The following is a 230,054-nucleotide window of genomic DNA, read 5'->3' as shown; positions in this document are numbered from 1 at the left end:
CCCAAAATATCAGGGTGCCGATACACACATCCATATAGTTTTTCATAACGACATTGAGTGAGTTTTTACTCCGCGACATGCCGGATTCCAGTAAAGCGAAGCCCGCTTGCATGAGGAATACCAAGGCACTTGCCGTCACCAGCCACACCATATTGGTGGCGCCTGTTAAATCCGCAATATCGTCAGCAAAGGCTAATGAGGAAAAGAGTAATGTTGAGAGCGTTAGGGTGATTTGCGCTTTTTTCATTAGAGCCCTTAGTCATCTGGTGGTGGCGCACTGAATCGGCGCGCCCCTGAAATCTTGTGTGCAACTGCTGTGCCAAAAGTAGAATGAAAGGGCGTTAGGGCTTAGGCGGCGTAGCGTGGTTTTAGCGGCTTGTGGCACAGCCGAAAGATAATGAGCACTTGTTTGGTTCGTTGCACGAATTCATGTGCTTTTGTGGTGCGCATCTAGAGGCGTGATTTGGTCTATATCGATAGCTTAAGCGTATCTATACCCAATAAATTATTAATTATATTAATTTATCGATAATCATTACTATTTGACTTGTGGCTAGCGGGGCGATGTTGCGTAGGCCAGATTCTGTACCTTAACAATGACCGAGGAGGCCATTATGAAAAAGACCATCAGTTTCGCCATGATGCATTTCAGCGTGGCTTTTTCGGTCGCCTACATTCTGACTGGCAGTGCCGTGGTCGGTGGCATGTTGGCGCTAATAGAGCCGGCGGTGAACACCGTGGTGTTTTACTTTCACGAGAAGGCATGGAAGCGCATTGATGCAGGAGCACCGTTATTAACAGGTCTTGTACATTGACGCGTTAATAGGCGTGCACCATATGATGGTGCACATCCTAGATATATGGGTCATAATCCCTTAGTGACATTGTTATTTGTTATGAGCTGGCTCAGATAAACCGGAAGACCAATAATACCGCAAGCAAGGTCACCACCCACGCAACCATGCTACTAATTGAGATGGTGCGAGAGAAAATACCACCGCTGCTGTGAAGATTGGCTAAACGATCTTCAAATGCGTGACCGAGTTTGAGAATGCTGTTGCGCGCAGTCTGATCAATGTAGAGGCAGCCTCTTCCGCAAGCATTTAACAGCCGAGGGAGCGGTCGTCGGTACAGCCAATCGACATCGAGATTGGTCGAGGGCAGTTCCGGTGGGTACATACCTTTCAAGTTTAGCCATACAAAAGCCAATGCTGAGAAAAATAGCAGCTGTGTTTGGGTGAGAATATGGCTCACGTCATAGGCACTGTAGTCAGTGGCGAAGGGCAGATGTTGGTAGAGCAGCTGTGGGAATATACCAATTGTTAGACACAGAGCGGCGGCTATAGACATTGCCAGTAGCATATTCCACGGCGCTTCTTTGCAGCGAATACCCGAGTCGTGGGCGAAAAAAGCGAAATAAGGAATTTTGATGCCCGCGTGATGGAATACCCCTGCCGAGGCAAATAACAGTAGCAGCCAGACCACGTCAAAGTTGTCCTTGAGTGCCGCCGACATAATCATCGACTTGCTGACAAAGCCACTGAATAAGGGGAAGGCTGATATCGATGCCGCGCCGATAATACAAAGTACGGCGGTCTTGGGCATGGATTTATATAGCCCACCAAGTTCGGAGCCGTTAATTCGGCCGGTACGGTAGAGCACCGCGCCCATCGACATAAACAATAAGCCTTTAAAAATAACATCATTAAAGGCGTGAGCGACGGCACCATTGATACCCAGCTCAGTGCCAATACCAATCCCCACCATCATAAAACCGATCTGGTTGATCAAGCTGTAGGCGAGAACCCGGCGCAGGTCATTTTCAATTACCGCAAAGAAGATGGGGAAGCACGCCATCGTCGCGCCGATATACACCAACATCTCAGTGCCAGGGAAGCCCCGGGCCATGGCGTATACGGCAACTTTGGTGGTGAAAGCACTCAAGAAGACTGTGCCAGTAGGTGTTGCTTCGGGATAGGCGTCGGTCAGCCAGTTATGGAAAAATGGGAATGCGCACTTAATGCCAAATGCGATAAAAATAAACCAGCTTGCGACCGAGTCTAGCCCGATTTTGCTAAACATCAGGTTGCCCTGATGTTGGTAATACAAAATGACGCCCACTAACAGCAGCATTCCTGATATCACTTGCGCGATCAGATAACGCATCCCCGCGCTGTAGGCTTTGTCGCTGCGCCCAGCCCAAATTAAAAAGACTGAGGTGACTGCCAGCATTTCCCAAAATACAAACAAGGTCAGTAAATCACCGGCAAAGACGGCGCCCAAGGCACTACCAGCATAAAGCATGGCTGCGACTTGCTGCATCTTATCCTTGACGTGGAGGGAGTAGATTACGCTGATGAACGCGGCAATATGAAATAAATAGCCGAACAATAGGCTCAGTCGGTCTATGTGGATTGGCTTTAATTCCATTCCCATTAACTGGGTTTCGAGGCCGTAAAATGCCGGTAGCTGCCACAGGTTTAGCGCGCTTAATATAATGACCACGATCATTGCTGGGCCGCGCCAAGTGGCGCCGCCGAGTAGGGCAATGACTGCTCCTAGATAAAAGAGCAGGAACGGCGGCAGTTCAATCCCCACCATGGGTATTCTCCGTCTTAGATTCGCGAGTTTGTTGGTAGTAGTCTTCCTCGCGCATTAAACCTTTGCGCATCCACTTAGCAACCAGTACTAAAATCACACAGCCGATAAATCCGTAAATAGGATAAAAGCCATACAGGCCCTCCCAAGGGTGTTCGGTGTGTCGATGGATCACAAAATCCAAGCCAACTAGCAGCGCGCAAATGACGTAAAGACTGTTGAGAATAAGGCGCAGTGTTGCGGGGCGATCAAAAAAATCTTGGGACTGGCTCATGGCGTTCCCTCGCTAAAAATCTGTGATACCAGCTCAAATAGCGGGTTGGGAAAGAAAAATAACAAAACGCACGCCAATGCCGTAGAGCATAGCGCGATGAGCGCGGCAGGTGGCGCTTCATGAATAGCGACGGGGCCTGAAACTGCCTGCTTCCCTGGAAAGAAAGCGCGCAAAGGAATTGGCAGTAAATAGGCGATATTTAGTAGCGAGCTGAGTATCAGCACCCCCATTAGAATTAAATGATCGGTCTCTAAGGTAGCTGTCAGTAACCACCATTTGCTCCACGTTCCCGCTGTGGGTGGCAGACCGATAATACTGAGAGAGGCGATGAAAAAAGCGGTCATGGTGATTGGCATACTTCGGCCTAGCCCCACCATCGAGCTGATTTCGCTTTTGTGACTAGCCACCAGTATGGCGCCAGCGCAGAAGAACAGGGTGATTTTTCCTAGGGCATGGGTAGCAATATGCATTGCGCTGCCCATTACGCCGCTCTCAACCGCCAGTAAGACCCCAACGGTGATATAACCTAGTTGGCTAATGGTTGAATAGGCGAGTCGGGCTTTCAGGTTGTCTTGACGCATCGCTATTAGCGAAGCCAGCACGACACCGGCACCAGCTAGGTAGAGAAGATAATCGCTTACCGGTATTTGTTGGAGTGTATCTAGGCCGAAGATAAAGACCAAAATTTTGATTAGGCTGAATACGCCAGCCTTGACCACCGCAACGGCGTGGAGCAGGGCGCTAACCGGAGTAGGAGCCACCATTGCCGCCGGAAGCCAGCGGTGAAAAGGCATGACCGCTGCCTTGGCGACACCAAAAACAAATAGGACTAGTAATAGTGACAGCAACGCGATTGGAGTTTGCTCGGGGAAAATGCCGCCTTGTTGAAAGTCTAGAGTGCCTGCCACCAGCCACGTGATGATAATAGCAGGGAGAAAAAAGGCGATAGAGGTACCCATTAATATGCCCAGGTAAACCCTGCCGCCTTTTTTGGCTTTTTCGGTACCTGCATGTGTTACCAGAGGGTAGGTGCACAGCGAAAGTACTTCATAAAAAATGAACAGCGTGAATAAGTTTTCTGCGTAGGCAATGGCCATTACCGCTGCGATGGCAATAGCAAAACACGCGTAGAAACGTGTTTGGTGGTCTTCGTTGTGGCCGCGCATATAGCCAATCGCGTACAAGGTGGTTATTGGCCATAGCAGACTGGCGACTAGCCCAAACAGGAGCCCCAGGGCATCGACTCTGAAACTTAAATTTAGACCAGGCAGTATTTCTAGCCACTGGCGTGAGAGCACTTCACCGTGATTAAAACTGGAGTACAGTTTCAAATTGATCGCTAAGAGAGTCACGCCGGCGATAAGGGATATGGCTTCGCGCAGATTTGGTTTCTTGCTGAACGCCAGTATTCCTACTACCGCAATAATGGGCGTGAGAATGGCGACGTCAATTAGCATGGCTGTTGTATCCATTATGGACGCCCCTCTACCAGTGCGGCGGCTGCTTCATAGCTGATCGATACCGGTAAGCGGGTGTCGATACCAAAATAGACATTGCCTAGAATTAGCAGCCATAGCGCAATAAGCATAGTGAGTGGGGCTTCTTTTACTGGAGAGTTATCTGCTGCTGACTTGAAGTAGAGCGCCTCTACCACTCGCCATATATAGATGATGGCGAGCAGTGAACCCAATAGAATTAAAAACACTAATGGCCAGCGGCCCGCCAGTGCAGCGGCAGATACCAAATACCATTTGCTGATAAAACCAGCGGTAAGGGGAACACCAATTAAGCTGAGACCGCCGGCAACAAAACCAAAGCTCGTCCAAGGCATTTTTCTCCCCAGTCCCTGCATCGAGGTAAGGGTCGTGGCGCCAATGCGAACCGCAATCCCAGCCAGGGCCATAAATAATGTGGCTTTCATCAACGCGTGGTTGAAAACATGAATCAAGGTCGCCTGCAGCCCCAGCACACCGCCGATCCCCAAACCGATGACCATATAGCCAATTTGGGCGATACTGGAATAGGCGATCGCGCGCTTTATCTCCTCTTGATATATCGCAGCAATCGACGCGCTGAATACCGCCACGATGCCTAGAGCGACGAAGATATCTGCTAGCGGAATAATGAACTGGCTAAACTCGCTCGGGAATATGGTGTAGGTGAAGCGTATTAAAAGATAAAGGGCTACCTTGGTGGCGCTGGCGGCGAGAAAGGTAGTGACAATTGATGGCGCTTGACTATACGCGTTAGGCAGCCACAGATGCAGTGGGAATAGAGCGAGCTTTAAGCTAATACCCACCAAAATAAATGCGTAAGCGGCAAATACGGTAGGCGACTCACTCGCCGATGGCAGGCGTTCCGCAAGATCGGCCATATTGAGCGTGCCGGTCATGATATACATGAAACCGATACCGATGAGGATAAAGGTCGCGCCAATGGTGCCCATGATCAGGTAGCGAAACGCGGCCCACAGGCTTTGTCTATTGGGTCCTAAGGATATTAGGGTGTAGGTAGACAGCGATGAAATTTCTAAAAAGACAAAGACGTTGAATGCATCACCGGTCGCTAAAATACCCAGCAAGCCCGCGAGGCACAGCAGCCACGCCACATAAAATAAGCCCTGTTTGTCTAGGGCAATTTCGCTACTAATGCTGCTCTGTGCTGCTAGTAGAGAAATTGTACTGCTGCCAGAAACTATCACTAGCAACCACGCATTGAGAAGATCAATTCGGTACTCAATACCCCAGGGTGCTTGCCAACCACCCAAGGCATAACTAATTACACCGTGGTGGTATACCGTATACAGCAGCGTGGCGGCGATACAAAAGCTAAGGGTGCTGACTAGCAGGGCGAATAGCCAGGCCAGTTTACCTCGACCTAAAATAAGGCAGGCAGGCGCCCCAAGCAGTGGCAGAATAACTTGCAGAATAGGTAAATGGCTTAACACGTATGGTCTCGCTGCTGAATTTCGGACTCTTCAATAGTGCCGTAGGCCTTCTTGATTCTTATGACTAGCGCTAGTCCCAGTGCGGTGGTGGCAATACCGACAACAATCGCGGTGAGAATCAGCACGTGGGGCAGGGGGTTGGAGTAGACCGTAATCCCTTCTTGCAGGATAGGGGCCGTGCCACCTGTAATTTTTCCCGAGCTGATATAGAGAATAAAAACTGAAGTCTGAAAAATGTTGAGTCCGATCAATTTCTTGACCAGATTGCCCTGGGCTATCACGATGAAAAAGCCGGCCATCATTAAGACCACTACAATCCAATAATTGTAATGGGTAAATAATTGTGTCATTGACCTGCCTCCCCTGTGTCGTTCACTTGGCCAGCGAAGCAGTAAAAGATCATTACCATGATAGCCGCAACGGTGATTCCCACGCCTAGCTCAATGACAATGATGCCGATGTGTTGACCTGTAATCGGGTTCTCGGCTAATGCAGAGTAGTCGAGGAAGTCGCCACCGTTGAGCATAGATACCAAGCCTACCGATCCGTACAGCAACACACCGAAGGCTGCCAACACACGGAGCACGGCAAAACTGACCACCTGCTGTGCGATATCAACACCGAAAAACATGGTGTACAAAATAATCGCGGCGGCAAAAATAACCCCAGCTTGGAATCCGCCACCTGGTCCGTAGTCCCCGTGGAACTGCACATATAGTGCAAATAAGAGGATAGGGGGGATTAAAATTTTACTGACGATACGCAGAACTTTGTGTTTATGCGCGCTGGTAACTACGGGTTTTTGGACCGTGCTGGATTTCAACATGAGCAGTGACAGCACACCGATGCCTGCGGTGAAAACTACCGCCACTTCGCCGAAAGTATCGAAACCTCGATAGCTAGCTAGCACCGAGGTAACAATGTTTGGAATACCGATTTCGCTTCCAGATTTCTCGATATAGTGCGGCCCTACATGGGTTTGAGCCGGTGCAGTGGCAGAGCCAAACTCGGGCATACTAAGTGTGCCGATGATAAGAAGCGCACCGGTAATTGTAACCAGCACCAAGGCGGGAATACTTTTGCCGGACTCATGCTTTTCATTGCGCCCTACCAGGGCCACCGTAAGCAGCATGAGCAGCGGTGAAATTCCGGAACCCACCGCTGCCTCAGTAAATGCGACATCAACAGCGTCCATCAAAACGAAAAAGCTCGCGGATAAAAAGCCATAAATGCCGCTGAGCATAATTACCGCAAGTAGATCGCGACTCAGAATAATTCCTAATGTCGTAACTAACAGCAGACTAAGCAGGCTGATATTGATAAAGAATTCTATGGCGTCATCCTCCGCGCAGTATTTTTTCTGCGCTCGCGCTTAGCTGTCATGGGGTTGCTCCCCATGTGATTTGTGTTGCTGGTCGCGCCAAACGGCTTTTGCCAATGCATGGCTGGCCGTTGGGCTGGTGAATAATATGAACAACAAAATCATGATCAATTTTAGAAGAACCAGACTCCAGCCGGCTAGCAGCATTAGTCCCATTAGCAATGAGGTGGTGGCAAGTGTTTCTGTCACGCCCGCAGCGTGCATGCGACTATAAGTGTCGGGAAATCGCAATACCCCAAGTGCGCCGGTGAATATCAAGCCACTGCCAATGAGCAATAGAATGCCGCTAATGACTTCCAGTAAATCAGTCATTGGCTGAGCTCCCCTTCTCTGTTTTCTGGGTGTGCTCAAAATATCTAAGAAGTGCGATCACGCCGATAAAATTCATTAGTGCGTAGATCAGTGCTATATCTAAAAACTCCGGTCTACCAAATAAGAAACCGAGTACGGCAATAAGCAGTACGGTCTTGGTTCCAAATAAATTGGCAGCTAACACGCGGTCAAATATGGTGGGGCCAGCAAAGCCCCTGACCAAAGCCATGGCCATGACAATCAGTAATGTAACGGTAGTAACAGCGAGCATCATTGTTCCAATTTATCCACGCGACGGCTCATTTCACCTGTGTCGAGATCATCGAGATTGGTTTGAGTGAGGCCATGTACAAGTACCTCGTTGTCTGAAAGGGTTACCGAGATAGTGCCGGGGGTGAGGTTAATAGAATTGGCATAGATAACCCGACCGATATCGGTTTTCTGGTTGATCTTAAAGCGCCGCATTCCAGGGCTAATAGCGCTGTTACCTGACCAAACTCGTTTGACAACATCAATGTTGCTAGCGACGATCTGCACCGCTAACCAGGCATAATATCGGGGAAGATGACGTGTTAGATGGATGGGTTGAGATTCGTGATCAACTACGTCCATCCGGTGACAAATCCATACAACCAGTGCAACTGAAACTGCGCCAAACGAAAGGAGCAGGCCAGTATAGTGCCCTGAATTGGCTAGCCAAATTGTGGCTAAAAGGGCGGAAATACTAAAAGTGTGCTTCATATGTTTCTCAGCTAGCTTCCGAGTCGTCAATTGTGAGTATACCGCTAAAATTGCCCGCACAGATTGTATCAGGGAAAAATGCTGTTAGCAGGGGTAGTGAATTCTCAATACTCGCTTCATCTTATTTTCTCGGCTAGCTCTTCTACACCTTGTAGATAAGCATTGCACATTATGCTGTCTTTACTTTCGGCAGCGCTAATATATTTGATACAACTACATTGTGGTTCTTTGCTATTTAGCGTTTCGGCTGCAAGAGCGGAGGACGCGCTAACTTATCTGCAGAAGACAACAAGAGCAAGCGTATAGTATCGACTACAAACCCGCGCTGGGCGTCTTCATTCACCTCTTTTCACTACCATCGCTTTCGCATCTAAAGTGAGAAAGTTGTTATTGGAAGTGCAGTGAAATAGGGCTGTTACGTCTCTGCTTTAACATGCATTTCACTCATCCCCGCTAATCTAACACATTACAGCTGGGACATAAAAGCTGCCGCTGTTAACGACAGACTGACGAGGAATACATCGCTGTGGTGGTGGGAAGTCGCCCCTGTTTAAGGGGCACTTCGAGCGGCTTGGAGTGCAGCTTTACTCGGCGCCATACACAAGAAAATGATGGCGATAGCGACAAGACTTATATTAACCGCTAAAGGAATAAGCTGGAGAGCATGACTATTGAATTGCACCCCGTAGGCAATAACGAGCCCAATCAAGGCGGCGGCATTGAGCTTTAATAACAATGCCTTTACCAGCAGCTCATCGTTAATGAATTGCGCAAGGGATGAGCAGGCAAGCAGGCAAAACCAAAACAAGGCAATCGAATGAAAGTGGAATACCAGTTGGCTAATGGCAGTAGCACTTAACGCCAGGGGCGCACCCCATACGAAACCCAGCCATAAATTATTCAGCGCGTCTCGACTTTTGCGTCTAGCGAACCAGATGTTAATCCCACTAACCGATACTACCGTCAGGGCAAGGCCAAATATGCCGTAAAGGACTTTGATGAAAAACCCGCCGTAGTGACCAAAATGCAGACGATAGACCGAGAAAATAGCTTGTCGCCCAGCTTCGCCGTCGGAGAATCCGATTTTATTGAGATAGTTACCCATGCCATCGAATTGATATTGCTCCGCATAAATGAGGCGGTCGTGATGTTGAGCGCCGACGATAATATATTGCTCGGCGCTACCGACGTCTTCCACCGTGATGTAAAACGGGGTGGCCTCTGGTGCAATAGTGGGCATTTGGGCAAGAGCCTTAGCGACTTCGGCGGTGTGCGGAGCTTGATCTAATGTCGGTTCTGCACCAAATACGGTGGGGATGATGTCATCCGTTTTCCCGTCAAAAAAGGCGGGTGCGACAACAAGGCTTAACAGCAGTGCAAGACCGAAATAGGCGCCGGTGATGGCAATCATTAAATAAAATGGGCTACCCCATACGCTCAGGCGATTGTGGATATCGGCTTGCTCAAGGTGCTTTGAGCCTTTTAAACGCAGCGTGAACGCGTCGCGAAAGAGTCGAGGGTGAGCTAAAAATCCTGAAATGATAAGGCCGCAGAGCATTGCGCCGAGAATACTAACAACAATGACACCGAAATTTTCTGGCAAATGTAGAAATATGTGTAGCTCTGTTAAAAGGTGAGTCCATTCATGGCTCACCCTTTCACCTAGAGAGCCATCACTGTTCAAAAACCAGCCACCGTCATCATTGGAAATCGATGCCCTTGGCATGGTGGCTGATGGTAGCGAGACATACATGTGATGAGTTTCGCCGCTTTGCGCTAACACAGTACGGTAGGCGTTTTGTAACTCCTCGCTGGGCAGCGTTTTAAACTCTTCTATAGTCGGTTGTTCCCAGCGCTCAAACTCCTGATAAAACACCGCTAACGTGCCGGATAGGCAGACTAAATACATCATGATACCGACGAGCAAGCCAAGCCAAGAATGGCTGGAAAGCGAATTTTTGACGAGTGCGGGGGAGAGGAGTTGTTTCATGAGCATGCTCAGTTTTTAAAATTTATTTTTGCAGCGACATCGCAATCACGTCGCGCACTAGTGTGAAATGCTGTGTTTTTAATTTACGTGCAAAAGTTTTATTGGCTGTAAACAATGGCCGCGCTAATTAGGCCAGCGGCGCTAATCCACAGCGTTGGGCGATAGCGGTTTGGATCTGCACAGGCCCACCAAGAAGCAAGCCCCCATACCAGCGGAGCAATAAGCACAATCAGTACTACCGCATTGACGGTGGACCACGGCAGTAGTAACGCCAAGGCAACGCTCACATAGGCAGATGCGGTGCCTGCGAGGGGAACAACAATAAAAAATAGCGCGATATGCCGTAAAATTGTTCGGGTTGCGGGCACCACGAAGTTGACGGTTTCATTGCTGCGGATATGTTTGCGCTTAATTTCTAAATTATAAAGTACAGCAAACCACGCCATTAGCGGCACGATCATAAAAACATAGGCAACACCGAACTCGGCGCCACTACTGAGAATAAAAAATAGCCCAGATAGTATCGCAACTAGCCAGCCCGCAGGCATGAGCCAGCGCTGAAGAGGGAAGCGTTTTTGCCAGGAAAGGTAAAGACAGATGATGCTGGCAGCGGCAGCAACAACACCAATGAGTCCATAAGTCATGTAAGCGAATCCAAAAATAATGTGTCAGAGGCGGCGTTTAAAAAGCCACCGATGCTGAGAAAACCAGGTTGCGCGGTGAGCCTAGGACCAAATAATTAGAGCCGGGGAAGCCCCCAACGGAAGCCCAGTAATTGCGATTAGTCAGGTTTTCTACTCGCCCGCGCAATGTCACCTCTTTGCCTGCCATGGTGGTATTGAATCGCGCACCGGCATCCAGACGAGTCCAGCTGCTAATTTCTTTGGAATTCGCCGCATCAGTATATTGCTTCGATGTGTATACCGCGCGGGCGTCTAAAGTAAGGCCAGTTGCGTTGGGAACATCCCATTCGACGTTGATATTGCTTTGCAGTTTAGGTACGCCAACGAATTCTTTGCCATTTGTTGCGCCGGTTGCGGTATTAACCTGTTCGCTGTCGATTAGCGTTAAACCGCCGAGTAAACGGAGGTTCTCGGCGGCTTGACCGAAGACGGTGAGTTCAAGTCCTTGATTGCGCTGTTCGCCATTGTCAGAGAAGGTGTTGTTCTGGGTGATACCACTGGGTTTTTCAACGGTAAAAATACTCACGCTGCCGCCGATGTTGCCGCCATCGTACTTCAGCCCTGTTTCGATCTGGCTTGACCGGTAGGGGTCTAGAGCTTCACCGGGGTTATTGAGGGCAGTGGCCGGGGCAATTTCACCAGGTAGTAGCGCTTCGCTGTAATTGCCGTATAGGGACAGAGATTCTGACGCTTTGTAGACAATACCAAGCACGGGTGTGATGGCGTTTTCACTGTACTTACCGTCCGAGTTTAAGGCGCCGGTATTGTAATTGTAGTTGCTGTTTTCAATTTTTTGATAGCGCGCACCAACCGTGATTAATAAGCGGTCAGCCATAAACGACATCATATCGGCGATAGCGATACTGGACGTGTCGGTTTCTTGTGTGACTTTGGGGCTATTTAGCTCTCCGCCTACAAAGGCGTCGGCAACGGGTGGCGAGACCGTAGTGGGGGTATAAATACTGCCCGCAAAGCCGCCAAAATTAGAAAATGCATAGGCGTTTTTTGATTCCAGGGTATATGCCGAAGCCGACAAAATGAGACGGTGGCCGATATCGCCAGTATTAAATTCCGTGCGCATGCCTATTTCGGTGGAGTAAATACTATCTTCGCGAGTATTGTCGAAGCGGTAGGCGCTTGTGAGGCCACTATCGTCAACTGCGTCGGGGTTGCTGAGGATATTGTCTTCCTCACCTTGTCGAGTCCCCAGGGCGGCCCACAATTCGGTACTGGCGCTGAGTGAGTACTCCGCACGTGCAACAGCAAACAATTGCTTCTCGTCGGTATAGGTCCAAGGCTGGGCAAAATTAGTATCTGACTCAGGGGCTTTTGGAATATCGCCTAGTGGTGTAACGCTCGGCCGCGGTGAATCAATACGATGATCTTGGAAGCCCATATCTGCAGACACACGCAGATTTTCACCTTCGTGGTCAAAGCCCACAGCCAAAACACTTAAATCCCGATCTTGGTCTCTGATGCCAGATTCGCCGTCGCGTTTTACGATATTTAATCGCAGGCCGTTTTCTTGGTTCTCTCCAAAACGGCGAGCAATGTCAGCGGCAAGATACGCTTCGCCGCCTACTGTGAAGCCAGTGGTAAGCAGATTAAGGTCTTCTTCTTGAGCGCGCTTGGGGACTAAATTCACCAAACCGCCGACACCACTGCCACCGGGGCTGGCGCCATTCAGAAACGTATTCGCGCCGCGAAAAACCTCAACGCGCTCTAATAATTCCGCTGCCACAAACTGACGGGGTAAAATTCCGTACAAACCGTTGTAAGTCATGTCGTCGGAATAAATCGGAAAGCCGCGGATAATATACACTTCTTGAAAATTGCCAAAGCCCTTGGCAACCCGCACAACGGGGTCGTTTTGCAAAACGTCGGCAACGCTGCTTGCCTGTTGATCTCTGATTAAGGCATTGGTGAAATTGCTGCTGGTGAAGGGCGCGTCCATCATATCAAGGTTGCCCAAAATACCGGCGCGACCGCCACGTGCCACCTGTCCACCGGGGTAGGCTTCCAATAGCAAAACCTGAGATCCGTCAGCACTGACCAAAACTTCCTCTACGGCTTTTTCATCGCCTTTTTGCTCACTTTGAGCGTAGCTAAGCAGCGGTGAAATTCCGGCTGAAAGCAGCAATACCGAAAGTGCATGTTTTGTTATTCGGTGGCCAGATAAATGTGCGGGCATGGGTATACCTTGTGGAGTGAGCTTTGCGAAAACTGCGGAGTAGGTCATACATTATGAAAACGTGAATACTAATGAGAGTGATTCGTAAAAGCAAGTATGGGTGTTATAGCAGAGCTCGGGGCGATAGTTCAGTCGAGATCGAAGGACAGTAACTGGGAGTCTAGCGGAAGCACTATCATTCGCCGGCCCTGTGCTGAGTGCCCTCGCCGGGGGTGATGAATAGGACTTTTGCCAATGTGTTGGTGCGGGCGGTATGCCATGTGTTTCGCGGAATCACGACATAGTCGCCGGCTGAGCTCAACTTCTGGCACTGCTCGCCGAAAGGCGTTTCAAGCACTACGGTGATTTCGCCTTCTAGCAGCATTACCATTTCTTCGCCGTGGGGGTGAATCTCCCACCTTTGCCAGTCGCTGTCAAAATGGTGCAGAGCAACTAGGTTGTGCTGTTTGAAGTCGTTAAAACGAAGGTCTAAATCTTGGTATAGCGATGGACTCACGCTCACGGGAGTGGCGGACTGATCTGGGCCGAGCACTAAACATTCTGTTGCTATTTGATGTTTTGTCATCATGAAGCCTACTCGGAGAGAAGTGGAATTTAAGACATAAAGGATTTAAACAGTGCCAGAACTAAGGAAAGGCCGACGAGAGGTAAAATCCAGCGTCTAATATTGGCCTGCTGTTCAGGCGAGGGATGGGGGGCGAATTTCTCTATTAGGGGTACTAACACGATCAGTGCGATAAAGAGAATCGCTAGTATAGTCAGTAAGTTTGTCATCAGGCTGTGCTCCTAGAGTAAGGTTTTAGCCGCCGAGATCTGTGTGAGTGTGCACATAGAAAAGAGGGGCTGATGAGCATCAACCCCATATTAACAATTAATAGCTTAGAAGGCGCTGTACAACTTGCTACTACTCCGCCGGATCATATGAGGTGCACCGGCCTTCTAGAGCGAATGGCGCTGGTCATCCCCGCCCTCAAAACTCCGTCATCCCCGACCCTCAAAACTCCGTCATCCCCGACCCCGATCGGGGATCCTGATGAGCGGGCTTTGAGCCGTCCTGTACTCGTAAAAAAACGATTAGATTTGACGGACATAGGTAGTCAGACGTCTGACGCTAAAGGCATTTGCTTCGCTCACCGGGCACCGGGATACTCGGTCGTGGCCGAGTATGACGATGTAGGGGAGTGACCATAATGCAATTTTGGCGTTAAGTCAGTGAGAGCTACCTTTTGAGGATCACGGAAGAGCCATGTCCAAATAAGCCCTGGTTGGCGGTAATACCAACTTTGGGGTTGGCTATCTGCCGCTCGCCCGCTTGACCGCGCAGCTGCCACGTTAACTCGCACACCTGTGCTATTGCCTGCGCCGGTACAGCTTCACCAAAGCAGGCTAAGCCGCCAGATGTATTTACCGGTAGGCGTCCACCCAGTTTAGTGGCGCCTTCGCGAACTAACTGAGCCGCTTCGCCGCGCGGGCACAGCATCAGATCTTCGTACCAATCTAGCTCCAGAGCCGACGACAAGTCGTACACCTCAGCTAGGCTGACATCTTCCGGCCCAATGCCCGCTTGTTCGTAGGCCTTTTTCGGCAGTGCCGCTCGGAAGCTGTGAGCTTCAACACCAGCAGCGGCGGCTGAATCAGTGGCAATGTCGGGCATTTCAACCACGGCACTGGCAAAACTTGGTGTGACGGTAGACACCGCGGCAACTTTAACTGCGTTGGCTTTACCGATGCGCTTTGCGTATTCCATGCTGGATACAATCATTGCCGCGCCGCCATCAGAGGTTGCGCAAATTTGTAGCAAGCGCAGCGGGTCGGCGACCATGGCGGAGTTTTTAATCTCCTCCATGGTGAACTTCTTTTTATACCGCGCATTGGGGTTGGTGAAACCGTTTTCGCTATTTTTAATTTTTACCAGTCCAAAGTCTTCCTCGGTGTCGCCGTATAAGTCCATGCGACGACGGGCGTACAGAGCAAAATAACTTGGGTTGGTAATACCTAAATAGAAACGCAGCCAATCTGGATCCTCCGGGCGATAGCCCTTGGCCGGTGCCAAAAAGCCCTTTGGCGTGGTGTCGGCACCAACCACTAAAGCAACCTCACATTCGCCAGCGAGAATCTTTGCTCGCGCAGCCGCCAATGCTTGTGAACCGGAGGCGCAGGCGGCATACGAGGTATTCACCTGAGCGCCTTGCCAGCCTAAAGCTTGGGCGATGGTGGCGCCCGCCACGTAACCGGGGTAGCCGCAGCGCATGGTCGCAGCGCCCGATACAAACTGAACGTCTTGCCAGGGGATGCCGGCGTCTTTTAGTGCTTCACGCGCTGCGTAAACGCCGTATTCGCTAAAGTTGCGCCCCCATTTACCCCAGGGGTGCATGCCGACGCCCAATACTGCAATATCTTGACTCATTACTACTTCTCCTTGGGCGGTGTTTAGCGCTGTGGCTGCCATTTCCAGGTTACTTTGATGGCGTCGTCATCTTCGTGCAGGGTTTCGAGCACCAGTTCTGCGGTCTGTCCGACTTTCATTTGATCAACATCTACGCCTTTGACTACTTGCCCGAGAATGATCATTTTCTCTTTCTCTAATTCCACCGCCGCGATGGCATACGGAACAAAGGGCTCTTCGGCAACAAACGGCTCCGGTGGCTTGTAGCAGGCATTGGTGTAAGACCAAATTTTGCCAGTACGGCTAAGCTCCACTTCATTGAATGTGGTGCTGTCGCACGCGGGGTTCTTACAAAAGCTCAGCGTTTTAGGAAAGTAGTAAGTCCCGCATTTATCGCAGCAAGCGCCAATAAGATGAGGGGTATCCGTGTCGAGTGTGAACCAGCCCTCTATGGCGGCCTGCACGGGTTTGTTGGTCATTTTAAGTCTCCACCGAATGGACGGGTGATGCCGCAAGTAGGGGTTAGTTAGGCCTGCGAATCTGTCTCATATTAACAGGCAAATCATCGCAAGATCAGTGACTTGGCGCTATCGTCTGAATGGCTGATTACGGCCTGCTAAACACCTGACTGCAATTGTCACTGGGGTGAGTGAATTTGCAATTGTGGTAACTGGGCCAAGGCCTATGATTGGTCTGTAAAGATAAACGGTCAATAGTAGGGGACGGAAATGAAAGTTGAGTTTACCGCAGCGCAAGACGCTTTGCGCAAAGAGTTGCGGGCCTATTTTGAAAATTTGATGACCCCAGACTTAAAAGCTGAGTGCGATGAAGCAATGGGCGAGGGTGGCGGACCGCTGTGGCGAGAAGCACTCCAAAAGATGGGTAAAGACGGTTGGATAGGGGTGGGCTGGCCTAAAGAGCTAGGTGGCCGAGGAATGAGCCCTATCGAGCAGTTCATTTTTGTTGAAGAAGTGATGCGGGCGGGCTACCCGTTCCCCTTTCTCACCACGGAATCTGTTGGGCCGCAGCTTGCTGAACATGGTAATGAGCGTCAGAAGCGCGAGATTGTGCCCAAAATCTTAGCGGGTGAGTGTCTTATTGCGATTGGTTATTCAGAGCCGGGTGCTGGCACCGATCTCGCGAGCCTGAAAACGACCGCGGTGAAAGATGGCGACGGTTGGCTTATCAACGGCCAGAAAATGTGGACAAGCCTTGCGCATTTCTGTGACTACGTGTGGTTGGCATGTCGCACTGACCCAGATGCAGCTAAACCCCATAAAGGCATTTCCATGTTTATGGTGCCGACCAGCGATCCGGGTTGGAGCTGCAGCCCCGTTCACACCCTAGGCGAAGTGCGAACCAACGCGACCTTCTATGACAATATTCGAGTTGCTGACGACGCCATGGTTGGCGAGTTGCACGGTGGCTGGAAGCTCGTGACCAGCCAGTTAAACCGTGAGCGTTTGAGTTTGGTCAACTTTGGTCCAACCGCAGAAATGTTCAACAATATCGTGCGTTGGGCTCAGCAATTGGATTTGCCCACTGGCGGTAAGCTTATAGACGAACCCTGGGTGCAAATCAATCTTGCCAAGGTGCGGGCGGGTGTAGAGGCCTTAAAACTGGTTTGTTACAAGCAAGCTTGGGCGATGACCGAAGGCAATCTTGAAATGGCAGATGCCTCGGCGGCCAAAGTATATGGCTCGGAATTTTTCATCGAAGTGTATCGTCTCTTGGGCGAGGTGATTGGTGAAGCCTCTCTAATTAGTCGCAGAACCGACGGCGCGAATCCTATTGCGTCCCGCATAGAGCGTTTGTATCGCACCGCCTCGATCATCACCTTTGGTGGTGGTACCAATGAAATACAGCGCGACATTATTTCTGCCGCAGGCCTGTGGATGCCGCGTGCATCGCGTTAATTCTGCGAATTACGATATTGAGGATTAGATCATGGATTTCGGATTTTCTGAGCAGCAGCGCGACGTACAGAATTTGGCGCGCCAGATATTGAGTGAGAATGTAAGTGCTGAGAAATTAAGTCAGTACGACGATTATAAAGCAGAGCGCTTTGATCGTGAGTTGTGGCAGAAGCTTGCTGAAGCCGGCTTGCTCGGCGTGGCCGTCAGTGAAGAATACGGCGGCATGGGCTTTGGCTTTTTCGAGCTGGGATTATTAGTAGAAGAGGCGGGCCGTACCATTGCGCCACTGCCGTTAGTTTCGCACCTGATTTCAGCTGCATTACCCATTCAGCAGTTTGGCAGCACGGCGCAAAAGCAGCAGTGGTTGCCAGGGGTGGCTAGTGGTGAGCTGATGCTTACGGCGGCATTGTGCGAAGCTCATAACGACGACCCTGCACAGCCCTATTTGACGACGGCCAGTGCTGACGGTGATGGTTTGCTCCTTAATGGCGAGAAGACCAATGTGCCGTTTGCGCATATCGCCAATAGAATACTGTTGGCTGCCAGAACCAATGACGGTATCGCTGTTGTATTACTAGACCCCAAAGCAGCGGGTGTAAGTCTTACCGCGCAGCAAGTGACAAGCTATGAGCCGCAATACGTGCTGCACTTAGATAATGTCCGTATTGGCGCGGGCGATATATTAGCAGCGGGTAGCGACGGTAGCGCGGCAATGCAGTGGATCGCAGAGCGCAGCACCGTGGCATTATGTGCACATCAGCTGGGTGCGAGCGACAAAGCCATGCGCATGTCTGCGTCTTACACCGCCGAGCGTAAACAATTTGGTGTATTAATTTCTACCTTTCAGGCGGTGGGTCACCGGGCCGCAAACTGTTTCATAGATGTTGAGTGTCTGCGCTTAAACACATATCAGGCGATTAGTCGCTTAGACGGCGGCTTGGACGCGACAAACGAAGTACAAATCGCCAAAATCTGGGCTGGCGATGTCGGTCACCGCGTCAGCTATGCTGCCCAGCATTTACATGGCGGCACTGGCATTGATAGGGATTACCCGCTTTGGCGTTACTGCACGTGGTTGCGCCACAATGAAATGGCGCTGGGAAGTTCTGCAAAAACCTTAGCAAAGCTAGGTAAGCGTATAGCGGCAGGAGAGGCATTCTGTAGTTAGTAGATTAGCCTCTCGCTATTCAGCCGCCTACGGGCGGCTTTTTTGTAGCTGCAATTTAGTGACAGCAGGTCAAAGCTATCTATACTGAGTGCAATAGACTGGGTTTTATTTAACGGTCATGGACAATGGGTGTTAGCATCAGGCTCATAGCGTCACTCGAACTCTCTTGAAATCAATAGGATATTATAATGAATCAGCTCCGAATTATCGCCGCATGCCTTTTATTCGGTGCTACTTGCTGTACGGCGAATGCCGCTGAAACAGGAGATATTAAAGGGGAAGTTGGTTTTGTAGACGAGAAAACGGGGGTGACGGTTGAGGCTGTGGAGCAAGGTGAAAAGTCGGGGGAATACCGTGTGTTGATCTCGGTGCCGCGCAAAGGTGACTCGCCGGCAATGGAGATCGAGGAAATTCTGGTTACCGCGCCGGAGCTAAAACCAGATGACGACGCCGCAGTTCCGCCACGCTATGAGTTTGTAAAAGATTACAGTGAAGATCGTTATGGTTTTTATGTCTACATTGGTAAAAGTCGCGATTGGCCCTTTCGTATTTACTTCAAAGACCACGACAGCGACGTGCTCCACAATCGCTAAATTGCCCGCAAAACTCCCTAAAAGCGGTACCAGCAATGTAATATATTCTTAGTGGCCTTTCAGGCAGCTATGGCTGTTATTACAGCTCTCATCATTAGGGGATGTTTGGTATGGAGTGGACGCGCAGCCGCATTGCCGTAAGCGAAGGCATTGAAATGGCCTACGAAGAAATCGGCGCGCCAGATGCCCCCGTCATTTTGCTCATTATGGGTTATGCGAGTCAGTTAATTGTGTGGCCGGAATCCTTCTGCCACCGCTTGGCGGATGGTGGCTATCGCGTTATTCGTTTTGATAATCGCGACGTTGGATTATCGACCAAATTGAATGACGCAGCGGTTCCGAATGTTATTGCCCTGCGGCTGCGCCAGCAGATTAAACTGCCTCTCAAGGTCGCCTACACCTTAGATGATATGACAGCCGATACGGTTGCCTTGCTAGATGCCTTAAGTATTTCCAGCGCTCATATTGTTGGCGCGTCGATGGGCGGTATGATCGCCCAATTGCTCGCTGTAAATTATCCGGAGCGCGTCAACTCCTTGGTGTCATTAATGTCGAGTTCCAGCTACGGGGGAATGAAACCTAAAATACTCTGGCATATATTGAATAAAGCCGCCCCAGATCGCGATGCGCAAATAGCCCACTCTTTAAAAACATGGCAATTAATTTCTAGTCCCAAATTCGGTGATCCAGTGCAGCAATTGCGCGTAAGAATTGAAGCGGCTTACGAGCGCGCTCATTATCCTGCGGGAAAAGCCCGGCATATGGCGGCTATTATGGCGAGCGGTAGTCGTAGAAAAAAACTCCGCAACATCAAAGTGCCAACACTAGTGATACATGGAGACAAAGATCCAATGCTGCCGCTGAGAGGGGCGAAAGATACCGCCCGTCGAATTCCTAATGCGCGCCTGGAATTGGTTGCGGGAATGGGGCACGACTTGCCCGAGGCGCTTTTAGAAAAGCTGGTGGGCTTAATATTGGGGCATGTGCAGCGTGCATCTACTGCACAGTAAATCTAATTTTGGCTGTTGAATTGCGAATGCGGCCAGTTAAATATATTGAATTAAATTCGCCATGAGCTCGCGCTGGCTATTGAAATTGGTTTTTCGATAGACCGCCATCAACTGTGATTTTACTGTGTTAAACGAAACGTGCGCGTGAGCTGCAATGCCGTGCAAATCCATGCCGCTGTAAAGAAGTTTTACCGTCCTTAATTCTTTAGGTGTTAAATCCAAATCCTGACTTACTCGTGACCAATCAGGTTGTTTGCTGGTTGTTATTTCTATAACACAGCACATATCAGTGTAATTATTAAAATCACTTTCGGCGTGCACCGGGTATGCTGTAAGGCGCAGGGCGTCTTCGTCATCTCTTAATTGAATTGATAAGGGGTCAGGTGCTTTGGCTTGTATCCATGCCATTGTCGCGCCGACAAACTCCTTTACTTGATTAAAGTGCGATGCATTCTTGCAGTTTAGTTTACCGTTTCTTTCCAATAAAATACTTTGATTTTGTAACAGGTGACTAGCTGCATTATTGGTGATTTTTAGATTTAATTTATCGTCCAACAATATAAGTGCGTTTGGGTTTTTCTCTAGAATTGCCTGATATAGCGAAATCTGCTGTTGCTGGCGTAAAAGTAGATTGTGTAAATGAAAGGCGCGATTTATGTGTGGTGTCATCATTTCCATAAGGCGAACATCCTCGACGGAGTAGTCCTCTTTAAACTTATGCCTGTTCATCACGGTGAATGAGTTTAAGTCGTTGTCTCTTACAGGAATGGTGGCCAGTACATGTTCACAGCCTGCTTGCTCAAACAGTGGATATAAACTGTAGCTGGGCAATTTTTCTGTAGAGACTATATCAGAACCTCGAAAACAGGCTGATTCGGTTTGATCGAGCGAGTGAACATAGAAGGGGTCTTCGGCGATTCTGGGCATGTATTGATTTAAAAAAAGATCGTGGTCGAAGCCGTCTTCGGTCGAAATAAATTCTGAGAAAAAAGGGCTTGAGCTGTGCTGGTCTGTCATGACCAGCCAGCCGATATTTGATTGGGTTGCTGTCATTAGTTCATTTAAGAATGAGTGCCAATCGCTATTGAGTGCCGCTTGGTAAACCAGGTTTGTTAATTTGTTCAGGGTTTCCACTACGTCTCACTTCTACCGCAATATCAGCCGGCGCCCGGAGCCGGCTATTGAAATGTATATTCCATCCAGATAGATGAAAGGCCTGAGTGTTATAACTCAATACTTAAGCCGAAGTAAATTAAAAATCTATTTATAACAAATGCTTAATTGTCTTTATAGTTTGTGTGCTCTGCTGGCAGATGTGGCTTTCTGTGCAAAAAACATACAGTTAATCGCGGTGTTTTCTTCTGATATTACAACGCATAGCCATTTTCATCTTTTTGGATGAAACACATATTCTAACGACTCTTATAATTGCTGCCCACATGTCTGGGGTCTTCGTATTCTGACAGTACGATAAAATATCGAGATGTAGATCATGAATATTAAGTTGTTAAGCGCAATGAATCTGATGCTGCTAATTACCGCGTGTGGCGGTGGTTCCTCGGGAGGCGGCGCTTCACCTCCATCAGTTCCCGATCCAGAACCAAACCCGATTCCGGATATTGAAACGCCATTAAGCGGCTTTTTTATTGATAGTTCAGTGTCAGGGCTTACCTATAAAACCGCATCCACATCAGGCACTACAGATGCCGATGGTAAGTTCACCTATTTGCAAGGCCAGGAAATAAGCTTTTATATTGGCGAATCGTTCATCGGCAAGTCGGAAGGTGGCGAATTAATCACGCCACTTGAATTATTCGGCACGACAGACCTGTCCGATACCGCCGTTATCAACCTCGCACGTCTTTTGCAAACGCTGGACAATGACGCGGATCCAGTCAACGGTATTGAAGTTTCAAGCGAAACTGCTGATGTCTTGACTAGTGTCGCTGCCGACGGTCTCGATTTCAGCGATGCGAATTTCGCTGCTCATGAAGATGTGCTCGCGCTACTGGCTTCCTTGAGCATTGATGAGCTTGTGCCAGCTGCAGATGCGTTCGAGCATTTAAGCCAGTCAATTAATAGTGAGTATGCAAAAGCGCAGCGAGGCCTGCCAATACCGGCCTTTAATGCGCATATCGGCGGCAGGACCTATTATTCAAATGTGTACGATGCGGAAGACGATAATGCCGAGGCAGTGACCATTGATACCTTGGCAGATGGTCAATCACTGCCACGGTATGACTTGCCCTATGGCGCGCAGCCTTTCTTTGATTTTACGGCGTCAGATACTAGCCAGAGCGGTATCGGCATAGCCCAATCCTATATCTGGGTAGATGATGTTCTCAGCGATAATCCGCAACTGAAAATAAACTTGTTTGGTTTAGATCGAGCGAAGCTGCTAGACGAGAGCCTGGGGCTTGCCTACCGCATTACCGGCACCTCGTCAGACGGCAGTGAATACACGGTCACCACATTAGTCGATCCCGATGAGTGGCGAGGCACGATACTTGTGAATAACGCCGTAGTGTGGGACGAAGTAGGTGTGCTGGGGGCGTTTTATAGTGACGCGAATAGAACCAGTCTTTGGCTGCCACTACAGGCTTTAGATCTGAATTATTCAAATCTCACCGCGTGGAAAAAAGTAGAAGTTAAGTTCTTTATATTCAATTTAGCGAATGTTTCTGTTACTAACCCGAGTATCGTGCATAGTTTTCCTGCTATTTCGTCGAGCTTTGAAGAAGCTAAAGTCTTGCCCGCACAAAAAGTGCATCTTACCTTTACCGCATATAATCAGCGCAGCGAATACCCTCCCATTGAATCTAGCGCGGGCTGCAATTACCAATCAGAAGTAAGTTTTGTTGGCGACATCACCTGGGAAGAGCGGCGTGGTGAAACGGGGTTGTGGCGCGGACATGAGGCGACATTGATCGGTGTGCAAAATGATAAGCGAACGCCTGATATTACTAACTTTGATGGCACTCAAGTACCCTGTGATGACGATTATGAGTACGCCGCTGCTAGCGGATTTACATTGCTACAGGATCAGCAACAAATAACGCTTCGGGATATGATGCGTTTATTTACACCGAAGTATAACGAAACCTTGTACGACAATGCCGGGTTTTTAGTGCCGCAAGACGTTGTCGAAGATCCTAATGCCAGGATCGATACGTATACAGTCGACCCCATTACTCAGCAAATTACCATTTCAGGTCAATCGCCGTGCTCAGAAATTTTGATCTGTGTCGGTGGGGATTTTGATGAAGATGTGTTTGATTGGACTCTAAGTTTGACGCCGGTCGAGAACGCAGCGGCGCCTTGAGTGTAATACGTCTTTTAAAAGAGTTTAGTGAGGCTCCCGAGCCTGACTGAACGTCACGCCAGGGAAGGTGTGACATTTTAATTCGCGCTACAGACATAAGATCTAGTAGCCACTAATCTGCTGTCCGACGATGGTGGGCGCATGTTGTCGCGGCCAGGATAGAAGAGCAATTACCTGTCTAGATGTTAATAGATAAATATTAGCGTTCCGATTCTGACTTGCGTAAAATCGGAGGGATTATTTTACGCTAAATCCCCTTACTTAATTGGCATCCATCTTCATGGCCAGTGATCAAGCACTTATCGTTTCCGACGTCAATGAGGCGCCGGAAATTCTTCGCAGCCGGTTTCAGGAGTGGGGTTATCTCTATTTCAAACAATATGCGGCCGCCTCAAAATGTGAAGCCTTGCTAGGCGATATCCTCTCTCGCTTATCGCCTCACGTCGCGCTGGATGAATCCCGGCAATTGCCCGTGCTTACCGGTGACGCCTTTGTAGAAACCGATGGGATTTGGGACGAGGTATATCCTAAAATCCAAGCCTTGGAATCTTTTCATGGTTTCTTCCACGATCCTCATCTTCTGCAGCTGATGCGCACCGTCAGTAACAGTGAGGTATTTGTATACCCCATGAAAATGGCGCGAATATCAACGCCCAAAAAGGTCGGTTACGAAACGCCGCCCCATCAGGATGCCCGCTCTCATGTTGCGCCGAGCACCATGGCGGGTATCTGGGTTGCTCTGCATGATATTTCAACTGAAATGGGCCGCCTCAAAATACTGCCTGCTTCGCATAAACGCGGTATGCGGGAAGTCGTAAAATCTCCTGGTGTCGGCAATGTTCAGTGCGAGATTTACCCGGACGAAAATACGTGGCATGTGTCTGATGTGAGTCAAGGCGACGTCATTATATTCAACGCGTTTACCGTGCACGCCGCGCAGCCCAACATTAGCGACGCGGTTGTGCGAATGAGTGTCGACACTCGCTTTTGTGACTACGGCGCACCGGTATTCTCCAGTAATTTGGAGCCGCATCACGGCTGGCGCATCGATGGCTTAAGTTGGCCGCAAATTTATGCAAACTGGCAGAATGCCAACCTGCAATACTACTGGGCTGACTACCCGAATTTCACATAGGGTAGGGATAATGGCTGATAATAATCAGATTCAGGCGAACGGCGCCGCGCAGCTCGTTGAACTTAATATATCGGGTTTGGGTAAGCGGCTGACAATGAATGTTCACGGCGCAAACGACACCATCATTTCTGAAAAGCTGCGTAATGAGCAGTGCTGGGAACCCTACGAAACCCATCTCGTCGTCACCCACTTTCGCCCCAGTGGGGTCTTTCTCGATATCGGTGCCAATATCGGTTATTACACTTTATTGGCCAGCTCGATTGCAGGGCAAGAAGGCCAAGTTATAGCTTACGAGCCGGACGTCGAGAACTTTGCCTTGTTACAGGAAAACGTCAGCCTGAATCAGTTGGACAACGTGGTGCTTCATCCTTTAGCACTAAGTGACCGCAACGAAGACGGCAAGTTGTTTCTGTCGTCTGATAACTTTGGTGACCATCGTATTTATTCGGACGGCGGTGAACGCCATAGCCGTTCTATTCGGTTGGTGCACGGCGATCAACACCTTGAACCCCAAACCCAACATATAGATTTTTTAAAAATAGATACTCAGGGCGCCGAGTATTTTGTGGTAAATGGACTGCGGAATCTCATTGCTGCCAATAGCGAGCACCTCTGTATTATTTTGGAATTTTGCCCTTACGGGATTCGCCATTCGGGAGCTGATGGCCATCAGCTTATCGAATTGCTAGAGAGTTTTGGAATGCAGTACCACATTATCGATCACATCGAACATCGATTGATTCCCGCGCAAGCCAAGCACTTGAGTGACTGGGTTGAGGAGCTGGCGCAAGAGCCAAGCAACGAGGGTTTTATTAACTTACTCGTGACTCCGCGTGGTTATGCTGCCGTTTAGGCGACCTGTACCGAAGTTCTAATTTAATTCCCGCTGGTATTTATTTTAACGCTAAGAATTTGCTCCCCATCACCGTCATTTTGCGAGAGTGCTTGGCCGCATGCCTGACAACTACTACAGCCACTGCTGCCGCAGCTACCCGCTTTGAGTTGGTTTAGGCGCAGCCGTTTGCCGGCGAAATGAAATACGGCGGCGCGTTGCGGCTGCAGTAACAGATTGGCGAGTTTGTCGAGATACAAGCCTGTTAGCTGCGGGAAGAGATGGCGCAGGCTGATAGCCAAGCTGACTAGCAGAATGGAAGAGAGTATGAAATATTGAATCGTGTCTTGGAACATCTTCGCCTCGTCAGTTAAGTAGCGCGGTGCTGAGTTGGAAAACCAAAAATGACGCTATGTACGCCAGTGCAAAGAGATAAAAAACGGCAAAGCCCATCACCCGCCAAGAGTTGGTTTCACGGCGAATAACCGCCAGCGTCGAAATGCATTGCGGTGCAAAAACAAACCAGGCCAATAGCGATAAGGCGGTGGGTAATGACCATTGTTGGGCGATTAATTCGCCAAGTTTCTGGCTGATCATATCGTCACTGCCGGACATGGCGTAAACGGTGCCGAGAGCTGACACCGCCACTTCACGCGCCGCCAAGCCCGGAATTAACGCGATACATATTTGCCAGTTAAAGCCGATGGGTTCAAATACCACAGAGATCATTTGCCCCAGGCGACCGGCAATACTGTAGTCGATCGCCGTGCCGACATAGTCGCTTGGCGCACTGGGAAAGGTGCAGAACGCCCATAGCAAAACGGTGAGCGCAAAAATAATACCGCCCACGCGGCGCAGAAAAATCTTGGCCCTTTGCATTAAACCCATGGCGACGTCGCGTGGGTTGGGTATGCGATAGGCGGGCAGCTCCATTAGAAGAGCGTGCTCGCTTTTATCGCGACGCAGCCATTTCATAATATAGGCCACCAACAAGGCGCTTAAAATGCCGGCAAAGTAGAGCGCAAATAGCACCAAGCCCTGAAGATTGAACAGCCCAGCAACCTGTTGTCTTGGAATAAACGCCGCGATCAGCAGGGTGTAGACGGGTAGCCGCGCGGAACAGGTCATCAGCGGTGCCACCAGTATTGTTGTCATTCGGTCGCGCGGGTCTTGAATGCTGCGAGTTGCCATTATTCCGGGGATGGCGCAGGCAAAGCTAGACAACAAGGGGATAAACGCGCGGCCGGTCAGGCCCGCATTGAACATAATTTTGTCTAGCAAATAGGCGGCGCGGGGGAGGTAGCCAGACTCCTCCAGCAAGAGAATAAAAAGGAAAAGGATTAATATCTGCGGCAGAAAAACTAAGACATTGCCCAGGCCCGCAATAATTCCCTCGTTAATCAAGCTGTAGAGCGCAGAGCCCGGTGTGATAGGTGCAGTGACAAATGTGCCGATCTGCTCGATGCCGCTGGTAATGCCGTCCATCAAGGGCGCGGCCCAAGAGAACACCGCTTGGAACATAAAAAATAAGATTGCTGCGAGAATGAATAGACCGCTGACGGGATTGAGCAGTAGGGCGTCGAGGTGATCATCGATGCTGGAATTTCGCTCTTCTCCGCAACGTGATACATAGTTCTCTAACATGCCTTTAACGCGCTCATGGCGCGCGTCCAGATCTCGGTCTTCTATCTGTGTTGGTATTCGCCAATGCTGCTTTGAGAGCTGATCTAGCAGTGGTTTGGCGCCGTTTCTTTGGACAGCAACGGTTTCTACAACGGGTATTCCCAGCTCATCGGCAAGTCCGTCGGTGTCGATGTTGATGCCTTGCCGGCGGGCACTGTCCATCATGTTCAGCGCGATGATCATTGGTTGACCCAGTGCGGTCAGTTCAAGTGCAAAGCGCAGGTGCAGGCCAAGATTAGTGGCATCCATCACACAGACAATGAGTTCTGGTTGCGCTTCGCCGTGATACTTGCCGCCCAGCACATCTCGGGTAACCGCTTCGTCTGGGCTCGTTGCGGTTAAGCTGTAGGCACCGGGTAAATCCAAAATTTGAAGGCTGAACTCGTCGTTGACACGACAAAGCCCCTCTTTGCGTTCAACGGTGACACCGGCGTAATTGGCGACTTTTTGTTTACTGCCGGTTAGCAAATTAAAAAGCGCTGTCTTGCCGCAATTGGGGTTGCCCACCAAGGCAATGCGGTGGTTTGCAGGTACTGCTAGACTCATAAACTTGTCACGACTTGAATGCGTTGCGCTTCCTTTTTGCGCAGTGCGAAGCGTGTGTTACCAACGCGCACAACTAGCGGATTCCCACCTAAAAACCCCTTTGCGAGAATCTTTACAGAGGCGCCGACCACAAAGCCCAGCTCGCGGAGGCGGTGGGCAATGGCATCGTGTGCGCAGTCATCGATGACGCTTAATACGGTTGCTTGGCCACCTTTAGGCAGCTGAGATAGGTTCATAACAGGATTTTTCATGCAGCAAATGGTAATGAGTCTCATTGTACTCTTAGCTGTGATGAATCTCCATGACCAAATTGGGGAAGAGGAATCTTACACTGATGTTAGCGGCTTTGGTTTAGCGCTAGAGCAATCCTTTCTCAACCTGGCGTTTAATCCATTTTGCCGAGTTGGCGCTGGTGTTGGTGCGAGTTTGTGCGGCTACTAAATCTGCGGCTGTAATGAGCTTGCCTAAATCGATACCGGTGTCGAAGCCCATTTGATTGAGCATTAACACCACGTCTTCGGTGGCAACATTGCCGGAGGCGCCCGGTGCGAAAGGACAGCCGCCTAGGCCGCCAATCGATGAGTCGAACTTGCGAATGCCGCATTCCACCGCCGCGTACAAATTGGCAACACCCATGGCGCGGGTGTCGTGAAAATGGCAGGACAGACGGTGCGCGCCGAACTCACTCACCAGTTTCGTCATAAGAGACCTCACCTGCCCCGGTGAGGCTGCGCCAATGGTGTCGGCGAGCACGACTTCCTGTGCGCCAGCCGCGAACAGTTCGGCGCATAAGTCGATGACGGTATTTTCTGGTATCAGGCCTTCAAACGGGCACTCCCACGCCGTGGCAATGCAGGCGAGGGTAATTAACTCATCGGTATGACTTCTGCCCAGCACATCTTTTGCAAAGCTCATGACCTGGCTATTGCTCATGCGGATATTCTTTTCGTTCATAGTATTGCTGGCGGCAATCACAAGGCTAACCGTATCGATACCAGAGGCTTTGGCTAACTCATACCCTTTTAGGTTTGGAATCAATGCCGAGAAGTGAAAATCCCCTTTAGGCAAAGCGGCAATGACGTCCGCGGTACCGCTCATGGCGGGCACGGCAGCAGGGGACACGAAAGAACCCACTTCAATATGTTTTACACCCGCGGCGATGAGGGCATGAATCAGTGCAACACGCTGCTGAGGCTCAAGAATGACGGCTTGGTTTTGCAAACCATCGCGGGGGCCAACGTCATTGATGATGATTTTTTCTGCCATCGGGGAGTCCGTATGCTTCTATTTGTGAGGCGAGTTATCAGGCAATGATACCAGCGGCCTTCAGGTTTGCGGTATCCGCAGTGCTGTAATTCGCTAATTCTGCCATGATTTCGTCGGTATTCTGCCCGAGCAGTGGCGCCGCCGAGAAGGACTCTTCACCGCTTCGCGAAAGTTTGATGGGGTTGCCGGGGCCTTTTGTACTTTTGCCCGCAGGGTGTTTTAACTCAACCAGCATATTGCGGTGCTGTATCTGCGGGTCGCTTAAGGCCTGGGCAAAGTTATTGACCGGCGCTACCGGAATGCGCGCCGCGTTTAATTTTGTTAACCAGTTGGCGCTGGTGTCTAGCCGGAAAATATCGGCTAACGTTTTATCGATAAATTCCTTGTCGGCTAGTCGACCGGGTTGGTCGTCGTATTCTGGTTTATCTAATTCCGCGCAGTTCACCAAGATTTTTAGATTTTGCCAAAAATTGTCGGTAAGCACGCAAATCACAATATGCCCATCAGCCGTTGGATAGCAATTGTAGGGAACATGTACAAAGTGGCTGTTGCCAATGGGGTGGGGGGTCTCGCCGGATAAACAGTGCATGGTGGCCATATAATTTAAGAGCGAGACTTGCACGTCTAACATTGAGATATCAACGTGCTGGCCCAGGCCAGAGCTATACCGTTCGATAATGGCGCTCATCACCCCCATAATGCCGAACATGCCGCCGCCTAAATCGCCGATGGGAATACCCGCGCGCATAGGCTGGTTAGCATCGGTGCCGGTAATCGACATGCCGCCGCCGTAGGCCTGAGCGACTTGGTCAAAAGCGGGGCGGTTTGCACCCGGCCCGCTTTCCCCAAAGCCGGTGATAGAGCAGGTGATGATGCGGGGATTCACTACAGATAAATGCGCGTAATCAATTTTGAGTTTAGCGGGTACGCCTGCGGCGTAATTATTAATAACAACATCTGCCGTTTTAACCAAATCATAAAAAATGCGCAGACCGTCTTCGCATTTTAAGTCGATGGCGATGCTGCGTTTATTGCGGTTTAAGGTAATGAAATACGCGCCCATGCCGTCGATCGAATTTTTGGGATCGCTGGCAAGCAATTTACGTGTGCCTTCTCCGCCAATCGGTTCGACTTTAATTAAATCTGCACCTAAGTCTGCCAGCGTCATTGTGCAAAAGGGGCCAGACAGCATGTGGGTCAAATCTAAAACACGAATATTGTTGAGGGGTTTATTCATAGCCGACTCTAATTTTATTTTTGATTCGCGGCGGTTTAGCCAGCGCTAATAACTGAGCCGCCGTCTATTACCAGAAGCCCCCCGGTCATATAAGACGAGGCTCTAGAGCATAAATAAATCACGGTGCCGGCGGCATCTTCCAGCTTGCCCATGCGGTTCATGGGGATGTTGTTGTTTAAGGCCTCTTCGTCTTCCATCAAATACGCAGTCATATTGCTGGGGAATAAACCCGGCGCGATGGCATTCACATTGATATGTTCTTTAACCAAACTGGCCGCTAGTTGTTGCGTGAGCTGAACCACGGCTGCTTTGCTGGCCGAGTATGAGAAAGTAGGCTGCTGTGAATAGCGCAAGGCATAAACAGATGCCAAATTTACAATGCGGGCGGGGTCGTCTTTGCTTGCGCTGGCGCGCAGTAAAGGAAGTAATTTTTGAGTCAGGAAAAACACCGATTTAACGTTGAGGTCCATCACTTTGTCCCAGCCACTCTCTGGGAATTCGTCGATGGGTGCGCCCCATGTTGCGCCAGCGTTATTGATGAGAATGTCGAGCTTGGTCTCCCTTGCACTGATCTCTTTCGCCAGCTTGCTGATGCCGTCGAGTTGCGATAAATCAGAGGGGATCGCGATACACTCGCCCAGCTCGGCAAGTCGTGCGCGAGTGGTTTCCAGTTCTTCAGCTTTGCGCGAGGTGATATAGACCTTGGCGCCAGCGCGAAGGAAGCCCTCGGCGATCATCGCGCCAATGCCGCGGGAACCGCCGGTCACCAATGCCGTTTTGCCAGCAATAGAAAATAAGTCCTGCATGGGAGCTCCTCGGTAGCAATGTAATTAGCGTTGGCGATATTGTTCTTCGCCAAAGGAATAAGACCACGTCTTTTCATCTAATTCCATTTTGAAATTCGGCGGCAGCTTATAAACCCAGCCGTGGATTAAATCTTTACCACGCTCTACCGCAGGGCGCTGCTCTATGCGTGTAAACCAGTCGTGCAGTTGGGGAAAGTCTTTGTCTAAGTGAATATCGATCAAGGGCAGGGCGCGCAGCCACGGCCAGCAGGCAATATCGGCAATCGAATAATCGCCAGCTAGATAGTCCTGGTTTTGAAGCTGACCTTCCAGTACACGGCATTGACGCATGCTTTCATTCACGTAGCGTTCGCGGGCGTAATCCTGCTGCACACGGGCGTAGCGAATAAAATGGTGGGCTTGACCCTGCATTGGGCCAACGCCCGCTACCTGGAACATCAGCCACTGTAATTGCTGAAAGCGTGTGACCGGGTCCTTTGCCATCAACTTGCCGGTCTTTTCCGCCAGATAGATCAGTATGGCGCCAGTTTCAAAGATCACCATGGGCTCGTCACTGCCAGATATGGGGTCGTGGTCTACTAGCACCGGTAGTTTGTTGTTGGGATTCAGCGCGAGCAACTCAGGCTTAAATTGATCGCCTACACTGATGTCGTAGGGAATCACATTGTATTCAAGACCTAACTCTTCGAGCGCGATAGAAATTTTATGGCCATTGGGCGTAGGAACGGTATGCAGGTCGATCACGGTGCGACTCTCCTTATTTAATTGTCAATTATGTTGACATTGTGGGCCGGTGATTGTCCAGCGGAATTTGTTTGTTTAACACCGCGCTCGAACTGAGTGGTGAGCACTTGACGGCGGCTTGCTGACACGTTAATAATGTAAACATAATTGACAATGTTGGCGCTTCACAGCGCTGGCGATACATAATAATAAATAAAGGCTAATAACGATGTTGACGGTTAATACGGTGCGTTGGTGTGCCCTCGGTTTAGCGAGTTGTGTGGCGCAAACAAGCTTGGCCGCAGATGCGGTGTCCGGCCACAATGCCGAGTCCTCCGGGCGCCGTATGCTGGAAGAGGTGGTGGTCAGCGCCCAAAAAGTGGAGCAGTCTTCACAAGATGTACCCATTTCGCTAACGGCGGTCAGCGGTGATTTTATGCGCGAAGTTGGCGCAACCGGCCTGCAAGACATCGCCCCGTATATTCCCAATGTGCGGTTCTCATCAGACACCGACCCCGCCCTGGCGCAAATTAATATCCGCGGCTTTGGCTCCAACCCGCTGAACTCTGCGTTTGATAGTTCGGTTGGTTTTGTGCAAGACGAGGTGTTTTTTAACCGACCCTCATATTACAACGAAGGTATGTTCGATATCGCGAGGGTAGAGGTCTTGCGCGGCCCGCAGGGCACGCTGTTTGGAAAAAACACCATCGCGGGTGTATTTAACGTCACTACAAAAGGTCCGACGGAAGAATTTTCAGCCGATTTTCGTGTTAATAAGACCGATCCCGATGAAGTCAGTTATGAAGGCGGTATTGGCGGAATGGTCACTGACTGGTTCGGTGTTCGTGTTGCCGCTCAAGATATAAGTCGCGACGGCCAGCTACACAACCAGTTTTTGAATCGCCAAGATGACGAGCACGAACAAAACGCCCAGCGACTCAAATTACTATTTCTACCTTCGGAAAATGTCTCCGTGGAGCTAATGGCTGTTACCTCGGAAACCTCAGCCAACTATTGGGGCCTCCAGTTAATGAATCTGGACGAGGGCACAACTGATTTTCTGAAAAATTATGATCCCAATATTGAGGACGATCCCTACAACTTTACTAGCTCCTACGACCAAGATGGATTTTTAGATAAAACCTCAGACACACTTAGTCTTAAAACCGATTGGGATATTGGTCCGGTTGGCGCCCTAAATAATCTCAATATGGTTTTGGTATTGGCGGATACTGAATTAACCATAGACAGTTTGGTTGATTTAGATACCTCGCCCGCGAATCTCGCTATTTTAGAAGTGGTGTCCGACTACGAGCAGCAATCTGCCGAACTGCGTTTTAGTGGTACGGCAGACAATTTGTTTGGTATTGGTTCCGGTGTTGAATTTGTTGTTGGCGCCTACTTCTTTGACTCCCGCTTTAGCCAGCAAACGCAAATTACCGCTGGCAGTGACTTTGGTGCCTATTTGTTAACCGACGACGCGCTGCAGTTGGTGTCAGGTCAAACGAGTGTATCAAGCGGTGGTTTGTTGGGCGGCTTAAACCTTGCTGGTATTGGCTTGATTAGCGACATTACCGGCGCCGCCATTGGTGACGATTATCTGCAACTAGATTATCTATTGAACGTTGATGCGCAGGCTATTTTTGCGCAAATGACCTGGGCCTTAACCGATCAGTTTATTATTACTCCTGGTATTCGTTTTAGTCGCGAGCAAAAAGTGGCGGACGCCAGTGGCGCGGGTTTTTGCCAAACCGCTGCCTTGGGGACGCCCTGTTTGATGGAGCTGGCCTTGAGCGCAGAGGATTACGACGAGCGTGGACTCAGTCGTAAGGAAACCGATGTGTCGCCCAAGCTGTCGTTTCAATATTATTTGAATAGTGACAGCAATGTCTTTTTGACCTATTCCAGAGGCTATAAAAGCGGTGGCTTCAATGCCTCCTCGTTTGGCGGTGAAGATTTGGGCTTCGATCCCGAAGAAGCGGCGACAATAGAAGCCGGTTTTAAGGGCGAGTTCTTCGACAATACCCTGCGTTTAAATGCGGGGGTTTACCAAACTCAGTTTGATAATTTGCAGGTGCTGGCATTTAACGGCGCCTTCTTTGACGTGACTAATGCGGCGTCAGCCATTTCTCGCGGTTTAGAAATGGACTTCGTGTGGCTAACCCCCTTTGAGCCACTGACCATTGCGGGTTCTTTGGGCTTACTTGATGCCAAGTATGACAGCTACCCAAATGCGCCGGCACCAGTAACCAGTGGCTTAAATTCTAATCAGGATTTGAGCGGTAAGCGTATTGCTTTCGCGCCGGAACAAAGCGCCAGTTTTACACCCACGTTGACATTGCCAGTCTTTGGCTTAGCGATGCGAGCTAGTGTGGATTATTTATATCAGGGTAATCAATTCACTGACGGTGATTTAGATCCCAATAGCTATCTGGAAGGCTTCTCGCAAATATCAGCACGCATTAGCATTGGTGCGTGGGATCAGCGCTGGGCGCTAACATTGGGCGGTAGTAATTTGACCGATGAGAAAGTCTTGAATCAGGTCTTAGATACCGTGTTTTTCCCTGGCTCATATAACGCGCGGCAAAAGTCTGGCCGTAAAGTCTTCGCGTCTTTGTCCTTTGCTTGGTAGTTAGCTTCGTTCATTGAGCTTGGTCGGAACATATTGCTCAGGCTGGCGGTCAAGTATTTTAGTCTTACCGCTTGCGCTAGTGTAGTAGTACGCGAATTACGATTTGCGAACTGATAAAGCAAAAAAGAAAGAAGATAATGGCGGCAAAAACCCCGGACAAAATTAATGGCTTGGGGTTTGATTCAGCAAGGTCTAGTAGTTTTTTCCGGCCAGAATGATTTTGCAGTGCAAAAATGAGTGAGAAAGCTTGTGAGATAGCGTCAAAAAAGCCGAAGGGCTTCTTAGCGTGTTTCGACGTGGTACTTTTTTCTGCCTGTTCCATGATGTCTACTCCGCTGATTGTTCAGCGTTTGGTGATGATCTAGCCAATTTGTCTTGTTCGACAATAAAGTCACTCTAGCTGATTTGGGTTTGCAAAAGCAGGTGCAGTTAGCCATAAAAAGACCATATCAGATTTGCTCATATACCAAACTGCCGAGTTTCTTTACGGCCTTGTCCATGTCGGGCGTCCACGGGCTGCAAGCGAAGTTTAGTCGTATGTAGTTTCGATACTGTTTGCTGGCCGAGAAAATGGGGCCGGGGGCAATACTGATATTTCTGCGTAACGCTGAATTAAGAAGATCTAACGAGTTTACAGATTTTGGCAATTCCAGCCACAGGAAATAGCCGCCTGAAATTGGCGTGATTAAGGTGCTGGCGGGGAAGTATGTAACTACCGCTGCACGCATGAGATCGTATTGCTGTTGCAGAGTGATCCGCAGTTTTCGCAAGTGTCTTTCGTAGCCACCGAATTGCAGATAGTCTGCGATTGCGACTTGCGCAGGCATCGATGTCGATAGCGTCGTCATTAATTTAAGTCGTTCTACCTGTTGGTGGAATCGCCCTGCGGCAGCCCAGCCTACTCGGTAGCCCGGGGCGAGACTTTTTGAAAATGACTTGCAGTGCATTACCCAGCCTTCGCGATCGAAGGCTTTGGCTGGTTTTGGCTGCTGATCGTTGTAGTAGAGCTCCCCGTAAACATCATCTTCTATCAGTGGTATTTGGTGTTCAGTTAACATTTCAACGAGCGTCTGTGTTTTGTTGTCAGATGTGCTGATACCACTCGGGTTTTGGAAGTTCGTCATAAACCAGCATGCTTTTATCGGGTGCTCTTTGAGGGCGGCGGACAAAAATGCTAGATCAATTCCGTCCTCGGTGCAGGGTATTTCTACCGCATTTAGTTGTAGTCTCTCTACCGCTTGAAGACAGGCATAAAACGCTGGAGATTCAACGGCGATGAGATCTCCCGGTTTTGTTACTGCTTGCAGACAATGATTTAAAGCCTCAAGAGCGCCGTCGGTAATGATCACTTCCTCAAGGGGGATTTGGATCTGATTTGCGGCGTAACGTTGAATAATTTGGCGTCGCAGTGCGAGATTCCCCTGCGGCAGATGTGCAACGACATCGTTCATGTCGATATCTTTGGTGGCCTTTGCTAGGGACTTAGATAATCGTCTCAAAGGAAAAAATTCTGGGCTCGGAAACGCTGAGCCAAGTGGAAAAATCTTGGGGTCGCGAAGTGATTTTAGTACAGAGAATACCAAATCGCTGATCTCAATTGTGCTTGTCTTCGGCACAAGCGTCGTCTGATTTTTGACTGGTAGGGTGTGGTCTGGCTGTGTGCAGACAAAGAAGCCGGATCTAGGTTTCGAATAGATTAGACCGCGATTTTCAAGTAAGAAATACGCTTGATATACCGTAGACACGCTGGCTTTATAGGTTTTACTAATGTGGCGAACAGACGGGATGCGCTCATCAGATTTTAGTACGCCACTTTCAATCATATTGGCGATTTCCATGGCCAGCTTTTCGTACAGCTTCATTGGGTATCAAAGACTCCGCTTATTATTGTGTTGCGTTTCTTTATCGCGTGGTCAATAGCTCATAGGCGATAGTTAATATCAGTGAGTGTTAGAAAGTAAAAATGCCGGCTGTTCGATCACATCTGCCAACTGTTGCAAGCCGTCCTCCCAGTTGTCTCGGCTGATAGGGCCGCCATAGCAGATACGCAGAGCGTCGGGGGGATTGTTGTCGGTACTAAATGCGGCGCTGGCAACTGCGCTAACACCGAGTGAGCGCAGGTGAACCGCGAGTTCCGACGGATTCCAATTGGATGCCTTGGGTAATTTAAGCCACAGGTGGAAAGCTCCCGCGGCCCCCGAAATATGATTCCTTCCTAAATAGTGTTCGGCTAGTTTTAGGCGAGCGCTGCCTTCGGTGCGCACCGCTTTTAGCATGGCGTCTGCGGTGCCATCCGCAATCCACGTGCTGACCAACGCATCGGTTAGTGGCGAGGACATGACTGAAAGCGCGCGCATCGCACCGGAAATACGCTGTGTTTGCCGTTTGCCGGGGGCGTGTAAAAACGCTGAGCGCAATCCGGGGCCAAAACATTTTGCGGTGCCGGTGATGTAGTAGCTTAGCTCTGGGGCTAGGTCTGCAAAGGGTGTTACCGGATCGTCGCACAGCATGGTGTAAGCGTCGTCTTCAATAATGGGAATGCTGTAGCGCAGTGCGATGTCAGCTAAGCCTTGGCGTCGACTTAGCGGAATGGTGGTGGTGGTCGGATTGTGAATGGTCGGATTTAAATACAAGACGGCCACACGGCCTTCTTTACACACCTCCTCAAAGGCTTTAGGCAGCGGGCCGTGCATGTCTCTTTCAAGGGAGTGGAGGGTGAGCCCGAGCTGTGCGGCAATTGCTTTCATACCGGGATAGATAAGGCTTTCTACACACACCAATTGGCCGGGTGATACTAGCTGCGTCATTAGACCGACAAGCGCGCTATGAATACCGGGACAGATGAGTATGTTTTCCAGACGCGCATTCCCTAGGCGGCGATCTAGCCACATTAATGCGGTTTCTCGTTCGCGCTGCCCGCCGCCAAAAGATTGATAGCGAAACAGCGAGTAAAGGTCATGCTGTGCCAGCACTGCAATGGCACTGTCACGAACCTTCTCAATAAGTGTGGGAATGGCTGGTTCGATCAGCAAGTTCATTGTCATCTCGTAGCCGCCTTTGGCGGGGCCGAGGGATACGGCCTTGCCCTTAACAAAGCTACCAGAGCCGGGGTGCGACTCGATAAGTCCGCGACGTTTAGCCTCGTTATAGGCGCGGGCGGCGGTGGTGTAGTTTATGTCTACGGCTGCGGCTAGGTCTCTTAAGGTGGGGAGTCGATCTCTTGCCTGTAGGCGTCCGGATTCCACATCTTCTGCGATGAGATCGGCAATGAGTAAGTAGGCGGGGCGTCCCTTTTCTTTCGTTAGGGTTTTGGCCCAGCGTTGAAGTTCTGTCAAATTCATGTAAATCCTGCCTAGCCCATCAAAGCTGATATTGAAATTGATCGTATCAGGTTTTTAAATTGATTGCATTTCGCGTAATCGGCAAATTTGCGGTGCGCTCTAAGCGCGCATTTACCAAAAAATGGCACATAGATAGTGCAATTACTGCTGCGCGCGACAATTTGTAATTTCTTTATGGGGGCTTTAAAAAAATAATTTATCGTGATTTTGATTTAGTGTTTTGGGTTTGATTGCATATTGATCGCATTAAATGGGAAATTGATTGGCACCTTGATTGCTATGTCTTGATTGCATCATTAGGCGGTCCGCCGGTGATCATTTTTTTTAAGAATCAATTTATGGAGAGACCCAGTCATGCCAAAAGTAACTCAAGCAATGCACAAGGCCGGTGATTATTTTGTGGACTACGAGGAAAAAGTATTTGAAGACGTAAAAGCAGAGGCTGGTCAAAAAGCCTTGGTCACCTTTCACACTGTCGCGTTCGAGGGCTCCATCGGTTTCGTCAATATGCTGCAGGCCACACGCTTGCTTCGCAAAGGGTTTGAAACATCAATTTTGCTCTATGGCCCTGGCGTTACTCTTGGTCTTCAGCGGGGTTTCCCCACTATTGGCGATGAGGCGTTTCCGGGGCATCTGAACTTTAATAATCAGCTCAGTAAATTCATGGCCGAAGGCGGCAAGGTATTCGCTTGCCGATTTGCCTTGCAAGCACTTTATGGGCATGGCGAGCCTTCGCTGATTGAGGGCATTCGCCCGATTAATCCTCTTGATGTTCTCGACCTGAAGCTTCTTCACATCCGTGACAACGCGGTGATTATTGATACTTGGACTGTGTAAGGAATGTATATCATGGCGCAGAACAAAACGATTCGCGCCGCTGCTGTTCAGCTCTCTCCAGATTTGGAGAGCGCTGAAGGTACGCTGGCTAAAGTTCTCGACACCATCGACAAAGCGGCCGCCAAGGGCGTTGAACTCATCGTGTTTCCAGAGACCTTCGTTCCGTACTATCCCTATTTTTCCTTTGTTTACCCACCGGTCGCGTCAGGGCCTGAGCATCTTCGTCTTTATGACGAGGCCGTTGTTGTGCCTGGCCCAATGACCAATGCTATTGCAGAACGCGCCCGTGCGAGAGAGATGGTGGTGGTGCTCGGTGTTAATGAGCGAGACAACGGCAGTCTGTACAACACGCAGCTGATTTTCGATGCAGATGGTGAGCTTTTATTAAAACGTCGTAAGTTAACCCCTACGTTTCACGAGCGTATGATTTGGGGGCAGGGCGATGCTTCTGGTTTAAAAGTAGCGGAAACCCGTGTCGGCCGAGTTGGCGCCTTGGCGTGTTGGGAGCATTACAATCCCTTGGCGCGTTACGCGCTAATGACACAGCACGAGGAAATTCATTGCAGTCAATTTCCTGGCTCCTTGGTTGGCCCCATATTCGCCGACCAGATTGAGGCCACTATTCGCCACCACGCTTTAGAGGCGGGCTGCTTTGTGGTGAATTCTACCGGCTGGCTAACTGACACCCAGATTCAATCTATTACTTCCGATCCTAAACTCCAGCGCGGGCTTCGCGGTGGATGTAACACCGCTATTGTTTCGCCTGAGGGCGTGCATTTGGCGACGCCGTTGTTGGAAGGAGAAGGCCTTGTTATTGCCGATTTGGATATGAGGTTAATCACCAAGCGCAAACGGATGATGGATTCTGTGGGCCACTATGCCCGTCCAGAGCTGCTCAGTTTGGCAATTAATGATCATGCGAGCAGCTATAGCCGGCCGATGTTTGCCGAGCAGTCCGCTTCCCAGTCAGGCGCTAATTCAGGCGCCACTACCGTAAGTGCCATAGGAGAAGTCAGCGATGAAGGCGAAATCAACGCAGCAAATCGTCAGCGCGTCACAGCGGCTCATAACTGAACTACAAACCCAAGGTTTGCGACTTGCCGGTGGGCAGGGCGGCGCGCTTCGCCGCAAAGGCGGCGCAGGACCGAGCGATCATCAGGCGGTAACGATTGCCGATACCACGGTGATGGTGCCTATTTATAGTGATGCCGCTTGGGACTCGTCTTTTTCCGTGGGTGATAACGACGGCAGAAGTACCTTGAATCACGACGGTATTCCCTTGGCGGACATTACCTTCGTCAATAATCCGCGCTTTTACGATCTTCACACCGCGGACGGTATACCGTATTCCCAAATTGCTACTTTACACAGTCGTGACGTGCTTGCGACGACGGTATTGCAAACGTGTATCCGTTACGAAAGCCGTCGTAAGGCCTGCAAGTTTTGCTCAATTGGTCAGTCGCTGAGAGCTGGTCGAACGATCGCCCACAAAACGCCAGAGCAGTTGGCAGAAGTTGCTAAGGCGGCGGTCGAGCTTGATGGTATTCAGCACATGGTTATGACCACCGGTACTCCGGCGACAGCGGATCGGGGTGCAGCGGTTCTCTGTGACAGTGCGCGCGCCGTCAAAGCGGCAGTGGCGCTGCCAATCCAAGGTCAGTGTGAACCCCCTCGGGATCCAATCTGGTATCAGCGAATGAAAGACGCGGGCATTGATGCGCTGGGCATGCACTTAGAAGTGGTGACGCCAGCGCTGAGAGATGAGCTGATGCCCGGCAAGGCTGAGCTGACGCTAGAGGTTTATATGCAAGCCTTTGCCGACGCGGTAGAGGTATTCGGACGAGGACAGGTAAGCACCTATATTTTGGCAGGTCTTGGCGACAGCGAGCAGGCAATTTTAGATTGCTGTGAGCAGTTAATTGACTTGGGGGTGTACCCGTTTGTGGTGCCTTTTGTTCCTATTCGCGGCACACCGCTGGAGGATCATCCCACGCCATCGGCGGAATTTATGGAGTCGGTATTGCAAGGCGTGGCCTCGCAATTATCCCGCGCCGGTTTGCGCTCCGCAGATATTAAAGCGGGCTGTGGGCGTTGTGGTGCGTGTTCTACCTTGTCTAAGTATGAGCATTGAGGGATTCATCATGGAAAGCCTTCATAGTAAGTTGGCCCAGCCGCATTCAGTTGATAGCCCGCGCGGACTGCATGCATTGCCGTATAGCGGTTATACGATTAAATGGGCGAGTCTCGCGTGGGAGATTTCCGAGGCACAGGCACTTCGGCGTCGCGTGTTTTGCGAAGAACAGCAGCTGTTTGAGTCCGACGATCTCGATGTGCTCGACCACGTAAATACCAAACAGAGGGCGATTAATTTAGTCGCACTGGGCAGTCTTTGCGGTTGGCACGAAGAAGTCGTGGCCACGGTGCGAATTCACCAAGAGGCACCGGGAGTTTGGTATGGTTCGCGCTTAGCGGTAGATAAGAAATTTAGACGCCAAGGGCAGCTCGGCGCAAGCTTGATTAAGCTTGCGGTATCCAGTGCCCATGCGCTCGGCTGCAACTTATTTTTAGCCAATGTGCAGTTACAAAATGAAAGCCTGTTCACGCGTCTTCATTGGCAGCGAATTGGCACGAATGTGTTGCGCGGCCAAGAGCACGCATTGATGCGTGCCGATTTAGATTTTTATCCACCGTGTCGTACCCCTTACAGCGGCTTTATGGTGCGCGGACGCGGTGCTCGAACGTCAACTGCAGAACTTGCTCCCAGTTTGTTATCAATTTCTGCGCCAAAAAATCCACGTTTCTGCGCTGAAGGGGCGTCATTATGAGCCTTCGTCAATTATTAGATCAGGTTTATCGGCACGCCGGAATTGCTCATAAACGTGATATCAGTGTTTTGACGCCTTATATGCCAGCGCTACCTACTGGGCTGCATCCCAATGGTGATGACACCGCGGCATTGCCTCACCCCTACGGCCATACCCTTTTTGCCATAGAGGGGTTTATTGAAGAGTTTGTCGAACACGATCCTTGGTTTGCTGGCTGGTGTGGGGTAATGGTTAACGTTAGTGATATTGCAGCGATGGGCGGTCGACCCAACGCTATCGTGAATGCCATTTGGGACAAGGGCGGAAGCAAGGCTGAATTACTCATGCAAGGCATGCGTGATGCTGCCAACGCATTTGGTGTGTCGATTGTTGGTGGGCACACCAATCTGCGCGCTAATCAAACTCAATTGGCAGTGGCAATTCTTGGTCATGCGAACAATGTGTTAAGTAGCTTTGCTGCACGTCCGGGGCAGGCATTGGTCGCGGCAATTGATCTGCGCGGTAAATACCGTCCGCCGTTTCTAAATTGGGACGCCGCAACATCTGCGCCGCCTGAGCGACTGCGCGGCGATATCAGCCTGTTGTCGGAGATTGCGGACAAACAACTGGCTAGCGCCGCCAAGGATATAAGTCAGGCAGGTTTACTTGGCACCACGGTCATGCTGCTCGAATGTTCGGGTGTTGGCGCTGAAATTAATCTCAATACTATCCCTCGTCCAGACGGTGTGGCTTGGTCAGATTGGTTGTGTAGTTTCCCCAGCTTTGGTTATTTGCTTGCCACTGATCACGCTAACGTGCCCGAGCTATTGGCTACGTTTAGCGGCCGAGGTATTTGCGCCGCGGAAATTGGCCGGATTGTTCGCGAGCCCATGCTAAATCTAAGAGACGGCGATGAATACGAAACCTTTTGGAATTTGAATTCGTCATTGTTGATGGGTTTGGGTCGAGGCGCTTATCGCGTTGACGAAACTAAAAAATCCCTTACTAAGCAGGAGGACTATCCATGCCCGCTTTGAATTTTAAGGTTCGCTGGCCGGACGGCAGTATTGATGTTTGTTACTCACCTTCCACCGTCTTGCACGAGTACCTAAAAGAAACACAGTGTTACAGCGTGAGTGACTTCTTAACACGAGCGCGGAGCGCGCTGAATGAAGCCAGTGCGCGAGTTGAGCGCAAATACGGCTACCAATGTAGCAGCGCCATGGATCAACTCAGCCGCATAAACATGAAGGCCGCGACGTTTAATCAAGACGACGATGGCCGCGTCGAAATTATTAGCATTACGCCGTAATACCTTAAGCAAATTATTTACATAGCGATTCTTACATTTTAGAGGCACAGACATGGGTACTTCAGCGACGTCTATTAAACACATCCCCGTCATTATCGTTGGTGGTGGGCAGGCGGGTTTGTCCGTCAGTCATTACTTGCAGGAACATAAAATTGAGCACATTGTGTTTGAGCGTAAGTCCCTAATGCATAGCTGGAAGAGCCAGCGCTGGGACTCGTTTACACTAGTAACGCCAAACTGGCAGTGCGATTTGCCGGGTCACCCTTATGATGGTGATGATCCGCTAGGTTTTATGAAACGGGACGAGATTGTTGACTACTTGCAGCGCTTTGCCGACAAAGTAAAACCGCCGGTCCGTGAAGGTGTGACCGTTGATCGAATATCCGTGAATGCCGACGGTGTTTACGATGTAGCGACAAGTGTCGGCAACTACCAGTGTGATCATGTAGTGATAGCTTCTGGTGGCTATCAAGCTCCGATTATCCCGCGCATGGCAGAAAAACTTCCCGAGACACTGTTTCAAATGCACTCCGTACAATATAAAAATCCTGAGCAGCTACCCGATGGCGTAGTACTTGTGGTTGGATCAGGGCAGTCGGGTGCGCAAATCGCGGAAGATCTTCATTTAGCCGGACGTAAAGTAATTCTCGCCACCGGTAATGCGCCACGAGTGGCCCGTCAGTATCGAGGTAAAGATGTGGTGGAATGGCTACATGAAATGGGGTACTACGATGTATCTGTTGAGCAGCACCCGCTAAGAGAGGGGGTGCGCGACAACACGAACCACTACGTTACAGGGCGAGATGGTGGGCGCGAAATCGATCTGCGTCGCTTCGCTAAGGAGGGTATGGAACTCTATGGTTTGATGACGGGTTTTGACGGAGAAAACCTTATATTTAAAAAAAATCTCGCTGCAAATCTTGATAATGCCGACAACACCTATCGCAATATCAACAGTCGTATTGATACTTGGATAGAAGAGCAGGGCATTGAGACACCCACGGTAGAACCCTATCAGCCAGTATGGCAGCCGGCATTCGAGCGCGACAAGTTAGATCTAGCAGAAGCCGGTATCGGCAGTGTGATTTGGTGTATTGGTTACCGGCCAGATTTTGGGTGGTTAGATGCGCCGGTCTTTAACGGCATGGGGCATCCTGTCCATAAGCGTGGAGTGAGTTCGCAAGCTGGATTGTACTTTATTGGTTTGCCTTGGCTTCATACTTGGGGGTCGGGACGGTTCTCTGGCGTAGCGAGAGATGCTGAATTCCTAGTGCGATGCATTAAGGAGAAAGTAAGGGTTAACAGCGACTGTGAGGAATCAGTTGAGATAGTGAGCTGACGCTGAGACATTTCGGTGTGTAGAAATAGTTAAAAACGGAGCTGGGGAGTACTCTTTCAGACATTGAAAATGTCCGTTGCTAACGAGTACTCCTCTTCGGTTGTGAATCGCTAGTTAAGCGCTTTTAATAAGCCGAATAATGTAAATTAAAATAATAGCGCCGGCGGTGGAGGTGGCGATGGAGCCGATCAAGCCGCCAGCTGCAATGCCGAAAAAGCTAAATACATAGCCGCCGACAACCGCGCCGACCACACCGACAATAATATTGCCGATCAGGCCAAAGCCACCGCCTTTCATGATTTTGCCGGCTAACCAACCGGCTAGGGCGCCAATCGCTAAGAAAATAATCAATCCCTGTGCATCCATTGTGTCACCTCTATTTTTAGAATCGCTAAACGTTACACAGTGTTAGGTGTGTAAATGGTGTTTTTGTTCAACAGCCACAATAGCACCTTATACTACTAAGTCATGCTGTGTTTTTTGATATGGCTGATTAGCTCTTTTTTATTCTTGTCGGTTCAGTCATTCAAGCCCTTATTCTGCTGCGCAGTGGCTGCATTTTGCCCACTCTTCTTGAACGACTTTTTCCAGTAAATTTCGCAGCCAAATTAAGCCTAAATCTCGATCTAGACGGGTGTGCCATACCAGGTACACGGGGCTAGCTTCAATATCCAGAGGTGGTTCGGTAATCCAAAGGTCTGAATTGAATGGCGGGCCACCGGCCACCATCTGTGGCACCACCGCGATTAAATCGCTGTTGAGTAACAGTTTGGGTACCGCGGAAAAATGGTTGACGGTCATCGCCACTCGCCGACGTTTTTCCAAGCGCTGCAGGGCTTGGTCGACATTGCCGCGCGGGTCGCCAGATTGCGATACCAGTAGATGTTTGGCCGCTAAGAAATCGTCAATGGTGATGGCTTTGCCTGCCAGTGGATGGTCTTTACGCATCACTAGCTTGTAGGTGTTTTGGTATAGCGGAATTGAGCGCAGGCTGCGGTCGTGCTGACTGAGTGGCCCAAGGCCAATATCTATGCGTGCCTCGCGCAGTTGTTCAATGACGCCCATGCGAGTGTAGGGCACCGCATAAAGATCAACATCCGGCGCAAGCGCGGCAACCTGACAGCTAAACGGTAACCAGTATAAATCGACGGATAAATCCGCGATGGCAATGCGAAACTGGCGGTGCGACTGAGCGGGATCAAAACCCCGTGATTCAAGCGCCGACGACAGTTGTTGAATCGGGTCGCGCACCTGCGCCCACAAACTTTGCGCAAAGGCGGTGGGTTCAATCTGACGGCCCTTTTTAACAAACACGGGGTCCTTCCAAATATCCCGCATACGGGCAATGGCATTCGACACCGCTGGCTGCGACATCGCTAAACGCTGACCGGCGCGGGTTACCGAGCCTTCGGTCATGATGGCGTCGAAGACTTGCAGCAGGGTGAGTTCTTGGCTCTTCATCGTTTCTGCGCTCGGTATGAAAATGTGTATGTTAATTCATCATAATTTATGATGATTGCTATATCTACGAACAATTTTTAATCATGTCAGCTGGCGCTCATAGTGACTCCCGTAAACGAATGACTTAAAACGAACAGGAGAAGTGATATGTCGTTAATTCAGAAACTTCAGGAACAGAACTTTAACGAGGCGATCAGCAGTGGCCCTGTGTTGGTAGACTTTTGGGCGGAGTGGTGCGGCCCATGTAAGATGATGAACCCGGTGCTTGAGAATTTGGCGGGGGAATTGGATGGCGCGGTTGCTATCGCCAAGCTCAACGTCGATGACAGCCCAGAGATTGCCCAGCGCTACAATGTGCGCGGTATTCCGACCTTGCTGTTGTTTAACAACGGTGAGCTCGTAGCTCAACGGACTGGTGCCGCATCGCAGCAGCAGGTGAAAGCGTTTATAGAGCAATCCCTGTAAACGTGTTTTTGCAGAAGACCGCAGCTCAGTGGCAAACGAGCTGCGGTTTTTTATTCTCCAATTAAAATTAATTTGCCTGTCTCTGGGTCGCGATAGACCTGTCCTAGTGCTTCGTAGCCGTCGCCGTTTTGAAGTTTGTCTTGCACGGTTTTTGGCACTGTCGGCAGCTCTTTGCCGAGGCTAATATCTTTATTAATTTTTTCCGTACTGAAATGCTGCTGTAAGTCTGGGCTAAACGATACCAGCGCGGCAATCAAACCACAGGCAAACACCAAAATAATATCGACCAAATTGGCCATGGGGCCGAGGGGGTCTTCGTCGGATTCTAAAAACTCACTGTCTCGCCACTTATCCATGTCGAACCGCCTCCGTGCTATTCAGTTGATGAATCGCTTGGTCGTACCAACGGCGGCGTAGCCGACCCAATACAAAGCCAATCATACCTGCCAGCAAGCCGATAACCGTGGTGTCAAAGGCCACGGTCATCGCGGTGGTTAATATTCGCAATTCGCCTTCGCCCAAGGCGGCTAAGCCAGGGCCGAGGGGGATCAGCGTTCCCATCAGGCCCAACATGGGCGCTAAGCGGGTGAGAAAGTCGGCCCGTTCAATGCGGCGTTTACCTGCTTGCATCAAGGCCTCGCGATTGCCGGTGTCGCGCAGGCGAGTAATACCGCCAAAGCGCTCACTGATGCTAATACCTATTTCATAAATGGCGAGGCCAACAAAAAATAGCAGGGCCCAAATCACCGGCGTTAAAAGTAGCGAGGTGATCTGGTGCATGATGCCCAGAGAAATACCTGAAAACATGAATTACTCTCCGTTCTCGTTACTTATTACCAGTGTGGCGACCACGCCATAAACCACCGAGCAAAATCAGTACGCCAAGTCCGATTAGCCAGGGCAGATAGTTTGATACGTCTGTCTGTCTGGAATTTTCACTGCTGTCAGCATCACTACTTTCGGCTGAACTGTTTTGCGATGCAGCTTGCTCGGCTGCGTCAGCGGCTAGCGAAATTTCTTGTATATGAGTTGGCGACACATCGCTACTGTTCGTGGCATTGATGTCTGCGTCGGCCATGCGGCTTTTCGCTAACACGGACTCTAGTTGCGCGGCTTTCTCGGCAGAGAGTTGGGATTTCACCAAGTCATACATTGGGTGGCGAGCGTGGGTGTGACCGCTGCCTGGGTTGCCGTGCTCGATAATATTATTGGCAAATTGCTCCGCCAATTGCTTGGTGGTGTCGGCGTCGGCGTTCCAAAATCCTTTGTCGATGGCAACCAACATCACCGCTAAAATATTGCTTTGCACATAGCGGTTATTGTCGTTGGCTAAAAACTCATTCAGCCCAAGGTCTTGGGCGTCGTCTATGTAAACCGCTTTTACTTCTTCCCACACGCGGTCATTGATAATCTCTGGGCTTGTCACCTGCCAACCCCACAAATATTCAATAAACTCGCTGCCCATGGTGCGTGCGCCGGAATAGCCTTCGTTCATCAGCGGTTTAATCCATTGCGGATTAAAGAAGCGGCCGCGCAGCTCTGAGAGCAGGGCGTCGTGGAGCGCGTCTATTTGCAGATTGCGATTATCGGCGTGATTGATGACGGCGCTGGCGGGAATCTTACTGCTCACGGTTTCTACCGCCAAATTAAAGCCGCCCAAATAGTCGAAGGCATCGTTATTGTCGATCAAGCCGTAGAGGTTGCTGGCCCGACCCAAGAAGGTTTGCGATACGCCTTTGAGCTGGCGTTCAAACACGTCTTGGGCGGATTCGCCCTGCATGCCCGCACCGTAGGCGTGACCCATACGTTTAATAAATACCTCAGCCAATTCGCTGCGATCTTGCCACGCGCCACTGCGCTCTACTAAGCGGTTAATACCCGCACCGTAGGCGCCGGGAGCAATACCAAATACCCGCAAGCTGGCTTGGCGACCAAGTTCTTTGGCCTCTATGGTGGGGTTGGCCGCCAATAATTCGCGGGCTTCGTTTACCCAATTGTTGGCAAATTGGTTTTGCTCTAGCGGCTCTTTACCGCCCTGTTCATCGGTGCCGAGTGGGGCGAGGGCCTCACGTAGGGCAAGGCTTAGCGCGGGGTAGTCGTGGTTGATAAGGTCGCGGCTGGCATCCAGTGCCATTAAGCCCGCTTTATCGAGCAGTAATAAATGTTCACCGTAGAGGTCTCTGAATAGACCAGAGGTCGTGAATAACACATCTAGGCGTGCGGGCTGATCTGGGCCAAGCGGTATGCGCTCTAATCCTTTAATTATGCCGCGACTATTCCATATCGGTTTTACACCCAGCAGTTTCATACCAAAGGCAATCATAGCGCCTTCGTCGCGCACCGCGTCAGAGGCCCATAAAATAATGCCCTGTTTATTATTGCTGGTGTCGACATTGGCGATGGCAACCCCAGATTCGCCGCTCAGTATTTTGGCGGCCAGCGCATTGCCCACATCAAAGCCGACGCGGGTCGGCAACAAGCTGCCATCTAGCGCATAAAAATTACGACCGGTGGGGAGAGACTCCGGTGTGCGAATGGGGTCATTGCCCTTGCCTGGTGCCACAAAGCGGCCATTCAGGCCGTTGAGCAGAGCGCTCATTTCGGCAGCAGGAGAGACGATTAATTTTTTGCGCCAGTCGGCTTCACGTTGGTTACTCTCTTGGGTGTTGCCGTTGTTGTCGCCCTGTAGCATCGACGCAATCATGGTGTCGACCGCTTCACGTTGCCAGTCGCGACCAAACACGTGCAGCCCCAGCGGCATAAAGCTCTCTTGCAGTTTGGTTAGGTAGTGGCCAACTTCATGTAGCAGAAACGCGTCGTCGGTCTCTTCAAAACCAATACCGCGTACTTGCAGTTCTTCGTCCATGCTGGCGATGAGTTCGTCGCGCAAATTGGTTTCGTCTATTTTTTCACGTAGGGCTTTTACGGCGCGGGCGCGGGTCTCGGCGTCGCTCGCCGCTTCGGCGCTTTCAATTAGCTGACGTATTTCCAGTAGCGCGTCGTACAACTCGGTGGCGGCCAATGGCGGGGTAAGGTGATCGACCATGACCGCAAGGCCGCGCCTTTTGGCTTGTATGCCTTCGCCCACGCCATCGACGATATACGGGTAAACGCTGGGTAAATCGCCAACCGCAATGCTGGGGTAGTCGTTTTCGCTTAGACCCACACTGCGTTTTGGCAGAAATTCATAGGTGGAATGACGACCCACGTGCACCAGTGCATCGGCTTTGAATATATCTTTTAAATAATGATAAAAGCCCAGATATTGATGCGGCGGCGGAAAGGATAAATTGGCGTGCAGCAATTCTTCATTAATTTCCCAGCCCCGCGGCGGTTGCGGGCCTAAAAACACATTGCCGAATTGCACGCCGGGAATCAGCATTTTATCCTGCCATACCATCACTCGGCCCGGCGCGTCGCCCCAACCGCGAATACCTTCAATGCCCATATTGATTGACGCCTTCACCAGGGCTTGGCTGGCTCGCCAGTCTGGGCTGCCACCTTCTGTGCTGGCACGGCTAATGACGGCTTTATATTCGGCTTCGGTTTGCGCCAGCAGGTCTAAGGCTCTTGCACGGCCTGCGTCGCGGACCCCGTCGAGGGCGTGCTGTAAATCGCTGATGGTGTTGCTCATGCGGGCGCTGATTAAGGCCAAGCGCGACTGGCGCTCGGTCACCGACCCTAAGGCGGATGCGGCGTCAACTTGTTCTTGCAACCACACTTGCAGTTCGCCCAGCGGGCCGTTCACCATTTCAGCTTGAACAACCTTTGGCAGAGTAGCGAACCAGATCTGATAATCCTTGGCGCTAATGGTATTGATTTGCTCAGCCATGGCCGACAGCGCAGCGCGGTCATCGGGCAGGTTCACGCCCTTTGCTTGCAATAGGTCTAATAAGCCCTCGGCGTCTTTGGGTAGTGGGCCGGTTTTATAGCCTGCCGCTTTTAGAGCGCGCAGCATCTCTAATAAGCTGTCTGGCACATTGAGATTGTCGGCACCAATATTGTGGCGACCCGGTGGGTGGTTGTAATACACCACGCCAATGCGTTTGTCGGCATTGGCTTTTTCTTGCAAACTCATCCAGCGCGCCAAGCGCTGGGTTTGGCGTTTTACTTCATTAGCTAGGGGTTTACTGCGATACACACTGCCACCCGTTAGCGGGTCGATTCCTGTGGGTTCCGCCAGTGCTAACACTTGGGGTTGCGACACGCCCTGCAGTTCGGGCATGGCCACGCGGTAGTGCACAGAATCCCGGGGAATACCCTCTGGCGATAAGTCCCACTCGGCCTCTGACCATTCGCTGAGGCGAATGGCTTTTAATACCGGCAGGTTTAATTCGCTGAGTAATTGGGTGACGGTCTCGCGCCCCTCACCGCCACCAATCACAAAATCTTGTATGGTGACAATCGCCGCCGGCGTGCCCGCTAAGGGGCCGCGCATAATGCGGTGAATCGTTTTAACGGCATTCACACTTGGCTCACCCCAGCCGGCTAAAATCGACACGCACTGCCAGTGCTTGGTCTGGCAGAGTTGCTCGTGTAAATCCCAGTCGCCAGAAATGTCGCCACCGTCGTGGTCGAGAATCCATAGGGTACGGCGCATCGGTTTTAAGGTCTTGCTGAGTTCGTCAGCGCTCAGCCAATTAGCGGCATCGTTTTTATAAGTCGCAAATCGAAGGGGCGCAACCTCAGTAGCGGGCTCGGCTTGCCTGCCTGCACTGAGTATAAAATTAAATAATTTAGCGGTGTTGTCTACCGAGCGGTTAACCCAATAAGAGCGGGCCTGCAGCCAGTCCGCATAGCGCGGTGCTGCTTTTTGTTTGGCGGCGAGAGCATCGCCGGTGGTGACACTATCGCGGTCGCCGACGATCTCTTCCGGCATCTCTTTGGCAAAAATATCCCCGTGGCGATCCCGTTGCAGCGCCATCAATTTGCGGTCGCTATGTAATACCGTGCGCAGCTGAGTAGTGGGGAAGCGTTGGTTTAGTAGTCGATCTACCGATTCGCCAAATACCGCAATCATCAACAAGGTTTGGCTGCTGGCGATGAGGTTCTGTAGTTCCTCGTCTTCCATCGCAATCACTTGGCTAACTGTGCGGATGCGGATCTGAATATTGTTATTGTGTTGAATGACTTGATGGGCACCGGCGATAAGCGTTGGCGCAGATCGATCAGACACTATGGCCGTTAAGGTGGTGGCTGTTGCTGCATGGCTATTGCCCGCGCAGATAAAACTGAGTAGTGCTATCAGCAAAAAAATGAAAGAAGATGAAATGGTTTTTCTATTCCCGTGGCTGCGGAAATGAGTGGCCGATAAAATACTAGACATTAAAATGCTTCCCGCCGTAGCTCGCCCGCATACGACTAATAAGGTGATTAACTGATAAGCGCGGGAATAGCAGGCGTCAGCCACGGCTGAAGCAAGCGTCGACACCCCGTCGCGCATTATCCTGTTATTTCAGGCCGGTCTCCGGACTCACAAAGTGCTGACACATCAGCGCGATCATTTCGCCTTCCCACGTAAAACGCAGTGGCTGCCAGCTTGTGTGAAAGCCAGCGGAAAGATCTTCTCTGCTTACCGTTGCGGGGGCAGTACAGGCATTGCAATGCTGTTTAGCAGCGCGCACCTGTTTCCCGTTTCACCTCTGTGTGCAGAAACACACGCGGGCACCTGAAACATCGGCGCAAAGCATACCTTGTGGCGGCGGGGAGTCAAGTTACGCATTAACCTTGTGTTGGGCGTTGCCGTCGTCAACAGCAATTTTTTGCAGCATAAAACGACAATTAATCACGCCTTGTATTTGACGGGTATTATAAAAAACGGTAGATTCCGCCGCGTTGCTAAAGTCTGATAGTAGATTATGAACAACGGGTTCCCGCAACCTTTCTGGTTCGGGATTAATCGGGAAGTTGGTGCGTATTCTGTTTTGCAGATGCCAAGCCAACACTGCCCCCGCAACGGTAAATGAGCGAGTCACGTATTTTGTGGCTCTAATACAAAACCATTTAGCCACTGTGCTGATTTCAGCATGGGAAGGCGGTTTTGTTAATGCCTCATGAGTCCGGAGACCGGCCCGCTGTTAAGCAAAAAAACCACGGAGGGTGGTTGTGCTGGTGCTGGTCGTGCGGATGCCCGACTCTGTCCTGCCTATTTATCCTTTGTGGAATGTTATTGATGCGCTAAACGCCAAAAATATTTTTGGCGGATTCACCGCGCCTCTTATTTCCATATGCCCGGGGTTGGGCTTTTGAGGATTGCCAATGAAATATCTCCTTATTATTCCTGCAATATGTTCTGTGTTACCCGCTTTTGCCGCGGATGAACTATCGTCCAATGAAAAATATCAGCTTACCGAACACATACTCGTTACTGGTAATCGATATCAAACATCGCTTGCACTAGACAAGGCCGCTGAAACCGGCTCGCGACTTAACATACCTCTGCGTGAACTACCTGCTAGTGTGTCGGTGATAAGTCAAGAGATGATCCAAAAGCTCGGTGCTCGCACCACGATGGAGGCGGTAGAATCAGCTGTCGGCATGATGGGTGGCACGGGTGTTGGATCAATTCCCGGCTATTCCACGCGCGGATTTACCAGCAACGACATCACTATTTTGCGCGACGGCGTACGTCAAAATACAAACTCTCAATCAGCTCGCCCACTCGATAGTTTTATGTTTGATCGAGTTGAGGTGCTTAAAGGTCCGGCCTCGCTGTTGCATGGCGAAGGGGCCGTCGGTGGCGCAATTAACTACGTGAGCAAAATGCCGACCGAGACCTTTAGTGGTGAAGCACTCATTAGCGCTGGTTCTTGGGATAGCTACCGCACAGCGATTGGCGTTGGCGGTCCTTCAGCGGTTGAGAATCTTTACTATCGCGCTGATGTCTCTCGCAATAGCAGTGGTGGTTATGTGCACGGCAGTGATTCTAGCTACGACGCCTATGGCGCAAGTCTTTTGTGGGCGCCCATGGAAGCAGTTCGATTCACGCTAAGCGGCAGCTATTTTGAAGACGATGTGGAAAGCTACTACGGCACACCGGTAATTTATGACGCGGTAGTGAATGAGAATGGAGTCACAGAGGTGCGGCCTGCAAATACCGGCACCGACCGTTTAGTTAATGCGCGAGTACCAAAGGGAATTCAACGTAATAACTACAATAATCTCGATAATTTCGCCCGTGCCGAAAACGGCTATGGCCGCTTGATCAGCGAAATCACGCTGAGCGATAACTGGGAACTTCGCAATGAAATGTATCTGGCCACCCAAAAATTGGATTGGCGAAATACTGAAAAAACGGTTTGGAATCCCGTCACAGAAATGATCGACAGAAGCAGCTTTTTTCTTATTTATCGTGACGACACGCAAGTCGGTAATCGACTCGACTTCCGCTGGAACGGAGAGTGGTTGGGGCGCGAAAACCAATTCGTTATTGGTACTTTGTATGACCACAATAACCAAAATCGAAATAGCGGACAGAGCTATACCAACTCACCCGATCCAGCCAGTGTGCCGCTCTACAATTTTGATCGCGGTTATGGCCCCGATGTCTCACCGCAAAGAACGACCAAAATTATTACTCAAACTAGCGCATTTTATATTGAAGATATCCTGGACCTTAGCGAAAAAATTAAGTTGATCGGTGGTTTGCGTTACGACGCCATTGAGCTTGAGCGAAAGTCTTATGTCGGCATCGACAAATACAAGAAAACCTATTATCCGCTAACTGGACGTATTGGCTCGGTATATAGCCTAAGTCCTGATGTGAATCTTTACGCTAGCTATAGTCGTGCAGCGCAACCGGTATCACAATTAGTTAGTTTGAGCGCCAGTAACGATGAATTCAGTTTACAAAAAGGCGAGCAATTTGAAGTCGGCGCCAAGGCAAGTCTACAAGGCGGTAATTTGGATGTGACGCTGGCATTCTTCGACATCGAAAAAAATGACATTCTCACCTCTGACATCGTTGATGGTGTGCGGCTTAATTCGCAAATCGGATCGCAGGTTTCGCAGGGCGTTGAATTAGCGAGTTCCTGGAAACTGCCTTCAGCATGGCGTATAGACGCTAATTTAGCATGGAACTGGAAAGCTGAGTACGACGAGTTTAACGAAAATAGAGGTGATACGGTGGTGTCGCGAAGCGGCAATACACCGCCAAATGTCGCGGAGTGGGTTGCGGGCTTATATGTTAACAAACAACAAGGAAACTGGCAGTTTAATAGTGGTGTGCGCTATGTCGGTGAGCGCGAAGCCAACAACAATAATGGTATTCAGTTAGATGCCTATATAACGATTGACGCTGGCCTTAGTTACTACTGGAACCAATATACCGTAACGCTTCGTGGCCGTAATATAAGTGATGAAGTCTACGCGCCGTGGGCATCAGCTGGCGGGCTAACGCAACGCTTCGCTGATCCTCGCAGTGTGGAACTCAGCGTGCATTATCGGTTTGCAGACCGATGAGTGTTAAGCGCACACGCCGGATGGGACCGTTGCAGTGGAAGTGGTGGAAGCGCCAAATATTTCTGCTGCACCGCTGGCTGGGTATTGTTTTATGTTTATTTTTTGCAGCCTGGTTTGTCAGCGGTATATTCATGATGTACGTAGAATATCCGCAGCTAGACAAGCAAGAGCGCTTGTCTGGCGCTCAAGCTCTCAATTTTTCTACCGCCGGTATTAATGCTGCTGAGGCCGTAGCAAAGCTTAGCGCTGCAGATTATGAGTGTAACGCGACTCTGCGGGAAATCCTGTGTTCACCTAGCGCCAGCCCAGCGGTGCCGATTATTGCTGAGCGTGTACGATTAGCGATGTTACTGGGGCGCCCAGTGTACTATGTAAAAGCGCTTGGCACTGCACGGTCACGCGGTGTCTTTGCCGACAATGGCGAGATTCTCGAAATTGCCAATAGCACGTTAGGCGAACGAGTATCACAAAATTTCTATTCGCGATTGCATGGCAATAGCATTTCTCCTCAAGTACATTTTTTGGGGATGGTGCAAACTGATCAATGGACCTTGTCATCGAGTTTGAATGCCCATCGACCATTGCTGCATTTTGCCCTTGAGGACGATAAACGTACGGAATTGTATGTTTCTTCTACCACCGCTGAAGTTGTTAGAGACAGCAGTAAAAACGAACGTGTATTGAATTATTTTGCCGCAGTAACGCATTGGTTATATCCCACCGTATTACGCAAATTTCCAAACGCGTGGGCCTGGGTAGTGGATATAGTAGCTTCTCTAGGTGTGCTGTTATCGATTACTGGCTTGTGGATAGGATGGTTGCGTTGGAAGCGCAAACCTAAACCCGGTAAACCTGCGATTCCATATAAAGGGATAATGCGCTGGCACTATATTACTGGCGTCTTGTTTGGCGTAGTCACACTGACGTGGGTGTTCAGCGGTTTACTGTCGATAAATCCAGGAAAATATAACCCTTCGCGGTCACCAAACTCCGAGCAGCGACAATTGTTCACGGGCACTGAACAACCGGTATTAGTTGATGCCTTTCCTTTACTCTCGCCACGTTTCCCAAAAACAGCGATTTCGGCGGAGCTTGTTCATTTCAATGGTCGCGCCTTATACCGCATTGTGAACAGAAATGGCCGACAGCAACAACTAGACGCGTTGACCGGGGAAGAGTTTATAGCGGATGTCGATGTGCTAAAGAGACTTGCACGCAAACTCCTGCCTGAAGAAGACATTATCAATATTGATCTTATGAAGAACTACGATAATTACTACTTCAGTCGTCACCCAGAGCGCGGCGGAAAACCACTGCCAATATTGCGCGTGATCTTTGGCGACGACGACAACACGTGGTTTCACATTGATAGTACAAGCGGCGAGTTGCTCGAGAAAAGTACGTCGGTAAACCGTGTATACCGTTGGTTGTATAACGGCTTGCACTCCTGGGATATTCTTTGGTTGTGGGAGCGTCGACCACTTTGGGATATTGCAGTAATCTGCTTCTCCTTGGGCGGTTTCAGCCTGTCCTTACTGGGAGTTGTGGTGGGCTGGCGTCGGCTTAGGCAAAGCGTTTGAGCCTAGGTGGGGGGGTATTGACCCCGCCTAGACAGGTAATTTTTTAATCTGGCGGAACTGTAACGACCCTTCTAGATTTGGACAGAATTAAAATCATCGAAGTATGGCTCAATGAATATGTTAAGTAACGAAGATGGAAATGCCACAGATGTTTATGCCGCTTCACTCACATCTTGGTGGGACTTCCAGTCGTTGGGCTTCGTGCGGGTTATATAGGTTTCTGTATTTGCTGTAATTAATTGCCTGTTGGCGACTATTGCTACATTTAAATATGGCCCGCTTGTTTTAAAGCACGGAGATTGATTTTTGTACTTCTAGCAAAAAGCTTGGCCAAGTATATTTCTGGTCAATTCCCTCACTTCAATTCAAACCCATCTGCATCCAAATGCGCCGGAAACGTTTCCCTAAAGGCCTGCAAATCAGCCAGTGATATTTCTGCGCTGAGTATGGCGGGCGTGTTGGCGGCGGCGTGTGCCACTGGCTGGCCTAAATAATCTAAGATGACGCTGTCGCCGCTGTAGTGTATACCATTGCCGTCTTCGCCTACGCGGTTTACCCCAATAACGTAGCTTTGGTTTTCAATCGCTCTTGCGGTGAGGAGTGACGACCAGGCGTGGCGGCGGGCCTCTGGCCAGTTGGCGACAAAGATCAGTAAGTCGTAGTCGTTGCGGTTGCGGCAGTACACGGGAAAGCGCAGGTCGTAGCAGACTTGCAGGCAGATTCTAACACCTTGGTATTCGACAATTTTGCGCTCCATGCCCGCCGCGTAGTGTTTGTGTTCTCCGGCCATGCGGAATAGATGGTGTTTGTCGTAGTGGCTTTCGCCTTCTGGGCTTACCCAGTAAAAGCGGTTGAAGTACTTGTTATTTTCTTGAACGGCGACGGAGCCGCAAATGGCTATGTGGTGTTGCTGAGCCATGTCGCGCAGCCAGTGCAACGTCGGGCCATCGGCGGGTTCGGCAATGTGTTCCGGTGCCATAGAAAAGCCGGTGGTAAACATTTCGGGTAAGACCACGACGTCAGCAGCGCCAATATTTTTTATCAGGTCACTGAAGTAGGCGAGGTTGGCGTCTCGGTCTTGCCAAAAGAGTGTGGATTGTAGCGCGGCTATTTTCATCGTAGTGGGACTTCTTAAAAAGGTGTAATTACAGGACGCAGAGTTTAGCGGCGGCATCTAACAGCGTTTGTTCGCGCTTGGCAAAACAGAAGCGGATGATGCGGCTATTTGGTGGCGTTTTATAAAATACCGACAGCGGGATAGCGGCAACGCCGTGTTTGCGGGTTAGCTCTTCGCAAAAGTCGACGTCGTTTTTATCGCTGATCGCACTGTATTCGGCTAGCGCAAAATAAGTGCCTGCGCTGGGCAGCATAGTAAAGCGTGACCGCTGCATTGCATTCACAAAGCAGTCGCGCTTGTCGCGATAAAAATCCCCTAGGCCGTGAACCTGGTCGCTGTGTTCGTTAAGCATATCCGCCACCGCGTATTGCGCCGGTGTGAAACTGGTGAAGGTCACGAACTGGTGAATTTTACGAAACTCGGTACTAAGCATTGGAGGGGCAATGCAGTAGCCTAGCTTCCAGCCGGTGGCGTGAAAGGTTTTGCCAAAGGATGAAATTACAAAAGTGCGGTCGCGCAGGGCTGGGTAGCAGTGAGCGCTGTTGCGGTTTTGGTCGAAGACGATGTGCTCATAGACTTCGTCACTGATCACGTACAGATCGTGTTTTGCAGCCAAACTCGCGAGTGCCTGCCAATCACCGTCGCTGAATACCGTGGCGGTGGGGTTGTGGGGGCTGTTGACGATGATCAGCCGAGTCTTGGGTGACACGGCGGCTTCTATTTGCTGCCAGTCGGCTTGGTAGTTCGGTGGCAGCAGCGCGATGTGCTTGCAGTGGCCGCCTGCCAGGGTTACCGCCGGTGCGTAACTATCGTAGGCAGGGTCGAGCAGAATCACTTCGTCGCCGGGGTTCACGACTGCTTGAATGGCGACGAATAGGGCCTCGGTGGCGCCAGAGGCGAGGGTGATTTCGGTGTCTGGGTGTATCGCTCTGCCGTAGCATTCCTGGGTGAGGGTGGCGATGGCCTGCCGCAACTCGGGTATGCCGTTCATGGGCGCATATTGGTTTTTGCCGCTGTGGGCGTGAAAGCTAAGCTGGTCTAGCAGGTATTCACTGGGGGTAAAGTCGGGAAAGCCCTGCGACAGATTGATGGCCTTGCACTCATTGGCCATGGCCGACATAAGGGAAAATATGGTGGTGCCAACATGGGGAAGCTTACTTTTCAATTTGGGGTCCTTGGTGTTGGGTATGTGGGCGTTTGTTGCTGAGTTTACTACAGTTTGCTCAGTGGGTAGAAAGGGGGGTAGGCAGAGAAATTATTCGCGAATGATGAGCGGTGACGATGACTGATTGTTTCTGACTCTCGCTATTCGCCCGATAGCGAGAGTTTTAAAAACTGAATTTTTATTAGAATAATTTTTAAAAAATGATTTAAATGTCTGCTTGTTAGCACATTTTTAAATTAAATGTGCAGATAAAAAGTTAATTTTGGCTAGTCAATAATCGATGAATATCATCTTTTTCTAAGTTGTTTTCTGTAATAACGTAAACTATGTGTCGTTTTATTCCCTGCCCAAATACTGGCGAGATTCGATGATTTTGTCGAGAAATAGACATTTTTTGTCGCCATTGCCGCTAGCTAATTTGTTTCATTTAGCTCTTAAGGTTGATCTATGCGTCTATAGATGCTTCACTTTTGTCATGCGTAGTATCAATTGCGGTAGGGGCGATTTTGTCCAAATTGGCATAACGGGAAATAATAATGAATAAAAATTTGCTCGCATCGTTGGTCGCCGCCACGGTAATTTCTAACCCGATATATGCGCAAACCGTTGATATGTCGGCATCTGAACTCGCTAAACTCCAGCAGCAAATTTCTGAACTTCAAAGCAAACTAACCGAGTTGCAACAGCAAGTAGACGCGGCAACGGCGGATGTGGCATCAAACTCGGAAGCCATAGGCGAGGAGGCAGGATATGTCGACGAGCCGGTGCAGGCTAAGTCTGAAGATGGCATTACCGTAGGCGGGGCGGTTCGTACTAATTTCAGTTATACGTCTTACAATGAGGGCAATAAAGATCGGAGTGGGGATTTTGACTTCGACATCTTTAGAGTGAATTTCACCGGTGTCGTCGGCGATGTTTCTTTAAATGGTGAAATTCGTTTCTTCGACTACATGACCGCGATTAAATACGCCTATGTAGGATATCAATTTAGCAAAAACTGGCAAGTGCAGGCCGGGGTTGCAAAGGTGCCGTTTGGAAATAGCCCTTACAATTCGCATAATTACTTTTTCAGCGCCAATTACTACCTAGGTTTGGAAGACGATTTTGACCTGGGTGTCGTGTTTAAACGCAGTGTTGCTGATAACTGGCAACTGGATTTAGCCTTCTTTAAAAATGATGAGCTGGGCGGGGTGGACGGTTACGTAGACAATCGCTCCGACCGCTATTCCTACGATATTGTTGGCGCTCGGGCGGCAGGCGAGGGGATTTACGATGACCCGACTCAGCCTTTAGGTGAATACAACACCTTTAGTGGTCGTTTTGCCTATCATTTCAGTCAGGGCGGTTTTGATACCGAAGTCGGGGTATCTGCCCTGAGTGGCGGTTTGCACGACGGTAACAGCAGAGCGGGTGATTACCAAGCGTGGGCACTGCATGCGAGTAGCCGATATGAAAACTGGCATGCACAGTTCCAGCACAGCAATTACCACTATGATATTGATCAGGTCGATCGGATTGCGGTTGGGGCCTATTCATTTTATGACTCTATCGCCGCCGAGGCGACGTCAAGCACCTTTAATCTCGCCTACGATCTCGCGGTGAACTTTGGGGCGGTGACAGCCCTTCAGTTCTATAACAACTACGGTGTTGTTTACGATAAATCTGACAACACGGCGAATACCGTGATGAATATCACCGGTGTGTCGGTCGCCGCTGGTGGTTTGTTCACCTATTTTGACTGGGTGTACGCAAAGAACCAGCCTTTTGTAGGTGGCAGTGCAGCAGGTGATAGCAGCGATTTTGAACATCGATTTAATATCAATATTGGCTATTACTTTTAAGCCAGCTCAGCGCGCCGCGCTGTAAAAAATACACTCACCAAGGAGGTCTAATGACAGACATAAAGGATCCTATGATCCCCGACGGCCAGGTCACGCCAATAGATACCGATTATCAAGTAGGCCAAGATAATGTCTTGATAAATGTTGGGCCGTTTGGCTTGGATATTCACAACAGGGTATTTGCGATCTCCGCATTTGCGGTTATTGCGTTTGTTGCACTTACGCTCACTTTTCAGGCGCAAGCCGAGCCCTTGTTTAGCGGGGTTCGTGGCTGGTTAACAACAAATCTGGACTGGTTTTTCATTAGTGCCGCGAATATTTTTGTGCTGATTTGTATTGGGCTTGTGATTTCTCCCTTGGGCAGAGTACGTCTCGGCGGTACCGAGGCAACGCCGGACTACAGCTATTTGGGCTGGTTTTCGATGTTGTTTGCCGCAGGTATGGGCATTGGCTTAATGTTTTATGGTGTGTCTGAGCCGCTTACACATTTTTCTACGTCCTTCGCAGGAACAGTCTCGGAGAATGGTGTGCGCACTGACTGGGCACCATTGGGTGGTGCGGTGGGTGATGCTGAGGCCTCGCGGCGTTTAGGGATGGCAGCGACTATTTATCACTGGGGGATGCACCCTTGGGCTATATACGCGCTGATGGCCTTAGGGCTGGCGTTATTCTCGTTTAATAAAGGTTTGCCGCTGACGATACGCTCGGTGTTTTATCCCCTTTTAGGTGAGCGCGTGTGGGGCTGGCCCGGACATATCATCGATATTTTAGCGGTACTGGCTACGCTGTTTGGTTTGGCGACATCCCTCGGTTTGGGGGCGTCGCAAGCCGCCGCGGGCCTGCACTACTTGTTTGGAGTTCCCCTAGGTGGAACCACCGAGATTCTGCTGGTTATCGGGATCACCTCGCTGGCGCTGATTTCGGTAGTGAAGGGCTTGGATGCCGGTGTTAAAAGATTATCTGAAATAAATATGGTGCTGGCACTGCTGCTATTGGTTTTTGTGGTGATTGTGGGGCCGACCTTATTAATTGTTACTGGCTTTTTTGAAAATCTTGCTGCGTATCTGAGCTATTTGCCTGCGCTAGCTAATCCAGTAGGGCGCGAAGACAGTAATTTTGCCTCCGGTTGGACGGCGTTTTATTGGGCTTGGTGGATATCTTGGAGTCCGTTTGTTGGGATGTTCATTGCGCGCGTCTCGCGCGGTCGCACAGTGCGGGAGTTTATTATTTCGGTACTGTTGATTCCGTCTTTTGCCTGCGTGTTTTGGATGACCGCATTTGGCGGTACAGCCATTAAGCAAGTTGTGGTGGATGGCTATCAGCAAGTTGTCGAGGCGGAATTGCCACTACAATTATTCAGCATGCTTGATGCGCTACCCTTGTCTGGCATCACCTCCTTTATCGCTATTGTGTTGGTGATTGTGTTCTTTGTTACCTCGTCTGATTCGGGGTCCTTGGTGATTGATGTTATTTCAGCCGGTGGCAAGGTAGATGCTCCTACCCCTCAGCGGGTATTCTGGTGCTTATTTGAAGGTTTGGTTGCAATATCACTTATAGTGGGCGGTGGTTTGGTGGCGTTGCAAGCCATGGCGGTGTCGACAGGCTTCCCGTTTACCCTTGTGCTGTTGGTGGCAGCGTTTTCCACGGTAAAAGGCCTAATGTCTGAGCCTAGATAAAAGCCGAGCTGCTTGACGTTTGTTTTTGGCTAATAGAGTTGGTGGAAGACAGCGTCGCTTAGTACATCACGGAGCAGGACAATGCAGGCAGAGCAATCGGAAGTTCTGGATTTTTTCAGGCGTCACTCGCCCTTCTCTGATTTGTCAGAAGAGGTGCTGACTAATGTTGCGAACAATGTCGAGATCGCTTATTTTCGCGCGCAGTCGACTATTTTGCCGCTAGGGCAAGACAATCATCATTGGTATGTGATTCGCAGTGGTGTGGTAGAAGTGTTTCGCCGTGACGGGAAGCTCTATAACCGGCTCGGTGAGGGCGACTTTTTTGGTGAGCAAAGTTTGATGCTCAGTCGCCCAATTCGTTTTCCTGTTACCGCGTTGGAAGACACGCTGGTTTACCTGATAGGCGAGGAAACATTTAATTATTTATTCGATAATTTTGAGCATTTTGCCGATTATGTCGAAGTGGAAGATCTAACCCGTTTACGTCAGTTCACCACCAAGAGAGAAGATGGCGACAGCTTGTTAACCGCTAAGGTCGCGACCTTAATTACCAGTTTGCCTGTGTCTGTTTCCTGTACAACAACGGTGCAACGTGCGGCAATTCGTATGACTGAAGAAAACGTATCGTCACTGCTGGTCATTGATTCAGAAAAAGGTCAGGACGTGTCGTCCGGCAGCGTGGTCGGTATTGTGACGGATTTAGATATCCGCAGCCGCCTGGTTGCAAAGGGCTTGAGTACGGATATTGCGGTTGCCGACATCATGAGCACCGACTTGATTTATGTGCAGAGCAACCACTTTGTGTTTGATGCCATGATGCTTATGCTCAAGCATAACGTGCAGCATCTGCCGGTCCTAAAAAAGGAGCAGCATATTGGTCTGATTAGTCACCTCGATATCCTCCGCTACGAATCGCAAAACAGTTTGTTTGTAGTTAGAAGTATTTCAAATGCCCAAAACGTCGATGAGTTGGCCGCCCTTAAACAGGAGGTGGAGGGGAGCTTTACGCGAATGGTTTATCAGGACGCCAATTCAAAAATGATTGGCAGTGCGATGGCCGCGATAGGTCGCAGTTTTAAACAACGCTTGTGTGAGCTTGCCGAGGCCGAGTTGGGGGCGCCACCGGTTCCGTATTGTTTTCTCGCCTTGGGATCAATGGCACGAGGCGAGCAATTGATTGTCACCGACCAAGACAATGCGCTCATACTCGATAATAGCTTTGAGCCCAAATTACACGATGACTATTTCAAAGCACTGGCGACTTTTGTCAGTGACGGTTTGGCGCGCTGTGGTTATAGCTACTGCACCGGAAATATCATGGCGAGCAATATTCACTGGCGGCAACCACTGGCCGTTTGGCGGCAATACTTTACTGAGTGGATTCAGAAACCCAGCGCGGAGTCCTTATTGCACAGCGGTATTTTCTTTGACTTGGAAGGCGTTTGGGGACAAATCAACTGGGCAAAAGAGCTGAATCAGCTGATACGGCAAACGGCGACTAAAAACTCTCGGTTTTTGGCATGCATGTCTCGTAATGCTTTGCTGAGAACACCGCCACTGGGTTTTTTCAAAGATTTTGTCATGGAGACAGATGGCCGTCAGAGCAATTCCATTAATATGAAACGGCGGGGGACTGCCCCGATTGCCGACCTTGTGCGTGTACATGCCCTCGCTGTCGGTTCACAGGCCCGTAACACCTTTGAACGACTGGAAGATATTATTGAGGCGGGGATTCTGCCGCCAGGCAGGGGGCTCGATTTACGCGACGCGCTTGAGTTCATCGCGATGGTCAGGATTCGGAATCAAGTCTCTGATATCGAGCTAAAACGGGAACCAGACAATAATATTGAGCCGGAGTATTTGTCCGATTTTGAACGTAAAAATCTTAAAGAAGCGTTTCAAATATTGAGTAGTGCCCAGCGTTATATGAAATTCAGGTATCAACCTGGCAGAGTGAACTGAGGGGCGTGTGTGTTTTACATTGGTAAAAACCAACTTGCACGCCAGGGGCAAACGCTGGCAAAGACCAAACAATTGGATTGGTCTGGCCGTTTCGCATCCCTAGCCAAAACCAGTAAATACCCGTCATTAAAAGCGTTTTATCAACAGGGCGTTATTTCCGCGTCAACGCCATTGCTTGACGTGCCGATGGTGGCCTTGGATTTTGAAACCACAGGTTTGGACCCGAGTCGCGACAGCATTGTGAGTATTGGCTTGGTGCCGATGAGTATCAGTCGTATACGTTGTGGCGAGTCTAAACACTGGATTGTAAAACCAAAGACTAACTTACATTCAGCATCGGTTGTGGTGCATGGGATTACCCATTCGGCTGTTGCTGATGCCCCGGATTTTTCGAATGTAATTGATACGTTACTAGGGTGTTTGCGGGGCAAGATTGTTGTAGCGCACCACGCGCCGATTGAACGACGTTTTCTGCATGCTGCATTGATGCGGCATCTTCAGGAGGGAATCGAATTTCCGGTTATCGATACGATGGCGATAGAGGCGCAGTTCAGTCGCCGCAAGTCGCAAGAAATTTGGCGCAGTTTATTAGGGCGTCAGCGGACGTCTATACGACTCTCCGATAGTCGCACTCGCTATCATTTGCCCTACTATCGACAGCATAATGCCCTGACTGATGCGATAGCCTGCGCCGAATTACTTCAGGCCCAGTGTGTCACTCATTTATCGCTTGATACGCCGGTAAGCGCTATTTGGAGTTGAATGTTGGGGGGGGAGGCGTTAAGTTTAGCGTGAGAGTATCTCGCAGCTTAAGCCAATTTGCTCACCCAAACCCCCACGTCTAAGGTCGATTTCGGCTCGCCAATAAATGACCCTGCTATGGGCGGTACTGATTTAGACAGCCGTGCAACCGCAACGGGAATATGATCCGTGCCGGCCATGGCGCCGATGGTAGGGTCAAAGCCTTTCCAGCCTGCACCGGGCAAATAGACTTCTGCCCATGCGTGGGTTGCGCCTGCGGCATCTAGTCCTGGTGCGTGTAAATAGCCAGTGACAAACCGCGCTGCCAGTCCCATGCACTTTGCGGCGTCCATAAATAATTGGGCGAAGTCTCGGCAAGAACCTGTGTTGCAGGCCAGCGTTTCTTTGGCGGTTTGTACGCCGGGTTCTTCGCGTAATTTATAGGTGAAGTTTTTGAATATGTGGCTGGCGATGCGTTGCAGCGCGGTGTAAGTCTGAATTTTTTCGCCTGCTTGCCACAGCTGCTGGGTCCACTGTTTGATCTGTTGTTGGGTGTCTTGATCTGGCAACTGCATATAGGGGCTGAGCAAGACTTGATCGTCTTGGGTGTAGTTGAACGGGTAGTGAACCGCGTAATCGGCAACCATAAAATTGAGCGGCGCTTCATTGTATTGCTGAATGATGAGTTCGCTTTCAAATACCAGTTGTTGAGTGGCGAGGTCGAATGTGGCGGTGGCGACCGAGTTGCCCTCGGCATCGCGATGCCAGAGTAGGGTGGCACTCGGTGTGATGTTGAGGGAAAACGATTCTAAGCGTAGCTCGTAATCTTCTCTGGGACGCAGGCGCAGGAAGTGCGGCCCAAGGGTTACCGCGGACGAAAAGTTATAATAGGTGCGATGGAGAATTTTGTAGCGCTGCATAGTGCTTCCAGTGTTGAAACGGGTGTCCGCTAATTTACAACGGTGCTTTCGTTAATTTGCTCTACGCTAATTACTTGGCTGGAAGGGTAAACCCCCGGCCCAAATTGATTGTAAACGGCGACGTCGGCGGCATCGCGGCCATAGCCAATAGATACATACCCGCCTCTCAGAACCGGCTGGGTTGCATCGAAGGTGTACCAGCGGTCGCCCACATAGGCTTCAAACCACGCGTGTAGATCCATTGGCTGTAAGCCATACAAATAACCCACCACCATGCGCGCGGGAATACTTAAGCTTCGGCACAGGGCGATGCCGAGGTGGGCCATGTCACGGCAGACCCCCCATTGTCTGGCGTTAATTTCTATGGCTGTTACTTGCACGTCGTTGGCGCCTGGGATGTAGCTAATGTTGTCGCGCAGCCAGTTTTCGATAGCGGCCACTTGGTCGTAACCTAAAAATTGCCCGTAGGTGATTTCTAGGGCCATTTGGCCAAAGCGATCAGATTCGCAGTAGCGACTGGGTAGTAAAAAGCTCAGTACAGAGTCAGGCAGGTTTTGAATCTCTACAAAAGGCGCGCCCGGTGCGCGGTCTAACACGTCGGCGGTTTTGGCCTCGGCGCGGGTGTGGACCGAGAAATTGCCCGGTTGCGCGACTAAGCGTTGGCAGAGATTGCCGTAGCCGTCGGTGAATTCAAATGCGGGTACGCTGGGAACCAGTTTGTATTGCTCGCTGGCTATCCATTGCTGTGCGCCACTGCGGGGCCTGAGCATAAGGACAAAGGGAGTGGGTACTTCAATATTAAACGACAGATCACAGCTGGTTTTTAACCACATGTCTTGACTCCTTTTGGGGTGAAGCAAGCTTGGATTCGCGGGTATTGGATTACTTGGACAGCGATATCGTTAAAATTCGCAGTGCTTGTCACTCCGCTTGCGACGTACTTGGCGAAAAGATGTCAATCACTGCCAAGGTATATCACATATACAGCGCGATTGTGACGCTTCGCGAAAATACGCTTGAATTAGACAGCGGTGACAGTCTGCGTAGTGCTCGGAATAGAGGCGGAGCTTAGGGTGTTGGGTGTTACGACCAGAACGGGGCTGGCAGGGAAATATCTAATTCAGTATTGCTAGTGGGGTGTGTAAATCGCAATCGTGATGCGTGCAGCAGCAATCGGTCGGCGGCCGCCTTCGCAGCGGGGTGGGCATAAAATTCACAGCCCAATATGGGGTGGCCGATGCTGGCGGTGTGAACCCGGAGCTGGTGGGAGCGACCGGTGACCGGAATTAAGCGCAATTTGCTGTGACCCTCTTGGTTCACGCCGCAATGTTCAAAGTGGGTTTGGGCGCGTTTGCCATAGTTGAAATTGAGTTCCTGGCGGGGGCGATTGGGCCAGTCACAGGCGAGGGGCAGGTCGATAAAGCCTTCCATACTCGCGACTTTGCCGTATACGACGGCCTGGTATTCTTTATAAATTTTGCGGTCCTGAAATAAACGGCTCAGGGCGCGGTGGCTATCTGGGTGGCAGGCAATAATCATCAGGCCGGAAGTGGCCATGTCCAGGCGATGAACAATGCTGGCCTTGGGGTAGTCCTGGTTGATTCGGCTAATGAGACAGTCTTTATTGTCTGGATGGCGGCCGGGGACTGACAGCAGTCCAGCGGGTTTACTGACAATGAGCAGGTCGTCGTCGGTGTGCAGGTACGCAATGGCCTCATCGCAATACGGCACAATAAAGTCGGCCTTGCCGCCGGGCTGTTCTGGGTTTGAGCTGTCGGGCATAAGGTGCTAATGGCTTGCGGCATGTGGAGTGCGCAAGTATACCGGATAATGACAGCTTAATTTTTAGTTCTTAGCGAGCTGGGAATGAGCGCAAAGAAGGATTCATTGCGGTCATTTTCATAGTACCAGCCGAGCTGATCGGCGCAGTGTTCACAGTGCGCATATTGCCAGCGGTAGCCCTGAAACCAGCAGTATTGTGTCATGGCCTCGCCATTGATAATGGTGCCGGGGGCGGCATTGAAACAGCAGACATCATAGATAATGCCGTCGGGGTTAACAAAGCGGTGGTGGTGTTGGTCGTGAATACGGGTGCGGTAATTGTTCGCCGTTATTGCCTGGCGGCAATTGAGGCAAGAGATTAGCTGAGCGGGCTCGCAGTCTTGCAGTTGAAATAATACATCGTGCACCAGCTGCTTTATGGGCAAATTACTCATAGGCTTCTCCGATTGTTTTCGTTGCGCTTAAAGCGCGCGCCGAAAATTCCGGTAAAATGCTTACCTTGGGTATTAACATATAAGGGTTCTGACTTTGCAGCAAGTGCTTTCATCAATAGATATGGTTCATTCCTTAGCTGAGTTGTTACTGGAGTTCCTGCCCGCCGCACAGGTGGTGGAAACAGCCTTGCCCTTAGTGCCAGAAATGCCCTTGTATTTGTTAAGCGCCGATTTTCCCCAGCACGATCTGAGCCCAGAGCAAACCCAGCGAATTATGAACTATCCGGCATACTGGTGCTTTTGCTGGGCCAGCGGTCAGGTAATGGCGCGCTATATTTTTGATAATCCCGACTTGGTGTACGGTAGAAAGGTCTTGGATTTTGGTTGCGGCTCTGGGGTGGCGGCCATTGCCGCCAAGTTGGCGGGCGCGAGTGAAGTTATTGCCTGTGATCTTGATGAAGATGCTATTAAAGCTAGTCGTGCTAATGCCGCGCTTAACGAGACAGAGCTTAGTTATAGCGACGATTTTTTCGCCAACGACGATGATTACGATCTGATTTTAGTGGCCGATGTTTTGTATGATCGCGCCAATTTACCCCTGTTAGATGCATTTCTAAAGCGCGCGCCGACGGTGTTGGTTGCCGATTCGCGGGTTAAGGACTTTCAAGTGGATGGCTACCAGTGGCTCGCCTTGCAGCGCGCCACTACGGTGCCAGATTTGGCGGAATCAGAAGAGTTTTCCCGCGTTAATCTTTATCTTGGTCAGCGTTAGCGAGCTTGTCGCTAATCGGTTTAGGCGGCAGTAGTGCCAAGAAATTATCCCGCGCGAGTTTCTGTGCGGTTTCTTTACTTAAAGCAGAAAGGAAGGGTGTATATTCCTTTAGGCTTGCCGCAATTTTGTCGTAGCTGCCGAGCGCATCGGAACCGATCATAAATCGTGTCGGGTACTGTTCTACTAGCTTAACCCAGCCGGCAGCGGCGTCCTGGCTTTTGTCGAGTAGATAGGGCTCTAAAACGGTCCACGATAAATCGATGTAGAGGTTGTCGTGGTCAGCCAGCAATTTTTCTAATTCTGTTAACAAGAAATCCAGTTTGTCTTGATAGCGGTGCAGTGTTGCGCTGGTGCCAGCGTGCGCCCAAATAAAGTTGACGTCTGGGTGGGCGGCAAGGGCGTCTTTAATTTCGCTGACATACAACGGGTTGCGCTCGCGCTTTGAGGTGATGTTGCTATGAAGTAGTACCGGTAGTTCAAACTCTGCTGCAACGCGGTAAACACGGTACATGGCCTCGTTGTTTGCCCGAGGGGTGTCGTCCTGGGTGAGGGCGGTGAGGTCGTCGTGGCGGGTGAGTACTTCGCCAATGCCCTGCCAAACATTGGGGTAGGTTTCCAGCATTTGGCGCAGATGTTTGTCGGCGTTTTTGTCGGTGGGGTTAAAGCCGCATAAGAAGGGGTGCAGTCTTTCACGCTGTTCTTTGGGAAGCTTGCGATAAGCTTCGGCTACGTAGCTGTCGGTGGCGCTATACCAGTACATGCCGGCGTCATCACCGGCGTAGTAGCGTGGTCGTTTTGGCTCGTTCTCATGCCATTTTTTCATGAGTGGAATACCGCTAATCATGGCGTGGTCAATCCCGCCTTTGTCCATCGCGCGAATGAGATCGGGTAGGGGGTCACCCTCTTGAAAGAAATCAACTATGTGGAGATGGGCGTCGCTATAAGAATACTTAGTAGTGGCGGATTTGGCTGTGTCGGCAAAGTTGCTGGGGGATGCCAGGGTGAGTAATAGGGCGACTAGGGTGTATATGTGAGCGGCAAATTGGCCTTGTCGTAATGTTGGCATTGTGTCCTCAGCGAAGGGGGTGCGAGCATTCAGACAGGTGCTTGGCTATCGGGTTCATTGTTTCGTCGCAGTGAATCGTGGCGCTCCGGTGCAAGTGTGTGGTCGGCTGGTGAGCGGGAGGTGCTAGCGTGGGGGCTTACGCGTCGAAATTCGCCAGCCGTGGGTCTAGCGGTGTGATGGCTTGCGCGGTGTTATCACCCGAATTAGCCCCACTCTGCTGTTCGGCGCGGCGCTGAATATGGTCAATACGTTGGCGTAAGTCGGGATGGCTAGTAAATAAGGCCTGCCAGCGCGCCTGTCCATGTTGTGCCAGTACCTTGCTAAAAAACTCTTCGGCGCCGGCTAAGTGGCCGTAGTAATTTTCTAACGTAGTGAGGGCGGCGTCATCGGCCTTGCTTTCCATTTGGCGACTAAACCCGAGCATGGTGAGTAGCCCCGCCTGCTGAGTGGTATTTTGAAGTGCGGTGGCGTTTTGCCCGCCTGTGATAATGCTTAAAAATAGCTGAACCAGCAGGCCGCCGCTTAAAGACTGGGCGGGGTGTCGAAATTTAATATGGGCAATTTCATGAGCCAGCACCATGGCCAGTGCATTTTCAGACGAAACCTCTTTCAGCAGGCCAGTGGTAACAAAGATATGACCGCCAAGGGTGGCAAAGGCGTTGGGCGTTTCTGCTTGATCTAGAAGATGGAAATGTACGCTGATGTCTGAGCCCAGATCAGCTTGCGCAGCGAGCTGCTGACCAAGATCTTGCACGGCGGCTTCGGCCTCCTGAAGGGCGAGGCTGGATTCGGTTTTCGACTTGGACCACTCACCGTATTTGTTCGTCAATTGCTGTTCATAATGAAACGGGATGTGGGGTGCGAAGGTGTTTGCAAGCAGCAGCAGAAGGGCGACGCTTACGCCAAGTACTAAGAGCACACCCGCAAGTAAAATAAAGAATTCCTTGAGGGGGTTATCCGCAGAGGTATTTATGCCCTCGGGGATTTTCGGGTTTTGCTTGGCGAAGCTCACAGTGTAAAGGTGCTTGCTTCTAAAGCCTTAGGTGATAAGGCGGTGCCATAAGCCAGGACTTCGATAGAACCAATGCCTTTATTGTTATTGCCAGATACGCGGCTGGTTTCAAATTTGGTGTTGATGATAGCCTCGGCGCCAGCTATGCGAGCTTGTTCCTGCATGCGCAGCAAGGCTTCGCGACGGGCGCGGTCTAGCAATGTCTCATAGCTGCGAATACGGCCACCGACGAGCGCTCGCAGTCCAGCTGATACCCGCTTGAAGTAATCTACTGAAATGACCACATTGCCGCTAACGAGTGCGGCGTTGTGATTCATAAACTCTTTCGGGGGAAAACGGTCGGTCGACACCACAATTTGGCGCAGTTCGTCTTCGCGGGCGAAGATGCTTTGGTAGTGTTTTGCTTCGGCTCGGCGACCAAAGAAAAAACCAAACCCCAGTAGTGTTGCAAATATGCCTAACTGGATAAGGGCATCCATGGCTATCTTTCCTCGAGGAAAACAGCGGTGCCATACGCTAATATTTCAGATGCGCCGGCGGCGATAGAGGACGTAGAGTAGCGCACATTGATCACGGCGTTGGCGCCGATTACCTTAGCTTGCTCAGTCATTCGGTCGGTTGCTTCCTGGCGCGCTTCAGACAGTAACTCGGTGTAACCGCCGAGTTCGCCGCCAAAGATGTTCTTTAGTCCCGCCATGATGTCTTTACCCGCGTGCTTAGCGCGAACTGTGCTGCCTAGCACTAAGCCAAGGTGTTGGCTCACGCGTTTGCCAGGGATGATTTCTATATTGCTGAGTAGGATGGTGGTCATTACCTGTTCCTTTGGTATTTATAGTTACAGTGCTTACCTGCAAGATGCTGCGACTTGGATGTGTAGTTAGGGTCTATCAAACCGTGTTTTTGTAGATGTGTCTATATTGGATTTCTAAAAGCGGAGTCTGCACTTCTTGCCGGCCACAGGCGGGCGGCTAGGGGCCCTTTAGCGATCGATGTGGGCTATGCCTTGCTGGTGGCTGGCACTGAGAGCTTGTTACCTCCGGTTTGTAGCAACTCATAAAAGGCCTTGGTCAATGGGTTTAGGTGTTTACCTTTTGGATATACCGCGCACCAGGATCGGCGAATAGGAAACCCGTCCACGGCAAGTGCATGTAGTTTGCCCGTACTGATGTCTTCCGCGACCAGCGCCGCCGGCAGCACGGCGCAGCCATCACCATTCAGCAGGCATTGCCGAATAGCTAGGTTGCTCCCCATTTGGCGCACGTACTGAATTACACAGCTTTGTTGGCGGCAGAATGATTCGAATATTTGGCGGCTTCCGGAACCCGGTTCGCGCAGCAGCAGGGGATGTTCAAGCAACTGGATAAGGCTGATGCCGTGGATTTCGTTTTGCTGTGTTAGTGGGTGGTTCGGCGAGGCCACGACTAATAATTGGTGTTCTGCGAAGGGCGTGTAGCTGAGGGCCCGGCCTTCAGGTACTTGGGTCATTATGGCTAAATCGTCGAGGTTATCTGCAAGTCGCTCCAGCAAACGTTGATGGTTAACTACGTGTAGGCTGATATTGACGTCCGGGTGCTGGAGGCAAAATTGATTGATATAACTAGGTAGCAGCTGTTCGGCGCTGGATTCTATGGCGATATTGAGACTGCCCTGTAAACGACCATGAAGTTCAGTTAACTCTATTTCCAGGTGCACCAGACGCTGCTTGAGATCGCGGGCAGCGCGTTGCATGAGCTCGCCGGCGGAGGTTAAGAATAGCTGCTTGCCCAAGTAGTCAAACAGCGCTTGGCCGACGACATCTTCCAAACTGCGTATTTGCGAGCTGACCGCAGGCTGGGTTAGGGCCAGTTGCTGCGCTGCTTTGGAGTAGCTGCGGTGCTGGCAAACGGCCAGGAATACGTCCAGCTGGCGGAGGGTTAGGCGGTTTAGGTAGCTGACTTCCACGGGATACTGAGCTCTCAAATTTTGCGCAAGTTCGCACCACTATAAGTAATTACTTATTAATATCAAAACAATTATTAATTTTTTATTTAGAAGGTTTTTCGGTACGGTGGCTGCATGTAATTTTAGGTGTATTGATTTGTGCGCCGGTGAAGTTGTTTTGCAATGGCTATTTAGCGATTGCCACAGCGATGGACTGGGCCATTCTTCCCAATAGGGAGTTCAGCTATGTTGAAAAAAATCCTGATCGCCAACCGCGGTGAAATTGCGGTGCGAATTGTGCGGGCCTGTGCCGAGATGGGCATACGGTCGGCGGCGGTGTATACCGAGCCCGACCGTTTCTCCCTGCATGTTAAGCGCGCCGACGAGGCCTATAACGTGGGAGCCGACCCGCTGGAGGGGTATTTAAATCCCCGTAAATTAGTGGCCTTGGCGGTGGAGACCGGCTGTGACGGCCTGCATCCGGGTTATGGATTTTTGTCAGAGAACGCCGAGTTGGCAGAGATATGCGCCCAGCGTGGGGTGACCTTTATCGGCCCCAGCGCAGAGGTGATTCGCCGCATGGGCGATAAAACCGAAGCTCGCCGAGCCATGACGGCAGCCGGTGTGCCGGTCACGCCGGGTACAGAAGAGAATTTAAAAGGCGTTGAAGACGCGGTGACTGTGGCCGCCGGAATTGGCTACCCAGTGATGCTAAAAGCAACCTCTGGCGGCGGTGGCCGTGGCATTCGGCGCTGCGACAGCGAGGCAGATTTGCGGCGTCAGTTCGACCGCGTGGTGTCGGAGGCAACCAAGGCCTTTGGCCGCGCTGATGTTTTTCTTGAGAAATGCATCGTGAATCCGCGCCACATTGAGGCGCAAATTTTGGCAGACAGCCACGGCAATGTGATACACCTCTTTGAGCGCGACTGCTCAATCCAGCGTCGCAACCAAAAACTCATAGAGATTGCGCCGTCGCCCCAGCTTACACCTGAACAACGCGCTTATATCGGTGAGATGTCGGTGCGTGCCGCCGAGGCAGTTGGCTATGAAAACGCCGGCACGGTGGAGTTTTTGCTCGCCGATAATCAAATTTACTTTATGGAAATGAATACCCGTGTTCAGGTCGAGCACACCATCACCGAGCAGATCACCGGGGTGGATATTGTCCGCGAACAAATTCGTATCGCCTCTGGTTTGCCTCTGGGCTATCGCCAGCAAGATATTTCCTATCGCGGTTTTGCCATGCAGTTTCGGGTTAATGCAGAAGATCCTAAAAACGATTTTCTGCCCAGTTTTGGCAAAATCAGTCGCTACTATGCGCCCGGTGGTCCGGGGGTTCGGGTCGATACCGCGATTTACACCGGTTATACCATTCCGCCGTATTTCGACTCCATGTGTCTCAAGTTGATTGTCTGGGGTTTGACCTGGGAAGACGTCCTGGATAGGGGCGTACGAGCGCTAAACGATATGCGCTTGCAGGGTGTGAAAACCACTGCGACCTATTATCAGCAAATTTTAAAACACCCGGATTTTCGCTCCGGTCATTTCGATACCAGTTTTGTAGAAAGCCACCCCGAACTGACACAGTACTCGGATAAAAGCCGTCCTGAAGATATTGCGCTTGCGGTGGCTGCTGCCATTGCTGCCCACGCTGGCCTGTAAAAAATAGGAGTTGACGATGAGCCAAGATAAAGCTGTTCTGATTACTGATGTTGCGCTGCGCGATGGTCACCAGTCGCTGATTGCAACCCGTTTGCGTACCGAAGATATGTTGCCGGTGTGCGCCCAGCTGGACGCTATTGGGTTTTGGTCTTTAGAAGTCTGGGGCGGTGCAACCTTTGACGCCTGCGTGCGTTTTCTAAAAGAAGATCCGTGGGAGCGTCTGCGTAAACTGCGCGAGGCACTGCCAAATACCAAATTGCAAATGCTGGTGCGGGGCCAAAATCTCTTGGGTTATCGCCATTATGCTGACGACGTGGTAGAGGCTTTCATTCAAAAGTCTGCCGATAACGGCATGGATATTTTCCGTGTCTTTGATGCCATGAATGACGTGCGGAATTTACAGACTGCGATTGCGGCGGTAAAGAAGTCTGGCAAGCACGCGCAGGGCACGCTCTGCTATACCACTAGTCCGGTGCATACCACGGCTAAATTTGTTCAGCAGGCTAAGGACATGGTGGCACTGGGTGTCGACTCCATCGCCATTAAAGACATGGCCGGTTTGTTAACCCCAATGGCGACCTCCGAATTGGTCGGTGCGCTCAAAGACACGGTTGATGTGCCATTGGCATTGCACTCCCATATGACCTCTGGGCTTGCCGGTTTGTGCCAGCTGAAAGCGATTGAGGCGGGTATCGATATTATCGATACCACCATGTCGGCCTTCGCCAATGGTACCAGCCACCCAGCCACAGAAACGATGGTGGCGGCACTAAAAGGCACGCCGCGGGATTCCGGTTTAGATTTGCCAGCGCTGCAAGACATTGCCAGCCAGCTTTGGGAGGTGCGCAAAAAATACCACCAGTTCGAAAGCGAATTTACCCGCGAAGACGTGAGTGTGCAGATCAACCAAGTACCCGGCGGGATGATGTCTAACCTCGCCAACCAGCTCAAAGAGCAGGGCGCCTTGAACCGCATTGGTGATGTGTTTGCAGAAATACCGGCGGTGCGCAAAGACCTCGGTTATCCGCCACTGGTCACGCCAACCTCGCAAATCGTCGGCACTCAGGCGGTAATGAATATTCTGGCCGACAAGCGCTACACGACAATCACCAATGAAGTGAAACGGTACTTGCAAGGGCATTACGGTGCGGCGCCGGCTGAGGTCGATAAAGATCTGCGTGCCCGCGCGATTGGCTCTGAAGATGTGATTGACGTGCGCCCTGCAGATTTACTATCACCAGAACTGGCGAAGCTCCGCAAGGAAGTGGGCGAGTTGGCCAAATCAGAAGAAGATGTGCTGACCTATGCGATGTTCCCAGATTTGGGCCGCGCATTTTTAAGCGAGCGCGAAGCTGGCACCTTGGTTCCCGAAGTTCTCGAACCTATCGGCCAATCCACTCGCCCTGTCAGTGAAGGAGGTGTTCCCACTGAGTTTGTAATCGACGTGCACGGTGAAAGTTACCAAGTGGCGATTACCGGCGTCGGTATAAAAGGCGCGGGCAAACGTCATATCTATATGACACTTGATGGCATGCCCGAAGAGGTTGTTTTCGAAGCGCTAAATGAATACAAGGCTGAGGGCGCCAGCAGCCGTAAATCTGCCAGTAAACCCGGCCATGTTAGTACCAATATGCCGGGCAATATTGTCGAAGTATTGGTGGCCATGGGCGATACCGTTAAGGTCGGGCAGGCCGTGCTCGTTACCGAAGCCATGAAAATGGAAGCGGAAGTACAGGCGCCAATCGCCGGTAAAGTCATCGAGATTTTTGTTAAGAAAGGTGACCGAGTGACACCGGGTGAGGTCTTGATAGAGATAGAGGCTGTTTAATTTACTAGTTCGCGTGGAAGGGCTTGATATTATAAATGATAACCATTATCATTTATTTCAAGTCAGGGCTGTGCTCAATGTGAGCCCCCATTTACACAGTGCACTCTGATTCTCTCCAATTTGCCCCGCTTCACTATTGAATGCGGGGTTTTTTATTTTTATCAAATAGTTAGTTAGCTATATTGATGTGACTTCTATTCTTTGAAGTGCTGCTAATTTATCGTAACGGCAAGCCAGACGGCGCGCCAACGACGTAGTTTTTCTTCGCTGTTCAATTGTTTGGGTGAAACATCGACCGCTGGTTTTAGCTGTTCTTGACTTGTAATCAGGGTGCTGTTGATAGCCCCTTTAAGTCCGGTGGGAAAAGGACAGGTGGCGGCGATCAATGTTTGGCAGTGAGCGCAACTTAGAAAAACAGCTTGCTCTGAGCCCTGCCTGCTCTTTGCTAATGGGGTCGAAGAATGAATATCTAGCTGTCCGTCAGGGTCTGATAAATAAGACACATTGCGCTGCATACAGAAGTCGCAATCACATTTTCGAGCCTGATAGCTTTCCAGAGTGAGTGGCAGCAGAAGTGAGAAGTGCACGTTCTGGCAAGGGCATGATCCGGTGTATGTTTGCTTCACTCCAATGCCTCCGGTGGATGATCTATTGAGCATTGAGCATTGAGCATTGAGCATTGAGTTTGCTAGCGAAGAGCAGACTGCGCTCCTCGCTAGGCGTCACCACTAATGGAGTATTAGTTGCGGTAAATGGTTTGGATTAGGTGGTAGCCAAACTGGGTTTTCACGGGGCCGTGAACTTCTAAAACCGCTTCTTTAAATACTACGTCGTCAAAGGGCTTTACCATTTGGCCGGGACGGAATTCTCCTAAGTCACCACCTTTTTTTCCTGACGGACAGTCTGAGAATTTCTTTGCCAGCTCACCAAAATCAGCGCCTTTGGCTATTTGGCTTTTTAAATCTTGGGCTTGGTCTTGTGTTTTTACCAGGATGTGGCGTGCGCTAGCGACGGTCATGGATGAGTCCTTGTTGGATGATTTTGGCAATTATAGCAGGCGAAGCCGTGGCGAACAGGTATCGATTTACGAAATCGCCACGGCTTTTTTATGGTCGCTTAAGGTGACGTCTCGTGGTGCCGAGACGCCGGAAGGGTAGGCTGAATTAGAATTTATAGCCCATTGAGAGTCGAATTGTGCGCGGCTCAATGACGTGATAGTGGATATCGTCGGTAGCTACGCCTGCCGGTTCACTCGCCAGGCGCGAGGCATAAAAATAATCGATATCGTGATCGTCACTGTCGCTAAGATTGAGAACATCGGCCTTGAAGACCCAGTTGCTCATGCGGTAACCGGCGCGCAGATTCCAAATTGTGCTGTCGTCAGATTTGACGGAGCCGTCTTCTAACAAGGGTCTTTCGCCGAAGTGACGCACACGCAGACTGCCGAACCAACCACTGCTGAAATCAGCATTTAAGCCAGCCTGAAAAACATTCTTAATGGCGCCGGGAATTTTATTTCCTTCTGGCGCGGATTCAGTAAATTTTGAATTCGTGTAGGCGTACTCGATATCCAGGCTTATCTGGTCGGTAAAGTGGTAGTAGCCTGTGATTTCAATGCCGTTTCTTTCTGACGCGCGACTTGGCTCGGTATTGCCAGCGTCGCCGACAAATAGCAGTTCGCTATCTAGTTCTAAGGTCCACAGTGAGATGGACGTGTTGATACGATCGCTAATGAAACCACGCGTACCGACCTCGTATCCCAGTGAGCGCACCAGGGGGTCTACGCTATCGATGACACTGCCGTCAGTTGGATCTAGCCGAATCGTTGTGCCGCGTGCGTCATTTGAGTGGAAGCCTTGCCCAGCGGAAATATAGCCTTCCCATTCGTCATTAAAGGTATAAATCAGGCTGGCTTTTACCGAGCTAATGCTGTCGTCCGACGTGCCGCCGTTGTTGCTCAGGTCGATACTATTAATATTAATGCCGGTTTTGTCGTCGACATCAAAATCATAGTAATCGTATCGCGCTCCCAGCACGCTGCGCAGCGAATCAGTCCATGTGATGCGATTTTCCCAGTACAAGCCGATGCTCGATTCTGTTACTTGGTCGCTGCGAATCGCCCCCAGTCGTTGACGCGCTTGGCTGCGATAAAGTCCAACTTCATTGATATCATCGACCCGCAGGTCGCCACCGAATTTATTGCTCATGGTGCGGCCAGCTAATGCGCCCTCTAACAGGTAGGCAAGCTGGCCACCATAGATGGTGCGGTTGTCGACTTGCTCGAACTGGTCGCCATTGGTTTCATCGTCGAGAAAGTAGGTGAAGTTGGACCACAAATTGAGATCGTAGTCGATGACATACGCTGAGCCTACCCAGTCGCCAAGCTCCAAATTGGCGTTCAGGCTGTAGCGACTTGATTCGCCGCCGACGGTTTTGTCGATGGAGCCTAATTCGTCAATAATTCCCTGTTCTACCGCGCGTGAGGGAATTTGATCTGCGCTATTCCAGCTGTTGTCATAGGCCATGACGGTGAAACTAAGCTGGCCGTCTTCAAGCGGTATGGCGTGTTTTAGGAAGACGTTTATCTTGTCCAGGTCTTCTTCGATATCAGACCAAGGACCGTCATAGCGATTGCCTTCAACCGCGACGGTGGTGGTTCCGCCTCCGATTTGTAGGCTGTTCATTGCCAGCACGCGGTAAAAGTTGTCTTCACCCAAGGTGAGTTCGAGCAAACCTTGCTCTAGCGACCTGGTGGTGCTAATTTGTGCGCCGCCGGCACCACTGAAATCACCGACATCAGCGTAGTAAGCGCCTTTTTTATAGGCTAGTTGGGACACGACTTCGGGAATGAGAAAATTGAGATCAGAATAGCCCTGACCGTGACCATGGGTGCGCATATTGACGGGCATACCGTCTACCGACGTGGCAAAGTCAGTCCCGTGATCCAGATTGAATCCGCGCAGAAAATACTGGTTGGCTTTGCCGGTGCCGCTGTGTTGGGTGACGACCATGCCTGGCACCAGTTCCAGTACTTCGCCGGTGCGCAGTAGTGGCCGAAGCGAAATTTCCTGCTGGCCGACAATACCCTCTGATGCAGATACGGCTTCGCCGACGAGATTAATACGTCGTCCCTCGACCTCAACTGTTTCTATTTTTTGTTCAGCGGCAATAACTTGATTGCCACATAGTATTAATAAAACCCAAGCCAGCCTTTTCATCGTATGTTCTCATATCTATTATTGACGGCGTACGGAATATGCCATCGGCAGTTACACGCTTTGTCGAATACGCTATTCTCCGCCACACCGTTAAAACCTATATGGGGTCGGTTTTTGTGAAATCCTTTACCGCAGAAATGGGACGCTTATTGCGTCACCGCCGAGACAATCGGCAAGCGCCAACCTTGGGTGCGCGGGAATTGGAGGTCATGAAGATACTGTGGCGGGGTGATGTGCTGTCGGCACAGGACGTGTTGCAGGCAATAAGCGATAGCAGCTTAAGTCTGAGCACCATGCAAAGTACCTTGGAGCGTCTTTATAGAAAGGAACTGGTGTCTCGGGAAAAGACTGGTCGCTACTATCTTTATCGCGCAGCCATTAGCCGGAATGCGGTTATTACCCAGCTGCTGGGGGAAATTGCTGATCAAGTCGGTGATGGTGATATGGCACCGATGATTTCCGGATTTATGTCGTTTATCGATCAGGAGACATCCGAGCCGCTCTCCTCTGAGATGCGTGATGCTATTCAGCGCCTACCTTCAGAACGCGATGACTGATACGCTCACCGTTATCGGGAATTATCTTTTCGGTTGGACTGTTATAAGCTTGGCGGTTTCTTGGTGCTTGGCACTTGTTTACCCGCTAATGCTGCGCTCTATGGCTGAGTCTTCAGCTGAGCATGCATCGTTTTATACTCTGATATACAGTTTGTTGGCGCCGCTTTCAGCGGTCTTCGCGCTGATTATTTTGTCGCTACCAGAGTTGGCGTTTCCCTTTATTAGCGAGCATTGCCACGACACGATTTGTTCGCCACACACTCTTCATATGACCACTGATACCGTTGAAGGTGTTCTCGCTGTGTTCGTGGTTGTTCTTCTGCTGTCTGGTTTTGTTGTGTTAATGGCCAGACAGTTACACCGAAGTCGCCGGCACGTGAAAACATTGAGTAGTTTGTCTGAGCCGAGTTCTGCATCTTACCTCGTCGTGGAAAGTCCTCATCATATGGCATGGTGTGCTGGTTTTCTTAAGCCGCAAGTTTTTTTGTCCCGCGGCTTAGTTGATGTTATGGATGCGCGGCAATTGCGGCTGATCCTTGCTCATGAGCAAACCCACGCGTTTCGTCGCGATAATTTGCGTAAGTGGGTTTTGCATTGGGTGACTAATGCGTGGCCTAGAGGTCGTAAGCAACGCATAAGACAAAACTTCTCAAATTACAGTGAGCATATTTGCGACCTAGTTGCTGCGCGCTGTGAGAAGGGCGTGACAGAACTTGCCCATGTTATAGAAACCTTGGCGACGTGTAATGGCGATGCTAGCAAGCCCATGAGTTCCCTGGGGCACCATCGGCAGCAGCGAATTGCCGCGTTGCAGAGAGAGTTATATTTGCAAAAGGGAGAGGGAAAGCAAAGCTATGTTAAGCCCGCAGCATTCTTAGCTTGCGCGTGGATAATCGCCACAATGACCGCAATCCATTTTGGCCACCCTTTGCTTGAGTTCTTGTCTCGGTGATTGAATGGCCGCTCGGAGCCATAGAGAAGAGCTGTGGTCGTCGATCTGGGATGCATTAAATGGGGTTGCTGATCCAACCCCATTTAACGTTCTGAATGAGCAGTTACTTAAGTAAATCTCTGCCGATAATCAATTTCATGACTTCGTTGGTACCAGCGTATATGCGTTGTACCCGAGAGTCCGCAAAAGCGCGTGCCACTGGGTATTCCCACATAAAGCCGTAGCCGCCGTGTAATTGCAGGCATTCGTCGATGACTTTGCACTGCAGGTCGGTGGTCATTAATTTGGCCTTGGCAGCCATTACCGAATCAAACTTGTGTTCGATATGAAGTTCCAGGCAGCGATCTAAAAAGACCCGTGCCACGCTCACTTGGGTTTCCAGTTCGGCCAATTTAAATTGGGTGTTTTGGAAGGTGGCGATCGACTTACCGAAGGCGTTGCGCTCTTTTACGTAGTTAACGGTCTGCTCTAGGATCGATTCTGCGTTGGCTATTGCAATAATCGATACATTCAAGCGCTCTTGGGGGAGGTCTTGCATCATGTAGATGAAGCCCATGCCTTCTTCACCCAACAACTGGTCTTTTGAAACGCGAACATCCTGGAAGAACAGCTCGGAGGTGTCCTGCGCTTTTAAACCAATTTTTTCCAGATTTTTACCTTTTTCGAAGCCAGGGGCGCCAGCTTCTAGTAAAAACAGGCTAATGCCTTTGGCGCCAGCGGTGGGATCCGTTTTCGCGACCACAATAACCAAGTCAGCGTGTTGGCCGTTGGTGATAAAAGTTTTTGAACCATTAATAATATAATCGTCGCCATCTTTGACGGCGGTGGTTTTGATGCCTTGTAAATCAGAGCCGGCGGCGGGTTCTGTCATCGCGATTGCCATCACGATTTCGCCAGACACGCATTTTGGCAAATACTTTTGCTTTTGCTCTTCGCTGCCGTAGCGCTCGATATAAGGTACTGCGATATCTGAGTGCAAGCCCCAGCCAATACCAGTAAAGCCAGAGCGACCACATTCCTCATCGACAATGGCGTTATAGCGGAAGTCGACGCCGACGCCGCCGTACTCTTCCTTCACGCTCGGAGATAGAAAACCTTGTTCACCGGCTTTTAACCACAGCGCGCGGTCAACTTGTCCGTCTTTTTCCCACTGGGCGTGGTAGGGCGCCGCTTCCGTTTCCAGGAATTTTTTTACTGAGCTGCGAAACAGCTCGTGTTCCTCTTCATAGACCGTTCTTGGGATTGCTGACATGGGGTTTCCTCCGGGTGGGTTTAGTCGCTATTATTGCGCCCATGTTAGCAGAGTAAACTTTAATTTCCAGTGGATCTTTTCATTGAGGGGGGTAAGCTTCTGCGCTAGCGTTTTTAATACTATGTCACACACTATTTCAGTGAGAATTTGCACGATGACGATATGGAAGCAAAGCTTAGATTTACACCAAGCAAATGCCATGATGGTGAATACCATTGGCGACACTTTGGGAATAGTGATTACCGAAATCGGCGCTGACTACGTAGTTGGCACAATGCCTGTAGACAAACGAACCCATCAACCCATGGGCATCTTGCACGGTGGTGCCTCGGTGGTGTTGGCGGAGAGCCTAGGTAGCTTTGCGGCGAATATTGCCTGCGACAAGGACATGGCTTGTGTCGGTTTGGATATAAATGCCAATCACATACGCTCAGTGCGCTCGGGTTTGGTTACAGGCGTAGCGCGGCCGGTTCATGTGGGGCGTCGTACCCAGGTATGGGAGATTCGTATCGCCGATGATGCCGATAAAACCGTCTGCGTATCGCGTTTGACCATGGCGGTTATTGAGGCCCCCTAGATTAGTTTTTACTTGTAGAGGCAAACTGCATGACAGCAGAACGCTATCGACGGCTGCGTCAGGTACTGGAGTGCCGACAACCCGACCTGACGATTGTGACTGACAATGTTCACAAAAGCCGGAATTTATCGGCTATTGTCCGCACCGCTGATGCGGCGGGTATTGGCACCATGTACTGCGCCATGCCAGATAAGGATTACAAGGCGTTTCGCGGCACCGCGATGGGCTCTCACACTTGGGTGGCGGTGCGCCGTCAGCCTGATGTCACCGCTGCGTTGACGCCATTGAAAGCCCAAGGTTATCAAGTGTTGGCGACGCATTTGGCCAGCGATTCTGTGGACTATAGAGAGGCGGACTACACGCGCCCCACGGTGATATTGTTGGGGGCAGAAAAGCTGGGTGTGAGCGAGGCAGGCTGTGTATTGGCCGATGCCCACATTACGATTCCCATGCGTGGCATGGTCCAGTCGTTTAATGTTTCGGTAGCGGCGGGCATTATTTTGGCCGAAGCAGAGCGACAGCGTCAAAATGCGGGTATGTACTCTCAGCGTCGTATAGATGATGCTAGCTACCAGCGAATCTTGTTTGAATGGGCGCAGCCAAAAGTCAGTGAATACTGCCGCGAAAATGGATTAGCTTATCCACCGCTAGATGACAGTGGTGAATTGGTGGATGGCCTTGCATGGCAGCGTGCTGTGCGCGACGGGCTAGCCCCTCAGTTTGATTGGTAGTCTCGGCCGCTCAGATCTGCGTCACCTGTCTGGGTGATGCAAGAATACGCATCTTGCTGCCAGAATGAAGCTGATAATAACAGGAGTAGTCAGATGCCAGAAAACACCCCAAATCCGCTTGTTGATATTGATGCCTGGGAGGCGTTTTGCGACGAGCTAAAAGCCGCCGGCCAGCAGATTATTCGTCCTGAGGCTCCAATCGATGATTTAAGTCGTGCGGAGGGTTGGCGTTATTTAACTCGCCTAACTCGCATTGCTTTAGACATGTTCATGGAATGCAGTGATCGCGATTTTCCGAGCTTTTACAGACCGTCACATGAAACCGCTAAAATCGGCGCAGATAACCCGGATAATCACTACCTGCGGGCTGAGATAAACGGCGCGCACGACTACCTCATAAGCGGTCCGCGCGGCACAGTTGCCTATTTAGGTTTTATCGCGATAGCGGGTGGCTACGAAGAAGAAGACGGAAATATGCGCTCGGTGGGGGCGATTGACACCCATAGTGGTCTAGAAATAAATGCCGATGGCACCATCGATGTGATTCTCTCGCAAACACCCAAGTCGGGTAACTGGCTAAAGATCACCGAGGATACGTTGGCGGTGCTAGTGCGTGAAACCTATTTAGATCGCAGCACTGAAATTTTTGCCGACTTGAAAATTACCCGCCTTGATAGCGCCAATAGCAAACCTGCGCCACTCACAGGTGCTAAGTTAAAGGCGGATCTCGCTAACACCGCGGCGTTTGTAAAAGGCACTGCAACCCTATTTGCTGATTGGGCCAAGGGCTTTAAAGAAAACCCCAATAGCCTGCCGCCAGCTGATCAGGAGTATTGCCAAAAGCTGGGTGGCGATCCGAATATTTTCTATTATCACGGCTATTTTAATTTGGCTGCCGACGAGGCGCTGCTAATTGAAGTTGACGATATTCCGCAATGTGATAACTGGAATTTCCAGTTAAACAATTACTGGATGGAGTCATTGGAATATCGCTACGTACAGATCCACGTCAATAAGCACACCGCAAAATATCGAGACGGGGGTGGTGTAAGTATCGTGGTGTCGAGTCAAGATCCTGGATGCAATAACTGGCTGGATACCACTGGCCACGCAGAGGGGACAATGGCGTTCCGTTGGATTGGTGCCGATCGCATCGTGCATCCTCGCTGTACTGTGGTTAAGTTGGCTGAGCTAGCACAAAAATAAAATGAATTAGCAGAGTCTAGGAGAAAGTATTTTGAGCACAGAATTTGTTATACCCGAAGTAGACCTTTCTGCAGAAACCTTAATGGCAGAGGCAATGACCGTGACCGGCTTGCATGACTTTGGTGACGAGTCGTTTCGGGAGCCGCTTAAGGTGCTGGTCGCTTCCTTGAACGATGAAGCCGATTTAAATGCCGGGGGGCGTTTTGGTCAGTATCAGCGCATTCTTAATATTTTAATTAATCGTCTGCGAGTTGAGGCCTGGATTGAAAAGCATCCCGAGATTCTTGACGAGGAAATTAATTCCCCCGTTGTTATCATCGGCTTGCAAAGAACAGGGTCGACTTTTTTCCACCGAATACTCGCCGCAGATAAGCGTTTCTATGCGCCACTTTGGTATGAGGTGCGTAATCCGGCGCCAGAATTAGATTGGGATTTTAAGAGTAAGGATGCTCGCATAACATCTGCTGAAGAGGAAGTGGCGGGCATGTTGGCAGCCAACCCAGAACTGGCTGCTATTCACCCCATGGACCCTGTTGCTGCAGACGAAGATATATTGCTTCTTGAGCACAGCTTTTACAGTACGGTGCCGGACGCGTTTTGCAATGTGCCTAGCTACGGTAAATGGAATGATGAGCATGACAATACGCCGGCGTACCAATACTTAAAGCGTTTATTGCAGTGTTTGCAGTGGCAGAAAAAACGCAGTGGTCAAGTCGCGGAACGCTGGTTATTAAAAACCCCGCATCATATTCATCATATTGCTACATTGTTGAGTGTATTTCCCGACGCCAAGATTGTGCAGACCCATCGCGATCCGCTGCAAACGATTCCGTCTGCGGCGAGCATGAACTACAACCTGTGGATTATGTGTAGCGACAATGTCGATGGCAAAGTTGTGGGTGAACAGTGGGCGGCCAAGTATGCACGGGGCACCTTACACACTTTGCAAGTGCGAGATCAGCAGCCGCAGTCCTTTCTCGATGTTTGGTATAAAGACACTGTGGTCGATCCCTTGTCGTCGGTGAAAAAAGTCTATGACTTTATCGGTATGGATCTCACTGATACCGCCCGCGCGGCGATGGAAAAGCACCAAGAAGACAATCGTCGCGATAGTCGCCCCAGCCACGAATACACGCTTGAGCAGTTTGGCTTAACGGAAGAGGGCCTAAAAGCACAGTTTGCTGAATACCGTAAGCGCTTTGTTGATTAGCGTACGGATCGGCGCATTTGTATTATGATTGAGGGGATCAGCCCTTTTGGAGAATGCAAATGCGTCATTATCAAATTAAGCTTCGCACATTTCTATGTTACCCCTTTTTTACCTGCCTTATGTTTGTCGCACTGCCCAGTAGCGCCGCTGATGTAATAAGTGACAATGCGCAAAAAATCAAAGTACTTGAGGCGCAAGTTGAAAAATTACAGGCCGGTCTAGAGTTAGTCCTCAAGGAAATGACTGCCGCAAATGCTGAATTAAAAGCCCTAAAGCAAAGTCAATCCGCCCTGAGTAGTGCGATGCAAATCCAAGACGGCAAGATTGTTATTACATCGTCGGGCTCTTTGGAGTTGCGTGCTGTAACGAGCATTCTCTTAAAGAGCAGTGCCGCCACGGTCGATGCTGGCTTGGTGAGTTTAGGTAGTGGAAGTAAGGCGCCGGCAAGCTACCAAGGCTCACCAGTGTCAATTTCTGGTACCAATGGCACGGTAACCGCAGGGTCAAAATCCGTCCTTATTGCTCGCTAAATGCGGTATTTCCAGAAGGCAGTATATTATGCCAGCTGCGCGGAGTAGTCTTCGGCTGGTGGTGGATTTAGCGCTGCCAGCAAGCTATCGATTCGGCGATGTATTGGCTTTTTACGGTCGCGATAAAGAGCACGTCGCTGAACGTGTCTACGCAAAGGTCGACCCCAACGGGCTTAGCTTGATCGCGCAACTTGATAGCGTCGACAAAGCTTTGCTTTGGTTTGGCCATCCAGCGTGCTTGAACATCAGTTTTTTAGGCAATGCGGCGCGTATCTCCTTAAATATAGATATCGCCGAGGTAAAAGTTGATGCCGCCCAGCGCAAAGCCTGGACGCGTCGCTTAGGATATTTAAGCTCTCGTGTACTGGGTTTAGATCAAGACATCCTTGGGTTTGAACAATATGTAGCGGGCCATCATGAATTCGCGCGGCTTGTCGGGCGCAACTCCGGCTTACGCGTGCCCCAATCGATAAACCCCTTCGAAGCATTATGCTGGGCAATCACCGGACAACAAATTAGCGTCAGTGCAGCGGTCGCTGTTCGTCGTCGGTTTATTACATTGCTGGGGCTAAAGCATTCCTCTGGCTTGTTGTGTCACCCTGACCCAGCAAGGGTTGCAGCTTGCGATGTAAGCGCGTTGCGCAGTGTTGGATTGTCAGACAGCAAGGCCAAGGCCTTGCTGACGCTGGCATTAGCAATCCAAAACCAATCACTGGTGCTTGCGGATTTAGATTCTGGTATCAAACTCACGCCTGATTCGGCAGAAGTCATAAGCAACGATTTACTTGGCTTGCGCGGAATAGGGCCGTGGACAGTCAACTACGCCTTACTGCGAGGCTTCGGCTATTTAAATGGCTCCCTGCATGGCGATGTCGCGGCAAGAAGAAATCTACAAAGCCTGCTTGGCCGACAGCAAAAACTAAGCGGGGATGAAACCGAGCAGTGGCTGGCTCAATTCACTCCGTGGCGCGCTTTGGCAGCCGCTCATTTATGGGCGATGCAGTCAGCCGAGGGGTTTTAATTTGCTGCAGTGTTCTCCTCCGAATTGAATGACTGGCGAGAACCATGCCGATTGCATAGAATGCACAGATATATGTTTTCAGTGATAACACGGAGAGAAGATGAGCGATTTAGTGGATTACCAGCTAGACGGGAAAGTTGCGACGATAAGTATGCGCAATGGCAAGGTCAATGCGATGTCGCCCGAGCATATTGCCGCTATTGACGCAGCCCTGGATCGCGCAGAGCAAGATCAAGCCGTGGTGATGATTGTGGGACAGCCTGGTATTTTTTCTGCTGGTTTCGATTTGAAGGTTTTTCAGGCGGATGCGGCCGCTGGCGTTGACATGGTGAAGGCCGGCTCGACCTTGTGCCGCCGCTTACTCGCGTTTCCGACCCCAGTGTTGGGCGTGTGCACAGGCCACGCCATCGCACAGGGTTGTTTTTTACTGATGGCCTGTGATGTTCGGATTGGTGTTGATGGTCCTTTTCAGCTTGGTTTGAATGAAGTGCAAATCGGAATGACCATGCATCATTTTGGGGTGGAATTGCCGCGTGCACGCTTAAATCCATCTTATTTTCAGAGCGCGATTGCTACCGCGAGAATGTTCTCACCGGCTGAGGCACTGAGCGCCGGTATTCTGGATAAAATAGTGGCTGCAGATCAGCTAATGGACGCTGCACAGAGCGAAGCTCAGCGCCTGGCAGGGCTCAATATGGCGGCGCATTTGGCGACGAAACTGAAGATGCGTGCCGGCCTGTTAGATATCTTAGATGAGGCTATTGAGAAGGATTATCAAGAACAGCGGAGTATGCTGGCATAAGGGCTATTGTTCGCCCTTGAACCCTTGCTTTCAGCGTGCTTAATTACACTAAATATAGTAGCGCCAGCTCTATCGAATAACTTGCACCTAGATTATGCTGCCGCTCCAAACTGGATCACAAACCGTGGTCAGTTTTGGCACTTGGATCATTAACTGCGGTATAGTGGTTTTCGTTATTAGACGGAGTTTGGCTTTACTATTGTGATTACATGGAAGCGCGCTAAAAAGTACTGTTTATTCGCGGTGTTATTTGTCCTAGTGGCCTTAATAGGGCTGGTGACGTTCGAATATAATACGTCTTATTTTCAGTCTCATTATTTTACCAAGTTTGCGGCCAGTCTCGACTACGAGATAAAGGACGGCCCCTCAGACTCCATCGCCTTTCCTAGCCACGGACCTTACAACATCCAGAACGGCTATACCCGTCTGCCAGACTTTAGCAGTCGCCTGCAGCAAAACGGCTTCGATATCAGTAAGCAGTCGCGATTCGCGGAACCGCTGATGCGGTATAGCCGCTGGGGCGGAAACCCGCCATACCAAACTCCTCCCCAGACAGGGCTCACCATTTTTGGCGAAAACGGATCGACGCTTTTCTCAGCCCGAGAACCGCAAAGTTATTTTCGCAACTATGCAGAAATCCCACCGCTATTATTAAAATCGCTGTTGTTTATAGAGAATCGCGAATTGCTGGTGGAGAAAAGTCCCACTAAAAATCCTGTTGTGGAGTGGGACCGACTAACGCAAGCGGCATTTTCGCGGATACTCCATCCTGGCGAGTCTGGGCCGGGGGGGAGCACGCTCGCGACCCAAATGGAAAAGTACCGCTATTCGCCACGCGGGCTTACCTCTGATCACAATGAAAAACTGCGTCAGCTGGTTTCTGCCAGCGTCCGCTATTATCACTCTGACAAAAGTAGTCGCGACGCCAGAAAAATGATCGTTCTCGATTACTTAAACTCAACACCGCTGTCAGGTCGCGCCGGTTACGGTGAGATTCATGGTATTGGCGATGGCTTGAAGCGGTGGTATGGCATCGATTTAAAATACGCCAATTACGTTTTAACCTCGACCAGCGATACCGTGGGTATAAATGAAAAGGCGAGGGTGTACAAAGCGGCGCTCAGCTTATTATTGTCTCAGCGCAGGCCGTCCTTCTATTTGCTAGAAGGCCGCGATGAACTCGAAAAACTGACCACATCGTATCTGCGTATATTGGCAAAGAATGGCATTGTAGGCGCTGCATTGCGCGACGCAGCGATTGCCCAACAACTGACCTTTGTGGGTCGTGAGGTTTTGCCGCCCACAAGCTTCGTTGAAAGAAAGGCCATTAATAATGTGCGCAATGAGTTACTGACGCGCTTAGGGGTGAACAGCCTTTACACTTTGGATCGTTTAGATCTTACGGTGAATACCACGATTGCCGGTGAGACCCAGGCCAAGGTAGAAAGCTTATTAAAACAAGCAACCAATTTAGATTACGCCAAAGATTCCGGCTTGATGGGCGAGCGCTTGTTACGGGAAGGACAGCTAAGCGCCTTGAGTTACAGTGTGCTGCTCTATGAGCGCACGCCTAGAGGCAATGTGCTGCGTGTTCAAACTGACAACTTGAATATGCCCTTTGATATGAATACAGGGTCGAAATTAGATTTGGGTTCCACCGCCAAATTACGAACCCTCATTACCTATCTTGATATTATCGAAAAGGTGTATCTCAAGTACCGCGAGCTTTCGTCAAAAGACTTATTGTTCGCGCGCGATGTCGCCGAAGACCCGCTGCGTCGTTGGACCTTAGATCAATTAATTGCCAATCCCAATATTGAATTAATGGCGTTGCTGGATGCTGCTATGCAGCGCAAGTATTCCGCGAATCCGGGCGAGTCATTTTTTACCGCTGGCGGTCTGCATAAATTCGGCAATTTCGACAAATTAGATAATTCGCGGACGCTGACGGTGGCTGATGCCTTGTATCGTTCGGTGAACTTAGTGTTCGTGCGAATGATGCGTGATGTTGCACGTTACTACACCATGGAAATTCCAGGTTCACGTGAAGTCTTGCAAGATCGTGGCGAGCCACGCCGACAAGATTACCTCTACCGCTTTGCGGACCTTGAGGGCAATATTTATCTAAATCAGTTCTACAATCAATACAAACAGTTGAATGCGCCGAGCATACTTCAGCATCTCGCTAGCCGTACTAAGCCGTTTCCCGGCCGCTTAACAATGGCGTTTCGCTCGGTTCGTCCCGACGCCGATGTGGCAGCCTTGAACTCGTTTTTGACTATGCGCTTAAGTGCTGAAGAACTCGCAGAAGCGGATGTCGACAAGCTTTACAGACAGTACGATCCAGAGCGCTTTAACAGCAATGATCGCGCCTATCTTTCGCGTGTTCATCCACTTGAACTGTGGTTGGTTAGATACCTATTAGAAAACGACAATCCCTCGCATAGCACGATTGTCGAGGCGAGTGCAGCGGTGCGTCAAGACGCCTACTCGTGGTTGACTAAATCGCGCAAGCAGCGGGCTCAGGATCGCAGTATTCGTATTCTATTAGAGCGCGATGCCTTCGTTGCAATACATCATCAATGGAAGCGTATGGGCTACCCCTTCGGCAGTTTAATTGCCTCTTATGCCACCGCATTGGGTGCGTCGGCTGACCGCCCCGTGGCCTTGGCTGAACTGATGGGAATACTCGTCAACGACGGTATCAGAGTGCCGTTTAGACAGATCGATAGCCTCAAATTTGCTAGCGGAACACCATACGAAACCGCGTTTGAACGTGCATCACCGGTCGGTGAGCGAGTCTTGTCATCTGAGATTAGCCAGACAGTGCGCAATGCCTTAGCGGGCGTTGTAGAGAACGGCACCGCAAGACGTTTAAAAGGCTTATTCCTCGATGCCAGCGGCAAGCCCATTCAAGTCGGTGGCAAAACCGGAACGGGTGACCACAAAATAAAATCATACGGCGCTGGCGGGCGTCTTATCGCCGAAGAATCCGTCAACCGCAATGCGATATTTTCCTTCTATATTGGTGATCGCTTTTTTGGAGTAATCCTCGCCCACGTTGGCGGCGCCACGTCTGGTGGCTTTGAATTCACCAGTGGCTTGGCAACACAGTTGTTAAAAATTATTCAGCCGGTGTTGGCACCGATGATGCGTGAAAATGCGCCTGCTGAAACGGACAAGCCTAAAGGCGATGCGCAGCGCTGATAGGTGCGGGAGCGAGTAAAACAACATCGCTAACACAGCCGATGTTATTTTAAGCTAGTATCCATCGCCGATGATCTGGTTATAAAAAGTCCTGTCTCATCCTTATCGTCGTAATACTTCGTGTTGTGCTTTCTACAATGCAGGCGTTTTTCTTTGCGGAAGCAAACAATCTTATGGTGGGTTTCCAGTTGTAAGAGTGCTGCATTGATCCAGATACTTGCATAGGACAAATACGCGATGAGTTTTTCTTGTGTTCCCTATTCAAACAATACTTCTTTGGTCACGTCTCGTGCGATGATCTACTTGTTTTGTCTACTAATAGCGGGAGATTGGTATGACGCATTTTGAAAAGCATAGGACCGAACGAATCGGTTGGCTTCGTGCCGCCGTTCTCGGCGCAAATGATGGGATTGTATCTACCGCTAGCCTAGTCTTGGGCGTGGCGGCAGCGGGAGCCGATTCTGCGACGATATTGCTTACGGGGGTTGCCGGTCTTGTTGCGGGTGCGATGTCGATGGCAGCAGGTGAATATGTGTCTGTCAGTTCCCAGGCAGATACAGAGCGAGCTGATCTTGCCAGAGAGAGTAGGGAGTTGCTCAATTCACCAGTTCAAGAGCAGGCGGAGTTGACAGAGATATACGTTAGTCGCGGATTAGAGCCGGAACTTGCAAGCAAAGTGGCAACTCAATTGATGAAGCACGATGCACTTGGCGCGCACGCACGTGATGAACTTGGTATTTCAGAAACATCGACGGCTCGGCCAATTCAGGCGGCGTTCGCGTCGGCAGCGACATTTTCACTGGGCGCTGCTTTACCTCTACTCGTTGTACTGTTATTCCCCGCGTCTGGACTTATGCTTGCTGTGTCAATCAGCGCACTCTTATTCCTTGCTTTGCTTGGCTTTTTGGCAGCGAAAGCTGGCGGTGCGCCCGTTATAGTCGCTGTCTCTCGGGTTACTTTTTGGGGGGTGCTTGCAATGTGCTTGACCGCTGGGGTGGGTGCTTTATTCGGGGTTGCCGCTTAATAATTCCCCCTAGTATTATGATTATATATACCAAAAACGGGTATCGTATATTCAGCCGTACTTTGAAGAGGTAGCACCTGGGCGCCAAAGATTCTTGGACTTGGGTTTTTCCTGGAGGCGTTACGTCTAGAGATCGTTATGAATCTAGTTGAGATAGTCATTCTGTTTAGCGCAATGGTGGCTTTGTCACTTGTTCCGAGCGCCAGCGTCGCCTTGGTTGTTGTACGCTCTTCGACAGCGGGATTTTTAAACGGTGTTGCTGTTGCCACCGGAATCGTAGTCGGTGATCTCGTTTTTGTTTTTCTCGCTATTTTTGGCATGGCTGCGCTAGCCGACGTGATGGGGAGTTTGTTTCTCGGTCTGAGGTATATGGCAAGCGTCTATCTGATTTGGTTCGGCATAAGCCTTTTAAGATCGAAACCTTCATCGCTAGTAGCGGCTTCTACTCGGTCTGGATCTACATTGTCAGCAAGTTTTCTCTCGGGATTAATTCTTACACTTGGCGATGTGAAAGCCATATTATTTTATGCCAGCCTGTTTCCTGCGTTTGTTGATTTGGCCACCATTAATACGTCGGATATCACAATCGTTGTTTTTGTGACCATCGTCGCGGTTGGTGGTGTCAAACTCGGTTATGCCTATTCGGCAAAGAGGGTCGTGTCACTCGCTAGAGGGTTAGATAAAGAACGCGCTGTAAAAAACACGGCTGGTGGCTTTATGGTTTGCGCAGGGGCGTACCTCATTGCAAAGGCTTAAGACGAGTAGTCACTGTGATAGCTTTATCGTTGCACGTGTTGGCTGAGATATGAGCGCGGAGGGGAACAATGACAACAGGTGAATTCTCAGGGTGTAAATTAGCGCTATTTATGGATGGCAAAATTCTGGTCTATATGCGAGATATGAAGGAGGGGATACCTTTTCCCGGAATGTTTGATCTTCCTGGTGGCGGCAGAGAGTTCGATGAATCCCCTGAACAATGTGTAGTCCGTGAATTGCATGAAGAGTTTGGCATTAAATTTTCGATAGAAAGACTTCGTTATAAACAACGATATGACCTTTCCAAACCAGGCGATTACGGATACTTTTTTGTCGGTGAACTATCGCTTGCTGAGGCAGAAAATATTTCCTTTGGTGATGAGGGGAAGTATTGGAGGTTTATGGACGTACCCGAATTTCTTGCGCATCCGGATGCAATTCTTCATCTGCAGGAAAGGCTGCTGGATTATTTAGAACACAGTAAAATCGTGGAGTAATTTCGATCTGTCCACGTAACTCAGCCTCTGGGCATCGATTTGCGATGCCGTAGCTTATTACCTTGATACTGAGAGATTAGCCACTCGACCTCTATGTCAGCTTGCTAATTCCGCCAATTTCTTGAAGTAGTTCAGCGCCTCTGGATTGGCCAGTGCATCAGTGTTTTTAACGGGGCGGCCGTGAATGGTTTCACGCACTGCAAGCTCAACGGTTTTGCCGCTGATCGTTCTGGGTATGTCGCGCACCTGTATTATTTTTGCAGGCACGTGTCTGGGTGTGGTATTACTGCGAATAGTGGTTTTGATAGTTTGAATTAGCGAATCATCTAAGCTCAGCTTGTCTCCTAAAACGACAAATAAGATTACCCGTACATCACTCTGCCAGCTCTGACCAACGACGACTGAGTCGACGACCTCGCTAATCTTTTCTACTTGACGATAGATTTCTGCGGTGCCGATACGTACGCCGCCGGGGTTAAGTACAGCGTCGCTGCGGCCGTGAATGATCACACCGTTGGTTTCCGTTATTTCTGCGTAATCACTGTGCGCCCATATTCCAGGATAAGTGGCAAAGTAGGCATCGTGGAATTTTTCGCCATTGCTATCATTCCAAAAGCCGATGGGACAGCTAGGGAAGGGCGCGGTGCAAACCAGTTCACCTTTTTGTTGATAGACTGCGTTGCCTTCATCGTCCCAAACTTCTACTGCCATGCCCAAGCCACGGCATTGTATTTCGCCGGAGTAAACGGGAAGAATCGGATTGCCTAGAACAAAGCAGGAGATGATGTCGGTACCGCCGCTGATTGAAGACAGGCATACATCTGCTTTTATATCGCGATAAACATAATTAAAACTTTCGTCGCTGAGTGGTGAGCCGGTGGACAAGATCGTTTTTAAACTTGCCAGCGAATGGGATTCGCGGGGTTTGATACCGGCCTTATCCACAGCGGCGATATATCGCGCGCTAGTGCCAAACACGGTGATGCCCTCGCTATCAATCGCGTCGAGCAGCAGCGTGTTATTCCCAGCTAAAGGGGAGCCGTCGTAAAGCACCAGCGTGCATTCAGATGCTAGGCCGGACACCAGCCAGTTCCACATCATCCACCCGCATGTGGTGTAGTAGAACAGCACATCGTTCGCGCTTATATCGGTGTGCAGGCTGTGTTCTTTAAGGTGTTGAAGCAGAGTGCCGCCGGCGCTGTGAACGATGCATTTGGGTACGCCTGTCGTGCCCGAGGAATACATAATATACAGAGGGTGATTGAACGGGAGCTGTTCAAAGTGCAGCGCTGTTTGTGGCGCGTCCGATAAAAATTGCGGAAAGCCGATACTGTTGGGTATGTCGCTCAAGTCACTACGTTCATTGATAAGCGGAACAACAATAACTTTACTCAGTTCGGGAATACGCTCTGCGACGGACTTTACCGTAGCTAGGGAGTGGATGGTTTTGCCGTTGTAGTAATAGCCGTCGCTGCAAAATAGTACTTTAGGCTGTATTTGTACGAAACGATCCAGGATGCCCTGGGTACCAAAGTCGGGTGAGCACGATGACCATATCGCCCCGATACTGGCAGTGGCTAACATGGCGATAAGCGCTTCTGGGATATTGGGCATAATGCCGGCGACGCGATCGCCTGCGCTAACACCTTGATCGCGAAGCGCGGCCGCCAATTGCTCAACGTCTGTGTAAAGTTCGGCGTAGGAAATACTCCGGCGCTGGCCGTTTTCTAATAGCGATACAATGGCGCATTTGTCGTCGCGACGGCGCAGTAGGTTTTCAGCAAAGTTAAGTTTTGCGCCCTCGAACCACTGTGTGTCGGCAAACGTATTTCCTCTGCTAATGACAGAGTGGTAGGGCGCTGAGCTGCGCACGTCGCAAAAGCTCCACACCGCTGACCAGAACTTTTCTGGAAAGGCTCGCGACCAGTTGTACAGGTCGTCATAGCTGCTGATGTTAATGGCATTTTCAGCGCTAACTTTTTTCTGAAAAGCGGTGATGTTGGCGCTCTCAATTCTGCTTTGGGATGCTTGCCATAAACGCTCAGCCATTACATATGTCCTGCTGTTTTAATCTTAAGGTGTGAAATTTATTGTGTCTTGCTTAGCGCAGCTTGAATGAAGTCGCTTGCCTTGAGTAGCTTCGTGAGGTCGATGCCGTGTTCGATATTGAGCTCGTTTAACAGCGCAATTACCGATTCAGATGCGACGTTGCCAGAGGCGCCTTCCGCGTAAGGGCAGCCACCTAAACCGGCAATCGCGCTATCAATTACCGTGACGCCAAACTCAAGTGCGGTGCGAATATTGTCTAGTGCGCGACCGTTGGTGTCGTGAAAGTGCACCGCGAGTTTTTCTACCGGCACTTGTTGTATTACTGCCTTAAGAATTTGCGCTGTTTGCTCCGGTCGGGCGCTGCCGATGGTGTCGCCCAGCGATATTTCGTAGCAACCCATGGCGATCAGTTTAGCCGCAAGATTCGCCACTGCTTCAGGTTCAATATCACCTTCGTAGGGGCAGCCCGCGATACAAGAGACATAGCCGCGAACGGGAATGCTTACTTGCTTTGCCCTGGTGAGAATGGGGCTGAAACGGGCTAAATTCTCCGCTATCGAGCAATTGGTATTCTTTTGCGCAAAGGCTTCTGAGGCGCTCGTGAAAATAGCTACCTCGTTGGCCCGTGCTTGCACTGCTAATTCGAAGCCTTGCAAATTAGGTACGAGTGCAATGTAAAAGGTGTCGCTTCTGCGTTCTATGCCAGTGAATACCTGATCGCTATTTGCCATCTGCGGTACCCATTTTGGGCTCACAAAGCTACCGGCTTCGATATGGCTGATACCGGCGTCGGCAAGCATATTGATGAGCTGCGTCCGAACACCGATGTCGAAGTAGCGCTTTTCGTTTTGTAGGCCATCGCGAGGCCCGACCTCAACGATGCGTGCAGCCGATGGCAAAGTCATTCTTATTCGGTTCTCTCAAATTGAATGAGTTCGGCACCGCCGCTAACGAGTTCGCCGGCTTGGAAGTAAAAAACATTTACAACACCGTCCGCTGGTGCGCGAATGGTGTGTTCCATTTTCATCGCTTCCATAATCATCAGCGGTGTACCTTTGCTTACCGTACTGCCAGTGTCGACCAGGTGGCTGACTACTGTGCCGTTCATTGGCGCGACGAGTTGGTTTTCCCCAGCGTTATCGCTGTTGTCGCCCAGGTCTGGTCCTTCGATAGAGAAGTTCAGAGTCTGTTCTGCGCTGAATAAACAGTAGTTGCCCTGGTTTGCCGCGACGGTCGCGGACACCTTATGGCCATTAATATCAGCTTTTATGTTTCGTCCATCTAAGCTGCCGTTAACAATATAGGATGTATCGGCAAAGCGAATGATGAACGCAGAGTTGTCAGTATTTGATTGCGCGGATACCGAAACAGGGTACAGCTCGTCGCCCATCTTTAGCGTAAAGCGATGTTCAGCAGCTTGATTTGGGCGCCAGTTGTAGGGGTTGTTCCAAGGCGAGCTTGGGTCAGTGCTGGAGGTCGCGAAGCGATGAATACGTTGCTTTTGCACTAGCACTAAATACAGCGCCGCTAGCGCAATACTAGTTGGACTTTGCGTGTTGGCCATATCAAGCAGGCTTTCTTCATGTTTACCGATAAAGCCGGTATCGAAGTCCGCGTCTGCAAACGCCTGGTGACGACTGATGGTATGAAGAAAATCGATATTGTTAATGACGCCGCTAATGCGGTATTGCTTTAGCGCAGTGCTTAAACGACGTAAGGCCGTGCTGCGATCCGTATCCCAAACGATTAGTTTGGCGATCATTGGATCGTAGAACACACTGACATCGTCGCCTTCACGAACGCCGGTATCTACCCGAACGTTTGCTGATTCAGCAGGCGTTTCTAAAAAGTGAAGGGTGCCGGTTTGCGGCAAGAATTCATTGTTCGGATCTTCAGCGTAGATGCGCGCTTCGATAGCGTGCCCCTTAATTTGCAGTTCATTCTGCTGCAGTGGCAGTGTACCGCCGGCTGCAACGCAGAGCTGCCAGTCAACCAAATCAAGTCCGGTAATCATTTCGGTAACAGGATGTTCAACCTGCAGGCGGGTATTCATTTCCATGAAGTAAAAACTGCCGTCGATGTCCAGCAGGAACTCCACCGTACCGGCGCCAACGTAGTCAATCGCCTGTGCTGCGCGCACTGCAGCTTCGCCCATTTCGCTGCGCAGCGCGTCACTCAAACCGGGAGCGGGTGCTTCTTCAATGACTTTTTGGTGGCGGCGCTGAATGGAGCAGTCCCGTTCAAATAAGTAAACGGCATTGCCGTGGCTGTCGCAAAAAACTTGTATTTCAATATGACGGGGCTGAGTCAGGTATTTCTCAACCAGCATGGTGTCGTCGCCAAAGCCATTGAGTGCTTCGCGCTTTGCTGCTTGCAGGGCGCTGTCGAATTCCTCGGCGCTCCATACTTGGCGCATACCTTTGCCACCGCCACCCGCAGTGGCTTTAAGTAGCACTGGGTAGCCCATGTCGTTTGCGGCTTTGCGAATTATCTCTGGGTCTTGATCGTCGCCGTGATAGCCGGGCACCAGTGGAACACCGGCTTTTTCCATGATTTGTTTGGCGGCGGACTTTGATCCCATCGCAACGATGGCGCCGGTTGGTGGCCCGATAAATACGATATTTTCCGCTGCGCAGCGACGGCAGAACTCAGCGTTTTCAGATAAGAATCCGTAGCCCGGGTGAATGGCTTGCGCGCCGGTTACGAGGGCTGCGTCGATAATTTTATCGACATCTAAATAAGACTCCCGCGCCGGAGATGCGCCTATATAGATAGCCTCGTCGGCCATGCTGACGTGCAGGGCATTGCGGTCTGCATCGCTGTACACGGCAACAGTAAGAATGCCCATTTTGCGCGCGGTTTTAATAACCCGGCAGGCAATTTCGCCACGGTTTGCAATTAATATTTTATCAAACATGTTTGTGCTTCCTGGGTGCTACCCGAATTTGTTTTTCACAGTTACGCTATTGCGAATGCGGATACTTGGCGCTGTGGCAGTTGCCTACATTCTGAACACGCCGAACTTGGTTTCTTCTATCGGCTTATTCAGGCTGGCAGACAAACTTAAACCCAAGACCATGCGGGTATCTGCTGGGTCGATAACGCCGTCGTCCCAAAGCCGCGCCGAGGCGAAGTAGGGGTGACCCTGCTCTTCATAGGTATCAAGAATCGGCTGCTTGAAGGCTTTTTCATCTTCGGCAGGCCAGTTTTTATCTTCGCGCTCAAACTGGTCGCGTTTGATTTGTGCCATAACGCCGGCAGCTTGCTCACCGCCCATTACTGAGATGCGCGCATTAGGCCACATAAACATAAAGCGTGGATCGTAGGCGCGGCCGCACATGCCGTAATTGCCGGCGCCAAAAGAGCCGCCAATCAATACCGTTAGTTTTGGCACTTGGGCACAGGCAACGGCCATGACCATTTTGGCGCCGTGTTTGGCTATGCCGCCAGATTCGTATTGCTGGCCAACCATAAAGCCGGTGATGTTTTGTAAGAAGATCAGTGGAATTTTGCGCTGTGCGCAAAGCTCAATAAAGTGCGCGCCTTTTTGTGCTGACTCAGAAAATAAAATACCGTTGTTGGCGACAATGCCGACAGGGTAGCCAAAAATACGGGCAAAGCCACACACCAGGGTAGTGCCGAATAGGGCTTTGAATTCATCAAAATCCGAACCGTCCACAATGCGTGCGATAACTTCGCGAACGTCGTAGGGCTTGCGGCTGTCCTTTGGCACGATGCCGTAAATTTCTTCTGCCGGTAAAGCCGGTTCGATACTCGGACTAACATCGAGTGAAATGCGTTTGTTACGGTTTAGGCGCTTAACGGCATTGCGCGCTAGCTGCAGTGCGTGGTGATCGTTTTGCGCGTAATGATCGGCAACACCCGACACGCGACAGTGGACATCGGCGCCGCCTAAATCTTCTGCGCTGACGACTTCACCTGTGGCGGCTTTCACCAGTGGTGGGCCGGCTAAAAAGATGGTGCCTTGTTCTCTGACAATAATAGACTCGTCAGCCATGGCGGGTACATAGGCACCACCTGCCGTGCAGCTGCCCATAACCACGGCGATTTGGGGAATGCCCATCGCAGACATATTGGCTTGATTAAAGAATATACGACCAAAGTGTTCCCGATCCGGGAAAACTTCGTCTTGGCGGGGCAGGTTGGCGCCGCCTGAGTCAACTAGATAAATACAGGGCAAATTATTTTCTTGCGCAATGGTTTGCGCTCGCAAATGTTTTTTCACCGTGAGCGGAAAATAGCTGCCACCTTTTACTGTCGCGTCATTGGCGATGATCATGCACTCCTGGCCGCATACGCGACCAATGCCGGTGATCACACCCGCCGCGGCGAGTTCTTCGTCATAGACTTTATAGGCGGCGAGTTGAGACAGCTCCAAGAAAGGCGCGCCGACATCGACCAGGGCATGGATGCGCTCGCGGGGCAGCAATTTACCTTTCTCAGTGTGACGGCGCTGGGACTTCTCGCCACCGCCTTGATTGATGTGCGCGACCAGATTTTTAAGGTCATCAACCTGTGCCTGCATGTGCTCGGCATTTTCTATAAAGCTCGGATCGCGTGGGTTAATCGTCGATGTCAGTACAGTCATGTTCGCGGTGCCTATATAGTGCTTATACCTATTAAATTTAGTTTTTGAATCCGGTTAACGTTGCTTACTGTGTTTCTTTGAAAAGTTCACGACCAATCAGCATGCGTCGGATTTCAGAGGTGCCAGCGCCAATCTCATAAAGCTTGGCGTCACGCAATAAACGGCCCGTGGGGAATTCGTTGGTGTAGCCATTGCCGCCCAGGGCTTGAATGGCTTGTAAGGCCATTTGGGTGGCGCGTTCTGCGGTATACAAAATAACCGCAGCGGCGTCTTTGCGGCTGGCTTCACCTCGGTCACAGGCCTTTGCAACCGTATAGAGGTAGGCGCGGCTGGCATTTAATTCGGTATACATGTCTGCCAATTTGCCCTGCATTAATTGGAATTCACCAATGCTTTGGCCGAATTGTTTGCGGTCGTGGAGGTAGGGGATCACCACGTCGAGGCAGGCTTGCATTATGCCGGTGGGGCCGCCTGACAATACGGTGCGTTCAAAGTCGAGGCCGCTCATCAGTACTTTAACGCCGTCGCCTTCATTGCCCAGTATGTTTTCTGCTGGGATTTTGCAATTATCAAACACTAATTCGCAGGTGTTTGAGCCGCGCATCCCCAGTTTGTCGAGCTTGGGTGAGCGGCTAAAGCCGGGGTAATCGCGCTCGACAATAAAGGCGGTAATGCCGCGTGGGCCGCCATGGATGTCGGTCTTTGCATAGATCACATAGGTGTGGGCATCGGGGCCGTTGGTGATCCACATTTTATTGCCGTTCAGCACATAGTGGTCGCCGTCTTTATCGGCTCGCAGTTTCATGCTGACAACGTCTGAACCGGCATTGGGCTCAGACATGGCCAATGCGCCAATATGCTCGCCGGAGCATAGCTTGGGCAGATATTTTTCGCGCTGGCGGTCGTTGCCGTTCTTGAAAATTTGGTTAACGCACAAGTTTGAATGCGCGCCGTAAGACAGGCCGACAGATGCAGAGGCACGGCTGATTTCTTCCATGGCGATAACGTGGGCTAAATAGCCCATATCACTGCCGCCATACTGCTCAGAGACAGTAATGCCAAGCAGGCCCATGTCACCCATTTTGCGCCACAGGTCCATCGGGAAGGCATTGTCTTTATCAATACTTTCGGCGCGGGGCGCAATTTCTTGTTGAGCGAATTGGCGGGTGGCATCGCGCAACATTTCAATCTCTTCACCGAGACCGAAATTCAATGTGGGGTAAGACGTGCTCATGGTGTTGTCCTTTGGATTGCTGAATATGTGAGTTAGTTATTCTTTTTATTCATTTCATCTAATGCTTCCTGGCAGCGATCTTCCGCTTCGTTCAATTCGTAAATCATGTCTTCAAGATCCTGCAGCTGCTGCTTGAGTTGTTCTTTTAACAGGCGGCGACGTTCACGTATTTTTTCAATGAGTTTGATGAGCTGAGGACTGTTGTCGTGCTCGGGGTCGTACATCTCGATAATGTCTTTACTGTCTTCCAGCGAGAGGCCCAAGCGTTTGCCGCGCAATATGAGTTTTAGTTTGATGCGGTCGGCGGCGCTGTAAATCCGCGTTTGGCCGTCGCGCAGGGGCGTGAGCAGGCCTTTTTCTTCGTAAAAGCGAATGGTACGGGTCGTTACGTCAAAATCTGACGCCAAATCCGAGATGGTGTAAGTCTTGTCAGCCATGGTTGCGGCTACCTGCGGTATCGAATGTGCCAACTCTATCTGCAGTTTACGTTAACGTCAACATGTTTTAATCAACTGTTCTGTTAATTAGGAGGCATTATTGCTGGCTTTTTTCTTTGGCTGATTACCGAGGAGAAGTGGCGGTGCGTCAGTAATAACAAGGTATTACTGACGCACAGCGGGGTGCTATCTAGGTGCTACTACCTCGCCGTAATTGTTACGGGTAGGCCGTCGGTGGGGAAGGAGATGGGCACCGCATTGTATTTCATTTGGTAGCCGGGCTTGGTGCTGATTTTGTAGTTGCGAAGCAAGTGGAACATAAACAACTTAACCTGCATTTCCGCAAAGTTTAAACCTATGCATTTGTGACCGCCGCCCCCGAAAGGTATCCACTGATATAGGTGGCGTTTGTGTTCGGCGCGTTCAGCGGAAAAGCGTTCGGGGTCAAACTTGGTTGGTTCGCTCCACCATTCTTCCATGTAGTGGGTGAACAGTGGCGAGATACCAATGCCGGTATTGGCGGGTAGGGTGTAACCCATAATCTCGGTTTCTTTAATTAAGCGGCGCGGTATGGCGGGCACGGGCGGGTACATGCGAAGCGCTTCCTTCATGACTAATGCCGCCTTGTCGAGTTTTGGCAGATCGTCGTAGTTGAGATGGTCGCCATCAATGAGCTTACACTCCTCGTACAAAATATCTTGCCACTCGGGATTTTTGGCCAGTGCGTAAATAATCGAGCACAGCGTACTGGTGGTGGTGTCGTGGGCTGCAAACAATAAAAAGATAGTGTGGTCGCGCACCGCGTCATTGCTTAGCTCATTGCCATCTTCGTCCTTTGCGTGGCAAAACTGCGAGAAGAAGTCGCTGCTTTCGGTGGCGCGCTTGGCTTCAATATGTTTTTCAATAAAGTTCTTTAATGTCTTGCGCCCGTTTAAGCCTTTCTGCCATGTTGTACCCGGAATGGGGAGTTTAACAACCGCCATTGAGGCTTCCATTGCGTGCAGAAAGCCCTTGTTGATCGCGTCGGCCTCATCGCCCATTTTTACGCCCATAAATACCTGGGCGGCAACGTCTAGCAGCAGTGATTTGATACTGTCTTTAAATCCGAACTCGGCATTTTTGGGGAATGCCGCAACTCCTTCGCGCATCCGCGGGTTCATGTCGTCGAGATAGCCTTGCAGGGCATCCTTCTTAAATGCCGCCTGTAGAATACGGCGGTGAAAACGGTGCTCGTCAAAATCGCGCAGCATTAAGCCGTCTGGGAAAAGTTTGTCTAGAATTGGATCCCACGCCTTCTTACTTGAAAATATCTTGTCGCTGTCTTTCAGTACAAGTTCGTTAGCCTCTGGGCCTAGCAGAGCGACTGAGCGTTGCAGCAGTGCATTATTTCGGAAAATTGGGCCGTAAAGTTTGTGCTTGCGCGACACCAGGCCCAAATAATCGGTGAGAAACTCCACTGTGTCGCCAAGAATCGGCATCTTGCCGTTGTCACCGGGCAGATGCTGAATCTTATCTGTTGATTTGCGTGGCAGGTTTAAATAATCAGCTGATGCCTTCATGTTTGTCTCCGTGCTTTTATTTGTGCCAGCCGTGAAACAGCAGGTCTATGGATTGTTGAATATGGGTTTCTACAAATGCTGGGTCTAGCCGGGTTTTACCCGTGAGGCGTTGATAAAAAGGCAGTTGCACTACCGGTGCCGTGGCGGACTGCACAACAAAGAACAGCGTCTCTATAGGAATGTCTTTGATAACACCCACGCCATCTACCTTGGCGACCATATCGCTGATTAGCTGCCAGGCGGGTTCAAAATAATGTTTATGAATGTACGTTAGCCGAGGCCCCTCGCGGAGCGATTCCTGCTGGCAAATATGGTAGAGCGCTGGGTGTTCAAACGCGCTGCGGATATACACCGCAATCCCTTCTTTCAGGGCGTCTAGCTCATTGTGGTCGTCATCAATGTGCTGCAGTGCCTCTAATACCTTGGCGGTGGTTGCGCCACACAAGCGATCTACAACGGCCTGCCACAGTTGCTCTTTTGAACTGAAATAGTGGTGAAAAAAGGTGTAGCTAACATTTAACTCATCTTGCAGCTTGCGCAGCGAAACCCCGTCATAGCCATCGCGGGCGAAGATATCTGCCGAGGCATCGAGTAATTGCTCGATGGACAGGGCGGGGGCCTCGCTCTTTTTAGGGCGGCCACGTTTTCTGGGGGCTGGGCTGATGTTCATAGGCAAAGCAAAGCTGACTCAATATTAAACACGTGTTTAATATTGAGTCAGCTTGGAGGAGGCGTCAAGTTAATTTAGCGAAAAGGGGAAAAATTGAGCAGCTAATAACGGGCTGGCCAGTTGCAATGCGGAGTGATGGCGGTCACCCATGGTCTTGCCATGATCGCGGTAAGTGAACGAGAGAGCACCTCCCACTATCTGCCTAAGCAGCGACTTAACTCGTTGAAATTGATAAAAAACACGATATGATCAATGGAAAGGGAATGCTTGGCAGAAATATAGGGAGTTAGTCTTCGTTTGACCGGCGCTCGCGAATAGCGGGGTCGCTATTTCATTGAACTCCCTTGTATTTTTAAATCCATACTGAAGCTCTAGGGGGCCAAAGTGATATATTGCCTAAGTAGTTAGCAGGCAAGGAGAGATATGAGTAATTCCAACCCATTTTCTGATAGGTTACGAGAGCCTCTAAACGAAACTACGAGGAAGTCTCGTAGAAACTTGCTTGCTGCGGCAGTCGTAGGGGTTGTGATCGCTAAGGTTGGTCTGGTGCCTACCAAAATATCGGCATTCGGTGTTGATTTCACATCTGCGAATCAAGAGTCCCTTTTGCTATTGTTGGCTTGTGCAATCGGTTACTTCGGAGTGACCTTTGTTGTCTACCTATATTCTGAATTAATCGCATGGCAATTAGTATTCCGTTCAAAAGAACTTGAACAATTGAAGGAAGAAGCCGAACGAGAAGTACGCAACAGAGACTCAGATATGGAGCAGTTCTTTCACGAAAGAACAAGAAAAACATATTTCCAGGCTCGGCCTGCGTTTTTCGTTCGAATATTCGTAGAGTTAGTGATTCCAATTGTTTTCGCCATTTATTCGGCTGTTGCATTGCTAAACACTGAACCAAGTGTGTCAGTTGAACCTGCTAACAAGTCAATGCAGCCGACCGCTAACGCGTCTGCTGATTGAGGCGTTAACTGTAATTTGGAAGTTTCTATGAACCCGATAGAACAATATGAAAAGTTTGGATATGCCGTCTTAAAAGGCTTCTTTGATAAAGAGGAAGTGGCATCGCTTGCTAAGCATGTTGACCGTATCTATGAAAAGTGGTTTTCAGTAAATGAAGCGGAAATTATTGCAAGCAAACTTGTGAATATGCATTCATTAACAAGTCCCGAGTACTTTTTTGATGCGCCAGATTTAAGAAAGGAGTTTTTCGAAATTATAGCTTCTGTAAAACTTACAAAGGCTCTTGAAGATATGTTTGGCGAAGGTATTCATTTTCATAATACTCAACTATTTTTCAATCCATTAAACAGGAAATCTAAGCCTTCTTGGCATAGAGATATGCAATACAGCCCAATTGAAGATTCAGTGCAGTGCGATGAGCAAAATAATATGTTAAGCCTCCATGTGCGGATTCCCTTAATTGAAGAAAAGGGCATAGAGCTTGTAACGGGTACGCATAAAAGATGGGATACAAATTTAGAACGCGAGGTTAGATTTGAGTTAAATGGTCACAAAAATAGTGATTCACTTCCAAACTCAAAGCTTATTGAACTCTCTTTAGGTGATGTGTTGATATTCAATGCCCAAATGATTCATAGGGGTAATTACGAATTAAATCCAAAAAGAAAAGCATTTGATCTCTGTGTGGGTAAGTTCCATCCTTTGGCGTCATCATTTCTAGACTCCAGAGTTCTACCGACCGCAGATGAAACAAATAAAATTAAAAACAATCAATGGTATACGCTGGCTAGAGAAATTACAGTTAACAAACTAAGTTAGCAGGACGCCAGCAAAGCTGGCGCCTCTGCTTAGGGCGTTAAATTTCAGGGAAAGTATGGTGCTACCAAAAAGAGAATCGATAATTATTGCTTGTTTAGTGGCCCTCATCGGAGTGCTATTTTCAAGCTGGCTTCTTGTTGAGGTAGTTTTGTTAATGGTGGTTTTATCCTTTGCTATCCGAGGCGTGATTTGGCCAAACGATAAGGTTAAAGAGCATCCAGTCTGGTTTGGGTGTTTCTGGGGACTTCTCGTTGGCATTCTGGGTTACCCGGTGTGGGAAGCAACAGGCATCATTAATCTGGTGCCAAAAATACTTGGGAAAATATAGTTGTGAGCATCAAAAATTTAACAAGGCCAAGCACATCGCCCGCAAAAAAGCGCGGGCTGGACTTCGCTTTGCTCGGCCTGTATTGGCTGCGTTAAGCATTAATCGGAATTATTATTGATGGATCGATTTAAGACCGATGAATTAGAAAGGCGAGTTGATGAGGTTCTCTTTTACAAGTGGGATCCTATCGGTGTAAATCACTATATATCTGCTCGTGCAGAGTACAGATCCTATGTGCCCGCTGTTTTGGAAAAGCTGAAGGCTTGCGACCGTGAAGGTGTGCTTGGAGTGCTAAAAGATATCCAAGTAGAAAGCATGGGGGAGGAGTTTGATTCAACTTCGGCTTCTAATATTGTGGATTTACTTTTTGAGCATAAAGAGGCGATTGAACTTGGTCATGCTTGACAAACCGCTGCTGTCCGAGCGTTAACACTCCACTTTTTTTGTGGGCTGTCGCTACGCTCCATTTTAACCCACAAAAAGCTCCGCGTTGCCGCTGGCAGAGCGGGGCGTTAGACCGCCGCACATCTGGACTGTGGCGGTCATTAATTATCTTTAGAAAATTGCCTCCTAATTTATCTTGTCAACCTCCCGACTATTCTTCTTACCATCGGGGCTACAATGGCGACTGTAGGAAAGGCTATTGGCCATGTCGTTATACAGCTTTTGAACCACTGCCCGGCAAATCCTGTATGAATCCCTTGTGAGATTGCAAGGACGAAGGCAGACACAATGCAGACCATGATGGCCGAGAGCAAAGCGCTGAATAGAATTGGGGAAAAGCGAGCGGGAATATACATATGATTCTCCTGTGTAGGGTTTATTAAGACTGACTTTCATATTGAACAATATAGTTTTAGTGCCCATCCTGATGCATATAGGCCAAGCCCAAAAACTGCATGATTAACAAAACTATGCAGTCGTGCAGAGTTTGGTTTCGGTGTTCGAGATGAGGCAATGCCAGCCCCCATGCCCGGCTGCATTAATAGGAAGGGCGCTGCCACTGTTCCAACACCAACAACGAGCGCTGGACCAATTGTTGGATTGAGAATCCAAGACTTGCCTGCAGTACCAACCAGCACGGCTGCGAAGGCAATACCTATCAAGTAGTGGGCAATCCATCCAATAAAGTACTCTCCTTGCATAGGAGCAGATGCTGCAATAGAACCATGATGAAATTTTCCATGCGTCATATAGGCTAACCAACGCCCCACCATTCCATAATTTGGGGGGGTAATCCCGAGCAATGATTTCCTCAATATGCTCCACAAGTCCATCAGGGCAGTTGCTCCAATTCCGATCAAAAATACAACCATTAGATTGTTCATAAATCTCTCCTTTGCTTGTTTCGATTTCGAACTAGTGCTAGCGTACAACCTAAAGTCGACTTGAGGTCAAGAGCAATTTATGGACATCGCAGAGGTAGCCAAACGTTCCGGGGTTCCAGCCTCCACATTGCGTTTTTATGAAGAAAAAGGCCTGATCAAATCTGTTGGTAGGCAAGGGCTGCGCCGGGTATTTGGGGCCAATATTTTGGAGAGGCTTGCATTGATTGCGCTGGGGCGTGCAGCCGGGGTTTCACTAGATGAAATCGCTCAAATGGTAGGAGCTAATGGAAGCCCAAATATTGATAGAGAACTGCTGGCGAAAAAGGCAGACGAACTGGATAGCACCGTCCAAAAGCTGATAGCGATGCGCGATGGACTTAGGCATGCAGCTGTCTGTTTTGCTCCGAGCCATATGGAATGTCCTAAGTTTCGTCGCTTGCTCGGATTAGCGGCATCTGGGGCGATTAAAAGTGAAGGCTCGGATCAACTGCCAAAAAGGCGACGATCTTACAAGCGTTGCACCGGACAAGCCGGTGAACGCGGCGATATGTAACTCGGTGGCCTTTTCTCACCACAATTGACATCTTGTAGACATGATTTTAAAAATCAATAATTTTACCAATTTGCATCAAAATGATGACCATTTACACGTTGCTTTTTCGTCCCCTCAGCGAGTATTGAGCTCGGCCATTTTGAATGGTGGCATAATTAAAGCTGATCATATTGTGAATCGAAAAGTACCCAAAGATTCATCAACAATTGAAGCCCCCGATGTGAGCTTGCGGAACTATGCAGAACAGCAAGGATGGCAAGGCAATGTTGTCGGCATGATGACGGCGGCGCCAATGTCTTCGCTCCGTATTGAGCAGTCTTGCGTAGAGGGAATAGATTTAACCGTTTTGGTCACCACAGGTATAGACAACGCTCGGCGTGCTGGAGATAAAGCTGATGTGCAGGAAGTGCTGGCATTATCAAAACACGTTGGCACTATTAATCTTATTTTGATTTGTTCGGCCAAGTTGACTGATGCTGCTATGTTAGAAGCAGTCATGGTTGCCACAGAGGGCAAGGCAGCTGCGTTGCAAGATGTCGGTGTTGTAAGTCCGGTATCTCAGCGGCTTGCGACGGGAACTGGAACAGATGCTATAGCTGTTGTAAGTGGGGATGGTCCTGAAGAGATAGCCTTTTGCGGTAAGCACGTCTTGCTTGGCGAGTTGATTGGTAGGCTAGTTATATCGGCCGTCACAAAGTCATTAGCGTCTGGGTTTAATGGCGAGACGCCTAAGCGCTAAATGGGTCTTGCAAAGAGTTTTACATAGCAAGGCAAATCAGCGGACACAAAAGCTTTGTGTTTTGGTCCGCTACCTTTGGCATTATGTATCCCATCCAACAAGATCTTGTTGGAGGTCTTATTCCTCGTCTTCATCAATCACTATTTCGGTGAATTTTTCAAATGCGGCTAAGGTGAATTCAGTAATTAAGTCAGCCATCAGCTGCTCGCCAAATTCGCGCGCGGCAATGTGTGTTTCGTCCGATGTGGCTTCTTTGCGATGAACGAGGGGAATCACTAAGTCAAAGTACGTATTGTTTGGTAATTCCGCATTAAAGCAGAACTTTTTCTTGCAGATGGCGAAGTAACCGTTGATGGCGGCGACATAGTTGATCATCAGCTCGCCGTTCATTACCGAGGTGGTTGCTGTTTGCTTGTGTAAAGCGAGATTAATATAGGGAAAGAAAACCACACCATCCAGTTCATCTTCGTCGATAAGCTCAATATTAGTTGCCTTTAGTAGATCTTCAACGCTAAAGCCAAAGGAGTCGAGGGCAACGAAGGTTCGGTTATAATTCGGCATTTTGCGGTTTAAGGCGGGCATGTCGACGGGAAAATAAATTAGTTTGCTTGATTCGCTTTTCGTCGACTCATCCACAGCCCAGATGTCGCCCTCCATCAATTCTTCAATGCGAGCGGTAATTTTTTCGTCAGCGCTGTCGATCGCTTCTTCAAAACCCCAGATGGATTGTTCTAAGTTTAGCCAGGGGGTGTATTCGCCTAAGACGGATACGCCCTGAGCTACTTTGATTGTTTTCTGAAAATCAATTTTAACAACCAGCGGCGCAATGGAGAGTTCTCCCTGGTAAACAGGCATTTCTCCGCTTACCTTGATGGTGTTCAGGGCTTTTTGTCGCAGGGCGGCGAGCTGGGATGTATAGGCCTCCTCCTTGATTTCGGGTTGGCCGGATAAAGAGAAACCTGCGTTAGCGATGGGGATAAATGCCAGGGCTAATGCAATGATAGACAGTTGTTTCATGAGGTGTTTCTCACTCTGTTTAATAACCGCTTTAATTTGGGCAATAACTCGACTTAATTTACGGCCAAGTAGCGATGAGATGAACACCGTATTTAGGGGGTAGACTTACGAGTTTCTAGGGCTTTCGCTTGTTTCGTTTAGATTCGGTTCTGCCTGTTTGGCAATATATACCGTCATTATTGCCGCCACTGAAATCATCATCACACTGAGCCAGTGGATTTTTACAATGAGTAGGGCGCTGGTCAGAATGGTGATCCAGAGCATCGCGATAATGCCAATTTTGATGCGGCGGGGAATGCCCTGGCCGTCTAAATAATAGCGTATGTACTTTCCCCACCAGCGGTGTTCGGTCAGCCATACATAAAAACGGGGCGAACTGCGCAGAAAGCAGGCGGCGCTGAGCAATAGAAAGGGCGTTGTTGGTATCACAGGTAACAGCAGGCCGATCATGCCGAGTACGAAAGAAATCCATCCGATAACAAACAATAGGTAACGAACGGCGGGGTTGCGGTGCTGGTAAGGTGTTTTCATTATTGCTCTGATTTGTTGACTGCCTTGCTACTTTAGCAAAATAGCGACGGAGGGCGAAGGGGGTCGCTAAGAAGCCTGACGCTGGACGGAAGACGGAAGACGCGAAATCGACGCTCTGGTCGGGCGTCGGAAGTCAGACGACTGACGATAAAATCAAAAGCAGTCCGCAGTGTGATTTAATAACATTCCGAAAAACTTGATTTAGCAGCTCTCGACTTAGCATGCTGCTTCCGACTTGCCTCCTTTGCGTCTTCCGTCTCCCGTCCAGCATTCAGCCTCTAGTAAGTTCGTCAGACCTCAGTCCTCAGACCCCCGACGTCCGGCTTTCTTTGCCGCCCTGATCGTTTTTGTCATTTACTTGATCAGCAGCGACATTGTTCAACATCGGGGCCGCGGAGATACTTCTTGGCAAGCGGGTTAATGGTGCGAGCTTATGGCGTGCTTGTTGACCTAATTTAAACACGAAGGAGAGATCTGATGTCGTCATCGGCTGAAATTCTTAGCCAAGCCTTTACGCTAGGCTATACCTATACGCGGTCCACCGGGCCTATTGTGGGTCAGTTTTTGACCTCCTTGCGCGCTCGCAAAATGGTTGGCATTAAAGCCAGCGATGGCAAAGTGCTGATGCCGCCGGTGGAGTTTGATCCAATTAGTGCAGCGGCATTGACGGAATTTGTCGATGTGGCCGATGCAGGTGTGGTTAAGACGTGGTGCTGGGTTAAAGAACCTCGTAAAGCACATCCCAGTGATAAGCCATTCGCCTGGGCGATGATTCAACTGGACGGCGCAGACACGCCAATGCTGCACTGGGTTGATGCCGGCGACGAAGCTGCAATGAGCACCGGTATGCGCGTAAAAGTGCGTTGGGCAGAAGAAACCAAGGGCTTGATGAGCGATGTGAATGGTTTTGTGCCTGAGGCGGTGGCGTTGTTGGGTGAGTTGAAGCCCGCGACGTCTGACGAGCAGATCACCGGTATGGAAGCGCCGATCTACCTTACCTATAACTTCACTGCCGGTAAGGCCACTGCACGTTATTTGCAGTCGATGAAAAAAGGTAAGTTGGTTGGCCAGCGCTGCCCAAATTGCCGCAATGTCTACATTCCACCACGTGGCTCTTGTGCTGCCTGTGGCGTACCGACGGAAGAAGAAGTGACTTTGGGCAATAAGGCCACCGTTGAGTCCTTCACCATTGTTTATATTCCTATCCCAGGTAACCCGATTAAGCCGCCTTACGTTATTGCCAACTTGGTATTAGACGGTGCGAACTTGAGCTTCCTGCACCTGCTCAGCGAATGCAAAAACGAGGAAGTGCGCATAGGTATGCGCGTAGAAGCACTTTGGAAGCCTGAAGCAGAGTGGGGCTATGCCATGGAAAATATTCAGTACTTTAAGCCAATTGATGAGCCGGATGTGCCGGTAGATCAAATTGGCAAATTAATTGATGAGGGCCGATAAGATGCGTGATGTTGCGATAGTTGCCTTTGCGCAATCAAATTGCCAGCGCGACGCTGGTGCGCAAAACGAAGTTGAGCTGATTATGCCGGTGCTCACCGAAGTATTTAAGCAAACCGGAATTAAAAGTGCGCAGGATGTGGATTTTACCTGTTCAGGTAGTTGCGACTATCAGCAGGGTGCGGCGTTTGCCTTTGTTGCCGGTGTTGACGCGCTTGGCGCGGTGCCGCCGATCAAAGAGTCGCATGTGGAAATGGATGCGGCATGGGCGCTTTATGAAGCGTGGTTGAAAATCCAGATGGGTACTGCTGAGTCAGCGCTGCTATACGGGTTTGGTAAATCTTCTCCGGGTGAACTGCCGATAGTGCTGTCTCAGCAACTTGATCCGTATTACCTCGCGCCGCTGTGGGTAGACACCATTGCGTTTGCTGCGATGCAGGCGAGAACCATGCTCGACTCGGGTGAAATCACTGAAGCCGATATGGCCGAAGTAGTAGCGCGTTCGCGCAATAACGCCTTGAAAAATCCCCATGCGCAATTGAAGGGTGATCAAACGGTAGCGGATTTGCTTAAAGAAGCGACCTACGTGTCACCTTTGCGTCGTCATGATTGCTGCCCAATTTCTGACGGTGCCTGTGCCATGATTATTTGCACCATCGAGAAAGCCGAAGAGTGGGGCAAGCCGTACGCGATTATCAAGGGGATCGATCATCGTATTGAGACTCACCATATTGGCTCGCGTGATTTAAGCCGTTCAGTATCAACTGAAATTGCAGGCAAAGCGGCGGGCGTGGCAGATGGGCCAGTGGATGTTGCTGAGCTTTACGCGCCGTTTAGTCACCAGGAAATTATTCTCAAAAAGGCCTTAGGTTTGGGTGATGACACAGTGATTAATCCGTCGGGCGGTGTGCTTGCTGGCAATGTCATGATGGCATCTGGGCTGTCGCGTATCGGTGAAGTTGCTATGCGAATTATCCGTGGTGAAGCAAAACGCGGTGTTGCCCACGCGACATCAGGTCCGTGCTTGCAACAAAACCTGATTACCGTACTGGAGGCGAAATAATGGCTCAGTTAGCTGCTGTTGTTGGCGTAGGCCAAACGAAATATAAAACCAAACGCAAAGACGTATCTATTGCGGGTATGGTGAGAGAAGCCGCTGTTAACGCCCTAGAAGATGCGGGCTTAACCTGGAATGATATTGACGCGGTAATTATTGGTAAAGCGCCAGATATGTTCGAAGGTGTGATCATGCCTGAGCTTTATCTGACCGATGCGCTGGGCTGTAATGGCAAGCCAATGTTGCGTGTTCACACGGCGGGTTCAGTGGGTGGCTCTACCGCCATCGTAGCTGCAACCTATGTGCAAAGTGGCGTGTTTAAACGCATTTTGACCGTATCGTTCGAGAAACAGTCTGAGTCTAATGCGATGTGGGCGCTGTCAAATCCACAGCCGTTTTCTCCCCATTTAAATGCCGGTGCTGGTGGTTATTTTGCGCCGATTATTCGCGAGTACATGCGCCGCTCGAATGCGCCGTATGATGCAGGTATAAAAGTGGCGGTAAAGGATCGTTTGCACGGTGCAAAGAACCCATTGGCGCATTTGCAACTACCTGAAATTACGATGAAGGAAGTAGAAGACAGCCCCATGTTGTGGGAACCGCTGCGCTTCTTAGAGGCTTGCCCTTCTTCTGATGGCGCTTGTGCCATGGTTATCGCTAACGAGGAACTGGCAGCCAAGTCGCCCCGCAAGCCGGCGTGGATACGCGGTGCCGCGATGCGCTCTGAACCAACCATGTATGCAGGCCGTGAGCAGGTTAACCCGCGCGCCGGTATTGATTGTGCCAAAGACGTGTATGCGCAGGCTGGTATCCACAACCCGCGTAAAGATCTTGATTGCGCCGAAATCTATGTGCCGTTTTCCTGGTACGAACCGATGTGGTTAGAAAACCTTGGCTTTGCCGATGAGGGTAAAGGTTGGGAATTAACGATGTCAGGCGCAACCTCATTGACCGAAGGCGGCGATATACCTTGGAATCCGTCTGGTGGTGTATTGTGTTCTAACCCAATTGGCGCGTCTGGGATGATTCGCTTTGCGGAAGCCGCACAACAGGTGCGTGGTGAAGCAGGTGATCATCAGGTTGATGGTGCTAAAACAGCACTGGGACATGCTTATGGCGGTGGTGCACAGTTTTACTCGATGTGGGTTGTCAGCTCAGAGAAAGCGTAATTAACTGAGTTTGCAAACTGGCTTCACAGTCTCGTCCCTTGGGAGGATGGCGAGGCCAGTTTGCGCTTGGTACATTGGTAGATTGTTTGTTCAGGCTACGTTTTGCTAGCCTGTTAAATGAACATTTCTCAATAAAGATTGCGACACTCGCTCAGAAAAAAAATAAGGGATAGAGAATATGGCTATGCATTTTAACCTCGCTGATTTGTTTGAAGCCGTTGCCGACAAAGTACCGGAGCGCGAGGCGTTGGTGTGCGGTACTAGCCGCTGTAGCTATGCGGAGTTAGATGCCGGCGCCAACCAGATGGCACATTACCTTGCGTCGCAGGGTGTTAAAGCGGGTGATCACGTCGGCTTGTATATGTATAACTGCAACGAATATCTTGAGGCGATGTTAGCCTGCTTTAAGATTCGCGCGGTGCCGATCAATGTGAACTACCGCTATGTTAAAGATGAGCTGCTTTATATTTTTGACAACGCAGACATGGTTGCCTGTATTCATCATCGTGAATTCATTCCGGCTATTGCTGAAGTTCGCAGTGCTGCCAAGACCCTAAAACTGTGTATATCGGTTGCCGATGCCAGCGACGAATCACTGTCGTCAATTGGCGCCGTGGATTATCACACTGTTCGGGATACGCAGAATAAGGGGCGCGATTTTGCAGAGCGCTCTGGGGATGATTATTTCATTCTCTATACCGGCGGCACTACCGGCATGCCCAAGGGCGTAATGTGGCCGCACAAAAACGTATTTTTTGCCGCAATGGGCGGCGGCGGTCATTTTTCTCCGCTGGGCGCTTGTGAAAAGCCAGAGGACATGGCGAGCCGCGTGACCGAACATCCGCTGCGTGGTATCGCACTCGCACCGCTGATGCATGGCGCGTCTTGGTGGTACGCCTGTATTCAGTTATTGGCGGGCAATGCCTTAGTGCTGAATCATCAGCGCTCGTTTAATGGCGAAGCCGTGTGGCAAATTGTCGCCGATGAGAAAGTAAATGCGGTGCAGATAGTCGGCGATGCGATGGCAATTCCATTGTTGGATGCCTTGGAAAGCAATGCTGAGCGCTGGGATTTAAGTGCGGTGTTTAACGTGGGCTCCGGCGGCGCTATTTTCTCAGACGCTAAACAGGAAGCGTTTAAAAAGCATTTCCCCAATGTCTTTATCACCAATAGTTTTGGCTCATCTGAAGGTGGCCAAATGGGCATGGATAACGGCAGCAAAAAGACGGCATCTGGCCTCGGTAATGTTACCCGTACAGATTTTATGGACGTCATTATTGACGTTGAAGGTGAACCGCGTCGTCACGCCGAGTTAGGTGAAACTGGCATATTTGCCCGCGCAGGTTACATACCCAACGGTTACTACAACGACCCTGAAAAAACTGCAAAGACCTTTATTCAAGTTGATGGCAAAACCTGGTTGCTGACCGGCGATGCCGCTAAGCTAGAAGATGATGGCTCAATCACCGTGTTTGGGCGTGGATCAAATTGCATTAATAGCGGCGGTGAAAAGATATTCCCTGAAGAAGTGGAAGATGCACTGAAAGCTCACGACGGTATCTTTGATGCCTTGGTTGTTGGTGTCTCAGATGAACGCTGGGGAAGTCGTGTAAGTGCCATTATACAGCCGCGCAAGGGTACTCAATTGAGCTTGGAGAATATTCAAGACCATTGCCGCAAGCATATTGCCGGCTACAAAGTGCCGCGTGAAATCCATCTTATCGACGAATTGCCCCGCGCTCCCAGTGGTAAACCTGACTATAAAACCGCAAAGGCGTTTGCTGAAAGCGGCAAGGGCGCAGTCGCTTAAACTAATTTTTATGGAGTTAACACCATGGCAACCGAATTAGCCATCAGCACGAAGACGTGTATTGTTGAACAAGAAGGCAATGTCTTGATTGTCACGCTTAATCGACCAGAAGCGAAAAATGCCTTTAATCCAGAAATGCTATTGGGCTTGTATAAGGCGTGGCGCTTATTGGACGAAGATGACAATTTGTACTGCGCTATTCTTACCGCCAATGGCGATACGTTTTGCGCGGGTATGGATTTGAAAGTCGGTCCGGATGGTGATCAAGGTACTACTCAAGAATTTATGGACTTGATGGGCACGGTGCCAAATATTCATTGGCAGGCCCTACTTCGCGAGAATCGTCCCTGCAAGCCGCTATTGCTAGCGGTGGAAGGCTATGCATTGGCTGGCGGTACTGAGATATTGCAGGGCACGGATATTCGGGTTGCCGCTGAAGACGCCATTTTTGGTGTAACGGAAGTGGCGCGCGGTTTGTATCCTATGTCCGGTTCTACCATTCGCTTGCGCAAGCAGATTCCGTACTGCCTAGCTGCCGAGATTCTATTGTTGGGCGAGCACGTCACTGCGCAGCAAGCCTTGGAATTCGGCTTGATCAATCGCGTGGTGCCCAAGGGTGAAACCCTAGTAGAGGCTAAAAAATTAGCGGCTAAAATCTGTGCAAATGGTCCCTTGGCTGTTAAAGCCGTGGTGCGCTCATTGCGTGAGCACACCGAGCATTTAGCCGAAGACGACGCGATGCAAAAATCGGATATATTGGCAGGTCCGGTATTTGGCTCTAAAGACGCGAAAGAAGGCATGCGCGCCTTCAAAGAAAAACGACCTGCGGTATTTACCGGCGAGTAAATCTTCTTGTCGCGCAACGGGGTTCAGGTTCTGAACTGCCGTTGCGCTCCTTCCTTGTTTGACTCACTCCGCTTATTCAGAGAGTAACGCCATGTCCGGTCCGCTGAGCGGTTTACGCATTATCGAAATGGCAGGCATCGGTCCTGCACCTTATGCCTGTATGTTGTTATCTGACCTCGGCGCCGAAGTGATTCGCATCGATCGCGTGAGTGGTGGTGGTCTAGGCGCCCATCCGGGAGACGTGACCGCGCGGGGACGCAAATCCATTGCGGTAAATCTAAAAAGCCCAGAGGGCGTCGAGGTCGTTTTGCAGTTACTTGAATCTGCCGATGTCCTTATAGAGTGCTTTCGCCCCGGTGTAATGGAAAAATTAGGTTTGGGGCCTGATATCTGTGCGCAACGTAATCCTGCTTTAGTCTACGGCAGGATGACAGGTTGGGGGCAGGACGGCCCGATGGCTAAACAGGCGGGCCATGACCTTAATTACATTGCGATAACAGGGCTATTAGATAGCTTTGGCACGGCAGGTGAGGCGCCACCAACCCCCTTAAACGTCATCGGCGATTTGGGTGGTGGCTCGATGTTTTTGTTATTGGGTGTGCTAGCGGCATTGCATGAACGCAAGCAGTCTGGGTTTGGTCAGGTAGTGGATGCGGCAATATGCGACGGCACCGTGAGTTTGCTGAGTACCATTTACGGCTTAAAGGGCATTCAGTATTGGGACATGGAACGCGAGCAAAACTTATTGGATGGCGGTGCGCCGTTTTATCGAAGCTATTTATGTAAAGATGGTCGCTCTATTTCTGTGGGCGCTATTGAGCCGCATTTTTACGCGCAGTTGCTCGATATTCTAGGTTTGGATTTTGGTGGCAGCGATTATTTTGCTCAAATGGACAAGGCGCAGTGGCCGGCGCGGCGCGCGCAAATGGCGGCGCGGCTGTTAGAAAAAACGCGGGATGAATGGGCCGCCTTGTTCGAGGGAAGTGATGCCTGCGTTGCGCCGATATTAGATATGGATGAGGCTGAGCACTATGCTCACAATGCGGTTAGGAAAAATCTTGTCCGTCGAGACAATGTTTTGCAGTCCGCTCCAGCGCCGCGGTTTTCCCGCACACCGGGTGAGATTCAGCATTCTCCAGTCGCAGAAGGCGCTGACACCGTGTCTATAATGGCTGGTTTGGGGTGGGATGACGATGCAATAACGCAGTTTTTGAATAGCGGTGTAATTAAACAAACGGATTGAGATGATGAGCAAAACCTTAGAAGTGTTTAGTGACCTTGTTAATGCGCGCCGTTCGGTACGCGCATTTTTGCCGGAGCCTCTTACACAGTCAGTTTTAGAATCGATATTCACACTCGCACAGCGCGCGCCATCTAACTGCAATACTCAGCCTTGGCAGATTGCGGTGGCGAGCGGTACAAGTATAGAGAATCTGCGTGGCAAGATTCCAACGGCGTTTAGTGCCGGCGAATGGACTATGGATTTCCCTTACGATGGTAAATACGAGGGTGTGTACAAAGAGCGTCAATATAAGGCCGCGGCTGATTTGTACGATGCCATGGGGATTACCCGTGACAATAAAGTGGCGCGCAATGAGCAGTTCATGAAAAATTATGAATTCTTTGGCGCACCTCATGTCGCTTTTTTATTCCTACCAGAGGGTTTCGGCCTTCGTGAAGCTGCCGACTTGGGCATGTATGCCCAGACGCTTATGCTAAGTCTTAGCGCCCATGGTTTGGCAAGTTGCCCACAGACGGCGCTGAGCTTCAATTGTGATTTAGTTAGGCAGGAACTCGACATTGATTCCAGCAATAAATTATTGTTTGGCATTTCCTTTGGTCATGAAGATACCGCAAATTCCGTCAATGGCTGCCGCACCGAGAGAGCTGCTTTGGCGGACACCGTGACATTCTATAATTAGCACTAATATAAGGATAACCATGAGCGATACCGTACTGCAGCAACTCGATGATGACGGCGTTTTATTGCTGACTTTAAATCGGCCTAACAAGAAAAATGCGTTCAATAACGAGCAGTGGCTAGCGTTTAGAGATGCCCTGGTGTCCGCCAGTGACAATCCGAAGGTGGCCTGCGTCGTGATTACTGGTGCAGGAAAAGATTTCTCATCCGGGGTTGATCTCAATGATTTTTCAGAGGCTGACGGCGAGCATCCATTTGAAATTTCAGCCAAAGCCCTGGTGGACTTCGATAAGCCGGTCGTCAGCGCGGCCCGCGGTGTTGCAGTGGGTGGTGGCGCGACTTTATTGCTGCATACCGATGTGGTGTACGTCGGCAGTAGTTTGCGTTTGCGCTTTCCTTTTACTGCCTTGGGCTTGGTGCCGGAGTGGGGCAGCAGCTATCAGTTGCAGGCCATTATTGGCGCGCGTAAAGCCGCCGAACTAATGTATACCTCAGAGTGGGTAAACGCTGAAAAGGCCGTTGATTTAGGGATTGCCACTGCGACCTTCGACGATGAATCGGTCTTGGAACGCGCGATGGAAAAAGCGCGGGAAATTGCCCATTGGCCCATACCATCTCTAGTGGAAACCAAAAAATTAATGCGTAGTGTGCACCGTGCGGCGATTCACTCTGCAATGGGCGGGGAGGCGGAAGGTATGTCTCGTTTGGCTGGAACACCGGAAAATATTGAAGCGGTTGTGGCGATCATGGAGAAACGCCCAGCAGATTTTAAGCAGTTCCGTAAGTAATTGCGGGGGATTTGTAAAACTGCGCCGCTATAAATTGCGGCGCAGTATATTGGGCGCTATAAACTTGTCGCAAGACGGTAGGTCGAGTCCAATGCGCGTTTCACAATGTGCTTTTCTTCGGGAAGTTTATAGGAAATGTCAGCTTTTTGAGCCTCGCGGAAGATAGGCATCTTTTCAAGCCTTTTTATAATGTCACCAACATTGCTGGTCGGATCAGCCATACTCTCCCAAAATCGTATCAAGCGCTTGGTCTCGTCACTGCGCAGGGCTTGAATATTGAGATTCGCCACGCTTGGTCGTTGCGGTGTGACTAAAATCAATATCGACTCCTCCCGCTCTGCTACATTTTTTTCTTTGGTAAAGGTCGACAATATCGGTACATCGCCAAGAAGTGGCACTTTGGAGTTTGATTCGTCTCGTACCGTTTCAGATAAGGCTGACAAAATTAGTGTTTGACCAAATTTAATATCGGCCATAGCCGAGACTTGTTGCTTGAAGGTGGTTAGCGATTCCCTAAATTGACCAATCTCATTGGCGGAAAGGAAGGAGCGATTAGCGGCAACGCGAATTATAGTGTTGTCGGTAGTAATCGATTGCGGTGTGACGGTCAGCGATACACCGATATCAATGGGGATAATATTGCCCGACTGTATCCCGTTAACACTGACATTGATTGTACGTCCCGCAAAAAAATCTGAGGTTTCGTTTAAGTAAGCGGTCAGCGAGGGCCTAGCAAGCACACTGTAATACTGACCTGAATTATTGAATAAATTTAGGTTGTAATTGATTTGCGGAATACCAATATTACGTGTGATGGTTTTTACTGCGGAGCTAAATGGGGCGGCGCCGGTTTGTTCCTGGGTGGTTTTAGAATAGCTTCGGTCGAGCGAGTAGGTTGCGCTAAGGGCATCTAATAAGTTAATGCCGCGCCGCTGACTTTTTGACACCGATGACAGAATGATGGTGACGTCTACCGAAATCTGAGGAGGCGAATTTTCATATAGGCCCGCGTAATTTTCAGTCTCGTTTGCGCTTACGCTAGTGTCAGCGTTTCCACCGTTATATTGCGCTAGTGCTATGGCGGCTTCCGACTCTTGGAATAATGTGTTTCTGAGTAAATGTTCTACGCGCTGTTGCAACCAGGCGGCGTCAGCTTGATCAGTGGTTAATTTCGCGTAGCGGCCCACTTCATTTAGCGCTTCTTCGTTTCCAGAGGCGGCGCGAACGAGCGCCGATAGGCGAATAACCTCAGGGCGGTCTGCTTGATGACGCAGCGCTTCACGCACGGAGGCTTCGGCCAACATTAAATCGCCGGTATAGTAAGCGGCAACCCCTAACCCGTAAGCCGCTTCCCATTGTGCCTCTTCATCCATTGCGGCGCGGGTGAAATGTGGAATCGCGGCGGCGGGCTCATTGCGTCTTAAGGCCAGAAAACCTTGCATTAATGAAACCCAGTATTGGCCGGGGGCTAGATCTTGGGCATTGTCATAGGCAACTTGGGCAAATTCTGCTTGGCTTATATCGTCGTAGCTGAGTTGGTCGTAAGCGAGGCCATTAAGGGTTTGCAAATAGCCGTTTGAAAGGTCTGCTTTTAGGGCATTGGCGAAAGCAGTTTGGGCGGTGGCCCAGTCTTGATTTTCAGCGGCTTTACGGCCGTTGTTAAGCCAGTCCTGGATCGTAAAACTTGATTCTGGAACGGCGGGGGTCTGTGCACAAGCCAGCAGTAAACCGGTCGTTGCTGCAGTGATTGCAGTTGTTCTAATCGCACGCCACAAGGGGAGGGGAGTAGATAGTAGATGAGTGCCTTTCACGGGGTAATGCCTCATTTTATTGATTGTTAGGTGTCGCTGTTGTTTACCGCCAACATCCATTCGACATAAGTCGTTTAGTCCTTTGCTTATGAAGCTAAGCTAAGTGAGTATAAACTGCCTTTTAACAGAAAAACTACTCAAACTATGCCACGCAAACGACGGTTTTAAAGTTTGCAGAGTGTATTACCTCGCCACGTGCATGATATCGAAGACCTTGTTTGGAGAAAGGAGGACGACGATAGTCGAGTAGTGATTGCGCGACGCCCTCAATATAGAATGAGTCGCAGAAATGTTAAAGGGCGCGGAGTTTCCTCGGCGCCCTTTATTTCTAGCGTTGATTCATCATAGATGTTCCTTGACGTGGAATACCTAGGCAGATTAGAACCGCAGCTCGTTGTCGCTTTCTGCGCCGACCGAATCTGGGCCTTCGCTGACGCGATTTAGCGTATCTACCCTTATCAGGAAGCGGTTTGGATCAAGCTTCGGTTTGCCGAATTTGCTGTCGATGAAGCAAGCAACTTCGCCTTTCCTCCCTGGCAGTTTGACCACATTGATACGGCTTGGGCGTCCGACATAGTTAGTTCGCATATCGGCGGCGCCATTGCCTACAAGGGGAGCTGTATCGAAACTTGAAATCAAGTTATTACTCGCATCGTCGCGTAACTCGACACGCACACTGGGTGCCGACGCTCCAGCCGAGGACGCGCCCCATTGGATTGGTGGTACATCTACTTCGCCGGCGTTACTTTTGCCAAGTGCGGTGCAAAAGCTGTTGTTAATCATTATGTTGCCGTTCAGCTCGTCAATTCGGCGCAGATAAACTTGTAGTGGAGGAACATGTGGGTGGATGTTCGGCATATTCTTGCTGCCGCCAGTTAGTGGTGGCGGCGGGGTTGTAGTGCTACTGCCGCAGGACTGGGAGTTGACGGTGATCTGTTTCGTCGCGGTTTTGGTATTGCCGCCGCTGTCTGCAACTGTGAGCTCAATGACATAACTTCCATCACTTGCGTAGGTATGGCTTGTGCTGGTTGAGTTGCCCAGACTTTGAGATGATCTGTCACCGAATCCGAAGACGCGGTCTGTGATTTGCAGGCCACTTGTTGACTGGTCTGTGACCTGCACTACCCGCTGCTTGCAGTCCTTTACAAAGGCGGCGAATGTAGCGGTCAAATTGCTTTTGGCTTGCGCCTTGGAAAAGACGATATTAACTTTGAGTGGTTGCACAAGACCTCCAACATTATTGAATGAACTAATTACTACCTGCTGTTCAATCGCATCAAATCGTGGGGCAAGCTGAACTAGGCCGTTGCGTGGTGGCTTAAACCAATTTCGTACCGCGTCGAAATTAATGTTAATGGCATCAATTTCGCCGGTAATTGCGTCCCGTGCAATGAATTGGTCTCTGGGACGGCCACGGAGATTGAAGGGGTAATTGACGCCACTTGCGACTGGTCCATAGAGACGGTTAGATGGAATGGGTGAGGCCGAGGTGATCGCTTTGCCGTCTTTTAGTCCTATTCCGCTGTGAAGGTCGTGCGGTCCACCCTGCAGGCCGGAGAACTTAGCGCGAAACAGCGGACAATTAGGCGTAGGTCCGTCAGGGTTGAAACCTATTTCCAGTGTGTCGCCGCGAACGACACTCCATCCCCCATTAGCGCGCATGCACTCCATATTCGGACCTGCAGGTTCGCCGTTAAAAGTGCCGCTGATGGGCCAGCCCAAAGCTAATTTATTGGGATAAGGGAACACTTTTACTGGGATACGAAAAGTACTGCCACTGTTAAAGCTAAATATCAGTGTTCCAGTATCTTGGTTGGCCGGTAGATTTGGCGTTGTGATCTTTAGGTCCACTGACCCAATAGCACCACATCCGCGTGCTGCATTCTCCGCGCCCCCGTGACGGTCCATTACCTCAACACGACCATTTGATATTCCTGAAAGCGTGATCGACTTGGCGAGGTCTACATTTCCCCAGACCGAGAAGTTGACCACTCCACCTTCGATGTCTAGATACTGCTCGTTGGAGCCGGCCCGGTAAACCACGTTAGCCATGGACTGGACGAGTCTACTGTCTCGAATTCCAACAGAGTTTCCATTGACGCTGGTACAGCGCATGTCGTCCCCTACTGGTTTGCTGAGTACATACTCACCAGATGCGTGAGCAATAGGACTAGTTAAAAGTGCACTTAAAACTGACGCCATTACAGTTAGTAGGCTCGCGTGTTTTGCGATATGAATTGATGTTTTCATTTTTGAAGCTCCTTAGATCTTGTTGATTGCGTAATTTTTCGGTTTGTATGCCGACTTGTTTATAACTACTACAACACTTCTTCCTTGTTTTTAGAGTCCCTTCTTACCAGCGCTCCTCTGTAACAAGTTAAACTCAATGATATATTTTCAAAGCTGAATCACCCCTGAATCGAACTTAATGTGGCTAACACTATTTCAGCTAAGCGATTTATTTAAATGTTCAGGGTAACGGGGTGCGATAGTGATTAAATCGAAGGCATGCGTCGATATTATTTGTATTGCAATGCTAACGATGAAACAGTGACTCTATATATTATTGATCTTATATTTACTGCCGCTTACACAATTTTGACACGCTGATATGCTTGTGTATTTTGGAAAAGCCGACTGTTTAAGCCGGCCTAACTTATTTAGCAATTATTAGAATCGCCACCACGTTAATGTTGCGCGTGTTTTATTATGGCTGCGTGAAATTTTGGTGAGCTGGGTTAAATACCATTTCCCTGACGACGTCGTTACGCAAGCAAACATGGGGCCGGTCTGGATGTTTCGTGTATTGGGGTCGATTAGTGGGAAATAGACGCCAGTTGACGTTGTACCACCAAACGGACATTCGTTGGATTGGGGGAATCTACGAACGAATGGCGAGGCGCGTGAACTACTCTCCAGATCATAGCCGGGTTGGTCTACTGTATTTACGAAATTTGCGAATATGAAGTCGATAGACTTTGTAAATGACGTCGATTTAGTTGTTAGTGAAAATTTAATGGTTTTACGTGGTGGTGCGACGTCGAGATCGACAGTGTCACCCTCTACTAATTGCAGTGTTCCCACTGGTGGTCCTAGCTCATCGGTATTTACAGGTCGGCGACAGTCAAAACCTGTACCGGAAACCCGACAAACACGTTCACCAGGTGGTGGCTCTGAGGTAACTCGTCCGGCTTCGCCATATTCACAGATCAGTGCGAGATTGGCGCCGACGCCTTCTACGAGGGCAGCTGAAAATGCGCCTGAGTCTTTAACTGGGGACCATCCAGTAGGTGGGTCTATGATCTCTGCGTGTAGAGGCCCAGATGGGCAGGCAATGGACCTTGCCATCGCGGGTGACGCAAATATTAGAAAAGCACCTGCTACAGTTAACACTGTTGTGATACGCATAAAATTCTCCTCTCAGGTTTCTGAAATATAATTCCATTTTTAGTAAAAGACTTCTAAATAGTGTTTCGCAAAAGGGTTGTGGCTAATTCGGCAGGTCAGTATCGATTTTTTGTAAAGTGGGGGAGGACGCTTCATAACACTCCCTCGCCACGGCTTGCCTATTTAAATTCTGAATCATGCTGTTTTTGGTAGACGCAACTCGGTTGCCCGAGCTGCGATTGGTAGAGCTAATATTTACCGAAATCAATAGCCCAAGACATCACATCAAGGTTCTATCCTGATCGGTCCGTTTATGTAGAATGGATTCGCAGTAACGCTCAGATTTGCGTTCCCCGCCCATGCTTCTAAAGCATGGGGTAGCACCGCGCCACTGGTTGAACAGCCACGTTCAATGGCATCTGGAACGACCTGTAATTCAAAGGTTACGCTGCGCCTCTCCGCTGGAACCGTGACTGTGTTGAACGGAAGTCCCGGGGCGTACGAGGTGTTACGACCTGCTCGAAAACATTGTGAGTCTGTCAAGCGATACGTAATGAGCTGCCCAGTCGGATTGGGTGATCCGATATTAAAAGTGACGCGGAAGCTTGATCCAGGCCTCGCAGGAATTGGCCGCGGGAAAAACACCGGGCCGGTGGCGAAAACCGGGGTCGGGTCTAGCGTCAGATTTGAACTAAACTTTGCAACTGGCGCGCCGCCAGTCCGCTCGAAGATTATTGTGCCCTGACAACTTTGGTGTGACAGGTTTAATGGGCCGAACGGAAAACGGATTGGTTTTGCCCCGATAGGATCATTGAGATAGTCGAGTGATTCAAAGGGACGAGAAAGCGCAAGGCAGGTGCTTTCTCGCGATGCCACAAACGTCTGTGTAAAACTTTTTACAAAATGGTATTTGTGGCCACCAAGCTCTTGAGGTAGTCGCATGATCTGTTCCCCAGCCAGTTCCCCAGCTGCGCATCGGTTGTCGCCACCAGCGCCCGCTGGGAACGTAACTCGGAACGAGTCACTGCTTGCTTCTACACTGCCTGTAGCGCCAGCACAGGTAAAGTTGCGAGAGCGGTTGACACGTTCATTCAGCACTAATTTAACATCGGGTAGTGGAAATACTTGTATCTTTACAGGCTCAGTCTCGCGCCCGTCACTTAGTCGCAGTATTAGCTTATGTTCAGATACTTTTGTCTGAGTATCAGGCGTCGCAAAGGAAAGCTGCACTGAACCTGCTTCGATGCAGTGCGACGTCAGGTTGCGTTTAGCGTCTCTACGACTTCTTCCCTGAGGGTCTAGGCGGACCTCCAGTGGCAAACTGTTCCGCCCGTTGATGACAATAACACTACTTACCTGATCGAGATCCGTTCCGTATACGTCAACAACAATACTTCTACCGGCAGCGAGTCTTATTGCCTCCCCCCTTGAATCTACCGACGCCCATCGGTTCTCTGCTGTTGCCGTCGCTGGCATCTGAGTTTTGCAATTTCCCGCTGTGTTCGCCGGTGCGATCAGGTTTATTTTTGTGCTAGGTGCTGCAGCGGCGGATAAAGTCGTCGCTAACAGCGCTGGCACAACGCATATATATGCCAAAGTACGGCACTGAGCTAGGACGCGGTTTGGTAGGCGGCAAACGCCGCTCACAGGCATCATAATTTTGGTCCTAGTTTTTCGACAGACACCCGAATGATCTCTTGCAGCTGCACCATATCAACGGTGCGAGACGCGGTGTAATCCGTTGGCGTGCCGGCCGTGGTGGTGGTCGGCACCTTCATACCACCTGCACCGGGATTGCTTGCCACCTTGTCTGGGCTGCCGCGAGATCCTAGCATTGCGAGAATGGTGCGCCACTCTTCTGGCGATACGAAGCCAGAGTCGCCAGCATTGCCGTCGGGTACAGGCTCACTTTTTTGGTTTTTCTTGTCTAGGTCGCGTGGATCTTTAGCACGCTTGTAGTTACTGTCGTAATACTCCTTCTGCGTGCCGTTTGAGATTGAGAAGCTGCCGTCTTCACGCTTGTCCACCGTTATTCCGGTGTCGGGATTAGTCGTAGGAAAGCCCTTGGCGCTTTTCTTCGCTTTTTCATCGGCAACAGTCGTGCCGCCTACGGATAATTTCGAGAGGCCTTTAGTAGGATCTTCATCGTCTGAGCTGAACCCACTACCTGTATTGAATCCGCCGCGCATATCCTTTTGTTGCTGGACGCCTTTCTGTGTCGCATTATTGCCACTGGTGCTAGCTTGCCGAGCGCTGCTTAGTGGCGACTGCCCTACGGAGCTTGCAGTGCCCGAAACTCCGGGAATCAACCGCTCAAGTTGTGATGCGGAACCGCTAGTGAGCGCGGCAACCTGAGTGTAGTTCATCGATGCCAAATTACTAAGTAGGGCTTCTACTTGCGCGCTAGATAGTTTCGGAGCAACTCGGATGCGGATCTCGTTGAGCACGGCTGGGCTTAGCTTTACGCTTTGCTGGGTGCTTGGTTTTGCATTTTGAAATGATGTATTTGGGGTCTTTTGTGCGAAGGCGCTGCCGGTCGCTAATGTCCCTGTGAATATTAATAGGCTTGCCTGTAGGACAGTCCGTGTAGATTTTTTGCTATTAATTAAGCGAGGTGTTTTCATGTTTGAAGCTCCATAAATATAGGTAATTGCGTAACTCGTCGTTTTAAACCGACTTTTATTAACTACTACAACACTTATTCCTTGCACTAGAGTCCTTTCAAATCACCGCTCCTTTACAACAAGTTAATGCAATATTACGACGACTTAAATGAACGATTCCTGAATCAAGTCATATGTAGATCAATTAATTTGGCGTGATATTATTTCGCTGGTAGTTGACTATGCCTATTTTTTATTTTAGTCCCGATAAACCTTATAGCATGTTTTTCAAAAATAGGAAGTTGGATATGCTTGGGGGTTGCCCTAGGCGGGCGACATTTTTTTAGAGTCGTGTTTGACACTCAGGTGACGGCCGAGATTGATGCTTGATCGGGGAGCAATGTCAGCGGCAGGATTAACGTCTTGGTCACTATATCCTTTGTGCTAAATCGGATTAGGTGCAGAAAATTAAGCCTGGTTGGTTTTCGTTATCCGGCAGTGTTTGTTTCGGTAATCACAATGTAATCACTGTCTTAAAAGATGATTCTTAACATATTATGAAAACTTTGGGTGGCTTATTCAGATAATACATTTGCGGTGTGTAATTTTATTTTTAAGATGTCGTACGAAGTTTTGATAATTATTAATTAAACTAGAGTGTTAACGTTAGTGGGTAAGACGATAGTGGCTGCCATTCTTGCAGTCGAGAAGTGTAATATTGAAGTTGTATGTTTTTTGCTTTTTTGGCGATAATAGGAATACTTTCTCGGTCGCGTATATACCTTTAAAAACAGGCACCGAAAAATAGAGCCATCCGAACTGTGTTCGGATGGCTGGGCGAAATTAACACATTGCTTTTGGATTTAAAAAATAGTTATGTGATCTATTTGCAGATCCTTGTAAAGGGAAGCGCTGGAATCCATGCGCCATTTCTGTTGGTGAACGCAGCGACGTCGAATACGTTGAGTGCGCGAGATCCGTCGCAACATAGTGACGCTTGATCACTGAAAACAATTGATCCGGATTTTGCACAGTAAAGCGGGCGATCGACTCGGCCATCGCGGTCAATCGTGTTGATATTGACCAGCCTGTTCCAAGAGAATGGCGTTAGATTTACCGCAAAGGCTGCGTTGAACTCGGCTGTACAAGCAGCGCCTGGCCCAGCAGGTTCACCGCCGCAAAGAAACCCATTTGGATTCCTGACGCAGCATTCATCATGATTCCAACTGCCATCGTTTATGCGGCAGTTTACAAAACCATTTATCCCAAATACAGGTAGGCATGTTGAAATGCCATTCTGTCCTCCAGCAAAGCCACATTGCGATCCGGCTGCGCCAAAGCACCTTTCTTCAATATTGCGGTTTGCGTCGGCGGGCGGCGTAGTGGTCGTCGCTGCCTTGCTTCCGCCCTTGTAATAATCAGAAATTCTCGTGATCTTTCCAAGCTTCGCTGCTCCAATGAGTGCATCTACTTGGCTTGGGGATAGTGGCTTATCCTCTGGTGGCAAGGCGAGAATACGTTCGACGCCCGGGTAGCCATTAACCGGCTTTAGTGGTGCAGGTTTGAACGAAGCACATTCAACTTTTTTATCTTCTATAAGCGTCAGCCTTAATTCTTTACCAATTTTGTCACTAAATTGTACGCTTGTAGTTCCGCCAGCTTTTCCTGATGCGCTCAAATGGAATTGGCTAATAATCTCCCTTTTGCCGCTAAATTCAGGGAGTAGAATACTCGCTCTACCATCGTCGCCGGTATAGATGCCGCCATACCTAGCTGGAGATGTTTTATCTCCTAAGCAGATTAGGGCTTGCGTGCCCTTTCCGCTGCTGTCCTGAACTAACACGTTTTGCAATCTGTCAGCATATGCGCTGAGTGAGGTGGCGGCTAGACAGGCTGTAATTATAATTCTAATTCCCTGTGAAATTTGGATTCTGCTCATTTTAATCTCCTGTTTATATTTTTTTGTTGAGTGCCATTTATTTTGGTATTTCCGTTAGTATTAAATCGATTAGATACTCGCAGCCCGAACGATTTCTAAATAGGTCTGTGCGGTTACTCCCTATCAATATCTGAATAGCGAAGGGCATGATATTGTCATTTTTAATCTCAGCTTCCCGTATTGGATCCTAGTTAGGGGGTTCTAGCTAATTGAGAAAGAATAAATACCCATTTTGACAATATGTCCAGTGGCAGCTTTGGGCCATTGAGATATTATGATTTTTTAGTGATACTTAAACTATGCCTGCCTGCCGATGAGCTGGGGTCGATAGTCGTGGTAACGCTAGATTTGTTAAGCGTAGTGACGGGTGTGAAGAATTCGTTCGCTAGTATCTAGGAGGGTTTGATTTATTGGGTCGTTAACGTCAACAAGAATATCGTCTCTTACGACTTTTTTCTGTGTTGGGATATGCAGTCTGTTCGCTAGTCGAAACAGCCAATTTTTTTCTTGGGGTTTGCTTTCGTCGAAGATTGGATTGATGATAATGTCTATAGATTCGATTTTTCCAGTTTTGTTTGTTGCCGCCGAGTCAGTTTCTATATTTGTAGCGTCGTCTATGCTCTGGGTAATCTTTGTCTCGCTCTGTTCGGGGGCACCCGCTTTGATGCAGTCATATTGTGTGTCGCGAGCACCACTTTCTTCGGCTAAAAAGATTGCATTGCTGCTGACCCTTAATACGGCAAGCATAACCAATAATGGAGTTGTACAACGCATAAAAGCTTACTTATTTATTATTACTGCGATACAGGTAAGCTAGCGCTCAATTCTTAACGATTGCCTAAGATTTCCGACATGTTAAAGATTACCGTAGCCAGAGATTTGCCCTTTATTGAGGGGGGACTTACTGCCCCCGTCTTTTTCTCATAATGCCTTCTTGCGCGCTACTTGCAACGAGTCTTCCCGCACGATCATAAATCTTGCCGCGCACAAACCCTCTACCATTTGAGGCGCTGGGGCTGTCTATGTCGTATAGCAACCAGTCGTTAAAATCGAAAGGTCGATGAAACCACATGCTGTGATCAATCGTTGCCATGCGCATATCTTCCGTTAGGAAAGACACTTCGTGGGGTTGGCTTGCGGTGGCTAAAAAGAAAAAGTCTGAGGCATAGGCCAGCAAGTAATTGTGAATGCTTTGGCAGTCCGGCAGGCGACCATTGGGGCGCATCCATATTTGCTTGGTCGGCTGTCCTTTAACAGGATTTTTCATGTCGTAGTATTTTACGGCGCGGAAGTCTATGGCGCGAACAGCGTTGAATTTTGGTAGCCATTCCTCTGGGGCAAATCGCAGTTCCTCCTCGCGCAGTTCTAATTCCTGCGGTAAACCTTCTGGCGGTGGTACTACAGGCATTTCACTTTGATGATCGTAGCTATCAATATTGAGTTGAAATGAGCTGGTCATGAAGAAGATGGTTTGTCCGCGTTGAACGGCTTTCACGCGACGATTTGAAATAGTGCCCGCATCGAGATTGCTTTCAACTTCAAAAATAATAGGGAAATCCGGATCCCCTGGTCTTAGAAAGTAACTGTGGAAAGAGTGTATATGGCGTTCGGGGCTAACTTGCTGTGCAGCGGCTGATAATGCTTGGGCGATAACTTGACCACCATACACGCGGCCCCAATCGGTAGCCTCGGATTGGCCACGGTAAATATTCTCGTCAATTTTTTCAAGTGTTAGCAATTCAATGAGATTAGATAGCGCTTCTGACATTGTTTCTCCATTTGGCGAGCAGCCAAAGTAATATTTTTTTGAGCTTATTTGGCGGCCTACGGCAGTCCATTGCTTTGTTATTTCCTCTCGCCATAGCCGGAATGCCGTACCACCCACTATGCTTTCCAGAAAACGCCGCGCACTGAACCGCCTTAGGACTAACTGTACCCGTTAATATCATGTTGAAGGAGTGCTAGTACCGATCTTACTTTGTCGGGAATGCTAACAGGCTTATTGGTGTGGCGATCTACATAGACGTGAACAAAATTACCGACCGCCGACGCCGTCGTTTCGTCATTGCGGAAAATAGCGGTTTGGTAGCGCACGCTACTATTGCCAAGGTGTTCTACTTTGATACCGACGACGATAAGGTCGGGGAAACTGACCGCGGAGTAGTAGCGACATTGAGTTTCTATGACCAGGCCAATAGCGGGGCTGTTGGCAATGTCGAGGGCGCCGCTGTTAATCAAATGCTGATTAACGGCGGTATCGAAAAATGAATAATACACCACGTTGTTTACATGCTGATAAACATCGTTGTCATGCCAGCGGGTTTGAATTTCTGAAAAGTGTGGAAAATCAGCGCGAGTGGGAATTGCGGACTTGTCGCTCACAAGGCCTCCTTGTAAAGCGCGATAGCGTCGGCCAAATGGATTTCGCGTGGATTGTTTATCAACAGCCGCTCTTGTTTCATCGCATCTTTTGCCAGCAGTTCAACGTCACTTTCCTGGATACCGACCTCTCTTAATGAATTCGCAATTTCAAGTTCAGTGGGAAGGTCTTTTAGGTAGTTCAGAAGTGCCATGGCGCGGTCGTGTGGTGTGCCGCAGGCAGCGGGGAATACCACGTCGCCGAGTTCTGCATAGAGGTGCTCGGCATCCCGCAGATTAAAGCGTAATACGGCATTTAGCATAAGTGAATTTGATAAGCCGTGGGGGACATGAAAGCGCGCGCCAACAGGGTAGGCGAGAGCGTGTACACCACCGACTGGGGAATTGGCGAAGGCCATGCCCGCCAGGCAGGAGCCGAGTAGCATATTTTCTCGCGCCGGTATGTTTTCGCCGTGCTGGCAGGCGGTATGTATATTCGCGGCCAATAGCCGCAAGGCATCTTTAGCGAGGCTGTCAGATATGGGGTTCTTTAGGCGTTTGCTTGTGAAGGCTTCAATGGCATGCACCATCGCGTCAATACCTGTCGCCGCAGTGACATGTTTGGGCAAGCCAAGTGTTAGTTCGGCGTCGAGCAGGGCAATATCGGGAAGTAATAGGGGCGACACTACGCCTTTCTTTTCACTTTCACCTGTGGTGACTATCGCAATTGCGGTGACTTCCGATCCCGTTCCAGCGGTCGTTGGCACTAGAATTAGCGGTAGCCGTTGGCCAGTGGCGGCATTTACGCCATACACGTCCGCAAGTGTTTGTTCGCTATTGGCCAATAGGGCAATAAGTTTAGCGACATCCATAGAGCTGCCACCGCCAAAGCCAATAATGCAGTCAGCTTTGCAGTGTTTCGCGGCCAAAACACCGCGCTCTATGATGGCTTCAGCAGGGTCGGCGACCACATCAGGAAAGACCGACACGGGAATGTGTTGCTCGGCAAAATTCTCCAATGTTGGGTTTAGTAAGCCGGCATTCACCACGCCTTGGTCGCTCACTATCAATACTGATTGGCAATCCATGTCGCGGATACGTTCTGCTAGTCGCGCGGCGGCGCCACGTTCGACGATAATAGATTTTGTGGTGTGAAACTCAAAGGCTTTCAACTATTTTTGCCCCCTTGTCATTGTTATGATGTAGCGCCTAACTGCAAAGTATAAGACGTTTGTGCTGCGCGCAATGTTAGCATGCCCAAGCTTATAGTGGGCATCACATGCCGGCTATGGCCTCCCAATATCACTGAACGCAAGAAGAATGACGCTAACTGATACCACCATGCAAGTCTCTGCGGCCCGTTCAGCGTCAGGCGAGGACCGTGCGTGGTCGGTGAATGGCTCAGCGTTGACTACCTTGTTTCAAGCGGCCAAGGCACTTGATGCCGACCTTGACGCCCTAGTCGCCGAGGCGGGTTTTTCGCCAGCGGACGTGTTAGATACGGACAGGCAGTTTCCCGTTGCCGACTTGTTGCACCTTTATCACTGCGTGGCAAACGCTAGCCAAACCCCAGATATTGGCCTTTATGTTGGTCGTATTGACTACATTAATCGCCTCAATCTTCAGCTATATGCCTGTTCGGGCTGCCAAACATTTCGGGAATACCTAAACGTGATGCCCAGCGTACTGCGTATTGTGGGCGACATTGGCGAAGTGACGGTTCGTCGTGAGTCAGAGTATCTGTGCCTGGATTGGCAGCCTTTAGATAAGGCGACCAATCGCCAGCGCTATTTATCCGACTCCTCTCTGGGCGTAGCGGCGGCCATTGTGAATTCGGTTTGTGTTAAGCCCATACCAGTTCGCGCGGCTCATTTTACTTATTCCGAGCCGCAGGACTTAAGCCTGTTAAGGCAGCAATTTGGAGATAATTTGCGGTTTGATCAGCCGGTGAGTTGTTTATATTTCGATCGCGCCTGTCTCGATTACCCATTGATTGGCTTAGATGCTGACTGGGGGCAGGTGTTGGCGCAGCCTATACGGCATTTATTTGAGGAAAATAGCGAGAGCAGCGATTTTATTATCGCGCTGCGTAAAGCCTTGCTACGGTTACTGCCCAGTGGGGAGATGGGGCTAGATAAGGTTGCGGCGGCCTTAAATATTTCCCGTCGCACTTTGCAGCGCCGCCTGGCGGAGCAGGGCACCCAGTTTTTGCAAATACTACAAGAGTTGCGTGCCGAGCTAGCGCAACAGTATTTGGGAGATGAGCGCCTGAGTATTACCGATATTTCCTTCTTGCTTGGCTACATGGATCAAAGTTCTTTTTCAGCTGCCTTTAGATCGTGGTACGGCGTATCCCCCAGAGATTTCCGCAAAAGTAATTAACTCCCCAAAGCACCTATCGCGTGTGGCACCGATTCCCGATTTGGCTGGCACCAATGCCCAAGCCAAGCGCTCACAGCGGTATATACTAAGCTCATTACTTGTATTCATAACGACAAAAGAGATTACCCATGTCGCTTAGCTTTGACAGCGCACGTCTGTTTAATCCGCATTTACGGCCAGAACACGAAGAGTGGCGTACCCAGCTTCGTAAATGGCTGGAAAAAGAAGTGGTGCCATTTCTGGATGACTGGGAGGAGGCCGGCAAAATCCCCGATGAACTATGGCAAAAGGCCGCCGACATCGGGGTGATGCAAATGGGATACCCGGAAGCCTACGGCGGTATTTCCGAGGGTATCGATCAGTGGCATATCAATATCTGCAATGAAGAGTTCACGCGGGCGGGGTCTGCAGGTGGGCTGATCAGTAATTTATTGATTCACGGTATTGGTTTGCCGCCGGTAATTAACTATGGCAGCGATGCCATAAAGCAGCTCGTCGCGCCAGTCGTATTAGCGGGCGACAAGCGTATTTCACTTGGTATCACCGAGCCCTCTGGCGGTTCGGACGTGGCCAATATTACGACCACTGCCGTGCGTGATGGCGATCACTTTATTGTGAATGGCAGCAAGACCTTTATATCGGGTGTGATGAATGCCGATTGGGTATCTACTGCCGTGCGAACCGGTGGAGAGGGTGGGCGCGGGGTGTCGATGTTATTGATTCCGACGGATCTTCCCGGTGTTGCCAGAACGCCTTTGGACCGAAAACAGGGTTGGTGGTGTGCGGATACAGGCACAATTTATTTTGACAATGTGCATGTGCCGGTAGCGAATTTATTGGGCGAAGAGGGGCAGGGCTTTCTGGTCATCATGACCAACTTTAACCCTGAGCGTTTAAGCTTGGCAGTCACCATGGAAGCCGCTGCACGGGCCTGTTTGGCAGATGCGGTGGAGTGGGCTCAACAGCGTAAAACCTTCGGCAAACGTCTAGCCGATCATCAAGTGATTCGCCACAAAATTGCGACTATGAAACAGAAAATAAACGCCACCCAAACCTATCTCCAATACCTGACTCAAGCCTATATTGAGGGGCGCTGCGATCCCGGCGATTTGGCGATGGCAAAAGTGCAGGCCAGCGAAACAATGGAGTATTGCGCGCGTGAGGCCAGCCAAATTTTGGGTGGTGCAAGTTATTTGCGTGGTAATCGGGTTGAGCGTTTTTATCGCGAAGTGCGGGTCAATGCGATCGGCGGTGGCTCTGAAGAAATCATGCGCGATCTCGCCGCGCGTCAATATCGTTTGTAAAAGGGCTAATAATGAACACAAGCAATAAACCAAAGCTATGGCATTGTTACACGGCTCGATCATTGCGCGCCCTTTGGGCGATGGAAGAGATGGGCATCGATTACGACTTAGAGGTCTTGGCGTTCCCGCCGCGTGTCTTCCAACGTGAATTTCTCGATGTAAATGTACTGGGCACGGTACCGTACTTTGTCGATGGCGATATCGATATGACCGAGTCGTCTGCGATCGGCTTGTATTTAGTTGAGCGTTACCAGCGCTACGATTTTGGTTTGAAGTCGACCGATAAAGAATACGCGGACTATCTCAACTGGCTGTTTCACAGCGATGCCACGCTGACTTTTCCGCAAACATTGGTATTGCGTTATTCCCAGCTAGAGCCGGTTGAACGTCGTCAGCCTCAGATTGTTGAGGACTATTACAAGTGGTTTTTGGCGCGGTTAAAGCGCCTAAATACACATGTGGCAGATCGCGAGTTTTTATGTGACGGCCGTTTCACTATTGCCGATATCGCCATCGCTTATGCCTTGTATCTTGGCGACGGCTTGGGTTTGTCACAGTTTTATGAGCCACAGGTACTTGATTATTTTAAGCGGATGACGGCGCGCCCAGCGTTTCAAAAAATTGAGGCTATTGGTAAAGACAAGTCCTTGTTTTCGCCAACGCCGTACCCCTTTGAAAACGTTCCTGACCTATTTGGCTAAGGCCTCTTAAATAATACCTATTACGGAGTAATGCATGATTCTTACTGAAGAGCATGAAGCCATACGGCTAACCACAGCAAAGTTCATCGACAGTGAAATTAACCCCCATGCCGACCAATGGGAGGCAGACGGTATTTTCCCAGCACATGAATTGTTTAAAAAAATGGGTGAGCTAGGGTTGCTTGGCATTTGCAAGCCCGTCGAGTTCGGCGGAATGGGCTTGGACTACAGCTATCAAATTGTCTTTTCTGAAGAGTTGGGCCGCATCGCAACCGGTGGGGTGTCCATGGGGATTGGCGTGCAAACCGATATGGCGACACCGGCTTTGGCGCGTTTTGGTAGTGATGAATTGCGCAAAGAATTTTTAGTTCCCGCTATTTCTGGTGACGCGGTGTTTTCAATTGCGGTAAGCGAACCCCACGCCGGTTCAGATGTGGCTGCAATTAAAACCACCGCCAAAAAAGATGGCGACGATTATGTGATCAACGGCTCTAAGATGTGGATCACCAATTCTACCCAAGCAGATTATTTGTGCCTGCTGACGAATACCAGTGATGACAAACCCCATTTAAATAAATCACTGATCGTTGTGCCGACCAATACGCCAGGCATTTCTTTTTCTGAGAAATTAAATAAATTGGGTATGCGCTCTTCCGATACCGCGCAGGTGTTTTTTGACAATGTGCGAGTGCCCCAGCGCAATCTTATCGGTGAAGAGGGACATGGCTTTATCTATCAAATGCTGCAGTTCCAAGAAGAGCGCCTATTTGCCGCCGCCGGCAGTTTAAAGGCAATGGAAGATTGTATTAATAAGACGATCGATTACACCCATGAGCGCAAGATATTCGGCCAGTCGGTGCTGGATAACCAAGTGGTGCATTTTCGTTTGGCTGAATTGCAAACTGAAGTGGAGGCATTGCGTGCGCTTACCTTCAATGCGGTAGAAGGCTATATCAATGGTGCTGATGTGACTCGCAAAGCCTCTATGGCAAAACTAAAGGCGGGTCGTTTGCTTCGTGAAGTGACCGATAGCTGTATGCAATACTGGGGCGGTATGGGCTATATGTGGGACAACCCAGTGGCCCGCGCTTATCGCGACACCCGCCTAACCTCTATTGGTGGCGGTGCCGATGAAGTGATGCTGAGCATTATTTGTAAGACTATGGGAACCCTGCCTAAGCGCAAAAAGTAAGCTTGAAGACTGGTTATGGATGGCCGTTCATACAACTTGTTTTCAAAGTTGCGTTCTTTGACTTATTGTTGGCGTTTGTTTGATGGGTGATATCCGCTAAATGACATTGGCAACATTTTATTTTGACTTAGTTGGTGTGTGTTTAAATTTGATTTTGAGCGTAGATAAGTATGGAAATGGCAGAAAGTTTAGCAATAATCTCCGCTGGCGTATTCTTCCTGGTTGGCTTGTTGTCTGGTATTTGGAAATATAAGCAAATTATGGCCTCAGATAAGGGGGAGGCGCATCCGTATGTTGATATCTGCCATCGGTCGTCGTTGTTTTATGGCGTTTTAATCGCTATTTTTTAGTTCATATACTTTTTCGGATTTGACGCGCTGATTTTTTTGACGTTAATTTTACTCGTTACGTCAATGAAAAATAACTAAGCTTGGCTTGCCGAATAGTAACCATAGATGATGTTCTGTAAGATATTAAGGCAATACTGGATTTATTTAGTAAAATAGCAATGGCGCTGAACGCGTGGCTTTGTACTCGTAATGGGGATGGAATGTATAATAACCGCGATATTGTCGCGCGCCTGCGGGAGAATATTCCGTCGTTTGAATGCGTGCCGGGTTGCCACGATTGAAGCGGCCCAGTTACTACTTCTTCGGAAGAAATGTCTCGTTTGCCGGTAAAATCTGATGCAGAGCATGATGCGGCATTAAATGATTTTAGGTGCGTACATCTTGAGCCTAGTGGTTGTACCGTGTATGCCGAGCGTCCCTTGATTTGTCGTTTATTTGGTACAGCGCCACGTATGCCTTGTCCTAACGATCGTCGCCCGGAGGTGATGGTTGATGAGGAAGTTGAACACCAGGTTCATCAGTATATTGCCACTACTCGACAAGAGCTGGTGTAAGTAGGAACCTTTAGCTTGAGTGACTATGCCTTGCCCATAATAATTGCAGCGTCATTTTATGATGCAGATACTGGGGCAGGTGCCAATTTAATAACAATCAACACATCATGTAGGAATAGCATGAAATTAGAATCCATTGCACTACACGAAGGTTACACCTCAGAAGAAACAACCAAAGCTGCGGCTGTTCCAATCTATCAGACCACATCCTACACTTTTGATGATACTCAACATGGTGCAGATTTATTCGATTTGAAAGTGCCGGGCAATATTTATACTCGTATTATGAACCCGACAAACGCAGTACTTGAACAACGTATTGCGGCAATGGAAGGTGGGGTTGGAGCACTTTGTGTTGCCTCGGGTATGGCGGCGATCACTTACGCTATTCAGTGTATTTGCGAGGTGGGCGATAATATTGTTAGTACTAGCCAAGTGTACGGTGGCACCTACAATTTCTTTGCCCACTCTTTGCCACGGCAGGGCGTGGAAGCGCGAATGATTTCATTCGATGATTTTGAGGGTTTTGAAAGTGCTATAGATGAAAAGACCAAAGCGGTTTTTTGTGAATCAATTGGTAATCCTGCCGGCAATATTGTAGATATTACTCGATTAGCTGAGATAGCGCATAAGCATGGCGTGCCACTTATTGTAGATAATACGGTTGCTACACCTTACCTATGTCGGCCATTTGAACTTGGTGCTGATATTGTTGTGCATTCGCTCACTAAATATATCGGGGGGCATGGCACAACCATTGGTGGTGTAATAGTCGATTCTGGAAAGTTTGATTGGGTTGCCAATAAGGCGCGTTTCCCTATTTTGAATGAGCCTGATCCTTCATACCATGGTGTGGTTTACACGGAAGCCTTAGGGGCTGCGGCCTATATTGGGCGTTGTCGTGTTGCACCGTTGAGGAATACCGGTGCTGCGCTATCACCGATGAATGCATTCCAACTCTTACAGGGCTTAGAGACGTTAGGCTTACGTATGGAGCGTCATTGTGAAAACGCTGAAAAGTTAGCGATCTACCTACAGAAACATGAAAAGGTAGCGTGGGTGAATTATGCGGCGCTGCCAGATAGCCCTTATTACGCAACTTGTCAGAAAATCACTAATTCAAAAGCTTCTGGTATTTTAAGTTTTGGTGTTATCGGTGGTATTGAAGCCTGCACACGGTTTATAGATTCGCTGCAGATGATTTTACGTTTAGTGAACATTGGTGATGCAAAATCACTAGCTTGTCACCCTGCCTCTACAACCCATCGCCAGTTGAATGAAAAAGAGCTGGCGTCTGCGGGTGTCAGTGCTGATTTGATTAGGATATCGGTTGGTATTGAGCACATCGACGATATTATTGCCGACGTCAGCCAAGCTTTAGATAAAGCCTAGTTGCGCGGATAATTGCCTTAAGGCCTATATTGGGCCTTGGGGCGATTTGCGTTGCTTGTTCTATATTGTATAAGTGCTTACATCAGGTTTTAGCGTAAATTAGCTTGGGTATTTTCTCGCGCAGCTCTGCTTTCTACTCCTCCCAATCCCGAAAATACCTCAATAAATGATCAATGGCGAGCCGTGCCCGCATCGGCAGAAATCGGCGGTTTTGATAGACGATCCAGCTGCCAGATCCTAGGCTCCAGTACGGTTCTAATATGGCGCTTAGGGTCCCCGTTTTAATCGACGGTAAAAAATTGATGCGTGGCATATAGGCGATGCCAAGACCTTGTTCGCAGGCATTGACCACCGCATGGGCGTTATTACTTTTCCAGCGGCCGTTCACTTTTACGTAGAATGGCGTGCCGGTGTCTTCAAATTGCCAGTGGCTATTATTAGTTACGATGCAGCTATGGCTTTTTAGCTGGCTGGGATGAGTAGGGCAGCCATAACGTTCTAAGTATATTTTACTGGCAACGGCCATTAAGGGTCGAGGCAGTAACTTGCGTGCCACTAAACCTGAATCTTCTAATTTCCCGTAGCGAATGGCGAAATCGATGCCGTCTTCAATTAAATTAACTTTGTGGCTATTGAAATCGATATCTACGGTGAGTTCTGGGTGGCACTTTGCAAATTCAATGAGTGCGGGAACAACAAATTGCTCTGCGAATGGTCCCGCTGCGCTAACACGTAATGTGCCATTAAGCTGAACTTGTTGGGCGTTGACTTGTTCGTTGGCTTGCTGAAGGCCGTCAACGAGGTCTCTGCACTGGCGGTAGTAGGCTTGTCCAGCTTCAGTGAGGCTGACACTGCGCGTAGTGCGGGCGAGTAATACGCTGCCTAGGCGGATTTCTAGCCGGGACACCTGCCTGCTTACGTGACTGGTGCTGCAGCCTAGTTGTTTTGCCGCCGCTGAGAATCCCTGACTTTCTGCTACGGCAACGAATTCGATAATACCTTCGAAATTGTCCATACCGACCCGGTTGTTGCTAATTAGCAATAGTACTTTGCTAAATTATCATATTGTTGCTTAATCTGTCATCTACTATGATGGCTTCACGCTATAAGAAAGCCAATTCAATACGTAGAAGGTAGGGAAATAGTTATGAAGAAAGTACTGATTCCAGTTACAAACCACGCAAGCTTGGGTGAGACAGACCAAGCAAATGGGACATACTCACCAGAGCTGACTCATGCGCTACACGTATTATTAGCGGCGGGCTTAGACTACGACATCGCCTCGATTAAAGGCGGTAAAGCACCGCTTTATGGCACTGATATAGAGGGCGATACCGTTAATGAGTCAATTTTAAATAACGAAGAATTTCAAAACCGTATTAATAACACGCTGCCGGTCTCGCAGATAAATATTGAAGATTACGCTGCGGTGTTTTATCCCGGTGGATTTGGTTTGCTGTCTGATTTAGCGACTAATGAAGACTTTGCCAAACTTAGTGCAACACATTATGAAAATGGCGGAGTCTTGGCGGCGGTATGTCATGGTCCCGGCGCATTGCTGCCCATTACACTGAGTACGGGTGAGAAGCTGTTAGCGAGTAAGTCGGTTACAGGTTTTACACGAGAAGAAGAGATTGATTACGGCACGCTGGCAGATGTGCCTTTTCTGCTGGAGGAATCTTTGGCGCGTAATGCGGCACGTTATAGCAAGGTGCAACCGTGGGGTGTGTTTGTTGTTGAAGACGAGCGTGTGATTACGGGTCAAAACCCAGCGAGTGCGCAGGCAGTTGGCGAAGCGCTAGTGAAGCAACTAGCATAAAATGTTGCGAGTCTGTTTGTGATTTTTATGGCGCTAGCTGGTAACGGCTAGTGCCATGTAGTGTTAATGGCCAGATCGTAAATTTGAGCAGTTAAACAGATAGGGGTTATAGCATGACAGATATTAAGCTTCCGGATTATCTTCCATCGTGGATGAGTGATCATATTAATACTTATCTTGACGATGGTGAGGCTGGGCATCTTTGGGATGCGAGTTTGGGTGGTGGCGAAGGCATGATAACCACGCTATTGCTGACCACAAAGGGCCGTAAATCAGGGAATACATTAATCCTGCCCTTAATTTATAGACCTACCGATGATGGTGGCTTTTGTGTGATTGCCTCTAAAGGTGGGGCGCCTGCACATCCAGCTTGGTTTTTGAATCTGCAGGCTAATCAAGATATTCAATTGAAAGTTGCTAACGATGAGTTCAAAGCCGTCGCGAAAGTTGCCGAGGGTGAGGAGCGCGAAAAGCTGTGGAGCTTAATGGAAGCTTACTTTGCGCCCTACGCCAGTTATAAAGCGGCAACGGATCGCGAAATACCCGTTGTGGTTTTTTATCCGGCGTGAACTTAGCTTAAATACCAGTAATGAATATTTGTAAGCATTGCAAAGTGCGCGGCGAGAGTAGCACAAAGTATCACTAACACTAGTGTTCCCCAGCCGTAGGCCGCTGGTCGCTGCGTAAAGTTGGTGTAGCAAGCGCCAATCATCACTGCAGTGAGCAGGGCGGCACCCAGCGGCCCATAAATTGGATTCCAAAACCCGAGTAGTAATAAGGGTGTAGCAATAAGCTCCATGCCACCGGCAAGATGCATTAACCAATGGGGATGGGTGAGTGCGTCTATACTCATCTCGAAACGACCTTTGTAGTGTCTTTGTTATTGTTGTGGTAAGTATTCTTGATCTCTATGACAATACCATACGGTATGGTATGTATTATAGTCAAGAGTATTGACTAATGTTGGAGTGAATATGAGTGTCGTGAAACCGTCAACGGGGCGTAAATCGAAAGAGGATTTTATTAATGAGGCCTTTCAGCTTATCGCCGAGGCAGGGACGGCGGAAGCCCTAACTATAGACAGTGTGTGTTTGCGCCTAGGTGTTTCCAAGGGTAGTTTCTATTGGCATTTTAAGGGGCGTGATTCTCTAGTTGATGGTTTAGTAGAGGCTTGGTCTGGTAATTTCCACGTGACGATTCACCGCGCGATCGAGGCGCAGACTGCGGATAATGGGCGGACTATTATTGAAGAAATTAGCTATTATTGGCTAAGCAGTAATATGTCTAAGTTAGATCAGGTCATGCGGCATTGGGCGCAACATGATGAGCGTGTCTATAAGGCAGTTCGCCGCGCAGATGAACTATTGTTGGATTTCTTAAAGAGTAATATTAAGACTCTGGGCTATAGCGAAAATGACTCTCATCGCCGCGCGCGTCTGATGATGGCCATCGGTATTGCCGAGCCAATGCTTGCCCATTTACCGAAGGTCAGTGAGGATGCTGATGAGATACGCTGGATACTTGATAGCGTGGTAGGTCTTAACAGAAACTAAGTGAAAGACCGCGTAAAATGCCATCTTTAACGCCGGTTGGGTTCTTACTACTGACGGCTTTTCTGTTTTATTTTTTCCGCATTTTCTTTGCTAATTGGATAAAATTGTCCCAGACCACAGGACGGGCCGGGTAAAAAGCCTGATCCAATGCTGTTTAATACGGTAATGATATCGACATTGCACAGCTCACTGAGGGAGGTGCGATACATCACGGTTTTATGGCGAGTTAGACCGTTACAGTTATACGGTAAATCATTTAGGTAAATTTGTTTGCCCTTCATATAAAACAAAATACTGCGATTATCGACGACGTCCATCTTTTCGATGCGGCGTAAATTTACACAGCGCTCAGGGCCGCCAGACGTTAATGGCATATATTGGTTTGGCGCAGGGCTGTCGGCCTTTGCGGCTAGTGGTAGCAATAGGGCGGCAATCGCGGTGCTTAGAATGAGTTTTTTCATTTTATACCTCGGTATTTGGCGCTCGTGGATTTTCGCTATCATCAATGAATTTTAGGGGAAATGCTAACATCGAAACGACAGGGTGTATTGCGACAAAGGGCTTGAGGTTCTCTTTTAAGGCTACATTTTACATTGTTGCCTATATAGGCTACATTTGTGTCGTGTAGCCTAATTGGTAGTGGGAGGGCAGTATGGCGATGACAGCGGTAATTACCGGGGACTTGATTAACTCCCGAGGCTCTAGCGATGTTAAAGGGTTTCTTTCGGCCTTGAAGAAGTTGCTGGCCGCTTTAGCCAAGCGCTATGGCGCGGGTACCGATATATTTCGCGGTGATGGTTTTCAGTTACTGTTGGACAGTCCGGAGGAGGCCTTGGAGTGCGCACTGGCCTTGCGCGCCGGTTTGATTGCTGCAAGTCCCAAAGGGGAGCGTTGGGACGCCCGCTTGGCGGTGGGCGTAGCTCACACCAAGAAAAATGCCGGTGGGCAGGTTTTTAGCGAGGCCGCGGTATTGTCAGGGCAGGGCTTGGACAGTATGAAAAGGCAGACTTTAATGGTCTTTAGTAATTCGACTCAGTTCCTGCGGTACGCGGAGTTGCCTACTGCATTCGTTGCAGAGATTATCGACAACTGGTCGGTAGTGGAGGCGCAGACATATTATCTTTATTTAAGCAAAGCCCAGGATCAAGCGACAATTGCGAAGGCGATGAAGAAGTCGCGGGTGACGGTAACAAAGGCTTTGCAACGAGCCAAGGCGCAGCTGTTGGGGCGCTACCTAGCGAGCGTAGAGTTCTGGCTGACGGAGGCATTGCATGATTAATTCTTCAAGTTATTTGCTAGCGCTGTTGTTAGGCTATTTGCTAATGAGTATAGCTGTTGGTCGGCGCGGCTATGTTATCAACGCCAAATGCCAGGTTAGTACTATTTGGCTGCCAGCGGTTTTACACGGTTTAATGCTGGCGATGTTGACGGTACTTTTCCGTGCTGAGTATAAGCTCGCGATTATCGCAGCAACCTCTATGTTTGCTTTCTACGCGGTGTTGAATATTGGCTTGTCAAAGTTTAGCTGCTCGCTATCGGCTCTCGCGGTGCTACTGCTAAAGCACGGTATGCAGGTAGTAATTATTGTTTGTGTGTTTTTGAGTGTAGATAAACTTTGGCCTAGCCTGCCAGGCTATTTCATGGCGCAGCTAACCGCACACAATCTTGCAGTACTACTCGCCTATTTTTTGGTGCTTCGGCCGGCGTCGGTGATTATTGGTCATATTATGTATCCCTGGCAGCAAAAGCTGAGTGGTGAAGATGACACTTTGGTGAACGGTGGCGCGTTTATAGGGTATTTGGAGCGCGGTCTCACCTTGACGTTTGTTTTAATTAGTCAGTGGCACGCTATAGGCTTTTTGCTGACCGCAAAAAGCATTTTACGTTTTAATGAACTGAAAGGGAGTCATCATCCGCAGCGCAGTGAGTATGTCTTATTGGGTACTTTGCTCAGTTTTTCACTTAGCATTGGTGTGGGGCTTGCGGTTTATTTGCTTGATGTTAGCAATTCATAATTAATCAGAGCTGCCTTAACATTCTTGTCTTTCTAATACGTTGACGGCATAACTACCTATCGCTTGGTTTTATGCTTTCACTTTGAAGGCTATAACTTCAAGCCAACCGATAGAATGCGCCCAGCGTCGATACTTTTTACAATCAGTTTTACAGGTCCAAATGGCACTAGGTCGCCAACGACGGGCTTGCCATGAAACTGCGTAATAATAAATTGCGCTACTGAAGCGTCTCCCCAAGCGGGGTCGGGTTGAAATCCATAAGCCTGAGCAATGTCGAATAGTTTGGCGTCGGGATTCAGTGCAAACTCGCCAAAGAAATAGCTTGTTTCCGCAGACGGTGACGGTGCGAGCTGTGCAAATACACGACCCACAGCCTCTTTGGCGCTGACAGATGACAGAATAACAACGTGATCCTCTTTAATTAGAGTTTGTTCTTCAGCTCTATCTATCAATATTCCTTGCCGAATAATTCCGACGAATTGGCTGCCTTCTTTCATGGGTAAATTTTTTGCGGCTAGCCCAGCTGCGCGACTTTCTGCAAGGACTCGGTAGACCAATAGCTCTTTGTCCTGTTCGTGTATTAGCGGCAAGTGCAGATGTTCCGGCTCTTTGCTGGTAGGTGGCAGTTCTATTTGCATCCATTTTGCGATAGGCGCGATGGTCCAGCCCTGCAGAACCAAAGAAACTAGAACAACGAAAAATACCAGTTCAAAATAGGTTTGGGTGTGCTCCAGCCCGGCTAAAGACGGGAATAGGGCGAGAATGATAGGTACTGCACCGCGCAGACCGCACCAACCGATAAAGACCTGTTCTCGCCAAGGGAAGTGGAAGGGTAGTAAAGACAGCCAAACTGCGATGGGTCTCGCCACAAATATGAGTACGAAAGCGATAGTTAACGCGGGGAAAATAATGGGGATTAGGTTACTCGGCGTAATAAGGAGGCCGAGCATAAGAAACATGCCAATTTGGCTAAGCCAGGCCATGCCATCGTGAAAGCGGTGGACATCATTGCTAAAGGGAAGCGAGGTGTTGCCAATCATGGCGCCGGCGATAAAGATGGCGAGAAAGCCGCTACCGTCAAGAATCGTTGTTGCGCCGAATATACTTAGTCCGCCTGCAAGCGTCAGTAATGGGTAAAGTGACGGAGTGAGCTGTAACTTTTTGAGCAAGAGGGTAAGCAAGTAGCCACCGGCAAGTCCAAGCACGATACCTAAACCTAGCTGACTCACTAGCTCTTGAACGATAGTCCAGCCCGGGTTGGTGTCGCTGCCTGTTAATTGCAGTATCTGCACCATGGTGATGGTGAGGAATATCGCCATTGGGTCATTTGAGCCCGACTCTATTTCCAGCGTTGCACCGGTGCGCTCTTTTAGCTCCAGCCCAGCCGTTCTCAGTAAGCCAAAGACCGCCGCCGCATCGGTGGAGCCCACAATGGCGCCAATGAGTAAACCTTCTTGCCAAGGTAGACCGAGTATCCAGTGCGCGGCAAATCCGGTAATGGCGGCGGTCGCAATTACGCCAACGGTTGCAAGGGAGAGCGCTGGCTTTAGGCTTACGCGGAAGCTGTCTTTTCGCGTACCTAGGCCGCCGTCAAATATGATGATAGCCAGTGCCAGGTTGCCAAATAAAAAAGCGAGGCTAAAGTCATCAAATTTGATTTTGCCGAACCCGTCTTCGCCGGCAAGCATACCAAGTAGTAGAAATACCAATAGCAATGGCGCACCAACACGGCGTGAAAAAACACTCGCAATGACGCATAAAAAGGCCAGTACAGCCCCGCCAAAGATATATTGATATATTAACTCTATAGTCACTCAGTAGTCCTGGTTGATGTACATTTGGTCTTTAATGAACAGATTGTACTTAGCTTGTGTGGAGGCACAGGCTATTAAATTGCGAGCACAAGCATGTTGGGTTTGGCGTTACGTAAATTTATCTGAACAGCTATTTGGTTTATACGACGTAGTATAAAGCAATGCGGCCGCTCTTAGAGCGGCTGTGCAATAGTTTAGTTTCAGATGCCCGTTAGATTTATTGGCATAGGGGGCAAATTTTGCGGGGTGCTTTTGTGAAGCGAAAGTTGAGTGCAGTGATTAAACAACATAAACGCGGGTAGCTGCTTATAAAGGGCGTGGGTGAAGGCGTCGATTTTTTTAAGCGAGGCATCTAGTGCTAAGTGTTGAATGCGCAAGTGCGATGATTTGCGGTCGACTTTGCAATCCATGCGTGCCTGGAGTTTGCCATCCCATAAAACAGGCAGTGAGAAATAGCCGTACTGACGTTTTTCTTCCGGAACATAACACTCAATTAAATAGTCAAAATCGAAAAGCATCTGCATGCGTTTGCGCTGTATAAGCAGGTTGTCGAATGGCGAAAGTATTGCGAGCTTGCTGCGGGCGAGGGGTTTGTTTAGCAATTTCATTGATTCCGCTAATGCATAATAGTGATTGCCGCCGACGTTGATCTGCAGCAGCTCATTGCTGGCCGCCATATCTTTCAGCGTGTTTGTAATCAGCGGTTTTGTATTCTTTCGCAAATAGGCAATTTCAGTTGCTTGTCCCAGTCCATTTGCTCGTAGAAACGAAAAAATAAGAAAGCGCGCGTACTCCTCCTGATTTGGAGGCGTGGTGTTGACACCTTTAGGCAGGACCCGCTCGCTCAAGTCGTAAACTTTATGGAAATTCTGGCGAGATGAAATCATTAGATCCCCTTGCATATAAAGGCACTCCAAAGCCTTTTTAGCGGGTTTGCTGCGCCATTCTCCGAGCTTTTCACCCTTGTGCTCAAAGTCCTTGGCCATGAGCGGTCCCCCAGTTTCAATCCGCTTGCGCACAGATTTCATGAGGTGTTTATCTGGCGTGTACCAATGGCCTTGCTCGCCGCTCGCTATTGCCTGTTTGCGGGGTAGGCTAAAACGGAAGTCCTGCATTGGCAGATAGGCGGCGGCGTGAGACCAGTATTCAAATACCTGCTTATTGGCGACCAGTTTATCGAGATGCGTGGTCTGATAGCGCGGATTGCGATTCCACAAGGTGTGATGGTGGGCGCGTTGAACGGCTGAAATGGTATCAATTTGAATATAGCCAAGGTGCTCTATAGCAGACAAGGTAGCGTCAGTAGTGCCGCCAGCTTGCTTACTTGCGGGTAGTTGCTGCGATTGTAAGACGAGCTTACGGGCATCTTGTTGCGAGATAGATATCGGCATGCTGGTCTGCGTACGTCCACCCTAATTAATCGTTGATAGCTATGCGTATTTAGCGAGGATTCGAGTAATGTCTTCTACACCGCTTTCCATGTCCTCCGTCATAATGGTGTGCTTCTCGAGCTCTTGGCTCACTGCGCAGGACATCATGGTAAAGAAGGCTTTGTCCATCGCTTTGCGAGCCGCCGACATTTGCGCTGCAATGGCCTCGCATTCCTCGCCATTCTCTAGTTGGCGCTGAATACCGCGGACTTGCCCTTCTATGCGACGTAGACGATTATTAAGATCTTTGCGTTTTTTATCCCATTTGTCCATGACGGGCTCCCGATGTTGTTGGTGCTTAAAAGACAATGCACGTTCTGCGATGACGACTGTTTAGCCATCGCGATACTAATCAATTATACGCCTATGGGTATATTTATCCGGTGTTATTTTGCGATGATTCAGGGTCTATATTGCCCGGAATCGTATTGTCTGGGTGTCGAGGAATGGTACTATGCGAGGGATTTTAGATTTTGCTGCGCGCTGAGGCGTCGCCTTTGAAGTTGAGAATAAGTATTTATGCGTTTGCCCGCTTTTTTATTACGTCGCCTGCAGGCGAAAGCTGAACAAATTACCCGCCGCGCACCAAGCAAGGTTATTGGCAGCGATTATCTGACGCGTTGGTATGTCATTCCGCGCAATCGGGTGTTTAATATGTATCTACATCATGTAACAGGTGATGACCCAGACACTAATTTGCACGACCATCCTTGGGTGTTTAATTCGTCTGTGGTGTTGCGCGGGCGCATAGTGGAACAAATGCCCAGTAAGGATCGAGTCTTAGAAATGGGCAGTTTTACGACGCGTTTGGGGCGGGCGCCACATCGTTTAGTTTTAAATACACCAGATAGCTTGACCTTGTTTATTACCGGTCCAAAAATTCGCAAATGGGGGTTTTATACCGCCACAGGTTGGGTGAATAGCAAAGTGTATTTGCGGGCCGATGGCAATGGTCGCAATGTGACGACACTATACGCGGTGCCGAAAAATAACAAGTGTGTGGCGGAACAAAGTGCGGAGAAAAAAACCGCTTAAATTTATTTTATACACTTCTAATAAGATCAGTGATGAAACGTCAACAGACCCTAATAATAAGAACGCGATATGAAAACAAAACTCAAAGCCGTTGCGATACGAAATTTAGTTAAAGCAGATACGTGGATACGCTGGCTGGGTAAAACGGCAAAGCATATTGCTGTGCGCAGCTCGAGTATTGAAACTGCCCACGGCCTTATTCCACTTCGTGTCTACCAACCTCCGGGGGAGGGGCCATTCCCAGTGCTGGTGTACTACCATGGCGGTGGTTGGGTTATTGGTGATTTGGATGTTTATGATCCCCTGTGCCGCGACTTGTGCGATCGCAGTGATTGTATTGTGGTGGCGGTGGAGTATCGCCTGGCGCCAGAGTATCCCTTTCCCGCGGCGCCTGAAGATTGTTTGGCAGCCTTAAAGTGGACTTATGAACATATTGCCCAGTATGGTGGATTGCCAAACGCTATTGCGGTAGCAGGAGATAGTGCTGGTGGCAACCTCGCTGCGGTGACGACCTTGCAAGCGCGGGAATGTTTGCCGGGTGTGGTGAAGGGGCAGGTGTTAATTTATCCGGTTACGGATCACTACGATCCAGGTACTCTATCGTATATTGAAAATGCCAATGGACCTGTGCTGACGCGTAAATTAATGATGTGGTTTTGGGATACGTATTTGCTAAACAGCCCGCAGTTAGAGCCAGGGCAGACTCGACATCCGCGCGCGACACCGTTAATGCGAAGTGATTTAGATAGCTTGCCGCCGACCCTACTTATCACCGCTGAGCGCGACCCGCTGCGTGATGACGGTGCTAATTTTGCCGCGCGTCTGAGCCAGCATGACAATAATGTGCAATACAGCTTGTACGCCGCTGCTAGCCACGGCTTTGTCGGTTTGCAGGGGCCTAATGATCATCACAATAAGGCCATGAGCGAAATTAGTGATTGGTTGACCGCATTGTTTAGCGCTTAATTAATCTTGCGTTCGCGATTTTCCCAATAAGGTTCGCGCAGGGTTTTCTTCAGAATTTTGCCCGATGGGTTGCGAGGTAAGGCCTCGTAAAATTCGAGACGACGCGGTATTTTGTAACCTGCGAGCTGGTCTCGGCAAAATGTAATTAACTCTTCAATAGTCAATGTTTGGCCAGTCGCGCATACAACGCAGGCGAGTGGAGTCTCGCCATATTTGTCGTCTGGAATGCCGACTACCGCAACGTCGGTAATTGCAGAATGCTTACTTAATACATTTTCTATTTCGATGGGGTAAATGTTTTCCCCGCCGCTAACGATCATGTCTTTGATTCTGTCGCGAAGAAAAATGTAGCCGTCCTCATCGATCATGGCGGAGTCACCGGTGTGCACCCAACCGTCAATGACGGTGTCACGGCTGGCTTGTTCTAAATTGAAATAGCCTTGCATATTAGATTCAGAGCGAATCAATAGCTCTCCGGTTTGACCGCGTGCAAGCGCTTCGCCTTGTTTATTGATGACTTTGACTTCAACACCGGCCAGTGGGCGGCCGCAGGATTGCAATAATTCGGGCCTGCCGTTGAGGGCTAAGGCGTGATCGGCGGGAGATAGAGAAACGACTGTGCCGGTGGTTTCTGTCATGCCGTAGCATTGATAAAAGTCACATTTAAAAATGCTCGTTGCTTTTTCGAGCAGGCCGGTACTAATCGGTGAAGCGCCATACAGCAATTGTTTCAGATGACTGAAATCGCGCTGCTCAATATTCGGCACATATTCAATAATAGCCATTATCATGGCGGGCACAATAAACATATTGTCTATTTGCAGTTGCTCAAGGTCGTCAACAATGGCGACGGGGTTAAAACTGCTGTGCAAGACCACGCTGGCCCCAGCCAAAATGGGGAGTAACAAAGTGCCAGAGCCGCCAATGTGAAAATTGGGTGCACAGACTAAGTCTCTAGTGCCCACACCTGATTTTACCGGCAATGAGGTTTGGCTCATGATGTAGAGGGCGATGATATTGTGATGACTTATTACAACGCCTTTGGGATTGCCGGTGGTGCCACTGGTGTATAGCTGTAAAAAAGCAGAGTAGGTGTTGGGATCAGATTTGCTGAAATTGGCTTCGGCGGTGTTGGCAGCGCCATGCTCTAACCAATTCTGCCAATTGTAATCGCCTTGTTCGGTGGTTGATATCACCGTTAATCCGCTAATCAGCGGGCGCAGGCCCTCAACTAATTCAGTTAGCTTACCGTCGGGCGCGAGCAGTAATTTGGTTTTGGTATCTTGTAGTACAAATAATACTTCGGCGGGTGCGAGCCGATAGTTGATAGGCACTAGCACTGCGCCAATGCGGCTACACGCCATCATCAAGCTTAAGTATTCGGGGCAATTCTCGCACAGCACGGCCACGCGGTCGCCGTGTTCTAGTCCCTCGCTGCGCAGAGATCGTGCGAGCTGTTCTGATTGATGCGAAATATCTCGATAGCTGTAGTGTTTTCCCGCAAATATCAAACATAGACTGTCGGGCTTGCGTTGACAGTGAAAATCGAAGAACTGATGAACTAACATTTGTGAGCTTCCCGCTGTATTTTATTTTTATTACTTACTTGATTGTACGGCAATTACTTACGCCGACAAGCGTCACTTGGATTATTGTTTCATGGGTTCCGGTTTTATTGTGTGCGCTGTGTCATGCTGGCATAGTTAACTACTTTGTTAAGTGTTTTTGGGTTTTTATACAAAGCCTATATTTGAGGATTGTGTCGTGCGTACACCGACAGTGTGTTCTGAATATTTGGTGGATTTGCTCCAGTACATTGAAAATCGTGGTGTTGGTGCCAAGAGCCTGATCGCCGCGGTAGGATTTACACCAGAGCAGCATCTGACCGTGCAGGGACGTTTTCCGCTGCGCCTTTTTGAAGTGATTCTCGATGTCGCTAGTGTCATGCTGGATGATACCTTCTTGGGTGCGCATGCCGGGGCAGACTCGTCGCCGACCGCGTGGGGTATGGTGAGCTATATCGGCATGAGTGCGCCAAATTCCAGGGCGGCATTTGATGCGGTAGCGAATTTTTCGCGTTTGCTGATTGATCATGGCGATGTGATGTACAGCGAGACGGAAGATGAATGGACGTGTTTGGCATGGGTCGTACCTGAGCGCAAGCCAGTGTCTCGACAGTTAACCGAGTTCTTTTTTACCAGTTGGTATCGCGCCAACAAGGTGATTCTAGATCGCTGGTGCAATCAGCGTGAGGTGTACTTTAGTCACTCTGGTCCGGCTGAGAAGACAGAGATCGAACGTATTTTAGAGGCGCCAGTGAAGTACGATAGTGATGCCAATATGGTGAAGTTTGACCGCCATTTTCTTGAGCGACCAACCCGTTTCCCCCATACCGGTATTTATAATTCCCTGGTGCAAACTGCTCGATCTGAATTGGCCAAATTGCAAATGGAAGATCGCATTGTCAAAGACGTTATCGCCTGTGTTGTGCGGCAGTTGCCCAGTGGTGTGCCAAAATTAGATGAGGTTGCCGCGGAGCTAGGCTTGGCTCCTCGCACGCTGCAGCGCCGTTTGAATAATACCGATACCAATTTTAAATGCCTCGTTGATGATGCCCGTAAGCAGCGCTCGAAACAGTTAGTGAGTGAGGGTGAGTTGGCCTTGCTCGAAATTTCAGCTGAGCTGGGTTTTAGCGATCAAAGTTCATTTCAAAAAGCGTTTAAACGTTGGTTTGGCTTGGCCCCAGGGCGCTATCGAATGAATCAGCAGTTGTCAGACAACGCGATCAATTAATAAAAAATGGCGCTTTAGTGCCCTAAGGCCAGCGTGAACTCCCGCAGCCATAGTACCGCTGGGTCGTGCTCCACGCTTTTGTGCCAGAATAGTTGGAGCTCTAACTTAGGTGTGTCGAAGGGCAGTGGGCGGTTGGATAATTGCCAATGATTTGCAACGGCTGCAGGTACTGCGGCGATAAAGTCAGATTGCGCCAGCAATGCGGGCAGGGCTGCATAGTGTTGCAAGCGTAGAGCGATACGACGTTTTTGGCCAATAGATCGCAATGCTAAATCAATATGACCTGAGCCTTTCATTCTGCTGGAAATATGGATGTGCTCATGCTCCAAAAAGTCATTTAAATTGAACTCTGTCGCAGTGAGCGGATGGTTTTCTCGCATCACACAAACATAGTCATCTGTTTGCAAGGGCTGACTAAGCAGTTCAGGGTGGCTAAGTAGCGGCGCGTCTACGGCGAGGTGTATTTTGCCGCTGGCCATTTCATACGCTACTTCACGCCGATCAATAAATACGACCTCTAAGTCAATTTGCGGCGCGTGCTGTTTAAGTTGCTTAAGTAGCACGGGTAGTAGAATTAATTCGGCGTTTTCGGTGGCGTGCAGGCGAAAGGTCCGCCTTGCGGTGCTAGCTTCAAAAGGAATTCGCGTCGCGATGCAATTATCCAGATTTTTTAAGGATTCCCGTACCGTGCTGACGAGTTGCCTGGCCAGTGGGGTTGGCGTCATACCGGTACTGGTGCGGACAAATAATGGGTCGTCGAAGATACTGCGCAATTTCGCGAGCGAGCTGCTAACAGCGGGCTGACTAACGTGCAAAACACCCGCGGCGCGGGTCAGGCTTTGTTGTGAGTAGATGGCGTCAAAGACAGTAAACAGATTTAGATCTATTTTTGATGTGTTCATAAAGCCTGCCTCGTTATGTCCAAAGTAAAATAAGCATAGCTTATTATGATAGATAAAAATAATAGATTTCAATAATGATTGTGCTGGCGTTATGATGCTGTCTCCTCAAATTTACTTGTGCTGTTCGTTCTGCGCGAGGCGATATAAATAAGGATGGTGGTAATTTCCATGATCGTGTTGATAGCAGGGGGCATTTGTGGCTGAAGTTATTGTGGTCCGACATGGGCAAGCTGCCTTTGGTACTGACGATTACGACCGCCTTACTGAAGTTGGCTGGGAGCAGGCCCGCTTGCTGGGCGAACATTTTGCCGATGCCGAACAGCGTTTTGATGCCGTATTTACCGGTACGATGCGACGTCACCGCGAGACCTTGGCGGGAATTCGTGATGCCTTGGCGCAATCGTCTATCGTTACGCCTCAGGCCACTGAACTCCCTGGCTTGAACGAGTATGACTTCCATAGTTTGGTCGGCGCATATATCGCTTTAAATGGCGACCTGCTTGACGGTGGGAAGATCAATCTTGCCGATTCGCAGAGCTTTTATCGTATGTTGCGCGTGGCATTGATGGCTTGGAGCCGCAATGAGTTGAAGAATATTGCCGAGCCGTGGGATGAATTTGAGCGGCGGGTTCGCGGCACTATAGGTAACTTGTCGGGAGTAAAGGGGCGCGTGTTAGTGGTTACCTCCGGCGGTCCTATTAGTGCCATGTTAAGAGAGGTACTCGCGCTAGATGTCGAGACTATGGTGAATACCAATCTACAGGCAAAAAACACGGGGGTGACACGCTATTTCACCCGCGGTATGAGTTTTAGTTTGAATATGTTTAATGCGGTTCCGCATCTGGAAAGCTCAGGGCATCGCCATTTAATTACTTACACTTAGGGCGATTTGTCGCCGTATTACGCAGAAGAGGATTTAGTTATGGATCTTACGCCAAGCCCAAAAGGACAAGCGCTGTTAAACAAACTCGGCGCGTTTATGGATGAGCATATTTATCCAAATGAAAAAGCCTATGCAGAGCAATTGCACGGCGCAAAAGACCGTTTTGCTATTGTGCCGTTAATGGATGAGCTAAAAGAAAAGGCCAAAAGCGCCGGCTTGTGGAATCTATTTTGCCCAGAAGAATACTCGCAATATTGCGAACACGGTGGTTTAAGCTTTGTGGATTACGCGCCGCTCGCGGAGCTAATGGGTCGCGTATTGTGGTCGCCCGAGGTGTTTAACTGCAATGCGCCAGACACCGGCAATATGGAAGTGTTCATGAAGTACGCGACCGATGCCCAGCGCGAGAAGTGGTTAACGCCGCTACTAAACGGTGATATTCGCTCTTCGTACGCGATGACCGAGCCGCAAGTCGCCTCTAGCGATGCCACCAATATACAAATGAGTATTGTTAAAGACGGCGATGAATGGGTGTTAAATGGCCGGAAATGGTTTATCACCGGCGCAATGAACGAACGCACTAAAATTTTTATCGTGATGGGCAAAACTGATCCAGATAACCTGAGTCGTCACAAGCAACAGACCCAAGTATTGGTCCCGGCTGGCACCGCTGGCATGTCGATCACCCGACCATTAACGACCTTGGGATATGACGATGCGCCTATTGGTCACGCGGAAATGGTTTTCGACAATGTACGGGTGCCATTAGAAAACGTACTATTGGGTGAAGGTCGAGGTTTTGAAATTGCACAGGGTCGTTTGGCACCAGGTCGTATGCATCACTGCATGCGTTTGATCGGTGCGGCACAGCGTTCCTTGGAACTAGCGTGTAAGCGTGCGGTATCACGTACCACTTTCGGTAAGCCCTTGAGCAAGCATCAGTCAGTGCGCGAAGAGATTTCTCGGAGTTTTTCTGAGATTGAAATGGCGCGCTTGTTGGTTTTGAAAACCTGTAAGCTGATTGATGAGCAGGGTCCCATGCAAACCACCGATATGATTGCGGCAACTAAAACAACGGTTCCCTTACTCGTGCAGAATGTGATTGACCGTTGCATGCAGTTGCACGGCGCAGGTGGTTTGACCGAAGATTACTTCATGGCGGAAGCATTTAATTATGCGCGCTGGTGCCGTCAAGCAGATGGCCCCGATCAGGTGCATCAAATGGCCTTGGGAAAACAAATCATTGACCGTTATGCGGGTTAAAGGGGAGCGCAATGGCAAATGAATTCGAGCTTGATATAGCCTCATTGACGGCGTATCTAGAAGCGAATGTCGACGGGTTTAAAGGGCCGCTCTCAGCAGAGAAGTTTGCCGGCGGTCAATCTAATCCAACCTATCTGGTTGAGGCTGCCAGTGGCAAATATGTGCTGCGGCGCAAACCGCCGGGTGAGTTATTGAAGTCTGCTCATGCAGTCGATCGCGAGTTTCGGGTGATGCACGCCTTGGCCTCAACTGACGTCCCAGTGCCGAAAATGCGGGTATTGTGTGACGACGATAGTGTTATTGGCTCGATGTTTTACCTGATGGATTTTCTTGATGGTCGGATTATGTGGGATGCCGCTTTACCAGGGCAAACACCCGCAGAACGCACTGCTATTTATGACGCCATGAATACAGTGTTAGCTGATCTACACAGTATCGATATTGAAAAGGCGGGCCTAAGTGATTACGGCAAGCCTGGGAATTATTTTGAGCGTCAGCTAAGTCGATGGACTAAGCAGTATCGCGCCAGTGAAACAGAAACTGTGCCATCTATGGAAAAAATGATGGTGTGGCTTAGCGATAATCTACCTGCAGATGATGGCTTGGTGTGTATCAATCATGGTGACTTCCGGCTAGACAACATGATGTTTGCTCACGATAGCAGTGAGGTATTGGCATTACTTGATTGGGAGTTGTCTACTCTCGGCCACCCCTATGCAGATTTAGCCTACCAGTGTATGCAGCTTCGGATTCCGAGTGACGCGGCTATTCCGGGCTTAGGGGGTGTTGATCGTGAGGTCTTGGGTATTCCAAGTGAAAAAGCCTATGTACAACAGTATTGCCAGCGTCGAGGCATAGCCGAGATAGATAATTGGGTATTCTATTTGGCCTTTTCTTTCTTCCGTTTGAGCGCCATTTTGCAAGGCGTATACAAGCGCGCATTGGATGGCAACGCGTCCAGCAAAAAAGCAATGGACTACGGCGCACTTGCCGCGCCTTTGGCTGATTTGGGCTGGGCTCTAATTGAGAAGGGCGAGTAAAAATTCAGAGAATTAATGTATGAATGATGCAGTGATAAAGAGCCTCGACTTGTCAGGGCAGCTTGCTTTGGTAACAGGTGCCTCTAGTGGTTTAGGGGCACATTTTGCCAAGGTGTTGGCGCAGGCTGGCGCGACGGTCGTGGCGGCGGCGAGGCGAGTCGATCGTTTAGAGAGCCTTGTTGCAGATATTGAGGCGGGGGGCGGCAAGGCAATGGCCGTAGCAATGGATGTAAATGATGGCAACTCGGTTGTGGCGGCGTTTGAGCAGGTGCAAGCTACTCTCGGTACGGTAACGGTTGTCGTTAATAATGCCGGGGTTGCCGACCCTGGCCGCTTTGTCGACAGCACCGAAGATAAATGGGATTTTACCGTCGACACGAATTTAAAAGCGGTGTGGCGGGTGTCGCGCGAGGCCTCTGAGCGAATGATTAAGGCCGGCGTTGGGGGTAGTATTATCAATATTTCCTCTATTCTTGGCTTGCAGCCCAGCTCAAATAATACCCTGTACGCCACTGCCAAGGCCGGCGTTATTCAGCTTACTAAAAATAGCGCGCAGGAGTTGTGGCGGCATAGTATTCGGGTTAATGCACTTTGCCCCGGCTATTTTGAAACTGAAATTAACACTGATTTTTTTCAATCAGAAAAAGGCGCGCAGTATCTGAATAAAATTCCGCCGCGTCGATTAGGGCAAATGGATGAGTTAACTATGCCTTTGCTCATGTTGGCGAGTAGCGCGGGTTCGTTTATAAGTGGTGTTGCCTTGCCTGTGGATGGCGGCCATTTGCTCCAGTCATTATAATTTTACTAGCTTGATGCCCTTGGCCTGCGGTCACGGGCATTAAACTAGCCCTACTTTCTCGCGCAGGCTAAACACTTCTTCACTGGTCATTCTTCCCTCAATGAGTGGAATGTAAGGCTGAATAGCGTCTAACATAAAATCTCGAAATATTCTGATTCTAGCCGTTGTGCGTAAGTCAATGTGCGACAGTAGCCAAAAGTCCATTCCGGGTTCGATATAATCACTGTCGATGCGTGTGAGACTTGCGTCAGAGTCACCTAAGCCGCATGGCAGTAGGGCAAATCCAAATTCTTGAGCCACCAAATCGTAAGCAATTGATAGCGAATTCACTCGGTAGCGAACCTGCATGCCGGGAAATGTTTTTTGCATCCACGGCGGCACGGTGTGTCCGTCGCCCATCCAAGTGATTCCGCTGACCTCGTGGTCGCCTGTTAAATAGCGTTGATATAGATTTTTGCTGCCGTAGATGGCGTAGGCGAATTTAGCTATTTTGGTGCCTAGCACATTTGGTGGCGGTTCGTTGGTTGTGCGGAAGGCAATGTCGGCTTCGTGCCCGGCTAGATTAAATGTGCTCTCCGAGGCGATGAGTTCTAGGTTGATATCTGGATAACGCGCGGAAAAAGCTTTAAGGCCAGGCATCAATATCCTTTGGATGCACACGTCCAAGGCCGTTACTCTTAACTTGCCACTCAATTCCTGCCGGTCAACTTGAACAGTCCTTTGTATGCCGAGTATCTGTTCGTTTATTTGTTCGGCGGAGTGAATAACGGCTTCGCCGACAGGAGTGACAAGCCAGCCACTGGTGGAGCGATCAAACAGCGGGGCGCCTAGTACGGATTCTAGACCACTAATCCGCCGAGATACTGTTGCGTGATTTACATCTAGTTTTTTTGCAGCCGCAGTAACAGAACCTTCAGTAATCACCGCCAAGCAGTAGCGAATATCGTCCCAGTTGATGCTATCCATTTTTAAATTGCCTTTTTCAAGCTAGCGATTTTTGCACAAGCTATGTGATATTTTTGGTATTCCTGTGCGCGAATATAGATCTTAGACTGGGTTCCGTGAATGAGCAAGTCGGCGTTAATAGACGCCACAATGAATTTCTTGGGCCTTTGGAGAATACTATGAAAAATCGCAAAAACATTACCCTCACCGCCGTTTTATTTTCTGCATTGGCTCTCAGTGCGGGCCAATCGGCATTTGCAGGGTCATATATTACTCAGGCGACTAAGATGTGTAAGTCGGAAGCTAACACTAAATACGGAAGTGAGGAGAGCCCGGTGCGTTTGAAATTTAAGGGTGCCATGGGAAGCCAGGTTAGCCCGACTATTGTATTGCAGGTGATCGCGCGCGATGCGGATTCCTTTAAGGTGGTTTGCGACGTTAATGGTCGGAATTGGCAGGTTGTTTCCCTTGAGCGTCAAGATGCCTTAGATAGCATTCGTATTGTTGGCGCGCGCGACAATATAGTGGCGCCATAGCCATTTCAATTAGCTGTGTAACTCCCTCATAATTATGATTGCGGGTTTCACTTTGAACTTAGGTCTTTTCCTGAGTTTGATGTGAAGCCTGCTTTTCTGTTTTATCTAGATAATTGCAACAGTGTTATTGGGGCCTTTGATATTTTATCCGCTACTAGCGATCTTGCGCGCAATCTCTAACTACCTTGGCTGAGATGTCGCACCGGATTTTGTGAGCTGCCAATTCAAACTCCGCGCTTTAATACTGCACTAGTACTCCAAAATAATGAGGAAGCTTTGTGGCTAATACAACACCGATTCTGGTCGCGTCTGGACAATATGTGTTTCGTGGTGAAATCACTGCGGAAACGGCTATGTCACCCGTTGATATCGCCGCTAAAGCGGCAATCTCAGCTATCAACGCAGCCGGCGCAAAGAGTGATCTCGCATCCGAGATTGATACCATTGCCTTCATTCGCGGCTTTGTTGATTCAGTTCCGGGGGGCAAAGGGCCCTTTGGGATAAGTAATAATATTCCCCGATCGCTGGCTAAGCGGATCGGCGCAGATCCTGAAACTGCTATTTACGGACGCGAAGGAGGGCATTCTCCTCAGCGCTTTGTGAATGAGTTTGCCGAGAAGATCGCTTCTGGTGAAATGTCGCTTTGCTTAATAGCCGGTGCTGAAGCAACAGGGATCATGAAGCAAGCTAACCGGGCCGGGCTAAGCTTGGACTGGAGTGAGACAATTGACGGTCAGCTAGATGATCGTGGTTGTCATTGGCTCTTTACTCCGTATGAAGTTGCTCATGGCATCACCTTTCCGACCCAAGTCTACCCTCTGTTCGAGAACGCATGGCGTGCACGTCATAAATTAAGCGTTGGTGAGCACCGGCAATTAGCCTCTGAGTTATTTGCGAAGTTTTCTGATGTCGCAGCCAGCAATCCCTATTCACAATTTCCAGTGGCTCGCAGCGCGGAGTTTTTAAATACCGTCTCAGCGGAGAATTATTGGGTAGCATCACCACATACAAAGTGGATGGTGGCACAGGACGCGGTCAATCAGGGCGCGGCACTATTGATGTGTTCGGTTGATAAGGCGATTGAGCTTGGTATTCCCGAGTCACAGTGGGTTTACCTGCATAGCTATGCAGATGTTGATGATCGCTTCGTTTCTGCTCGACCAGATTTAGCAGTGTCCGAATCAATGAAGTTAACGTTGAACGGCGTACTTAACGCAGCGGGAAAAACGATTTCCGACATAGACGTTTTGGATATTTATAGCTGTTTTCCTATCGCGGTTTTGGCTGCCTGTGAGGCGATGGATTTAGACTGGAATACCGATAAGGAGCTAACGGTTACTGGCGGTTTACCCTTTTTCGGCGGTGCAGGAAATAATTACAGCACCCATGCGATTGCCAGTTTGACTGATAAGTTACGGGAAACTTCAGACGGTTTCGGGTTGATCACCGCCAATGGCGGCTTTTTGTCGAAACAGTCGGTGGGCTTGTATTCTGCCCAAGCGCCACAAACGCCTTGCCACAATGCTGACCCGACGTTACAGGCGACGTTTGATAACTTGCCGGTAGCGGAATTGGCTGAGCAGGCTGAAGGTGAGGCTGTGGTCGAAACCTATACACTTGTTTATACGCGCGGTAAGCCGAGCTTGGGTATTGTGATTGGTCGCTTAGACGACGGTCGTCGTTTTCTGGCGAATACCGCTGCAGATGACGATGCGGCTTACGCCATATTGCAAGGTGATAGCGAAGTGATTGGGCGAAAAATCGCGGTGACGCATAAGGCTCCGCAAAACATCGTACGTTTTATTTGATGTGCTTAGACACGCTTTGTACTTTAAACAAAGCGTGTCACGTGTAACGACTCACATACGACGACGATAATCTTGTGGTGTCATTCCTGTCCATGTTTTAAAGGCGCGGGTAAACGCACTGGACTCAGAGAATCCAGTGCGCTGCGCGATATTCTCAATCGATAGATTGCTGCGGCCGAGATGGTATAAGGCGGTGTCATGCCGGCATTGGGTTTTTACGTCGTTAAAGGTGGTCCCTTCTTGCGCGAGTCTTCTGCGCAGGGTTTGCGGATGCAAATGCAATTGCTCTGCAATCTCGTCAATGCCGGGTGTGTCGATTAAGCGCTTGTTAACGATCATACGCACCTGATCGGTCCAGCTTTTTTCTTGATACTGCTGAATTAGCATCACCAGGCTGGGATGCTGTAAAAAGCGCTGCAGGGATTGCTCGTTTTGTTCAATTGCTAGTTCGGTTAGGCTGCGGTGAAAAATGATCTCCGTGCGCGGTTTATTGAAGAATACAGCTTGGCCTAGAAATAGGTGACGGTACTCTTGAGCGTGAGCAGGTGCGGGGTACGCTAGATTCACAGTAATCAGCGGCAGGTGTCGGCGTACCATCCAGCTGCAGAATCGATGAAAATTAAACATCACGAGCTCGAAACCGTATTCGCTAACCGGGTGATCGGTGTTACCGCGTTCGAAAACAATTTTGGCTTTATCACCATTGATTTCAAAGCGCAGCTGTAAGCCCCAGTCGAACATTTGATAAAAGCGGCAGTATCTCGCCATGACATGACCAAGGGTCGTGCAGTGGATGACGGAGTAGCACATATTCGTCCAGGTGCCGATTACATAGCGAGACGGGCCGTATCCTAAAAACTCGTCTTTCATTTCCTTCATTACGGCTGTTTGTAGGCGGCAGAAGTTTATTGCTGAAACTCGCGCATTAGTTTGACCTAGTAGTTCTGGGGAGATCCCTGCGGCAAGGAGTAACTGCTTGGAATCGAGACCATGGGCTGCCGCATTGCTAAGTACCGCATGGATAAAATAGTTGCCAACAGAAATATTGCGCATGGATGAAATGCTATTCATGCCGCTGAGCCTCTAATGTGCCGTGGATATAATTATAATTGGATTTACGTTGGGCAGTGTGGTCATTTGTCTTTGAAAATGGTGTCCCCGACAGGATTCGAACCTGTGACCTGCCCCTTAGGAGGGGGCCGCGCTATCCAGCTGTGCCACGGGGACATAAAAATGCAGGCGTACTGCGTAAAACGAAACGCAGTTTATAGTGAATGTTGACTTGAATCAAAAGCTTAACTGCGTGACCGAGTATTTAGCTTACGTGTTTTTTATTGCACTAGCGGTTGGCTGTATGTTGGTTCGATATCCCACGGGAAATGTATCCAGGTATCTTGACTAAATTCGCGCACGAAATGTTCGGCTAAAGCCATGGCTTTGGGTTTAGCGTAAATCGTGACAAAACAGGCCTTGGGTAGCAGCTCTTTGGCAATTTTGGCTGTGCCACCGGTATCGACCAAGTCATCGACAAGTAGATATCCATCGCCGTCGCCATCGACGGTTTTAAGGATATTCACTTTACCCTGTTGGTCGTGGTCATAGCTGGCGATGCAGAGCGTATCGACAACGCGTAAATTTAATTCTCTTGCCAAGATGGCGCCGGGCACGAGCCCACCGCGGGCAATACTGATAATACCTTTCCAGGATTGCTGAGTGAGCTTGCGAGCCAACTCCCGAGTGTCACGGTGTAGTTCATCCCATGATAAGTAATAAACAGGAGGGTTGCCGTCTGACATGCTAATGACCGTTCTGCTGGGGGAAAGGTGGCAGATTGTGCCGTATGCCCGTGGTCATCGCAAGGGTTTCGGCGGTCCGGTGTGTGTAGCTGGGTCGGCTTTAGTTGAGTGTTAAGTTTATTCCTGGTGTCAATTATTTGACTTTCTCGTGTCGATTATGAATGTTTTGACTGTATTGCTGGTATAGTCAATAAATTGACTGTGCCAAGCTAAATCTAACCAAAGGAAATGCCGTGGCCTCTGCTTCTACCATTCCTGTATTCGCAATCTTTGCGCCGGACTCGCTCAGCTTGCGTTTGCAAGCAATTCTCTCGTCCTTGGGCGATTACTGTATTTATACAGATTGTGCTGATTTAAATCCTAGTGATTGCGCCGCTATTTTTTCGGACGGTCTTAGCGTGGAGCAAACCCAGTGGCTAGGGCAAGCGACGATACCGCTGGTAGATTTGAGGCCGAAGGCCGGTGCTCGCAGCAAGCCTGCCTCGGAATTAAGTTTGAGTAGTGACTTCTATTATCAAGATGTGTTGGAAGTTTTGTATCGGCTGCAGCTTGGGCGAGCGCAGACTCAAATTGAGGCTGCGAGCGATAAGCAGCGATTGGTCGGGGTCAGTCCTGCGGTGAAAGAACTTAGGCGCTTGTCTGCGCAAGTGGCTGACAAGGCTGTGACGGTGCTCATAACGGGTCCCTCAGGTGCTGGCAAAGAAGTGGTTGCCCGTTCACTGCACGATTTATCTAGTCGCCGAGATGCGCCCTTTGTTCCTATTAACTGTGGCGCTATTCCCCGCGAGTTGTTGGAGAGCGAATTGTTTGGCCATGAGCGGGGGGCATTTACGGGTGCAATATCCAGCCGAGCAGGGCGCTTTGAATTGGCGGAGGGTGGCACACTTTTCCTCGATGAAATTGGTGATATGCCTTTGGAAATGCAGGTGAAAATCCTGCGGGTAATACAAGAGCGCAAGTTTGAGCGGGTGGGGTCGGATAAAACCCGCAGTGCGGATGTGAGAATTATAGCCGCGACCCACCGCAACTTAGAAGAGATGATCAACGCGGGGCAATTTCGTGAGGATCTCTATTATCGAATTAACGTGTTTCCGCTGCGGGTGCCAGCGTTAGCGGAGCGGCCTGATGATATTGGGCATCTGATTCGGGCCTTATCAAAACAAATTGAAAGTGAGGGTTTGGGGCAGCTGCGGCTGGCAGATTCAGCGCTAAGATCGCTTTGCAGCCATTCTTGGCCGGGCAATATCCGAGAATTGGCAAACTTACTTGAGCGTTTAGTGATTATGTACCCTGATACGGTGGTCGGATTGACTGACTTGCCGGAAAACTATCGCTATGGTGAGAGCGATTGGCAGCCAGCGCCATTGGCTGCGCAGGGCGCGGCGCCAGCTGGGGAGTTACCGGCTTTGCCAGCCGACGGTATCGATATGAAAGCCTATATACAAAACCTCGAGCGAGAGTGGATATCTCAGGCCTTGGCATCACATGCAGGCGTGATGAGTAAGGCGGCGGCGCATTTGGGCCTGCGAAGAACAACCCTGATTGAGAAGGTGCGTAAATTAGGCTTATAGACTTAAATTACAGTACGCCAAACACTTCTATCCAATTCCCGTCTGGGTCGGCTAAGAACCCAAAACCTATGCCGTCGGCGAAAGCGGTGACATCAACGGGAATCTCTACGCCAGCGGCCTTTAGTTCAGTGAACCATGCAGTTAAACCATTTACACCCATTGAGATGTAGCGGTAACCCCTGGCGCTGAAGCCACCCCCAGGGATAACGTCGTTCTCCGGTGGGGTATCGTAGCTCACCAGTTTTACGATGGCGGAGCCCATGTGATAACGGTGCATGACTCCGCCGGGGAACTTCAATTCTGATTCGTATTTTAACCCTAAGATGTCGCCGTAAAAGCGCCGCATATTGCTTATATTTGTTGTAACGACGCCAATTTCTATATTGTCACTCAGTAGTTGCAGGGGCATGTAGGATTCCTTTAATTATTATAGTGTGAGGTGGCGTTTAGGCAGCAAAGAGTAGTACAGGACAATAGTGATTGTTAGCCTTATTAAAGGTTTACAGTGCTTTTGTGTGCTGAATACTAACTTATTAAACCCTAAGCCCCAGATAGTTTGACGGTGTATCCTTTTGCCTCTAAAAGCGTTTTGAGGGCCAGTCGATGATCTCCCTGAAATTCTAGCTCGCCGTCTTTGATTGCACCGCCTGTACTGAGTTTTTGTCTCAGCTCTTTGCCCAAGGTTTTAAGTTCTGCAGTGCTTAGTAATATCCCGCTTGCGATGCTGACCCCTTTACCTTTCCGGCCCTTGGTTTCGCGGCGGATACGGACGATCCCGTCGCCGCTGGGCGCTGCATTGTCAGTGTTTTTGCAGCTGCATTCGGTGTTGGCGTGGCCGCAGTCGGGGCAGCGGCGACCAATATCGGTAGAGTAGACAAGTCTAGACACGAATTTCTCCTATTTAACGCTGTGATGATTATAATGGCATCGCCTTTGTTAGGGCTATTTGAGTGTTAATTTTTAGGGAGCCTTTAATGGCCGATGATGTAAGTGCAGCGCTGATCGATGTGCAGACCCAGCTGGCGTTTCAAGAAGACATGTTAAATGCATTAAATGAGCGTGTGGTTGCGCAAGATCTTGAAATACGTAATTTGCGACGTACTTTGGAGTTGCTGCACGAGCAGATTCAGCAAAAAAATAGCGCGGGTGAGGGAGCGTTAACACACGAGCTTGAGCGCCCGCCACATTACTAATCTTGAAGGAAGAGTGGCAATGCCGAGGCACTGCCACCGGTGCGATGAGCGGTGTTACTTAACGATGGATACTTCCTCTGCTTGAGGACCTTTTTCACCCTCGCTCAGTACAAACTCGACGGTTTGCCCTTCGTTTAGGCTGCGACGGCCGCGACCTTGGCCGCGTATCGAGCGGAAGTGAACAAACACATCACCGCCCGCGTCGCGGGTGATAAATCCGTAGCCTTTGCTCACGTTAAACCATTTAACCGTACCGCGTTCGCGTTGACTTTTAAATTTGTCTGCTAGTGCTGGAAGGCTAGGCGATAGGAGCATAGCAAGAAGTATTGCTAGTGTAATAACTGCCGCCGGAATGGGACTGCTTACATTAATACCTAGGAAGTGGAGCGCTGCAATGCTCAAAAAACTTAAGATGGCCAAAAATATAATTCTAATTATCAGTAACATAAAGATCCAAAAATTGCTAAAAGTGGAAAGAACCTACCCGTAAAGTGCAGGTGGGGTTTATACCCGCGCGCAATTATAGCATTGGTATACGATCACGTCGCGGGATCTGGGATCGGTGCCCATGTAAGGCAAAATGGCCTAAATCCTTACAAAGCGACGGGCCTTTTTACCGCTTAGATTTTGTCCTGCTAGTGGAAAATACGAATAGTTCTTATCTTCCCTTAAATCCATTATATGGAATTGTTGAGTGGTGGCTTAGCTGCTAATTAAGCGGGATAGAAAAGGGACATATTGATGCGCGACTGGATTGAATCCAGAGAGGCGAAGCTTAGCACTAAGAAGCATCAGGCCATACTCAACACCGCGATTGTGGTTCTCAGTGCGCTGATGTTTATTTTATTTGCCAATCAGGCCTATGTTCTTAACAGGCTGGCGGCGAATTCATCATCTGGCGTGCCATTAAGCCTGTTGCAGCAACGCAATGCGGCTTTGCTTGAATTAGATAACGTCTTAGCCCGAGGCAATGTTATCCATGAGTTTGCCACGGCGTACATCGTCAATGATAAATTTCAAGCAGATATTATTCGCAATCGTCTATTGAAGGGACAAGAGCTCTTAATGGGCGACGTTTTGCAGCAGTTTTCCCAGCCCCATTTGCAAGAAATAATGCATGTGCTGGACCTGTATATATCATATCAAGCCGAGGCCGTGGAGCCGCTGGCGGGCGTACCCGTTCCCTTGAACCCTCAGTTTGACTCTAAAAAATTATTGGACGGCTTGCAGCGTCTGTGGGCAAAGCAACAGGAAGCGGAGGCGGTCGCGGCAGCATCGGTAATCAAGGATCAATTACTTTGGCGGCAGCAGAGCCAGCTTGTCCTTACTTTGCTATTTCTGTGCATGGCACCATTGATAGCAGGTATATATGTCTCTAGAAAGTTCGCGAGGGAGCATCAAGACATGCTCTGTACACGTGCATACTTCAATCGCCTTGTTTACACCTTGCCGGGAATAGCGATTATAACCAACCGCGACGGCGAAATTTTTTCGGTTAGCCAGTCCGCGGCGGAGTTCTTGAAACACAGCCGCGATGACCTTTCGCGCATGCAAATGGCTGACATTTTGCCAAAGCGGTTTCAGCAGCAATATGAGCTGTATTGTCGAAACTATTTAGACACCAGCGATGGCAGGGGCACTCAGTATATTAAGGGGCGTGAATTGCTCGTTCTGAATGCGGATGGCCTCGAAATACCTGTAGAGCTTAGGTTTGGCGATTTTGACAGCAACGAGGGCCAAGTATTGGTGGTTTGCCTACAGGATGTCTCTGAGCGTCGGCATCTGTATCAGCAATACGAGCACGCACAGAAGCGCTTTGAAATGGCAATGATGGCGTCACGAGATGGCTTGTGGGATTGGGATCTGACCACTGACTCGGTATTTTTTAGCGCTGCGTGGCTCAGCATGATAGGTATTCGTGGCGGGCAGCCACTAGATGGCCATGTTGTATTTGAAGACAGTATTCACCCGGAAGATAGGCCGCGGGTAAAAGAGGCTATACGCAAATTCATCAACAGTGACCAAACATTGTTTCGCGATGAGCACCGTTTGCGACGTCGCGACGGCACTGTCTGTGACGCGGTAACGCGTGCTTGTGCGCAGCGGGATAGCAGTGGTCAGGTTATCCGAATTGTGGGCATGCACTCGGATGTAACTCACTTTAAAGAAACCGAGCGCGAAGTGAGACGCTTAAATCGCAATCTCGAAGACCGTGTGCGCCTGCGAACGCAACAGTTGGAAGCAGCACTGCTGCGGGCCGAAGCAGCAAATCGAACCAAGGCGACATTCCTGGCTGTTATGGGCCATGAGATAAGAACGCCAATGAACGGCATCATTGGTATGGCAGATTTACTGAGTAAAACCAAGGTCGATCAAGAGCAGTGGATGATGGTCGATACGGTGCGGCGTTCTTCAGAGAGCTTACTGGGAACCTTAGACAATATACTGGATTACTCAGCCCTTGATTCTGGTGACGTTGAGTTGGAGGCCGAAAGTATTCAATTGGTGGAATTTGTCGAGGGCGTAGCTGATGAATATGCTGAGCGCGCAAGCAAAAACAAGCTCCGATTCATTTTGCATGTTGACCCGAGTGTGCCGACAGCGGTTTTCGCCGATGCGCCGCGCTTGCGTAAAATTTTGGTTAATTTATTAGATAATGCCATGAAGTTTACGAACTCTTTACATGGCGAAGGGCTTGTTCAATTACGCCTTAAAGCCGCAAATAGTGTTTCTGGGCCACGACAGCGTGTCGAGTTTGAAGTGATAGACAACGGTGTCGGTGTGTCGCAAGAAATACGTAAACAGTTATTCAAGCCGTTTATGTTTGAAGAAAATAGCCGTGCTCGTCGTTTTGGTGGTACCGGCCTTGGCTTGGCCATCTCCAGTCGCTTACTGGGTTTGATGGGCGGTGAAATTTCACTAGATGATCAACACCAAAATGGGAGTCGTTTTGTATTCACGATACCCTTTACTGTAGACACCACCTCGAAGCGCATCCCTATTGATGAGGCTGTGACTATACTGGCTTGCTTGGCTAACCCTTTGTTAAAAGCGTCGGTACATGCGGCCTTAGCTTTGGGTGGTCAAGACGCCTATTGGCTCAGTTCTACCGCGGAGCTGGCCGCGCGCCTGTCCATGGTAAATATCGAGACAACGGTGCTTATACTGGCTGAAGGTGAGAACAGTGATTTGGCTGAGTTTTGCTCAGAGCACGGCGTGCGAATTATTTATATCTCACCTAGACCTCTTCGCATACAAGCAAGAGATCCGCATAAAGTGTATAGCGATCCCGTGCTGCCTTCGGCATTAACGAGGGCGGTGGAGTACCGACCACGGCTTGCGGTGGAAGCATTCTGAGTTTCCGGTTTGGCGCGAGGGCTAAGTAAGCTGCCGCTCTTTTGCTCTAGAGTGTGTTGCCGCCGATTAAACTTTTGTGACGTCTTCGGCTTGCAGGCCTTTGGGTCCGTCAATCAGGGTGAATTCAACTGTTTGCCCTTCGTCTAACGTGCGATAGCCTTCACCGCGAATAGAGCGAAAGTGCACAAAGACATCGCTGCCTTCACTGTGGGTAATAAACCCGAACCCCTTGGCATTGTTAAACCACTTAACTGTACCGGACACGCGGTCGCTCATTGCTCTTCCTCATTGAGTTGTTAAACAGATAGGGTGAAAACAGGACGAAATAGTGAATGCTGGCTTGCTGTCGGAATGTAGTATACGTATCGAGTGACTTAAATCTTAGGGGGGAGTTGGCCCCAAAGCAGTGATTACTGCGAGGAGCGGGCGGTGTCAGCACATTGTATCTGGGTGTAACCATCACATCACGGCGAATAATAAACTTGTCGTGAGTTCTACTATAACGGCTTTAGCGATTTTGTCTATGCCTTGGCTATTTATAGTAGAACTAGTAGGCCTTCAACATCATGTTGAAGGCCTACTAGGTTGCAGCTTTATAGTGCTTGAATGGTTTGAATTTGTTCACTGAGTTTTGCTAAGGCAGCTTGTTGAACGGCGAGTTTCTCCTGCTCTTTCGCGACCACATCCGCCGGCGCCTTGTCCAAAAATCCGGCGTTGCCGAGCTTACCTTGCAGGCGTTGGATTTCCTTGTCCAATTTTTGGATCTCTTTTTCTAAGCGGGTAATCTCGGCGGCCTTATCGATCAAGCCTGACATGGGTACTAGCACTTCCATGGCGCCAACTAACTGGGTAGCTGACATAGGTGCTTCGTCTTCGCCTGTTAGCCACTGAATGTTATCGAGTTTAGCGAGCTTGCTGAGTGATTGACGGTTGCTATTCAGGCGTCGTAAATCTTCATCACTGCCATTTTTTAATAATAGCGATAGGGCTTTTGACGGAGGTACATTCATTTCGCCGCGAATGTTGCGAACAGCGAGAATGACCTGCTTCAGCCATTCGACATCGGCTATGGCGGCGTCATCAATTTTTTCATTTTCGGCTAGCGGATAGGCTTGCAACATAATGGTGTTGTCGCCAGCGTTGAAATTGACCCCTGCGATGGGGGCGACCTGTTGCCAAATTTCCTCGGTGATAAAGGGCATAAAGGGATGGGCCATGCGCAGAGTGGCTTCAAGTACCCGAATCAACGTACGGCGAGTGCCACGTTTTATTTCGTCACTTGCATTGTCATCCCACAGTACCGGCTTAGATAATTCTAGGTACCAGTCACAGTAGTCGTTCCAAATAAACTCGTAAATTGCCTGAGACGCGTGATCAAGTCGATAGGCTGACATGGCGTCCGCGACAGTTTGCTCGGTTTGTTGGAGGCGGGAGATTATCCAGCGATCGGCAAGACTAAGCTCAACAGCTTCGTTGTTTGCACCGCAATCCTGACCCTCGGTATTCATAAGTACGTAGCGGGCTGCGTTCCAAATCTTGTTGCAGAAATTGCGATAGCCTTCCAGTCTGCGCATATCCCAGTTTATGTCGCGCCCCGTTGAGGCCAGCGAAAATAAGGTGAAGCGCAGGGCGTCAGTGCCGTGGGCGCCGATGCCTTCCGGGAATGTGTTGCGGGTAGCCTTGGCGATTTTTTCAGCCAGCTGTGGCTGCATCATATTGCCGCAGCGCTTTTCTAGCAGCGCGTCTAATTCTATGCCATCAATCATATCCAGCGGGTCTAAAACATTGCCCTTGGATTTAGACATTTTTTGGCCCTGTTCATCTCTGATTAGGCCAGTCACGTAAACGGTTTTGAAAGGCACTTGGGCCGCGCCGTTTTCGTCTTTATTAAAGTGCATGGTCATCATGATCATTCTGGCAACCCAGAAGAAAATGATGTCGAAGCCGGTTACCAACACGTCTGTCGGATGGAAGTTTTTGAGTCGCTCGGTCTGCTCAGGCCAACCCAAGGTTCCGAAGGTCCAAAGTGCGGAGCTAAACCACGTGTCGAGCACATCGTCGTCTTGGCTCAGTGCCAGGTCGGGAGATAATTGATATTTACTGCGGGCTTCAGCCTCGTCGCGGGCGACATAGATATTTCCCTCCGTATCATACCAAGCGGGAATGCGGTGACCCCACCAAAGTTGCCGCGAGATACACCAGTCTTGAATGTCGCGCATCCAGCTGAAATACATATTTTCGTATTGCTTGGGGACGAATTCGATCCGACCGTCTTCCACGGCTTCAATTGCGGGCTTGGCCAGCGCCGCTGTGGCAACAAACCACTGATCGGTCAGCATCGGTTCAATCACTAATCCAGAGCGGTCTCCGCGCGGCACTTTTAAGGCGTGATCGTCTACTTTTTCAAGTAGGCCGGCGGACTCAAAGTCCGCAACAATCGCTTTCCGCGCCGCGTAGCGGTCTAACCTTGCGTAGTTTGCGGGCAGGGTTTTATTAATGTCGGTATTTTCGGAGCTGTCGCTATTAAAAATTTCCGCTTCGTCGCGGATGGCGGCGTCTTTGTCGAGGATATTAATCATCGGCAATTTGTGGCGCTGACCTACCGCGTAGTCATTAAAGTCGTGGGCGGGGGTGATTTTTACACAGCCGGTGCCGAACTCACGATCAACGTAATCGTCGGCGACAATCGGAATAAGGCGATTTACCAGCGGTAGCGCGACAAATTTACCGATCAGCGCAGCGTAGCGCTCGTCTTTTGGATTGACCGCTACTGCCGTATCGCCAAGCATTGTCTCTGGGCGTGTGGTCGCGACGATTAAATAGTCGTTGCCATCTGTGGTGGTCTCGCCATTTGCTAAGGGATAGCGCAGATGCCACATAAACCCTTTTTCGTCGGTGTTTTCGACTTCAAGGTCTGATATCGCGGTGTGCAGTTTGGGGTCCCAATTTACTAATCGCTTGCCGCGGTAAATAAGTTTGTCGTCGTAAAGGCGAACAAAGACTTCCTGTACGGCTTTGTAGAATCCGTCATCCATGGTGAAGCGTTCATGGTTCCAATCTACTGATGCACCTAGACGGCGAAGCTGGCGAGTAATGGTACCGCCGGATTCTTCTTTCCATTCCCATACTTTTTCTAGAAACGCGTCGCGGCCGAGGTCGTGACGGGTCTGGCCAGTTTCAGTCGCAAGTTTGCGTTCGACCAGCATTTGCGTAGCGATACCGGCATGGTCGGTGCCGACCTGCCAAAGTGTGTTGTGCCCCTTCATGCGGTGGTAGCGGGTGAGGGCGTCCATGATGGAGTCTTGGAAGGCGTGTCCCATGTGTAAACTGCCGGTGACATTCGGCGGTGGGATCATAATACTGTAAGAGTCGCCCTTGCCCTGGGGAGAAAAATAGCCTTTTTCTTCCCAATTCTGGTACCACTTGGTTTCTATGTCTGCGGGCTGAAATGTCTTGTCCATTGGATCTCTGTGGGGTGTTAGCCTGCTTTACAGGTCATGTTAGTGGCGTTGCAGGGGCTGATTGACCTTGCGGTTCAGCCGCATGTTGCGACGATTTAAAAGTGGACAAGTATACTGATTTTTCGGCGGACTGGCTAAAAAGAAGGCTGGTTTGGAGTGAACTTCTTGTGTTATTTGTCGTGACGTAATTGGGAGTACCAGCGCTCTAAAATAGTCTCGTCTAAACTGAGTAAACGCCTGCGAAGTTGTGCTTCTATTTCCGGCATCATCGAGTCGATTACTTCCTGCATGAAAATTTCCCGCTCGTAATTACCGTCGTTCCTGTAATTGGATTCGTAATTGAGTTCGTAACTTGGTGTGACTGATGTAGCCACAAATTCATCTATTTCTACGCCGTCGGTAATGTATTCGCTCAGCTCGCCGTAGTCCGAGTCGGTGCTGTGGTCGCTGATGTTTGAATCATCGAATGAGGGGCTTAGGTCGTCAATAATATCGTCAAGGAGGGGGATGGCAGATAAGTCGACGCCCCGTTGCTTACGTAAAACGGCTTTTAGCTCTTCCAGTTCACCCAACAACGGGCCTTTGTCATTCGCCATTGGGATCTAACCTTTGATGGTGTGAGTTTTAAGCGGGTAGCCGCGGTTTTTATAGAAGCTGTAACGCTCACGCGACGCGCTTAGCTTGCCCTCTTGTTGACTGACGATTTCCGCTAGACGTTTAAACCGGCTGAAAAAGCTTGGTACTTCCAGTGCAAGGTTAACCAATACATCGCAGTGTTCGCTAGCGTGTTCGCCGCAGCCGACTAAGACGGAGTTTTGGTCAGCGGGATGGCAGCTATGAGGGATAAAACTTTCTTCGCGATACTGCCAGAGCATCCTGTCTAGGATTTCTGTTGTTTCCACATCATCGCAGTGCAAATACACCTGATGACCGGCTCGCCATGCTTTTTCGGTGAGGCGGCATGCATAAAGCATAGCCGCCTCTGCGTCCTGCAAGCTAAGAATATGAAAATCAATTCGCGTCATTGCGTGTATCTGCTAGCCACTACTTGCCGGCTTTGCTAGCGAGGTATTGGCACAGTAGACCGACAGGGCGGCCAGTGGCTCCTTTGTTCGCACCGCCGTGCCAAGCCGCACCGGCGATATCGAGATGCGCCCAGCGATAGTCTTTGGTGAAGCGAGACAGGAAACAGGCCGCAGTTACACTGCCTGCTTCCGGGCCACCAATATTGGCAATGTCAGCGAAATTGCTATCTAGTTGAGATTGGTAGTCGTCCCACAGGGGCATATGCCACGCGCGATCTTGAGCTAGGCGACCTTGTTCGAGTAATTCTGCGGCGAAGTCGTCGTCATTGCTGAATAATCCGGCGGCATGTTTGCCCAGCGCGACCACGCAGGCACCGGTAAGTGTTGCGATATCGATTACCGAGGCCGGTTTGAATTTAGCTGCATAAGTAAGTGCATCGCAAAGTACCAGGCGACCCTCGGCATCGGTATTGAGAACTTCAATGGTTTGCCCGGACATGCTTGTCACCACATCGCCTGGTTTCGTCGCGTTGCCATTCGGCATGTTCTCAGCTGCCGCGACAATGCCGATCACATTTAGCTTTAAGTCCATCTCAGCGACAGCGCCCATGGTGCCGACAACGCTGGCTGCACCACACATATCGTATTTCATTTCATCCATTTTCGCGCCGGGTTTTAAGCTTATGCCGCCGGTGTCGAAGGTGATGCCTTTGCCAACCAAAACATGGGGCTTGTCAGATTTTTTACCCCCCTTATATTCAATAACAATAAGTCGTGCAGGTTGATCACTGCCAGCTGAGACCGAGAGCAGTGAATGCATACCCAGCTGCGCCATTTTCTTTTCGTCGAGCACACTTACCGTGACGGATTCGAATTTGCGGCCCAATGCGCGGGCTTCGTTGGCAAGGTAATTTGGTGTACAGATGTTGCCGGGCAGATCGCCGAGGTCTCGCGCGACGTTGACACCTTTACCTATACTGAGGCCGGCGTGAACCGCGCACCGATTGGCATCGGTATTGGCAGCCTGTAGGGTTGCTCGCTTGATTGTGAGCGGTGGTTTGGGTTTGCTGACCGTTGCGGTGTAGCGATATCCGGCGGTTGTCGAAAGAAGCGCGATACGCTGATATTGCCATGACTCAGTGCGATGGCTAACGCTGAGGCCATCCAGCATGATGCTAAAGTCTTTACAGCTCGCACTATTTGCACCTCTAATCGCTGCCGTGATGATTTTATCGAATTCACTGTCTTTTAGATCGCCGCCGTCACCTTTGCCAATAAGCAGTAAACGCTGTGCTTTTAGCCCGCTGACCGCCGGTAAATATAGTGTCTCGGCAATTTTTGCACTAAAGTCACCGCGCTTAATGATATTGCTAATAGCGCCGCCGCTGGCGGAATCTGCGGCCTTTGCGATGTCGGTGCTAAGTGCCCGATCAATGATAAGAATCAGGCAGTCGGTGTTTACTGTGGTGACATCTTTGCAGGGCTTTAGACTAATTTGCATTTATATACTCGCAGGCAATGAACAGATTGGTGATAATGCACGCCGTCATATTGCTTAATAGTGTGTTCGCGGCATATCGCGTAGCAATGAAGGCGTGATATCGATGTATTCTCGTCTTAGTGTAAAGGGTATCATCGTGACGTGAAACAGTTACGGGTGTCTTGGTGAGCTGCTAGGCGGGGTATTTTATCTTTTGGCAGCGAAGAGAAAACGTTTTAACTGCTCTGTAATCTTTGTTTACTTCCTAGAGTAGATTCTTAAATTACTTGGTTTTACGTATATTCGTGTTTGCCAAGGCAAAAATATGGTGCTTGGTCGGCGATTGAGTACTAGTACGAGCGGTGGAGAGATAGTTGTTTGATTTTATTTAGGTACCTCGCTAGCGAAATGCTCAAGACGGTGTTTGCCGTTACTCTCACTTTGCTTGTTATTATTATGAGTGGGCGATTCGTAAAATACCTCGGTCAAGCTGCGTCGGGTGATTTTGCGCCCGATGTTTTGTTTTTGGTGATGATGTACCGCCTGCCAAATTTTCTGGAAGTTGTGCTGCCACTCGGCCTCTTTATCGGCATTCTTCTCTCTTATGGGCGTCTTTACGTCGACAGTGAAATGACCGTGATGAGTGCCTGTGGCATGAGTCGACGACGCCTTTTGGCCTATACCCTCATTCCCGGCTTCTTCACTGCGGCCATTGTTGGCTACGTTAGTCTAATCGTCACTCCCTCTGGTATACAGGCTTACGTCGACTTGCTTGCGGAAAGTCGTTCGGAAATTGGCGTGAAGGCTGCGGTAGAAGGGCGTTTTCGAGTCGATAAGGCCAGTGGACGGGTAACGTATATTGAACGTGCCAATCGCGACGATCAAACGATGGAGGGAGTCTTTATAGCTCAACCCGAGCCGATTGTAGATGGCGGTCGGCCCTTGGTGTCGCTGGTCACTGCTGCTCAGGGACGTTTTGAAATAGACAAGAAGTCCGGTCAACGCTACTTGGTATTAGACGATGGCGTGCGTTATGTAGGGCAGTCTGGATTTATGGACTACCAAGTAACAAGTTTTAGTCAGCTTGATCAATTGCTTCGCGATTCAGAAGTTAAAACCTATCGTCAGGAATTAGACGGCAAGGACACGGCAGAGCTGTGGGGGTCTAATAAATTGGAGGATATCGCGGCGATTCAGTGGCGTATCTCCCTTGCTCTCTTGGTGCCGATAGCGGCCATTATCGCCGTATCGCTGAGTAAAACTGATCATCGTCGCGGACGCTACGGCAAAATGTTCCCCGCCTTTATGATTTATATGGTGTATTTGGTTTGCCTTAATGCGATTCGCGATGCAATTGCCAAAGGAGAATGGCCAGTATTCCCTGGTATGTGGATAGTGCACATCGTGTTTTTGTTATTGGGTTTGATTTTGTTGTACCGAGACAGTATGTGGCGCCACTGGTGGTTAAGCTGGAGGCGTCGACGTGGCTAAGCTTAATCGCTATATAGGTAGGACCGTCGCCGGCGCAATTATTTTGGTGCTGCTTGTGATCGTCGGACTTGATTTGTTGTCGTCGCTGATTGACGGCCTCAAAGAAGTGCGCGGCGATTATACGTTTTGGTCAGTGCTACAGTATGTAGGCTTGACGTCGCCGGGTAGTTTTTATGACTATCTTCCCTTTGCGGCCTTGGTGGGGTGTTTAGCTGGCTTGGGATCGCTGGCGAGCAGCAGTGAATTAATCGTGATGCGCGCCGCGGGAGTGTCGACTCGCCAGTTAGTCTTCGCGGTCATTAAGCCTACCTTAGCTATCACCATATTAGGTTTGTGCGTCGCGGAATTTGTTGCACCTGTATCACAGCAAATAGCGGAAAGTCAGCGCGCAGTTGCGCTGCAAAAAACCCAGAATATTCATTCCCAGCATGGTATGTGGCACCGCGAAGGCCAGCAATTCATGCATTTTAATGCAGTGCAGCCCAATGGGGTGTTGTTTGGTGTCAGTATTTTCAACTTCGATGATAAGCGGCAATTAGAGCGTAATATCTTTGCTGAGCGCGCTCACTATATTGATGGTGCGTGGACATTGGAGGCGGCAAAGGTCGTTGATTTAACATCGAAGGGTGCTAAGTTTGAGTTTGTGCCCCAGTTGCCGTGGGAGAGTGGTTTGTCTCCGGAGCTGTTGAATATTCTTGTATTGGACCCAAAAGATTTATCAATTAGCGGATTGTGGCGATATGCCAATTATTTGAAAAAGCAGGGATTAAATGCGGGCGACTATGAGTTGGCATTTTGGAATAAGCTGCTTCAACCGCTCACCATTATGGGCATGGTTCTCGTTGCTATTTCCTTCATATTTGGCCCATTGCGAAATGTAACAATGGGTTTTAGGGTCTTTGTAGGTGTGATGGTGGGGATTGTTTTTAGAACCCTGCAAGATATTTTGGGGCCGTCCAGCATGGTCTATGGTTTTGACCCAATTTACGCGAGTATTTTGCCGATTGGCATTTGTTTTGTCGCAGGCACCCTTATGTTAATGAAAAAAGCCTGAGCAATTACTCAGGCTTTTTTCTTGTCTTTTGGTATTGAGCGCAATACTGTTTTTGAGGCTAGGTCATGCCATGAGCGGCCTTCCTTATCTAACCATATCCACCAGTAGCCTAGCCCACCTGCAGTAAACGATACACCCGCGACAAGCACCCTAATAACGCATTGTGACCAACTGGGTTTGCCACCGCTGACACTTTCCAGTTTTATACGCCAAGCTTGCATACCAAGAGTTTGACCACTTTTGCGCCAGAACCAGCCGTAAAAAAGGATAATCAGTGCGACCAAATAAACTCGATAAATCCACCCCTGCATCGGGATGTTAAGTTCGTGTACAACACTGTCATTCGCAGGTTTGGCGGCGAACATTTCTGGGCTGAGTATGTAGGCCGGAATTAAGGTGGCGACAAATAGAACCGCAAATAGTAAAAAGCTGTCGTAAACGATGACGGCGAGTCGACGGAAAACGCCAGGCGGCCCTTGCTGGATAATAGGCTTGGTGTCTTCAATAGCATTGGTGTTGGAGGGGGTAGCGGGCTTTTTAACTTTTGGCGGCATTGGCGGTAGATCCACATCAGAAACCACCACATTGTAACAGGGCCTAACTCAAATGGTGTAGCTAGCTTAAAACGCCAACGCTAAACCGAGGGTGATTGAATCGCTGCTTAAATGGACTTTGTAATCAGCGTCATACTCGGTGAACTGTGAGACTGCAACCCGACCCTCTTCATCGGGTAGAAAGCGTTTTGCGCCAGCGCTGCGATTGTGAAACGATTTATACAGCGCCTTTATACCCATTTTAATCAAGGCTTTACTGGCATCACTGCCGTGTTTCGCGTTGTTTTGCTCCATCCATACGCGATTGAATCGCGCTTGGTTGGCGTTAAAGGCTTGGAATTTACCAGTACTTTCATCGCGTTCGATACAGAACGTGATTGTTGGGCGATAGCTAAGCTTTTCGTGCCGTGGCAGGGTGATGTCATTGACCGATTCTTTGCCCCAATTATCACCAAATGCTGTGCAGGGCAGCAAGCCGCAGCCCAGTAGGATCAAATAATGAAGCTTGCTTACATATTGTATAAGACAGGTGCACACATTTTTTATATTATTCATTGCTGTTAGTCTCCCATGTCGGAGCTGTAGCTGTTGGAAAAAAGTGTACGCGCCCCCATACTAAGGGTGAATAAGTAGATGTACTTCACCAACTTAGGTCTTTCATCGATGGGTGTTTCGCTGTGTGAAAGACATGGCGCAGCGAAGCCATAATAAAAACGGAAGGGATTAGTATAGATGCGGGTTTTATTGATAGAAGATGATGCGAGCGTAGCGGAATATATCGTTAAAGGCTTGCGTGAAAGTGGGTATCAAGTTGAGCACGCGGCGGATGGCAAAACCGGTTTGGTGAAGGCAACTACGGAGCAGTACGACGCGCTTATCGTTGACCGTATGCTTCCCCATGTCGACGGATTAACCATTATTCAAACCCTGCGCGCGTCGAATGACAGCACGCCAGCGCTGATCTTGAGTGCATTAGGTGAGGTTGATGATCGCGTGAAAGGGCTTAAAGCCGGTGGTGACGATTATTTAGTAAAGCCATTTGCCTTCGCAGAGCTGTTGGCTCGTATCGAGGTCATCTTGCGTCGCCAGGAAGCGGGATCAGCTGTAACTCGGTTAAAGGTAGCCGATTTAGAGATGGATTTGCTGGCACATAAGGTTACCCGCGCCGGCCAGCCTTTTAATCTTCAGCCCCGGGAATACAAATTATTGGAATACCTCATGCGTCACGCCGGTCAGGTAGTGACCCGCACAATGTTGCTAGAAAACGTGTGGGACTATCACTTTGATCCTCAGACCAATGTCATTGATGTTCATATCAGCCGCCTGCGCCAAAAAATAGACAAAGGCTTTGATAAACCCTTATTGAACACAGTTCGTGGCGCTGGATATATGTTGGATGATTCTCAGTAAAATTTTTACCAGTTTTACCTTCCGCTTTTTGGTCAGCTATGTAGCTTGGCTCAGTGTCGCCGTATTTATGGTGCTGGCATTGATCTATGCGTTTATTGCCTATGATTTTTTTGCCAAGGTTCACGAGTCTGTTGAAACTGAACTTAAAGATTTAAGTGCCGCATACGAGAGCGGTGGTGAATCTGCGGTCGACGCCTTTGTAAAGTCCCATAGTGGTCCCGATCGTCTTATTCGATTTTTTTACTACGTGGGTGATGAAAACCTTAATAAGATTGCCGGCAGCCTCGATCAGTGGCCGGACAGCGAGGAATACCGCAATGGCTGGCTGGGCTTCAGTTTCGAATCATTAACCAGTGGTCCAGATTCGACCGGTACTGAGTTTATAGCGCGCTCTCGCCAGTTGGCGGGGGGGGAACATGTATTAGTTGCACGCCATTATGCTGATGTGCTGAATAGTACCAAGCTAGTGGGCGGGGCATTAACCCGCAGCATGGTCGCCACTATCCTGCTGGGCACCATTGGTGGCGCCATCGTTACCGCGCTAACACTGCGACGCGTCGATAATATAAATATCACGCTGCGTCGGATTATGACGGGTGATTTGTCGGAGCGTATCGATACCAAAACCAGCAGCGGTGATTTTCTGCGCCTGTCTGAAAGCGTAAACCAAATGTTGGACCGGATTGAAGCGCTAATGACGGGAGTGCGACAGGTCTCGGATAATATTGCCCACGATTTGCGTACACCTCTGACTAGGCTTCGAAATAAGCTCAGTGAGCTTCACGAAAGCTGTGATGATCCCGCCAGTCGAGACCAACTGGAAAGTTTGATAGAAGAGGCCGATGGTTTACTGGGTACGTTTAGCGCATTGCTTCGTATTGCGCAGGTGGAAACGGGGCATAGGCGCTCAGGGTTTGCCGAGGTTGATTTGTGCACCTTGGTGACCGATGTTATTGAGCTTTACGAGCCGTTGGCGGCTGAAAAGGAACAAACTTTCCACACCGGTTTGGCCAAAGTGGGTAGCTTCAATGGCGACCGCAATTTGCTATTCCAGGCTGTCGCCAATCTGGTAGATAACGCGATTAAATATACCCCTGAGGGTGGTCGGGTCCAGGTTAATCTCGCCGTCGAGGGCAGCATTGTCAGAATAGAAGTGGCTGACAGTGGTATAGGTATCCCCGAAGAAGATCGGGAGAGGGTTTTTCAGCGCTTTTTTAGAGTTGAACACAGTCGCAGTCGTCACCCAGGCAATGGCCTTGGCTTGAGCTTGGTGCAGGCAGTGGTGCGTTTACACGACGGCTATATTGAATTGAAAGATAACAATCCTGGTTTGCGGATAGTGCTGAGGTTTCCGCGGTAACGTTGGAATCGGCTAGGTGGACGTTTATTGTAGGCTAAGATGTTCGGTATTGGGCACTCGGTAATTAAGCTCTGGTTTTTTGTCTAGGAGTGGGGTGCCAGGTCCGCATAAGCTCAAATGACTAAGGGACTTTTGCGGAGGATTTTCTTTGGGTGCCGGCGGTAATATGGTACTTCCCACTGGCGCTACGCTGATATGATCGGTGTCAGGTGCGGGCACCGGTATCGAGTCGTTGCTGCTTAGGTTTTCACCGGAGTCAGCGACACTAAGGTGATCAGTATCGGGTGCTGCGACGGCAGGCCTATATCGTTCGTCCTCACTGAGCACGGGTGTGCCGTTTGGACACAGGTTTAGCGTAGCAGGGGTTTTGTCAATTTGCGGGACGTCTGCTGCTTGTGCTGAGGTCACTGCTTTGGTGATTACGCCAATACTTTCGAAGGCATTTTGGTAGCGCTCAAGCTCAGCTTGATTTAGGTTTTTACGGACGCGGCTCGGCTTCCCACAGAGCAACTTGTCGACTTGCTCGACAGGGCGTTTAAATAGCGTGGCGAGCTTACTAACGGCGATATTCCGATCCACACCAGGGGCGGTATCGCCAGTCATTAGTAGGTCGAATTGAGCGTCAGTCATAGTAGTGATTATGGCAGTTTATAAGATCAATTCAATATAGTTGATAATTATGCGTTTAATGGATATTACTGCTGCCTGTAATTCAGCGATGCTAGACTACACATAATAGATAAAACGCCTAGGAGAAATCTGCTGAGTAATATTGATTTAGAAACCGTGCCGACCAAATTTGCTCGGTCGCTGTTGAACCTTGCCGCGGAGAGAGGTTACGACCACAGCGGTCTCTTAACGGTTGCTGGAATTGGCTTTAACCCGCTGAATAGCCGGTCTGCAGGCTATCAAGCCAATATTTCTGCGATGCAATATACCAAGCTATATCAGCAAGTGATGAGCCTTTTGCAGGATGAGGCCTTTGGCTTAATGCTTGGCCAGAGTGTGACGCCGGGTGCGTTTCGGATGATGTGTTACTGCATTATTGGCTGCGAGAATTTGGAGAAGGCGATAAAGCGCGCCTGTGAGTTTTTTCGTACCTTCTATGATGCCGATGCCCAAATTTACTTAGATACTCGCAAAGATAGCGCGATCGTCGGCTATGGCAGTATTAAAAAAGGCTTTGCTGGCGATAAAGTCGACATGGCCGACCTATATGGCTTATCGATTTGGCACCGGTTTTTTTGCTGGCTGGTTGGTAGCAATATCGAACTAAAAGAAGTGCGATTTGCGGGCCAATCACCATCGGGTAAAACCCGTGTCGAAAAATATCAGCAGCTGTTTTCCTGCCCGGTGTATTACGGCCAGCTTCGAGATGAGTTCGTATTTGATACCCGCTACCTGAGCTATCCGCTGGTTCATAATGAGCGCACATTAAAAGAATTTCTGCGCACTGCACCGTATCCCCTAATGGTGATGAGTGGCGCGCGGGATGACGGCAGTCTCGTGGCGAGAGTCAGAGCGATGATCGGCCACGATTTTTCGCAGGGATTTCCTAGTTTTGAGCGCATTACAGACGCCTTAAATATGTCGGCACCAACCCTGCGTCGTCGTCTTAAAAAAGAAGGTACGACCTTTCAGCAACTTAAGGATGAGTGTCGTCGAGACGCTGCAATGGCCTATCTCGGTAACTCTGAGTTATCGATTAACGCAGTGGCTGCCCTAATGGGTTTTACCGATCCCTCTGCATTTCACCGCTGTTTCAAAAAATGGACGGGCACCACGCCGGGCGAGTATCGCCAACAAGAGCGTGAAAATAGCCGTTAGGGAATGGCGCTAGCTCAGTCCATTCAGCGCAGTCTTTATTTGCTGCCGTTGTCCTTACTTTGTCATAAGTCATTGTTTTAAATTCCTTTTCAAAAATTCTGTCAGTGTGTTGACCGAAAATGTCATTGTCTTAAAACCGCCTGACGGCCATTGTGCGTTCCGTGGTAGATAGCTTAAGCGATAACATTCATCTCAGTTTGACAGGATATTCCATGACAGAAGCATTTATATACGATGCGATTCGTACACCGCGTGGCAAAGGTAAGCGCGGAGGTTCGCTCTATGAGGTTAAGCCAATCGATTTGGTGACCAATCTCTTAGAGGCGTTAAAAGAGCGCCACGATCTGGATACCTCTAAAGTCGAAGATCTGATTTTAGCCTGCGGCGAGCCGGTAAAAGAACAGGGGCAGAACATCGCCAAAGCGGCGTTGGTGTATTCGAGCTGGGATGATGTAACCACAGGTGCACAGCTGCATCGTTTTTGCGCCGGCGGTTTAGACGCGGTGAACATGGCGGCGGCAAAAGTCGCTGCGGGTTACGAAGACTTGGTTGCTGCGGGCGGCGTGGAGTCCATGTCTCGTCTGGGAATCGGTGCCAGTGGCGGCGCAACAGGCGACCCCTGGGTGGCGATGAAGAGCTATTTTATTTCCCAAGGTCTTGGCGCGGATATGATCGCAACCATGGACGGGTTCAGTCGTGAGGATGTTGACCGCTATGCGGTGATGTCACAACAGCGTGCAGCATTGGCTAGAGACAAGGGCTATTTTACATCGATAGTACCAGTCAAAGATTTTAACGGTGTGACGATTCTTGACCACGATGAGTTTATTCGTGGCGACACCAACTTAGCAGGCTTAGCAAAGCTAAAGCCTGCCTTCCAGATGTTTGACGATTTCGGTCACGGCGGTGTGGCACGCCTGAAGTATCCTGAATTGGAAAATATCCACTGTGTGCATACCCCGGGAAATTCCTCTGGCATCGTCGATGGTGCTGGGCTGGTATTAGTGGGCAACGAGCGGGCTGGCAAGGAGCAAAATCTGACGCCAAGAGCACGTATTTTGAGCTGCGCATTAGTCGGCACTGAACCCACTATCATGCTAACGGGGCCTGCACCGGCCACCGAAAAGGCATTAAAAAAGGCCGGATTAACAGTCGACGATATAGATTTGTTTGAACTGAATGAAGCTTTTGCCTCAGTTGTGCTGCGCTATCAGAAAGTGCTGAATATTCCAGACGAAAAAATCAACGTTAACGGCGGCGCAATCGCGATGGGGCATCCGATTGGCGCGACCGGTGCGATGATTCTTGGCACCTTATTGGATGAGCTTGAACGTCGGAATTTAAAGCGCGGTGTGGTCACGCTATGTGCGGGCGGCGGCATTGGTATTGCAACGGTTATTGAGCGAGTTTAAGCACTTCTTAACCGTAAAGTAACGACATGGAATCACTTAGCTAGTCATTCGGCTTAGGTGAATAAGCTAAAGAAATAATGGTAGCCGAGCTTGAACTGATCGCGGCTACCGGCAGAGCAGAGAGAAAATATCATGGCATATATTCGCTTGGAAAAAGATAGCGACGGCATTGTAGAGTTGATTTTTGATCAGCCCGGTAAAGCAGTAAACACCATGGGGCGGGAATACGACGAGGCGATGCGTGCGACGATCGTTGAATTGCAGGCCATGGTAGCTGAGGGTGGCGTAAGCGGTGTGTACGTGCGCAGTGGTAAGCCTGGGCAGTTTTTTGCTGGTGGCGATATCAATGAAATGCTGGATATGGATTTAAATCCCAGCGCAGAAGAAAAAACAAAAATGTACGAGGGGGTGATGGCGACAAAAGCACCTCTGCGTCAGCTCGAAACCCTAGGCGTACCCGTGGCGGTGGGCTTGAATGGTCCGGCACTGGGTGGCGGTTTTGAAATAGCCTTGGCCTGTCATCACCGTGTGGCGATACAGGGTGTCCAAGTGGGCTTGCCTGAGGCGATGATAGGTCTCATGCCCGGCGCTGGTGGTGTCGTGCGCATGACCTACTTGCTCGGTATGCAAGAGGCGATTGGCCTTATTAGCCAAGGACGTCGCTTAAAGGCTGATCAGGCATTAGCGAAAGGTTTACTTCATGAATTAGCGACGGATGAGGCAGATATGCACGCCAAGGCAAAGGCATGGATTAAAACACATGCCGACGCCAAGCAGCCCTGGGATCAAGACGGGTTCATTATTCCCGGCGGCGGGCCAGATGAGCCGGCGAATCAGGGCTTAACTTTTTTTGGCCCAGCAAATGTAATGGTACAAACGAAGAATTTGATGCCTGCGCAAAATGCGATTTTTGCCTGTGTAGTCGATAGCGCAAAGGTAGATTTTGATACTGCCCAACAGATTGAAGGGCGCTATTTTTTGAGTTTGTTACTAGATCAAACCGCCAGAAATATGATGACGGCATTTTTTGTGCAGATGGAAGCCTTGAATAAAGGCGCGAGTCGGCCTGATGTCAGCGAGCGCTTTAAATGTAAAAAGTTAGGGATCCTAGGCGCGGGACAAATGGGGGCGGGTATTGCGACGGTTGCCGCCCAGAAGGGTATTCAGGTTGTGCTAAAAGACATCAGCCAAGAAAATGCAGATCGCGGCCGCGGTTACGCGGAGGCCTTTTTTAACAAGGGTCTCGCCAAAGGTAAGTTGACCGAAGACGTGATGAATAAGTGCATGGCCTTGATTCACGCGACAGCGGATTACAACGATCTTGCTGACTGCGATATAGTGATCGAAGCGGTTTTTGAAGATCGCGGTATTAAAGCAGCCGTCACTGCCGAATGCGAAGCTGTGTTGGCGAGCGACAGTGTGTTTGCTTCAAATACCTCAGCGTTACCGATCTCTGAATTGGCTCAGGCCAGTGTGCGGGCGCAAAACTTTATCGGTATGCATTTCTTTTCTCCCGCAGAGAAAATGCCCTTGGTGGAAATTATTCGCGGTGTGCAAACCTCTGATGAAACTCTTGCGAAGGCCTTTGATCTTGCGCAGCAGCTTGGTAAAACGCCGATTGTGGTTAATGATGCACCTGGCTTCTTTACCACTCGTGTCATCAGCAAAACCGTCACCCAAGGCGCTATTATGCTAGAGGAGGGGGTGAATCCGGTTTTGATTGAATCCGCTGCGCGCGACAACGGTTCTCCGGTTGGTCCGCTAGCGGCCATCGATGAAATTAGTCAAGAAACCGCTTATAAAAATGGACAGCAGGCTAAAGCCGACACCGTCGCGCAGGGGCGTGAATGGCATGACAACGCGGCATCGCGGGTCTTAGATCGCATGGTCGTTGAATTTGGTCGCAAGGGTAAAATCCACGGCGGCGGCTATTACGAATACCCCGCAGGCGGCAAAAAACACATTTGGTCCGGTTTGAAAGATGCCTTCGCTAAGAATGGCTATACCGATATTCCCTATCAAGATATTAAAGATCGCCTCACGTTTAGTCAGTGTTTAGAGGCGGTGAAATGTATGGAAGAAGGCGTAATTGACGTCGTCGGTGACGGTAATATTGGCTCGATTATGGGTATTGGCTTCCCCGCGCAAACCGGCGGAGTCTTTCAAGCCATAAATGCCTACGGTTTAAACGCCTTTGTTGCCAGGGCTAGGGAGCTAGAAGCGCGGTATGGCTCCGACTTCAGCGTGCCGTCCTTGTTACTTAGTCGCGCTGAGAGTGGCGAATTGTTTCGCTAAGCGAGTTTTTAGCAAGGAGACTAAGACCAGCGCAATGCTGGTCTTTTTTTTAGATTAATCGTCTAAGCTGTTACATGGGTTAGATTTTTTAAGGAAACAGTACTTGTAAAATTGTTTTTGCTTAGTTACTTTGTTAATTCTTACAAAGGTTCTATAGCGGAGTGGAAGTGCAGTATTTTCCGTGTTTTCAGCCAATAATCGATATTAATAAAATGTCGATTGTTGGATACGAAGCGCTAGCTAGGACGCGATCGCAAGATGGACAAATCGTTTCGATTGGGGCTTTATTTAGTGACCCCAGCTTCAACCGCGCCGATCTACTTGGTATTGATCGCAGCGTTCGTGAACAGGCCATAGCCTACCTTTCCGAAAGTCCGCACAACGTTTTTCTATCATTAAATTTATCGCCGGAGTGGATGGATCACGTCGCCGATGATATGCCAGTCCCGACCCTTGAAATGGCGAAGAAGTTGGGTGTAGATCCCAGTCGAATTCTTATTGAATTCGTTGAAGGGGCGGGTGATAACAAGAATATGCAACGCTTGCTAGCGCGTTATCGCGCTGCTGGAATGCAGGTTGCTATCGACGATTTTGGCGCGGGGTTCTCACATCTAGATCGAATTATTTCGCTTGAACCGGATATCATAAAATTAGATATGAGCCTGTTTAAGCGCGCCATGTCTGGTGGGGTGTCTCAAGAAGTGGTGCAGAGTATTGCCTATTTAGCGCGGCGCACGGGTAGCAAACTTTTGTGTGAAGGCGTCGAAACTGAGCAAGAGTTTTATTTTGCACTGGAGTGCGGCGCGCGCTACGTCCAGGGCTATTTTTTTTGGCCAGCTCTGCCAGAGTTTATAGATTCCAACGCCCCCAAAGAGATCATTCGCGGCCTACTTAAAGGCTATGTTGAACGCAATTTAAACCGCGAAAAGCAGTTGATGCTGTATACGGAAGAAATGGAGTTCTACTTTCTTTCGATCCAATCGGCGTTGAAAGGTCACAACTTAGAATTTAATAACTTAGCGGCACCACCAGATGGCATTTTAAGAGTGTTCGTCTGCGATTATAGTGGCGAGCAAATTTCGCCAAATTACGAAGTGGCAAATGATCGGGGTGAGCGAATGTGGATTGTCGACAATGCTAATGTAGGTTCAAATTGGTCGATGCGCCCATATTTCTATCAGGCCTTGGCAGCAAAGCAGTTGCGGCAGAGGAACCAGGTTGCCTCGCAACCTTATCGAGATGTTCGCAGCGGACGACTCTGTCAGACCATTGGCAAGATGTTGTCTGGCGATAGGGTGTTGTTTGCTGACATCCTCTGTTTTGGCGAGGATGACAAAGACAATTATGGCAATAGTTTTTACTTACGGTAGCTTAATGTGTGACGACATAATGGCTGCGGTAACAGGACAGGCATTAGCGTCAGAATCTGCATCATTGAATGATTTTGCACGCTACGCTGTTCGAAATGAGGCTTACCCTGCCATCGTCCCTGAGGCGTCCGCTAAGGTGCAGGGCCGTATTTATTACGATGTGAATGATTTGGGCTTAGCACGCCTGGATTTATTTGAGGGCGACTGGTATTCGAGAGTTGCGCTTAAGGTAGAAGTGCATGGAGCGCCAGTCGAGGCGCAGACCTATGTGTTTCGAGATGAATGTCGCCAGCAACTGGCTGCTTGGCTCTGGGACTTTGAGTACTTTATGGAGCACGGAAAGCAAACATTTACTGCCGAGTATTTAGGGTATCAACGCCTAGGCTGACGATTTTTTCAGCGCTGGGAACCAAAGTTAATAAATGCTTCAGTAATAATATCCCTCGGTGATGCGCCAAGCATAAAACACCGTTTTCTGATTTTCTGTACAAAATCTTCGCCACCGCAAATATACACTCGCTGCCCGCGCAAACTCGGAAATTGATTGCCGATTATTGTCTCGGTGTTGTCAGTGAGATCAGTTTGATACGAAAAAATTGCGGCGCTATTTCTCAGTGCGTCCAGCTGTTGCTGAGCGTAATTCTCCGTTGTGTGATCAAGGGCGAGAAGGTGGATGTTCGCGTGATGCCCATAGTCTTTCGCATCGCGAGCAATTCCTATTAGAGGGGCAATTCCGGTTCCCGCGCCAATCAATAATAGCGGCTGATTTGCGAATTCTTGGTCGTAAACAAAGTGGCCGAGGGGGCCTTGTAAGTGAATAACATCCAGTATCTCTGCTGAATTGAACAGTTGCTGACTAAAGAGCCCATGTGGATGAGCGCGTATATGAAGTTCTACAAATGGGTCTAGGCGAGCCACACTGGCAATGGAGTAGCAACGGGCAATATTGTTAATCCAGAGCGTAATATATTGGCCGGCGCGCCAGCGCAAGCGGCAACTTAGACGAAGGCGTAAGGTTCTTTCATCAAGTTGTGTTTTATCTATGATAGTGGCTGATATTTTTTGCTCGGAAATATCGACGGCGTTAACGTCTATATCCTGCTCAGGAATGCACTGACAGGCTAGAAAGTGGCCTTGCCGGATCTGCTGCTCAGTCAAACCCGGCTGGCAGTCATCGGGGATTTGATCGGGTGCTGCTTGAAGTGTGCAAGCCTGGCAGGCACCGGCACGACAGCCATAGGGTATTGAGATCTGATTGCGCAGTAGGGTATCTAGTACCGACTCGTCGCCTGCGCTCAAATAGTCGTGTTCTTTAAACCGAATAGTTGGCATGTAGTGTGTTGCCGAGTGTCGAGAAGCGATATTGCCACCCAGCTCATATACGAGCTAGCAGCACTAAGACTTCATAGTGAGCGGTATTGGGGAACATATCAAATAATTGAACGGTTTGAATGCGGTAGCTTGGCAGTTGGATCAGGTCTTTAGCCAGTGTTTTGGGGTTGCAACTTGAGTATAAAATATACGGAGGATTAATAGCGCACAGGTCTTCGCACAAGGCTGAGCCCAAACCCCGGCGCGGCGGGTTGACAATGATAATGTCGGGTGCCGCTATCGTATCTGCATTGTTCGCTTTTTTATCTGTGAACACGGCGGAGTCTAGAGCGCGAAAGTTGACTCTCGATTCAAGGCCTAGTTCTTTCGCGCTGCGCATTGCACAGGCGATCGCCTCAGCTTCAATTTCAATTCCGCTAAGTGTTCGTTCGGATATGAGGCAGTGCAAGCCAAAGCCACCAGAGCCGCAGTATAAATCCCAAATATGGTGTATCGGTAAAGTAGAAAGCCACCGTGCGGCGGTCGCATATAATTTTTCCGCGACATGGGGGTTGGTTTGGAAAAAGCCCTTTGGCCGCTGATATAGCGGTATTCCATTTAGGGTTTGGCGCAGCCATGGCGTGCCCTTTAAAAGCTGTTCGACCGGACCTTCCAGGATAGCGGCGTGAACTGCTTGAATATTTGCTGAGACGGTTTCAATTTGTGGGTATGCGCTGAGCAAAGCCGGAAGTGCAGCGTTTATAAGCGGTATGCTGTCTTCACTTCGCAAGACTAAACGCAGCATAAATATCCCGACTTCATTCTGGTTTAGAAGAAGATATTTTAATTCACCGCGGCGCTGTTTTATGTCATAGGGGACAATATTCAGCGTTGTCAGCCAATCTTCCAGCGCTTGTAATACGGATTGCATTTGCTCAGGATAGAGTGGGCAATCGCAAATGCTGACGGGTTTCCCTTTTGGTGACAGGATGCCGAGTTTGACTTGTTTGGCGCTGCCGAGGACCACCATTTTTGCCTTATAGCGGAAACCAAACTGTGGCGAGCTAACCGTCGCTAATAAAGGCGGCGGAGCGAGGGGCGTGAGCAGTGCTAAAAGCTCAGCCTCTTTTTGGGCAAGTTGCTGCGTGTAGCTGGTGTCTAGCCATTGGCATGAGCGACATTGATAAGAGTTGTAATGTTGGCAATGCACTTGCTGGTTCGCTTTGAATAGTAAACCGACGTTATAAGCCGGTGTCAGTGTTGCTGCAAGAAGATTTACTCATTTTGTTATTTGATGATTTATGAATCATGGTGACAGGCTCTGGGGGCGAGTGAGGGTGTAGTGTGGATAATCGCGATAATGATGATGTAATAGTTCAAACGTGGCATAAGAATGTTGATGCGTGGACTAAGGCAATACGCAGCGCTGAAATTCGTAGCCGCGTCACGGTTACCGATGCCGCCATTGTTAATGCGGTGGTAGCCGAAGCCCCCGAGCTTGTTTTAGATCTTGGTTGTGGCGAAGGTTGGTTGGTGCGAGCCTTAAGCGATTTGGGTATCAATGCTGTGGGCATTGACGCGGTACCGGGGTTAATAGCGCGGGCAAGTGCGCTAGGCGGCAGTTTCACACAGATGTCCTATCGGGAGTTTGCCGAAGGCCAATGGGGTCGAAAAGTCGATTGCGTGGTCTGTAACTTCTCCTTGCTTGGCAATGAGATTGTGGCTGAAGTTCTCCATGCCATAGCGGATACGCTTACCGCTCAGGGCTGCTGCATAATACAAACATTACACCCTAACTACAGCGGCGAGCCCTATTGTGACGGCTGGCGAGAGGGCAGCTGGGCAGGTTTTAGTGACGAATTCACCGATCCTGCACCCTGGTATTTCCGAACGCTGTCATCATGGCTTAGCCTGTTTTCGAGCGTTGGTTTACATCTTCAAGAAATGCTGGAGCCGCTTAACAACACGACAGGGCAGCCAGCTTCGGTAATTTTTGTCGTATCGTCAAAGTTGAAGCGTGGGAAACCCTAGGGCTTAACTACGCAAGTTACTGGCGAATGGCACTTTAGCTTACCGCTGGAATCCCCTACACTTCGATTTTTGCTTTGTAGTCTAAGCATAACTCCATTGCGGGAAGTATGATCAATGAACGACACCCATAGCAAAGTAGTAGCTTATATTTTGTGGATTTTTGGTTTTATGGGCGCCCACCGTTTTTACTATGGTCGCCCGATAAGCGGAACAATCTATTTTTTTACTTTGGGACTGTTTCTGATTGGTTGGTTTGTTGATTTATTTTTAATTCCGAGCATGGATAGGGCTGCCGATGCGAATTATGTGTCTGGCACAACGAGTTATAATTTTGCGTGGATACTGCTTACTTTTTTGGGCGTGTTCGGTTTGCACCGGTTTTATCTGGGGAAGTGGCTGACCGGTATCCTGTACTTGCTGACGGGCGGCCTGTTTCTATTAGGCGTGATTTACGACTATTGGACCTTGAATCAACAGATAAACGACAAGAACTCGGCGCTATTCAGTTTGCGTTGAGGGGCTCACCCGGCAGCCCGAGCTTGGCCTAATTAATTATTTGCTTGTGCTGTAGGGAGTCCAAGTTTGTTTGTCTAGGGAAATAAAATATTCCTTATTCACCTTGATGACAGTGCTGCCTTCATTTTGAGATACCGGTGCGGTTTGGGGAAGATTTGAACTGAGCTGCGCTGCGCTAAAATGAGTCTGATCGAAAACCTTTTGTTCAAGGATATTGGCCAATAATTGCGATAGCGCTTGGTGGCTGCTGGCTTCTCTAACATGAAAAATCGCGTCACTGCGCTGTAAGTTTGGGCCTATTACCTTCGCCGCCACGGGTATGTGAGTGATAGAAGGAGATGGCAATTCTCGCATCCCAGATATTTGCATCTTGTCGCCTCGCAATCCAGCGCCATGCTCAGGTATGAGTACAACGACAATGTTCCGGTTAGATTTTTCTAGATTCTCTAGGAATGTGGCAAGCTCATCAAAAAGGGTATTACCTCGTTGTTGGTAACTTGCCACGCCAAAAACCGTTGGCTTTTTAAGTATGCGATTACCGTCGTGAAGGCTGGTGGTATTGTATAGTGCAGCGACGCGATCATTGTCTAAGGTCTGTCGATTCTTCCACCATGCGTTTAGCATTCCTGCGTCGTTGTAGATCAACGCACCTGAAAAATCTTTTTGGGTGGCGGCCACGCCGGTATGGGGGAAGGGGGCGGAGCTAATGCCACTATAACGCTGAGTTCTTTCTAAAAAGGAATCAAAAACGCCGTCGTGGTTCAGGATCAGTTCTTTGCCGTAGCCGAGCTGTTCTAACTGATGAAACAGCTGGCATTCTGGGTCCACCGGCCCATACAAGGTGCTGTGCTCTGCTTGGCCACAAGTGGCTCGGCTTAAGCGGATGATCGCTGGTCCGCTGTAGCTTGTGGCGGAGTTGAACGCGTCAAAGACGATATCGAATTTTTGGAATAGTGGGTGATCATCGAGGCCAGCGAGCTTGATATCATCGACACCGAGGGAGCAGACACTCAACAGTAGAATGTCGAATGGTGCACTTTGAGTGTCAGTGTTAGGGAACTGGGTTCGGCGAGATTTCTCGGTGCTAAAAAATGTGTCGAGATAGCGATTCAGTGCCGCGTTGCTGGTGTCGTTTGACGATGTTATCGCGCTCTTTGTTGTATTACTTGCTGTTTGTGTCGCGACGGGTGGTGTGGTCAATGTGCTTATACCAGTTGCCACAATGGCAATCAGGACAAGTGATGTGACCCTAATCGATTTCGCCATGTAGTAGTAAATACAAGCAGCTGCGACTCCAGCTAAAAGCATTTTTAGGGATATAAAACGACTAAGCAATTCAATGAGGTAACTGAATTCAAAGCTTAGAAGCTGATCAAATTGCGAAAAAAGACGCGATAGCGGTGGCATGAACGAGTCGTAGTGTAGCAACACGGCCGCGACTGGGATGGCAATAATTTGTCGAAGGACTTTGCCATAGTGATTGCGGATTGGTAGCAGCAAACAGGCGGCAAATGTAAAGTTTTCAAGTGCGTGAAAGTCGATAAGGCCTTGAGTGTACAACGCTATTTTGCATATAAAATAAAGATTCCACCAACCGAGGCCGGCAGGTAGCACCACGGTTTCTACTGCAGTGTTGTGCTTCGATCTCATGCATCCACCTTGGGTTCAATCGCGCGGTCAGATTGTGTCGCTGATTGGTAGGGCTTGAGAAACCTGGGTTTAATTAGGTGTTTTCGGACCTGTTGAGCTACATATTGGCTGATGTCTCGCAATGTAAAGCCAATAAAAAGGCCCGCACTGAGCGCAACTATAAGCGTAAGTAAAAAGCTTCTTATATCCATTTTTTCTAGCCTAGCCTCATGTCTATTCGATTACATACGGTGTCGCAAGCGGCACAGCTATGAGGTCTTTGGTTTTATTTGTCTGACTTTTTTCAGGGTTGCTTGCCAATAGTTTTTGGCCGATATCCATCGGTATACCATCGGTCGATAAGTCGATAAGTTCTAGCTCAGCTGCAATGTCGTCTGGGTCATGAATGATAGACTGCGAGCCAAACGCATCCTGCACCGGCAGTACTAGTGAGTTGCGCAATGCGACAGCCACATCGTTGAGTCGGCAGGCGTGCAAAAAAATGTAAATAAATCCGCGACAAACGGTAATTAAATCGCCATCCCGCTTTATGGAGCAAAGGTTAAGTGATTGCTCTAAGCTGATACCACGCAGTGGTTCAAAGCGCACCAGTATATGCTCGACACCTGAATAGCGTTGCGAGTCCATGGTTTTAGTGACAGAGCTGGCAAAGACAAAAGAGTCAGCATAACCGCGATAGTTAGACGTTTGCCTGCTTTCGAGTAAGCCATAGAGTGTGGGCGGAAGTTGGCGTACAACATTAATGTTTCGAATTGCATCAATAAGGCTTACTAGTCTTGTGCTGGTGATGATGTAGGGAATAATTTGGGTGGCGCCTGCCTTAAGCAGAAATTGCTCGTCCGCGTAGCGAAGGCACTGTACGTTTTCCCTGATGAGAATTTTTATATTCTGTCGATACTTCGAACGGAGCTGGTAGGTCATTGTCGCCAGCTCGACCACCTCAGTAGGCGATGAGCAGGCTAAAATTACTGTTGCACTATGCAGTTCATCGAATGAATTCATGATTAAGTTGTTAGAAGCAACAACGGTACCGATGTCCAGTTCAGATGAAATTTCACTCGCTACGCTAGTGGTGGTGACTATCTCGCTGTGCGCGGAGCCAGTGTTAAATGCTGCGCCACTATCGGCAGTGTGTTCGCGGGGAATGTCGATAGCCTTTAAATTGGCCTCTGAGTTAGTGGTAAGTAAAAACTCTTGGTCCGCGATGACTTTGGCGTCGGAGTTCCAGTGGTGGATAAAGTATCGGTAGTGATGGGTGTCTAGTGCGTAAACGCTACTAAGCCCTGAGAGTAAATTGTTGGCATGCAAGGCCGCCGTTTCAATCGTCTTTTCTGAACCGTGACATAGGAACAGCACAGTATGTTGGTATTGTCTGGCCCAGGCTTGCCATTTCCCCAGCACCTTGTTCAGCTTTTTCTGCTGCTTGCCAGGAAAAGACGTTGCCTTGACAAAAATGATATATAAGCGCGGCTTGGTGGGCGCGAGTTTCTTTAAGTCCCTGAGTAAACTGCCAACGGACCCTGACGTTATCTCTTCCGGATCATGCCAAAAATGCACCCGTTTGCATTGCTTTTGTAGACATTGATCTAATAACTGCGAGGCGTCGCTATTTAAGCCTCGGAATAACTCATCTGGTGTGCACAGGCCGATGAAGTCTGGGGAGTCGTTGCGTTTGCAGATACTTGAGACAAGCGCGGACAGGTGTTTTTTCCCCGCGCTTAAGCAGAGGTAAACTGATCCAACTGTCATTTCGCTGCCGTAACTTGGTATGTCCGCAATGCCAAGTGAACGCGATGTACTCTCAGTATCAGTGTCTAAAATTTGAGATTTCCTTTGCCAGCAGACGAGTTATGAGGCCATACACTTTGTGACATCAATTTTTCGAGCTAATATGCTGGAAATACTAAACTATTTCAGTGGCTTGGTGTAGCTACTTAAGTGCTTATTTGGAAGCAGGCATGTATCATCGTTAGTCTAAATTCGCATCTTTCACGTATGCTGGAAAACAGTGAGGAGCACTGTGTTGTCGAATAGTAGCCGCGATATTAATACCGCATATGGCGCCTTTGGTGATGATGCCTCCGGGTATCAAGAATTGAGTGAGAATGAGTACGTTCTCTCTATATTGATGAAGTGGCCTGCGCTGGCACATATGAATGGATTGGAGCGTCATCCCCCGCTGCGCAAAGATGATAAAATAGGGATAACTGCCTAGTGCCACTTGTTATTATTTCAGGACAGCGCGGTGGCGCTGGCGCAACGACGGTTGTGTCAAATTTAGCGGCGAGTCTGCAAAATGCAGGCGAGCAGACCCTATCAATTGATTTGCATCCAGATAATCAGCTCTGCTTGCACTTTGGTGTGTCTCAAGAGTCTGTCAGTGGTTGGGCGCAAGCAATTGCTACCGGAGCGGATTGGAAACAATGTGCTTTCCAGGCTAGTGATGGGCGACGTATTTTGCCATTTGGCGAACTAGCACCCTATCAATTCAAGCGATTTCGGGAAGTGTTGATGTCATCGATAAAATCGATTGCGGATACATTTGCTGTGCGACAGGACGAGTGGGTGTTGATTGACATGCCGGTGGATCGCCAGCAAGCACTCAGCGATAACTTGATTAGTGAATGTTATCAAGCAATATATGAACTGGCCGATTTTAGTTTCTATGTTGCCCATCCAGATTTGGGTACGTATCGGCTGCTAAAGCAAGCCGCGTTGAATGGTGAAACCCTCGGTGACAAACAGCTCTATCTTCTCAATGAAGTTGATACCAATTCAGCATTGAGTTTGGATATTGAGTTACTGCTAAAAGCAGAATTTGCGGCGCAGGTTTTGCCGGCATCTATTCACCGCGACACCGCTGTGCCAGAGGCAGCGGCGTATATGACTGCCGTTAACACGTATATGCCTAGCAGCCAGGCGAGCAGTGACTACCATTCTCTAGCGCTATGGTGCTTGGGGCGTTTAGGTGAGGACGCTGAAAATGCCTAAGGTGGTTGACATCAGCGAGTTGAATTCCGCGGAGCTCATACCGGTAATGAGGCGCTATTACGCTAGCCGAATGCTCGCATTTCGTGGACTTAAACCCTTTCGACTGGCCGGCTTTATAGTGGTCCCGCTCTGGCTGAGCCTGTGTTTTGTGTTTCTAAAACCGACCATCGCCGGTGTGGAAAGCTGGAAATTGCCTCTGGTCTATTTTCCCCATATCAATTTTAGTCGGCCTCGGGTTAGTGATCTATTTCGATTCCTGATTCAGCTCTGCTGGGTAATCGTTGTTCGGCAGTCGCCTCCGGCACGAACCCGAATAGGTGTCGACGGCGGGGAACAGCCTTCCGACGAGCCTTTAACATTGCTATGGCGTTTTATCTCTAAATGTAAGGCGCTGCTGTTTGCTAATGTACTTACACGGAGTATGAGCCGTTACATTCAGCAGCTCGAGTCGCAATCTACGAGTACAAGTAAGACACCATCGAAAAAGCCTGTTTTTCTGACAGCGCTAGCGAGAACCATAGTCGGGGTCTTATTAGTCATATTGGCGCTGATGAGTTTCACTGTGCCACTGACAGTCGAAGATCAATTTATTTTCGTCAGCCTTTTGTTCCTTCTTGCATACGCACTCAACCGTGTTCCCGGCCACCTGCCGCTGATGTTAATGGTGGGGATATCACTGCTTGTTTCCGGCAGATACGTCTGGTGGCGCTGCACCTCGACCTTAAATTTTGATGACCCAATTGGGCTGGTTTTTGGCATTGGTTTGCTAATGGCGGAGGCCTACGCCTGGCTTGTTATGTTGTTGGGTTATGTGCAAAACATCCGGCCGCTGCACCGAGGCACCGTCGCCTTACCCGCTGACTCTCGCGAATGGCCAAGTGTCGACATTATGATTCCTTCATATAATGAGGATTTGAGTGTCGTGCGGGCAACGGTATACGCCTGCTTGGGCTTAGACTGGCCTAAAGAGAAGCTACATATTCATATTCTGGATGATGGCAAGCGCGATAGTTTCAAAGACTTTGCCGCAGAAGTTGGTGTGGGCTATATCCGGCGGCCGACCAATAATCACGCGAAAGCGGGCAACATCAATTACGCCTTGGCACAAACCAGCGGTGAATATGTCGCGATATTTGATTGTGACCACATTCCCACCCGTGTTTTTTTACAAATAAGTATGGGCTGGTTTTTAAAGGATCCGAAACTCGCATTAATACAGACACCACACCACTTTTTTTCGCCGGACCCCTTTGAGCGCAATTTGTCTAACTTCCGAAAAGTGCCGAACGAAGGCGGGCTATTTTACGGCTTAATACAAGATGGTAATGACCTCTGGAATAGCACCTTTTTCTGCGGCTCCTGTGCAATATTGCGGCGCGGACCATTAGAGGAGGTAGGCGGTATCGCCGTAGAGACGGTAACCGAGGACGCCCATACATCCTTGCGATTGCATCGTCGCGGATACCACTCTGCCTATTTACGAGCGCCACTGTCGGCGGGTTTGGCCACCGAAACCTTGTCGGCACATATAGGTCAGCGTATTCGGTGGGCGAGGGGGATGGCGCAGATACTGCGAACCGATAATCCGCTGTTTGGCCCAGGACTAAAATGGCAGCAACGGCTCTGTTATTTAAACGCAATGCTGCACTTTTTGTCGGGTATTCCGCGCTTGATATTCTTAACGGCGCCATTGGCCTTTTTGATTTTTCACGCCTATGTAATATACGCGCCGGCGATGGTTCTGGTCTTGTATGTACTGCCTCATATACTGCATTCCAGTATTACCAATTCGCGGATGCAGGGAAAATATCGCTATTCCTTTTGGGGTGAAGTCTATGAGGTTGTTCTGTCTTGGTATATTGCGCGACCAACCACAGTCGCTCTGTTTGCACCTAAAAAAGGTAGTTTCAATGTTACCGCAAAGGGCGGCCTAGTCGAAAACTCCTATTACGATTGGGTTATATCTAAACCGTATATGTTACTTGTTCTCGCCAATTTTATAGGTTTGGGTTTTGGTTTATATCGTTATTTTAATGGTCCGGAGAACGAAATCGGCGCTGTTATCGTCAATATGACCTGGACGCTCTACAACGTTTTGATTATTGGCAGTGCGGTTGCCGTTGCCTCAGAAATGAAACAGGTACGTCGAGTCCATCGAGTAGACACGAATATACCCGCGAAGGTGAGGTTGAATAGTGGTCATCTCATTCAGGCGACTGTGATGGATTTTTCACTAGAAGGCCTTCGAGTTGCCGTGCAGGACATGAGTAGATTGCCCCGTGGCCAGTTCGATATTGACATTATTTTAATGCGAGCTAATCGCGAGTTTACCTTTCCAATGCGCAGTGTTTACACCCTAGATAATGCTATGGGCTTGCATCTGAAACCGCTGAGTACCGAACAAATGACTGATTTTGTGCAGTGTACCTTCGCCCGAGCAGATACCTGGGTGAAGTGGCAGGATTCCTATGACTATGATCGTCCAATGGCAAGTATGGCTGCGGTTTTCCGCGCTGCGGTATACGGCTATCGACGTCTATTTGCCTTGGCGCCGCGGCCATTTCCCGATATAGCGCGGTGGTTGGTGAGGCGTTTTAAATATTTATCTTCCTTTAGTCCTAGAAAAGCGTTGCCGAGAGCAGAACAGCTATGAGTATTGCTAGAGTCCGTATTATAGATATCTTCGTGTTAGCGCTAATAATGCTTTCACCGTTTTCCTACGGAGAACCGTTGTCGACATTGGTCGACGAAGAGCCTCCGATTATAGAGCGTGACTTTCCGCTAAGTGATATCGGTTATGGCGGCTCGATTGAATTGCAAGGCAGTAAAAGCGACACCCATATCGGCTTTGGCTCGCGGCTCGATGAAGTGATTACCGGCGGGGAGTTCGATCTACGTTTTACTAGTTCACCGGCCCTGCAGGCGAAATATTCCCATCTAAAGGTGTATTTTAATCAGGAATTAATGAAGGTTATTGCCGTCGAAGAAGGCAAACAGGGGCAGATGAGCGGTGCAACAATACCGTTGGATTCGCGGTATTTTGCAAATTATAACCAGATTCGCATTGAGCTTGTTGGCCACCTGGACCTTGAATGTTGGAATCCTGACGATCAAAGTATTTGGGCAGAGATAAGTAAAAGTAGTCGCTTGCGTATCACGTCGCAAAAAATTCGCCTACGCAATGAACTGGGCTTTCTTCCCGCGCCGTTTTTTGATGAAAGGGAATTTACGAAATTAGTATTGCCGGTGGTTCTGCCCAATTCCCCCAGTATTGAACTCGTTAAGTCTGCCGGTATCACCGCCTCTTATTTTGGCGCTCTGTCGCAGTGGCGCGGCGCTGAGTTTCCAGTGCAGATTGATGCTGTGCCTAACCAGCAACAGCACGCCTTGGTTTTCATGACAAACGACCAGCGGCCGGCATTTTTAAAGGATTTTCCGCCTGTAAATAAACCCACTCTGCAGCTTATTAGTCATCCTGAGAATCCCTATAGCAAGCTTTTGCTTATCATGGGCAGCGATACTTCAGAATTGTTAACGGCCGTAAAGGGTTTGGCATTGGGGAATTCGCTACTTACTGGATCGTTGGCGGAGATAAATAGGGCGCTGCAAATTAAGCCGCGTAGGCCTTACGATGCGCCAAATTGGGTGCGCACAGATAGAAAGGTCTTGTTCTCTGAATTAGTCAATAATAAGCAGGACTTACAAGTTGTAGGGCGAAATGCCTCAGCGGTTAAAATTAACTTGCAGCTGCCACCTGATTTATTTACCTGGCGGAGTCGCGGAATTCCAATGGATCTGGAGTATCGCTACTCTCCGATGTCGGAGGATTACGACGGCTCGCGTATGAGTGTGTCGATTAATAAGCAGTTTGTAGAGGCATTTAATTTAACTAAAAGTGGTGTCAGTGGCAGCGAAAATCGAGTTCGAATTCCACTTGTTGCCGATAGTCTTGCCGGTGGTGAACTGGTTCGAATTCCGGCGTTTAAAGTCGGCAGTAAGAATCAGTTAGAATTTCAGTTTGCTTTCTCTAGTGTCAGCAATGGGGCTTGTAAAACCGTTCCGGCAGCGCCGCCAAACGCGGTAGTAGACGGCAGTTCTAGCTTGGACTTTTCTGGCTACCCGCACTACATCGAGATGCCGAGCTTGCGTGCATTTGCAAACGCGGGCTTTCCATTTACACGCATGGCGGATTTAAGCGAAACAGTTGTAGTGCTTCCCAGTGAGCTAAACACCAGAGAGATAGAAACCTATCTTCAGTTATTGGGCTTTATTGGCGCTAGCTCTGGCTATCCGGCGGTGGGCGTGGAGGTCGTGAATGACTGGGTTCCGGCACAATTAAAAGATAAGGATATTCTTGCGATTAGTGTTACACCAGCGCTGCGCACCGCAATGGCTGACTCCGATGCCTTGCCGATGATATTGAGTGAAACAGAGCGGGTTATCTCTATTCCCGTTCGCAATCGCCAAGCGTCATTGAATATAGGTGAGAATGGCCGCGCAATTGATAATGAAGTTGCGGACAATGTGAATGTGAGTGCTACAGGTGGTCTAGCCGCCGTGGTGGGCGCCGAATCCCCTTACACACCCGGTCGGAGTGTAATTTCAGTGATGGCGGCTACGACTGATGATCTTGCGAAGGTCAGCGCTGCATTTAACGATAGTGGCAAAATTTCGGCGATGTTCGGTTCGGTCGCGGTGTTTCGCGAAGACCGGGTCAACAGCTATCTGGTTGGTGAGCGTTACTATGTTGGCAAGCTCCCGATATGGCAGCTAATTTGGTACCACTTTTCAGAACATCCTTTCATCTTATTGGCGTGCGCAGCATTGCTCATTACTATGTTGGTAATCGTGATATGGCGAATTCTTAATCAGATTGCGGCGATGCGTTTGCGTGCGGGCGAGGATGAATAGTGAAGTATGCTCTGCTGTTCATAAGTGTACTGCTTGCGTTTCCAGCGTCGGCTGATCCACTTTGCGAGTGGCCCCACTGGGAGTCGTTTAAGGCAGCTTACATCGAAAATGGCCGGGTAATAGATCGCAGTGATCCTCGTCATATTACGACCTCAGAGGGGCAGTCTTATGCGATGTTTTTTGCTTTGGTGGCAAATGACAGAAGCAGTTTTGATCAAGTGCTGGGCTGGACGCAGCGGGAGTTGGCGGGAGGCGATCTAGCTGCTTATTTACCTGCGTGGTTGTGGGGGCGGCTCGATTCAGAAGACTCCTCGCGGGGTGGCAAGAAATACGGTGTTCTCGACAATAATTCAGCGTCGGATTCTGACCTTTGGATCGCCTATAGCTTGATCGAGGCGGGGCGACTTTGGCATCACTATTATTACGCTTCGCTGGGCTATTTATTACTAGAGCAAATACGGCGCTATGAAGTGGTAGATATACCCAGCTTAGGATTGAGCCTGTTACCGGCCCCAATGGGGTTTGCTAGCGATGGCGAGTTTCGAGTGAATCCGAGCTATGCGCCGCTGCAAATATTAGATCGTTTTGCCACGCTTTATCCGCAAAAAAACTGGGATAAGGTGTCTGCGAGTGCATATAAGCTACTCTTACAATCCATGCCAAAGGGCTATTCCCCCGATTGGGTAAAAATACCTGCTGGGAGCAGTGCTGCCAACTGGGTATTGGATGTGGGAAGTTATGATGCGATTCGTAACTATTTATGGGTTGGTATGCTAGCCGATTCACATCCGCAAAAGCCAACGCTGATTTTGGCGATGAAACCAATGGCCGACGCCGTAGAGAAAAATGATGGACCCCCTGAGGAAATTAATACCAGTACGGGTGTGTATTCAGGTACCGGCCCGGCGGGATTTTCAGCGGCCTTGCTACCATTTTTGACACAGTACGATAAAAAGGAAACGCTTATCCAGCAGCGCGAACGCGCCGCTGGTTTGCTAGCTAATGCCACAGAAAACGAGCGCTACTACAGTTCGGTGTTGGCCTTGTTTGGTGTTGGTTGGGATCAAAACTATTTCCAGTTTTCTAAGGATGGCGCGCTGCATACTGCTTGGCAGACGGGGTGTCAGTCTTGAAGTTGTGGCGTTGGGTATACTTTGCGGTCTTCTTGCTACTTTCCGGTTTGCTATATCAGTGGTTTTTTAGTGCTTCACCTAGTTCCGAGCAGTCGTCGCCGGCTGAATTTGGCTTTGAAAGCGTGGATAGTCAGGCATTTGAACGCAATGAAAGTGACAAGTTTGGCGATGACCCGGTAGTTGCTGATTTAGTAAAGCGAATGCAATTGGCCGATGCGCTGGAAAAACCTGACTTATTAGAAAGCGCCTTAGACCGCTTGTTGTTGCTAGAACCAAATCATCCTGCGGCGTTTTTTTTTCAGGCGCAAAAAGCCTTAATCAATGATGATGTGGATCGGGCGAAGGCAATTTTAGCGGCGAGAAAATTAGCTGATCCGGACTCCTTGGCGACGCGCCAATTGTCAGCCTACATCTTAAGTATGAGTTCCAAACGAAATGCTTTGCAGCAAGCGCGTATTTTTCGGCGCGCGGCTCGTTACGGTGATGCACTTGCAATATATAAAGCGCTTTTTCCAGATGGTATGCCAAGTTTAAAGCTGGAGCTGGAGCTTCTTGATGTCTTAAGCGTTATCAAAGGCAAGGAAACGTATGTCTTATCTCGCTTGATCGACCTAAATCGCGAATATCCCGATGTTGCTTTACTTGAGCTTACCCTTGCCGAATTCCAAAGTCGGCAAAACCCGCATGATCCAGTGGCGTTAGCGACATATCGACGATTGGCGCAGGGCGACGGTCTCGGGCGCAGAGCGGCCGACTCGTGGCTGCGAACGCTTGGACGCTTGCCGCTAGGCAGTGCTGTCTTGGCGGACTATGCGCTTTTGGCTGAGCGCTATCCTGCCGATCTCGATATCCAAAATAGTTACCGCAATGTCTTAAAGCTACAGGCAGAAGAACGAGAGCGTTTGAAGGATCCGTATTACCGAGCAAAAAAACAAGGTTTGGCTTTGTTGGAGGCGAATAGAGTTACTGAGGCAGAGCCGCTGCTGCGCTATGCTTTGCGCGGTCGCAGTGAAGATGCTGAGGTGAACGGTGGTGTCGGCACCGTATACATGCGGCGTGGGGATCACGATCGTGCCTTACACTATTTCAAGAATGCGGCGCGCTACAATCAAAATCCAGATATGAATAGCAAATGGGCTAGCTTGATAAAGGCCAGCAGCTATTGGTCAAGTTTGCGCAGAGCTGAGGCGTATATAAAAAGCGGCAGATATCAGCAGGCCCAACAAGAGCTGAATATTGCTTTAGAAATCGATCCATCTAATCCGGAAACCTATGTTGGTTTAGCGGATCTTGCGATTGCGAACGCTAAGCCATTAACCGCCGATGTTTATTATTTAGAGGCGTTGCGACGTGATTCAAGCAATCGCAGCGCACTGTGGGGTCGTGTGCAATTGCGCCAAGCAGTAAGCGGTCGTCGGGCAGCCTTGGAGTTAGCCGAGACCGAATACTCCGCGCCACAGCGACGGCGTATTGCCGAGCAATTGCAAATCCTTAGAATTGACGAAGACTTGGAAGCGCTTGCCGGAATTAATCCGCAACGCAATCGCGACGGCTACATTGCGGCGATTAATCGTGTTCTTGCGAGGCAGCCAAGGTCACCGTGGCAACGTTCTGATTTAGCAAATGGCTTAGTAACAGTGGGGGAACAAGCTCGCGGTGATGCCCTTATGGCGGATTGGGCAGATAAAGATAAGAGCGCTGAAATGCGCTTTGCCTATGGTTTGTATTTATCTGCTCGCGGCGATGTAAAGCGTGCGGTGTCGGTATTGGAGAGTATTCCCGCTGATCAGCGCAGTGCCGCAATGCAAAGTAATTTAATGCGCCTATCGTTGGAGCAAAATTTGGCGGGTATGCAGGCGCCGATTAGTGATAACTCTGTGGAGCGCAGCCGGCAGCTTGATCAGTTGATAAGCCAATACCAGTCGCAAGCAATTGCGCTGCTGCGCTTGGCAGAAATGTGTGTTGATCTGGATGAGCGAGAGCGAGCTGAGGATATCGCGCGCCGATTAGTACCCGAGGATTCATGGGCATTCGAATCGCAATTAGACTACGGTCGTTTACTATTATCTTTAGACCAGTTCGACCAGTTTATGCGTTGGCAGCAGCGTTTGCGTGCTGAGTCGGACTCGCCGGCGGAGCAGGCGCAGTTAGATGATTTGTCCCTTGAGTATGATCTCGCAAGAGCGAAATATTACACCGAACGTGGCGATATGATTATTGCGTATTCGATGTATCAGCGCGCAGCGGAACACACCGGCGCCGGTCAATTGTCGGCACGTATTAGTTTATTAAAAATGTCAGTAAAAATGGCCAATCAAGCTGAGCTAAGTGCACAGAGCGATGCAATACTACAGGATGGTGATTCGCTCAGTTCCGGTGACATTATAGACATCGCTCAGCTGCTACATGACGCTGATGCGACATCGGAACGCGATAGATATATGACGCTGTTAGAAACCCGGGGTGACCTAAGTGCGCAGCAGCTTCGCCAGGCGATGTTGCTGGAAAAGTCTGCGCGGGATTGGGATGCCAGTGAAAAATATGCCTATGCCGCATTGCAGCAGGTGAGGGTAGAAGACAACCCAGCTCTAGCAACACAGCAGCTGAGTCAAAAACAACTCTATCAGTTAGCTGACGATGACTACTGGTTAACGAGTAGTGTTAAATCGACGATTGATGACATTCGTGAAAGGCGTGACGGCTACATTAAATTCGGTATAGACCACAATTTCCGTAGCGGTAGTGATACGACATCGCAAATTCCGGTAGAAGTGCGCTGGCCAGTGCCGTCCTTAGATGGTCATTTATTATTCCGCGTAGATTATGTCAGCGCTAAGTCTGGCACAGTCGATTACCTGGAACCAGGTGCCTCGCCACCGACAACAATAACGCGCCTACCATTTTCGGAATCCGCTCGCGGTATGGCAATTGGTATCGGTTGGGAGGCGGACACCTGGCATGCCGATATTGGGACTACGCCAATCGGTTTTCGCGAGTCTAATATTGTCGGTAGTGCAGGAGTAAAAGGCAGCCTCGGAGACGTCGGCTGGAATGCGGTTTTATCGCAGAGACCAGAAGTGAGCTCGACACTATCCTATGCTGGAATGGAGGTGCCCTTAGGCGCTAATTTTGCAGGAGCCGAGTGGGGGGGCGTCATTCTAAGTGGTGCAAAATTGGGCTTGAGCTATGATCTTGGTGGTGCCAACGGCTATTGGGCAAGCTTGCAATATCACTTAATTACGGGCAATCAGGTCGCAGACAACACGCGAATTGGTTTACTGGGGGGTGTCTATCATCGGTTGATAGACGAGGAGGATCGTAAATTTCGCGTTGGTTTGAATGTATTGCATTTTCAGTACGACAAAAATTTAAGCGAAGATACCCTTCAGCATGGTTCTTATTTCAGTCCACAAAATTATATCTCGGTGTCATTGCCAGTTCGATATTTTGGCCGACACGGTTCTAAATGGTCATATCTTTTAGGCGCCTCTATCTCCAATTCTTGGTCTAGCGAAGATGCGCCTTATCTACTCGGGACAGGCAGTTCATCCGGTGGTGGTTTTGGTTACTCACTTGAGGCTGCTCTGGAAAAGAGAGTCAGTAAACGCTGGTATGTTGGTTTGGCTGCAGATATACAGCGCGCAGATTTTTATGAGCCAAACCATGTGGTGATGTACGCAAAGTATACGTTTAATGATCGCTGGCAGCCAATATGGACGCCACCGGAGCCGCCAATTCCCTACAGTGATTTTGATTAATTATTTGCGCACATCAGGCACTTTAGAAATAGTGGGCTGAGTTTGTCGTTGCTGTTTTGAGGGTTTAGAAAATGTTTCCCATACTTGTTCTGTTCGCGTTGTTTACTCTGCTGAGTGCTTGTTCTAACCAACCTTTACCACATCAATCAAATACCGAATCACGTGTTGTTGGCGGTGACCGCGACGTAAAAGGCTGTATTCGGTCGGCTGGCTATTCATGGTGTGAGTATACCGCGCAATGCGAGCGACCTTGGGAGCTTGCTGCGGAACAGGGCTTCGCACTTGAAAATGAAGGTTTTATAAATTATTGCGCCGAGGCTGATTAAGCAAAAATATGACTGATCTCTCGCATAATGCAAACCTCGATGCTCCGGATTCGTCCTTGAACGTGCTAATTATCGGCTATGTTTGGCCCGAGCCAAACTCCTCTGCTGCCGGGCGTCGAATGATAGATTTGATCTCGGTGTTTAAGCGTCGTGGAGCGAGGTTGACCTTCGCGAGCGCGGCTCAGCGCAGCGAGCACAGTGTTGATCTAAGCGAAATGGGCGTGAATGCGGTAGACATTGTCTTAAATTGCGCGAGTTTTGATGAGTTTGTTAGCGGATTACAGCCCGATATCGTGTTGTTCGATCGGTTTTTTACCGAGGAGCAATTTGGCTGGCGTATTGAGCGCAGCTGCGAGTCAGCACTGCGTATATTAGATACCGAAGATTTACACTGCCTGCGTCACGCTCGACATCAAGCTTTAAAACAAGGTCGCGATGTGCAGCGCAGCGATCTTTATAGTGAGCTAGCGCAGCGTGAAATCGCAGCCATTTGGCGCTGTGATCTCAGTCTGATCATTTCTGAATACGAACTCGTGCTATTGCAAAATACCTATGGCGTAGCAGCTGACATATTACATTATTTGCCCTTGCTTTCGACCTTGAATGACGAGGACGTGGCGACATGGTCGGGGTTCGACAGGCGTGAACATTGCGTTGTGATAGGCAATTTTCGCCACGCGCCAAACTGGGATGCGGTGCAGTATTTGCGGACGGCTATATGGCCCAAAATTCGCCAATCTCTACCTAAGGTTGAGTGTCATATTTACGGTGCCTATCCACCACCTAAGGCCCAGCAGCTGCACAATGACAAACTCGGGTTCTTAATTAAAGGCTGGGCAAAAAGTGCAGCCGAGGTGGTGGGCTGCGCGCGTTTATGTCTGGCTCCTTTGCGCTTTGGCGCGGGCCAAAAAGGTAAGCTACTGGAAGCAATGGAGTGTGGTACGCCATCGGTAACAAGTGATATTGGTGCCGAGGGAATGGGTGGTGATATGCCGTGGAGCGGGGCGGTGGTAGGTGGTTTGCCACCATATTCTGATGCCTTTGCAGATCAATTTGCCGCAGCGGCGATACAGCTATATCAGTCAGCAAATGACTGGCAGATAGCGCAGTTTGCAGGTAAAAATTTAATTGCTTCGCGCTTTGATCGCGATGTGTATTTGCCTTTGTTTGAACAGCGTGTAGACCTATTGCTGAGCCGTCTAGAATCGCATCGCCAAAGCCATTTTAATAGTATTATGCTGCGTCACCAGACCTTAAAAAGTCACCAGTATATGTCCCAGTGGATAGAGGCTAAGACACGTTTAGCCGCGATTGATACCGACGTTCTTTGAGCATTGCTTTTATCCTTTAAATCTGCGAATGTTGATGGGCTTCACGGAATGCCTAAAAATTAATAATAAAAGTAGCGGATACGCAGGCGGAAATACTGCTGGCGGAGGTGAGAGCGGTATGCAGCACATGATTTTTGATGCCCATCTACATATTATTGACCCCGCGTTCCCTCTCGTCAGCAATGATGGGTTTTTGCCTGATGCGTTTACAGTAGACGACTATGTTGGCCAAACCGCGGCTTTAGGTGTTGGCGGTGGCGCAGTTGTTTCTGGTTCCTTTCAGAGTTTTGATCAAAGTTATTTAATCACTGCGCTCGCTGCTTTGGGGCCGACCTTTGTTGGCGTTACACAGCTGCCGTATTCGGTAAGCGATGAAGATCTGTTGTTGCTTGCCAGCCATGGCGTGCGCGCGGTGAGATTTAATTTGCGGCGTGGTGGTTCTGAGAGTAGCGCCTATCTATGTGAGTTTGCTCATCGCGTATACGATTTATTGGGATGGCATATTGAAATCTATGCTGATTGTAAATCGCTAACAGATCTTGCTGGTAAGCTTTGCAAACTTCCCGCCATCAGTATTGATCATCTGGGTTTATCAAAAGAAGGCTTACCGTTGCTGTATCAACTGGCTGAAAGTGGTGCCAAAGTGAAAGCAACAGGATTCGGTCGGGTCGATTTTGCTGTCAGCCAAGCTATAAAGCGCTTGTTTGAAATCAATCCCGATGCCTTGATGTTTGGTACAGACCTCCCGTCAACTCGCTCACCGCGGGCTTTTAATCCCGTTGATATTGAAATTATAGGCAACGCCCTCGGCGATGTTGCCGCTAAAAAAGTCCTTTGGGACAATGCCGCTGCCTTTTATCGTTTAGGCGTCTGAGTTTGAATGGTCTTAGCGGTTGACCACCTTTATAGAGTTCATTAAAGTCCCCGCCACAATATCCTGCTTTTGCTGATTGTCCTGCCAGTGGCTGTTTGCCTGCATGATTTTGACCTCGGGTTCTCAGAGCTAGGTCGCAGTCAGTGTGAATGAGTAAGCTATGGATTTCCCATCCTGTGGTGTAAATGATCAAATGGTCATAAATAAGGCGTTTGCCGCTTTGATGGTTTTGATGGGTAGCGCCGGATAGTGAGTAGTGCAATGTACATTGCCATGGTTTGGTTTAGCGCGCTGTGCTTGGATCGTGTTTTCGGCGAACCGCGGCGTTTTCACCCTTTAGTAGGCTTTGGGTATTTGGCGAAGTGGGTCGAGCTCGGCTTAAATCGAGTAAATTCTGATTTGCTGAAGCGCGGCTTAGGTGTTTTCGCGTGGAGCATATTGGTTCTGCCACCGGTAATTCTAGTGTGCTTATTTCGTGATTACCTTCAGCAATTTTCGGCGCCATTGGTGTTTTTAGTCGATAGCCTTGTGCTCTACTCGGCGATAGGCTGGCGCAGTTTGTGCGAGCATATTCGTCCAGTCGATCGGGCCTTAGCCGCCGACGACTTAGCTGAAGCGCGCTTGAAAATAAGCTATCTAGTCAGTCGTGATACGGCGGAGTTAAACAGCGACCAAATCCTATCGGCTGGTTTGGAGACCAGTCTAGAGAATAGCAGTGACGCCTTATTTGGGTCCATGCTTTGGTATGTGTTAGCTGGCCCTGCTGGGGTAGTTTTGCATCGTTTGGCTAATACCCTGGATGCGATGTGGGGTTACAAAAATGCCCGCTATCGCTATTTTGGTTGGTGGGCTGCCCGCAGCGACGATGTGTTAAATTTTATTCCCGCCCAGCTTACTTCGTTTGGGTTTAGTGTTTTAGCGCTGTCTAAACGTGGCTTTAGATGCTGGTTCAGCCAGGGGTGGCGGTGGAAAAGCATCAATGCCGGCGCCGTTATGGCCAGCGGTGCCGCAGCCTTAAACATCAACTTAGGTGGCGTGGCGACGTATCACGGCGAAACCACAGAGCGACCGATATTGGGCTGTGGTGTGGCACCTAAAGCGGGTGATTTGGAGCGTAGTATCGTCTTGATTAATAAACAATTACTGCTGTGGCTTGTTGTTATGGCACTTGTCGGAGGCCTGTTGTGAGCGACTCTCGGTATGTGGCACCTAGTCACGGTGGTGATCCGCGCAATATACCAGCGAGTGCTTCCGCTCAGCCAATGCTAGATCTGGCAACGGGGGTGAATCCCTGGCTGTGGCCGGTTCCCACACCGCCAGTCGAGTGCTACTCAAAACTGCCGTATTTTAGTGAGGCGCTACAGTCAGCGGCAGCGGCGTACTATGGTGTACCGGCACACTGCTTATTGGCGACGGCTGGCAGTCAGCCGCTGATTCAAGAATTACCTTACCTTGCTGCCAAGGGACGCGTGTTGCTAGCAAAGGTTGGCTACGAAGAACACCGTTATCGCTGGCAATTGGCGGGGCATGAAGTGCTGTGCTTTGATTGTAGCGAACGCGACACAGTAGCCGAGCAAATTCGCCGAGACGCCATTACACATTTAGTGCTCATTAGCCCTAATAACCCAAGTGCGGAGCAAGTGTCGATAGATGACATTCGTTATTGGCGCTCACTTTTGCCGGCCAATGGCTTGCTTGTAGTCGATCAGGCTTTTGGCGACGGCAATCCAGAGAGCGATGTATCGGCATTAGCAGGGGAGCCGGGTATTGTTTTACTGCGTTCAATTGGCAAGTTTTTTGGATTACCTGGGCTTCGCTTAGGCTTTGTGATCGCGGAGTCCGATTTATTATCCGAGTTAGATCGCCGTCTTGGACCCTGGACGGTGAGCGGCGCCGCACAGTGGATAGGGCATCGCGCCTTGGCGGATGTCGAGTGGCAGGGGCAGATGCGGAGTAAATTAGCAGAGGCATCTCAGGCACAAAAAGAATTGCTCGCAGCAACGTTCGCCGATTGCGACGTACGCTGTGTGAGTACAGCTCTGTTCATTACCTTAATTATGCCCTTGGCCCGCGCTCAACGCCTGCAAGCTGAGTGCTATCAAGTTGGCCTGTCAGTGCGGGTTTATCAATGCGATGACCTCGCTTATATGCGTTGGGGCTTAGCGTCCGATTTAGAGGTGTTGGCCGAACGTTTAGGCCAGCTCAATTTAGCTGAACTCGCCGCCTAGCGGAGTCGTTTTATGGCATCTCAATCTGCGTTTATCAGCTATCTTGTGGATCAATTACAGTTAATTGGTCCAGTCGTCGGTCGCAAGATGTTTGGCGGTTACGGCGTGTTTTTAGAGGGCCTGATGTTTGGCTTGATTATGGAAGACACCCTATATTTGAAAATTGATAGCGATAGCAAGCGTGACTTTGAGGCGCTGGGTTTGCCGCCTTTTACGTATCCTCGAGGAAACAAGGAAATCGCACTGTCGTATTATCAAACACCTGAAGAAGCGCTGGATGATCCAGAAATGCTGGGTGTGTGGGCGAATCGTGCCTATCTCGCGGCAATGCGCGCTGCGGCGGAAAAGGGCAAGAAGTCGACTAGGCGTGTATAATACACGCCGATTTATACGCGCGGAGTTCCTATGTCGGTTATTCAAGAAAGCATTACCAGTAAGCTGGCTGCGGCTTTAAACCCGCAGTACCTCGAAGTGGTTAACGAAAGCCACATGCACAGCGTACCGCCAAATTCTGAAACCCATTTTAAGTTAGTGATCGTCGCTTCGGTGTTCAGTGCCAAGCGCAAAGTTGCGCGTCAGCAGAGTGTATACCAACTACTTGCGGAGGAGTTGGCCGGGCCGGTTCATGCCCTGGCAATGCACACCTACAGTCCGGAGGAGTGGCAGAGCAGAGCGGCGCCGGCCCCCGAGTCGCCAAATTGCTTGGGTGGCAGTAAAAAGGAACAAGGTTAAAAAGCATATGGATCAGTTCGTTGTCGCGGCATTATATAAGTTTGTTAGCATTCCTGATTACCACGAGATTCGCGAACCGCTGTTAGAGGTTTGTATTCAAGCTGGTGTCAAAGGCACCCTGCTACTGGCAAATGAAGGTGTAAATGGCACGATTGCTGGCTCGCGCCAGGGCATTGATACAGTACTCGACTACTTGCGTGCAGACAGTCGTCTAGCAAATCTCAGCCACAAAGAGTCCTTCGACACGAACCAACCTTTCTACCGAATGAAGGTGAAGTTGAAGAAAGAAATTGTCACGATGGGGGTCGACGGTATTGATCCCAATGAGGTCGTGGGCAGCTATGTGAAGCCTGCAGATTGGAACGCTTTGATTTCAGACCCCGAAGTATTCCTTATCGATACCCGCAATGATTACGAGGTTGAAATTGGCAGTTTTCGCGGCGCAGTCGATCCTAAAACGACTAGTTTTAGAGAGTTTCCCGAATATGTGCGCGAGCACTACGACCCGCAAAAGCACAAGAAAGTGGCGATGTTTTGCACCGGTGGTATTCGCTGTGAAAAGGCGTCGGCCTTTATGAAGCACGAGGGTTTCGACGAGGTTTACCACTTAGAGGGCGGAATTCTAAAGTACCTAGAAGAAATCCCCGAACAGGAAAGCTTGTGGCAGGGGGAGTGCTTTGTCTTTGATAACCGCGTCGCTGTCACCCATGGTCTGCAAATCGGCGAACATGATCTTTGCCACGGTTGTCGCCGGCCAATAAACAGTGCGGATAAAGCTAGTGAGTACTACGAAGAAGGTGTGACCTGCCCAGCGTGTTTTGATGTGGTAACAGAGGACCAAAAAAAGCGCTTTCGCGATCGCCAAAAGCAGGTTGAGTTGGCGCGATTAAGAAACGAAGAGCACGTTGGTGCGCCGCCGCCAGCACGTCAGCGCAAGGCACGCATAGAGAAACCTTAAGTACGCTGCGCGTTGGTTAAGCCTTCTAATACCTGTTGAATACGAGTGCAAGTCGAATTTGCAGGTATATCTAGTAACATTTCTGTGCCCCAATGCGATATCTCATTTGAATTACTTTGATCCTCATTAAATTCATGTACTATGCTTCAATAGCCCGTTTTGTCTGGTCTGTGAGCTAGGGTCTGTGAACAGACCCTTGACGCAATGATTACAATAAGAGGATTTGGTGCATGAAGCAGCTTGGTATTTTGGATACTGCATTTATTAATCTAGAGCACCCTAATACCCCTCAGCATGTTGGTGGTCTCGGTATTTATGACCCGTCAACAGCGCCCGGTGGTTTTGTGCGGTTTAAGGGAGTTATTGCCAATTTTGAGCGTCGTCTGCTCAAGCACACTATTTTCCGTTCGCGTTTGCTGAGAGTGCCCGGCAATGTCGATCGCCCGTATTGGGTGGAAGATGCCAACTTTGACGTTGAATTCCATATTCGCCATATCGCCTTGCCGCAACCAGGTGATTGGCGCCAGCTTTGTATCCTGGTTGCGCGTCTTCATGCGCGCCCCTTGGATATGAATAGGCCGCTTTGGGAGGCTTATATCATAGAGGGTTTGGACAATATCCCAGGTGTACCTAAAGGCGGTTTTGCTATCTACACGAAGATGCACCACTCCTTGGTAGACGGTGCTGGTGGTTCCTCTATCATGTCAGTGATCCATGATCTTGAACCAGATCCAGCTGCAGTGCCGCAGGGGCAGCAAGTCGTAAATGTTGATGTTTCTCCGGGCGCCATGTATTTGACCGCGTCGTCAGCGGTAAATAATGTTAAAAACAGCGTGAAAATGCTGGCCGGCGGTGTTGGTGTTTTGCGCGATTTGGGCAAAATGGCCGTGGGAATGGCGCAAAAGCGAATTCCAATTCCGTCTATTACTTCGCCGAAAACACGCTTTAACACACCGGTGGGACCTTATCGTGTATTTGAAGCAGCAGAATTCCCTTTACAAGATATTAAATTCTTAAAAGATGTTGCCAATGTAAAAATCAACGATGTTGTACTTTGCATTGTTGCCGGTGGCTTGCGGCATTATTTAAAGCATCACAATGAATTACCCGATGAAAGTTTGTCCGTGTCAATTCCACTGGATATGCGTACCCGTCGCGGTATGACTGATGAAAATAATCAGGTCGGATCGGTGTTTGTAGAATTACATACCAATGTGGCTGACCCTCTAGAAAGGCTTAAGGGGGTTTATGCGAGTTCACAGGAAGCCAAGGTGTTTGGTGAAAACTCACCCTTGGTCGACGTGCTCAAACTGGCGGGTGTGTTGTCGCCTGCGCTCACAAAGCCGCTGGTAAATAGCTATTCTAATAATAAATGGACTCGACATTTACCTCTGGGTATTAGCTCGGTTGTCTCTAATGTTGCCGGCCCAACATTCCCGCTTTATTCGGCAGGAGCGCAGATGGTTCGCTATTACGGTTTGGGTTTACTTACGCCAGGTGTCGGTTTATTCCATCTGATCTTTAGCTCCAACGGAATTATGACCATGTCGATTCTGGGTGATCGCGATGCGATGCCCGATCCTGCTTTTTATAGAGAGTGTATTGAAAAATCGTTTACTGAACTTTTGAGCGCTGCGAAATCAAGTCAGTCTGAGAAGAAGCAACCTGCAGTTGCTAAAAAGGCGGTCAAATCAGCGGCGAGTAGCGTGACTAAAACCTCATCTAGAGTACAGGGGGCTTCGGCAGCAAGCACAACAAAGAAAACGGCAACTAAGCGCAGTGCAAAATCCTCGCTCACAACGCCGGTCAAAAAGCCGATTGTTAAAAAAGCAAAAAGCGCCGCGGCAGCAAAACCCGCATCATCTAAAGCGCGAAATGAGGACGAGGGTAACGTGGTCCCCATTAAACTAAGTAACTGAGAATTTGCGAATGGTGTTTTAACGGTGGCGGGCAGTTCATGCCCGCCAAACCTATTTTTCCATGTTAATTTCTTGCGGCCATGAATCAGTTTTTGCGTAGCTAAAACGCATTACTTTTTCAATCACGGCATAGCTGTCGAGGCCTGTCGCGGCGATGGTTCCATTGCTTGCAATATCAATAAAACCATCTTCCGCCAATATATCCTCATTAAGTTCTATTAAATTAATTTCACCAATAATCAAATGCGTGTTGTTTATTGATAGCAATTGATGCTCTACCAGTTTGAGGCCAAGGCGAATAGTAGATTCGGCGACAAACGGTGCGAGAAAGTCACTAAGATATGTTTGTGAAAGACCGCTGGCTGCAAACTCGCTCTGTTCCGCTGGGTAGCGTGCAGAAGTTTGATGTGCCGCCGCGATATCAAATCTATTTACATGATTTAGGGTGTAGTGACCGGTAGTCAGTATGTTGTTAAGGGTGTGTCTCGCACTTTCACTGGGGCGGATGATTAGCCCGATGAGTGCCGGACTGGCCCCTAAGTGAAATACAGACGACATGATTGCCAGATTGGTATTTCCTGTTTGATCTTGACTGCCCACCAGCAGGGCAGGCTTCGCGCCGAGCACGCTATTGATAAACTTACCGCGATACCGTTTTTCCATTTTCGCGATGTCGTCTTGACTAATAATCATCGTGGTCTTGCGTCCTTTAGTTGCTGTTTAAGTCCCGCCCAAAATGCGCTTTGCACAGATTGATAGTCGCGCAATGTATGACGGTTGATGATTAAAATACGCGGTTCTAGCGATCTCGGATTTTTACAATATCTTAAGGGTAGAAATCTGCTTAAGCTTAATCAGCTGCGGCTTGCTAGTAGGGATATTGGGTGGCGGGGAGCTATTTGTCAGAGAGGGGTATTGCTGTGCTATGACTTATTCACTAACTTGATTTCTTCCTTGGTGTTTAGCTCGGTACAGCGCCTCATCAGCTTGAGTTATGAGGGTTTCAGCACTTGATGTTTCACTTATTGCTAGGGTAGCCACACCGGCACTGACTGTTACCCGGTCTGATATAGCACTACCTGAGTGGGGAATATTTTGATTGTCTAAGGCGATGAGGGCACGCTGCGCTAGTTGAAGGGCGAGCGCTTGATTACTGTCGAGTAGGACAACGATAAATTCTTCGCCACCGGTGCGGGCGATAACATCGGTTTCACGGGTGAAGGTTTTACTTAGAATTTTACTGAATTGTTTTAGCACCATGTCGCCGCCATCGTGGCCGTAGGTGTCGTTGTATTGTTTAAAGTAGTCAAGATCAAAGACGATGGCGCTGAGCGGCATTTCCTTGCGCTTTGCGACACGTTGATTAAATTCCAGCTGTTCTTGAAAGTAGCGGCGATTGCCAATGCCGGTCAATGCGTCTTCATAGGAATAAATGGACAATTTTTCTGTGTGTTGAGATACATGTTTTAGAAGTTCGTTGCATTCCTTGACGAGCAGTCCGAGGTCGTCATTGTTTTTATACACTAAGTGTTTATTGTAATTATTGGTTTGGCGAATGATCTGCATAGTGTTAGAGATACGCCGCACCGGCGTAATCATATTGTAATACAGGTATATAAAAACAATGCTCCATGACGCAGCAACGGCGAACATGGCCACCATGAGAGTTGGGCTGAAGGTTTTGTCGTCAAACGCGCGGGGGGCGGTTTTGAATCGCAGCGAAATGAGCGGCTCACCGTCATCGCCGTGAATTTGAGTGAGCAGGGTGTCGTCATTGCTGCGTACACCTAATTCCACGTTGTTTGATTTAAGTTCCTCCTGGAGTGTTTGTTCCGAAATAGCCTGGGCGGATAGTCCCAGAGCTTCCGTAAAGCTTGGAATCATTGTGTGATTTAAGCGACGAACGGCGATATAAACCGAGGGTAGCTTTTTACTACTCCAGCTCGCGTGGCCAGCAGCGTACGCGATAGGCCCATCGGCCTTTGATTTGTATAGTCCCGAAATAGTGGCGAGGTTATGACGTTCCAGTTTAGGCAATATGTGAGCGAGTATCTCGTTCAAGGCCTTTTGCGAGGGTGCTGAATTGTCTCGGTCAACAAATTCGCCCGCCTGAAGAAGCGCATTTTGGCCGCTGTCGTCGGCGAGAATGAAATAGTCCAGCTCTTCGTAACCACCAATCTTGGCAAGATGCTGAATAATTGGCTGCCAATTTATACTGCTGTCGAGAGACTCTAATACACCTGCCGCAGCGTAAATCCGTTTAATACGACCTTCTAAGTTTAGCCGATATCGGTCTAGGGCTTGTTCGAAGCGCTGAATGTCACGCTGATCAGACGCTCGCTCAATCGCTAGAAGGTCGGGGTTGAGAATGTAGTTGCGCGCGAGCAGGGCAAGGACAAAAATGACGATGACATTGCCAGCGATTGTTAACAGCGCGCGCTTTAGAATCGGCATTGTAGTTTTTATCTTGCCCTTGCATAACGGTACGGTAAATTGATAGTAACGCGTAAGCCGCAAGGTGCATAGTACTTGGAGACCTCTCTATTCTGCTTACGTGTCACGCCTTTGTACTCCAAGCCTACGCGATAGTGATATACCCCATTAAGCCGGTTTTCATATGCTCTATAACGTGACAGTGGAACATCCATTTACCTGGGTTATCGGCGACAAAGGCAATTTTTGCCCGCTCGTTCTTTTCTAATAATATGGTGTCGGTATGAAAGGGAGTGATGTCCTTTTTGTCAGACTCAAGCACTGTAAATATTAAGCCGTGCAGATGGATTGGATGGTGGTGGGGGGTGGCGTTGTGGAGTTCGAAAATATAGCTTTTGCCAAGGCTAAGTGTCGCGAGTGGCTCCGGTAAATGTTGATGGCTGTGGTCACTCCATGCGCGGCGATTGATTAGCCAAAAGCTATGATCAACCTGACCTTTTGCGTCGCTCGGTGATAAGGCGCCAGCCCATTCAAATACAAAGCTTAATGACTCTGCTGCACTCAAATTCGGTGCGGGTATCGGGTTGATGGGCAGGGCGGGAATACCGACTTTTTTTGTCGTCTTGGTTTTGGGTGCCACCGTTTTTAAACGGCAGATTTCAACTCCGAATCGACCCTTCATATCGAAAATCGGTATTTCAACACCAATTTCATCGGGGCAAATAAAACCTGCATCGAGCCGCATACCGGCACCAGTTGGGTGAGCATCAAGTGGAAGTGGGGCGGCAATTGGACTTCCGTCGATCGCGATAATGTAAGCGGCATTGCTGCGCATACTTAAATTAAACACTCGGGTGTTATCCATATTGAGAAAGCGCAGGCGCAGTCGCTCACCGGCAGGGACCTCTATTGTGGGTTTCTGCATACCATTCACAGTCGCTACGGTGCCGAGAGTACCATCGCGAAAGGCTTCCCTCGGTATCGACAGCGGCAAATAGCTGCCGTCGTTTTTCAGTCGCCAGTCTTTTAGACCAAGAATGACATCGTGGTAGTCCTGCGGTGTATCTTCTTCAACAATCAGTGCCCCGACTAAACCCTTACCGAGTTGCTCGACACTGTTCATATGGGGGTGGTACCAGAAGGTACCGGCATCTGGGCAGATGAACTCGTACAGGAAACTGTCGCCGGGGGGAATAGGGGGCTGTGTGAGGTTGGGTACACCGTCCATGCTGTTGAGGATTCGGATGCCGTGCCAATGTATGGTGGTGGCTTCGTCGAGCTTGTTAATAAACTTGATACGCAGAAGTTTACCCTGTTTGGCTCGTATCACTGGAGCTGGAAATTGACCGTTAAAGCCCAGAATGTCGGAGTCTCCGCCGCTGGCAATGCGCGCCGTGGCGGACTCCGCCGTTAAAATATAATCGTAGTGCTCACTGCCAGCCTTGTTTGCTGAACTCATGGCGAGTGTCAGTGTTGGCAAATTGGCACCGATTAAGCCAGCAGCAGCGGTTTTGATAAGGGTTCTGCGTTTCATGTGTTCTCCGAGTGCGCCCTGTGTTTACACGCGCAGGGTCAAATGGTTGTCCCAGTGTGTTCCCGCACTGTAAGCGAGCTGGGTCAGAGTGCGTTTACCGGGCACTAATGCCAGGAGTTGACCGTCGCCATTGCTCAAAATAAATTGTTGGTAGGCGGCGTCGTAGACGGCGCCGGCGCAGTCGCGAACTGTCCACACCTGCGCCAAGCTTTGGCTTTGCATATTCCACAAGCAGACCATATTGTCACGCGGACAGCTCGTCACCGCCCATTCGCCGTGATCGTCAATCGATACGCTGGCTATGTAGTCGCGCTGAAAATGCAGTGCTAACCCCGCTGTGTTCATAGCATATAGGGCTTGGCCGCGTCGATGCAGATAGACCAAGGGTTTTTCTGAGGGCAGCTTACCTTGAAACTGCGCACCTACTAAGACACTGCCATCAGGACTGACATCTAAATGGCGCAAGCTGAGTTGAAAGTGGGGGGCGGGGACCTTTTCGATTACCCGCTGGCTGCTCAAATCTAAATAGTGTAACGCCGGTGCGAGGCTGTCGGGGTTCAGCGTTGTTCGGCCTCTACTTGGCAGCGTTTTAATGCCGCCGATGGCGATGACTAGGGTGTCGCCATCGGGCATTAAGGCGAGGTCGTGGGGGCCAATACCTTCGCAATCCATGTGGCCAATGCAGCGATAATTCTGTTCACAATCGTAAACGCCAATACAACCGGCACCGTCGTCATGGATATTATTTTCAGTCGTGTAGAGATAGCGTCCGTCAGCGCTGACGCAGCCGTGGCCGTAATAGTGGTAACCGTCTTCGCTTTGGATGTCGTGTAATACGCTGCCATTGCGGGCGTCGACAACGTATAGCTCGCGGCCGGGGCGGCGCGAGAAAAACAATAATTCCTGACGTTGGCGATGGAAAAAACTGTCGTGGCCGCGATGTTGGATTGGCTGTGAGTACTGCCAGCTGTCTGCCTGCCAAACGCCAATACGGTTGCCGCTGCTGTCGCTAGCGGCACTGAGAACAGGACTGAATTCATTGCCTTGCTTTTCGGTTACCCGCAGCTCTCGGCGGGCAATGATTGCAGCAGGCGCGCATAGCAGCGCGCTACTGGCGATTAAAAAATGACGTCTGTGCATTTCGATACCACCGAAAAAATTAGGTGTGCTTAGTCGCCATCCTTGGAGTTAAACCCGAGGCTGACACCTAGAACCGTCGGTAAATCATTTCGTAGTAGAGCAAGTAAGTTCGTTAATTCAGCATGAAGGCTGAGTATCGCCTGGCGACGTTCAGGTTTATTTGCTATCTCAAACAAGCTGCCGTCTATCGCCGATGCCGCAGCGATACTTTGCTGGAATGCCTTGTTAATGTTGTCACTAAGTTCGCCCTGTTGTTTGACCTCGCGTAGATAGTCGTCAATGCCGTAGCCCTCATTGGCATTAAAGATACCCTTTAGAGCGATTAAGTTGGTGATGATGGCATCCTTGGAGTACTGACTGCGCCACCATTCAAGTTGGTAAACTTGGGTTTGCGCTGGTCTAGCTTCGGTCTCTTGGCCGGTGCCGCTTATCCCTAGCGGTCGTTCAAGCTTGTCTCGTTTTATCAATTCAATACCTGATACTAAGGTGTCTAATAGATAGGCGATCGCGACATTGTCGTCTGGGAACTCAGGGTTTTTGTCTCCCGTTTTACTGAATGTTGAAAGGTAATTGCCGCCATCGATGCGCCAATTATTGTATAGCTCGGCGCTGACGGTGTGCAGGTGTTCGCTAACAGCAACTAGCAGTTCACAGCGACGTTGGCCAAGCTCGTCGATATATCGCTGTGGCGTGCCGGCTTTATTGTCAAACAATAAATATTCTAGGGAAGAAAGACCTTGTACAACGACGCTGGCCTCATCTACGCGCTGCTGTGTTATTGGACCATTTTCCTTTAAAAGGCTTTCAACTTTGCGGGCGATAAGATTTTTCTTGTCTGGCCAAAACTGAATTTTCCATGCTTGGTTGTCCACCATTAGTGGACCAAACTGTATGTTTTGAATACTTGACCATTGCTTAGCGGCGTCTTTCCATTTTGTGCGGGCAAGCTCGAATTGGGGGGCATTGTTGGGTGACTGGCAATACTCTGCCGTAGCAGTGGCGAGCTCTTGGCTGGCAATACTAAAAGATTTATAGCTATCGAGGAAACTCAGCGTGGCAGTATCGATTAGCACTTTAGTGCTTGGTGGAGGGCTGCAGGCCGACATTGCAGCGAGGCTCGCGCCAATAATATATGCGCGTGCTGAATTTTTTCTTAGTGATAATTTAATCGCTGCAAAAATCATTAAAGTGCCTTTAAAAAATGTAAGAGCGCTGCGCGCTCTGATTCTGAAAGTTGTGTGAAACGTGACTTGCTTGCGGCAGCCTCGCCGCCGTGCCAGAGGATAGCCTCTGTAATGGATCGTCCGCGACCATCGTGTAATAAGCGCGCATTGTCTGAATTCTCAGCGCGGATGCCAAGCCCCCAGAGTGGGGCGGTGCGCCATTCAGCGGCGGCGGTGCTATCACTCGAATACTGGTCTGCAAGGCCTGGCCCCATATCGTGCAGAAGTAGATCGCTGTAAGGATAGATGGTTTCAGTAATTACGTTTATTTCTTGGGTATTGCCGCCACCAGCGACTGTGGCAAAGGGGCTTGCGGGTACTTCAATATTAAAGGACGGTATGTGACAAGCCTTACAGCCAATGTGATTAAAAATGGTCTTGCCCTGCAGACTTAGTTCGTCGTGCGCCGCAGCGGGTACCGCTAAGTTTGCAATATAGTCAGTGACGGCATTAAGCAATTTATCGCTAATTTCCATCTCGGCATTTGATGCCTTCCCGCAGTCACTTTCGGAGCACGGTAGCGGCGGATGCCGCGAAGAGGTAATGCCCATATCTTCAAAAAACGCGAGGGCAACTTGCGCGATTAAGCTCTCTTGGGATGCCTTCCAACCAAAGCGTCCTAGCGCTGGAGGTTCGTCATTGCCCCGTACTATATAATTTACGGCGCCAGAGATTCCGTCTTGATTGATGTCGGTCGGGTCACTGTTGGCAATGATATCGTCTGTCTTGATGGCGGCGAGCAAGCCCATGCCGATTAGGGCGGGGGCGAGGCGTGCAGAAGCCGATTTCTGGTTACCATCAACCGCGTAATTGCGCTTCGTTAAAGCGTATTCGCTGCCGTCTGGCAATACAATGTCCTGGGTGATGTCGCGCCACGTGACTCGACCCTCGGGTTCACTGCCGGGGTTTGCCATATCTTGTAGTTGCTCGCCAAAGGTGGGGAACTGTGTGCCCAGCCGTAAAATTAGGCCTAAGCCGTTTTCTGGCAAGCGACCCTGACCATTGCGAATGTGGCAGCTACTGCAGGTGTTGGCGTTGAACAATGGGCCTAAGCCATCTCTAGCTGTCGTTGTCGCAGGCGCGCTGACCCAGGCCTGCGTCGCAAAGCTCTTGCCCACCGCCCACTCGAGTTGCTGCTCAGCGCTTAATTTGGGTTGCGGGCGCTGTAAGCTTTGCCGGCCTCTACTCGCGATGGTAAAGCTTCCACCGGCAAGGTTATAGGCGAGCGGGGCGGCGGTGTGCGCAAGGTGGGGAGACGCGTGTGATGAGATGCTATTTGACGTTGTTATAGGGGCATCTGCCTGGCCGCAGCCAGAGCTTGTCGCGAGTGCGATAGTGATTAGGCCGCCTAGAAGCGGCCCGCGAATGTGGATAATGTTGCCTCGCAGTCTTGCTTGCAAGAACTACAGTCCGCTTGCGTTGGGGTCGATGCCTATCGCGCTGGCGGCTTGTTCAATACTGCGAGTTTGGTCAACTAAAGCACTGAGGATATTGCTGAGTATTTCTTCGCCACGCTTATTACCCTCGGCAATCATCATGTCGAATTTCATTGGTTTTTCTTTTGCTTCCGCTGCATTTGTTAAGACGGTTAAGGCGGTCATGGTTTTGTTTAGCGCTTGGCGGGTTTGTTTGTCGACAGCGGGGTTCGCCTTTGCGACTAAACTACTCAACGAGGGACCGGTGAGTACTGAGCCATCGAGCCGGCGGTATTTACCCAGATACAGATTTTGAATACCTAAGCCATTGTAATAGTGAGACCAGTGGGTGTTATCGCTAAAGCAGTCGTGTTCATCTTCGGTGGAGTTTGCCTCAAGTGATACCTTGATGCGTTCACCGCCTAACTCACCTAAAGATAGTGATCCTATGCCGTAAAACATTCGCGCTAGGATTACCTCGTCTTTCATTGCCAGTAATTCTGCGCGGTAGTTATCTGCAATTTGGGGTGACCACTGCTGACTCATAAAGTGCAAATCTTCGACTAGCAGGGCGGTAACGACTCGGAGGTAATCCGCGCGGCGATCACAGTGCTGGTTTGTGCAGCCTTCGCCGCTGATATAATCGGTATAGGGCCTCCCTCCCGCACCGAGCTCGTGTCCGTTCAGGTCTTGGCCCCAAAGTAGAAATTCGATGGCGTGGTAACCTGTGGTGACATTTGCCGCTGAACCGCCTAGTTCGTGCAGACTGCGCAGCAGTTCAGCATCGATTTTTGTTGCGTCAATCACGTCGCTGCCAATATTTAAGCTGGTGTTGGCAATAATATTGAGCTCACCACCGATATTGCCCAAGGCATAAAAATAGTCCCCGGCAACGTAATCTATTAAGCCTTCGTCTAGCGGCCAGCTATTTAGCTTTCCCTCCCAGTCGTCAACCACTGGGTTGGCGAAGCGAAATACTTCACTTTGTTGATAGGCTTTACGCGCGGTCTTCCATGCATTTTGCGCTGCAATGAGGCTTGCGTGGTCTGGTGCCGCTAAAAAGGCGTTGATGCTGTCTTGCAATGCCTGGCCACTTTTTTCTGCGTCGCTGTATATGGCGAGTGCTAGCTCGGTATATTGAATAGCGACCGCGCGTGTATCACTTTCGCTTATCGCCTGCGTTGCTGCAAACGCAGTGTGAGTGAAAGCGATAAACCCTAAGATACTTAGGATTTGGCGTAACAGAGCTGGCATGGATTGTCTCCGCAGATAATTAACAGTGCAGGCATCAAGCCTGGGTCGTCATTCTACCTGTAGTTGATAATTATTCGCAATTAATGTGTGGCGAAAATTCGCTGCTCTCCGCTTAGATTGGGTCTGCGCTCTTGCCGCTGTGCTAAACTTTCGGCTTTGCCTTGGAGATGCTATACATGGCCACTAATCCTCGTCGCTCAGTCTTGTATATGCCGGGTTCGAACGCCCGTGCACTGGAAAAGGCGCGCAGTCTAGATGCGGATGTGCTTATTTTGGATCTAGAAGATGCGGTATCGCCCGCACAAAAAGCGGTTGCTCGCAATCAAGTATTGGCTGCAGTAACTGAAGGGGGCTACGGTCGTCGCGAACTGGTGGTAAGGATAAATGGCTTTGACACGGAGTGGGGGCGCAAGGATATTGAAGCGTTTGCCAATGCGCCTATTTCGGCGCTTTGCTTGCCTAAAGTTGAGTCGGCAGCAGAAATTCATGCTGTTGTTCAAGTTTTGCAGCAGGCGGGTGCTAATGCCAATCTCAAATTGTGGGCAATGGCTGAAACACCGCGGGGCATTTTAGCGGTCAGTGAGATTGCGGGTGCCCATTCACGTATGGACGCTATCGTGTTGGGAACCTCTGACTTAGCGAAAGACTTGCGTGTCCCCCATACTCCGCAGCGCCTAGGTATGCTCACCTCCCTGGGAATGTGCGTGCTTGCGGCCCGGGCTCACGGTATCGATGTGTTTGATGGGGTTCACTTAGATCTAGACGATGAAAACGGACTGCACAACGCATGTGAGCAGGGCGTCGAGTTAGGCTTTGATGGTAAGACGCTTATTCATCCCAAACAGATTGCGGTGACGAATCAGTTGTTTTCTCCCTCCAGTGACACGCTTGCCCGAGCAGAAAAAATTCGTTTAGCCTGGCAGGCCGCAGAAGCAGAGGGTAAGGGCGTGGTCTTGGTTGATGGTCGCTTAGTAGAGGCGCTCCATGTTGAGGAGGCCGTCCGAGTCTTGGCCATTGCGGAGCAAATCAGTGCCCGAGACGCGGATTTGTAAGGTCTGGCGTTGCCGCTTGCCACAGCGCTCAGGACGCGCCATTTTTTCCGGGTTGCCCGCTGGGGTAGCGGCACAGATTAATAAGCTCTAGTAGGCGACCGTCTAGCCAACTGTCCAGTTGATAATTTTTAACGAAGCCACAATGGCCGCCATACTGCTTAGTTTCAATATGCAAATATTGGCTGGCGGCCAGTCGGCTGAGGTCTTCGGATAAAATGATTGGATCGTCTTGGGCGGCAATAATATGCGCCGGTGATGAGAGACTTGCTAATACGTCATCGGCAATGCAATAGGCTTTAAAATAGTCTTCTGGCGTGGCAAATTGAGTGTGGTTGGGTATGAAGTATTTGTTCATTTCCCGCAGACTTTTTAGTTTGAGTAAATTGTCTTTATAACCAAGCTCAGGATAGAGGCGGATCTTCTTTTGTAGCGATTTTTGCCACTTCCTGACGAAGTATTTTTCGTAGCCCCACCAACCTGTCTCTAGCGCTATCATCGTTTTTGCGGGGTCTACGACAGGGCATATACCAATCGTCTGCTGAATATTTAAGTCGGCTTCAGCTGCCTTTGCCGCGACCCGCAATGCGAAATTTCCGCCCAGTGAAAACCCCGCCAGAAATTGCCACTCATGGGGATACGTAGCGTGAATCGCTTTAATAGCTCCGATTACTTCGTCTAGCCGCGCTGAATTGAAAAGCTCTTTATTTAGGTGATGGCTGGGGCCATGATCTCGTAGGTTTAAGCGGAACACATCATAGCCGGCATTAAAAAAGGTGCCCCCAGCCGATAGCATATAACTAGATTGTGAATTGCCTTCCCAGCCATGAATAAGCGTAACTATTCCTTTGCTTCGCTTTGCTTGGGTAGCAAATTCACCGAGCAATTGGTGGCCATCACCACAATCTAAAATAACGGTCTTGCTCGCGTTGAGCATCGCCTTGGCGCGAGGATAAATACGCAGCCGACGTAATTTAGTCGACGAGAGTAACGTTTGAGCGTGGCAATTTTGTAAGAGCCCCGTTGGAGCGAAGTCGTTCATATGATTATTTTATATCCTGTTCTACGCAATGGCTTGGCCGCGATGCCGGCTGTCTCAATCTGCACTACTGCACATCTCAGATTATGACCTACGCCGAATGGGTGATGTTCCCTAACGCCAGTTCGCTGCGATTATTCGCAGCGCATTTATGGTGTTTGCTAAAAAGTCTGCTAAATATACTAATAAGGCTTTGAAAAGACTCAAATAACAATAATTACGTCAGTATGACATGGGAGATAAAAATGACCACTCTATATAAATCTGCAATAGCTTTGGCTGTTGCGGCATCTTTTGCAACGTCTATGACTCACGCGGAGGCTACCGCAGGCAAGGCGCTCAGTTTAGAGGAGGTGTTGGTCACCGCTGAAAAGAGAGAGCAATCCTTACAAAACACACCCATCTCTATTTTGGCATTTTCCGCCGAAAAATTGGCGCGATTTGGCGTGAGCGATTTAGGTGATATAAGCGGTCTGGCACCGAATGTGGAAATTACGCCATTTCCAATTAGTCGCAGTTCTCTGATTGTTTTTATGCGAGGGGTGGGTAATAACGACAGTCAATCAACTCAAGACCCTGCGGTAGGTGTGTATTTAGATGGCATCTATATGGCGCGGAGTATCGGGCTGACCAGTGATGTCGCCGATCTTGAAAGAATAGAGGTGTTGCGAGGTCCGCAAGGCACTTTATACGGGCGAAACACCACCGGCGGCGCGATTAATTTAATTACCGCTAAGCCGGCAGACGAGGCCGGGATTAGTCAAACCGTGAGTCGTGGCAATCGGAGTTACTGGAAGTCACTCACAAAAATAGAAACGGGCAAAGTCGGCGATGTCGCGGCTAAATTAACCTATTTGCGCTCGGCCCATGAGGGCTGGGTCAAAAATGCCGGTCCGGGTAAAAACTTTGGTGAAGAAGAAAAGTCCGCCGGACGTTTTGCACTGCGCTGGGATGTTAATGACGCGATCTCGGTAGATTATGCCTACGACTTTTCAGAAATAGACGGACCACAGCATTATTATCAACCTATTGCTGGCGTGTCGCCAAATCCCGCCGTACCAGCAAGTGGCAGTCGCAACGGCAGTGGTCAGTGGTTTGGTGGGGTATTGCCGAGTAACACAGAAATCAGTGGCCACAGTTTGATTGTGAGCTTAGAAACCTCGGTTGGGGTATTGAAATCAATTAGCGCTTACCGCGAGTTAAATGAATTAATAGTCCAGGATTACAACGCGGGTACACCGGGTTTTCGCGTAAACGTAGATGTTGATCAAGAGCAGTTTTCGCAAGAGCTTCAGTTGGTTGGGGACTACGGCTCAGAATTTAATTACGTGGCGGGACTGTATTATTTCATAGAGAAGGGCAATGAACTTGAGTCTGATACGTTTGCAGGATTTCCTTTAGAGGGTCGCCAAGTCATTTCAGAGAGTGAAGCTCAGGCAATTTATGGTCAGGTGACGTGGTCACCTTCTGCCTTAGACCACCGCTTGGATATCACCTTGGGTGGGCGCTATACCGCCGATGATCGCTCTGCCGATAAAACCAGTATTACCTTTGTTGGTGGAGCGCAGTCGGGGAGTGAAAGCTGGAGCCATTTTAATCCCAGTTTAACCCTGGATTATGCATGGACTGATACCTTAAGCACCTACGGTAAGGTAGTCAGCGGCTACAAGTCAGGCGGCTTTAATGTGCGTAGTACCGAAGCCGGTTTTCAGCCACCCTTTGATGAAGAGAATATCTTGTCGTATGAGCTGGGTTTGAAGTCGACTTGGCTTGATCGTCGAATCAGCTTTAATGCCGCCGTGTTCCACGCAAAATACACCGATATGCAGCTTCAGCAAATAACGAATAATGCGACGATCTTCTTAACAGATGTGTTTAATGTGGGTGAAGCTAAGGTAGATGGTTTTGAATTTGACCTAATGGCAGTCGTGGTCGAAGGTTTAACATTGCAAGCGTCCTACGGCTATACCGATGCGGATTTTGTTGAGTATATTGATCAGCGTCCAACTGCGCCGACATTTGGCCAGGATGTCTCGGATCGGGCTGTTATGCCTTATGCGCCGGAGCAATCATTCACAGTGGGCTTGGATTACGAAAAGCCGATCAGTATAGGTGTTCTTCAAGCGTCGGTGGACTACAACTGGCGTGACGAGCGCTATGGCACCGCGTTTAATGACGATTTACAGGGTTTTTTCCTGGATGATAACGGCATAGTTAACGCTCGTTTGGCCGTCACAGAGATTTCGATTGGTAAAGCGAACTTAGAAGTTGCCGCGTGGGGGCGTAACCTAGACAGTGAAGAGTACAAAATACATTCAATCAGCCTGGGTACATATCGCAGCGCCTATTTTGGCGAGCCGAAAAGCTATGGAATAGACGTAACGCTTAGTTTCTAAGGTCTGAGCTTTTTAAGCTCAGTGCACTGTTCACTGTTCTGCCAAGTTCATGCGCCGGTATTCATACCGGCGTTTCATCATTGTAAAGACTAAAATAGGTTTGATATGGGAAATGCACAATTAGCATTAGCCGCCAGTCGTTTGTCTGGACAATACGTCGAGCAAGGTAGCAAAGCGGCGTGGCTTGATTTATTTGCAGAAGATGCCTGCGTTCAAGACCCCGTTGGGAAATCACCTTTAGATCCATCGGGACTTGGCCATATAGGCAAGGCAGCGATCGCTGATTTTTGGGATATGGTGATAGCCGCGGGTGATATAGAGTTTACTATTATGTCGTCGCATCCAGCGGGAGATGAGTGCGCCAACGTCGTGAAAATGGTCAATAACTTGCCGGGTGATATTAAAATGGAGCTTGATATGGTGGTGGTTTATACCGCAAATGGAGACGGTAAAATCACCTCCCTCAAGGCTTACTGGGATTTTGACGCAGTCCAGCAGCAGCTTAGCTGAGACTCTCTTTACACCGTTAATATCTCGCGACAAGCAAGCTCGTTCTAAAAAATGGGTCTTTGTGCCTATTAATTATATTTTATGTGTTTGATACTTGTGTAAAATCTGCGAAGCCAGCCCTGTTTTATCGGCTGGCTTTTTGCTATTTAGTGGTAATCTGGCGTCAGTAACACCTCTTGTAGGTGGTGAATAACATTGCGGTGTAATGAATTGATTTCGTTAATGTCTATAATCATTTTTATAAATGCCTGCGCATGAGTGATTAACTTGGTTTTAGTGACACGGTTTTTAATGCTAGCTCTGGTGCCCATAGTTTCAGCTATGTCATTAACTGCGCGTGCACAATTAGTAAATGTCGAGCTTTTGGGGGCGTCACTCACCGCACCGGTGAATGACGTATTAGCGGACATTAACTTACTAAGCGCCGATAGCGGTGGCATGGACTTGCTAAGTATTGAGCTGCTTGGCTCTGATGCTCTACTCGGCGTTAACCTTAGCGGTCAAGATATATTGCTGCTGGGCGCTCCTGTGGCGGGCGGTGCTGGCGTTGGCGATTTGTCAGGCCTAACAGGCGCTGTTGATGGTTCACAAGGCGCAGTGCTGGAGTTTTTGCAAGATACGGCAATGGGAGATATTAACCCGACCGTATTAACACTGTCTTTACCAGGGTCAAATGGGCAGCCAGCGTCGCCGGACGTTGATAACACAAAAGATCGGCTAACTGCCTCTAATCCTGATGTGTTGGCGGTGTTATCAGGCGACAAGCCGGGTGCTTGTATCGATAGAGATAAAGATAGCGTTTGCGACAGCGAGGACCGCTGTTTAGGTACTCCAGCGGGGGCCATTGTCTTGCCTTCTGGCTGCCACTTTGATCCCGCTAAACCGCTTGCGTTGCAGGGAGTTACCTTCGCGGCGGGCACGGCGGTACTCACTGAGTCGTCTGCCGCTACCTTGAGCAAAGTGGCGAGGATTATAAAATTTATACCGCTCAGAAAAATTGAACTCGCGGGACATACCGATGATGTTGGTAGTCTCGCTGACAACCAATTACTGTCAGAACGGCGCGCGCAAGCTGTTAAGACATATTTGGTGGCAGAAGGTGTTCCCGCAAAATTGTTAGTGGTTAAGGGTTACGGTGAGTCACAGCCTCTGATTTCCATCGACGGACTTAAAGGCAGTGCCCTCAGCAAAGCGCGTACGCACAACCGGCGAGTAGAACTGCGTTCACTTGACGGGCGGACTCAGCGCTGAATCTCGAGCCAAGATAATAGAAATTTGGAGTAAGCATGGCTATCGATTTACCACCCGTAATCCCGCCGCAGGCGTCAACCGCAGAGCGTATTGAGCAATACGCTGCGGCGCAATCGGATTCAATTATTGATGTGAAAGTTGGCGGCTACGATCTGCGAATTTCTGGAAATCGCTACCTCACTCGTGAACAAATTGACTTGATTATGGGCGTGGCTAAAACGCCTGCACAGGCCGTTAATGCCTTAAATCAAGCCTATTACCAGTTGGGCCATTTACTGGTTACGGTGTATTTTGCGCATCGCGATAACGTTATTTATGCCCACGTTATAAATGGTCATTTATCGGCAATAAAGGCGCCAGAAAGTATATCTCCCTATTTTTCGGGATTAATAGGTGATCAGGATTTAACACGCACTGAATTTGATACCAAGCGGGTCTTAGCCAATCTAAAAAGTGATCGTGCCGGTTTAAACTACGCGGTTACCTACCAGCTTTCAGAGGATCCAACTGCATTTACTATCGTGCTAACAGAAGCAAAAAAAGAAGACCACGATAGTACGGATCTAAGTCTAAGCGCCAATAATTTCGGTAATCGGTTCTTGGGCCGTTACTTTGCCAAT

The 230,054-nt window shown here is 49.5% G+C and carries 211 protein-coding genes, 1 tRNA gene, 1 pseudogene and 2 riboswitches (2 of these 215 running past the window's edge); of the genes and pseudogenes, 108 read left to right on the top strand and 105 right to left on the bottom strand.

Annotation, left to right across the window (positions count from 1 at the left end; genetic code table 11):
* Positions 1-247, bottom strand: partial view of an ammonium transporter gene (locus KXJ70_RS13720; protein ID WP_219044074.1) — the 5' portion only. The gene continues 1,067 nt to the left of window position 1, outside the view; 247 of the gene's 1,314 nt are visible here — the first part of the coding sequence; its start codon is at positions 245-247; its stop codon lies beyond the left edge, outside the window.
* A gap of 367 nt (positions 248-614) precedes the next feature.
* Here KXJ70_RS13720 and KXJ70_RS13715 point away from each other — a divergent pair, with 367 nt between their 5' ends.
* Positions 615-815 carry a DUF2061 domain-containing protein gene (locus KXJ70_RS13715; protein WP_219044073.1) on the top strand — a complete coding sequence of 67 codons (201 nt, stop codon included), beginning with the start codon at positions 615-617 and terminating at the stop codon, positions 813-815.
* Between the two features lie 91 nt (positions 816-906).
* Here KXJ70_RS13715 and KXJ70_RS13710 read toward each other — a convergent pair whose 3' ends face one another.
* The 16 genes from KXJ70_RS13710 to KXJ70_RS13635 all read right to left on the bottom strand — a co-directional run bounded on the left by KXJ70_RS13710 (position 907) and on the right by KXJ70_RS13635 (position 15,982).
* Entirely contained in the window at positions 907-2,601 is a 1,695-nt protein-coding gene (locus KXJ70_RS13710) for a Na(+)/H(+) antiporter subunit D (protein WP_219044072.1), read from the bottom strand.
* Entirely contained in the window at positions 2,588-2,872 is a 285-nt protein-coding gene (locus KXJ70_RS13705; RefSeq protein ID WP_219044071.1) for a hypothetical protein, read from the bottom strand. Before KXJ70_RS13705 ends, KXJ70_RS13710 begins: the two co-directional genes overlap by 14 nt.
* Positions 2,869-4,344, bottom strand: a complete 1,476-nt coding sequence (locus tag KXJ70_RS13700) for a proton-conducting transporter transmembrane domain-containing protein (protein ID WP_219044070.1) — start codon at positions 4,342-4,344, stop codon at positions 2,869-2,871. Before KXJ70_RS13700 ends, KXJ70_RS13705 begins: the two co-directional genes overlap by 4 nt.
* Positions 4,344-5,819, bottom strand: a complete 1,476-nt coding sequence (locus tag KXJ70_RS13695; protein ID WP_219044069.1) for a monovalent cation/H+ antiporter subunit D family protein — start codon at positions 5,817-5,819, stop codon at positions 4,344-4,346. The genes KXJ70_RS13700 and KXJ70_RS13695 overlap by 1 nt, the downstream gene beginning before the upstream one ends.
* On the bottom strand, positions 5,813-6,169 hold the full coding sequence (locus KXJ70_RS13690; protein ID WP_219044068.1) for a cation:proton antiporter subunit C: 357 nt from the start codon (positions 6,167-6,169) through the stop codon (positions 5,813-5,815). The genes KXJ70_RS13695 and KXJ70_RS13690 overlap by 7 nt, the downstream gene beginning before the upstream one ends.
* Complete coding sequence (locus tag KXJ70_RS13685; RefSeq protein WP_219044238.1) at positions 6,166-7,152, bottom strand: DUF4040 domain-containing protein; 987 nt, start codon at positions 7,150-7,152, stop codon at positions 6,166-6,168. The genes KXJ70_RS13690 and KXJ70_RS13685 overlap by 4 nt, the downstream gene beginning before the upstream one ends.
* A gap of 39 nt (positions 7,153-7,191) precedes the next feature.
* Positions 7,192-7,512 (bottom strand): monovalent cation/H(+) antiporter subunit G, encoded by a 321-nt coding sequence (gene mnhG / locus KXJ70_RS13680; protein ID WP_219044067.1) that lies wholly within the window; start codon positions 7,510-7,512, stop codon positions 7,192-7,194.
* Entirely contained in the window at positions 7,505-7,786 is a 282-nt protein-coding gene (locus KXJ70_RS13675; protein ID WP_219044066.1) for an MrpF/PhaF family protein, read from the bottom strand. Before KXJ70_RS13675 ends, mnhG begins: the two co-directional genes overlap by 8 nt.
* Positions 7,783-8,253, bottom strand: coding sequence for a Na+/H+ antiporter subunit E (locus tag KXJ70_RS13670; RefSeq protein WP_219044065.1), 471 nt, complete (start codon positions 8,251-8,253; stop codon positions 7,783-7,785). Before KXJ70_RS13670 ends, KXJ70_RS13675 begins: the two co-directional genes overlap by 4 nt.
* A gap of 550 nt (positions 8,254-8,803) precedes the next feature.
* Entirely contained in the window at positions 8,804-10,243 is a 1,440-nt protein-coding gene (locus KXJ70_RS13665; RefSeq protein WP_219044064.1) for a PepSY-associated TM helix domain-containing protein, read from the bottom strand.
* A 98-nt stretch (positions 10,244-10,341) separates the two neighbouring features.
* Positions 10,342-10,887: a hypothetical protein gene (locus KXJ70_RS13660; RefSeq protein WP_219044063.1), complete on the bottom strand. Its 546-nt coding sequence runs from the start codon at positions 10,885-10,887 to the stop codon at positions 10,342-10,344.
* Between the two features lie 37 nt (positions 10,888-10,924).
* Entirely contained in the window at positions 10,925-13,117 is a 2,193-nt protein-coding gene (locus KXJ70_RS13655; protein ID WP_219044062.1) for a TonB-dependent receptor, read from the bottom strand.
* A gap of 175 nt (positions 13,118-13,292) precedes the next feature.
* A complete protein-coding gene (locus KXJ70_RS13650; protein WP_219044061.1) occupies positions 13,293-13,685 on the bottom strand; it encodes a cupin domain-containing protein in 393 nt (130 codons plus the stop codon).
* A 26-nt stretch (positions 13,686-13,711) separates the two neighbouring features.
* Positions 13,712-13,891 carry a hypothetical protein gene (locus tag KXJ70_RS13645; protein ID WP_219044060.1) on the bottom strand — a complete coding sequence of 60 codons (180 nt, stop codon included), beginning with the start codon at positions 13,889-13,891 and terminating at the stop codon, positions 13,712-13,714.
* A gap of 445 nt (positions 13,892-14,336) precedes the next feature.
* Entirely contained in the window at positions 14,337-15,524 is a 1,188-nt protein-coding gene (locus KXJ70_RS13640) for a lipid-transfer protein (protein ID WP_219044059.1), read from the bottom strand.
* A 23-nt stretch (positions 15,525-15,547) separates the two neighbouring features.
* On the bottom strand, positions 15,548-15,982 hold the full coding sequence (locus KXJ70_RS13635) for a Zn-ribbon domain-containing OB-fold protein (RefSeq protein ID WP_219044058.1): 435 nt from the start codon (positions 15,980-15,982) through the stop codon (positions 15,548-15,550).
* 249 nt (positions 15,983-16,231) lie between these two features.
* On the opposite strand from KXJ70_RS13635, the gene KXJ70_RS13630 reads away from it, so the two are divergent.
* From KXJ70_RS13630 to KXJ70_RS13615, 4 genes are all read left to right on the top strand, one after another.
* Positions 16,232-17,419 (top strand): acyl-CoA dehydrogenase family protein, encoded by a 1,188-nt coding sequence (locus tag KXJ70_RS13630; RefSeq protein WP_219044057.1) that lies wholly within the window; start codon positions 16,232-16,234, stop codon positions 17,417-17,419.
* Positions 17,420-17,450: 31 nt separating this feature from the next.
* Entirely contained in the window at positions 17,451-18,587 is a 1,137-nt protein-coding gene (locus KXJ70_RS13625) for an acyl-CoA dehydrogenase family protein (RefSeq protein ID WP_219044056.1), read from the top strand.
* Between the two features lie 188 nt (positions 18,588-18,775).
* A complete protein-coding gene (locus KXJ70_RS13620) occupies positions 18,776-19,180 on the top strand; it encodes a hypothetical protein (protein WP_219044055.1) in 405 nt (134 codons plus the stop codon).
* 110 nt (positions 19,181-19,290) lie between these two features.
* Complete coding sequence (locus KXJ70_RS13615; protein WP_219044054.1) at positions 19,291-20,190, top strand: alpha/beta fold hydrolase; 900 nt, start codon at positions 19,291-19,293, stop codon at positions 20,188-20,190.
* A 36-nt stretch (positions 20,191-20,226) separates the two neighbouring features.
* Here KXJ70_RS13615 and KXJ70_RS13610 read toward each other — a convergent pair whose 3' ends face one another.
* Positions 20,227-21,324, bottom strand: coding sequence for a helix-turn-helix transcriptional regulator (locus KXJ70_RS13610; protein ID WP_219044053.1), 1,098 nt, complete (start codon positions 21,322-21,324; stop codon positions 20,227-20,229).
* Positions 21,325-21,682: 358 nt separating this feature from the next.
* Here KXJ70_RS13610 and KXJ70_RS13605 point away from each other — a divergent pair, with 358 nt between their 5' ends.
* From KXJ70_RS13605 to KXJ70_RS13595, 3 genes are all read left to right on the top strand, one after another.
* On the top strand, positions 21,683-23,512 hold the full coding sequence (locus tag KXJ70_RS13605; RefSeq protein WP_219044052.1) for a hypothetical protein: 1,830 nt from the start codon (positions 21,683-21,685) through the stop codon (positions 23,510-23,512).
* Between the two features lie 280 nt (positions 23,513-23,792).
* Complete coding sequence (locus KXJ70_RS13600; protein ID WP_219044051.1) at positions 23,793-24,647, top strand: phytanoyl-CoA dioxygenase family protein; 855 nt, start codon at positions 23,793-23,795, stop codon at positions 24,645-24,647.
* 10 nt (positions 24,648-24,657) lie between these two features.
* On the top strand, positions 24,658-25,500 hold the full coding sequence (locus tag KXJ70_RS13595) for an FkbM family methyltransferase (protein ID WP_219044050.1): 843 nt from the start codon (positions 24,658-24,660) through the stop codon (positions 25,498-25,500).
* Positions 25,501-25,523: 23 nt separating this feature from the next.
* Here KXJ70_RS13595 and KXJ70_RS13590 read toward each other — a convergent pair whose 3' ends face one another.
* The 7 genes from KXJ70_RS13590 to KXJ70_RS13560 all read right to left on the bottom strand — a co-directional run bounded on the left by KXJ70_RS13590 (position 25,524) and on the right by KXJ70_RS13560 (position 31,761).
* Complete coding sequence (locus KXJ70_RS13590; RefSeq protein WP_219044049.1) at positions 25,524-25,835, bottom strand: DUF6587 family protein; 312 nt, start codon at positions 25,833-25,835, stop codon at positions 25,524-25,526.
* A gap of 10 nt (positions 25,836-25,845) precedes the next feature.
* Positions 25,846-27,708, bottom strand: coding sequence for a ferrous iron transporter B (gene feoB / locus KXJ70_RS13585; protein ID WP_219044048.1), 1,863 nt, complete (start codon positions 27,706-27,708; stop codon positions 25,846-25,848).
* Positions 27,705-27,944, bottom strand: coding sequence for a FeoA family protein (locus tag KXJ70_RS13580; RefSeq protein ID WP_219044047.1), 240 nt, complete (start codon positions 27,942-27,944; stop codon positions 27,705-27,707). Before KXJ70_RS13580 ends, feoB begins: the two co-directional genes overlap by 4 nt.
* A gap of 121 nt (positions 27,945-28,065) precedes the next feature.
* Complete coding sequence (locus tag KXJ70_RS13575) at positions 28,066-28,974, bottom strand: hydroxymethylglutaryl-CoA lyase (RefSeq protein ID WP_219044046.1); 909 nt, start codon at positions 28,972-28,974, stop codon at positions 28,066-28,068.
* Between the two features lie 37 nt (positions 28,975-29,011).
* Positions 29,012-30,211, bottom strand: a complete 1,200-nt coding sequence (locus KXJ70_RS13570) for a CaiB/BaiF CoA transferase family protein (protein ID WP_219044045.1) — start codon at positions 30,209-30,211, stop codon at positions 29,012-29,014.
* Between the two features lie 35 nt (positions 30,212-30,246).
* Complete coding sequence (locus KXJ70_RS13565; protein WP_219044044.1) at positions 30,247-31,017, bottom strand: SDR family oxidoreductase; 771 nt, start codon at positions 31,015-31,017, stop codon at positions 30,247-30,249.
* A 24-nt stretch (positions 31,018-31,041) separates the two neighbouring features.
* Positions 31,042-31,761, bottom strand: coding sequence for a glutathione S-transferase family protein (locus KXJ70_RS13560; protein WP_219044043.1), 720 nt, complete (start codon positions 31,759-31,761; stop codon positions 31,042-31,044).
* Between the two features lie 208 nt (positions 31,762-31,969).
* On the opposite strand from KXJ70_RS13560, the gene KXJ70_RS13555 reads away from it, so the two are divergent.
* Entirely contained in the window at positions 31,970-34,372 is a 2,403-nt protein-coding gene (locus KXJ70_RS13555; RefSeq protein WP_219044042.1) for a TonB-dependent receptor, read from the top strand.
* 76 nt (positions 34,373-34,448) lie between these two features.
* On the opposite strand, the gene KXJ70_RS13550 is transcribed toward KXJ70_RS13555, so the two are convergent.
* The 3 genes from KXJ70_RS13550 to KXJ70_RS13540 all read right to left on the bottom strand — a co-directional run bounded on the left by KXJ70_RS13550 (position 34,449) and on the right by KXJ70_RS13540 (position 37,713).
* On the bottom strand, positions 34,449-34,694 hold the full coding sequence (locus KXJ70_RS13550) for a hypothetical protein (RefSeq protein WP_219044041.1): 246 nt from the start codon (positions 34,692-34,694) through the stop codon (positions 34,449-34,451).
* Between the two features lie 127 nt (positions 34,695-34,821).
* On the bottom strand, positions 34,822-36,234 hold the full coding sequence (locus KXJ70_RS13545) for an aminotransferase-like domain-containing protein (RefSeq protein WP_219044040.1): 1,413 nt from the start codon (positions 36,232-36,234) through the stop codon (positions 34,822-34,824).
* Between the two features lie 78 nt (positions 36,235-36,312).
* Positions 36,313-37,713, bottom strand: a complete 1,401-nt coding sequence (locus KXJ70_RS13540) for an aminotransferase-like domain-containing protein (RefSeq protein WP_219044039.1) — start codon at positions 37,711-37,713, stop codon at positions 36,313-36,315.
* A gap of 354 nt (positions 37,714-38,067) precedes the next feature.
* On the opposite strand from KXJ70_RS13540, the gene KXJ70_RS13535 reads away from it, so the two are divergent.
* Genes KXJ70_RS13535 through KXJ70_RS13505 form a run of 7 tightly spaced genes read left to right on the top strand, consistent with a single transcriptional unit; the run spans position 38,068 to position 44,005 of the window.
* Positions 38,068-38,550: an MSMEG_0572/Sll0783 family nitrogen starvation response protein gene (locus KXJ70_RS13535; RefSeq protein WP_219044038.1), complete on the top strand. Its 483-nt coding sequence runs from the start codon at positions 38,068-38,070 to the stop codon at positions 38,548-38,550.
* A gap of 12 nt (positions 38,551-38,562) precedes the next feature.
* Positions 38,563-39,624, top strand: a complete 1,062-nt coding sequence (locus tag KXJ70_RS13530; protein WP_219044037.1) for a Nit6803 family nitrilase — start codon at positions 38,563-38,565, stop codon at positions 39,622-39,624.
* Complete coding sequence (locus tag KXJ70_RS13525) at positions 39,569-40,681, top strand: MSMEG_0568 family radical SAM protein (RefSeq protein ID WP_219044036.1); 1,113 nt, start codon at positions 39,569-39,571, stop codon at positions 40,679-40,681. Before KXJ70_RS13530 ends, KXJ70_RS13525 begins: the two co-directional genes overlap by 56 nt.
* A gap of 10 nt (positions 40,682-40,691) precedes the next feature.
* On the top strand, positions 40,692-41,375 hold the full coding sequence (locus KXJ70_RS13520; protein ID WP_219044035.1) for an MSMEG_0567/Sll0786 family nitrogen starvation N-acetyltransferase: 684 nt from the start codon (positions 40,692-40,694) through the stop codon (positions 41,373-41,375).
* Positions 41,372-42,391 carry a sll0787 family AIR synthase-like protein gene (locus KXJ70_RS13515; RefSeq protein WP_219044034.1) on the top strand — a complete coding sequence of 340 codons (1,020 nt, stop codon included), beginning with the start codon at positions 41,372-41,374 and terminating at the stop codon, positions 42,389-42,391. The genes KXJ70_RS13520 and KXJ70_RS13515 overlap by 4 nt, the downstream gene beginning before the upstream one ends.
* On the top strand, positions 42,379-42,666 hold the full coding sequence (locus KXJ70_RS13510) for an MSMEG_0570 family nitrogen starvation response protein (protein WP_219044033.1): 288 nt from the start codon (positions 42,379-42,381) through the stop codon (positions 42,664-42,666). The genes KXJ70_RS13515 and KXJ70_RS13510 overlap by 13 nt, the downstream gene beginning before the upstream one ends.
* 52 nt (positions 42,667-42,718) lie before the next feature.
* Complete coding sequence (locus KXJ70_RS13505; protein ID WP_219044032.1) at positions 42,719-44,005, top strand: MSMEG_0569 family flavin-dependent oxidoreductase; 1,287 nt, start codon at positions 42,719-42,721, stop codon at positions 44,003-44,005.
* A 114-nt stretch (positions 44,006-44,119) separates the two neighbouring features.
* On the opposite strand, the gene KXJ70_RS13500 is transcribed toward KXJ70_RS13505, so the two are convergent.
* Together KXJ70_RS13500 and KXJ70_RS13495 are read right to left on the bottom strand one after the other, a co-directional pair.
* Positions 44,120-44,371, bottom strand: coding sequence for a GlsB/YeaQ/YmgE family stress response membrane protein (locus tag KXJ70_RS13500; RefSeq protein ID WP_219044031.1), 252 nt, complete (start codon positions 44,369-44,371; stop codon positions 44,120-44,122).
* A 168-nt stretch (positions 44,372-44,539) separates the two neighbouring features.
* Positions 44,540-45,466, bottom strand: coding sequence for a LysR family transcriptional regulator (locus tag KXJ70_RS13495; protein ID WP_219044030.1), 927 nt, complete (start codon positions 45,464-45,466; stop codon positions 44,540-44,542).
* Between the two features lie 147 nt (positions 45,467-45,613).
* Here KXJ70_RS13495 and trxA point away from each other — a divergent pair, with 147 nt between their 5' ends.
* Positions 45,614-45,931: a thioredoxin gene (gene trxA, locus KXJ70_RS13490; protein ID WP_219044029.1), complete on the top strand. Its 318-nt coding sequence runs from the start codon at positions 45,614-45,616 to the stop codon at positions 45,929-45,931.
* A 50-nt stretch (positions 45,932-45,981) separates the two neighbouring features.
* Here the strand turns inward: trxA and KXJ70_RS13485 are convergent, their stop codons facing one another.
* From KXJ70_RS13485 to KXJ70_RS13475, 3 genes are read right to left on the bottom strand one after another with little or no spacing between them, the layout of a single operon-like run.
* Positions 45,982-46,287, bottom strand: a complete 306-nt coding sequence (locus KXJ70_RS13485) for a DUF2149 domain-containing protein (protein ID WP_219044028.1) — start codon at positions 46,285-46,287, stop codon at positions 45,982-45,984.
* Positions 46,280-46,738: a MotA/TolQ/ExbB proton channel family protein gene (locus tag KXJ70_RS13480; RefSeq protein WP_255558462.1), complete on the bottom strand. Its 459-nt coding sequence runs from the start codon at positions 46,736-46,738 to the stop codon at positions 46,280-46,282. The genes KXJ70_RS13485 and KXJ70_RS13480 overlap by 8 nt, the downstream gene beginning before the upstream one ends.
* A gap of 19 nt (positions 46,739-46,757) precedes the next feature.
* Positions 46,758-51,257 carry a cobaltochelatase subunit CobN gene (locus tag KXJ70_RS13475; protein ID WP_219044027.1) on the bottom strand — a complete coding sequence of 1,500 codons (4,500 nt, stop codon included), beginning with the start codon at positions 51,255-51,257 and terminating at the stop codon, positions 46,758-46,760.
* Positions 51,258-51,372: 115 nt separating this feature from the next.
* A riboswitch (cobalamin riboswitch) is annotated at positions 51,373-51,618 on the bottom strand.
* A 163-nt stretch (positions 51,619-51,781) separates the two neighbouring features.
* Positions 51,782-52,020, top strand: a riboswitch (cobalamin riboswitch).
* 169 nt (positions 52,021-52,189) lie between these two features.
* On the opposite strand from KXJ70_RS13475, the gene KXJ70_RS13470 reads away from it, so the two are divergent.
* Together KXJ70_RS13470 and KXJ70_RS13465 are read left to right on the top strand one after the other, a co-directional pair.
* Positions 52,190-54,391 carry a TonB-dependent receptor gene (locus KXJ70_RS13470; RefSeq protein ID WP_219044026.1) on the top strand — a complete coding sequence of 734 codons (2,202 nt, stop codon included), beginning with the start codon at positions 52,190-52,192 and terminating at the stop codon, positions 54,389-54,391.
* Positions 54,388-55,971: a PepSY domain-containing protein gene (locus KXJ70_RS13465; protein WP_219044025.1), complete on the top strand. Its 1,584-nt coding sequence runs from the start codon at positions 54,388-54,390 to the stop codon at positions 55,969-55,971. Before KXJ70_RS13470 ends, KXJ70_RS13465 begins: the two co-directional genes overlap by 4 nt.
* Positions 55,972-56,326: 355 nt before the next feature.
* Here KXJ70_RS13465 and KXJ70_RS13460 read toward each other — a convergent pair whose 3' ends face one another.
* Together KXJ70_RS13460 and KXJ70_RS13455 are read right to left on the bottom strand one after the other, a co-directional pair.
* Positions 56,327-57,088, bottom strand: a complete 762-nt coding sequence (locus KXJ70_RS13460) for an amidohydrolase (RefSeq protein WP_219044024.1) — start codon at positions 57,086-57,088, stop codon at positions 56,327-56,329.
* Between the two features lie 28 nt (positions 57,089-57,116).
* Entirely contained in the window at positions 57,117-58,253 is a 1,137-nt protein-coding gene (locus KXJ70_RS13455) for a methionine aminotransferase (RefSeq protein ID WP_219044023.1), read from the bottom strand.
* A gap of 536 nt (positions 58,254-58,789) precedes the next feature.
* Here KXJ70_RS13455 and KXJ70_RS13450 point away from each other — a divergent pair.
* The 4 genes from KXJ70_RS13450 (at position 58,790) to KXJ70_RS13435 (ending at position 64,494) form a co-directional block, all read left to right on the top strand.
* Positions 58,790-60,094, top strand: a complete 1,305-nt coding sequence (locus KXJ70_RS13450; protein ID WP_219044022.1) for a porin — start codon at positions 58,790-58,792, stop codon at positions 60,092-60,094.
* Positions 60,095-60,144: 50 nt separating this feature from the next.
* Positions 60,145-61,770: a BCCT family transporter gene (locus tag KXJ70_RS13445; protein WP_219044021.1), complete on the top strand. Its 1,626-nt coding sequence runs from the start codon at positions 60,145-60,147 to the stop codon at positions 61,768-61,770.
* An 81-nt stretch (positions 61,771-61,851) separates the two neighbouring features.
* Complete coding sequence (locus KXJ70_RS13440; RefSeq protein ID WP_219044020.1) at positions 61,852-63,732, top strand: DUF294 nucleotidyltransferase-like domain-containing protein; 1,881 nt, start codon at positions 61,852-61,854, stop codon at positions 63,730-63,732.
* A gap of 9 nt (positions 63,733-63,741) precedes the next feature.
* Positions 63,742-64,494: a 3'-5' exonuclease gene (locus KXJ70_RS13435; RefSeq protein WP_219044019.1), complete on the top strand. Its 753-nt coding sequence runs from the start codon at positions 63,742-63,744 to the stop codon at positions 64,492-64,494.
* 47 nt (positions 64,495-64,541) lie between these two features.
* Here the strand turns inward: KXJ70_RS13435 and KXJ70_RS13430 are convergent, their stop codons facing one another.
* The 4 genes from KXJ70_RS13430 to KXJ70_RS13415 all read right to left on the bottom strand — a co-directional run bounded on the left by KXJ70_RS13430 (position 64,542) and on the right by KXJ70_RS13415 (position 67,609).
* Entirely contained in the window at positions 64,542-65,393 is an 852-nt protein-coding gene (locus tag KXJ70_RS13430) for a transglutaminase family protein (protein WP_219044018.1), read from the bottom strand.
* A 29-nt stretch (positions 65,394-65,422) separates the two neighbouring features.
* Positions 65,423-66,226, bottom strand: coding sequence for a transglutaminase-like domain-containing protein (locus tag KXJ70_RS13425; protein WP_219044017.1), 804 nt, complete (start codon positions 66,224-66,226; stop codon positions 65,423-65,425).
* 250 nt (positions 66,227-66,476) lie between these two features.
* Positions 66,477-67,175, bottom strand: a complete 699-nt coding sequence (locus KXJ70_RS13420) for a pseudouridine synthase (RefSeq protein ID WP_219044016.1) — start codon at positions 67,173-67,175, stop codon at positions 66,477-66,479.
* A 56-nt stretch (positions 67,176-67,231) separates the two neighbouring features.
* Positions 67,232-67,609 (bottom strand): cereblon family protein, encoded by a 378-nt coding sequence (locus KXJ70_RS13415; protein ID WP_219044015.1) that lies wholly within the window; start codon positions 67,607-67,609, stop codon positions 67,232-67,234.
* A gap of 103 nt (positions 67,610-67,712) precedes the next feature.
* Between KXJ70_RS13415 and KXJ70_RS13410 the strand changes: the two genes are divergently transcribed.
* Complete coding sequence (locus KXJ70_RS13410; RefSeq protein WP_369409795.1) at positions 67,713-68,381, top strand: class I SAM-dependent methyltransferase; 669 nt, start codon at positions 67,713-67,715, stop codon at positions 68,379-68,381.
* On the opposite strand, the gene KXJ70_RS13405 is transcribed toward KXJ70_RS13410, so the two are convergent.
* The 5 genes from KXJ70_RS13405 to KXJ70_RS13385 all read right to left on the bottom strand — a co-directional run bounded on the left by KXJ70_RS13405 (position 68,356) and on the right by KXJ70_RS13385 (position 72,400).
* Positions 68,356-69,447, bottom strand: coding sequence for an amidohydrolase family protein (locus tag KXJ70_RS13405; protein WP_219044014.1), 1,092 nt, complete (start codon positions 69,445-69,447; stop codon positions 68,356-68,358). The genes KXJ70_RS13410 and KXJ70_RS13405 overlap by 26 nt on opposite strands.
* Positions 69,448-69,583: 136 nt before the next feature.
* Positions 69,584-70,459: a M48 family metallopeptidase gene (locus tag KXJ70_RS13400; protein ID WP_219044013.1), complete on the bottom strand. Its 876-nt coding sequence runs from the start codon at positions 70,457-70,459 to the stop codon at positions 69,584-69,586.
* Positions 70,456-70,938: a YbjQ family protein gene (locus tag KXJ70_RS13395; RefSeq protein ID WP_219044012.1), complete on the bottom strand. Its 483-nt coding sequence runs from the start codon at positions 70,936-70,938 to the stop codon at positions 70,456-70,458. Before KXJ70_RS13395 ends, KXJ70_RS13400 begins: the two co-directional genes overlap by 4 nt.
* A 2-nt stretch (positions 70,939-70,940) precedes the next feature.
* Positions 70,941-71,270: a YbjQ family protein gene (locus KXJ70_RS13390; RefSeq protein ID WP_219044011.1), complete on the bottom strand. Its 330-nt coding sequence runs from the start codon at positions 71,268-71,270 to the stop codon at positions 70,941-70,943.
* A 185-nt stretch (positions 71,271-71,455) separates the two neighbouring features.
* A complete protein-coding gene (locus tag KXJ70_RS13385; RefSeq protein WP_219044010.1) occupies positions 71,456-72,400 on the bottom strand; it encodes a LysR family transcriptional regulator in 945 nt (314 codons plus the stop codon).
* A 225-nt stretch (positions 72,401-72,625) separates the two neighbouring features.
* Between KXJ70_RS13385 and KXJ70_RS13380 the strand changes: the two genes are divergently transcribed.
* Positions 72,626-74,041, top strand: a complete 1,416-nt coding sequence (locus tag KXJ70_RS13380; RefSeq protein ID WP_219044009.1) for an acetyl-CoA carboxylase biotin carboxylase subunit — start codon at positions 72,626-72,628, stop codon at positions 74,039-74,041.
* A gap of 16 nt (positions 74,042-74,057) precedes the next feature.
* Complete coding sequence (oadA, locus tag KXJ70_RS13375; protein WP_219044008.1) at positions 74,058-75,869, top strand: sodium-extruding oxaloacetate decarboxylase subunit alpha; 1,812 nt, start codon at positions 74,058-74,060, stop codon at positions 75,867-75,869.
* Between the two features lie 212 nt (positions 75,870-76,081).
* Here oadA and KXJ70_RS13370 read toward each other — a convergent pair whose 3' ends face one another.
* From KXJ70_RS13370 to KXJ70_RS13360, 3 genes are all read right to left on the bottom strand, one after another.
* Positions 76,082-76,384 carry a hypothetical protein gene (locus tag KXJ70_RS13370; protein ID WP_219044007.1) on the bottom strand — a complete coding sequence of 101 codons (303 nt, stop codon included), beginning with the start codon at positions 76,382-76,384 and terminating at the stop codon, positions 76,082-76,084.
* Positions 76,385-76,608: 224 nt separating this feature from the next.
* Positions 76,609-76,917: a peptidylprolyl isomerase gene (locus KXJ70_RS13365; protein ID WP_255558459.1), complete on the bottom strand. Its 309-nt coding sequence runs from the start codon at positions 76,915-76,917 to the stop codon at positions 76,609-76,611.
* A gap of 115 nt (positions 76,918-77,032) precedes the next feature.
* On the bottom strand, positions 77,033-79,087 hold the full coding sequence (locus KXJ70_RS13360) for a TonB-dependent receptor (RefSeq protein WP_219044005.1): 2,055 nt from the start codon (positions 79,085-79,087) through the stop codon (positions 77,033-77,035).
* Between the two features lie 38 nt (positions 79,088-79,125).
* On the opposite strand from KXJ70_RS13360, the gene KXJ70_RS13355 reads away from it, so the two are divergent.
* Complete coding sequence (locus KXJ70_RS13355) at positions 79,126-79,644, top strand: BlaI/MecI/CopY family transcriptional regulator (protein WP_255558458.1); 519 nt, start codon at positions 79,126-79,128, stop codon at positions 79,642-79,644.
* Complete coding sequence (locus KXJ70_RS13350; protein ID WP_219044004.1) at positions 79,637-80,596, top strand: M56 family metallopeptidase; 960 nt, start codon at positions 79,637-79,639, stop codon at positions 80,594-80,596. The genes KXJ70_RS13355 and KXJ70_RS13350 overlap by 8 nt, the downstream gene beginning before the upstream one ends.
* A gap of 103 nt (positions 80,597-80,699) precedes the next feature.
* On the opposite strand, the gene KXJ70_RS13345 is transcribed toward KXJ70_RS13350, so the two are convergent.
* Positions 80,700-81,848 (bottom strand): acyl-CoA dehydrogenase family protein, encoded by a 1,149-nt coding sequence (locus tag KXJ70_RS13345; RefSeq protein WP_219044003.1) that lies wholly within the window; start codon positions 81,846-81,848, stop codon positions 80,700-80,702.
* A 154-nt stretch (positions 81,849-82,002) separates the two neighbouring features.
* Between KXJ70_RS13345 and KXJ70_RS13340 the strand changes: the two genes are divergently transcribed.
* From KXJ70_RS13340 to KXJ70_RS13290, 11 genes are all read left to right on the top strand, one after another.
* Positions 82,003-82,425: a hotdog fold thioesterase gene (locus tag KXJ70_RS13340; RefSeq protein ID WP_219044002.1), complete on the top strand. Its 423-nt coding sequence runs from the start codon at positions 82,003-82,005 to the stop codon at positions 82,423-82,425.
* Positions 82,426-82,454: 29 nt separating this feature from the next.
* Positions 82,455-83,156: a tRNA (guanosine(18)-2'-O)-methyltransferase TrmH gene (gene trmH / locus KXJ70_RS13335; protein WP_219044001.1), complete on the top strand. Its 702-nt coding sequence runs from the start codon at positions 82,455-82,457 to the stop codon at positions 83,154-83,156.
* A gap of 93 nt (positions 83,157-83,249) precedes the next feature.
* Positions 83,250-84,362 carry a DUF1214 domain-containing protein gene (locus KXJ70_RS13330; protein ID WP_219044000.1) on the top strand — a complete coding sequence of 371 codons (1,113 nt, stop codon included), beginning with the start codon at positions 83,250-83,252 and terminating at the stop codon, positions 84,360-84,362.
* A 31-nt stretch (positions 84,363-84,393) separates the two neighbouring features.
* On the top strand, positions 84,394-85,572 hold the full coding sequence (locus KXJ70_RS13325) for a sulfotransferase family protein (protein WP_219043999.1): 1,179 nt from the start codon (positions 84,394-84,396) through the stop codon (positions 85,570-85,572).
* A 59-nt stretch (positions 85,573-85,631) separates the two neighbouring features.
* Entirely contained in the window at positions 85,632-86,102 is a 471-nt protein-coding gene (locus KXJ70_RS13320; RefSeq protein WP_219043998.1) for a hypothetical protein, read from the top strand.
* 28 nt (positions 86,103-86,130) lie between these two features.
* Positions 86,131-87,123, top strand: coding sequence for a DNA-3-methyladenine glycosylase 2 (locus KXJ70_RS13315; protein ID WP_219043997.1), 993 nt, complete (start codon positions 86,131-86,133; stop codon positions 87,121-87,123).
* A gap of 100 nt (positions 87,124-87,223) precedes the next feature.
* Positions 87,224-87,925: a crotonase/enoyl-CoA hydratase family protein gene (locus tag KXJ70_RS13310; RefSeq protein WP_219043996.1), complete on the top strand. Its 702-nt coding sequence runs from the start codon at positions 87,224-87,226 to the stop codon at positions 87,923-87,925.
* A gap of 276 nt (positions 87,926-88,201) precedes the next feature.
* The gene (locus KXJ70_RS13305) at positions 88,202-91,132 is read left to right on the top strand and encodes a transglycosylase domain-containing protein (RefSeq protein WP_219043995.1); all 2,931 of its coding nucleotides are present in this window, start codon (positions 88,202-88,204) and stop codon (positions 91,130-91,132) included.
* 334 nt (positions 91,133-91,466) lie between these two features.
* Positions 91,467-92,156, top strand: coding sequence for a VIT1/CCC1 transporter family protein (locus KXJ70_RS13300; RefSeq protein WP_219043994.1), 690 nt, complete (start codon positions 91,467-91,469; stop codon positions 92,154-92,156).
* A gap of 138 nt (positions 92,157-92,294) precedes the next feature.
* Positions 92,295-92,912: a LysE family translocator gene (locus tag KXJ70_RS13295; RefSeq protein WP_219043993.1), complete on the top strand. Its 618-nt coding sequence runs from the start codon at positions 92,295-92,297 to the stop codon at positions 92,910-92,912.
* Positions 92,913-92,980: 68 nt separating this feature from the next.
* Complete coding sequence (locus tag KXJ70_RS13290; RefSeq protein ID WP_219043992.1) at positions 92,981-93,409, top strand: NUDIX domain-containing protein; 429 nt, start codon at positions 92,981-92,983, stop codon at positions 93,407-93,409.
* 96 nt (positions 93,410-93,505) lie between these two features.
* Here the strand turns inward: KXJ70_RS13290 and KXJ70_RS13285 are convergent, their stop codons facing one another.
* From KXJ70_RS13285 to KXJ70_RS13250, 8 genes are all read right to left on the bottom strand, one after another.
* On the bottom strand, positions 93,506-95,458 hold the full coding sequence (locus tag KXJ70_RS13285; protein WP_219043991.1) for an acetoacetate--CoA ligase: 1,953 nt from the start codon (positions 95,456-95,458) through the stop codon (positions 93,506-93,508).
* Positions 95,459-95,496: 38 nt separating this feature from the next.
* Positions 95,497-96,363, bottom strand: coding sequence for a hydroxymethylglutaryl-CoA lyase (locus tag KXJ70_RS13280; RefSeq protein ID WP_219043990.1), 867 nt, complete (start codon positions 96,361-96,363; stop codon positions 95,497-95,499).
* A 2-nt stretch (positions 96,364-96,365) separates the two neighbouring features.
* Positions 96,366-98,375, bottom strand: coding sequence for an acetyl/propionyl/methylcrotonyl-CoA carboxylase subunit alpha (locus KXJ70_RS13275; protein ID WP_219043989.1), 2,010 nt, complete (start codon positions 98,373-98,375; stop codon positions 96,366-96,368).
* An 84-nt stretch (positions 98,376-98,459) separates the two neighbouring features.
* Entirely contained in the window at positions 98,460-100,067 is a 1,608-nt protein-coding gene (locus tag KXJ70_RS13270) for a carboxyl transferase domain-containing protein (RefSeq protein ID WP_219043988.1), read from the bottom strand.
* 64 nt (positions 100,068-100,131) lie between these two features.
* Entirely contained in the window at positions 100,132-101,301 is a 1,170-nt protein-coding gene (locus KXJ70_RS13265; protein WP_219043987.1) for an isovaleryl-CoA dehydrogenase, read from the bottom strand.
* Between the two features lie 32 nt (positions 101,302-101,333).
* Positions 101,334-101,738, bottom strand: coding sequence for a MerR family transcriptional regulator (locus KXJ70_RS13260; protein ID WP_219043986.1), 405 nt, complete (start codon positions 101,736-101,738; stop codon positions 101,334-101,336).
* 200 nt (positions 101,739-101,938) lie between these two features.
* Complete coding sequence (locus KXJ70_RS13255; protein WP_219043985.1) at positions 101,939-103,297, bottom strand: cytochrome P450; 1,359 nt, start codon at positions 103,295-103,297, stop codon at positions 101,939-101,941.
* A 16-nt stretch (positions 103,298-103,313) separates the two neighbouring features.
* Complete coding sequence (locus KXJ70_RS13250) at positions 103,314-103,967, bottom strand: TetR/AcrR family transcriptional regulator (RefSeq protein ID WP_219043984.1); 654 nt, start codon at positions 103,965-103,967, stop codon at positions 103,314-103,316.
* Positions 103,968-104,390: 423 nt separating this feature from the next.
* On the opposite strand from KXJ70_RS13250, the gene KXJ70_RS13245 reads away from it, so the two are divergent.
* The 4 genes from KXJ70_RS13245 to KXJ70_RS13230 all read left to right on the top strand — a co-directional run bounded on the left by KXJ70_RS13245 (position 104,391) and on the right by KXJ70_RS13230 (position 106,485).
* Positions 104,391-104,933 carry a hypothetical protein gene (locus KXJ70_RS13245; RefSeq protein ID WP_219043983.1) on the top strand — a complete coding sequence of 181 codons (543 nt, stop codon included), beginning with the start codon at positions 104,391-104,393 and terminating at the stop codon, positions 104,931-104,933.
* Positions 104,934-104,960: 27 nt separating this feature from the next.
* The gene (locus KXJ70_RS13240; protein WP_219043982.1) at positions 104,961-105,752 is read left to right on the top strand and encodes a phytanoyl-CoA dioxygenase family protein; all 792 of its coding nucleotides are present in this window, start codon (positions 104,961-104,963) and stop codon (positions 105,750-105,752) included.
* Between the two features lie 55 nt (positions 105,753-105,807).
* Complete coding sequence (locus KXJ70_RS13235) at positions 105,808-106,080, top strand: hypothetical protein (protein ID WP_219043981.1); 273 nt, start codon at positions 105,808-105,810, stop codon at positions 106,078-106,080.
* Between the two features lie 117 nt (positions 106,081-106,197).
* Complete coding sequence (locus KXJ70_RS13230; RefSeq protein ID WP_219043980.1) at positions 106,198-106,485, top strand: hypothetical protein; 288 nt, start codon at positions 106,198-106,200, stop codon at positions 106,483-106,485.
* Between the two features lie 170 nt (positions 106,486-106,655).
* On the opposite strand, the gene KXJ70_RS19590 is transcribed toward KXJ70_RS13230, so the two are convergent.
* Together KXJ70_RS19590 and KXJ70_RS13220 are read right to left on the bottom strand one after the other, a co-directional pair.
* The gene (locus KXJ70_RS19590) at positions 106,656-106,880 is read right to left on the bottom strand and encodes a DUF2798 domain-containing protein (protein WP_219043979.1); all 225 of its coding nucleotides are present in this window, start codon (positions 106,878-106,880) and stop codon (positions 106,656-106,658) included.
* A 36-nt stretch (positions 106,881-106,916) separates the two neighbouring features.
* The gene (locus KXJ70_RS13220; RefSeq protein WP_219043978.1) at positions 106,917-107,408 is read right to left on the bottom strand and encodes a DUF2938 domain-containing protein; all 492 of its coding nucleotides are present in this window, start codon (positions 107,406-107,408) and stop codon (positions 106,917-106,919) included.
* A gap of 79 nt (positions 107,409-107,487) precedes the next feature.
* Here KXJ70_RS13220 and KXJ70_RS13215 point away from each other — a divergent pair, with 79 nt between their 5' ends.
* Together KXJ70_RS13215 and KXJ70_RS13210 are read left to right on the top strand one after the other, a co-directional pair.
* A complete protein-coding gene (locus KXJ70_RS13215; RefSeq protein ID WP_219043977.1) occupies positions 107,488-107,961 on the top strand; it encodes a helix-turn-helix domain-containing protein in 474 nt (157 codons plus the stop codon).
* Positions 107,962-108,001: 40 nt separating this feature from the next.
* Positions 108,002-108,700: an adenosylcobinamide amidohydrolase gene (locus KXJ70_RS13210; RefSeq protein ID WP_219043976.1), complete on the top strand. Its 699-nt coding sequence runs from the start codon at positions 108,002-108,004 to the stop codon at positions 108,698-108,700.
* A gap of 117 nt (positions 108,701-108,817) precedes the next feature.
* On the opposite strand, the gene KXJ70_RS13205 is transcribed toward KXJ70_RS13210, so the two are convergent.
* Together KXJ70_RS13205 and KXJ70_RS13200 are read right to left on the bottom strand one after the other, a co-directional pair.
* A complete protein-coding gene (locus KXJ70_RS13205; RefSeq protein ID WP_219043975.1) occupies positions 108,818-109,717 on the bottom strand; it encodes a hypothetical protein in 900 nt (299 codons plus the stop codon).
* A 105-nt stretch (positions 109,718-109,822) separates the two neighbouring features.
* Positions 109,823-110,248, bottom strand: coding sequence for a YbaN family protein (locus KXJ70_RS13200; RefSeq protein WP_219043974.1), 426 nt, complete (start codon positions 110,246-110,248; stop codon positions 109,823-109,825).
* A 477-nt stretch (positions 110,249-110,725) separates the two neighbouring features.
* Between KXJ70_RS13200 and KXJ70_RS19405 the strand changes: the two genes are divergently transcribed.
* From KXJ70_RS19405 to KXJ70_RS13155, 8 genes are all read left to right on the top strand, one after another.
* A complete protein-coding gene (locus KXJ70_RS19405; RefSeq protein ID WP_255558457.1) occupies positions 110,726-111,703 on the top strand; it encodes a Zn-ribbon domain-containing OB-fold protein in 978 nt (325 codons plus the stop codon).
* Entirely contained in the window at positions 111,690-112,763 is a 1,074-nt protein-coding gene (locus KXJ70_RS13185; RefSeq protein WP_255558456.1) for a thiolase family protein, read from the top strand. The genes KXJ70_RS19405 and KXJ70_RS13185 overlap by 14 nt, the downstream gene beginning before the upstream one ends.
* Positions 112,763-113,926 carry a thiolase family protein gene (locus KXJ70_RS13180; RefSeq protein ID WP_219043973.1) on the top strand — a complete coding sequence of 388 codons (1,164 nt, stop codon included), beginning with the start codon at positions 112,763-112,765 and terminating at the stop codon, positions 113,924-113,926. The genes KXJ70_RS13185 and KXJ70_RS13180 overlap by 1 nt, the downstream gene beginning before the upstream one ends.
* A gap of 178 nt (positions 113,927-114,104) precedes the next feature.
* The gene (locus tag KXJ70_RS13175) at positions 114,105-115,736 is read left to right on the top strand and encodes an acyl-CoA synthetase (protein WP_255558455.1); all 1,632 of its coding nucleotides are present in this window, start codon (positions 114,105-114,107) and stop codon (positions 115,734-115,736) included.
* Positions 115,737-115,760: 24 nt separating this feature from the next.
* Complete coding sequence (locus tag KXJ70_RS13170; protein ID WP_219043972.1) at positions 115,761-116,582, top strand: crotonase/enoyl-CoA hydratase family protein; 822 nt, start codon at positions 115,761-115,763, stop codon at positions 116,580-116,582.
* A 91-nt stretch (positions 116,583-116,673) separates the two neighbouring features.
* Complete coding sequence (locus tag KXJ70_RS13165; protein WP_219043971.1) at positions 116,674-117,825, top strand: CaiB/BaiF CoA transferase family protein; 1,152 nt, start codon at positions 116,674-116,676, stop codon at positions 117,823-117,825.
* A 4-nt stretch (positions 117,826-117,829) separates the two neighbouring features.
* Positions 117,830-118,504 (top strand): nitroreductase, encoded by a 675-nt coding sequence (locus KXJ70_RS13160; RefSeq protein WP_219043970.1) that lies wholly within the window; start codon positions 117,830-117,832, stop codon positions 118,502-118,504.
* A gap of 19 nt (positions 118,505-118,523) precedes the next feature.
* Complete coding sequence (locus KXJ70_RS13155) at positions 118,524-119,291, top strand: enoyl-CoA hydratase/isomerase family protein (protein ID WP_219043969.1); 768 nt, start codon at positions 118,524-118,526, stop codon at positions 119,289-119,291.
* Positions 119,292-119,347: 56 nt separating this feature from the next.
* Here the strand turns inward: KXJ70_RS13155 and KXJ70_RS13150 are convergent, their stop codons facing one another.
* The 10 genes from KXJ70_RS13150 to KXJ70_RS13105 all read right to left on the bottom strand — a co-directional run bounded on the left by KXJ70_RS13150 (position 119,348) and on the right by KXJ70_RS13105 (position 132,561).
* Positions 119,348-121,102 carry a secretin GspD/PilQ domain-containing protein gene (locus tag KXJ70_RS13150; RefSeq protein WP_219043968.1) on the bottom strand — a complete coding sequence of 585 codons (1,755 nt, stop codon included), beginning with the start codon at positions 121,100-121,102 and terminating at the stop codon, positions 119,348-119,350.
* Positions 121,103-121,480: 378 nt separating this feature from the next.
* On the bottom strand, positions 121,481-123,352 hold the full coding sequence (locus KXJ70_RS13145; RefSeq protein ID WP_219043967.1) for a PKD domain-containing protein: 1,872 nt from the start codon (positions 123,350-123,352) through the stop codon (positions 121,481-121,483).
* A gap of 420 nt (positions 123,353-123,772) precedes the next feature.
* On the bottom strand, positions 123,773-124,510 hold the full coding sequence (locus tag KXJ70_RS13140; RefSeq protein WP_219043966.1) for a hypothetical protein: 738 nt from the start codon (positions 124,508-124,510) through the stop codon (positions 123,773-123,775).
* A 264-nt stretch (positions 124,511-124,774) separates the two neighbouring features.
* Complete coding sequence (locus tag KXJ70_RS13135) at positions 124,775-126,145, bottom strand: hypothetical protein (RefSeq protein WP_219043965.1); 1,371 nt, start codon at positions 126,143-126,145, stop codon at positions 124,775-124,777.
* Positions 126,142-127,113, bottom strand: coding sequence for a hypothetical protein (locus tag KXJ70_RS13130; protein WP_219043964.1), 972 nt, complete (start codon positions 127,111-127,113; stop codon positions 126,142-126,144). The genes KXJ70_RS13135 and KXJ70_RS13130 overlap by 4 nt, the downstream gene beginning before the upstream one ends.
* An 862-nt stretch (positions 127,114-127,975) precedes the next feature.
* Positions 127,976-129,031 (bottom strand): hypothetical protein, encoded by a 1,056-nt coding sequence (locus tag KXJ70_RS13125; RefSeq protein ID WP_219043963.1) that lies wholly within the window; start codon positions 129,029-129,031, stop codon positions 127,976-127,978.
* 351 nt (positions 129,032-129,382) lie between these two features.
* The gene (locus KXJ70_RS13120) at positions 129,383-129,805 is read right to left on the bottom strand and encodes a hypothetical protein (protein WP_219043962.1); all 423 of its coding nucleotides are present in this window, start codon (positions 129,803-129,805) and stop codon (positions 129,383-129,385) included.
* A 127-nt stretch (positions 129,806-129,932) separates the two neighbouring features.
* On the bottom strand, positions 129,933-130,799 hold the full coding sequence (locus KXJ70_RS13115; RefSeq protein ID WP_219043961.1) for an acyl-CoA thioesterase domain-containing protein: 867 nt from the start codon (positions 130,797-130,799) through the stop codon (positions 129,933-129,935).
* Positions 130,800-130,957: 158 nt separating this feature from the next.
* On the bottom strand, positions 130,958-131,413 hold the full coding sequence (locus tag KXJ70_RS13110; protein ID WP_219043960.1) for an acyl-CoA thioesterase: 456 nt from the start codon (positions 131,411-131,413) through the stop codon (positions 130,958-130,960).
* Positions 131,410-132,561, bottom strand: a complete 1,152-nt coding sequence (locus tag KXJ70_RS13105) for an iron-containing alcohol dehydrogenase (protein WP_219043959.1) — start codon at positions 132,559-132,561, stop codon at positions 131,410-131,412. The genes KXJ70_RS13110 and KXJ70_RS13105 overlap by 4 nt, the downstream gene beginning before the upstream one ends.
* A gap of 148 nt (positions 132,562-132,709) precedes the next feature.
* On the opposite strand from KXJ70_RS13105, the gene KXJ70_RS13100 reads away from it, so the two are divergent.
* The 7 genes and pseudogenes from KXJ70_RS13100 to KXJ70_RS13070 all read left to right on the top strand — a co-directional run bounded on the left by KXJ70_RS13100 (position 132,710) and on the right by KXJ70_RS13070 (position 139,264).
* Positions 132,710-133,771, top strand: coding sequence for an AraC family transcriptional regulator (locus KXJ70_RS13100; RefSeq protein ID WP_219043958.1), 1,062 nt, complete (start codon positions 132,710-132,712; stop codon positions 133,769-133,771).
* Positions 133,772-133,899: 128 nt separating this feature from the next.
* On the top strand, positions 133,900-135,075 hold the full coding sequence (locus KXJ70_RS13095; RefSeq protein WP_219043957.1) for an acyl-CoA dehydrogenase family protein: 1,176 nt from the start codon (positions 133,900-133,902) through the stop codon (positions 135,073-135,075).
* Positions 135,076-135,086: 11 nt separating this feature from the next.
* Entirely contained in the window at positions 135,087-135,776 is a 690-nt protein-coding gene (locus KXJ70_RS13090) for a glutathione S-transferase family protein (protein WP_219043956.1), read from the top strand.
* 34 nt (positions 135,777-135,810) lie between these two features.
* Positions 135,811-136,968 (top strand): acyl-CoA dehydrogenase family protein, encoded by a 1,158-nt coding sequence (locus KXJ70_RS13085; RefSeq protein ID WP_219043955.1) that lies wholly within the window; start codon positions 135,811-135,813, stop codon positions 136,966-136,968.
* Between the two features lie 170 nt (positions 136,969-137,138).
* Positions 137,139-137,318, top strand: coding sequence for a hypothetical protein (locus KXJ70_RS13080; RefSeq protein ID WP_219043954.1), 180 nt, complete (start codon positions 137,139-137,141; stop codon positions 137,316-137,318).
* A 305-nt stretch (positions 137,319-137,623) separates the two neighbouring features.
* A pseudogene (locus KXJ70_RS13075) lies at positions 137,624-137,872 on the top strand (YkgJ family cysteine cluster protein); the annotation flags it as partial.
* A gap of 120 nt (positions 137,873-137,992) precedes the next feature.
* Positions 137,993-139,264 carry an O-acetylhomoserine aminocarboxypropyltransferase/cysteine synthase family protein gene (locus KXJ70_RS13070; protein ID WP_219044231.1) on the top strand — a complete coding sequence of 424 codons (1,272 nt, stop codon included), beginning with the start codon at positions 137,993-137,995 and terminating at the stop codon, positions 139,262-139,264.
* Between the two features lie 133 nt (positions 139,265-139,397).
* Here KXJ70_RS13070 and KXJ70_RS13065 read toward each other — a convergent pair whose 3' ends face one another.
* The gene (locus KXJ70_RS13065) at positions 139,398-140,279 is read right to left on the bottom strand and encodes a LysR family transcriptional regulator (RefSeq protein WP_219043952.1); all 882 of its coding nucleotides are present in this window, start codon (positions 140,277-140,279) and stop codon (positions 139,398-139,400) included.
* 132 nt (positions 140,280-140,411) lie between these two features.
* Here KXJ70_RS13065 and KXJ70_RS13060 point away from each other — a divergent pair, with 132 nt between their 5' ends.
* Positions 140,412-141,083 carry a type 1 glutamine amidotransferase domain-containing protein gene (locus KXJ70_RS13060; RefSeq protein ID WP_219043951.1) on the top strand — a complete coding sequence of 224 codons (672 nt, stop codon included), beginning with the start codon at positions 140,412-140,414 and terminating at the stop codon, positions 141,081-141,083.
* 113 nt (positions 141,084-141,196) lie between these two features.
* Positions 141,197-141,652 carry a nitroreductase family deazaflavin-dependent oxidoreductase gene (locus KXJ70_RS13055; RefSeq protein WP_219043950.1) on the top strand — a complete coding sequence of 152 codons (456 nt, stop codon included), beginning with the start codon at positions 141,197-141,199 and terminating at the stop codon, positions 141,650-141,652.
* A gap of 2 nt (positions 141,653-141,654) precedes the next feature.
* On the opposite strand, the gene KXJ70_RS13050 is transcribed toward KXJ70_RS13055, so the two are convergent.
* A complete protein-coding gene (locus KXJ70_RS13050) occupies positions 141,655-141,936 on the bottom strand; it encodes a DoxX family protein (protein ID WP_219043949.1) in 282 nt (93 codons plus the stop codon).
* A 121-nt stretch (positions 141,937-142,057) separates the two neighbouring features.
* On the opposite strand from KXJ70_RS13050, the gene KXJ70_RS13045 reads away from it, so the two are divergent.
* Positions 142,058-142,636 carry a TetR/AcrR family transcriptional regulator gene (locus KXJ70_RS13045; protein ID WP_219043948.1) on the top strand — a complete coding sequence of 193 codons (579 nt, stop codon included), beginning with the start codon at positions 142,058-142,060 and terminating at the stop codon, positions 142,634-142,636.
* 47 nt (positions 142,637-142,683) lie between these two features.
* On the opposite strand, the gene KXJ70_RS13040 is transcribed toward KXJ70_RS13045, so the two are convergent.
* Positions 142,684-143,097: a DUF6491 family protein gene (locus tag KXJ70_RS13040; RefSeq protein ID WP_219043947.1), complete on the bottom strand. Its 414-nt coding sequence runs from the start codon at positions 143,095-143,097 to the stop codon at positions 142,684-142,686.
* 191 nt (positions 143,098-143,288) lie between these two features.
* On the opposite strand from KXJ70_RS13040, the gene KXJ70_RS13035 reads away from it, so the two are divergent.
* Complete coding sequence (locus tag KXJ70_RS13035) at positions 143,289-143,915, top strand: hypothetical protein (protein ID WP_219043946.1); 627 nt, start codon at positions 143,289-143,291, stop codon at positions 143,913-143,915.
* On the top strand, positions 143,908-144,651 hold the full coding sequence (locus KXJ70_RS13030; protein WP_219043945.1) for a hypothetical protein: 744 nt from the start codon (positions 143,908-143,910) through the stop codon (positions 144,649-144,651). Before KXJ70_RS13035 ends, KXJ70_RS13030 begins: the two co-directional genes overlap by 8 nt.
* An 89-nt stretch (positions 144,652-144,740) precedes the next feature.
* Here KXJ70_RS13030 and KXJ70_RS13025 read toward each other — a convergent pair whose 3' ends face one another.
* The 3 genes from KXJ70_RS13025 to KXJ70_RS13015 all read right to left on the bottom strand — a co-directional run bounded on the left by KXJ70_RS13025 (position 144,741) and on the right by KXJ70_RS13015 (position 148,168).
* The gene (locus tag KXJ70_RS13025; protein ID WP_219043944.1) at positions 144,741-146,465 is read right to left on the bottom strand and encodes a potassium/proton antiporter; all 1,725 of its coding nucleotides are present in this window, start codon (positions 146,463-146,465) and stop codon (positions 144,741-144,743) included.
* Positions 146,466-146,665: 200 nt separating this feature from the next.
* Positions 146,666-147,856: a winged helix-turn-helix domain-containing protein gene (locus KXJ70_RS13020; protein ID WP_219043943.1), complete on the bottom strand. Its 1,191-nt coding sequence runs from the start codon at positions 147,854-147,856 to the stop codon at positions 146,666-146,668.
* Positions 147,857-147,895: 39 nt separating this feature from the next.
* The gene (locus KXJ70_RS13015; protein WP_219043942.1) at positions 147,896-148,168 is read right to left on the bottom strand and encodes a metal-sensing transcriptional repressor; all 273 of its coding nucleotides are present in this window, start codon (positions 148,166-148,168) and stop codon (positions 147,896-147,898) included.
* 246 nt (positions 148,169-148,414) lie between these two features.
* On the opposite strand from KXJ70_RS13015, the gene KXJ70_RS13010 reads away from it, so the two are divergent.
* Both KXJ70_RS13010 and KXJ70_RS13005 read left to right on the top strand, forming a co-directional pair.
* Complete coding sequence (locus KXJ70_RS13010) at positions 148,415-148,930, top strand: hypothetical protein (RefSeq protein WP_219043941.1); 516 nt, start codon at positions 148,415-148,417, stop codon at positions 148,928-148,930.
* A gap of 69 nt (positions 148,931-148,999) precedes the next feature.
* Positions 149,000-149,896 carry an alpha/beta hydrolase gene (locus tag KXJ70_RS13005; RefSeq protein WP_219043940.1) on the top strand — a complete coding sequence of 299 codons (897 nt, stop codon included), beginning with the start codon at positions 149,000-149,002 and terminating at the stop codon, positions 149,894-149,896.
* Here the strand turns inward: KXJ70_RS13005 and KXJ70_RS13000 are convergent.
* Positions 149,893-151,464: a long-chain-fatty-acid--CoA ligase gene (locus KXJ70_RS13000; RefSeq protein WP_219043939.1), complete on the bottom strand. Its 1,572-nt coding sequence runs from the start codon at positions 151,462-151,464 to the stop codon at positions 149,893-149,895. The two genes, KXJ70_RS13005 and KXJ70_RS13000, sit on opposite strands and share 4 nt — an antisense overlap.
* 196 nt (positions 151,465-151,660) lie before the next feature.
* Between KXJ70_RS13000 and KXJ70_RS12995 the strand changes: the two genes are divergently transcribed.
* A complete protein-coding gene (locus KXJ70_RS12995) occupies positions 151,661-152,689 on the top strand; it encodes an AraC family transcriptional regulator (protein WP_219043938.1) in 1,029 nt (342 codons plus the stop codon).
* Between the two features lie 14 nt (positions 152,690-152,703).
* Here the strand turns inward: KXJ70_RS12995 and KXJ70_RS12990 are convergent, their stop codons facing one another.
* Positions 152,704-153,591, bottom strand: a complete 888-nt coding sequence (locus KXJ70_RS12990; RefSeq protein ID WP_219043937.1) for a LysR family transcriptional regulator — start codon at positions 153,589-153,591, stop codon at positions 152,704-152,706.
* A 196-nt stretch (positions 153,592-153,787) separates the two neighbouring features.
* Here KXJ70_RS12990 and KXJ70_RS12985 point away from each other — a divergent pair, with 196 nt between their 5' ends.
* From KXJ70_RS12985 to KXJ70_RS12970, 4 genes are read left to right on the top strand one after another with little or no spacing between them, the layout of a single operon-like run.
* Positions 153,788-154,474: a histidine phosphatase family protein gene (locus tag KXJ70_RS12985; RefSeq protein WP_219043936.1), complete on the top strand. Its 687-nt coding sequence runs from the start codon at positions 153,788-153,790 to the stop codon at positions 154,472-154,474.
* Between the two features lie 39 nt (positions 154,475-154,513).
* Positions 154,514-155,737: an acyl-CoA dehydrogenase family protein gene (locus KXJ70_RS12980; RefSeq protein ID WP_219043935.1), complete on the top strand. Its 1,224-nt coding sequence runs from the start codon at positions 154,514-154,516 to the stop codon at positions 155,735-155,737.
* Positions 155,738-155,748: 11 nt separating this feature from the next.
* Positions 155,749-156,777 (top strand): phosphotransferase, encoded by a 1,029-nt coding sequence (locus KXJ70_RS12975; RefSeq protein WP_219043934.1) that lies wholly within the window; start codon positions 155,749-155,751, stop codon positions 156,775-156,777.
* A 19-nt stretch (positions 156,778-156,796) separates the two neighbouring features.
* On the top strand, positions 156,797-157,576 hold the full coding sequence (locus KXJ70_RS12970; RefSeq protein ID WP_219043933.1) for an SDR family NAD(P)-dependent oxidoreductase: 780 nt from the start codon (positions 156,797-156,799) through the stop codon (positions 157,574-157,576).
* Between the two features lie 39 nt (positions 157,577-157,615).
* Here KXJ70_RS12970 and KXJ70_RS12965 read toward each other — a convergent pair whose 3' ends face one another.
* Positions 157,616-158,542 (bottom strand): LysR family transcriptional regulator, encoded by a 927-nt coding sequence (locus KXJ70_RS12965; protein WP_219043932.1) that lies wholly within the window; start codon positions 158,540-158,542, stop codon positions 157,616-157,618.
* A 158-nt stretch (positions 158,543-158,700) separates the two neighbouring features.
* Here KXJ70_RS12965 and KXJ70_RS12960 point away from each other — a divergent pair, with 158 nt between their 5' ends.
* Both KXJ70_RS12960 and KXJ70_RS19585 read left to right on the top strand, forming a co-directional pair.
* A complete protein-coding gene (locus KXJ70_RS12960; protein ID WP_219043931.1) occupies positions 158,701-159,057 on the top strand; it encodes a hypothetical protein in 357 nt (118 codons plus the stop codon).
* 278 nt (positions 159,058-159,335) lie between these two features.
* Positions 159,336-160,865, top strand: coding sequence for an acetyl-CoA acetyltransferase (locus tag KXJ70_RS19585; RefSeq protein WP_219043930.1), 1,530 nt, complete (start codon positions 159,336-159,338; stop codon positions 160,863-160,865).
* A gap of 51 nt (positions 160,866-160,916) precedes the next feature.
* Here KXJ70_RS19585 and KXJ70_RS12950 read toward each other — a convergent pair whose 3' ends face one another.
* The 3 genes from KXJ70_RS12950 to gpt all read right to left on the bottom strand — a co-directional run bounded on the left by KXJ70_RS12950 (position 160,917) and on the right by gpt (position 162,661).
* A complete protein-coding gene (locus tag KXJ70_RS12950) occupies positions 160,917-161,936 on the bottom strand; it encodes an AraC family transcriptional regulator (protein ID WP_255558454.1) in 1,020 nt (339 codons plus the stop codon).
* 79 nt (positions 161,937-162,015) lie between these two features.
* Positions 162,016-162,092, bottom strand: a tRNA-Arg gene (locus KXJ70_RS12945).
* A gap of 104 nt (positions 162,093-162,196) precedes the next feature.
* The gene (gene gpt, locus KXJ70_RS12940; RefSeq protein ID WP_219043929.1) at positions 162,197-162,661 is read right to left on the bottom strand and encodes a xanthine phosphoribosyltransferase; all 465 of its coding nucleotides are present in this window, start codon (positions 162,659-162,661) and stop codon (positions 162,197-162,199) included.
* A 233-nt stretch (positions 162,662-162,894) separates the two neighbouring features.
* On the opposite strand from gpt, the gene KXJ70_RS12935 reads away from it, so the two are divergent.
* Entirely contained in the window at positions 162,895-164,232 is a 1,338-nt protein-coding gene (locus tag KXJ70_RS12935) for a sigma-54 interaction domain-containing protein (RefSeq protein ID WP_439655080.1), read from the top strand.
* A 7-nt stretch (positions 164,233-164,239) separates the two neighbouring features.
* On the opposite strand, the gene KXJ70_RS12930 is transcribed toward KXJ70_RS12935, so the two are convergent.
* Both KXJ70_RS12930 and KXJ70_RS12925 read right to left on the bottom strand, forming a co-directional pair.
* The gene (locus KXJ70_RS12930) at positions 164,240-164,641 is read right to left on the bottom strand and encodes a VOC family protein (RefSeq protein WP_219043928.1); all 402 of its coding nucleotides are present in this window, start codon (positions 164,639-164,641) and stop codon (positions 164,240-164,242) included.
* A 131-nt stretch (positions 164,642-164,772) separates the two neighbouring features.
* The gene (locus tag KXJ70_RS12925; protein ID WP_219043927.1) at positions 164,773-165,120 is read right to left on the bottom strand and encodes an SUI1 family translation initiation factor; all 348 of its coding nucleotides are present in this window, start codon (positions 165,118-165,120) and stop codon (positions 164,773-164,775) included.
* Positions 165,121-165,206: 86 nt separating this feature from the next.
* Here KXJ70_RS12925 and KXJ70_RS12920 point away from each other — a divergent pair, with 86 nt between their 5' ends.
* Positions 165,207-165,425 carry a SlyX family protein gene (locus KXJ70_RS12920; protein WP_219043926.1) on the top strand — a complete coding sequence of 73 codons (219 nt, stop codon included), beginning with the start codon at positions 165,207-165,209 and terminating at the stop codon, positions 165,423-165,425.
* 54 nt (positions 165,426-165,479) lie between these two features.
* Here the strand turns inward: KXJ70_RS12920 and KXJ70_RS12915 are convergent, their stop codons facing one another.
* Positions 165,480-165,740, bottom strand: a complete 261-nt coding sequence (locus tag KXJ70_RS12915) for a cold-shock protein (protein WP_219044228.1) — start codon at positions 165,738-165,740, stop codon at positions 165,480-165,482.
* Positions 165,741-166,166: 426 nt separating this feature from the next.
* Here KXJ70_RS12915 and KXJ70_RS12910 point away from each other — a divergent pair, with 426 nt between their 5' ends.
* The gene (locus tag KXJ70_RS12910) at positions 166,167-168,782 is read left to right on the top strand and encodes a PAS domain-containing sensor histidine kinase (protein WP_219043925.1); all 2,616 of its coding nucleotides are present in this window, start codon (positions 166,167-166,169) and stop codon (positions 168,780-168,782) included.
* A 66-nt stretch (positions 168,783-168,848) separates the two neighbouring features.
* Here KXJ70_RS12910 and KXJ70_RS12905 read toward each other — a convergent pair whose 3' ends face one another.
* The 5 genes from KXJ70_RS12905 to KXJ70_RS12885 all read right to left on the bottom strand — a co-directional run bounded on the left by KXJ70_RS12905 (position 168,849) and on the right by KXJ70_RS12885 (position 174,769).
* Entirely contained in the window at positions 168,849-169,058 is a 210-nt protein-coding gene (locus KXJ70_RS12905; protein WP_219043924.1) for a cold-shock protein, read from the bottom strand.
* Positions 169,059-169,375: 317 nt separating this feature from the next.
* On the bottom strand, positions 169,376-172,243 hold the full coding sequence (locus KXJ70_RS12900) for a valine--tRNA ligase (protein ID WP_219043923.1): 2,868 nt from the start codon (positions 172,241-172,243) through the stop codon (positions 169,376-169,378).
* A gap of 170 nt (positions 172,244-172,413) precedes the next feature.
* Complete coding sequence (locus tag KXJ70_RS12895) at positions 172,414-172,839, bottom strand: hypothetical protein (protein ID WP_219043922.1); 426 nt, start codon at positions 172,837-172,839, stop codon at positions 172,414-172,416.
* A 6-nt stretch (positions 172,840-172,845) separates the two neighbouring features.
* Positions 172,846-173,268: a DNA polymerase III subunit chi gene (locus KXJ70_RS12890; protein ID WP_219043921.1), complete on the bottom strand. Its 423-nt coding sequence runs from the start codon at positions 173,266-173,268 to the stop codon at positions 172,846-172,848.
* Between the two features lie 19 nt (positions 173,269-173,287).
* A complete protein-coding gene (locus KXJ70_RS12885) occupies positions 173,288-174,769 on the bottom strand; it encodes a leucyl aminopeptidase (RefSeq protein WP_219043920.1) in 1,482 nt (493 codons plus the stop codon).
* Between the two features lie 357 nt (positions 174,770-175,126).
* On the opposite strand from KXJ70_RS12885, the gene lptF reads away from it, so the two are divergent.
* Positions 175,127-176,239, top strand: coding sequence for an LPS export ABC transporter permease LptF (lptF, locus tag KXJ70_RS12880; RefSeq protein WP_219043919.1), 1,113 nt, complete (start codon positions 175,127-175,129; stop codon positions 176,237-176,239).
* Positions 176,232-177,293 (top strand): LPS export ABC transporter permease LptG, encoded by a 1,062-nt coding sequence (lptG, locus tag KXJ70_RS12875; protein ID WP_219043918.1) that lies wholly within the window; start codon positions 176,232-176,234, stop codon positions 177,291-177,293. The genes lptF and lptG overlap by 8 nt, the downstream gene beginning before the upstream one ends.
* A gap of 8 nt (positions 177,294-177,301) precedes the next feature.
* Here lptG and KXJ70_RS12870 read toward each other — a convergent pair whose 3' ends face one another.
* Positions 177,302-177,847 (bottom strand): RDD family protein, encoded by a 546-nt coding sequence (locus KXJ70_RS12870; protein ID WP_219043917.1) that lies wholly within the window; start codon positions 177,845-177,847, stop codon positions 177,302-177,304.
* A gap of 66 nt (positions 177,848-177,913) precedes the next feature.
* A complete protein-coding gene (locus KXJ70_RS12865; protein ID WP_219043916.1) occupies positions 177,914-178,402 on the bottom strand; it encodes a hypothetical protein in 489 nt (162 codons plus the stop codon).
* Between the two features lie 177 nt (positions 178,403-178,579).
* Here KXJ70_RS12865 and KXJ70_RS12860 point away from each other — a divergent pair, with 177 nt between their 5' ends.
* Together KXJ70_RS12860 and KXJ70_RS12855 are read left to right on the top strand one after the other, a co-directional pair.
* Positions 178,580-179,257, top strand: coding sequence for a response regulator transcription factor (locus KXJ70_RS12860; RefSeq protein ID WP_103683491.1), 678 nt, complete (start codon positions 178,580-178,582; stop codon positions 179,255-179,257).
* Positions 179,244-180,617 (top strand): sensor histidine kinase, encoded by a 1,374-nt coding sequence (locus KXJ70_RS12855; protein ID WP_219043915.1) that lies wholly within the window; start codon positions 179,244-179,246, stop codon positions 180,615-180,617. Before KXJ70_RS12860 ends, KXJ70_RS12855 begins: the two co-directional genes overlap by 14 nt.
* Positions 180,618-180,641: 24 nt before the next feature.
* On the opposite strand, the gene KXJ70_RS12850 is transcribed toward KXJ70_RS12855, so the two are convergent.
* Positions 180,642-181,247, bottom strand: a complete 606-nt coding sequence (locus KXJ70_RS12850) for a hypothetical protein (RefSeq protein WP_219043914.1) — start codon at positions 181,245-181,247, stop codon at positions 180,642-180,644.
* Between the two features lie 156 nt (positions 181,248-181,403).
* Here KXJ70_RS12850 and KXJ70_RS12845 point away from each other — a divergent pair, with 156 nt between their 5' ends.
* The 5 genes from KXJ70_RS12845 (at position 181,404) to KXJ70_RS12825 (ending at position 187,909) form a co-directional block, all read left to right on the top strand.
* Complete coding sequence (locus tag KXJ70_RS12845; protein ID WP_369409787.1) at positions 181,404-182,444, top strand: AraC family transcriptional regulator; 1,041 nt, start codon at positions 181,404-181,406, stop codon at positions 182,442-182,444.
* Positions 182,445-182,656: 212 nt separating this feature from the next.
* Positions 182,657-183,856, top strand: a complete 1,200-nt coding sequence (locus KXJ70_RS12840; protein WP_219043913.1) for an acetyl-CoA C-acetyltransferase — start codon at positions 182,657-182,659, stop codon at positions 183,854-183,856.
* A gap of 132 nt (positions 183,857-183,988) precedes the next feature.
* Complete coding sequence (locus KXJ70_RS12835; protein WP_219043912.1) at positions 183,989-186,151, top strand: 3-hydroxyacyl-CoA dehydrogenase NAD-binding domain-containing protein; 2,163 nt, start codon at positions 183,989-183,991, stop codon at positions 186,149-186,151.
* 167 nt (positions 186,152-186,318) lie between these two features.
* Positions 186,319-187,521, top strand: coding sequence for an EAL domain-containing protein (locus KXJ70_RS19580; protein ID WP_219043911.1), 1,203 nt, complete (start codon positions 186,319-186,321; stop codon positions 187,519-187,521).
* Positions 187,496-187,909: a gamma-glutamylcyclotransferase family protein gene (locus tag KXJ70_RS12825; RefSeq protein ID WP_219043910.1), complete on the top strand. Its 414-nt coding sequence runs from the start codon at positions 187,496-187,498 to the stop codon at positions 187,907-187,909. Before KXJ70_RS19580 ends, KXJ70_RS12825 begins: the two co-directional genes overlap by 26 nt.
* A gap of 8 nt (positions 187,910-187,917) precedes the next feature.
* On the opposite strand, the gene KXJ70_RS12820 is transcribed toward KXJ70_RS12825, so the two are convergent.
* A complete protein-coding gene (locus KXJ70_RS12820; protein ID WP_219043909.1) occupies positions 187,918-188,853 on the bottom strand; it encodes a 2Fe-2S iron-sulfur cluster-binding protein in 936 nt (311 codons plus the stop codon).
* Between the two features lie 43 nt (positions 188,854-188,896).
* Positions 188,897-190,042: a 23S rRNA (uracil(747)-C(5))-methyltransferase RlmC gene (rlmC, locus tag KXJ70_RS12815; RefSeq protein ID WP_219043908.1), complete on the bottom strand. Its 1,146-nt coding sequence runs from the start codon at positions 190,040-190,042 to the stop codon at positions 188,897-188,899.
* A 134-nt stretch (positions 190,043-190,176) separates the two neighbouring features.
* Here rlmC and KXJ70_RS12810 point away from each other — a divergent pair, with 134 nt between their 5' ends.
* Both KXJ70_RS12810 and KXJ70_RS12805 read left to right on the top strand, forming a co-directional pair.
* The gene (locus KXJ70_RS12810; protein WP_219043907.1) at positions 190,177-190,863 is read left to right on the top strand and encodes a class I SAM-dependent methyltransferase; all 687 of its coding nucleotides are present in this window, start codon (positions 190,177-190,179) and stop codon (positions 190,861-190,863) included.
* Between the two features lie 114 nt (positions 190,864-190,977).
* Positions 190,978-191,379: an NINE protein gene (locus tag KXJ70_RS12805; protein ID WP_219043906.1), complete on the top strand. Its 402-nt coding sequence runs from the start codon at positions 190,978-190,980 to the stop codon at positions 191,377-191,379.
* 36 nt (positions 191,380-191,415) lie between these two features.
* On the opposite strand, the gene bcsG is transcribed toward KXJ70_RS12805, so the two are convergent.
* Both bcsG and KXJ70_RS12795 read right to left on the bottom strand, forming a co-directional pair.
* The gene (gene bcsG / locus KXJ70_RS12800) at positions 191,416-193,029 is read right to left on the bottom strand and encodes a cellulose biosynthesis protein BcsG (RefSeq protein WP_219043905.1); all 1,614 of its coding nucleotides are present in this window, start codon (positions 193,027-193,029) and stop codon (positions 191,416-191,418) included.
* Positions 193,030-193,242: 213 nt separating this feature from the next.
* Complete coding sequence (locus tag KXJ70_RS12795; protein ID WP_219044226.1) at positions 193,243-194,850, bottom strand: BcsE family c-di-GMP-binding protein; 1,608 nt, start codon at positions 194,848-194,850, stop codon at positions 193,243-193,245.
* 202 nt (positions 194,851-195,052) lie between these two features.
* On the opposite strand from KXJ70_RS12795, the gene KXJ70_RS12790 reads away from it, so the two are divergent.
* The 15 genes from KXJ70_RS12790 to KXJ70_RS12720 all read left to right on the top strand — a co-directional run bounded on the left by KXJ70_RS12790 (position 195,053) and on the right by KXJ70_RS12720 (position 214,190).
* Complete coding sequence (locus KXJ70_RS12790; protein ID WP_219043904.1) at positions 195,053-195,244, top strand: hypothetical protein; 192 nt, start codon at positions 195,053-195,055, stop codon at positions 195,242-195,244.
* Positions 195,244-196,020 (top strand): cellulose biosynthesis protein BcsQ, encoded by a 777-nt coding sequence (bcsQ, locus tag KXJ70_RS12785; protein ID WP_219043903.1) that lies wholly within the window; start codon positions 195,244-195,246, stop codon positions 196,018-196,020. Before KXJ70_RS12790 ends, bcsQ begins: the two co-directional genes overlap by 1 nt.
* Entirely contained in the window at positions 196,013-198,673 is a 2,661-nt protein-coding gene (gene bcsA, locus KXJ70_RS12780; protein ID WP_219043902.1) for a UDP-forming cellulose synthase catalytic subunit, read from the top strand. Before bcsQ ends, bcsA begins: the two co-directional genes overlap by 8 nt.
* The gene (bcsB, locus tag KXJ70_RS12775; RefSeq protein ID WP_219043901.1) at positions 198,670-200,931 is read left to right on the top strand and encodes a cellulose biosynthesis cyclic di-GMP-binding regulatory protein BcsB; all 2,262 of its coding nucleotides are present in this window, start codon (positions 198,670-198,672) and stop codon (positions 200,929-200,931) included. Before bcsA ends, bcsB begins: the two co-directional genes overlap by 4 nt.
* Entirely contained in the window at positions 200,931-202,064 is a 1,134-nt protein-coding gene (gene bcsZ / locus KXJ70_RS12770; RefSeq protein ID WP_219043900.1) for a cellulose synthase complex periplasmic endoglucanase BcsZ, read from the top strand. The genes bcsB and bcsZ overlap by 1 nt, the downstream gene beginning before the upstream one ends.
* Positions 202,061-205,822, top strand: a complete 3,762-nt coding sequence (locus KXJ70_RS12765; protein WP_219043899.1) for a cellulose synthase subunit BcsC-related outer membrane protein — start codon at positions 202,061-202,063, stop codon at positions 205,820-205,822. The genes bcsZ and KXJ70_RS12765 overlap by 4 nt, the downstream gene beginning before the upstream one ends.
* A gap of 71 nt (positions 205,823-205,893) precedes the next feature.
* On the top strand, positions 205,894-206,148 hold the full coding sequence (locus KXJ70_RS12760; protein ID WP_219043898.1) for a hypothetical protein: 255 nt from the start codon (positions 205,894-205,896) through the stop codon (positions 206,146-206,148).
* A gap of 8 nt (positions 206,149-206,156) precedes the next feature.
* Entirely contained in the window at positions 206,157-207,479 is a 1,323-nt protein-coding gene (locus tag KXJ70_RS12755; protein WP_219043897.1) for a glycosyltransferase, read from the top strand.
* A gap of 118 nt (positions 207,480-207,597) precedes the next feature.
* Positions 207,598-208,353, top strand: a complete 756-nt coding sequence (locus KXJ70_RS12750; protein ID WP_219043896.1) for an amidohydrolase family protein — start codon at positions 207,598-207,600, stop codon at positions 208,351-208,353.
* A 249-nt stretch (positions 208,354-208,602) separates the two neighbouring features.
* The gene (gene cbiB / locus KXJ70_RS12745; protein WP_219043895.1) at positions 208,603-209,541 is read left to right on the top strand and encodes an adenosylcobinamide-phosphate synthase CbiB; all 939 of its coding nucleotides are present in this window, start codon (positions 208,603-208,605) and stop codon (positions 209,539-209,541) included.
* Positions 209,538-210,581 carry an aminotransferase class I/II-fold pyridoxal phosphate-dependent enzyme gene (locus KXJ70_RS12740; RefSeq protein WP_219043894.1) on the top strand — a complete coding sequence of 348 codons (1,044 nt, stop codon included), beginning with the start codon at positions 209,538-209,540 and terminating at the stop codon, positions 210,579-210,581. The genes cbiB and KXJ70_RS12740 overlap by 4 nt, the downstream gene beginning before the upstream one ends.
* A 12-nt stretch (positions 210,582-210,593) precedes the next feature.
* Entirely contained in the window at positions 210,594-210,956 is a 363-nt protein-coding gene (locus tag KXJ70_RS12735; protein ID WP_219043893.1) for a TfoX/Sxy family protein, read from the top strand.
* Positions 210,957-210,986: 30 nt separating this feature from the next.
* The gene (locus tag KXJ70_RS12730) at positions 210,987-211,313 is read left to right on the top strand and encodes a BolA family protein (RefSeq protein ID WP_219043892.1); all 327 of its coding nucleotides are present in this window, start codon (positions 210,987-210,989) and stop codon (positions 211,311-211,313) included.
* A gap of 7 nt (positions 211,314-211,320) precedes the next feature.
* The gene (gene trhO / locus KXJ70_RS12725; RefSeq protein WP_219043891.1) at positions 211,321-212,271 is read left to right on the top strand and encodes an oxygen-dependent tRNA uridine(34) hydroxylase TrhO; all 951 of its coding nucleotides are present in this window, start codon (positions 211,321-211,323) and stop codon (positions 212,269-212,271) included.
* A gap of 230 nt (positions 212,272-212,501) precedes the next feature.
* Complete coding sequence (locus KXJ70_RS12720) at positions 212,502-214,190, top strand: WS/DGAT/MGAT family O-acyltransferase (RefSeq protein WP_219043890.1); 1,689 nt, start codon at positions 212,502-212,504, stop codon at positions 214,188-214,190.
* A 51-nt stretch (positions 214,191-214,241) separates the two neighbouring features.
* On the opposite strand, the gene KXJ70_RS12715 is transcribed toward KXJ70_RS12720, so the two are convergent.
* The 7 genes from KXJ70_RS12715 to KXJ70_RS12685 form a co-directional block, all read right to left on the bottom strand.
* Positions 214,242-214,883: a flavin reductase family protein gene (locus KXJ70_RS12715; protein ID WP_219043889.1), complete on the bottom strand. Its 642-nt coding sequence runs from the start codon at positions 214,881-214,883 to the stop codon at positions 214,242-214,244.
* Positions 214,884-215,120: 237 nt separating this feature from the next.
* Positions 215,121-216,644 (bottom strand): sensor domain-containing diguanylate cyclase, encoded by a 1,524-nt coding sequence (locus KXJ70_RS12710; protein WP_219043888.1) that lies wholly within the window; start codon positions 216,642-216,644, stop codon positions 215,121-215,123.
* A 124-nt stretch (positions 216,645-216,768) separates the two neighbouring features.
* Positions 216,769-218,157 (bottom strand): multicopper oxidase family protein, encoded by a 1,389-nt coding sequence (locus KXJ70_RS12705; RefSeq protein WP_219043887.1) that lies wholly within the window; start codon positions 218,155-218,157, stop codon positions 216,769-216,771.
* Positions 218,158-218,181: 24 nt separating this feature from the next.
* Positions 218,182-219,297 carry a DUF1513 domain-containing protein gene (locus tag KXJ70_RS12700; protein WP_219043886.1) on the bottom strand — a complete coding sequence of 372 codons (1,116 nt, stop codon included), beginning with the start codon at positions 219,295-219,297 and terminating at the stop codon, positions 218,182-218,184.
* Positions 219,298-219,326: 29 nt separating this feature from the next.
* Complete coding sequence (locus tag KXJ70_RS12695; RefSeq protein WP_219043885.1) at positions 219,327-220,481, bottom strand: imelysin family protein; 1,155 nt, start codon at positions 220,479-220,481, stop codon at positions 219,327-219,329.
* Entirely contained in the window at positions 220,481-221,920 is a 1,440-nt protein-coding gene (locus tag KXJ70_RS12690) for a di-heme oxidoredictase family protein (protein WP_219043884.1), read from the bottom strand. The genes KXJ70_RS12695 and KXJ70_RS12690 overlap by 1 nt, the downstream gene beginning before the upstream one ends.
* A 3-nt stretch (positions 221,921-221,923) precedes the next feature.
* Entirely contained in the window at positions 221,924-223,189 is a 1,266-nt protein-coding gene (locus KXJ70_RS12685) for an imelysin family protein (RefSeq protein WP_219043883.1), read from the bottom strand.
* A 176-nt stretch (positions 223,190-223,365) separates the two neighbouring features.
* On the opposite strand from KXJ70_RS12685, the gene KXJ70_RS12680 reads away from it, so the two are divergent.
* Complete coding sequence (locus KXJ70_RS12680) at positions 223,366-224,241, top strand: HpcH/HpaI aldolase/citrate lyase family protein (RefSeq protein WP_255558453.1); 876 nt, start codon at positions 223,366-223,368, stop codon at positions 224,239-224,241.
* Positions 224,242-224,269: 28 nt separating this feature from the next.
* On the opposite strand, the gene KXJ70_RS12675 is transcribed toward KXJ70_RS12680, so the two are convergent.
* The gene (locus KXJ70_RS12675) at positions 224,270-225,280 is read right to left on the bottom strand and encodes a YheT family hydrolase (protein WP_219043881.1); all 1,011 of its coding nucleotides are present in this window, start codon (positions 225,278-225,280) and stop codon (positions 224,270-224,272) included.
* Between the two features lie 242 nt (positions 225,281-225,522).
* On the opposite strand from KXJ70_RS12675, the gene KXJ70_RS12670 reads away from it, so the two are divergent.
* The 4 genes from KXJ70_RS12670 to KXJ70_RS12655 form a co-directional block, all read left to right on the top strand.
* Positions 225,523-227,673 carry a TonB-dependent receptor gene (locus tag KXJ70_RS12670; RefSeq protein ID WP_219043880.1) on the top strand — a complete coding sequence of 717 codons (2,151 nt, stop codon included), beginning with the start codon at positions 225,523-225,525 and terminating at the stop codon, positions 227,671-227,673.
* A gap of 105 nt (positions 227,674-227,778) precedes the next feature.
* The gene (locus KXJ70_RS12665) at positions 227,779-228,183 is read left to right on the top strand and encodes a nuclear transport factor 2 family protein (RefSeq protein ID WP_219043879.1); all 405 of its coding nucleotides are present in this window, start codon (positions 227,779-227,781) and stop codon (positions 228,181-228,183) included.
* Positions 228,184-228,504: 321 nt separating this feature from the next.
* Complete coding sequence (locus KXJ70_RS12660) at positions 228,505-229,434, top strand: OmpA family protein (protein ID WP_219043878.1); 930 nt, start codon at positions 228,505-228,507, stop codon at positions 229,432-229,434.
* A gap of 35 nt (positions 229,435-229,469) precedes the next feature.
* Positions 229,470-230,054: the beginning of a ShlB/FhaC/HecB family protein gene (locus KXJ70_RS12655; RefSeq protein WP_219043877.1), read on the top strand. It continues 1,101 nt past the right edge of the window; only the first 585 of its 1,686 coding nucleotides appear in the window; it begins with the start codon at positions 229,470-229,472; its stop codon lies beyond the right edge, outside the window.

This window comes from Zhongshania aquimaris (genome assembly GCF_019312595.1).
GTDB classification, from domain to species: Bacteria; Pseudomonadota; Gammaproteobacteria; order Pseudomonadales; family Spongiibacteraceae; genus Spongiibacter; species Spongiibacter aquimaris.
The sequence above is the reverse complement of the archived record's forward strand: the minus strand, read 5'-3'. Positions and strand labels throughout refer to the sequence as shown.

What these genes read in the sequence shown, in the direction of transcription:
- KXJ70_RS13715 (WP_219044073.1), top strand. Translation starts at nt 615, where the DNA reads ATGAAAAAGACCATCAGTTTCGCCATGATGCATTTCAGCGTGGCTTTT.
- KXJ70_RS13710 (WP_219044072.1), bottom strand. Translation starts at nt 2,601, where the DNA reads ATGGTGGGGATTGAACTGCCGCCGTTCCTGCTCTTTTATCTAGGAGCA.
- KXJ70_RS13705 (WP_219044071.1), bottom strand. Translation starts at nt 2,872, where the DNA reads ATGAGCCAGTCCCAAGATTTTTTTGATCGCCCCGCAACACTGCGCCTT.
- KXJ70_RS13700 (WP_219044070.1), bottom strand. Translation starts at nt 4,344, where the DNA reads ATGGATACAACAGCCATGCTAATTGACGTCGCCATTCTCACGCCCATT.
- KXJ70_RS13690 (WP_219044068.1), bottom strand. Translation starts at nt 6,169, where the DNA reads ATGACACAATTATTTACCCATTACAATTATTGGATTGTAGTGGTCTTA.
- mnhG (WP_219044067.1), bottom strand. Translation starts at nt 7,512, where the DNA reads ATGACTGATTTACTGGAAGTCATTAGCGGCATTCTATTGCTCATTGGC.
- KXJ70_RS13675 (WP_219044066.1), bottom strand. Translation starts at nt 7,786, where the DNA reads ATGATGCTCGCTGTTACTACCGTTACATTACTGATTGTCATGGCCATG.
- KXJ70_RS13670 (WP_219044065.1), bottom strand. Translation starts at nt 8,253, where the DNA reads ATGAAGCACACTTTTAGTATTTCCGCCCTTTTAGCCACAATTTGGCTA.
- KXJ70_RS13665 (WP_219044064.1), bottom strand. Translation starts at nt 10,243, where the DNA reads ATGAAACAACTCCTCTCCCCCGCACTCGTCAAAAATTCGCTTTCCAGC.
- KXJ70_RS13660 (WP_219044063.1), bottom strand. Translation starts at nt 10,887, where the DNA reads ATGACTTATGGACTCATTGGTGTTGTTGCTGCCGCTGCCAGCATCATC.
- KXJ70_RS13655 (WP_219044062.1), bottom strand. Translation starts at nt 13,117, where the DNA reads ATGCCCGCACATTTATCTGGCCACCGAATAACAAAACATGCACTTTCG.
- KXJ70_RS13650 (WP_219044061.1), bottom strand. Translation starts at nt 13,685, where the DNA reads ATGATGACAAAACATCAAATAGCAACAGAATGTTTAGTGCTCGGCCCA.
- KXJ70_RS13645 (WP_219044060.1), bottom strand. Translation starts at nt 13,891, where the DNA reads ATGACAAACTTACTGACTATACTAGCGATTCTCTTTATCGCACTGATC.
- KXJ70_RS13640 (WP_219044059.1), bottom strand. Translation starts at nt 15,524, where the DNA reads ATGAGTCAAGATATTGCAGTATTGGGCGTCGGCATGCACCCCTGGGGT.
- KXJ70_RS13635 (WP_219044058.1), bottom strand. Translation starts at nt 15,982, where the DNA reads ATGACCAACAAACCCGTGCAGGCCGCCATAGAGGGCTGGTTCACACTC.
- KXJ70_RS13630 (WP_219044057.1), top strand. Translation starts at nt 16,232, where the DNA reads ATGAAAGTTGAGTTTACCGCAGCGCAAGACGCTTTGCGCAAAGAGTTG.
- KXJ70_RS13625 (WP_219044056.1), top strand. Translation starts at nt 17,451, where the DNA reads ATGGATTTCGGATTTTCTGAGCAGCAGCGCGACGTACAGAATTTGGCG.
- KXJ70_RS13620 (WP_219044055.1), top strand. Translation starts at nt 18,776, where the DNA reads ATGAATCAGCTCCGAATTATCGCCGCATGCCTTTTATTCGGTGCTACT.
- KXJ70_RS13615 (WP_219044054.1), top strand. Translation starts at nt 19,291, where the DNA reads ATGGAGTGGACGCGCAGCCGCATTGCCGTAAGCGAAGGCATTGAAATG.
- KXJ70_RS13605 (WP_219044052.1), top strand. Translation starts at nt 21,683, where the DNA reads ATGAATATTAAGTTGTTAAGCGCAATGAATCTGATGCTGCTAATTACC.
- KXJ70_RS13600 (WP_219044051.1), top strand. Translation starts at nt 23,793, where the DNA reads ATGGCCAGTGATCAAGCACTTATCGTTTCCGACGTCAATGAGGCGCCG.
- KXJ70_RS13595 (WP_219044050.1), top strand. Translation starts at nt 24,658, where the DNA reads ATGGCTGATAATAATCAGATTCAGGCGAACGGCGCCGCGCAGCTCGTT.
- KXJ70_RS13590 (WP_219044049.1), bottom strand. Translation starts at nt 25,835, where the DNA reads ATGTTCCAAGACACGATTCAATATTTCATACTCTCTTCCATTCTGCTA.
- feoB (WP_219044048.1), bottom strand. Translation starts at nt 27,708, where the DNA reads ATGAGTCTAGCAGTACCTGCAAACCACCGCATTGCCTTGGTGGGCAAC.
- KXJ70_RS13580 (WP_219044047.1), bottom strand. Translation starts at nt 27,944, where the DNA reads ATGAACCTATCTCAGCTGCCTAAAGGTGGCCAAGCAACCGTATTAAGC.
- KXJ70_RS13575 (WP_219044046.1), bottom strand. Translation starts at nt 28,974, where the DNA reads ATGGCAGAAAAAATCATCATCAATGACGTTGGCCCCCGCGATGGTTTG.
- KXJ70_RS13570 (WP_219044045.1), bottom strand. Translation starts at nt 30,211, where the DNA reads ATGAATAAACCCCTCAACAATATTCGTGTTTTAGATTTGACCCACATG.
- KXJ70_RS13565 (WP_219044044.1), bottom strand. Translation starts at nt 31,017, where the DNA reads ATGCAGGACTTATTTTCTATTGCTGGCAAAACGGCATTGGTGACCGGC.
- KXJ70_RS13555 (WP_219044042.1), top strand. Translation starts at nt 31,970, where the DNA reads ATGTTGACGGTTAATACGGTGCGTTGGTGTGCCCTCGGTTTAGCGAGT.
- KXJ70_RS13550 (WP_219044041.1), bottom strand. Translation starts at nt 34,694, where the DNA reads ATGGAACAGGCAGAAAAAAGTACCACGTCGAAACACGCTAAGAAGCCC.
- KXJ70_RS13545 (WP_219044040.1), bottom strand. Translation starts at nt 36,234, where the DNA reads ATGAAGCTGTACGAAAAGCTGGCCATGGAAATCGCCAATATGATTGAA.
- KXJ70_RS13540 (WP_219044039.1), bottom strand. Translation starts at nt 37,713, where the DNA reads ATGAATTTGACAGAACTTCAACGCTGGGCCAAAACCCTAACGAAAGAA.
- KXJ70_RS13535 (WP_219044038.1), top strand. Translation starts at nt 38,068, where the DNA reads ATGCCAAAAGTAACTCAAGCAATGCACAAGGCCGGTGATTATTTTGTG.
- KXJ70_RS13530 (WP_219044037.1), top strand. Translation starts at nt 38,563, where the DNA reads ATGGCGCAGAACAAAACGATTCGCGCCGCTGCTGTTCAGCTCTCTCCA.
- KXJ70_RS13525 (WP_219044036.1), top strand. Translation starts at nt 39,569, where the DNA reads ATGAAGGCGAAATCAACGCAGCAAATCGTCAGCGCGTCACAGCGGCTC.
- KXJ70_RS13520 (WP_219044035.1), top strand. Translation starts at nt 40,692, where the DNA reads ATGGAAAGCCTTCATAGTAAGTTGGCCCAGCCGCATTCAGTTGATAGC.
- KXJ70_RS13515 (WP_219044034.1), top strand. Translation starts at nt 41,372, where the DNA reads ATGAGCCTTCGTCAATTATTAGATCAGGTTTATCGGCACGCCGGAATT.
- KXJ70_RS13510 (WP_219044033.1), top strand. Translation starts at nt 42,379, where the DNA reads ATGCCCGCTTTGAATTTTAAGGTTCGCTGGCCGGACGGCAGTATTGAT.
- KXJ70_RS13505 (WP_219044032.1), top strand. Translation starts at nt 42,719, where the DNA reads ATGGGTACTTCAGCGACGTCTATTAAACACATCCCCGTCATTATCGTT.
- KXJ70_RS13500 (WP_219044031.1), bottom strand. Translation starts at nt 44,371, where the DNA reads ATGGATGCACAGGGATTGATTATTTTCTTAGCGATTGGCGCCCTAGCC.
- KXJ70_RS13495 (WP_219044030.1), bottom strand. Translation starts at nt 45,466, where the DNA reads ATGAAGAGCCAAGAACTCACCCTGCTGCAAGTCTTCGACGCCATCATG.
- trxA (WP_219044029.1), top strand. Translation starts at nt 45,614, where the DNA reads ATGTCGTTAATTCAGAAACTTCAGGAACAGAACTTTAACGAGGCGATC.
- KXJ70_RS13485 (WP_219044028.1), bottom strand. Translation starts at nt 46,287, where the DNA reads ATGGATAAGTGGCGAGACAGTGAGTTTTTAGAATCCGACGAAGACCCC.
- KXJ70_RS13480 (WP_255558462.1), bottom strand. Translation starts at nt 46,738, where the DNA reads ATGTTTTCAGGTATTTCTCTGGGCATCATGCACCAGATCACCTCGCTA.
- KXJ70_RS13475 (WP_219044027.1), bottom strand. Translation starts at nt 51,257, where the DNA reads ATGTCTAGTATTTTATCGGCCACTCATTTCCGCAGCCACGGGAATAGA.
- KXJ70_RS13470 (WP_219044026.1), top strand. Translation starts at nt 52,190, where the DNA reads ATGAAATATCTCCTTATTATTCCTGCAATATGTTCTGTGTTACCCGCT.
- KXJ70_RS13465 (WP_219044025.1), top strand. Translation starts at nt 54,388, where the DNA reads ATGAGTGTTAAGCGCACACGCCGGATGGGACCGTTGCAGTGGAAGTGG.
- KXJ70_RS13460 (WP_219044024.1), bottom strand. Translation starts at nt 57,088, where the DNA reads ATGAAAATAGCCGCGCTACAATCCACACTCTTTTGGCAAGACCGAGAC.
- KXJ70_RS13450 (WP_219044022.1), top strand. Translation starts at nt 58,790, where the DNA reads ATGAATAAAAATTTGCTCGCATCGTTGGTCGCCGCCACGGTAATTTCT.
- KXJ70_RS13445 (WP_219044021.1), top strand. Translation starts at nt 60,145, where the DNA reads ATGACAGACATAAAGGATCCTATGATCCCCGACGGCCAGGTCACGCCA.
- KXJ70_RS13440 (WP_219044020.1), top strand. Translation starts at nt 61,852, where the DNA reads ATGCAGGCAGAGCAATCGGAAGTTCTGGATTTTTTCAGGCGTCACTCG.
- KXJ70_RS13430 (WP_219044018.1), bottom strand. Translation starts at nt 65,393, where the DNA reads ATGCAGCGCTACAAAATTCTCCATCGCACCTATTATAACTTTTCGTCC.
- KXJ70_RS13425 (WP_219044017.1), bottom strand. Translation starts at nt 66,226, where the DNA reads ATGTGGTTAAAAACCAGCTGTGATCTGTCGTTTAATATTGAAGTACCC.
- KXJ70_RS13420 (WP_219044016.1), bottom strand. Translation starts at nt 67,175, where the DNA reads ATGCCCGACAGCTCAAACCCAGAACAGCCCGGCGGCAAGGCCGACTTT.
- KXJ70_RS13415 (WP_219044015.1), bottom strand. Translation starts at nt 67,609, where the DNA reads ATGAGTAATTTGCCCATAAAGCAGCTGGTGCACGATGTATTATTTCAA.
- KXJ70_RS13405 (WP_219044014.1), bottom strand. Translation starts at nt 69,447, where the DNA reads ATGCCAACATTACGACAAGGCCAATTTGCCGCTCACATATACACCCTA.
- KXJ70_RS13395 (WP_219044012.1), bottom strand. Translation starts at nt 70,938, where the DNA reads ATGGATGCCCTTATCCAGTTAGGCATATTTGCAACACTACTGGGGTTT.
- KXJ70_RS13390 (WP_219044011.1), bottom strand. Translation starts at nt 71,270, where the DNA reads ATGACCACCATCCTACTCAGCAATATAGAAATCATCCCTGGCAAACGC.
- KXJ70_RS13380 (WP_219044009.1), top strand. Translation starts at nt 72,626, where the DNA reads ATGTTGAAAAAAATCCTGATCGCCAACCGCGGTGAAATTGCGGTGCGA.
- oadA (WP_219044008.1), top strand. Translation starts at nt 74,058, where the DNA reads ATGAGCCAAGATAAAGCTGTTCTGATTACTGATGTTGCGCTGCGCGAT.
- KXJ70_RS13370 (WP_219044007.1), bottom strand. Translation starts at nt 76,384, where the DNA reads ATGCAGCGCAATGTGTCTTATTTATCAGACCCTGACGGACAGCTAGAT.
- KXJ70_RS13360 (WP_219044005.1), bottom strand. Translation starts at nt 79,087, where the DNA reads ATGAAAAGGCTGGCTTGGGTTTTATTAATACTATGTGGCAATCAAGTT.
- KXJ70_RS13355 (WP_255558458.1), top strand. Translation starts at nt 79,126, where the DNA reads ATGCCATCGGCAGTTACACGCTTTGTCGAATACGCTATTCTCCGCCAC.
- KXJ70_RS13350 (WP_219044004.1), top strand. Translation starts at nt 79,637, where the DNA reads ATGACTGATACGCTCACCGTTATCGGGAATTATCTTTTCGGTTGGACT.
- KXJ70_RS13345 (WP_219044003.1), bottom strand. Translation starts at nt 81,848, where the DNA reads ATGTCAGCAATCCCAAGAACGGTCTATGAAGAGGAACACGAGCTGTTT.
- KXJ70_RS13340 (WP_219044002.1), top strand. Translation starts at nt 82,003, where the DNA reads ATGACGATATGGAAGCAAAGCTTAGATTTACACCAAGCAAATGCCATG.
- trmH (WP_219044001.1), top strand. Translation starts at nt 82,455, where the DNA reads ATGACAGCAGAACGCTATCGACGGCTGCGTCAGGTACTGGAGTGCCGA.
- KXJ70_RS13330 (WP_219044000.1), top strand. Translation starts at nt 83,250, where the DNA reads ATGCCAGAAAACACCCCAAATCCGCTTGTTGATATTGATGCCTGGGAG.
- KXJ70_RS13320 (WP_219043998.1), top strand. Translation starts at nt 85,632, where the DNA reads ATGCGTCATTATCAAATTAAGCTTCGCACATTTCTATGTTACCCCTTT.
- KXJ70_RS13315 (WP_219043997.1), top strand. Translation starts at nt 86,131, where the DNA reads ATGCCAGCTGCGCGGAGTAGTCTTCGGCTGGTGGTGGATTTAGCGCTG.
- KXJ70_RS13310 (WP_219043996.1), top strand. Translation starts at nt 87,224, where the DNA reads ATGAGCGATTTAGTGGATTACCAGCTAGACGGGAAAGTTGCGACGATA.
- KXJ70_RS13300 (WP_219043994.1), top strand. Translation starts at nt 91,467, where the DNA reads ATGACGCATTTTGAAAAGCATAGGACCGAACGAATCGGTTGGCTTCGT.
- KXJ70_RS13295 (WP_219043993.1), top strand. Translation starts at nt 92,295, where the DNA reads ATGAATCTAGTTGAGATAGTCATTCTGTTTAGCGCAATGGTGGCTTTG.
- KXJ70_RS13290 (WP_219043992.1), top strand. Translation starts at nt 92,981, where the DNA reads ATGACAACAGGTGAATTCTCAGGGTGTAAATTAGCGCTATTTATGGAT.
- KXJ70_RS13285 (WP_219043991.1), bottom strand. Translation starts at nt 95,458, where the DNA reads ATGGCTGAGCGTTTATGGCAAGCATCCCAAAGCAGAATTGAGAGCGCC.
- KXJ70_RS13280 (WP_219043990.1), bottom strand. Translation starts at nt 96,363, where the DNA reads ATGACTTTGCCATCGGCTGCACGCATCGTTGAGGTCGGGCCTCGCGAT.
- KXJ70_RS13275 (WP_219043989.1), bottom strand. Translation starts at nt 98,375, where the DNA reads ATGTTTGATAAAATATTAATTGCAAACCGTGGCGAAATTGCCTGCCGG.
- KXJ70_RS13270 (WP_219043988.1), bottom strand. Translation starts at nt 100,067, where the DNA reads ATGACTGTACTGACATCGACGATTAACCCACGCGATCCGAGCTTTATA.
- KXJ70_RS13265 (WP_219043987.1), bottom strand. Translation starts at nt 101,301, where the DNA reads ATGAGCACGTCTTACCCCACATTGAATTTCGGTCTCGGTGAAGAGATT.
- KXJ70_RS13260 (WP_219043986.1), bottom strand. Translation starts at nt 101,738, where the DNA reads ATGGCTGACAAGACTTACACCATCTCGGATTTGGCGTCAGATTTTGAC.
- KXJ70_RS13255 (WP_219043985.1), bottom strand. Translation starts at nt 103,297, where the DNA reads ATGAAGGCATCAGCTGATTATTTAAACCTGCCACGCAAATCAACAGAT.
- KXJ70_RS13250 (WP_219043984.1), bottom strand. Translation starts at nt 103,967, where the DNA reads ATGAACATCAGCCCAGCCCCCAGAAAACGTGGCCGCCCTAAAAAGAGC.
- KXJ70_RS13245 (WP_219043983.1), top strand. Translation starts at nt 104,391, where the DNA reads ATGAGTAATTCCAACCCATTTTCTGATAGGTTACGAGAGCCTCTAAAC.
- KXJ70_RS13240 (WP_219043982.1), top strand. Translation starts at nt 104,961, where the DNA reads ATGAACCCGATAGAACAATATGAAAAGTTTGGATATGCCGTCTTAAAA.
- KXJ70_RS13235 (WP_219043981.1), top strand. Translation starts at nt 105,808, where the DNA reads ATGGTGCTACCAAAAAGAGAATCGATAATTATTGCTTGTTTAGTGGCC.
- KXJ70_RS13230 (WP_219043980.1), top strand. Translation starts at nt 106,198, where the DNA reads ATGGATCGATTTAAGACCGATGAATTAGAAAGGCGAGTTGATGAGGTT.
- KXJ70_RS19590 (WP_219043979.1), bottom strand. Translation starts at nt 106,880, where the DNA reads ATGTATATTCCCGCTCGCTTTTCCCCAATTCTATTCAGCGCTTTGCTC.
- KXJ70_RS13220 (WP_219043978.1), bottom strand. Translation starts at nt 107,408, where the DNA reads ATGAACAATCTAATGGTTGTATTTTTGATCGGAATTGGAGCAACTGCC.
- KXJ70_RS13215 (WP_219043977.1), top strand. Translation starts at nt 107,488, where the DNA reads ATGGACATCGCAGAGGTAGCCAAACGTTCCGGGGTTCCAGCCTCCACA.
- KXJ70_RS13210 (WP_219043976.1), top strand. Translation starts at nt 108,002, where the DNA reads ATGATTTTAAAAATCAATAATTTTACCAATTTGCATCAAAATGATGAC.
- KXJ70_RS13205 (WP_219043975.1), bottom strand. Translation starts at nt 109,717, where the DNA reads ATGAAACAACTGTCTATCATTGCATTAGCCCTGGCATTTATCCCCATC.
- KXJ70_RS13200 (WP_219043974.1), bottom strand. Translation starts at nt 110,248, where the DNA reads ATGAAAACACCTTACCAGCACCGCAACCCCGCCGTTCGTTACCTATTG.
- KXJ70_RS19405 (WP_255558457.1), top strand. Translation starts at nt 110,726, where the DNA reads ATGTCGTCATCGGCTGAAATTCTTAGCCAAGCCTTTACGCTAGGCTAT.
- KXJ70_RS13185 (WP_255558456.1), top strand. Translation starts at nt 111,690, where the DNA reads ATGAGGGCCGATAAGATGCGTGATGTTGCGATAGTTGCCTTTGCGCAA.
- KXJ70_RS13180 (WP_219043973.1), top strand. Translation starts at nt 112,763, where the DNA reads ATGGCTCAGTTAGCTGCTGTTGTTGGCGTAGGCCAAACGAAATATAAA.
- KXJ70_RS13175 (WP_255558455.1), top strand. Translation starts at nt 114,105, where the DNA reads ATGGCTATGCATTTTAACCTCGCTGATTTGTTTGAAGCCGTTGCCGAC.
- KXJ70_RS13170 (WP_219043972.1), top strand. Translation starts at nt 115,761, where the DNA reads ATGGCAACCGAATTAGCCATCAGCACGAAGACGTGTATTGTTGAACAA.
- KXJ70_RS13165 (WP_219043971.1), top strand. Translation starts at nt 116,674, where the DNA reads ATGTCCGGTCCGCTGAGCGGTTTACGCATTATCGAAATGGCAGGCATC.
- KXJ70_RS13160 (WP_219043970.1), top strand. Translation starts at nt 117,830, where the DNA reads ATGAGCAAAACCTTAGAAGTGTTTAGTGACCTTGTTAATGCGCGCCGT.
- KXJ70_RS13155 (WP_219043969.1), top strand. Translation starts at nt 118,524, where the DNA reads ATGAGCGATACCGTACTGCAGCAACTCGATGATGACGGCGTTTTATTG.
- KXJ70_RS13145 (WP_219043967.1), bottom strand. Translation starts at nt 123,352, where the DNA reads ATGAAAACATCAATTCATATCGCAAAACACGCGAGCCTACTAACTGTA.
- KXJ70_RS13140 (WP_219043966.1), bottom strand. Translation starts at nt 124,510, where the DNA reads ATGCGTATCACAACAGTGTTAACTGTAGCAGGTGCTTTTCTAATATTT.
- KXJ70_RS13135 (WP_219043965.1), bottom strand. Translation starts at nt 126,145, where the DNA reads ATGATGCCTGTGAGCGGCGTTTGCCGCCTACCAAACCGCGTCCTAGCT.
- KXJ70_RS13130 (WP_219043964.1), bottom strand. Translation starts at nt 127,113, where the DNA reads ATGAAAACACCTCGCTTAATTAATAGCAAAAAATCTACACGGACTGTC.
- KXJ70_RS13125 (WP_219043963.1), bottom strand. Translation starts at nt 129,031, where the DNA reads ATGAGCAGAATCCAAATTTCACAGGGAATTAGAATTATAATTACAGCC.
- KXJ70_RS13120 (WP_219043962.1), bottom strand. Translation starts at nt 129,805, where the DNA reads ATGCGTTGTACAACTCCATTATTGGTTATGCTTGCCGTATTAAGGGTC.
- KXJ70_RS13115 (WP_219043961.1), bottom strand. Translation starts at nt 130,799, where the DNA reads ATGTCAGAAGCGCTATCTAATCTCATTGAATTGCTAACACTTGAAAAA.
- KXJ70_RS13100 (WP_219043958.1), top strand. Translation starts at nt 132,710, where the DNA reads ATGACGCTAACTGATACCACCATGCAAGTCTCTGCGGCCCGTTCAGCG.
- KXJ70_RS13095 (WP_219043957.1), top strand. Translation starts at nt 133,900, where the DNA reads ATGTCGCTTAGCTTTGACAGCGCACGTCTGTTTAATCCGCATTTACGG.
- KXJ70_RS13090 (WP_219043956.1), top strand. Translation starts at nt 135,087, where the DNA reads ATGAACACAAGCAATAAACCAAAGCTATGGCATTGTTACACGGCTCGA.
- KXJ70_RS13085 (WP_219043955.1), top strand. Translation starts at nt 135,811, where the DNA reads ATGATTCTTACTGAAGAGCATGAAGCCATACGGCTAACCACAGCAAAG.
- KXJ70_RS13080 (WP_219043954.1), top strand. Translation starts at nt 137,139, where the DNA reads ATGGAAATGGCAGAAAGTTTAGCAATAATCTCCGCTGGCGTATTCTTC.
- KXJ70_RS13070 (WP_219044231.1), top strand. Translation starts at nt 137,993, where the DNA reads ATGAAATTAGAATCCATTGCACTACACGAAGGTTACACCTCAGAAGAA.
- KXJ70_RS13065 (WP_219043952.1), bottom strand. Translation starts at nt 140,279, where the DNA reads ATGGACAATTTCGAAGGTATTATCGAATTCGTTGCCGTAGCAGAAAGT.
- KXJ70_RS13060 (WP_219043951.1), top strand. Translation starts at nt 140,412, where the DNA reads ATGAAGAAAGTACTGATTCCAGTTACAAACCACGCAAGCTTGGGTGAG.
- KXJ70_RS13055 (WP_219043950.1), top strand. Translation starts at nt 141,197, where the DNA reads ATGACAGATATTAAGCTTCCGGATTATCTTCCATCGTGGATGAGTGAT.
- KXJ70_RS13050 (WP_219043949.1), bottom strand. Translation starts at nt 141,936, where the DNA reads ATGAGTATAGACGCACTCACCCATCCCCATTGGTTAATGCATCTTGCC.
- KXJ70_RS13045 (WP_219043948.1), top strand. Translation starts at nt 142,058, where the DNA reads ATGAGTGTCGTGAAACCGTCAACGGGGCGTAAATCGAAAGAGGATTTT.
- KXJ70_RS13040 (WP_219043947.1), bottom strand. Translation starts at nt 143,097, where the DNA reads ATGAAAAAACTCATTCTAAGCACCGCGATTGCCGCCCTATTGCTACCA.
- KXJ70_RS13035 (WP_219043946.1), top strand. Translation starts at nt 143,289, where the DNA reads ATGGCGATGACAGCGGTAATTACCGGGGACTTGATTAACTCCCGAGGC.
- KXJ70_RS13030 (WP_219043945.1), top strand. Translation starts at nt 143,908, where the DNA reads ATGATTAATTCTTCAAGTTATTTGCTAGCGCTGTTGTTAGGCTATTTG.
- KXJ70_RS13020 (WP_219043943.1), bottom strand. Translation starts at nt 147,856, where the DNA reads ATGCCGATATCTATCTCGCAACAAGATGCCCGTAAGCTCGTCTTACAA.
- KXJ70_RS13015 (WP_219043942.1), bottom strand. Translation starts at nt 148,168, where the DNA reads ATGGACAAATGGGATAAAAAACGCAAAGATCTTAATAATCGTCTACGT.
- KXJ70_RS13010 (WP_219043941.1), top strand. Translation starts at nt 148,415, where the DNA reads ATGCGTTTGCCCGCTTTTTTATTACGTCGCCTGCAGGCGAAAGCTGAA.
- KXJ70_RS13005 (WP_219043940.1), top strand. Translation starts at nt 149,000, where the DNA reads ATGAAAACAAAACTCAAAGCCGTTGCGATACGAAATTTAGTTAAAGCA.
- KXJ70_RS13000 (WP_219043939.1), bottom strand. Translation starts at nt 151,464, where the DNA reads ATGTTAGTTCATCAGTTCTTCGATTTTCACTGTCAACGCAAGCCCGAC.
- KXJ70_RS12990 (WP_219043937.1), bottom strand. Translation starts at nt 153,591, where the DNA reads ATGAACACATCAAAAATAGATCTAAATCTGTTTACTGTCTTTGACGCC.
- KXJ70_RS12980 (WP_219043935.1), top strand. Translation starts at nt 154,514, where the DNA reads ATGGATCTTACGCCAAGCCCAAAAGGACAAGCGCTGTTAAACAAACTC.
- KXJ70_RS12975 (WP_219043934.1), top strand. Translation starts at nt 155,749, where the DNA reads ATGGCAAATGAATTCGAGCTTGATATAGCCTCATTGACGGCGTATCTA.
- KXJ70_RS12970 (WP_219043933.1), top strand. Translation starts at nt 156,797, where the DNA reads ATGAATGATGCAGTGATAAAGAGCCTCGACTTGTCAGGGCAGCTTGCT.
- KXJ70_RS12965 (WP_219043932.1), bottom strand. Translation starts at nt 158,542, where the DNA reads ATGGATAGCATCAACTGGGACGATATTCGCTACTGCTTGGCGGTGATT.
- KXJ70_RS12960 (WP_219043931.1), top strand. Translation starts at nt 158,701, where the DNA reads ATGAAAAATCGCAAAAACATTACCCTCACCGCCGTTTTATTTTCTGCA.
- KXJ70_RS12950 (WP_255558454.1), bottom strand. Translation starts at nt 161,936, where the DNA reads ATGAATAGCATTTCATCCATGCGCAATATTTCTGTTGGCAACTATTTT.
- gpt (WP_219043929.1), bottom strand. Translation starts at nt 162,661, where the DNA reads ATGTCAGACGGCAACCCTCCTGTTTATTACTTATCATGGGATGAACTA.
- KXJ70_RS12930 (WP_219043928.1), bottom strand. Translation starts at nt 164,641, where the DNA reads ATGCCCCTGCAACTACTGAGTGACAATATAGAAATTGGCGTCGTTACA.
- KXJ70_RS12920 (WP_219043926.1), top strand. Translation starts at nt 165,207, where the DNA reads ATGGCCGATGATGTAAGTGCAGCGCTGATCGATGTGCAGACCCAGCTG.
- KXJ70_RS12915 (WP_219044228.1), bottom strand. Translation starts at nt 165,740, where the DNA reads ATGCTCCTATCGCCTAGCCTTCCAGCACTAGCAGACAAATTTAAAAGT.
- KXJ70_RS12910 (WP_219043925.1), top strand. Translation starts at nt 166,167, where the DNA reads ATGCGCGACTGGATTGAATCCAGAGAGGCGAAGCTTAGCACTAAGAAG.
- KXJ70_RS12905 (WP_219043924.1), bottom strand. Translation starts at nt 169,058, where the DNA reads ATGAGCGACCGCGTGTCCGGTACAGTTAAGTGGTTTAACAATGCCAAG.
- KXJ70_RS12900 (WP_219043923.1), bottom strand. Translation starts at nt 172,243, where the DNA reads ATGGACAAGACATTTCAGCCCGCAGACATAGAAACCAAGTGGTACCAG.
- KXJ70_RS12895 (WP_219043922.1), bottom strand. Translation starts at nt 172,839, where the DNA reads ATGGCGAATGACAAAGGCCCGTTGTTGGGTGAACTGGAAGAGCTAAAA.
- KXJ70_RS12890 (WP_219043921.1), bottom strand. Translation starts at nt 173,268, where the DNA reads ATGACGCGAATTGATTTTCATATTCTTAGCTTGCAGGACGCAGAGGCG.
- KXJ70_RS12885 (WP_219043920.1), bottom strand. Translation starts at nt 174,769, where the DNA reads ATGCAAATTAGTCTAAAGCCCTGCAAAGATGTCACCACAGTAAACACC.
- KXJ70_RS12870 (WP_219043917.1), bottom strand. Translation starts at nt 177,847, where the DNA reads ATGCCGCCAAAAGTTAAAAAGCCCGCTACCCCCTCCAACACCAATGCT.
- KXJ70_RS12865 (WP_219043916.1), bottom strand. Translation starts at nt 178,402, where the DNA reads ATGAATAATATAAAAAATGTGTGCACCTGTCTTATACAATATGTAAGC.
- KXJ70_RS12860 (WP_103683491.1), top strand. Translation starts at nt 178,580, where the DNA reads ATGCGGGTTTTATTGATAGAAGATGATGCGAGCGTAGCGGAATATATC.
- KXJ70_RS12855 (WP_219043915.1), top strand. Translation starts at nt 179,244, where the DNA reads ATGATTCTCAGTAAAATTTTTACCAGTTTTACCTTCCGCTTTTTGGTC.
- KXJ70_RS12850 (WP_219043914.1), bottom strand. Translation starts at nt 181,247, where the DNA reads ATGACTGACGCTCAATTCGACCTACTAATGACTGGCGATACCGCCCCT.
- KXJ70_RS12840 (WP_219043913.1), top strand. Translation starts at nt 182,657, where the DNA reads ATGACAGAAGCATTTATATACGATGCGATTCGTACACCGCGTGGCAAA.
- KXJ70_RS12835 (WP_219043912.1), top strand. Translation starts at nt 183,989, where the DNA reads ATGGCATATATTCGCTTGGAAAAAGATAGCGACGGCATTGTAGAGTTG.
- KXJ70_RS12825 (WP_219043910.1), top strand. Translation starts at nt 187,496, where the DNA reads ATGGCAATAGTTTTTACTTACGGTAGCTTAATGTGTGACGACATAATG.
- KXJ70_RS12820 (WP_219043909.1), bottom strand. Translation starts at nt 188,853, where the DNA reads ATGCCAACTATTCGGTTTAAAGAACACGACTATTTGAGCGCAGGCGAC.
- KXJ70_RS12805 (WP_219043906.1), top strand. Translation starts at nt 190,978, where the DNA reads ATGAACGACACCCATAGCAAAGTAGTAGCTTATATTTTGTGGATTTTT.
- bcsG (WP_219043905.1), bottom strand. Translation starts at nt 193,029, where the DNA reads ATGAGATCGAAGCACAACACTGCAGTAGAAACCGTGGTGCTACCTGCC.
- bcsA (WP_219043902.1), top strand. Translation starts at nt 196,013, where the DNA reads ATGCCTAAGGTGGTTGACATCAGCGAGTTGAATTCCGCGGAGCTCATA.
- bcsB (WP_219043901.1), top strand. Translation starts at nt 198,670, where the DNA reads ATGAGTATTGCTAGAGTCCGTATTATAGATATCTTCGTGTTAGCGCTA.
- KXJ70_RS12760 (WP_219043898.1), top strand. Translation starts at nt 205,894, where the DNA reads ATGTTTCCCATACTTGTTCTGTTCGCGTTGTTTACTCTGCTGAGTGCT.
- KXJ70_RS12755 (WP_219043897.1), top strand. Translation starts at nt 206,157, where the DNA reads ATGACTGATCTCTCGCATAATGCAAACCTCGATGCTCCGGATTCGTCC.
- KXJ70_RS12750 (WP_219043896.1), top strand. Translation starts at nt 207,598, where the DNA reads ATGCAGCACATGATTTTTGATGCCCATCTACATATTATTGACCCCGCG.
- KXJ70_RS12735 (WP_219043893.1), top strand. Translation starts at nt 210,594, where the DNA reads ATGGCATCTCAATCTGCGTTTATCAGCTATCTTGTGGATCAATTACAG.
- KXJ70_RS12730 (WP_219043892.1), top strand. Translation starts at nt 210,987, where the DNA reads ATGTCGGTTATTCAAGAAAGCATTACCAGTAAGCTGGCTGCGGCTTTA.
- trhO (WP_219043891.1), top strand. Translation starts at nt 211,321, where the DNA reads ATGGATCAGTTCGTTGTCGCGGCATTATATAAGTTTGTTAGCATTCCT.
- KXJ70_RS12720 (WP_219043890.1), top strand. Translation starts at nt 212,502, where the DNA reads ATGAAGCAGCTTGGTATTTTGGATACTGCATTTATTAATCTAGAGCAC.
- KXJ70_RS12715 (WP_219043889.1), bottom strand. Translation starts at nt 214,883, where the DNA reads ATGATTATTAGTCAAGACGACATCGCGAAAATGGAAAAACGGTATCGC.
- KXJ70_RS12710 (WP_219043888.1), bottom strand. Translation starts at nt 216,644, where the DNA reads ATGCCGATTCTAAAGCGCGCGCTGTTAACAATCGCTGGCAATGTCATC.
- KXJ70_RS12705 (WP_219043887.1), bottom strand. Translation starts at nt 218,157, where the DNA reads ATGAAACGCAGAACCCTTATCAAAACCGCTGCTGCTGGCTTAATCGGT.
- KXJ70_RS12700 (WP_219043886.1), bottom strand. Translation starts at nt 219,297, where the DNA reads ATGCACAGACGTCATTTTTTAATCGCCAGTAGCGCGCTGCTATGCGCG.
- KXJ70_RS12695 (WP_219043885.1), bottom strand. Translation starts at nt 220,481, where the DNA reads ATGATTTTTGCAGCGATTAAATTATCACTAAGAAAAAATTCAGCACGC.
- KXJ70_RS12685 (WP_219043883.1), bottom strand. Translation starts at nt 223,189, where the DNA reads ATGCCAGCTCTGTTACGCCAAATCCTAAGTATCTTAGGGTTTATCGCT.
- KXJ70_RS12680 (WP_255558453.1), top strand. Translation starts at nt 223,366, where the DNA reads ATGGCCACTAATCCTCGTCGCTCAGTCTTGTATATGCCGGGTTCGAAC.
- KXJ70_RS12675 (WP_219043881.1), bottom strand. Translation starts at nt 225,280, where the DNA reads ATGAACGACTTCGCTCCAACGGGGCTCTTACAAAATTGCCACGCTCAA.
- KXJ70_RS12670 (WP_219043880.1), top strand. Translation starts at nt 225,523, where the DNA reads ATGACCACTCTATATAAATCTGCAATAGCTTTGGCTGTTGCGGCATCT.
- KXJ70_RS12665 (WP_219043879.1), top strand. Translation starts at nt 227,779, where the DNA reads ATGGGAAATGCACAATTAGCATTAGCCGCCAGTCGTTTGTCTGGACAA.
- KXJ70_RS12660 (WP_219043878.1), top strand. Translation starts at nt 228,505, where the DNA reads ATGTCATTAACTGCGCGTGCACAATTAGTAAATGTCGAGCTTTTGGGG.